This window comes from Acinetobacter sp. Tol 5 (genome assembly GCF_019702905.1).
Taxonomy (GTDB): Bacteria; Pseudomonadota; Gammaproteobacteria; order Pseudomonadales; family Moraxellaceae; genus Acinetobacter; species Acinetobacter bereziniae.
Genome location: NZ_AP024708.1, coordinates 230,687 through 461,372 on the forward strand (window position 1 = coordinate 230,687; position 230,686 = coordinate 461,372).

At 38.2% G+C, this 230,686-nt stretch carries 211 protein-coding genes, 11 tRNA genes, 2 pseudogenes and 1 other annotated feature (2 of these 225 cut by a window edge); of the genes and pseudogenes, 140 read left to right on the plus strand and 84 right to left on the minus strand.

The annotated features are described in order from the left end of the window. Window positions 1-31, plus strand: partial view of a single-stranded DNA-binding protein gene (ssb, locus tag TOL5_RS01050; protein ID WP_004826134.1) — the 3' portion only. Its footprint begins 554 nt before the window's first position; 31 of the gene's 585 nt are visible here — the last part of the coding sequence; the start codon falls outside the window, past its left edge; its stop codon occupies window positions 29-31. Window positions 32-178: 147 nt separating this feature from the next. Here the strand turns inward: ssb and TOL5_RS01055 are convergent, their stop codons facing one another. Then, complete coding sequence (locus tag TOL5_RS01055; RefSeq protein WP_121774548.1) at window positions 179-1,084, minus strand: DMT family transporter; 906 nt, start codon at window positions 1,082-1,084, stop codon at window positions 179-181. A gap of 182 nt (window positions 1,085-1,266) precedes the next feature. Between TOL5_RS01055 and TOL5_RS01060 the strand changes: the two genes are divergently transcribed. After that, the gene (locus tag TOL5_RS01060) at window positions 1,267-2,142 is read left to right on the plus strand and encodes an AraC family transcriptional regulator (RefSeq protein WP_121774547.1); all 876 of its coding nucleotides are present in this window, start codon (window positions 1,267-1,269) and stop codon (window positions 2,140-2,142) included. Window positions 2,143-2,311: 169 nt separating this feature from the next. On the opposite strand, the gene TOL5_RS01065 is transcribed toward TOL5_RS01060, so the two are convergent. After that, window positions 2,312-2,647, minus strand: a complete 336-nt coding sequence (locus TOL5_RS01065; RefSeq protein ID WP_004826157.1) for a hypothetical protein — start codon at window positions 2,645-2,647, stop codon at window positions 2,312-2,314. Window positions 2,648-2,847: 200 nt separating this feature from the next. Between TOL5_RS01065 and ahpC the strand changes: the two genes are divergently transcribed. Then, window positions 2,848-3,411: an alkyl hydroperoxide reductase subunit C gene (ahpC, locus tag TOL5_RS01070; protein WP_005035218.1), complete on the plus strand. Its 564-nt coding sequence runs from the start codon at window positions 2,848-2,850 to the stop codon at window positions 3,409-3,411. A gap of 216 nt (window positions 3,412-3,627) precedes the next feature. On the opposite strand, the gene TOL5_RS01075 is transcribed toward ahpC, so the two are convergent. The 3 genes from TOL5_RS01075 to TOL5_RS01085 form a co-directional block, all read right to left on the minus strand. Continuing rightward, entirely contained in the window at window positions 3,628-4,992 is a 1,365-nt protein-coding gene (locus tag TOL5_RS01075; protein ID WP_121774546.1) for an OprD family outer membrane porin, read from the minus strand. A 64-nt stretch (window positions 4,993-5,056) separates the two neighbouring features. Further along, complete coding sequence (locus tag TOL5_RS01080; protein WP_121774545.1) at window positions 5,057-6,457, minus strand: MFS transporter; 1,401 nt, start codon at window positions 6,455-6,457, stop codon at window positions 5,057-5,059. A gap of 199 nt (window positions 6,458-6,656) precedes the next feature. After that, entirely contained in the window at window positions 6,657-7,580 is a 924-nt protein-coding gene (locus tag TOL5_RS01085) for a dihydrodipicolinate synthase family protein (protein ID WP_121774544.1), read from the minus strand. A gap of 153 nt (window positions 7,581-7,733) precedes the next feature. Here TOL5_RS01085 and TOL5_RS01090 point away from each other — a divergent pair, with 153 nt between their 5' ends. After that, window positions 7,734-8,645, plus strand: a complete 912-nt coding sequence (locus tag TOL5_RS01090) for a LysR family transcriptional regulator (protein ID WP_121774543.1) — start codon at window positions 7,734-7,736, stop codon at window positions 8,643-8,645. 96 nt (window positions 8,646-8,741) lie between these two features. Here TOL5_RS01090 and TOL5_RS01095 read toward each other — a convergent pair whose 3' ends face one another. Next, window positions 8,742-9,665 carry a LysR substrate-binding domain-containing protein gene (locus TOL5_RS01095; protein ID WP_121774542.1) on the minus strand — a complete coding sequence of 308 codons (924 nt, stop codon included), beginning with the start codon at window positions 9,663-9,665 and terminating at the stop codon, window positions 8,742-8,744. 117 nt (window positions 9,666-9,782) lie between these two features. Beyond that, window positions 9,783-10,409 carry an isochorismate family cysteine hydrolase YcaC gene (ycaC, locus tag TOL5_RS01100; protein ID WP_004826162.1) on the minus strand — a complete coding sequence of 209 codons (627 nt, stop codon included), beginning with the start codon at window positions 10,407-10,409 and terminating at the stop codon, window positions 9,783-9,785. Between the two features lie 276 nt (window positions 10,410-10,685). Here ycaC and TOL5_RS01105 point away from each other — a divergent pair, with 276 nt between their 5' ends. The 3 genes from TOL5_RS01105 (at window position 10,686) to TOL5_RS01115 (ending at window position 14,450) form a co-directional block, all read left to right on the plus strand. Next, on the plus strand, window positions 10,686-11,561 hold the full coding sequence (locus TOL5_RS01105) for a pirin family protein (RefSeq protein ID WP_121774540.1): 876 nt from the start codon (window positions 10,686-10,688) through the stop codon (window positions 11,559-11,561). Between the two features lie 719 nt (window positions 11,562-12,280). Continuing rightward, window positions 12,281-13,579: an FAD-dependent oxidoreductase gene (locus tag TOL5_RS01110; RefSeq protein ID WP_042087870.1), complete on the plus strand. Its 1,299-nt coding sequence runs from the start codon at window positions 12,281-12,283 to the stop codon at window positions 13,577-13,579. A gap of 55 nt (window positions 13,580-13,634) precedes the next feature. Next, on the plus strand, window positions 13,635-14,450 hold the full coding sequence (locus TOL5_RS01115) for an SAM-dependent methyltransferase (RefSeq protein ID WP_121774539.1): 816 nt from the start codon (window positions 13,635-13,637) through the stop codon (window positions 14,448-14,450). A gap of 112 nt (window positions 14,451-14,562) precedes the next feature. Here TOL5_RS01115 and TOL5_RS01120 read toward each other — a convergent pair. Then, window positions 14,563-14,638, minus strand: a tRNA-Thr gene (locus tag TOL5_RS01120). Window positions 14,639-15,303: 665 nt separating this feature from the next. Continuing rightward, on the minus strand, window positions 15,304-15,531 hold the full coding sequence (locus TOL5_RS01125; protein ID WP_004826172.1) for a hypothetical protein: 228 nt from the start codon (window positions 15,529-15,531) through the stop codon (window positions 15,304-15,306). Window positions 15,532-15,786: 255 nt separating this feature from the next. Here TOL5_RS01125 and TOL5_RS01130 point away from each other — a divergent pair, with 255 nt between their 5' ends. After that, complete coding sequence (locus TOL5_RS01130) at window positions 15,787-16,134, plus strand: hypothetical protein (RefSeq protein WP_171428648.1); 348 nt, start codon at window positions 15,787-15,789, stop codon at window positions 16,132-16,134. Window positions 16,135-16,295: 161 nt separating this feature from the next. On the opposite strand, the gene TOL5_RS01135 is transcribed toward TOL5_RS01130, so the two are convergent. Genes TOL5_RS01135 through TOL5_RS22330 form a run of 4 tightly spaced genes read right to left on the minus strand, consistent with a single transcriptional unit; the run spans window position 16,296 to window position 17,540 of the window. After that, entirely contained in the window at window positions 16,296-16,880 is a 585-nt protein-coding gene (locus TOL5_RS01135) for a hypothetical protein (protein WP_121774537.1), read from the minus strand. Between the two features lie 48 nt (window positions 16,881-16,928). Further along, entirely contained in the window at window positions 16,929-17,153 is a 225-nt protein-coding gene (locus tag TOL5_RS01140) for a hypothetical protein (RefSeq protein ID WP_005035236.1), read from the minus strand. Next, on the minus strand, window positions 17,154-17,282 hold the full coding sequence (locus tag TOL5_RS22595) for a hypothetical protein (RefSeq protein ID WP_009585514.1): 129 nt from the start codon (window positions 17,280-17,282) through the stop codon (window positions 17,154-17,156). A 3-nt stretch (window positions 17,283-17,285) separates the two neighbouring features. Next, entirely contained in the window at window positions 17,286-17,540 is a 255-nt protein-coding gene (locus TOL5_RS22330; RefSeq protein WP_080740844.1) for a hypothetical protein, read from the minus strand. A gap of 512 nt (window positions 17,541-18,052) precedes the next feature. On the opposite strand from TOL5_RS22330, the pseudogene TOL5_RS22335 reads away from it, so the two are divergent. From TOL5_RS22335 to TOL5_RS01155, 4 genes and pseudogenes are all read left to right on the plus strand, one after another. Further along, window positions 18,053-18,193 (plus strand): annotated as a pseudogene (locus tag TOL5_RS22335) (hydrolase or metal-binding protein); the annotation flags it as partial. Window positions 18,194-18,274: 81 nt separating this feature from the next. Then, a complete protein-coding gene (locus tag TOL5_RS01145) occupies window positions 18,275-18,502 on the plus strand; it encodes an AlpA family phage regulatory protein (protein WP_121774536.1) in 228 nt (75 codons plus the stop codon). A gap of 171 nt (window positions 18,503-18,673) precedes the next feature. Then, the gene (locus TOL5_RS01150) at window positions 18,674-21,433 is read left to right on the plus strand and encodes an SNF2-related protein (protein ID WP_228740305.1); all 2,760 of its coding nucleotides are present in this window, start codon (window positions 18,674-18,676) and stop codon (window positions 21,431-21,433) included. A gap of 42 nt (window positions 21,434-21,475) precedes the next feature. Beyond that, entirely contained in the window at window positions 21,476-21,748 is a 273-nt protein-coding gene (locus TOL5_RS01155; protein ID WP_106439006.1) for a hypothetical protein, read from the plus strand. Window positions 21,749-21,806: 58 nt separating this feature from the next. Here the strand turns inward: TOL5_RS01155 and TOL5_RS01160 are convergent, their stop codons facing one another. Further along, on the minus strand, window positions 21,807-23,936 hold the full coding sequence (locus TOL5_RS01160; protein WP_121774578.1) for a nuclease-related domain-containing DEAD/DEAH box helicase: 2,130 nt from the start codon (window positions 23,934-23,936) through the stop codon (window positions 21,807-21,809). 191 nt (window positions 23,937-24,127) lie between these two features. Here TOL5_RS01160 and TOL5_RS01165 point away from each other — a divergent pair, with 191 nt between their 5' ends. From TOL5_RS01165 to TOL5_RS01175, 3 genes are all read left to right on the plus strand, one after another. Beyond that, window positions 24,128-27,256 (plus strand): site-specific DNA-methyltransferase, encoded by a 3,129-nt coding sequence (locus TOL5_RS01165; protein ID WP_199934879.1) that lies wholly within the window; start codon window positions 24,128-24,130, stop codon window positions 27,254-27,256. Between the two features lie 6 nt (window positions 27,257-27,262). After that, complete coding sequence (locus tag TOL5_RS01170) at window positions 27,263-30,685, plus strand: DEAD/DEAH box helicase family protein (protein ID WP_121775128.1); 3,423 nt, start codon at window positions 27,263-27,265, stop codon at window positions 30,683-30,685. A 68-nt stretch (window positions 30,686-30,753) separates the two neighbouring features. Continuing rightward, window positions 30,754-32,175 (plus strand): DUF262 domain-containing protein, encoded by a 1,422-nt coding sequence (locus TOL5_RS01175; RefSeq protein ID WP_228740306.1) that lies wholly within the window; start codon window positions 30,754-30,756, stop codon window positions 32,173-32,175. A 36-nt stretch (window positions 32,176-32,211) separates the two neighbouring features. On the opposite strand, the gene TOL5_RS01180 is transcribed toward TOL5_RS01175, so the two are convergent. After that, window positions 32,212-33,431, minus strand: a protein-coding gene (locus TOL5_RS01180) for an IS3 family transposase (protein ID WP_221260599.1) whose coding sequence is annotated in 2 segments (ribosomal slippage) — window positions 32,212-33,155 and window positions 33,155-33,431 — 1,221 coding nt in all. Because the reading frame shifts where the segments join, the coding sequence is not laid out codon by codon here. Next, window positions 33,037-33,156, minus strand: a sequence feature (AL1L pseudoknot). (Overlaps the previous gene by 120 nt.) Here TOL5_RS01180 and TOL5_RS01185 point away from each other — a divergent pair. Further along, window positions 33,431-33,955 (plus strand): DUF1524 domain-containing protein, encoded by a 525-nt coding sequence (locus TOL5_RS01185; RefSeq protein WP_228740307.1) that lies wholly within the window; start codon window positions 33,431-33,433, stop codon window positions 33,953-33,955. The two genes, TOL5_RS01180 and TOL5_RS01185, sit on opposite strands and share 1 nt — an antisense overlap. Window positions 33,956-34,019: 64 nt before the next feature. Here the strand turns inward: TOL5_RS01185 and TOL5_RS01190 are convergent, their stop codons facing one another. From TOL5_RS01190 to TOL5_RS01205, 4 genes and pseudogenes are all read right to left on the minus strand, one after another. Further along, window positions 34,020-34,610 (minus strand): hypothetical protein, encoded by a 591-nt coding sequence (locus tag TOL5_RS01190; protein WP_227544064.1) that lies wholly within the window; start codon window positions 34,608-34,610, stop codon window positions 34,020-34,022. A 137-nt stretch (window positions 34,611-34,747) separates the two neighbouring features. Beyond that, window positions 34,748-35,065: pseudogene (locus TOL5_RS01195) on the minus strand (tyrosine-type recombinase/integrase); the annotation flags it as partial. 368 nt (window positions 35,066-35,433) lie between these two features. After that, window positions 35,434-36,030, minus strand: coding sequence for a hypothetical protein (locus TOL5_RS01200; RefSeq protein ID WP_121775828.1), 597 nt, complete (start codon window positions 36,028-36,030; stop codon window positions 35,434-35,436). Between the two features lie 230 nt (window positions 36,031-36,260). Continuing rightward, a tRNA-Ser gene (locus tag TOL5_RS01205) sits at window positions 36,261-36,351 on the minus strand. A 120-nt stretch (window positions 36,352-36,471) separates the two neighbouring features. On the opposite strand from TOL5_RS01205, the gene TOL5_RS01210 reads away from it, so the two are divergent. After that, window positions 36,472-38,352, plus strand: coding sequence for a potassium transporter Kup (locus tag TOL5_RS01210; RefSeq protein WP_004826198.1), 1,881 nt, complete (start codon window positions 36,472-36,474; stop codon window positions 38,350-38,352). A 48-nt stretch (window positions 38,353-38,400) separates the two neighbouring features. Here the strand turns inward: TOL5_RS01210 and TOL5_RS01215 are convergent, their stop codons facing one another. After that, window positions 38,401-38,748 carry a hypothetical protein gene (locus tag TOL5_RS01215; protein WP_228740308.1) on the minus strand — a complete coding sequence of 116 codons (348 nt, stop codon included), beginning with the start codon at window positions 38,746-38,748 and terminating at the stop codon, window positions 38,401-38,403. A gap of 336 nt (window positions 38,749-39,084) precedes the next feature. Here TOL5_RS01215 and TOL5_RS01220 point away from each other — a divergent pair, with 336 nt between their 5' ends. Beyond that, window positions 39,085-40,131, plus strand: a complete 1,047-nt coding sequence (locus TOL5_RS01220) for a DNA/RNA non-specific endonuclease (RefSeq protein ID WP_121775125.1) — start codon at window positions 39,085-39,087, stop codon at window positions 40,129-40,131. Window positions 40,132-40,321: 190 nt separating this feature from the next. Further along, complete coding sequence (locus TOL5_RS01225) at window positions 40,322-40,567, plus strand: hypothetical protein (protein ID WP_004826204.1); 246 nt, start codon at window positions 40,322-40,324, stop codon at window positions 40,565-40,567. A gap of 116 nt (window positions 40,568-40,683) precedes the next feature. On the opposite strand, the gene aqpZ is transcribed toward TOL5_RS01225, so the two are convergent. Together aqpZ and TOL5_RS01235 are read right to left on the minus strand one after the other, a co-directional pair. After that, the gene (gene aqpZ / locus TOL5_RS01230; protein WP_121775124.1) at window positions 40,684-41,376 is read right to left on the minus strand and encodes an aquaporin Z; all 693 of its coding nucleotides are present in this window, start codon (window positions 41,374-41,376) and stop codon (window positions 40,684-40,686) included. Between the two features lie 283 nt (window positions 41,377-41,659). Beyond that, window positions 41,660-42,664 carry a helix-turn-helix domain-containing protein gene (locus TOL5_RS01235; RefSeq protein ID WP_121775123.1) on the minus strand — a complete coding sequence of 335 codons (1,005 nt, stop codon included), beginning with the start codon at window positions 42,662-42,664 and terminating at the stop codon, window positions 41,660-41,662. Window positions 42,665-42,879: 215 nt separating this feature from the next. On the opposite strand from TOL5_RS01235, the gene TOL5_RS01240 reads away from it, so the two are divergent. Beyond that, window positions 42,880-43,518, plus strand: a complete 639-nt coding sequence (locus tag TOL5_RS01240) for a sterol desaturase family protein (RefSeq protein ID WP_004826210.1) — start codon at window positions 42,880-42,882, stop codon at window positions 43,516-43,518. A gap of 653 nt (window positions 43,519-44,171) precedes the next feature. Here TOL5_RS01240 and TOL5_RS01245 read toward each other — a convergent pair. After that, window positions 44,172-44,441 (minus strand): oxidative damage protection protein, encoded by a 270-nt coding sequence (locus tag TOL5_RS01245; RefSeq protein WP_004826212.1) that lies wholly within the window; start codon window positions 44,439-44,441, stop codon window positions 44,172-44,174. 11 nt (window positions 44,442-44,452) lie between these two features. Continuing rightward, the gene (gene argH / locus TOL5_RS01250; protein ID WP_004826213.1) at window positions 44,453-45,883 is read right to left on the minus strand and encodes an argininosuccinate lyase; all 1,431 of its coding nucleotides are present in this window, start codon (window positions 45,881-45,883) and stop codon (window positions 44,453-44,455) included. Here argH and TOL5_RS01255 point away from each other — a divergent pair. The 29 genes from TOL5_RS01255 to TOL5_RS01395 all read left to right on the plus strand — a co-directional run bounded on the left by TOL5_RS01255 (window position 45,874) and on the right by TOL5_RS01395 (window position 75,005). Then, window positions 45,874-47,034 carry a sensor histidine kinase gene (locus tag TOL5_RS01255; protein WP_162987713.1) on the plus strand — a complete coding sequence of 387 codons (1,161 nt, stop codon included), beginning with the start codon at window positions 45,874-45,876 and terminating at the stop codon, window positions 47,032-47,034. The genes argH and TOL5_RS01255 overlap by 10 nt on opposite strands. 52 nt (window positions 47,035-47,086) lie before the next feature. After that, on the plus strand, window positions 47,087-47,824 hold the full coding sequence (locus TOL5_RS01260) for a LytR/AlgR family response regulator transcription factor (protein WP_004826215.1): 738 nt from the start codon (window positions 47,087-47,089) through the stop codon (window positions 47,822-47,824). Window positions 47,825-47,920: 96 nt separating this feature from the next. Further along, window positions 47,921-48,847 (plus strand): hydroxymethylbilane synthase, encoded by a 927-nt coding sequence (hemC, locus tag TOL5_RS01265; RefSeq protein WP_171428661.1) that lies wholly within the window; start codon window positions 47,921-47,923, stop codon window positions 48,845-48,847. Window positions 48,848-48,857: 10 nt separating this feature from the next. Beyond that, entirely contained in the window at window positions 48,858-49,640 is a 783-nt protein-coding gene (locus TOL5_RS01270) for a uroporphyrinogen-III synthase (RefSeq protein WP_005035260.1), read from the plus strand. Continuing rightward, window positions 49,637-50,467, plus strand: a complete 831-nt coding sequence (locus TOL5_RS01275; RefSeq protein ID WP_042087899.1) for a hypothetical protein — start codon at window positions 49,637-49,639, stop codon at window positions 50,465-50,467. Before TOL5_RS01270 ends, TOL5_RS01275 begins: the two co-directional genes overlap by 4 nt. Before the next feature lie 4 nt (window positions 50,468-50,471). Beyond that, entirely contained in the window at window positions 50,472-51,665 is a 1,194-nt protein-coding gene (locus TOL5_RS01280) for a heme biosynthesis protein HemY (RefSeq protein WP_121775121.1), read from the plus strand. 9 nt (window positions 51,666-51,674) lie between these two features. Then, a complete protein-coding gene (locus TOL5_RS01285; protein ID WP_004826221.1) occupies window positions 51,675-52,112 on the plus strand; it encodes an acyl-CoA thioesterase in 438 nt (145 codons plus the stop codon). Between the two features lie 226 nt (window positions 52,113-52,338). Further along, a complete protein-coding gene (locus TOL5_RS01290) occupies window positions 52,339-52,665 on the plus strand; it encodes an H-NS family nucleoid-associated regulatory protein (RefSeq protein ID WP_004826222.1) in 327 nt (108 codons plus the stop codon). A 163-nt stretch (window positions 52,666-52,828) separates the two neighbouring features. After that, the gene (gspN, locus tag TOL5_RS01295; RefSeq protein ID WP_121775120.1) at window positions 52,829-53,572 is read left to right on the plus strand and encodes a type II secretion system protein N; all 744 of its coding nucleotides are present in this window, start codon (window positions 52,829-52,831) and stop codon (window positions 53,570-53,572) included. Next, window positions 53,572-54,423 carry a type II secretion system protein N gene (locus TOL5_RS01300; protein WP_004826224.1) on the plus strand — a complete coding sequence of 284 codons (852 nt, stop codon included), beginning with the start codon at window positions 53,572-53,574 and terminating at the stop codon, window positions 54,421-54,423. Before gspN ends, TOL5_RS01300 begins: the two co-directional genes overlap by 1 nt. 41 nt (window positions 54,424-54,464) lie before the next feature. After that, complete coding sequence (gene gspD / locus TOL5_RS01305) at window positions 54,465-56,714, plus strand: type II secretion system secretin GspD (RefSeq protein ID WP_121775119.1); 2,250 nt, start codon at window positions 54,465-54,467, stop codon at window positions 56,712-56,714. 174 nt (window positions 56,715-56,888) lie between these two features. Next, the gene (locus tag TOL5_RS01310; RefSeq protein ID WP_046760658.1) at window positions 56,889-57,647 is read left to right on the plus strand and encodes an FHA domain-containing protein; all 759 of its coding nucleotides are present in this window, start codon (window positions 56,889-56,891) and stop codon (window positions 57,645-57,647) included. 128 nt (window positions 57,648-57,775) lie between these two features. Beyond that, entirely contained in the window at window positions 57,776-58,444 is a 669-nt protein-coding gene (locus TOL5_RS01315) for an HAD-IA family hydrolase (protein WP_058971938.1), read from the plus strand. A 129-nt stretch (window positions 58,445-58,573) separates the two neighbouring features. Beyond that, window positions 58,574-60,067 (plus strand): anthranilate synthase component I, encoded by a 1,494-nt coding sequence (gene trpE, locus TOL5_RS01320; protein WP_121775118.1) that lies wholly within the window; start codon window positions 58,574-58,576, stop codon window positions 60,065-60,067. A gap of 97 nt (window positions 60,068-60,164) precedes the next feature. Next, window positions 60,165-60,240: transfer RNA gene (locus TOL5_RS01325), tRNA-Thr, on the plus strand. 54 nt (window positions 60,241-60,294) lie between these two features. Then, window positions 60,295-60,378, plus strand: a tRNA-Tyr gene (locus TOL5_RS01330). 34 nt (window positions 60,379-60,412) lie between these two features. Further along, window positions 60,413-60,488, plus strand: a tRNA-Gly gene (locus TOL5_RS01335). Between the two features lie 12 nt (window positions 60,489-60,500). Continuing rightward, window positions 60,501-60,575: transfer RNA gene (locus tag TOL5_RS01340), tRNA-Thr, on the plus strand. 144 nt (window positions 60,576-60,719) lie between these two features. Then, on the plus strand, window positions 60,720-61,910 hold the full coding sequence (tuf, locus tag TOL5_RS01345) for an elongation factor Tu (RefSeq protein WP_004718491.1): 1,191 nt from the start codon (window positions 60,720-60,722) through the stop codon (window positions 61,908-61,910). 51 nt (window positions 61,911-61,961) lie between these two features. Continuing rightward, window positions 61,962-62,037, plus strand: a tRNA-Trp gene (locus TOL5_RS01350). A gap of 74 nt (window positions 62,038-62,111) precedes the next feature. After that, entirely contained in the window at window positions 62,112-62,552 is a 441-nt protein-coding gene (gene secE / locus TOL5_RS01355; RefSeq protein WP_004826233.1) for a preprotein translocase subunit SecE, read from the plus strand. A 7-nt stretch (window positions 62,553-62,559) separates the two neighbouring features. Next, window positions 62,560-63,093, plus strand: coding sequence for a transcription termination/antitermination protein NusG (nusG, locus tag TOL5_RS01360; protein WP_004718486.1), 534 nt, complete (start codon window positions 62,560-62,562; stop codon window positions 63,091-63,093). 117 nt (window positions 63,094-63,210) lie between these two features. Beyond that, entirely contained in the window at window positions 63,211-63,639 is a 429-nt protein-coding gene (gene rplK / locus TOL5_RS01365) for a 50S ribosomal protein L11 (protein ID WP_001074682.1), read from the plus strand. 3 nt (window positions 63,640-63,642) lie between these two features. Further along, window positions 63,643-64,338: a 50S ribosomal protein L1 gene (rplA, locus tag TOL5_RS01370; protein ID WP_004826236.1), complete on the plus strand. Its 696-nt coding sequence runs from the start codon at window positions 63,643-63,645 to the stop codon at window positions 64,336-64,338. A gap of 363 nt (window positions 64,339-64,701) precedes the next feature. After that, entirely contained in the window at window positions 64,702-65,208 is a 507-nt protein-coding gene (rplJ, locus tag TOL5_RS01375; protein WP_004826238.1) for a 50S ribosomal protein L10, read from the plus strand. A 48-nt stretch (window positions 65,209-65,256) separates the two neighbouring features. Next, window positions 65,257-65,628: a 50S ribosomal protein L7/L12 gene (gene rplL / locus TOL5_RS01380; protein WP_004826239.1), complete on the plus strand. Its 372-nt coding sequence runs from the start codon at window positions 65,257-65,259 to the stop codon at window positions 65,626-65,628. Between the two features lie 307 nt (window positions 65,629-65,935). Next, the gene (rpoB, locus tag TOL5_RS01385) at window positions 65,936-70,024 is read left to right on the plus strand and encodes a DNA-directed RNA polymerase subunit beta (RefSeq protein ID WP_004826241.1); all 4,089 of its coding nucleotides are present in this window, start codon (window positions 65,936-65,938) and stop codon (window positions 70,022-70,024) included. A gap of 145 nt (window positions 70,025-70,169) precedes the next feature. After that, complete coding sequence (rpoC, locus tag TOL5_RS01390) at window positions 70,170-74,363, plus strand: DNA-directed RNA polymerase subunit beta' (RefSeq protein ID WP_004826243.1); 4,194 nt, start codon at window positions 70,170-70,172, stop codon at window positions 74,361-74,363. Window positions 74,364-74,447: 84 nt separating this feature from the next. Then, entirely contained in the window at window positions 74,448-75,005 is a 558-nt protein-coding gene (locus tag TOL5_RS01395; protein ID WP_121774645.1) for a hypothetical protein, read from the plus strand. Window positions 75,006-75,092: 87 nt separating this feature from the next. Here the strand turns inward: TOL5_RS01395 and TOL5_RS01400 are convergent, their stop codons facing one another. After that, the gene (locus TOL5_RS01400; RefSeq protein ID WP_221260635.1) at window positions 75,093-76,457 is read right to left on the minus strand and encodes an amino acid permease; all 1,365 of its coding nucleotides are present in this window, start codon (window positions 76,455-76,457) and stop codon (window positions 75,093-75,095) included. A 266-nt stretch (window positions 76,458-76,723) separates the two neighbouring features. Here TOL5_RS01400 and TOL5_RS01405 point away from each other — a divergent pair, with 266 nt between their 5' ends. Then, window positions 76,724-77,080, plus strand: a complete 357-nt coding sequence (locus TOL5_RS01405; RefSeq protein ID WP_004826248.1) for a hypothetical protein — start codon at window positions 76,724-76,726, stop codon at window positions 77,078-77,080. A 136-nt stretch (window positions 77,081-77,216) separates the two neighbouring features. Here TOL5_RS01405 and TOL5_RS01410 read toward each other — a convergent pair whose 3' ends face one another. Further along, a complete protein-coding gene (locus TOL5_RS01410) occupies window positions 77,217-77,705 on the minus strand; it encodes a PaaI family thioesterase (RefSeq protein WP_005035285.1) in 489 nt (162 codons plus the stop codon). Window positions 77,706-77,825: 120 nt separating this feature from the next. Here TOL5_RS01410 and TOL5_RS01415 point away from each other — a divergent pair, with 120 nt between their 5' ends. From TOL5_RS01415 to TOL5_RS01440, 6 genes are all read left to right on the plus strand, one after another. Further along, the gene (locus TOL5_RS01415; RefSeq protein WP_121774644.1) at window positions 77,826-78,695 is read left to right on the plus strand and encodes an alpha/beta fold hydrolase; all 870 of its coding nucleotides are present in this window, start codon (window positions 77,826-77,828) and stop codon (window positions 78,693-78,695) included. A 130-nt stretch (window positions 78,696-78,825) separates the two neighbouring features. Then, window positions 78,826-80,241: a Na+/H+ antiporter family protein gene (locus tag TOL5_RS01420; protein ID WP_005035290.1), complete on the plus strand. Its 1,416-nt coding sequence runs from the start codon at window positions 78,826-78,828 to the stop codon at window positions 80,239-80,241. Window positions 80,242-80,625: 384 nt separating this feature from the next. Next, window positions 80,626-81,237: an OmpW/AlkL family protein gene (locus TOL5_RS01425; protein ID WP_009584462.1), complete on the plus strand. Its 612-nt coding sequence runs from the start codon at window positions 80,626-80,628 to the stop codon at window positions 81,235-81,237. A 161-nt stretch (window positions 81,238-81,398) separates the two neighbouring features. Continuing rightward, a complete protein-coding gene (locus TOL5_RS01430; RefSeq protein WP_009584443.1) occupies window positions 81,399-81,740 on the plus strand; it encodes a lysozyme inhibitor LprI family protein in 342 nt (113 codons plus the stop codon). Between the two features lie 93 nt (window positions 81,741-81,833). After that, window positions 81,834-83,765, plus strand: coding sequence for a molecular chaperone HtpG (gene htpG / locus TOL5_RS01435; RefSeq protein WP_042089619.1), 1,932 nt, complete (start codon window positions 81,834-81,836; stop codon window positions 83,763-83,765). A 60-nt stretch (window positions 83,766-83,825) separates the two neighbouring features. Beyond that, entirely contained in the window at window positions 83,826-84,230 is a 405-nt protein-coding gene (locus TOL5_RS01440) for a hypothetical protein (protein WP_009584432.1), read from the plus strand. Between the two features lie 80 nt (window positions 84,231-84,310). Here the strand turns inward: TOL5_RS01440 and TOL5_RS01445 are convergent, their stop codons facing one another. Both TOL5_RS01445 and TOL5_RS01450 read right to left on the minus strand, forming a co-directional pair. Then, window positions 84,311-85,450, minus strand: coding sequence for a hypothetical protein (locus TOL5_RS01445; RefSeq protein ID WP_042089620.1), 1,140 nt, complete (start codon window positions 85,448-85,450; stop codon window positions 84,311-84,313). 642 nt (window positions 85,451-86,092) lie between these two features. Further along, a complete protein-coding gene (locus tag TOL5_RS01450) occupies window positions 86,093-86,794 on the minus strand; it encodes a DsbA family oxidoreductase (RefSeq protein WP_004826262.1) in 702 nt (233 codons plus the stop codon). Between the two features lie 177 nt (window positions 86,795-86,971). On the opposite strand from TOL5_RS01450, the gene TOL5_RS01455 reads away from it, so the two are divergent. Continuing rightward, window positions 86,972-87,721, plus strand: coding sequence for a hypothetical protein (locus tag TOL5_RS01455; protein WP_005035299.1), 750 nt, complete (start codon window positions 86,972-86,974; stop codon window positions 87,719-87,721). 44 nt (window positions 87,722-87,765) lie between these two features. Further along, window positions 87,766-88,596: a DKNYY domain-containing protein gene (locus TOL5_RS01460; RefSeq protein WP_121774275.1), complete on the plus strand. Its 831-nt coding sequence runs from the start codon at window positions 87,766-87,768 to the stop codon at window positions 88,594-88,596. 118 nt (window positions 88,597-88,714) lie between these two features. On the opposite strand, the gene TOL5_RS01465 is transcribed toward TOL5_RS01460, so the two are convergent. Next, window positions 88,715-89,068, minus strand: coding sequence for a MerR family transcriptional regulator (locus TOL5_RS01465; RefSeq protein ID WP_009584431.1), 354 nt, complete (start codon window positions 89,066-89,068; stop codon window positions 88,715-88,717). Between the two features lie 658 nt (window positions 89,069-89,726). Here TOL5_RS01465 and TOL5_RS01470 point away from each other — a divergent pair. Next, window positions 89,727-90,236, plus strand: coding sequence for a hypothetical protein (locus TOL5_RS01470; RefSeq protein WP_004826268.1), 510 nt, complete (start codon window positions 89,727-89,729; stop codon window positions 90,234-90,236). Window positions 90,237-90,321: 85 nt separating this feature from the next. Here TOL5_RS01470 and TOL5_RS01475 read toward each other — a convergent pair whose 3' ends face one another. The 6 genes from TOL5_RS01475 to fadB form a co-directional block, all read right to left on the minus strand. Further along, entirely contained in the window at window positions 90,322-90,819 is a 498-nt protein-coding gene (locus TOL5_RS01475) for a DUF4189 domain-containing protein (RefSeq protein WP_121774274.1), read from the minus strand. A gap of 84 nt (window positions 90,820-90,903) precedes the next feature. Beyond that, window positions 90,904-91,395 (minus strand): DUF4189 domain-containing protein, encoded by a 492-nt coding sequence (locus tag TOL5_RS01480; protein ID WP_121774273.1) that lies wholly within the window; start codon window positions 91,393-91,395, stop codon window positions 90,904-90,906. Window positions 91,396-91,479: 84 nt separating this feature from the next. Continuing rightward, the gene (locus TOL5_RS01485) at window positions 91,480-91,971 is read right to left on the minus strand and encodes a DUF4189 domain-containing protein (protein ID WP_171428642.1); all 492 of its coding nucleotides are present in this window, start codon (window positions 91,969-91,971) and stop codon (window positions 91,480-91,482) included. A 481-nt stretch (window positions 91,972-92,452) separates the two neighbouring features. After that, the gene (locus tag TOL5_RS01490; RefSeq protein ID WP_121774271.1) at window positions 92,453-93,304 is read right to left on the minus strand and encodes a hypothetical protein; all 852 of its coding nucleotides are present in this window, start codon (window positions 93,302-93,304) and stop codon (window positions 92,453-92,455) included. 157 nt (window positions 93,305-93,461) lie between these two features. After that, window positions 93,462-94,634 carry an acetyl-CoA C-acyltransferase FadA gene (gene fadA, locus TOL5_RS01495; protein WP_009584468.1) on the minus strand — a complete coding sequence of 391 codons (1,173 nt, stop codon included), beginning with the start codon at window positions 94,632-94,634 and terminating at the stop codon, window positions 93,462-93,464. Window positions 94,635-94,646: 12 nt separating this feature from the next. Further along, window positions 94,647-96,800, minus strand: coding sequence for a fatty acid oxidation complex subunit alpha FadB (gene fadB / locus TOL5_RS01500; RefSeq protein WP_121774270.1), 2,154 nt, complete (start codon window positions 96,798-96,800; stop codon window positions 94,647-94,649). A gap of 591 nt (window positions 96,801-97,391) precedes the next feature. On the opposite strand from fadB, the gene lpxO reads away from it, so the two are divergent. From lpxO to TOL5_RS01535, 7 genes are all read left to right on the plus strand, one after another. After that, complete coding sequence (gene lpxO, locus TOL5_RS01505; protein WP_005035309.1) at window positions 97,392-98,336, plus strand: lipid A hydroxylase LpxO; 945 nt, start codon at window positions 97,392-97,394, stop codon at window positions 98,334-98,336. A gap of 104 nt (window positions 98,337-98,440) precedes the next feature. After that, on the plus strand, window positions 98,441-98,860 hold the full coding sequence (locus TOL5_RS01510; RefSeq protein ID WP_121774269.1) for a PH domain-containing protein: 420 nt from the start codon (window positions 98,441-98,443) through the stop codon (window positions 98,858-98,860). A gap of 331 nt (window positions 98,861-99,191) precedes the next feature. After that, window positions 99,192-99,746 carry a hypothetical protein gene (locus tag TOL5_RS01515; RefSeq protein WP_227543973.1) on the plus strand — a complete coding sequence of 185 codons (555 nt, stop codon included), beginning with the start codon at window positions 99,192-99,194 and terminating at the stop codon, window positions 99,744-99,746. Window positions 99,747-99,876: 130 nt separating this feature from the next. Beyond that, window positions 99,877-101,676, plus strand: a complete 1,800-nt coding sequence (gene uvrC, locus TOL5_RS01520) for an excinuclease ABC subunit UvrC (RefSeq protein WP_009584445.1) — start codon at window positions 99,877-99,879, stop codon at window positions 101,674-101,676. Between the two features lie 142 nt (window positions 101,677-101,818). Beyond that, the gene (locus tag TOL5_RS01525) at window positions 101,819-102,613 is read left to right on the plus strand and encodes a thioesterase family protein (RefSeq protein WP_035300236.1); all 795 of its coding nucleotides are present in this window, start codon (window positions 101,819-101,821) and stop codon (window positions 102,611-102,613) included. A 106-nt stretch (window positions 102,614-102,719) separates the two neighbouring features. Further along, the gene (gene pgsA, locus TOL5_RS01530; RefSeq protein ID WP_004826293.1) at window positions 102,720-103,307 is read left to right on the plus strand and encodes a CDP-diacylglycerol--glycerol-3-phosphate 3-phosphatidyltransferase; all 588 of its coding nucleotides are present in this window, start codon (window positions 102,720-102,722) and stop codon (window positions 103,305-103,307) included. A 336-nt stretch (window positions 103,308-103,643) separates the two neighbouring features. Then, window positions 103,644-104,807 (plus strand): hypothetical protein, encoded by a 1,164-nt coding sequence (locus tag TOL5_RS01535; RefSeq protein WP_046759903.1) that lies wholly within the window; start codon window positions 103,644-103,646, stop codon window positions 104,805-104,807. Window positions 104,808-105,154: 347 nt separating this feature from the next. Here the strand turns inward: TOL5_RS01535 and TOL5_RS01540 are convergent, their stop codons facing one another. The 4 genes from TOL5_RS01540 to TOL5_RS01555 all read right to left on the minus strand — a co-directional run bounded on the left by TOL5_RS01540 (window position 105,155) and on the right by TOL5_RS01555 (window position 108,068). Beyond that, window positions 105,155-105,373 (minus strand): hypothetical protein, encoded by a 219-nt coding sequence (locus tag TOL5_RS01540; protein WP_009584473.1) that lies wholly within the window; start codon window positions 105,371-105,373, stop codon window positions 105,155-105,157. A 192-nt stretch (window positions 105,374-105,565) separates the two neighbouring features. Then, entirely contained in the window at window positions 105,566-106,189 is a 624-nt protein-coding gene (locus tag TOL5_RS01545; protein WP_005035326.1) for a hypothetical protein, read from the minus strand. 30 nt (window positions 106,190-106,219) lie between these two features. Then, complete coding sequence (locus tag TOL5_RS01550; protein WP_005035328.1) at window positions 106,220-106,627, minus strand: DNA polymerase III subunit chi; 408 nt, start codon at window positions 106,625-106,627, stop codon at window positions 106,220-106,222. Further along, window positions 106,620-108,068: a leucyl aminopeptidase gene (locus TOL5_RS01555; RefSeq protein WP_046759905.1), complete on the minus strand. Its 1,449-nt coding sequence runs from the start codon at window positions 108,066-108,068 to the stop codon at window positions 106,620-106,622. Before TOL5_RS01555 ends, TOL5_RS01550 begins: the two co-directional genes overlap by 8 nt. A gap of 144 nt (window positions 108,069-108,212) precedes the next feature. On the opposite strand from TOL5_RS01555, the gene lptF reads away from it, so the two are divergent. From lptF to TOL5_RS01575, 4 genes are all read left to right on the plus strand, one after another. Beyond that, window positions 108,213-109,313 (plus strand): LPS export ABC transporter permease LptF, encoded by a 1,101-nt coding sequence (gene lptF, locus TOL5_RS01560; protein ID WP_010591214.1) that lies wholly within the window; start codon window positions 108,213-108,215, stop codon window positions 109,311-109,313. Next, the gene (lptG, locus tag TOL5_RS01565; RefSeq protein ID WP_004826310.1) at window positions 109,313-110,383 is read left to right on the plus strand and encodes an LPS export ABC transporter permease LptG; all 1,071 of its coding nucleotides are present in this window, start codon (window positions 109,313-109,315) and stop codon (window positions 110,381-110,383) included. The genes lptF and lptG overlap by 1 nt, the downstream gene beginning before the upstream one ends. Window positions 110,384-110,549: 166 nt before the next feature. Further along, window positions 110,550-112,097 (plus strand): 2,3-bisphosphoglycerate-independent phosphoglycerate mutase, encoded by a 1,548-nt coding sequence (gene gpmI / locus TOL5_RS01570; RefSeq protein ID WP_121774267.1) that lies wholly within the window; start codon window positions 110,550-110,552, stop codon window positions 112,095-112,097. A gap of 28 nt (window positions 112,098-112,125) precedes the next feature. After that, complete coding sequence (locus TOL5_RS01575; RefSeq protein ID WP_042088582.1) at window positions 112,126-113,298, plus strand: S41 family peptidase; 1,173 nt, start codon at window positions 112,126-112,128, stop codon at window positions 113,296-113,298. A 98-nt stretch (window positions 113,299-113,396) separates the two neighbouring features. Here the strand turns inward: TOL5_RS01575 and TOL5_RS01580 are convergent, their stop codons facing one another. From TOL5_RS01580 to TOL5_RS01590, 3 genes are read right to left on the minus strand one after another with little or no spacing between them, the layout of a single operon-like run. Further along, window positions 113,397-114,812, minus strand: a complete 1,416-nt coding sequence (locus TOL5_RS01580; RefSeq protein ID WP_005035339.1) for a sigma-54-dependent transcriptional regulator — start codon at window positions 114,810-114,812, stop codon at window positions 113,397-113,399. A gap of 17 nt (window positions 114,813-114,829) precedes the next feature. Beyond that, window positions 114,830-116,398: a sensor histidine kinase gene (locus tag TOL5_RS01585; protein WP_221260636.1), complete on the minus strand. Its 1,569-nt coding sequence runs from the start codon at window positions 116,396-116,398 to the stop codon at window positions 114,830-114,832. Between the two features lie 36 nt (window positions 116,399-116,434). Continuing rightward, entirely contained in the window at window positions 116,435-117,070 is a 636-nt protein-coding gene (locus TOL5_RS01590) for a response regulator (RefSeq protein WP_221260637.1), read from the minus strand. 232 nt (window positions 117,071-117,302) lie between these two features. On the opposite strand from TOL5_RS01590, the gene pbpG reads away from it, so the two are divergent. From pbpG to TOL5_RS01605, 3 genes are all read left to right on the plus strand, one after another. Next, window positions 117,303-118,355: a D-alanyl-D-alanine endopeptidase PBP7/8 gene (gene pbpG, locus TOL5_RS01595; protein ID WP_004826319.1), complete on the plus strand. Its 1,053-nt coding sequence runs from the start codon at window positions 117,303-117,305 to the stop codon at window positions 118,353-118,355. A gap of 169 nt (window positions 118,356-118,524) precedes the next feature. After that, the gene (locus tag TOL5_RS01600) at window positions 118,525-119,139 is read left to right on the plus strand and encodes a DUF6915 family protein (protein WP_004826322.1); all 615 of its coding nucleotides are present in this window, start codon (window positions 118,525-118,527) and stop codon (window positions 119,137-119,139) included. A 19-nt stretch (window positions 119,140-119,158) separates the two neighbouring features. Then, complete coding sequence (locus tag TOL5_RS01605) at window positions 119,159-119,932, plus strand: hypothetical protein (RefSeq protein WP_199995483.1); 774 nt, start codon at window positions 119,159-119,161, stop codon at window positions 119,930-119,932. Window positions 119,933-119,996: 64 nt separating this feature from the next. On the opposite strand, the gene thrC is transcribed toward TOL5_RS01605, so the two are convergent. The 4 genes from thrC to xerD all read right to left on the minus strand — a co-directional run bounded on the left by thrC (window position 119,997) and on the right by xerD (window position 124,575). Then, the gene (gene thrC / locus TOL5_RS01610) at window positions 119,997-121,136 is read right to left on the minus strand and encodes a threonine synthase (protein ID WP_009584439.1); all 1,140 of its coding nucleotides are present in this window, start codon (window positions 121,134-121,136) and stop codon (window positions 119,997-119,999) included. Between the two features lie 153 nt (window positions 121,137-121,289). Further along, window positions 121,290-122,594: a homoserine dehydrogenase gene (locus TOL5_RS01615; RefSeq protein ID WP_009584444.1), complete on the minus strand. Its 1,305-nt coding sequence runs from the start codon at window positions 122,592-122,594 to the stop codon at window positions 121,290-121,292. Window positions 122,595-122,719: 125 nt separating this feature from the next. Beyond that, window positions 122,720-123,532 carry a DsbC family protein gene (locus TOL5_RS01620; RefSeq protein ID WP_004826328.1) on the minus strand — a complete coding sequence of 271 codons (813 nt, stop codon included), beginning with the start codon at window positions 123,530-123,532 and terminating at the stop codon, window positions 122,720-122,722. Window positions 123,533-123,657: 125 nt separating this feature from the next. Then, window positions 123,658-124,575: a site-specific tyrosine recombinase XerD gene (xerD, locus tag TOL5_RS01625; protein ID WP_005035345.1), complete on the minus strand. Its 918-nt coding sequence runs from the start codon at window positions 124,573-124,575 to the stop codon at window positions 123,658-123,660. A 166-nt stretch (window positions 124,576-124,741) separates the two neighbouring features. Between xerD and TOL5_RS01630 the strand changes: the two genes are divergently transcribed. The 4 genes from TOL5_RS01630 (at window position 124,742) to TOL5_RS01645 (ending at window position 127,671) form a co-directional block, all read left to right on the plus strand. Further along, window positions 124,742-125,011, plus strand: coding sequence for a FeoA family protein (locus tag TOL5_RS01630; protein ID WP_010591216.1), 270 nt, complete (start codon window positions 124,742-124,744; stop codon window positions 125,009-125,011). After that, window positions 125,008-126,870, plus strand: a complete 1,863-nt coding sequence (feoB, locus tag TOL5_RS01635) for a ferrous iron transport protein B (protein WP_199934980.1) — start codon at window positions 125,008-125,010, stop codon at window positions 126,868-126,870. The genes TOL5_RS01630 and feoB overlap by 4 nt, the downstream gene beginning before the upstream one ends. A 44-nt stretch (window positions 126,871-126,914) precedes the next feature. Then, entirely contained in the window at window positions 126,915-127,166 is a 252-nt protein-coding gene (locus tag TOL5_RS01640) for a DUF6587 family protein (RefSeq protein WP_199934979.1), read from the plus strand. Window positions 127,167-127,458: 292 nt separating this feature from the next. Beyond that, window positions 127,459-127,671, plus strand: a complete 213-nt coding sequence (locus TOL5_RS01645) for a hypothetical protein (protein WP_199934978.1) — start codon at window positions 127,459-127,461, stop codon at window positions 127,669-127,671. Between the two features lie 68 nt (window positions 127,672-127,739). Here TOL5_RS01645 and TOL5_RS01650 read toward each other — a convergent pair whose 3' ends face one another. Continuing rightward, complete coding sequence (locus tag TOL5_RS01650; RefSeq protein ID WP_221260638.1) at window positions 127,740-129,542, minus strand: ABC transporter ATP-binding protein; 1,803 nt, start codon at window positions 129,540-129,542, stop codon at window positions 127,740-127,742. A 127-nt stretch (window positions 129,543-129,669) separates the two neighbouring features. On the opposite strand from TOL5_RS01650, the gene TOL5_RS01655 reads away from it, so the two are divergent. After that, window positions 129,670-130,299, plus strand: coding sequence for an alpha-ketoglutarate-dependent dioxygenase AlkB family protein (locus TOL5_RS01655; protein WP_009584385.1), 630 nt, complete (start codon window positions 129,670-129,672; stop codon window positions 130,297-130,299). A gap of 44 nt (window positions 130,300-130,343) precedes the next feature. Here TOL5_RS01655 and TOL5_RS01660 read toward each other — a convergent pair whose 3' ends face one another. Both TOL5_RS01660 and TOL5_RS01665 read right to left on the minus strand, forming a co-directional pair. Next, entirely contained in the window at window positions 130,344-131,042 is a 699-nt protein-coding gene (locus tag TOL5_RS01660) for an NAD(P)H-dependent oxidoreductase (RefSeq protein WP_009584418.1), read from the minus strand. Between the two features lie 319 nt (window positions 131,043-131,361). Further along, the gene (locus TOL5_RS01665; RefSeq protein ID WP_009584423.1) at window positions 131,362-132,165 is read right to left on the minus strand and encodes an IclR family transcriptional regulator; all 804 of its coding nucleotides are present in this window, start codon (window positions 132,163-132,165) and stop codon (window positions 131,362-131,364) included. A 495-nt stretch (window positions 132,166-132,660) separates the two neighbouring features. Between TOL5_RS01665 and TOL5_RS01670 the strand changes: the two genes are divergently transcribed. The 3 genes from TOL5_RS01670 (at window position 132,661) to TOL5_RS01680 (ending at window position 136,033) form a co-directional block, all read left to right on the plus strand. Further along, window positions 132,661-134,745: an FUSC family protein gene (locus TOL5_RS01670; protein WP_009584405.1), complete on the plus strand. Its 2,085-nt coding sequence runs from the start codon at window positions 132,661-132,663 to the stop codon at window positions 134,743-134,745. Between the two features lie 2 nt (window positions 134,746-134,747). After that, window positions 134,748-134,954 carry a DUF1656 domain-containing protein gene (locus TOL5_RS01675; RefSeq protein WP_004826348.1) on the plus strand — a complete coding sequence of 69 codons (207 nt, stop codon included), beginning with the start codon at window positions 134,748-134,750 and terminating at the stop codon, window positions 134,952-134,954. A 68-nt stretch (window positions 134,955-135,022) separates the two neighbouring features. After that, window positions 135,023-136,033, plus strand: coding sequence for an HlyD family secretion protein (locus TOL5_RS01680; protein WP_151798010.1), 1,011 nt, complete (start codon window positions 135,023-135,025; stop codon window positions 136,031-136,033). 52 nt (window positions 136,034-136,085) lie between these two features. Here the strand turns inward: TOL5_RS01680 and TOL5_RS01685 are convergent, their stop codons facing one another. The 4 genes from TOL5_RS01685 to recN all read right to left on the minus strand — a co-directional run bounded on the left by TOL5_RS01685 (window position 136,086) and on the right by recN (window position 139,723). Further along, the gene (locus tag TOL5_RS01685) at window positions 136,086-136,799 is read right to left on the minus strand and encodes an SDR family NAD(P)-dependent oxidoreductase (RefSeq protein ID WP_199934977.1); all 714 of its coding nucleotides are present in this window, start codon (window positions 136,797-136,799) and stop codon (window positions 136,086-136,088) included. A gap of 14 nt (window positions 136,800-136,813) precedes the next feature. Further along, window positions 136,814-137,257 (minus strand): Holliday junction resolvase RuvX, encoded by a 444-nt coding sequence (ruvX, locus tag TOL5_RS01690; protein WP_004826353.1) that lies wholly within the window; start codon window positions 137,255-137,257, stop codon window positions 136,814-136,816. Then, window positions 137,250-137,804, minus strand: a complete 555-nt coding sequence (locus TOL5_RS01695; protein ID WP_004826354.1) for a YqgE/AlgH family protein — start codon at window positions 137,802-137,804, stop codon at window positions 137,250-137,252. Before TOL5_RS01695 ends, ruvX begins: the two co-directional genes overlap by 8 nt. Window positions 137,805-138,061: 257 nt before the next feature. Continuing rightward, window positions 138,062-139,723, minus strand: coding sequence for a DNA repair protein RecN (recN, locus tag TOL5_RS01700; protein WP_151959884.1), 1,662 nt, complete (start codon window positions 139,721-139,723; stop codon window positions 138,062-138,064). A 527-nt stretch (window positions 139,724-140,250) separates the two neighbouring features. On the opposite strand from recN, the gene TOL5_RS01705 reads away from it, so the two are divergent. From TOL5_RS01705 to TOL5_RS01715, 3 genes are all read left to right on the plus strand, one after another. Further along, window positions 140,251-140,574 (plus strand): pyrimidine/purine nucleoside phosphorylase, encoded by a 324-nt coding sequence (locus tag TOL5_RS01705; RefSeq protein ID WP_004718357.1) that lies wholly within the window; start codon window positions 140,251-140,253, stop codon window positions 140,572-140,574. A 143-nt stretch (window positions 140,575-140,717) separates the two neighbouring features. After that, window positions 140,718-141,470 (plus strand): 23S rRNA (guanosine(2251)-2'-O)-methyltransferase RlmB, encoded by a 753-nt coding sequence (rlmB, locus tag TOL5_RS01710; RefSeq protein ID WP_004826358.1) that lies wholly within the window; start codon window positions 140,718-140,720, stop codon window positions 141,468-141,470. Window positions 141,471-141,510: 40 nt separating this feature from the next. Next, window positions 141,511-142,431 (plus strand): DMT family transporter, encoded by a 921-nt coding sequence (locus tag TOL5_RS01715; protein ID WP_199934976.1) that lies wholly within the window; start codon window positions 141,511-141,513, stop codon window positions 142,429-142,431. A gap of 47 nt (window positions 142,432-142,478) precedes the next feature. Here the strand turns inward: TOL5_RS01715 and coaE are convergent, their stop codons facing one another. Genes coaE through pilB form a run of 4 tightly spaced genes read right to left on the minus strand, consistent with a single transcriptional unit; the run spans window position 142,479 to window position 146,960 of the window. After that, entirely contained in the window at window positions 142,479-143,078 is a 600-nt protein-coding gene (gene coaE / locus TOL5_RS01720) for a dephospho-CoA kinase (RefSeq protein ID WP_199934975.1), read from the minus strand. A gap of 25 nt (window positions 143,079-143,103) precedes the next feature. After that, window positions 143,104-143,985: a prepilin peptidase gene (locus TOL5_RS22600; RefSeq protein WP_035300187.1), complete on the minus strand. Its 882-nt coding sequence runs from the start codon at window positions 143,983-143,985 to the stop codon at window positions 143,104-143,106. Between the two features lie 2 nt (window positions 143,986-143,987). After that, complete coding sequence (locus TOL5_RS01730) at window positions 143,988-145,220, minus strand: type II secretion system F family protein (protein ID WP_042088565.1); 1,233 nt, start codon at window positions 145,218-145,220, stop codon at window positions 143,988-143,990. Window positions 145,221-145,247: 27 nt separating this feature from the next. Continuing rightward, window positions 145,248-146,960, minus strand: a complete 1,713-nt coding sequence (gene pilB, locus TOL5_RS01735; RefSeq protein ID WP_035300190.1) for a type IV-A pilus assembly ATPase PilB — start codon at window positions 146,958-146,960, stop codon at window positions 145,248-145,250. A 278-nt stretch (window positions 146,961-147,238) separates the two neighbouring features. On the opposite strand from pilB, the gene tpiA reads away from it, so the two are divergent. The 18 genes from tpiA (at window position 147,239) to TOL5_RS01825 (ending at window position 162,728) form a co-directional block, all read left to right on the plus strand. Further along, window positions 147,239-148,033, plus strand: a complete 795-nt coding sequence (gene tpiA, locus TOL5_RS01740; RefSeq protein WP_009584365.1) for a triose-phosphate isomerase — start codon at window positions 147,239-147,241, stop codon at window positions 148,031-148,033. A gap of 9 nt (window positions 148,034-148,042) precedes the next feature. Beyond that, window positions 148,043-148,384, plus strand: coding sequence for a preprotein translocase subunit SecG (secG, locus tag TOL5_RS01745; RefSeq protein WP_004826367.1), 342 nt, complete (start codon window positions 148,043-148,045; stop codon window positions 148,382-148,384). Window positions 148,385-148,437: 53 nt separating this feature from the next. Next, a tRNA-Leu gene (locus tag TOL5_RS01750) sits at window positions 148,438-148,522 on the plus strand. A gap of 46 nt (window positions 148,523-148,568) precedes the next feature. Then, window positions 148,569-148,645, plus strand: a tRNA-Met gene (locus TOL5_RS01755). Window positions 148,646-148,720: 75 nt separating this feature from the next. After that, window positions 148,721-148,797 (plus strand) — tRNA-Met (locus TOL5_RS01760). Between the two features lie 103 nt (window positions 148,798-148,900). Next, window positions 148,901-148,977: transfer RNA gene (locus tag TOL5_RS01765), tRNA-Met, on the plus strand. A 201-nt stretch (window positions 148,978-149,178) separates the two neighbouring features. Continuing rightward, complete coding sequence (gene rimP, locus TOL5_RS01770) at window positions 149,179-149,703, plus strand: ribosome maturation factor RimP (RefSeq protein WP_004826368.1); 525 nt, start codon at window positions 149,179-149,181, stop codon at window positions 149,701-149,703. A 34-nt stretch (window positions 149,704-149,737) separates the two neighbouring features. After that, window positions 149,738-151,222, plus strand: a complete 1,485-nt coding sequence (nusA, locus tag TOL5_RS01775; RefSeq protein ID WP_004826370.1) for a transcription termination factor NusA — start codon at window positions 149,738-149,740, stop codon at window positions 151,220-151,222. Between the two features lie 10 nt (window positions 151,223-151,232). Beyond that, entirely contained in the window at window positions 151,233-153,941 is a 2,709-nt protein-coding gene (infB, locus tag TOL5_RS01780) for a translation initiation factor IF-2 (protein ID WP_221260639.1), read from the plus strand. After that, window positions 153,941-154,336: a ribosome-binding factor A gene (locus tag TOL5_RS01785; RefSeq protein WP_004826375.1), complete on the plus strand. Its 396-nt coding sequence runs from the start codon at window positions 153,941-153,943 to the stop codon at window positions 154,334-154,336. Before infB ends, TOL5_RS01785 begins: the two co-directional genes overlap by 1 nt. Window positions 154,337-154,586: 250 nt before the next feature. Further along, a complete protein-coding gene (locus TOL5_RS01790) occupies window positions 154,587-155,177 on the plus strand; it encodes a LemA family protein (protein ID WP_009584403.1) in 591 nt (196 codons plus the stop codon). Window positions 155,178-155,255: 78 nt separating this feature from the next. Beyond that, entirely contained in the window at window positions 155,256-156,377 is a 1,122-nt protein-coding gene (locus tag TOL5_RS01795) for a TPM domain-containing protein (RefSeq protein ID WP_221260640.1), read from the plus strand. Then, window positions 156,371-156,931, plus strand: a complete 561-nt coding sequence (locus tag TOL5_RS01800) for a TPM domain-containing protein (protein ID WP_221260641.1) — start codon at window positions 156,371-156,373, stop codon at window positions 156,929-156,931. Before TOL5_RS01795 ends, TOL5_RS01800 begins: the two co-directional genes overlap by 7 nt. Before the next feature lie 185 nt (window positions 156,932-157,116). Further along, window positions 157,117-158,261, plus strand: a protein-coding gene (locus TOL5_RS01805; protein ID WP_085944219.1) for an IS3 family transposase whose coding sequence is annotated in 2 segments (ribosomal slippage) — window positions 157,117-157,381 and window positions 157,381-158,261 — 1,146 coding nt in all. Because the reading frame shifts where the segments join, the coding sequence is not laid out codon by codon here. A 178-nt stretch (window positions 158,262-158,439) separates the two neighbouring features. Beyond that, window positions 158,440-158,790, plus strand: coding sequence for a prepilin-type N-terminal cleavage/methylation domain-containing protein (locus tag TOL5_RS22655; protein ID WP_221260642.1), 351 nt, complete (start codon window positions 158,440-158,442; stop codon window positions 158,788-158,790). A 74-nt stretch (window positions 158,791-158,864) separates the two neighbouring features. Beyond that, the gene (locus TOL5_RS01815; protein WP_221260643.1) at window positions 158,865-160,553 is read left to right on the plus strand and encodes a PglL family O-oligosaccharyltransferase; all 1,689 of its coding nucleotides are present in this window, start codon (window positions 158,865-158,867) and stop codon (window positions 160,551-160,553) included. 113 nt (window positions 160,554-160,666) lie between these two features. Then, window positions 160,667-161,023: a pilin gene (locus TOL5_RS22660; RefSeq protein WP_174761409.1), complete on the plus strand. Its 357-nt coding sequence runs from the start codon at window positions 160,667-160,669 to the stop codon at window positions 161,021-161,023. A gap of 55 nt (window positions 161,024-161,078) precedes the next feature. Further along, entirely contained in the window at window positions 161,079-162,728 is a 1,650-nt protein-coding gene (locus TOL5_RS01825) for a PglL family O-oligosaccharyltransferase (RefSeq protein WP_221260644.1), read from the plus strand. A 799-nt stretch (window positions 162,729-163,527) separates the two neighbouring features. Here the strand turns inward: TOL5_RS01825 and bfr are convergent. From bfr to gmk, 6 genes are all read right to left on the minus strand, one after another. Beyond that, window positions 163,528-163,992, minus strand: a complete 465-nt coding sequence (gene bfr, locus TOL5_RS01830) for a heteropolymeric bacterioferritin subunit Bfr (RefSeq protein WP_004826395.1) — start codon at window positions 163,990-163,992, stop codon at window positions 163,528-163,530. A gap of 312 nt (window positions 163,993-164,304) precedes the next feature. After that, window positions 164,305-164,499, minus strand: coding sequence for a bacterioferritin-associated ferredoxin (locus TOL5_RS01835; protein ID WP_004718308.1), 195 nt, complete (start codon window positions 164,497-164,499; stop codon window positions 164,305-164,307). A 188-nt stretch (window positions 164,500-164,687) separates the two neighbouring features. Continuing rightward, window positions 164,688-165,071 (minus strand): RidA family protein, encoded by a 384-nt coding sequence (locus TOL5_RS01840; RefSeq protein WP_004826398.1) that lies wholly within the window; start codon window positions 165,069-165,071, stop codon window positions 164,688-164,690. A 91-nt stretch (window positions 165,072-165,162) separates the two neighbouring features. Next, window positions 165,163-167,274: a RelA/SpoT family protein gene (locus tag TOL5_RS01845; protein ID WP_004826400.1), complete on the minus strand. Its 2,112-nt coding sequence runs from the start codon at window positions 167,272-167,274 to the stop codon at window positions 165,163-165,165. Window positions 167,275-167,484: 210 nt separating this feature from the next. Then, window positions 167,485-167,766: a DNA-directed RNA polymerase subunit omega gene (gene rpoZ, locus TOL5_RS01850; RefSeq protein WP_004718302.1), complete on the minus strand. Its 282-nt coding sequence runs from the start codon at window positions 167,764-167,766 to the stop codon at window positions 167,485-167,487. Window positions 167,767-167,878: 112 nt separating this feature from the next. Beyond that, on the minus strand, window positions 167,879-168,499 hold the full coding sequence (gene gmk / locus TOL5_RS01855; RefSeq protein WP_042088553.1) for a guanylate kinase: 621 nt from the start codon (window positions 168,497-168,499) through the stop codon (window positions 167,879-167,881). A gap of 134 nt (window positions 168,500-168,633) precedes the next feature. Between gmk and ispH the strand changes: the two genes are divergently transcribed. From ispH to rplS, 19 genes are all read left to right on the plus strand, one after another. Continuing rightward, the gene (ispH, locus tag TOL5_RS01860) at window positions 168,634-169,584 is read left to right on the plus strand and encodes a 4-hydroxy-3-methylbut-2-enyl diphosphate reductase (protein WP_005035414.1); all 951 of its coding nucleotides are present in this window, start codon (window positions 168,634-168,636) and stop codon (window positions 169,582-169,584) included. Window positions 169,585-170,466: 882 nt separating this feature from the next. Further along, complete coding sequence (locus TOL5_RS01865) at window positions 170,467-170,901, plus strand: pilus assembly FimT family protein (protein WP_009584409.1); 435 nt, start codon at window positions 170,467-170,469, stop codon at window positions 170,899-170,901. A 13-nt stretch (window positions 170,902-170,914) separates the two neighbouring features. Beyond that, window positions 170,915-171,400, plus strand: a complete 486-nt coding sequence (pilV, locus tag TOL5_RS01870) for a type IV pilus modification protein PilV (protein ID WP_221260718.1) — start codon at window positions 170,915-170,917, stop codon at window positions 171,398-171,400. Further along, window positions 171,393-172,370: a PilW family protein gene (locus TOL5_RS01875; protein ID WP_174761480.1), complete on the plus strand. Its 978-nt coding sequence runs from the start codon at window positions 171,393-171,395 to the stop codon at window positions 172,368-172,370. The genes pilV (TOL5_RS01870) and TOL5_RS01875 overlap by 8 nt, the downstream gene beginning before the upstream one ends. Further along, a complete protein-coding gene (locus tag TOL5_RS01880) occupies window positions 172,370-173,077 on the plus strand; it encodes a hypothetical protein (RefSeq protein WP_035300205.1) in 708 nt (235 codons plus the stop codon). Before TOL5_RS01875 ends, TOL5_RS01880 begins: the two co-directional genes overlap by 1 nt. A 156-nt stretch (window positions 173,078-173,233) precedes the next feature. Then, window positions 173,234-176,896: a PilC/PilY family type IV pilus protein gene (locus TOL5_RS01885; protein WP_221260645.1), complete on the plus strand. Its 3,663-nt coding sequence runs from the start codon at window positions 173,234-173,236 to the stop codon at window positions 176,894-176,896. 8 nt (window positions 176,897-176,904) lie between these two features. Beyond that, window positions 176,905-177,495, plus strand: a complete 591-nt coding sequence (locus tag TOL5_RS01890) for a prepilin-type N-terminal cleavage/methylation domain-containing protein (protein ID WP_042088547.1) — start codon at window positions 176,905-176,907, stop codon at window positions 177,493-177,495. Beyond that, the gene (locus tag TOL5_RS01895) at window positions 177,489-177,923 is read left to right on the plus strand and encodes a type IV pilin protein (RefSeq protein ID WP_042088546.1); all 435 of its coding nucleotides are present in this window, start codon (window positions 177,489-177,491) and stop codon (window positions 177,921-177,923) included. Before TOL5_RS01890 ends, TOL5_RS01895 begins: the two co-directional genes overlap by 7 nt. A 794-nt stretch (window positions 177,924-178,717) precedes the next feature. After that, window positions 178,718-179,224, plus strand: coding sequence for a pilus assembly FimT family protein (locus tag TOL5_RS01900; RefSeq protein ID WP_042088545.1), 507 nt, complete (start codon window positions 178,718-178,720; stop codon window positions 179,222-179,224). Next, entirely contained in the window at window positions 179,221-179,778 is a 558-nt protein-coding gene (gene pilV / locus TOL5_RS01905; protein WP_221260646.1) for a type IV pilus modification protein PilV, read from the plus strand. Before TOL5_RS01900 ends, pilV (TOL5_RS01905) begins: the two co-directional genes overlap by 4 nt. Further along, complete coding sequence (locus tag TOL5_RS01910; RefSeq protein WP_100886072.1) at window positions 179,778-180,749, plus strand: PilW family protein; 972 nt, start codon at window positions 179,778-179,780, stop codon at window positions 180,747-180,749. Before pilV (TOL5_RS01905) ends, TOL5_RS01910 begins: the two co-directional genes overlap by 1 nt. After that, entirely contained in the window at window positions 180,750-181,520 is a 771-nt protein-coding gene (locus tag TOL5_RS01915) for a pilus assembly PilX family protein (RefSeq protein WP_009586178.1), read from the plus strand. 17 nt (window positions 181,521-181,537) lie between these two features. Next, a complete protein-coding gene (locus TOL5_RS01920) occupies window positions 181,538-185,347 on the plus strand; it encodes a PilC/PilY family type IV pilus protein (RefSeq protein WP_221260647.1) in 3,810 nt (1,269 codons plus the stop codon). 10 nt (window positions 185,348-185,357) lie between these two features. Continuing rightward, entirely contained in the window at window positions 185,358-185,831 is a 474-nt protein-coding gene (locus TOL5_RS01925) for a prepilin-type N-terminal cleavage/methylation domain-containing protein (protein ID WP_198261252.1), read from the plus strand. After that, complete coding sequence (locus TOL5_RS01930; RefSeq protein WP_058967801.1) at window positions 185,825-186,271, plus strand: type IV pilin protein; 447 nt, start codon at window positions 185,825-185,827, stop codon at window positions 186,269-186,271. The genes TOL5_RS01925 and TOL5_RS01930 overlap by 7 nt, the downstream gene beginning before the upstream one ends. Window positions 186,272-186,416: 145 nt before the next feature. Beyond that, complete coding sequence (rpsP, locus tag TOL5_RS01935) at window positions 186,417-186,674, plus strand: 30S ribosomal protein S16 (RefSeq protein ID WP_004826436.1); 258 nt, start codon at window positions 186,417-186,419, stop codon at window positions 186,672-186,674. A gap of 22 nt (window positions 186,675-186,696) precedes the next feature. Further along, entirely contained in the window at window positions 186,697-187,245 is a 549-nt protein-coding gene (rimM, locus tag TOL5_RS01940; protein WP_005035430.1) for a ribosome maturation factor RimM, read from the plus strand. 40 nt (window positions 187,246-187,285) lie between these two features. Further along, window positions 187,286-188,035, plus strand: a complete 750-nt coding sequence (gene trmD, locus TOL5_RS01945) for a tRNA (guanosine(37)-N1)-methyltransferase TrmD (protein WP_221260648.1) — start codon at window positions 187,286-187,288, stop codon at window positions 188,033-188,035. Between the two features lie 204 nt (window positions 188,036-188,239). Next, on the plus strand, window positions 188,240-188,611 hold the full coding sequence (rplS, locus tag TOL5_RS01950; RefSeq protein ID WP_004826442.1) for a 50S ribosomal protein L19: 372 nt from the start codon (window positions 188,240-188,242) through the stop codon (window positions 188,609-188,611). A 427-nt stretch (window positions 188,612-189,038) separates the two neighbouring features. Here rplS and TOL5_RS01955 read toward each other — a convergent pair whose 3' ends face one another. From TOL5_RS01955 to TOL5_RS01975, 5 genes are all read right to left on the minus strand, one after another. After that, window positions 189,039-190,001 (minus strand): lipase family alpha/beta hydrolase, encoded by a 963-nt coding sequence (locus tag TOL5_RS01955; protein WP_221260649.1) that lies wholly within the window; start codon window positions 189,999-190,001, stop codon window positions 189,039-189,041. Between the two features lie 430 nt (window positions 190,002-190,431). Continuing rightward, entirely contained in the window at window positions 190,432-191,397 is a 966-nt protein-coding gene (locus TOL5_RS01960; protein WP_046759784.1) for a lipase family alpha/beta hydrolase, read from the minus strand. A gap of 265 nt (window positions 191,398-191,662) precedes the next feature. Beyond that, the gene (locus TOL5_RS01965; RefSeq protein WP_174761559.1) at window positions 191,663-192,634 is read right to left on the minus strand and encodes an esterase/lipase family protein; all 972 of its coding nucleotides are present in this window, start codon (window positions 192,632-192,634) and stop codon (window positions 191,663-191,665) included. Window positions 192,635-192,702: 68 nt separating this feature from the next. Continuing rightward, window positions 192,703-193,686 carry an esterase/lipase family protein gene (locus tag TOL5_RS01970; RefSeq protein WP_221260650.1) on the minus strand — a complete coding sequence of 328 codons (984 nt, stop codon included), beginning with the start codon at window positions 193,684-193,686 and terminating at the stop codon, window positions 192,703-192,705. Between the two features lie 32 nt (window positions 193,687-193,718). Next, window positions 193,719-194,753, minus strand: coding sequence for a lipase secretion chaperone (locus tag TOL5_RS01975; RefSeq protein WP_221260651.1), 1,035 nt, complete (start codon window positions 194,751-194,753; stop codon window positions 193,719-193,721). Window positions 194,754-194,888: 135 nt separating this feature from the next. On the opposite strand from TOL5_RS01975, the gene truB reads away from it, so the two are divergent. The 3 genes from truB to TOL5_RS01990 all read left to right on the plus strand — a co-directional run bounded on the left by truB (window position 194,889) and on the right by TOL5_RS01990 (window position 197,282). Further along, window positions 194,889-195,794, plus strand: coding sequence for a tRNA pseudouridine(55) synthase TruB (truB, locus tag TOL5_RS01980; protein WP_221260652.1), 906 nt, complete (start codon window positions 194,889-194,891; stop codon window positions 195,792-195,794). An 82-nt stretch (window positions 195,795-195,876) separates the two neighbouring features. Beyond that, a complete protein-coding gene (locus TOL5_RS01985; protein WP_005035448.1) occupies window positions 195,877-196,644 on the plus strand; it encodes a sulfite exporter TauE/SafE family protein in 768 nt (255 codons plus the stop codon). A 176-nt stretch (window positions 196,645-196,820) separates the two neighbouring features. Further along, the gene (locus TOL5_RS01990) at window positions 196,821-197,282 is read left to right on the plus strand and encodes a hemerythrin domain-containing protein (protein ID WP_004826456.1); all 462 of its coding nucleotides are present in this window, start codon (window positions 196,821-196,823) and stop codon (window positions 197,280-197,282) included. A gap of 118 nt (window positions 197,283-197,400) precedes the next feature. On the opposite strand, the gene TOL5_RS01995 is transcribed toward TOL5_RS01990, so the two are convergent. Beyond that, window positions 197,401-198,279: an EamA family transporter gene (locus TOL5_RS01995; RefSeq protein ID WP_199934959.1), complete on the minus strand. Its 879-nt coding sequence runs from the start codon at window positions 198,277-198,279 to the stop codon at window positions 197,401-197,403. A 169-nt stretch (window positions 198,280-198,448) separates the two neighbouring features. Between TOL5_RS01995 and TOL5_RS02000 the strand changes: the two genes are divergently transcribed. From TOL5_RS02000 to TOL5_RS02010, 3 genes are all read left to right on the plus strand, one after another. Beyond that, on the plus strand, window positions 198,449-199,885 hold the full coding sequence (locus tag TOL5_RS02000; protein WP_199934958.1) for a tetratricopeptide repeat protein: 1,437 nt from the start codon (window positions 198,449-198,451) through the stop codon (window positions 199,883-199,885). 15 nt (window positions 199,886-199,900) lie between these two features. Further along, window positions 199,901-200,620 carry a metallophosphoesterase gene (locus TOL5_RS02005; protein ID WP_199934957.1) on the plus strand — a complete coding sequence of 240 codons (720 nt, stop codon included), beginning with the start codon at window positions 199,901-199,903 and terminating at the stop codon, window positions 200,618-200,620. A gap of 245 nt (window positions 200,621-200,865) precedes the next feature. Next, window positions 200,866-202,869: a PKD domain-containing protein gene (locus tag TOL5_RS02010; RefSeq protein ID WP_199934956.1), complete on the plus strand. Its 2,004-nt coding sequence runs from the start codon at window positions 200,866-200,868 to the stop codon at window positions 202,867-202,869. Between the two features lie 44 nt (window positions 202,870-202,913). Here the strand turns inward: TOL5_RS02010 and TOL5_RS02015 are convergent, their stop codons facing one another. Both TOL5_RS02015 and serA read right to left on the minus strand, forming a co-directional pair. Then, entirely contained in the window at window positions 202,914-203,783 is an 870-nt protein-coding gene (locus tag TOL5_RS02015; RefSeq protein WP_199934955.1) for an EamA family transporter, read from the minus strand. A gap of 151 nt (window positions 203,784-203,934) precedes the next feature. Then, a complete protein-coding gene (gene serA, locus TOL5_RS02020; protein ID WP_005035460.1) occupies window positions 203,935-205,167 on the minus strand; it encodes a phosphoglycerate dehydrogenase in 1,233 nt (410 codons plus the stop codon). A gap of 371 nt (window positions 205,168-205,538) precedes the next feature. On the opposite strand from serA, the gene TOL5_RS02025 reads away from it, so the two are divergent. The 6 genes from TOL5_RS02025 to TOL5_RS02050 all read left to right on the plus strand — a co-directional run bounded on the left by TOL5_RS02025 (window position 205,539) and on the right by TOL5_RS02050 (window position 211,453). After that, the gene (locus TOL5_RS02025) at window positions 205,539-206,948 is read left to right on the plus strand and encodes an FAD-binding oxidoreductase (RefSeq protein ID WP_005035462.1); all 1,410 of its coding nucleotides are present in this window, start codon (window positions 205,539-205,541) and stop codon (window positions 206,946-206,948) included. A gap of 138 nt (window positions 206,949-207,086) precedes the next feature. Then, window positions 207,087-207,905: a DMP19 family protein gene (locus TOL5_RS02030; protein ID WP_199934954.1), complete on the plus strand. Its 819-nt coding sequence runs from the start codon at window positions 207,087-207,089 to the stop codon at window positions 207,903-207,905. Window positions 207,906-207,983: 78 nt separating this feature from the next. Next, window positions 207,984-208,355, plus strand: a complete 372-nt coding sequence (locus TOL5_RS02035; protein WP_004826467.1) for a hypothetical protein — start codon at window positions 207,984-207,986, stop codon at window positions 208,353-208,355. Between the two features lie 55 nt (window positions 208,356-208,410). Beyond that, a complete protein-coding gene (ddlA, locus tag TOL5_RS02040) occupies window positions 208,411-209,508 on the plus strand; it encodes a D-alanine--D-alanine ligase (protein WP_199934953.1) in 1,098 nt (365 codons plus the stop codon). Window positions 209,509-209,776: 268 nt separating this feature from the next. Continuing rightward, the gene (locus TOL5_RS02045) at window positions 209,777-210,541 is read left to right on the plus strand and encodes a DNA polymerase beta superfamily protein (RefSeq protein ID WP_009586084.1); all 765 of its coding nucleotides are present in this window, start codon (window positions 209,777-209,779) and stop codon (window positions 210,539-210,541) included. Window positions 210,542-210,571: 30 nt separating this feature from the next. Next, a complete protein-coding gene (locus tag TOL5_RS02050; RefSeq protein ID WP_121775168.1) occupies window positions 210,572-211,453 on the plus strand; it encodes a pirin family protein in 882 nt (293 codons plus the stop codon). A 33-nt stretch (window positions 211,454-211,486) separates the two neighbouring features. Here TOL5_RS02050 and TOL5_RS02055 read toward each other — a convergent pair whose 3' ends face one another. Further along, window positions 211,487-211,879 carry a hypothetical protein gene (locus TOL5_RS02055; protein ID WP_005035473.1) on the minus strand — a complete coding sequence of 131 codons (393 nt, stop codon included), beginning with the start codon at window positions 211,877-211,879 and terminating at the stop codon, window positions 211,487-211,489. Between the two features lie 344 nt (window positions 211,880-212,223). Between TOL5_RS02055 and TOL5_RS02060 the strand changes: the two genes are divergently transcribed. Continuing rightward, window positions 212,224-213,465 (plus strand): MFS transporter, encoded by a 1,242-nt coding sequence (locus tag TOL5_RS02060; protein WP_121775167.1) that lies wholly within the window; start codon window positions 212,224-212,226, stop codon window positions 213,463-213,465. A gap of 61 nt (window positions 213,466-213,526) precedes the next feature. Here TOL5_RS02060 and TOL5_RS02065 read toward each other — a convergent pair whose 3' ends face one another. The 3 genes from TOL5_RS02065 to yccS form a co-directional block, all read right to left on the minus strand. Next, window positions 213,527-213,814, minus strand: a complete 288-nt coding sequence (locus TOL5_RS02065) for a DUF3817 domain-containing protein (protein WP_121775166.1) — start codon at window positions 213,812-213,814, stop codon at window positions 213,527-213,529. Between the two features lie 248 nt (window positions 213,815-214,062). Continuing rightward, window positions 214,063-214,617, minus strand: a complete 555-nt coding sequence (locus TOL5_RS02070; protein WP_046759796.1) for a hypothetical protein — start codon at window positions 214,615-214,617, stop codon at window positions 214,063-214,065. Between the two features lie 29 nt (window positions 214,618-214,646). Next, the gene (gene yccS / locus TOL5_RS02075; RefSeq protein ID WP_121775165.1) at window positions 214,647-216,797 is read right to left on the minus strand and encodes a YccS family putative transporter; all 2,151 of its coding nucleotides are present in this window, start codon (window positions 216,795-216,797) and stop codon (window positions 214,647-214,649) included. A gap of 182 nt (window positions 216,798-216,979) precedes the next feature. Between yccS and TOL5_RS02080 the strand changes: the two genes are divergently transcribed. Next, a complete protein-coding gene (locus tag TOL5_RS02080; protein WP_121775164.1) occupies window positions 216,980-218,203 on the plus strand; it encodes a DUF2252 family protein in 1,224 nt (407 codons plus the stop codon). 148 nt (window positions 218,204-218,351) lie between these two features. Here the strand turns inward: TOL5_RS02080 and TOL5_RS02085 are convergent, their stop codons facing one another. The 4 genes from TOL5_RS02085 to TOL5_RS02100 form a co-directional block, all read right to left on the minus strand. Continuing rightward, entirely contained in the window at window positions 218,352-219,320 is a 969-nt protein-coding gene (locus TOL5_RS02085; protein WP_042088524.1) for an omptin family outer membrane protease, read from the minus strand. A gap of 1,012 nt (window positions 219,321-220,332) precedes the next feature. Further along, entirely contained in the window at window positions 220,333-220,887 is a 555-nt protein-coding gene (gene sodC / locus TOL5_RS02090) for a superoxide dismutase family protein (protein ID WP_100886052.1), read from the minus strand. Window positions 220,888-221,088: 201 nt separating this feature from the next. Continuing rightward, window positions 221,089-222,210, minus strand: coding sequence for an AI-2E family transporter (locus tag TOL5_RS02095; protein WP_121775470.1), 1,122 nt, complete (start codon window positions 222,208-222,210; stop codon window positions 221,089-221,091). A 101-nt stretch (window positions 222,211-222,311) separates the two neighbouring features. Next, complete coding sequence (locus TOL5_RS02100) at window positions 222,312-222,956, minus strand: ParA family protein (protein ID WP_004826486.1); 645 nt, start codon at window positions 222,954-222,956, stop codon at window positions 222,312-222,314. A gap of 128 nt (window positions 222,957-223,084) precedes the next feature. Between TOL5_RS02100 and TOL5_RS02105 the strand changes: the two genes are divergently transcribed. Continuing rightward, a complete protein-coding gene (locus TOL5_RS02105) occupies window positions 223,085-223,552 on the plus strand; it encodes a Holliday junction resolvase-like protein (protein ID WP_005035489.1) in 468 nt (155 codons plus the stop codon). On the opposite strand, the gene TOL5_RS02110 is transcribed toward TOL5_RS02105, so the two are convergent. Continuing rightward, the gene (locus TOL5_RS02110; RefSeq protein WP_005035492.1) at window positions 223,549-224,172 is read right to left on the minus strand and encodes a class I SAM-dependent methyltransferase; all 624 of its coding nucleotides are present in this window, start codon (window positions 224,170-224,172) and stop codon (window positions 223,549-223,551) included. The two genes, TOL5_RS02105 and TOL5_RS02110, sit on opposite strands and share 4 nt — an antisense overlap. 178 nt (window positions 224,173-224,350) lie before the next feature. On the opposite strand from TOL5_RS02110, the gene TOL5_RS02115 reads away from it, so the two are divergent. After that, window positions 224,351-224,941, plus strand: coding sequence for a hypothetical protein (locus tag TOL5_RS02115; RefSeq protein ID WP_121775469.1), 591 nt, complete (start codon window positions 224,351-224,353; stop codon window positions 224,939-224,941). Window positions 224,942-225,021: 80 nt separating this feature from the next. After that, a complete protein-coding gene (locus tag TOL5_RS02120; protein WP_121775468.1) occupies window positions 225,022-225,426 on the plus strand; it encodes a protease inhibitor I42 family protein in 405 nt (134 codons plus the stop codon). A gap of 574 nt (window positions 225,427-226,000) precedes the next feature. On the opposite strand, the gene TOL5_RS02125 is transcribed toward TOL5_RS02120, so the two are convergent. Then, the gene (locus TOL5_RS02125) at window positions 226,001-226,555 is read right to left on the minus strand and encodes a hypothetical protein (protein ID WP_004826494.1); all 555 of its coding nucleotides are present in this window, start codon (window positions 226,553-226,555) and stop codon (window positions 226,001-226,003) included. A 29-nt stretch (window positions 226,556-226,584) separates the two neighbouring features. Further along, window positions 226,585-227,361 (minus strand): class I SAM-dependent methyltransferase, encoded by a 777-nt coding sequence (locus TOL5_RS02130; RefSeq protein WP_009586166.1) that lies wholly within the window; start codon window positions 227,359-227,361, stop codon window positions 226,585-226,587. Between the two features lie 116 nt (window positions 227,362-227,477). Between TOL5_RS02130 and TOL5_RS02135 the strand changes: the two genes are divergently transcribed. After that, window positions 227,478-228,740, plus strand: coding sequence for a hypothetical protein (locus tag TOL5_RS02135; RefSeq protein ID WP_034715533.1), 1,263 nt, complete (start codon window positions 227,478-227,480; stop codon window positions 228,738-228,740). Window positions 228,741-228,921: 181 nt separating this feature from the next. Here TOL5_RS02135 and TOL5_RS02140 read toward each other — a convergent pair whose 3' ends face one another. Further along, window positions 228,922-229,353 (minus strand): hypothetical protein, encoded by a 432-nt coding sequence (locus TOL5_RS02140; RefSeq protein ID WP_121775467.1) that lies wholly within the window; start codon window positions 229,351-229,353, stop codon window positions 228,922-228,924. Window positions 229,354-229,478: 125 nt separating this feature from the next. Further along, window positions 229,479-230,582, minus strand: a complete 1,104-nt coding sequence (locus TOL5_RS02145; protein ID WP_121775466.1) for a fatty acid desaturase — start codon at window positions 230,580-230,582, stop codon at window positions 229,479-229,481. Between the two features lie 83 nt (window positions 230,583-230,665). On the opposite strand from TOL5_RS02145, the gene TOL5_RS02150 reads away from it, so the two are divergent. Then, window positions 230,666-230,686, plus strand: the 5' portion of a protein-coding gene (locus TOL5_RS02150; protein ID WP_004826499.1) for a TetR/AcrR family transcriptional regulator. Its footprint extends 681 nt past the window's final position; 21 of the gene's 702 nt are visible here — the first part of the coding sequence; the start codon lies at window positions 230,666-230,668; the stop codon falls past the right edge of the window.

The window sequence follows — 230,686 nt, forward strand, 5'->3', positions numbered from 1 at the left end:
AGCAGATTTAGATGATGATCTGCCGTTCTAGATCAAATATCTCAATTATTTATTTGAAGTTGATTTAATTTAAATTTATTTAAACTCAAATACTTAATGCAACAAATAGCCTCTGTTATTTTGTAAATAAGAGAGGCTATTTTTATTTCATGCAGAGCGTAAGCTATCGTTTTTTCACTTAGCTTCGGTTGAGCATGCGAGGGAGTCTAAAATTTGGCAATTTAATAAAGAAAATTGCATTACCAGATAAAATTAAAATTACTCCGATCACAGCATTGATATGCCATTGATACCCTTCCCAAAAGGTTGAAATCAGCAAAGCGACCAATGGAAATAACAAGGTACTATACGCCGCTTTAGCTGCACCAATCCGCCCAACTAAATAGAAATAAGCAGTAAAGCCAATCACTGAGCCAAAAATAGCCAAATATAATAAAGCACTCACTGCACTGAATTGCATATTTGGGAAAAACTCATCCTGCTTGATCAACGCGATCAGTGCCATTAAGATTGAACCGTACAACATGCCATAAGCATTGGTGGTAAAAATATCCAACCCCTTTTTTTGATGGCGTGCACTGATCATATTCCCCAGAGAAAAGCCGTAGGTTCCCAATATACACAGACCTATTCCTATCAGCGTATATTGATTTAAACTATTTCCCACGACATCATGCCAAAACAAGGCAATAATACCTAAACCACCGAGTAAAGCCGCAGGATAAAAATATTTAGAAACCTGTTGTTTAAAGAAAATCTTGGCATTCAGAGTGTTAAAAATCACTGCCATCGAAAAAATGACAGCTTCCAAACCACTACTGATATATTGAACTGCATAATAAAAGCAAACAAAGTTAAAACCAAAAATACAGCAAGCTTGCAGCATACAAAATAAATGGTCGTTTAAAGCTAACTTTTGCTTTTTTCGGCACAACATAATCAATGCAAATAAGAACATTGCTGAAATAAAGAAGCGCCAAAACACCGCCACATTGACCGATATACCACTTTGTTGTTGCAGAGTAATTGCAATCCAAGTCGTTCCCCAAATCACCACGACCAATACATATAAGAGTGCATTCATATTCTTTCAACCAAACTAAACGATCAGCACTATTGTGCTTGATTTAAGCGACCTATTTCTTGCACCTGCTTGTGGTGGCTATCATAAGCTTGTGGTTTTTTTCTACTCACATTTTTATATCAATGATAAAATAAACTTAAAGTCTTACACTCAATATTCAAATTTGGTACTGCGTATAGAAGATGAAATATCAGATTTTCGATCAATTGCAACAGCACAAAGCTCAACTGCTGGATTCGGTCGAGTTGGGTTCTGGTATGCAATTAGCCATGTGGCAAAATAACCAAGATCGTGTAAGTGTATGCAGTAACCACCATACCCTGAGTATGTATGTTCAAGGTGGGTATCACAGTTATCAAAAGACGGCACAAGGTTGGCACAATGGTGGTGGACCTGACCATATGTGCTTAATGCCTCAAGATTTTGAGTCAACTTGGGATCTACGAGATCCGCTCACTTTTGCGCATCTTTACTATACCAAGCAACACTTACAACGTGTAGCAGAACAAGTGTGGGATCGTGAGCCGAGTCAAATTATATTAGATCCGCAAATTTTTGTTGCTGATCCACAGATTGCCATGATCTATCGTCATTTTTTATTAAATACGACTTGGCAGCACAGTGAAAATCACTTGCAAATGAGTACAGCCACGACACTACTGCTCAATCATCTGATAAAAAATTATAGTGCAGCTCAGTGGCAGGCGCCGGAGATTAAAGGGGGCTTGTCGCCTTATACACTCAAACACGTATTGGAATGGATTGATCAGCATATTCAGCAAAGCTTAACCTTATCTGATTTGGCTCAACAAGCTCAACTGAGCGAATATCATTTTGCACATATGTTTAAGCAATCCATGCAGATCCCACCACATCAATATGTGATGCAACGTCGTCTGGAATTGGCTCATCAAGCTTTACAACAAACCAAAGCGAGTATGATGGACATTTCAGAACAATACGGATTCAGCTCAAGTAGTCATTTTAGCAATCGTTTTAAAAAGCAATTTGGGTATTCTCCATCTCAAATGAGAAAAGCTGAAAAAAGTCGTTATTAATATGATCGAGGCTTTGAAATAGAAGCTTTGGGTAATTTACTTATTTTGTAGTTTTCAATCATCACGGGTTTTCTATTCTGAGGCGTTACGGATATTACAACAAGGTCGAATGATCAACCTTGTTGTATGGGATGACACTAAAACTAAAAGGCAGTATTTTGAAAGCGGCTTAGAAAATACGTGAGCTGTGCATATAGTGATTGCTCACTTGATTATAGCTTTGCATGATCTGTTGGCTATTATTACTGCTCAGTGCTGAATTAAATTGATGCATATAATCGAGTAATTGTGATTTTGCTTTGGTTGCAAACTCAGCAGTGATGGCTTGATCTTCATAGAGTAAAACATAGTTTTTGGCAAAGCCATAAATGATAAACAATGCTGTTTTCTCAAAGTCTGATTCGCAATCAAGAATTTGATCTTCACAGTTTATTTTCAGTTGTTTAAAGGCATCTGTACCAAAAGGAAGGTTTTGGAATTGCTCCAAAATAGCTGAGAACGTCATTTTTTAAAGTCCACGCAAAAAGAAAATCTACAGATTAATTCTTGCGAGGTCAAGCCACTTTGCAAGAATAACATGAAAAGCCTTTTTAATTCATAAAACCGATTTATTTTATTAAAAACTACAGTTTTACCGATTTAAATATTTTTCGTATAGTGGCTTCACAGATAAGCAATCCCTGAAACGAATTGAAGGAAGACCACATGAGTTTAATCAATACTGAAGTTAAAGCATTCAACGCAACAGCATATAAAAACGGTGAATTTATTGAAGTGTCTGAAAAAGATTTCTTTGGTAAATGGTCAGTTGTATTTTTCTATCCTGCAGATTTTACCTTTGTTTGTCCGACAGAGTTAGGTGATCTCGCCGATAATTATGCAGAATTCCAGAAAATGGGTGTCGAAATTTATTCAGTCTCTACAGATACTCACTTTACCCATAAAGCTTGGCATGACAATTCAGACGAAATCAAAAAGATTCAATATCCAATGATTGGTGATCCAACTTGGGCATTGGCAAAAAACTTTGAAGTGCTGATTGAAGCTGAAGGTCTTGCAGACCGTGGGACATTTGTCATTGATCCTGAAGGTAAGATTCAAATCGTAGAAATCAATGCCGGCGGTATTGGTCGTGATGCACAAGAGCTATTGCGTAAGGTCAAAGCTGCACAATATGTCCATACTCACCCAGGTGAAGTTTGCCCAGCAAAATGGAAAGAAGGTGATGCGACACTTGCGCCATCAATTGACCTGATTGGTAAAATCTAATTGTTCAATGATTTTGAGTCTCAAAAAACCAGAAGTGCTACTTCTGGTTTTTTATTTTTAATGAGTTTTATAGCACGTAGCTTTTTAGTTTATAAGCTAAGTTATTTATAAAATATCAACAAGTGCTTATTAATTGGATAGAAAAATTGATTTATATAGCTAAAAATCGATTAAATTACTTCAATAATTGTCATGATAATTTACATTTTAATCAACCTAAAATAAATAACTATATGTCAAGGCCACTCTGTGTTGATGCCAGTCATCTCTTAGTAATCCGTTGATCTTTTGATCAGTATTTTCACGATCAAAGCTAGAATGGTAAGTAAGATAAGCGTACTTTAAATCCATATTTTTTAACCAAGGGGTACTATAGCTAAGGGATATCTCGGAAAATCTCTCTTTACCAGCAACGTTTTGATTCATATTACTTTGATGAGCACCATCACCAGAAATATATTTAAATTCTGTTTTTAAACCTGATATTAAATTTTTCCAGTCATATTTTATCCGCATCATCCACGCTAACTCATCATTGTTTGTAAAGTCTGGGCCAATTGGAGTAGAGGTCGGGAAAGGGGAGGTACCATTGTCTTGAATAAGTGTTTTTTTATTCAGCGCCTGCGTTGAATAATTATCCTCAATCCACATTCCATCAAACTTAGAAATAGCAGCACCAAGTTCAATATCTTTGTATTTCCATGTGCTTTGAAAAAAATATCCTCTTCCATTGTTATCAGTTTCTATACCTTTTACACAATCAACATCATATTCTGCTCCACATTTAAAGAGATTCCCTGCATCTTTTGAAAAGTAAGCACCTGAGTGTAAATTAATTTCCCCAAGTTCAGTCTTTATGGGATAGTGAACCTGAACACCATATTTCTTTAAATAATTTTTGCTGTTAAGTAGTTCCGTATTCATTGTTATTCCGTGCCAATTATAGTCTGCACCGATGAGTGCGATATAATCTATTTTTTCATTCGCATCGGTCACAAAATCTGTGAATTTTGCTGATGTCCTTGGTCGCCATTGATTATAGTAGCCTAAATATGTTCTAAGCTCGGGTAATGGTTTCCATATGGTTGATATACCAGAGAAAGTATCAGGGATAGCGCGATTATTTGTAGTCTTAACCAAGGTGGTATTCACTGCTTGGCGCCCTATCTTAATTTCAGCATCAGCACTGGGCTTAAGTTTAAGGGTGAGAATTCCGAGCGTTGCAAAATTTTGATCAAGTTTTCCATCAGAGTTTAGGTCCAACAGCTGTACTGTAGTATTGTTACCAGAATCCATTAAACGAGTTACGCCATATAAGGATGCATCAAACCCAATGACATTACGCCAATAGGATGAAATATAATTTAACTCTATACCTAAGGCACCTTGTTCATAGTATTTTTGCTGTGGATCTGGATTCATTGTAGATGCATGTATCCGTCCCTCATCATTAAAATAACGAGTATTTATTTTCAATTCTAAGTCTTTATTTGTTAGTTCATCACGAGCATAGACAGGAAGGGAAAATATAAAGCTAAGAATAGCGGTTAAAAGTATTCTATTTTTCATAGCTAATTCCATTTAAATACCTAGATCAGCCAATACGAAATTCTTCTGTATTGATCATTTTTGTTCACTTTGATCATTAAGGTGATAATTTTTCTAAAACTTGTCCTTTAGTTTCAATGGCAAATAAAATTGTTATAATTCCACCAATTAGCACAAGACATGCCATAACGGAAAAAACATATTTGATGCCAAAACCAGAAATAGTAAAAGCAACGATCATTGGACCTATTGATGAACCCATTCTCAGTAAGGCACTTGAGAAACCAAGTCCTACAGCTCGGATACGAGTTGGATAAAGTTCTGCTGTGTAGAGATAGAGTGAAAAAGAAATAGTTTGTAAGATGGCATAACTTAGAGTGGCAAAGATGAGGACCTCTTTCGCAGAAGTTGCACCAAGTGTTGTCAGACAGATGAATGGTACTGTCGCAAGAAGATAAGCAAAGGCATACCATTTTTTACGTCCAACACGGTCAATCATTAAGGCACAAATAATAGAGGCAATGACCCCGATGGCTGAAGTAAACCACCCATAACCCAATGCAGTTTGTAATTCCAAACCAAAATGTTGTTTATATAAAGTAGGTAGCCAAGTGACGAGTCCATTATTGACGGTATAAACAGATAGCCAAAGTCCCCATAGCGTCAAAGTACGTTTGAGATAAATACCTTGAAATAATTCTGTCCAGTTGGTTTTTTTTTGCTCCGTTTTTTTAATTGAATCTTCATCTATTATAGGTGTTGGCAAAGACTTACCTGCTTTAAGCGCCGCTTTTTCAAAAGAAGTTACAATATTATCGGCTTCTTTGAAGCGTCCCTTTGAAGCAAGCCATCGTGGAGATTCTGGCATGAAAAAACGCAAAGGAATGACTAACAGAGAAGGCACTAGCCCAACAATAAATAATGCTTTCCAGCCATATAATGGCATCAAAAAATATCCTGCCATTCCAGCAAACATAAGACCTACAGGGAAAATAACCTCATAGAGTAAAAAAAACTTCCCCCGTTTTTCAGCGCCAATCATTTCGTTAATATAAGCACTGGCAATCGGTACTTCCCCTCCTGTACCAATACCTTGTAGAAAACGAAATAACATCATGGAGGTTCCGCTCCATGCAAAAATACAAGCGATATCCATTGAAACAAACAATAAGATCGTAAAAAACATCATTTTCATTCGACCAAAGCGTTCGGCTAAGGACCCGAAAATAATCGCACCAAAGAATTGCCCAATATATCCTGCGGCAATAATCATTCCGATTTGTGATGGTGTGAGATTCCACTCTTGCACTAGTTGTGGCATGGCAAATGCGATGACCAACACTGTATAGGCATCGAAAAAAGTGGCTATACCAATCACAATTCGAATAAATTGCAACTTTGCTGTAACAGGCATACGTTCAAGACGTGCAATAATGTTGGCTTGATTTTCTATAAATTTTTGGGGCGATATATTCTGATTTTGTGTGGAACTTGACATAACAATCTCCATTTGAAAATAATTAGAACTGCCTATCCGATGGCAGCAGTTTTTAATTTAAATGACTAATTACAATAGTTTTTTACTTAAATTATATTCTAATAATTCGAGTGTCAGGCTTTTTAGTTTCTCAGAGCTAAAGAAGATTAGATTTTGACTAATCCTCTTTGCTATATGCAGACTATGAATTCGATCTAGTCTAACGAGAAACAATACCAGCAAGACGCATTGCTTCATGAATCTCTTGTTCAGCACCATCTTGTAGTGGTAGTAATGGTGACCGAACCGTTGCATGCTCTAGAATTCCACGGGCAACTAGAGCATGTTTTAATGCAACAGTGCCTTCCATATGTGAACCACGATGATATACATTGCGTGTTACTGGCAATAACTTGTCATGTATTTCACGTGCTTTGACATAATCTTTTGCCTTACCTGCCTTGATTAATTCAATGAGTAACTCTGGCGCTATATTCCCATAACCTACTAGCGCACCATCTACATCAAACATCGTGTGAAGCAAGTATTCATCGTGGCAGGTTAGAACCTGAAGATCTGGGCGTTCTTTGCGAATAATAGGAATTTCAACATCCCAGCGACGCATATTACGTACACCATTTTTCATGGCAAATACGCCAGATTGTGCTGAAATTTCTAATAGAGTATCTAAATCATAAGTCGCTTTTGTCACATCAGGATATTGGAATAAAATCGATGGGAGACCAGATTCTTCATAGATTGCTTTGTAACGATCTTGAGGAGCACCTTTTTGATAGCCAAAGCGTAACCAGCCATGAGATGGATAGACAAGCCCAGCTTGAGCACCTGCTTCTTTTGCACGTTTTGCCTCTTGAGTGGCAACATTTGTTCCTTCTAAAGTGATACCCGCAATGACTGGAATTTTATTATCTACAGATTTAACAAAACTCTCGATAACTTGTTGTTGTTCCTTTTGTGAAAGGAATGTTCCTTCACCCGCATGTCCTAAAACGACTAAACCTTTTACACCATCAATACTCCCTAACCAAGAACCAAGACGTTGGATTGCATCATGATCAACTGCGCCTTCACGAGTAAATGGTGTAACGGGCGCAGGAGTAAGTCCTCGTAAATCTAAACTCATCTTCTTTTCCTTAAATATTTTAAATTAATAAAAATCAATAGTTTAAATAAATTAATTGATCTTTTAAAAAGTATAGGAGGATAATATTTGCGGCGGAAGACTTAAAAAAAGCATTTCAGATATACTAAAAATGCATACTATAAGGACGAGATGATGAACTATAGGTTATGGAAAATATTTTTAGAAGCACACGAGTTAGGGAGTCTGAGTAAAGTGGCAATCTTGCATAATTCAAGTCAGCCACAAGTGAGTAGACAAATAACTGAATTAGAGAGTTTTTGCGGTCAAATATTATTTCACCGTACAGGGCGGGGTGTTGTTTTGACTGATTTTGGGCAGTTTTTATTGCCACAAATCAGAAGTTGGATAGATTATACGGAAAAACTGGAGCTTGAAATCCAAAACTCCTCAAACATTATTAGGGGAAAAGTATGTATTGGAAGTATACCTTCGACTGCACATCCTCTGTTAACTACCGTGAGTGATATTTTACATCGGGAATTTCCTAATATTCAGCTATCTGTACGTGAGGGACAAGGCGTTCAACTTGAAAAGTGGTTAGATGATGGCAGTGTAGATTTAGCCTTACTATATAGATTTGATCATGAAGCATCTAATGGTGATCAATATTTAACAGAAGTGGATAGTTATTTTGTTGCTCGAGGTGATGATCCTCTAGTACAGATGGATGAAATTGAATTTAGTAAGATTGATCAAAACCCTATAGTGACTTTTTGTCGACCAAACAGTTGGGTTTCTCATTTGGAAGCGATTGCAAAAGCACAGAATATTCATCTTAACATTGTATTTCAAGCTGACTCTATATCGATGCAAACACATTTAATTGAAAATTTTGGTTACTATGCCATTCTTGGACCACAAGCCATTCAAAATGCTTCTAAAAATTGTTATATAAAAGCATCTAAGATTATATCTCCATCTATTAAACGCTTTATTGCTTTATCTATGTCGCCTAATACCTATTTGACACCTGCTACAAAAAAAGTGATTGAAATTATTAAATATGTTATTTCCTTAGAACTAGTGAATCTCGGTAAGTTTTGATGAGTTGGAAATCATGATGGGAGATAAGTTTACGATCTAGGTCGGTTGGCGAGCGGTTATGGTGTCTATTGTTCTGTTCCAGAAAGCATCTAGATTTTAAAGTAGATAACCCTCTTGTTGAGGGGCATAAGCACGGATGCCTTCAACAAGATCCTCAATGAGTTTTTCCATCACTAAGCGTTGTCCTTTTCTGGATGCATAAACCAGTTGTACAGTCCCGATATTGGAACACCATTCAGGTAAAATATGAATCAAACGACCCGAAACAATATCTTGTTCTACGGTTAAATAAGGCAGATCGGCAATGCCTAAACCATCCAAAACTGCATAATAGGCACCCATCAAGTCATTGCTCTTGATACGCGGTTGCAGAGGAATATCGATTTCCTCTTGTTGCTTGTTATGATGTAAATGCCAATGATAATGCTGTTTGTCTGTACCTAAAACAATGCTTGGAAATTCACATAACTCGATGACATGCTGAATTTCACGGTCGCCTAAAAGTTCAGGACTAATGACTAAGCAATGCGTGGTTTTAATAATGTCACGAACAATGATACTAGAGTCTTCATTCATGGTGAAATTGGTACGAATCGCCAAATCAATATCATCATGCAAAACATCGATACGTCGACTGGTCAATGCTAATTCAACATTGACCTTGGGATATTTTTTTAAAAACTGATTTAAAATAGGACGAATTTGGTGTTCTAACATCACGGGAGGGCAACTAATTTTAATCAGTCCCTGCAATTCAACTTTTTGCTTTAACAGTACATTCTGTGCAGTATCAGCTTGATCAATAATCTTGGAGCATTCTTCAAAAAATTCTTGCCCTAAAGGTGTGACTTTAAAATGCCGTGTCGAACGTTGAATTAAAGTGACATTGAATTTTGCTTCCAACTCCAAAATACGTCGGCTAAGTTTTGACTTGGTAATGTTACTGGCTTCACTTGCAGCACTAAATCCGCCATGCTTTACAACCAAATAAAAATAATAGTAGTCGTCAAAAGAATGCACAGCTATATCTCTGAATTGGGTTGTTTAGATCATATCACTGATAGGAAAATACACTCAATCATATCAACTCAAAATAGAAATGTAAGCGCTTACATTTCTATTTGAGAGCAGATTGTCTTATTTTTGAGAAGTATTCTGATTGTAACTGTTGATCAGGTTACGGTAGTCAGGTATATGGTTGCCAAATAATGTACCTAAACCTTCGATGTCATTGCGCCAGTCACGATGTAATTCACAGGCAGCACCAAACCAAGTCATTAACTGTGCGCCTGCACTGCTCATACGATCCCAAGCTGAATCACGAGTGAGTGGATTGAAAGTGCCAGAAGCATCGGTAATCACAAACACATCAAAGTCTTCTTCAAGGGCTGAAAGGGCAGGAAAAGCCACACAAACTTCAGTCACAACCCCTGCAATAATCAATTGCTTTTTGCCGGTTGCTTTTACAGCTTTCACAAAGTCTTCATTGTCCCAAGCATTGATTTGACCAGGGCGAGCGATATAAGGCGCATCTGGAAAGAGTTGTTTTAACTCAGGTACAAGCGGACCATTTGGACCATCTTCAAAACTGGTGGTTAAAATGGTTGGAAGATTAAAATATTTGGCTGCTGCTGCGAGTGCCAATACATTGTTCTTAAATTTATCTGGATCAATATCACGTACTAAAGACAACAATCCTGTTTGATGATCGACTAATAATACGGCTGCATCTTCTTTATTTAAACGAACGTAAGGTTTGCCCATTTTTTATATCCTGAATTTAAAAAAGTTTAAATTGTGCTTAAAAACAAAACAAATTGCTTTGTATGGACTTTATCTTAGGGTGTTTATATTGAACAAATAAGTCTAAAAAATGAGATAAATAATCCCATATATAAGATTATTATCGGGCATGTAAGGGGGAGTATTGGGCTTTAATGTCCTATATTTGAGATACAGTGTATTGATGGGTTGCTGTATTCAGCACTTTAAAAAACATAAAATACAATCATATTAAAGCCTAGAGATAGGAGTATTGAGATGAAAAGAATTATCGGTGTATACCGCAATCAAAATATGCATTGGGTGGGTGATGGCTTTCCAGTAAAAAGCTTGTTTTCTTATGATCGTCTAGGTCAGGCAATCAGCCCGTTTTTACTTTTAGACTATGCCGCACCTTACACATTTGCACCAAGTCATGAACAGCATGGTGTGGGTTCGCATCCTCATCGTGGTTTTGAAACAGTAACTATTGCATATCAAGGTGAAGTGACGCATAAGGATTCACATGGCGGTGGTGGAACGATTAAAACTGGCGATGTGCAATGGATGACTGCGGGCGCTGGTTTAGTTCATGAAGAGTTCCATTCACATGAGTTTACCGAAAAAGGTGGTCTGTTTGAAATGGTTCAGCTTTGGGTAAACTTACCTGCGGCAGATAAAATGACTCAACCGAAGTACCAAGCCATTTCTGCACAAGATATTCCTGTGATTCATTTTGATGATGATGCAGGGCATTTGCGTGTGATTGCTGGAAAATATGCTGAACAACAAGGCGCTGCTTCAACATTTAGCCCTGTGAATGTATGGGATGGTCAATTAAAAGCAGACCATACGCAAATTGTTCATGTTCCTGTTGACCATAATGTGTTGGTGGTTGTCCTTGAAGGTGAAATGCTACTCAACGGTACGCAAAAAGTACTCGACAGTTCGATCGTCATGTTTGATCAAGATGGCGATGTAGCAATTCAACTTGAAGCGGTGCAAGATGCTAAGTTTTTGGTGTTGACTGGTAAACCGTTGAATGAACCTATTCAGGGTTATGGTCCATTTGTGATGAATACCAAGGAAGAGATCGTGCAAGCTTTTAACGATTTCAATCAAGGTAAATTCGGCGAAATTGCAGCAGAAGCTTAAACAAAGGCGGATTGTAAAATCCGCTTTTTTATACTCGAAATTGTATGAAGTTCGGGTCTGAAAAAGAAAAAAGAGCTTTGATCTCATCAATCAAAAGCTCTTTACGCTGTAGTTTTCTTGTATTCGAAATCGCTATTCTTATACGATGGTTTTAATGTATTGCATGCATCATAATAAATGAAAAATGTGAAGTAAAGCACATATTGGGTTGTTTGTCTAAATTCTGAGCATAATGATAAAAATTGATCAAGGCTTATTATGCGAACAACAGCAAAAATTTTCATCCTATAGGTAAATTTCAAAGTGAAAAAAAAGGATCTCTATTCCACACTATAGAGATCCTTTTTGTGCTGTAGTTTCTTTTATTGTCGATATAGTCATAATTATTTGTTTTTATTATAAATGTGATTTGCTTATCATTTTTATGCTGTAAATTTTAAATAAGAAAATACGGTTTGTAAACGATTTTTTAATAAATAGTTAAATTATCTTTATGTTTTTAACAGAATTTTTTAATATATGAAAATAAAAATGAAATATAAATCATGTAGATCGCATACATTCGCAATATTTAGGATTCCGATGAATGGTAAGCTTAAAATGGGCATTTTTTTCTAAAAAAATTCCAACAAAAAAAGTTAAATGTGGAACTTTTTAATACCGTGATTTAATCCGCTATAGCTCATAATAAAAAAAATGGTTACGCACGGATAATAACTTTGGATATTGCAGTGATTGGTAGTGGTATGGCTGGCCTAGCTACCGCAAGAATTCTTAAAGATGCAGGTCATCACATTACCATCTTTGAAGCATTACCTGGTCGTGGGATGGATAGTCACAGTATTGAGTTTGAAGGTGGCTTAATTGATGCGCCATTACGTGTGATGAATCCACATTTATGGAAAAACACGCTTAGCCTAGCGACACATTTGGGTATAAAAACATTTCCTGTACGTACTTTTATGGCGTGCAGTTGGTTATTTGAAGATAAAACAGAAACATGGTTGACCACCTCTCGTACTCGGATTGGTAATTTTCCGATTATCAATAACCGCAAAGGCATTAAGCAGTACGGATGGCGTTTGGTGAAAGGGATGTTGCAACTTAAAACAGCAATTTCTCAGTTTTTTAAATCTAAAAATCAAGAGATTACCCTCGCAGATTTTATAAATCAGAATGAAATCGAAGAAGTATTTTGGCATGGTGCGGTAATGCCAGTGCTCTATACAATTTGTACCTGTGACCCTAAAACGATTGGTGAATGGCCAGCAAAGCCGTTGTTAATCTTTTTAAAGCAATTAACTGATGGCGATGCATTGCTTCGTTTACATGGCGGTACACCTGCTTTTGTCGATAAATTAATCGAAGGCATTGATATACATAGCAGTTCTGAAATTACGCTGGTTGAAGAACAGGGCGAAGCTGTTTTGGTTAAAAATGCCCAAGGCGAGCAATTCCAGTTTGATCGTGTTGTGGTTGCCACCCCGACCAACAAATTGGACAGTTTTTTAAATGTTGAACAGTTTGCTGATGATATTGAACTTTTGAAAAAGTTTAAATTTGAGCAGGGTGAATTGGTCATGCACACCGATCCAACGGTGATGCCTCCAAACCGTAAAGACTGGTCCGTGTTGAGCTATATGATGGATCGTAAATTTACCAAGCAACAGTTCACGGTTTGGCTCAACTCGATTGAACCGAGTCTGGTGGGCAAGTCTCCAGTCTTCCAAACTTGGCGTCCAGTTACGACAATTGATCCTAAGAAAATTATTTCAACAGTGACCTTAACACGAGCTGTTGTAGACTCTGAAACTGTTGCATTGAATAAAGAGTTGCAAGCGCGCCATAAAGTGGCAAATCGCAAAGTCTTTTATTGTGGTTCATGGTCATGTGATGGCTTACCTATCCTTGAGTCAGCGGTCACTTCGGCAATGCATATTGCAGAGATATTTAATGCACCATTGCCATTTAAAGGTTTAAAGCCTAATGTTGAGGTCGCACCACAACTCGGTTATTAATGGCTAAATCAGATGAGTGGTGTGTCAGCATCACTTTCAGATTGAGCATTTAAACATGAAATGGATTCAAGCAATTCAGCAGCAATTTCCCAAACATAAATATGCAATCAATGCAAAGATGTTGGGCGATACCGCTGAATGTGCTTGGACCAATCTCGGCTTGTGGACAGAGACAACGTCTTCCTACCCCCAAGCCTGCCAACAGCTTGCACAAGGACTTGCAGACGCCGTGCAACTTCAATCGCATGATCGTGTGCTAGATTTGGGTTGTGGGCAAGGTGCGAGTTTAAAATATTGGTTAACGCATTATCAGATTCAGCATCTTGAAGCAGTAGAACTACAACCACACTGCGTCAAGCAAATTCAAAAGCAGCTTCCCCATGTTAAAGCAGTTCATTGCCAATCATTTTTGAATCTAAATAAAAACCTTTTCTCTCAAGCTTTTGATGTAGTGATGTGTATTGATGCAGCCTATCATAGTGATTTAAATTCATTTCTGACTTCAGTTGTACCACTTTTAAATTCAAAAGGACGTTTAGCCTTTCATTATCTGATGCTGTCAGATGTCCATTTAAATTCAAAACAAAAACTCAAATATCAATGCTTACTCAAAGCAGCAGATGTTCGTTTCAAAACTTTAAAGACAGAACAGCAAATTCATCAAGTAGTAGCACAACATCATTTTAACCAGATTGAGATTCAAGATATTTCTACAGCGGTATTTGCTGGGTTTAGTCAATATATTGCTGCTAGAAAAGACATGGGGCGAGGGCTGGATCAATTCAAAATACAGATGACCGCCAAGCTCTGCGAAACACTGTTTAACGAGGGCATCGTGCGTTATATACAGATCAGTGCGATAAAAGCATAAAGATAAGATTTTTCAATTGAAGAAATCGGAAAAAGAAGACCGAATATGACGATGCAAAAAGCATGATTCAGAAACAACAAAGCCTCACTAAAAAGCGAGGCTAAGTAAAAAATGGTGCCGGCACACGGATTCGAACTGTGGACCTACTGATTACAAGTCAGTTGCTCTACCAACTGAGCTATGCCGGCAACGTGGCGAGAATTTTACAGAAAAATGATAAGAATGCAAGCCAAAAAATAAGCACTTGAGTGAGTTAAAGTTTTTTTATTTAAAATCAAGGATTTTAAGGTATTTAGGAAAGCTGTATATTGGAAGAGAGGTTAAAAGAATTAAACTAGTAAATGACGGTTTGTACAATATAGATTGGTTTTTTAAGCGATCTGTCATGTAATTTTAGAATTGTGCTGATTTTAGAAACTTAACCAAAAATAGTCATTGAAAAAACCACACTATTGGCAAGCAATAAAATTGCAAATAAAACGATTTGGAAGTTTTTCATAGTATTTATTTTTTAGTGTGAAATAATATGCATTATTTTTATCAAAGTTGAATTGATAAGTAAATAGTGAAGCATTTATTATTTCAAAAAAACATATTATTTTTTAAGTGTTTTTAAATCCAAACCATATTTTTCTGATCTTGAATGATTTGATTTTCCTTAGAATTGTTGGTTGTTTATCAAATATCTTCTAGGATGGTCTCGTGGCATCAATCACTTAGCAAAAATGAGTTAAAGTGGATGGATGCGATAGAGATGAAATGGTTGTGTACTGGCAAAAAGGCTTACTGAAATGTAAGCCTTATGGTTTTTAGTGAATTTGAATAAATCTTTATCCGATTTAAAAATATAGACTTATTTTCTCCTCAAAATATGATCTAAATCTTGTGCGCATTCTTCTAGAGTGATTGCCATATCAAATTGCATTTGGGGTTTCAATTCGTTTGCGAGTTTTCTCCATTGCTCAATCAACTGGATAGCTTTCTGAATTTTATGTTTATTTACATCCTTGGCAATAGTTGGGGTGTATCCACCACGTTTAGCATTTTTGACTTGTCTTACATAATTGGCGCTGTTATTCATTGTTGCTCCCGAATAGCAGTTTTATGTCATAAACTTGTTTGAATCGCTAATAGGTACTGCATCATCATTATCTAAAGAGAATATTACATCTATATGATTTTTATTTTGTATTTCACCTCCTTTGCATATATCGAGAAGTTCTTTTCACTTGATACTAATTCAAGAAAGTATGAATTGAAATAGGGAATTGTCTGATTCATTCAGTGGATATGTATCTATTTGCTTCAAAAAACAGTTTAAATATCGTATAACTCAATGAAGTCAAAAACAGAACAATTGAGAATGAAAAGATTCAGTATTTTATTATTTTTGGTTTCGGTTGCACATGCTGAAGTTCCGAACGAATGTCAGTTGGTTGAAGAAACCTCCGCAATGTTAATGCAGTTACGTCAAAGTGGTTTGTCGCTGGATGATGTGGACTTTAATCCTGAAGCCTTGTCTGCAAAAGAACAGGTATTGTTAAAAGGTATGATTGACGATGCAAAGGATGTTCCGATTTATCAAATTCCTTTAACCCGTCAAAAAGCCATTGATGATTTCAAAGTCAAGTGGCAAGAGGTGTGTCAGTCAGCAGATGTAGTGACGCCGACTGAAACGAGATAAGCTCTTATTTTTCGATCAGGCTAGCAAGTCTGTTGAAGTGAGTAGATTTTAGTTCGTCCTATTCGATCAGATTGAAATAAAACCGATGTGTCTAAAACAGATCGGTTTCAGTAAAAATTACAGGTTACTTGTGCTTGACGTTTTAAGCAGATCAATCACAGTTAAGTGAACCGATAAACCTGACCTTCTATTTTAAGGTCTACAGATTTGATTTGTTTCATCGGGCAGTGATCTAAAATAATACTTAAGCCTTCATCAGTTAAGTTTTCACCATTCGCTCCCCACGTAACCACTTGACATGATTTGTTATCTTGAGTCGAAATTTTTAATTCGTCGATCCACAGGTCTTTGAATTGATTGGCTTTCATAAATTCAATACTGATTATCTGATCAACATTGGGTCTAGGGTCAGCACTATACATAAACCAAATCAGTGGATACGCAGTGTTAGAACAATCAACACTGTATTCATTTGCTCCACAATGCTGCATTTTAATCACTGAATTTGATGACTTTTTAACGCTTTGTATTGGTTGAGTTGATGAAGTAAGACTAGCGGAAGGCTGTGCAGATACCTTATCTACTGCGACGTCTGACGCCGACTTTTGTGTTGGTTCAGACTGGATGATTGTCTCATGATCATTTTTTTGTAGGTTTGACTTGGATTGATTGAATAAAATATAAATAATCGCGATTAGTGCGACGATCATGATTAGATTGATGATGATTTGTGGCTGAAGTTTCATGTCATTCTCCTTTTTAGTTTTTTATCAATAGCTGATCAACGCTAAAGTTTATTTAGGCTTGAGCAGTAATCCGCCCACAATCAAAAGAATCAGTACACCACCAATAAATTTACCCACAGAAGGAAACATCACCGCAGGCCAAATCACGCCTTGCCCTAAATGGTAGGCAAATGATTTATAGCTTTGTGATCCCCAATAGTTTTGGTAGAGGGCAAATAGTAAGCCAATGATGAAGTAGCCACGAATGAGCCAAGATGTAATGGATGTATTCATTTATTTTCCCCCAAGTGCAAATTTAAGAAGTAGGTAAAACAGTCCAAACATGATCATCAAGCCGATAAAGGGAAGCCCTAGAAAACAGATGATCACGATCACACAAACGATTGCTGCTATCGTTCTCATGACTTACTCCCTCAAGCATTGCAGACCGCTTTGCATCAAGTCGTATTGAAATGATTCGCTCTGAGTCAGTGTGTAGAGGTTGTTCTTTAAACTGTCTTCTCCGTATTTGCTTTCGAGTTTTTTATAGGCGCATTTGCATGCACTGCGGTCCATACCTGTAGACTGACAGCCACTGATAAACTCGCGTTCTGATTTACTGGCGCAACCGAGTGTCAGGAGTGAACAGGTGATGATTAAAATTGAAGTGTGAATGTTCATCATTCTCTCTCTTTTATTGTTGTGGTTATTTTTTAAATTTAGATTCAGCGATTTGATCAAATTCAAGGCGTAGCTTGCCTGTCCAAAGAGCAGTTATGCCTTTAGATCAATCTAAGCTGAAATAAAATCTATAAATTTTGCCAAAGGCAGGGGATATGCCTAAAACGTTTTTGAGAAAGGAATAAAAATAAGAAATGCTTTGTCATGGTTGACTCCTTAGGTTAAAGAAGTCCTGCCGAATCACTGTCAATTGATTATGGTGGCAGAACGAAAAGGGGTTGACAGACTGAACCTAAGAATCAGCACACCCGAAGGTGTCCCCCTCCCGTTCTACCGCAGAGGGAGCACGAGAACTCACACCAAAAGATGAACTCTTTTAGTGCTCTTAGGAAACGGTCTGTCAAAACCGACTGACAATGTAGGTCAGCAGTTGAATGATAAGTTTTGGGGTGGGTTTAGTCAATTGGGGTTTTTTGGGGGGCTTAAGGATTATGTGATTGATGTTAATTTAAGTAAATGAGTTTTATACGGATGAGCTTGTTGAATCTGAACAAACTCAGCCTGAGCTAAAATCTAAAGTTAAAATTAAGCTCGATCATGGGGATGGTTTTGTACGAAATATTCAGCAGGGAAGTGTGAGGGCGGTGAACTGAATGAGCTCAAAGGTTAAAAAATTATAGACTTTGGGGTTATTTGAGCAGTAGCGCTCGCATTACAGATTAGGAGTAAACATCATGAATGCGTTTGTTGGTCAGACTTTTCAGATGAATCAGATTATCAATATTAAAGAAGTGATTCAATTCACAAGTATCAGTCGGGCAAAAATCTATGAAATGATCAATGTGGATTCAAAGTACTACAATGCAAGTTTCCCAAAACCAGTGCGCTTAAGTGAATCACGCATTGGTTGGGTGGCTTTAGAAGCCCATCAATGGATTGAAGGTAAGATACAAAGCCGATAAGTGTGGGGGCGAAAGCTCCCTTATTTTTTTATTCTTTTAATAACAAGAATAGGTTGGTATATTCAATCTACATACAAATTTAATTTTATAACAATGCTATATACTAACCACCAAATAAAATATTTTGCATGGGAAATTACAAAAAAGCGCTCGGCATCTGACGTTGATCGTTTGTCTCAGTCATTGTTTGATGCTCAGGTCGATGTAAATCCCCATCAAATTGAAGCTGCACTTTTTGCTTTGAATAACCCACTGAGCAAAGGTGTTGTTCTTGCAGATGAAGTTGGCTTAGGTAAAACTATTGAAGCAGCACTTGTACTTTGCCAATATTGGGCAGAGCGACGTCGAAATTTATTGATTATTTGCCCTGCATCTTTACGTAAACAATGGGCACAAGAATTACAAGATAAGTTCAATTTGCCTACGCAAGTTTTGGATTTGAAAACTTGGAATATAGCACGCAAAGAAGGTGTTTATGATCCATTTAAAAATGGGAAGATTTCCATAATTTCCTATCCTTTTGCAAATCGAATGGAACATGCTTTGGTACAAATTCCTTGGGATTTGATAGTGATAGACGAAGCACATAAATTACGTAATGCTCATCGTTCAAGTAATAAAATTGGGAATAGTCTTAAGCGCTCTTTGGTAGGTAAGAAAAAGTTATTGTTAACAGCAACTCCATTGCAGAACACCTTAATGGAGCTTTATGGGTTAAGTACTATTATTGATGAGCACTTATTTGGTGATGAGAAGGCATTCCGTTCAAGATATGTGGTTGATGGAGATATTCAGGCACTTAAAAAAAGAATTCAGCAATTTATGCAAAGGACCTTGCGTAAAGATGTTTTGGAATATGTTCCATATACTAATCGTCATGCTTTAACCGTCCCATTTACACCTACGGATGATGAACAAAGTTTATATAATTCAATAAGTGCGTATTTACAACGGGAAGTTAGTTATGCATTTCCACAACAACAAAAACATTTAATATCCATCGTGTTGAGGAAGCTTTTAGCATCTTCTACACCTGCTGTGATTGCAACTTTAGAAGCCATTCAGATGCGTCTAAAAAAACTACTTGAGCAACAAACTTTAGATGAAGATTGGTTAAGTAATTTTATTCTTGATGAAGATATGGATGAAGAGTTACTGGATGACATGGATGATGAAGAAAGTCATGAGCAAATTGATACGAGTTTGATTAAATCTGAAATTGCAGAAATTGAACGTTATATACAACAAGCTTATAAAATTAAAGATGATAGTAAAACATTTGCATTGCTTTCAGCCATAGAGCAAGGGTTTGCCAGAATGTTTGAAATGGGTGCCAAGCGCAAGGCTGTAATTTTCACAGAATCAAAGCGTACACAGGAATACTTAATTTCATTCTTAGAAGCGCGTGGGTATAACGGAAAAGTAATTGGATTTAATGGGAGTAATACATCACCAGTAAATACAGGTATTTACCAAAAGTGGTTGGGTAAATATATGGGCAGCCATCATGTTACTGGTTCTCCTGCAATTGATCGACGTACGGCTTTGATTGATTTCTTCAAAAATGATGGAGAAATATTGATTGCGACTGAAGCAGCTGCGGAAGGGGTAAATTTACAATTTTGTTCATTGGTCATTAACTATGACTTACCTTGGAATCCGCAACGTGTAGAGCAAAGGATTGGGCGATGTCATCGTTATGGACAGGAGTTTGATGTTGTCGTTGTGAATTTTTTAAATGAAAGAAATGAAGCGGATCAAAGAGTTTTAGAATTACTTAAAGATAAGTTCCAATTGTTTGATGGTGTGTTTGGTGCTTCGAATGATATTTTAGGAACAGTTGAAAGTGGTATTAATTTTGAAAAACGGATTTCTGAGATTTATGATCAGTGCCGTAGCTCGGAAGAAATCGGGCGAAGTTTTAAACAGTTACGAGATGAGCTTGAAGAGCAAATCAATGAAAAAATGAAGCATACTCAAGAATTATTACTTAAGCATTTCGATGCAAATATTCATGATTTGTTAAAGATTCAAAAAGAAAGGGCTGAGCTTCAGTTGGATAAAATTAGTCGGTTGTTTTGGCAGTCGACAAAATATATTCTTGAAAAATTTGCTAAATTTCAAGATCATAATCTAAGTTTTGATTTAACTAAATCTCCAGTTTTGAATGCACCTTCAGGAAAGTATCAACTTATACGCAAAGGTGAGAGAATCCCTGAAAATACATTCATTTATCGTTTGACTCATTCTCTTGGTGAATTTGTTTTAGATAATGCCAAAGGATTACAAACACTGAAACAATTTATTCAGTTTGACTATAGCCAATATGGTCAAAAGGTAACGCTACTAGAGAATTTAAAAGGACAACAAGGTTGGTTATCTATTACGGTATTGAGTCTGGATTCTTTTCAAGAAGAAGAGCATATTGTCATCACAGCAATGACTGATGATGGTAAGGTTTTAGATGTAGATTTGTGTGAGCGTTTGCTTCAAGTCAATGCAACAGTATTGGCTGATGTGGTAGAGCAGATTCCTGAGTTATTTCAGGCAAATATTGATAAACAGTATCAAGTTGCATTGAGCCATGCTTTGGAGTTGAATGATGAGTTTTTCAAAAAGGAACGGGACAAACTAGAACAGTGGGCAGAGGATAGTTTGCTTGCTGTGGAGAAAATGCTTGAGGATGTGAAGTTAAAAATATCCAGTCTTAAACGAGAATCTCGCAAAGCACCTGATATTGAGACAGAAAAGAAATTGCAAGAAGAAATACAAAAAACTGAAAAAGAAAAACGACGCATGCGACAGCAGGTTTTTGATGTTGAAGATGAAATCGCAGATAAGCGTGATGCAATGATTGATGCATTGGAGCAAAGACTACATCGCTCAAGTAAAGCTGAAAACTTATTTGTAGTTAAGTGGAAAGTTATTTAAAGTATAGTTAAATTATTGATAATTTTAAGGTAGATAGTGGAAATGGGTATTTGGGATAAGTTGCATAACTTTGCAACTACATGTAATGAATTATCTTCTAAACTTGAAGAAAAAACAGCAAAGCTGGCTGAAAATGCTAAAAACTATGCTGAAGAAGAACGAGTTAAGGATTTTTATAAAATTAAAGATCAACTGATTGAAATCAATAAAAAACAGAAAGAAGTAGGTATTGAAGAAACAACAATTTTTGACTTCTTTAAAGATCGTCCCGAATATGCAGATTTATTAGAGTTAGAGCGAAATAAACAGAATTAAAATTTAATTTAACTAAAAGCGAATAGAATTCCAAAAAATTCTATTCGCTCTATACGTTTTAAGAAAGTTGTTTCTCAAAGAAGTTTTTATATACGTTGCTAGTATCTAAATCAATGATATATAAGTTATTTGCTGCTCTTGTCAGTCCAGCATAAACAATTTCTGGACTATCATTAGGTTGAATGATAAGAAAAGTAGTATCAGCTTCAAAACCTTTAAAGCTATGAGTGGTTGCAATCTTCATTAAACCGGAATTGGCATTAAAATGTCTTTTTTTGAGTTTACGAAACTCATCTAGGGCTTTTAATTTCTGTCTTGCTGTATTTTTCATATAACTCGTTAATTTTTGGATATCAGAGCGAATATGGTTAATATCAGATGGATGACAAGAATGTAGTTTTTCTTCTAATTGAGCTTTCTTTTTTAGAAAAGTTTCAACTTTTCCATCAAAATTTTTTTGAATGATTTCATATTCACTAGGTGTCTCAAAAGTGCTATCCGTTCTCTGAAACTTAAAATTATTTTGTAGGTTTCTTAAAAAATCAATTTTTGAAGAAAGGATAGCAATATCGTTTGGACTTATACTTAACGTTTGAAATGTCTGAACAATAAAGTCATAGGTTGCTTGAACGCTATCTGCCAGAGGAATTTGTAAATACTTTTTATCTGAAAATGAAAAAGCTAAGTTTTCAATAATGTCATGCTCTAATTGGTCTGGATATTCCTTTAGAAAAGTATCTTTATATGCATTACAGAGATCAGCAAAAGCTTTATCATCTTGTCTATGTGAGATTTTTAAATTTTTCCAATGACCAAATCCACGTGTAACAGGATAATCCTGCTTATTAATTAGCCTATTATAAATATTTTGATTTTGATCACCAAATAATACCATCTCCCCATCTTCTGCTAAGAAGTTGGAAAGTATGATTTCTAACCACTCTACTTCAAAATCTTGAACTTCATCAATAAAAATAGTTTGGTACTTTATTGGCTTTTCATTCGCTTCTTTAAACAGATCTGTTTTAAATACTTTTTCAAAAAAATCATCTAAAACTTGTTTTTCATCTCGGGCATTTTTTTCAATTTCAAATAAATCTTTGCTTGATAAACCAATAATTTCAGCATTTGATTTTTCTTGAAAGTCTAAGTCAAAAATTTCATTATTTTCAAAGTCTTCAAGATCTTCATCTTGATCACCTGATGTTGGAAAAGGAATGCCTAAATTGTTAAGTTGGGATTTAAAAAAATAATGATAGTTGCTGATTTCAATTGATTTATTGTCAAATTCTAAATCATTAAAGCGAAATGCTTTTTTAATTTTATCACGTATTAGGTTTCGAAGAGCTAAGTTATATGTCAACACTAGCACAGTACTATTGTGTCGCTTAAATGCACGAGCAGCTTTTTCGGCTAGTAATGTTGTTTTTCCGCTACCAGCAACACCTCGAATTTTCATTTTTGTATTTGGAATACTATCAAGTAATTTATTTTGATATTTATCAAATGTGTAGTAATGACCTTGTTCTTCTAAGTGCTTTGGGGGAATTAAAATTTTCGTAAAATCATCATAAATATGATCTTGAAATATTGGATTTTTTTTAAGATTATTTATTTTTGTTATTAAACTAGAGATATTGTCTTGAGCAAACGTATTAAATTTGTCCCGTTCTAGTTGGTATTTTTTTGAACTGTATCTTTGCCCATTTGCTGAATTTATAAGTTGTTTTACTTCATTTATAGGACGGTCATAGAGTGCAGATAATCTATCTTTTGTCGTAGTATGTAAATATACAAAGCATTGAATTGTTTTATAAAAGTTAGAATTTAATATATTTGAAAAACCTAATGAGGGTATATGGAGTTCAAATAAATGCGACTTATATTTGAATGCTTGTTGCATTGGTGCGCTAGTTCTTATTTTTGGATTGTGATTTGTGCGCCAATGATTATTTTTATCAATAAAATAATTTGACATGTCCCAGTCTTTGACTTCGATAATAATTGCACCATGCCCTTTTTTTAAAATCAAGAAGTCGGGACGATCTCCATCAAGATAAGGATTGAAATAAACATCAAATGTGTCATCTAATTCTTGTGCAAGCCTATTTAAAAGAAATGATTCACCTTCAGTTGGCTTGACTGTGAGTTGATCAATAATTTCTAAGCTTGGGAAAAAATTAGCCATATGAGTGTTAATTTGGTGTAAATTGTTAATATATAACATTTATTTTTATTTTTATCAATGATTTGGCAACTTTAAAACTGTGGTTGAACATCTAAAAATACTATAAAATACTCGCCGATTTTGCTTTTGCAAATTTAACTCGCTTCACCAGAATCTATTGATCATAAGGTTTTGAAAAATAGGAAATATTTATGAGTACTCAGTTTTCTGCACTTGTTTCTAAACTGAAAGAGATTTTTCAAATCAATCGTCCTGATTTAGATTTTGGGGTTTATCGCATTTTAAATGCACGTAGTGCCGAAATTGCTGAGTTTTTGGATAAGCGTTTAAAAACCAAAGTAGAGCAATATCTTGGCGAAGCAAAGTCGAGTCTTGATGAAAATGTTTTAAAAGAATTAGAAGCTGAGCTGAAAGCAGAATTTGGTAAACGTGCTTTTAATGAGCAAGGACAACTCATTGATGCTGAAGCAATTGAAAGTGCATTAGGTCAAAAATATATTGCTCTAACCCAAGCTGATGCACATGAAATGACAGATCAGTCACAAGTGTATAGTCATTTACTCACATTCTTTAGTCGTTATTATGATGATGGTGACTTTATTAGCCAACGTCGTTATAAGGGTGATACCTACGCTATTCCTTACTCTGGTGAGGAAGTCATGTTGCATTGGGCAAACAAAGACCAGTACTACACCAAGTCTGGTGAGATGTTTAGCAACTATCGTTTTAAGTTGAACGATGAGCGTTCAGTTTTATTCCGTTTGGTGAGTGCAGATACAGCGCGTGAAAACCGTAAAGATAATGATAAAGACCGTCGCTTTATTATTGTGACAGAACCAAAGACCTTTATTCGTATCGATGAAGAAGGTGAAGAGTTTGAGGAAACAATCGTTCCGTTCTCTATTCAAAATAATGAACTGACTATTCTTTTTGAATATGCAACCTTACCTAAAGGCTCTAAGCAAGAAACACTAAATACGGAATCGTATAACAAAATTGTGAGTGCAGATGTTTTAACTGCTGACTGGCTAAATGATTTAGTACAACTTGCACCGACAGAAAAAGAACCAAAGCGTACAGTGTTGCAAAAGCACTTGAGTACTTATACACAAAAGAACACAGCAGATTATTTTATTCATAAAGACCTAGGTAAATTTTTGCGTCATGAGCTTGATTTTTATATTAAAAATGAAGTGATGCACTTAGATGATGTGGTGAGTACCGATCAATTTATTCAAATTGAACGCCAACTCAGTATTATTAAATGTTTACGCCAAATTGGTTTAGAGATTATTAGTTTCTTAGCTTCACTAGAAGATTTTCAGAAAAAGTTATGGCTAAAGAAAAAGTTTGTCGTAAGTGCAGAGTATTGCATTACTTTAGACCGAGTGGACGAGTCTTTATATCCTGAAATTGCTGAAAACACTGCGCAATGGCAACAATGGGAAGATTTAGGCTTTAAAGGTACAGATACAGGTTGGGGAACGGTTGATTATTTAAAACAGCATCAAGCCTTAATGGTGGATACGTCACTATTTAGCTTAGAGTTTAAAGCAAAGCTTTTACAAAAAATTGATGACTTAGATGCTCAAACTGACGGTTTGATTATTCATGGCGATAATTTTCAAGCTATGAATTTAATTAAAGAAAAATATAATTCTAAAGTTTCAGTAGTCCATATTGACCCTCCTTACAATACCGAAACAAGTGGTTTTTTGTACAAGAATTCATTTAAATCTTCAAGTTGGTTAGCGATGATGGAAAATAGAATTTCTATTTCTTCAAAGTTAACGGTAGAGGATGTGGTTTATTTGGTCCACATAGATGAAAATCAATATGAAAACCTTTCAAAATTATTGAGCTCAACTTTTGCAGAAGATCTTGGAACTCTTATTTGGGATAAAGGATCACCAGTGACGGGTGCGAATGGTTTAGCATATCAGCATGAATACATTTGTTGTTATGCAAATATTCAAAAACCTTTAAAAATTAAAAAAGAAAATTTAAAGGAGATGATAGAAAAATCAATAAAAATATTTTCTATGTCAAAAGATTTAGAAGAAATTAATAAAAAATGGCGTGAATGGTTGCGAGGTAATAAAAAGCTATCACCTGCTGAAAATATTTATAATTCAATTGATAATAAATGTAGAATTTTTCGTTCTGCTGATATGACAGCAACTGATTTTAGAACTAATGAGAAGTTTCATATTCCTTTAATTCATCCAATTACAAATAAAGCATGCCCAGTACCTAAAAATGGTTGGAGGTATACTCCAGAATCTTTAAAAAAATTGTTAGATGATGATGTCATTTTATTTGGTGAAGATGAAAGTAAAATTCCTAGGAAGAAAGTATTCTTAACTGATAATCCAGATAATCAAATGTCATCAATACTGCGGAGTGGATATAGAGGTAAACCTGAATTAGATAGATTAGGGGTAATTTTCCCATTTGCTCATTCAACAGCATTTTATAAAATACTTATTGATTTAAATGACAAACAGGATCTGATATTAGATTATTTTGGTGGCTCTGGTACATCTGCACATGCAGTAATTGAATTAAATAGAGAAGATGACGGGTTGCGAAAATATATTCTGGTAGAGCAGGGAGAATATTTTAATACGGTATTAAAACCACGTATCCAAAAAGTCATTTATTCAGCAGATTGGAAAGATGGTAAACCAACCAATCCTGAGTCTGGTATTAGTCACTGCTTAAAAGTTGTGAAACTGGAAAGTTATGAGGACACTTTAAATAACTTGGAGTTGGTACGTAAAGGCGCACAGCAAACTCTTTTAGCAGATCAACAAGCTTCAACGAAACCAGAAGATCAACAAGCCTATAACGATTATTTAATGCACTACATGCTTGAACTAGAAAGCAAAGATTCATTGCTTAATGTGAAAGACTTCCTTAAGCCATTTAGTTATCAAATGAATATTACAACCGATAGCGCAGGTGCGTTTGAACGTAAAAATATTGACTTGGTTGAAACCTTTAACTATCTCATTGGACTAAATGTTCAAGAAGCAGATTATCAGTTAGACAAAGGCTATGTGCAAATCACAGGTAAACTACGTACAGGTGAATACACGACAGTTTTGTGGCGTGACTGTGAAAAGATTGGCTATGCAGAGCTCGATCAATTACTTGCAAAACTTAAAATTAATCCAAACGATGGCGAGTACCAGTTGATTTATATCAACGGTGATCACAACGTAGCAAGCAAATACACCACCAAAGAGGGTGAAGAAAAGCAACTCAAGGTCCGTTCAATTGAACAAATCTTCTTAAAAAATATGTTTGAGGAGTAATGCACTGTGGCAAAGGCTCCTAAAGCAAAAACGAAAGCGATTAAAGTCAATTTCCACGAGCAATTGATTTTAAATAAATGGTTGTGGTCGAAGTTTAATCCGAATCGTTTGGAAGGCATGAAACAACAGCTTGATTATCCTCAGTTTGAGGGAATTGAGCATGAAGGTGATAATGCAGGGCAAACGAAATTCTTTAGTGTGATCAGCAATACTTTGTTTAACAAACAGGTTGTAGATATCGATGTTCTACGTCGCTATGACTTAAACATTGTGAAGCACTGGCAAAAGATCACTGAAAAACGTAATGAAATAGAAGGGCATGTTTTAAATCTAAAATATTTCCAATACCTTTCATTGCTGTTTACAGAACTGTATTTAGATCAATATTTTAATCATCAAGCGGACATGCTCAATGAGCTGAATGTTGAACTTGAACAATATAATGATGACCAGAAAATTGATGCAGATCAATTTCAGCAGTATTTGCCTGAAGACCTAAATAAAATTGGTTATTGGAATGCAACAGGTAGCGGTAAAACACTGCTCATGCATGTCAATATTTTGCAGTATTTAGACTATTTCCAACATCAAAATGGCGACAGCACTTATCCAGACCAAATCATTTTACTTACACCGAATGAAGGTTTGAGTGAACAACATTTGCAAGAACTTACTGACTCAGGTTTTCAAGCGACCTTGTTTGATAAACAGAAGAGTCGAAATAGCTTGTATCGTGATGAAATTCAAATCATCGATATGAATAAGCTGAGTGATAGCGATGGTGATAAAACCGTTGCGACGATGAGCTTGGAAGGCAAGAATCTGGTTCTGATCGACGAAGGGCACCGTGGTACGAGTAGTAGCGCAGGTGCTTGGATGGAGCGACGAGATATTCTTACTAAAGATGGTTTTAGTTTTGAGTACTCGGCTACCTTTGGTCAAGCTGTAAGTAAGGCAGACAACGTTTATAAACGCTTTGAAGATGCAAAAAAACAGAAAGCCAAAATGCTGTATGGTGTAGCGATTAATAAGCTGACTGAAGAACAGAAAAAAAATATTCAGCTTGATGAATTAGAACAGCAAAAATATCGTCGGGAAGCACTACGAGAAGTCTATGCTAAAAGTATTTTGTTTGATTATTCATACAAATATTTCTATGCAGATGGCTATGGTAAAGAAGTCAATATTCTGAACATGAAAGAATATCATGAAGATGATGAGCGCAATCTATATCTTACAGCTTGCCTACTTTCATTTTACCAACAACAGTATTTGTTTAAAAAGAATCAGGCAAAACTTGCCAAGTTTAATATTGAAAAACCACTGTGGGTATTTGTCGGAAATAAAGTCAATGATGATGACTCTGATATTTTAGCCATTGTGAAATTCTTGGCTGACTTTTTAGATGCCTCTCGTAAGAGCAAGGTGATTGGTTGGCTGCATGACTTAATTACTAATACATCTCGTTTGGTTGATCCTAAAGGAAACAATATTTTTGCCAATCGATTTGCACCTTTACATGGTCAAAATGCAACTGATCTTTACCAAGATATTTTAAAAAGCTTTTTTAATGCTACAACCAATCAACGTTTGAATGTAGTGCGTATCACGGCGAATAAAGGTGAGTTGCGTTTACAGGTGGGGGAATGTACTCCTTTTGCTGTTATTAATGTCGGTGATGAAAAAGGCTTATACGATAACTGTGATGAATCGAGCAAAACACATTATTTAAATGCGCGTACTGATGATTTTGCGGAGTCATTATTTCCGACATTAAATAATGATGATAGTGAAACACATCTTCTGATTGGTTCACGTAAATTTACTGAGGGGTGGAGTAGCTGGCGTGTCTCGACCATGGGCTTATTGAACATGGGGACTGGTGAAGGCGCACAGATTATTCAGCTCTTTGGTCGTGGTGTGCGTTTAAAAGGTGAGAACTTCTCTTTAAAACGAACACCAAGAGAAATTTATAGTAAGGCTGAATATAAAGGTCTGCATTTAGATTTGATGCAAACTATTAATATTTTTGGTTTACGTGCTGACTACATGGAAAAATTCCGCGATTATCTAAATGATGAAGGCATTATCCTGAATCAAGATTTAGTCACATTGGATTTTCCAACCAATAAAATTCAAGCGCCTCGCTTAAAAACACTGACCTTGAAAGATGGCTATAAAGATAATCAAGCCAATGGTTTTAAGGCTCAGTTAAAACTATCGATGTTTGAGATTCCAAAACAGTACGAAGGTAAAATTAAAAAACCTTTTGTCGTTTTGGATTTGTATCCTCGCTTGCAAGCCTTTCATACCGATAAGTCAAAGCGTCAAACAGATGTTAGAGACAAACGCCAAGAGCATGAGATTTCACCAAAAATCATGTGTATGTTTGATTTTGATGAAATTTACTTGCAACTTCAGCAATATAAGTTCCAGCGTGGATATAGCAACCTACAGTTGAACGTTGATGATTTACAGGAGTTTTGTCTAAGAAATATCAAATCGTCTAAGGAAGACTGGTATAAGCTTTTGGTCGATGGATCAGAATTATCTAATGATGTAGGTGGAATTAAAAAACAGCAAGCGATTCTAACGGAGCTTTTACAATCCTATATGGATAAGTTCTATCATGCTATTAAGAATGCCTATGAAGGGCAGTTTTATGAAGTGACTGAATTTAGCTTAGATGATAAAGATTTACCTGTGCAAATTTGTGAGCAATATACGCTCACAGCGAAAGAAGGTAAAAATAATGAAGCTCAAGAAGTATTTGACCGATTAGAAAAGTTGAAAGACTTGGTTGCCAAAGGTGATGTTGAAAAACTGGTACCTTGGAAAGAAGACGGAAGCTTCAGAGCAATTACATTTGATCGTCATTTGTTTTATCCATTATTGGATAAAAAGGATGAAAATCTTCCGTTTACATGGTCGCCAATGCTATTTGACTATACGAGTCACACGCAAAGTAGTGAAGTAAAGTTTGTTGTAGATTTACAGGCTTATATCAATACACCAGATGCCAAGGAAATCTTGAAAGATCATGAACTCTATTTGTTGCGTAATGCTGATAATAAGTATCGTGGACTGGGTTTTGCCTTAGCTGGTAATTTTTACCCTGACTTTTTATTGTGGCTAGTGAATAAACAAACAGGACAGCAATATTTAACTTTAGTAGATCCTAAAGGCATTCGAAATATGAATCATGACGATGCTAAAATTGAGCTCTATAAAGAGATTAAAAATATTGAGTCTAAACTTGAGCATTCTGACTTTACATTAAATAGTTTTATTTTGTCTATTACACCAATGAAAGACATTTTAAATAACTCACTTTCTGAAGATGAATTTTCTGAGAAGAATGTTTTATTTATGGTTGGTAATGGAACAGCATATCTTGAGAAAATGTTAAAAAAAATACTTCAATTATAGATTGAAGTATTCTGAATTCTTAAAAATTATACAAAATTAATTTAATATATTGCTTCAAAGGGGGAGTTATGTCTGGACAATATGAAAAACCGTTGACGATAAAAGAAGCTGTAAATGCTATTCAATCAAATGACTTTTTATTACCTGCAATTCAGAGAAAATTTGTTTGGACAAGTAATCAAATTTGTCAGCTATTTGATTCAATCCTAAGAGGATATCCTATAAATTCATTCATGATGTGGGAAATTACCGACTCTGAAATTAAAAAAAATTATAAATTTTATGAGTTCTTAACAAAATATTGTCAGCGATTTAATGAGGAAAACCCTCATATTGAAATTAATGCGAGTAGTAAAAACTTTAAGGCAATTATTGATGGTCAACAAAGATTAACATCATTATATATTGGTTTATGTAGTACTTATGCTTATAAACAGCCAAGAGTATGGTGGCCAACAGCTTATGATGAAAGTGTTTTACCACCACGTAAATTGTATTTAGATTTATCTCAACCTTTAGATGATGATGAGTCAATGATGCACTATAACTTTAAATTTTTAACTGATATTCAGTTTGAACAATTGAATAACTTAGGTATTAAAAATTGGTTATGTCTGCATGATGTACTAAATATGCCTAATGTAGATTTAGCTGATGCGATATTAAAAGTAGTTTTTCCAGAGTTGGCACGTAGAAATTTATCTACAAACAGTTTTGCTTCTGAAACTCTTTTGAAGTTGTATATGGCTGTTCATAAAGAACAATTGATTCATTATTTTAATGAAAAAAGTCAAGAAGTTGATCATGTATTAGACGTGTTTATTCGGACAAATAGTGGTGGGACAAAGTTAGCTTTCTCGGATTTGCTAATGTCTATTGCTGTCGCGAACTGGGATGGTGACTTCAGAAAAGAAATTGAGAATTTAACAAATTGGATTTATCAGTCACAAGATTTGGGTTTTTATATTGAGAGAGATTGGATATTAAAAACTGCACTAATGCTGATAGATGAAGATGTCCGTTTTAAAGTAAAAAATTTTACAACTGAAAGAGTACAACAAATTCAAATCCAATGGGAGCCAATAAAAGATTGCATAAAAGAAACTTTTAAACTGATTAGAAAGTTTGGGGTGAATGCTCAATCTTTAACATCTAAAAATGCTGTAATACCAATTTGCTATTATTTATATCAAAAACGTGATGAATTTGGTAAACCATTATATTTAACAATTAATGATTTATCTAAACAAACTGAGCAAAGAGACAAAATTAGCCAATGGTTCTATATGGTGCTTTTAAAAGGAGTGTTTGGTGGTCAAGCTGATTCTATTATTTCAAGTATGAGACGAGTGATTAGAACTAACTTGTTAGAGCCATACTTTCCTTTGGAAAAAATTATTAAGGCTTACGAAGCTACAAATAAAGATTTACGCTTCGATGATGCATATATTGAGAATATGCTGAATATTCAATACGGAGAAACGCGTTGAACCGTACCGGGTTTGTCGGAGAGTTTTTTATTTAAGTTAGGCCACCTGACCTAACGGGTTAATCTTATCATAGTACATTGCTTCAAAATCAAAAGGTGATACATAACCTAGTGCACTATGTACACGCTCTTTATTGAACCAATCTACCCAATTTAGTGTCGCAAGTTGTACATCTGCTAAACCTTGCCAATCTGCTTTTAGATATTCAATCACCTCTGTTTTGTATAAGCCATTCACCGTTTCAGCCAAAGCATTATCGTATGAATCACCAGTCGTACCGACTGATGCTCGTAAATTTGCTGCTTCTAAACGATTGGTATAGCGAATGGAAAGATATTGCACACCTCTGTCGGAATGATGAATCACATTCTTTGGCATGCCTCGATCATGCAATGCTTGCTCTAATGCATCGAGCACCATATCTGTATTCATTCGTGTAGATACTTTCCATCCAACAATTGCTCGTGAGAACACATCAATAATAAATGCAGTATAAACCCAGCCTGAATTTGTTTGAATATACGTAAAGTCACTCACCCACAGTTGGTCAGGATGATCAGCAGTAAAATTACGTTTCACTAAATCATCTGCTCGTTTTTGGTCATCTCGGCTACGGGTGGTTTGTTTGTTCTTACCACGCCAAACACCTTGTATACCTAGCTTTTGCATCAATCGAGCAACTGTACAACGTGCAATAACATAACCCTCACGTTTCAATTTTTGCCAAACTTTACGTACACCATATCGACCTGAACTTTCTTTCCAAATACGTTTGATTTGCTCTGCATGATGCAAATCATGCAGAGCACGTTTCGCTCGATGTTCTGGGTTATCAACGAGATCTAAAGCCCGATAATAGGTCGAAGCTGCAATCGGTAAAATTCTACAAATCGCCTCGACTCCGTACAGCTCTTTATTATTATGGATAAAATCCACCATTATTTGTGTGGGCGGTCGAGCTCCGCCTGGGCGAAAAAAGCGGCTGCTTTGCGTAGAATCTCATTGGCGCGTTGCAGTTCTTTATTTTCGCGTTCGAGTTGTTTGATACGTTCTTGGTCTGAAAGCTGCTGTACTTTGATTGGATTCTGTTGATTCAAATACTTCTGATGCCAGGAACGTAGTGTTTCAGGAGTACAGCCAATCTTAGGTGCAATTGCTGTGATTGCAGCCCAATTCGATGGATAATCTTTTTCAGATTCAATCAATAATTGAATCGCTCTTTCTCTGATTTCAGGGGTATATTTTGGTTTTGTCATTGGGACATTCTCTCAAGAAAGTTGGTCTCCGACAAACCCGGTACGGTTCACGTTGTAGGGCAGTTTTACATCTGTTATTTCCAGAGTTGAAAGCAACCGAAATTTTCCATATAGATCATTTACATCCTCAAAAGCTTTTCACTAAGAAAAATATAACAAAGGTGGAAGACTTTACTGATGAACAAAAAATATTTTACATGAATGCTAATCATTGGAATTCTATTTCTAATTTACACTTATTAAATGATTCATTGAATCTTTCAAAAAGTGATCAGTCCTTAGAGGATTGGATTAAAAATAATAATAGCGGTTTTACAAATAAAGACTTACTTATTGATGATTCTATTTCACTGAGTTTTACATGTTTTGAAGACTTTTATAAAGCTAGAAGACAGGCATTAAAGCAACGGTTTGTTGAAAGAGTCTACATTCAGGATAATCAGCAAGAAACTAAGCCCGTTGATTTAGAACGGGATAATTATGATGATCTGGAAGTTGATGATGATGACTTATTAATTGCCTAGTTATTAAATTTACAATTAAGCTTTATGTAAATAAGGCTTAATTGTCTAAATTATGACGATTAAATTAATAAAGCTTTGCTAGTAATTCATATTCTTTTGAATCTTCTGTTAATGTGACCATTTCAAGATTTTTGTATCTAAATAAAGTCGGCATCTCATGAAACATGTCATAGAAGAAAGATACTGATTCTTTGTACATTTCTTGCTTTAATTTGGAGAAATTTGGTCTGTAGAACTCACCTGAGCCGAGTATTGGGGTGTAGAAAATCTTGATATGATTGATATGAAGACCTGGCAAATGCTGACTAATAAAATAATTAATCATGTCCTCAAAATTGATTTCATAAAAATCAATTTCTCTATCTCCATCATAGTCATATCTAACATTAGTGATAATGAGCCATGTTTCTAAACTATATGGATGATATATATAGATATCTGCTGAAATGTATTCACCATCTTCATTTTCATAACCACCAGGCAAAGGTCTATAAAAACCATCAAAAGCATTGGTTACGAGTTGAGCTTGAGACTTTTCTGAGTCATCTGCAAAACTTCGAATAGCATCAACAGTGCTTTGATGTAATTTAAATGCTTTATTAATTATTCCACGGCGTTCATTACTTTCTTGATTGATTTCAGCTCTAGTTTTCACTATAAGGAAGTCCTTGTAAGTTTTATATTAAGTTTGATAGGGTATCCTACTTTGCTTTTTAATATAGGGTATCCTACATTTTTATGCAAGTAGAAGAGCTATTTAATTCGATAATTTTGATTTAGGTATATTGATAATCAGCTTATAGTTTTATTTCTTAGCCCATCAATAAAATCTGACCACTCCTGCATCATCTTTGTTCGGTACTCTAAATGCTGTGCATGGTTGTATGCCTGAGATGCAGCATTAACAACCTTATGCGCTAACTGAATTTCAATCGCATCATGCATATAGCCTTGTTCATGTAGTGTCATTGATGTAAGTCCACGAAAATCATGTCCAGTCATTTTGCCGTTATAACCCATTGTTCGAATTACACAAAGTAAAGCATTGCTACTCATAGGTTTGGCGGTGCTGTACTTATAAAAAACGTGATATTTATTGTCAGCGAGAGGTCATAATCTTGTTTAAAATTGACATTAAACTATTCTGTTGTTTAAATAAAAGTTAACAGTATCAGTTGATTTGTAGACTTGATGATTTGATAGAGTCATACAACAAAAAAAGCCTAAATCACGACAGTTTAGGCTTTTTAGCTTCCAATGGATGAGGTTGGAATAAATTTGGTAGGGATTAAAGTATTGATAAAATTTCTTATTCACCCAATTAAAAAATTGGATACAAATAATTTAGCTCTTTCATTTATCAACTACTATCAAAATCTATACAAGTTCCTTTTTAGATAAACTAACTACTTGAATGCAATCAAAGTAGTAGATGATGAAGTAATCTACTACTATCTGATCATTATCAAAGTTTATTTTTATGGGAACATTTTTTTAATTAGGTTGTTTAGATCACTCCAACAAGTCCAATCATATAAAATTTTTACAATAGTCAAAGCACAAATAAAACAAATCACCCAATACGTTAGTGTAAAAAAGTCGGTTGGTATACCTGTTATGGAATGATAGCCTTGTTTTAATTCATTACCTTTCAAGTATAATGCTAATGGTACAAATCCCATAACAAAGATCATAATGCTATTAATTACATACATTTTATATCTTTCAGATTTTATTGATTTTATTGAAACAATTTCAGAGTTTTGATTATGGGTTACTTCATATGTCAATCTGTTTCGTGCAAAAGCCCAATAATCACCCTCAAAATAATTAGGATTAAATTTTTCTAAGAAAAAGTTTAATTCTTCAATTTTTGCACTTTTCGCTCCTGTTAAGGCTGAAGCTGCTGCATTTAAAAGAATAGTCTTTGTTGCTTCATTTTCATTAGATTCAAGAATTCTTTTACGTTCATCAAAGAAAGATTTAAGTCTATCGAATCTATTTTTACAAATATTTCTTATAAATGTTGGTGTAATTATCTCAATCATTTTTAAAAAAATGTCCCAAAATTTCATTTATTTAACTCAGTTATTAGATTGTAATCATTATCTCTGAAAGGAAGAAATGATCAATAAGTGGGCGTCTCAAAATGTCGTCATTTATTTATGGTTTTGATTTATATGTATTTAATTTTTTAATATTTTAAAATATGAAACTTCTAATCATATAATATTAACAACAAAAAAAGCCTAAACCACGACGGTTTAGGCTTTTCAGCTTCCAATGGATGAGGTTGGAATAAATTTGGCGGTGAAAGAGGGATTCGAACCCTCGATACGCTATAAACGTATACACACTTTCCAGGCGTGCTCCTTCAGCCACTCGGACACTTCACCAAGGCGAGGGATGATAACCAAAAAAAAGAATTCTGCCAAGCAACAATTGAGTTAGAGCAAAAAAAATTTCACAGTGATATGATTGCGCAAAAATAGTGTCTAATTTTTGAAGACGAATCTATGCAAAGTACTGCAAAAAAAGCCGCGTTACCTGCGATCACACTCGCAGCACTAGGGGTGGTATTTGGAGACATCGGAACCAGTCCCTTGTACGCCCTACGCCAATGTTTTCTCACCGCACACATCGCCATTACTGAAGCAACAGTGCTGGGGATCTTATCGCTGATCTTCTGGTGCATGATGCTCACCATCAGCTTTAAATACGTCACCGTCATCATGCGGGCAGACAACAATGGTGAAGGCGGGATCATGTCTTTGCTGGCGCTCAACTTGCGTTCCAACCGAATCCCAGATAACCGAAAAATCTTTCTGATTGCTTTAGGCTTTATCGGGGCATCGTTATTTTTTGGCGACGGTATCATTACCCCAGCCATTTCAGTGCTTTCTGCGATTGAAGGGCTAAGTATTGCTACACCGATGTTTAACAAATGGTTAATGCCATTGGCGATTGGAATCCTTACCGCACTGTTCCTTGTGCAACGACATGGTACAGGGACCATGGGTAAATTCTTTGGTCCAATCACCCTGACGTGGTTTGCATCCATCGGTTTAATTGGTATTCACAGTATTAGCCAAACACCTTATGTACTCACCATGCTGAGTCCACATTGGGCTTTAAACTTTATTTTTCATCAGCCTTTTGTTGCCTTCTTAACGATGGGAGCGGTGATTTTAACCGTAACAGGGGGTGAAGCACTTTATGCCGATATGGGACATTTTGGGCGACTGCCGATTCGTTTAGGTTGGTTTATTATCGTATTGCCTTGCCTCTTACTCAACTATGCAGGGCAAGGGGCGCTGTTGCTACGTGATCCAAGTGCGATTGAAAACCCATTCTACCTACTCGTGCCTGAGTGGGGTTTATATCCGATGATTGCCTTGGCAACAGCAGCGGCAGTGATTGCCTCACAAGCGGTGATTACAGGCGTATTTTCAATGGCAAACCAAGCCATTCAACTGCGCTACTTACCACGGTTAACCGTACATCACACCTCTGATGTTGAGCAGGGACAAATTTACTTACCATTTATTAATTGGATTTTATTTGTTTCAATCCTGTTGCTCATCGTGATTTTCCAAAACAGTGCCAACCTTGCCAATGCTTATGGTGTGGCGGTCACAATGACTATGCTGTGTGACACGATTCTAATCGCATTTTTAGCTTATGGTTTCTGGCGTTGGCCAAAGTGGAAAGTGGCATTATTTGCGGTGCCATTTTTAGTGATAGACAGTGTTTTTATTGGCTCAACCTCATTAAAAATCATCTCTGGGGGCTGGGTGCCGATCTTAATCGGTGCAATCGTGTTTACCATTCTGATGACATGGAAAACTGGGCGAGAAATTGTCTTTAACCGTTTGGAAAAAGATGCGCTGCCACTGGACTTGTTTATTAAAAGCGTCAGCTTGAGTGATGAAACTCAGTTTGTACCCGGACAAGCAGTATTCTTAACAGGTAACCCAAATATTGTACCGCATGCGATGTTGCATAATATTAAACATAATAAAGTGCTACATGAACGCAATATCATGGTGACGGTGATTACCCGTGATGTGCCTTATGTACCTGAGCAAGAGCGGATTCGTGTTGAAGTCTTAGATGATCGCTTCCAACGTGTCTTTGTTTATTATGGTTTTAAAGATCAACCAGATATTCCGAATGCACTTGAATTGGCATATAAGCAACTTGAAGTTGAGTTTGATATGATGCATATCAGCTTCTTTATTTCACGTGATCGTTTGATTCATACTGTGGGTGAGGGTATGGCACCATGGCGTGAAAAGCTGTTTATTTCGATGCAACGTAATACCAGCCCTGTGAGTGACTTCTATCAAATTCCACCGAACCGTGTAGTTGAAATGGGTAGCCAAATCGAGATTTAAACAAATTCAAAATATGAAAAGCCAGAAATCATTCTGGCTTTTTTTATTTCAATCATTGGCTTGCGTTGATGTTGGTGCGGACGATGAGCGTTGCGAAAGGTCTTGATGTTGAGGAGGTGGGGCAATATCGATAATTCGGCGTGGTTCAGTTGAGTTCGGATCTTTCGGGATGGCTTCCAATATGCGTGGAGTAGGTTTAATTGGGGGTACTGTGGTTTTTAAGCGCTGATGGTGTTGGCTTTTATTCTGTAAATGAGGTTTTATTGTCAGCTTGGACTGCTTTTCAATACTTTGCTTAGCGGTTGGTGAAGCAGCAAAAGCAGCGCAATTTAGCAAAGCACAGAGCAGTATCATTCCATATTTTGCTTGAAGTTTGAATCGTCGGAATATTTGCACTGTCTGTTATTCCATAAACATGATGGATGAATATAAACCCTGCGACAAATTGTGTCGTAAAGCTGTCGAAGATCTGACTTTAACATGCCATAATTTCGATGACAGCAGCAAGTCATACGATGGAAGTAATTTAATTTCTTAATTTTTTTGCAAGCAATCAATACTTGAGAAATTTAAAAAATTGTTTGAATAGGTAAAAATTGTAGAAGCTTTATTCAGTTGAATATTCACATAATATCTTTCGTTGTCTGAGCTTGTTAAGCTGTTTTATTGAATTCAAAACCAAGTATGGATTGGTTCTGAATATCTTGTCTGTTATGTGGCTTAGGATGATTTTTGTTGAAAAATTCAGTAGTTAAATTGGTGTTGGGTCTTGTGGCTACTGGAAGCTTTGCAATTGCATTTGGTCAAGAGAAAATTTTGCAGTTATTGCCTTTTACTCAAGGCAGTTCTCTTAATTCTGAATGCTTAAATCAGTTCTATCGAGATCAACCGCCGATCTTGATGAAAGACAGTTTAAAAAAGAACAGTTATCCTTTGTGTTTCAATGGCTTTAATGTGATGTATTCGGGCGTTTCCAAAACACCACTATGGACAGCGGAGTATTTATCGCCACAACGGTTAAGCCAAAAGATTAAACGTGAAGACAGCTTCCATGAAGAGGAGCGAATCAGCAGTCAGCATCGAGCACTACTGTCTGATTATCGTGGTTCTGGTTATGACCGTGGACATATGTCACCCAATGCCGATATGTCGACCAAAGCCTCTCAGTTTGATAGCTTTTCTTTGGCAAATATGGTGCCCCAAGCGCCAAAAAATAATCAGCAAGTCTGGCGAGAGTTAGAAGAAGCAACACGTGCGATTGTAACCAAACAAAAGAAAGATGTTTATGTGGTTACGGGACCATTATTTAGCGGCAAAAAACTTAAAACCATTGGCCGTGGTGTGATTGTTCCAACCGCTGTCTTTAAAGCGATCTATTTGCCTAAACATGGCATTATCGGTGCTTATTACGCGCCTAATAATAATTCATTGCAGGTTAAAGTGGTCAGCGTGTGTTATTTGGAAGAGCAGCTAGGAATGAACTTATTTCCACAGCTCACCGAAGAACAAAAGCGCAATACCTATAAATTGCCTTTAAATGCCAATCAAGTAAAAGCCAATAAAGAAATCGAATATTCTCATTGGGATGCAGAAAGTCAGTGTGCTGAAGCTGTGCCACAGGATCAGATTACTACGGTACAAAAGCAATTCCAGCCTGACAGTCGTTCTACATCGACCAGCAATATTGAGTTGTCTAAAGTAGATGAAGAAACCAAAGATGCTTTGGTAAAACAATTGGCTGAAGCTTTGTTGCATTATATTTTACAAATTTTGAAATAATTAAAGCCTTATTAGAGGAGAATCTATCTATACTAGAGCTGTTTTATCCAGCAAAAAATGATGATCAAAGCTCAATCATATGGATATTGAAAGTGGCTACTCGCTTTGCGAGAGGCTGGGTATGATGGTGCTTAAAAGAGTATATACAAGCAGGTTTTTGTTTATAACTTTAACAATAGAGAAAATTAAAATGTTTAAAGCTTTTGAAAATGATACGGAATCGCATGCAATTCATGATTTGACCTTAGAAAATCAACTGGATTGTGTCAATGTCTATGGCAACTTGCAGATTACTAAGGATCAAGCAGGCTTAAAAGCTGCTAAGGTTTTACAAAGTTATTTGAATGACATTGTGGCAACTTTGGAGAAGCAAAGTGATCTGCCCGCGCAGATTGTTCGTCAAAATGAAGGTGAAATAGAAAATCCGTTTCTTTAAGCGCTATTGATTTAATTTCTATTTAAAGATTGAGATAAAAAAACCTGCTGAAGCAGGTTTTTTAAAATTTAACGGATTGAATTAAATTTCAATGTGCTTGATTTAAACCACAGCATTTAATTGCGTGGCTCATTTCCAACGACTTTATAAATAATTGCACCAATTACAGCGCCCACGATCGGCGCAACCCAGAATAACCACAGTTGGCTCAATGCAGCGGTTTCTGCAAATAAAGCGACCGCGGTACTGCGTGCTGGATTGACGGAAGTGTTGGTTACAGGAATACTGATTAAATGGATTAGGGTTAGCGCCAAACCAATCGCAATCGGTGCAAAGCCTGCTGGTGCGCGTTTATCCGTTGCACCTAAAATTACGATTAAGAATACTGCGGTTAAAACAATTTCAATGATCAATGCTGAAACCAAAGAATATTTTCCTGGAGACAAATCTCCATAACCGTTGGTTGCAAAGCCACCTGTTCCAGCGAACCCAGCCTGTCCTTGAACAATTAAATATAAGATAAAAGCCGCGAGAATACCGCCGACGACTTGAGCAATGATATATGGAACGAGGTCTTTGGCATCAAAACGACCACCCACCCATAAACCAACACTGACTGCTGGATTGAAGTGTCCACCTGAAATATGACCGAGTGCATAAGCACCAGTAAGTACTGTAAGACCGAATGCGAGTGCTACACCAGCAAAACCAATACCTAATTCTGGGAAAGCAGCAGCAAGTACTGCGCTACCACATCCTCCAAAGACCAGCCAAAAGGTTCCGATAAATTCTGCAAGATATTTATTCATATTGATTCCTATTTATTTTTTTTAACGGAATGGGTTATGTCGCTATTTTTTAAATAGTTGATAACCTTTCGATGAGGTACAACTTTATATTTTCAGCATCATTATCATAGTTTAAAAATATGAAAATTGAATCATAAATAAAAAAAATTGCTAATACTATCACTTAATGTTCTGATTTAATTGTGGAAAAAACTGCACAGATTTGCCAAAAATATGATCTAAATAAAGTATTAATAGAGGAAATTTAATAAATATTTATCATTTAAATCAGGCATGATGATGTTTAAGTATTTCGATTTTGAAGTCGCCATTGTTGCGGTGTGAGCCCGGTCCATTGTTTAAAAGCACGTTGAAAGGCACTTTGTTCGGAGTAGCTCAAAAGCAAAGCAATTTCATGTAGTCCTAAATAGCGATCCTGCAAATATTGAAAGGCGAGTAGTTGCCGAACATCTTGGACACGTTGTTGGTAGGTGGTATTTTGACTTTGTAAATGACGTTGTAATTGGCGTGTAGACATATTGAGCTGCTTGGCAACTTCCTCAATTTGATAATTATTTTTTTGTAGTCCCAATAAAATACTTTGTTGTAAGCGCTCATCTAATTGGGTGGTATTCGGCAAGCTGTCCAGTAGAGCTTGTGCTTGTTGCATCAGCAACTTTTGTAAGGTTTGGTCACTTTGTTTAACCCGAATGGTTAAAGCAGAAATAGGGAAGATCATCTCAACTTTTGGTTGTTGAAACTTTACTGGACAATTGAAAAAGCTTTCATATGCCATGCTATTTTTGGGTACTTGGTGAATAAAATTGACTTGATAAAGTTGAATATTGTCAGAAACAAATAAACGTAAAAATTGAATCATCACAGCAATCGCGATTTCATCCGTGATTTGAGTGGTGAAGTGAGCCGGTAGATTTGCCCAACCTACCGAAATATGTTGTTCATCATAATATTCGACTTTAAGTGGGCTACCATCATAAATTAAACGATGAAAATCATGATAACGGCTGAGGGCTTCTCCTAAACTGTCACAGGACTGTGCAATATAGGCAATAATGCCTATATGCTTCGGTTGTACATAAGGTGCGATTTCTAGCCCTAAAGCAGGGCTTTGTACTTGTGACTGTATCTCATCCAAAATTTCACGCCAAACGGTATAGTCAAAGCGTTCAAGATTTTGAACCTGTTGTAACTTGGGTGAAATGTTTAAGCCTCTAGCTTCGCTAAAGGTATAGAGTAATTGCCCAAGCCCTCCATAAACGGAGCCTGCATAATCCTTTAATAGCATCATTGACACATCTTGTTGTTGTGCGATTTACATCATGTAAGATCAAACTTGGCGCTATTTTAAGCGAGTTTAAATCCAGCAAACAAGTCGCATTTTATGGGGTTGGTGATAGATTTTCTATAGTGTTCATGTCGTGATTTGTCAATGAAAATACTTTTCCATGTCAATATCTTTTTTCAGCATAGTTTTATATTAAAAATAAGCAGAGGAGAAAAAACATGTTAAAAGGCTTTTTAGTTGGATTGGTCTTTGCGAACGGCTTTGAGTGGATTGCACATAATTATATTTTGCATGGTCAGCACCGTCCTGGAAAGCCACGTTTTAGCCCTGTTCCAAGAAGTATGAAATCGCATTGGGAACATCATCGCGAAGTCCGTAAGCAGGATTTTCATGATGATGGTTATGTGCAAGGTATATCGAATTGGCGCACCAAAAATGAAATTGTTTCATTGGCAGTGGTTGCAGGTGCTGCGAGTTTAATTTTTTATCCGATTTCAAAAGGCATGGTGGCTGCATCTTTATATAGTGCATGTAATTATTATTATATTCACCGCCGTGCACATTTAGAGCCAGCATGGGCGATGAAGAAAATTCCTTGGCACTATGACCATCATATGAATGCAAATCAAGATGCAAACTGGTGTGTGACCAAGCCGTGGTTTGACTATCTGATGGGAACGCGGGTGATCTCATCCGCAGATTTACAAGAGCAAAATCCGTTGGGAATCACGCTACCTCAGCCGATTGCACACTGGGTTTCAACAACCGTTGAAAAGTATTTTCCTGCAAAATGGGTTGAGAAAAAACCACAAGTGATTGAAGAACATTCGGCGAACCGTGTAGATTCAGTCGCCTGATCTTGTGTTTTGTTAAAGTTTAGCTTTGACTCATCTGATTGGTTTGGAGCGCTATTCTTGTCTCCATTGATCTGAAAGCGCGAATTATCAGTTCGATTGTCGTGATTTGTCACAAAATATGTATGTTTGGTCAATGTATAACATTTTTTCATGATTATACTGGCTAGCATCAAGATATGTTTCAGAATGCAAATAGCTGTCGTTTCTGAAGTTTATAGGAGTCTCCAAGACTCCTTTTTTTATGTCTGTAAAACAAAAATCGCACTTCTCACATGGCACGATCAGCGTAGCTAATGGGGTTTGATGAGTATCAAATCAGAGCTAAGCTAGTACAGCTTAATCTATGGTATCCATGTCGCCAAACGCGATAGCGATGCTGGTCAAATTGGTAGATGTCGGTCAAATTGGTAGAAGGGAAAACAAAATCTTTCTACAACCTAAGCGCTATATAAAATATTTGAAAGAATAGCGTTAAGTTGAACGCATATTAATTTAATCTCATTTAGAGAAATGCGATTAGATTCTGGCAATGTTTTAAGTGCTTTGTTCTTTTGAGCATCAATAGACCATAAAAAAATCCCCATCAGGGGATTTTTTTATGAAGCACAATACATAGGTTGCTTTCAAATGACCATTGTATAGATATTTGAATACTACTCTGGTTTAAGCCCTTCAGCTTTTTCCAACGATTCATCATTATTGAAGAATTTTTCACGTTGTTCTTCTAAAAACTTCTTAGCATCCGCTTCAAATACATTTAAACGTTTTTCATTAATCAATGTGGTTTGATGCTTTAACCATTCTTGCCAAGCTTGTTTAGACACAGTGTCAAATAATTCCTGTCCTTTTGCGCCTGGGAAAGGTGCAAAGTCTAAACCTTCTAACTCTTTTTGATATTTACGGCAAAATACTTGTCGAGTCATATCAAAACTCCTTATGCATAAAGTTTTTCTAAACGTGTATGAGCGCGTTCAATCGCCGCTGCCACTTGAGCAGGTGCAGTCCCACCAATATGGTTACGGGCATTCACTGAAGCTTCTAATGTCAATGCTTTTTCAAATACATCTGCCTGAATTAAATCAGAGAACTGCTGTAATTGTTCAAGCGTTAATTCGGAAAGGTCTTTAGATTCCTGAACACCCAATGCAACTGCCTTACCTACGATTTCATGGGCATCACGGAAAGCGACTCCATTTTTAACCAGATAATCTGCCAAATCTGTTGCAGTAGAGAAGCCACGAAGTGCTGCTTCACGCATTACATCAACATTCGGTACCAGTGCAGGAATCATGTCTGCGAAAGCCATCAATGAACCACGGATGGTATCAATGGCATCAAATAATGGTTCTTTGTCTTCTTGATTGTCTTTGTTATATGCCAAAGGTTGACCTTTCATCAAGGTTAACAGGCTCATAAGATCGCCATAGACACGACCAGTTTTACCACGAACCAATTCTGGAACATCTGGGTTTTTCTTTTGTGGCATGATCGAAGAACCAGTACAGAAACGGTCTGGAATATTCACAAATTTAAATTGTGCAGACGTCCAAAGAATCAATTCTTCTGACATACGTGATAAATGCATCATGATCAGTGAAGCAGCTGCGTTGAATTCAATGGCAAAGTCACGGTCTGATACCGCATCTAGCGAGTTTTCAGCAACTGCTTCAAAACCTAATAATTCCGCAGTGAACGCACGATCGATCGGATAGGTCGTACCTGCCAATGCCGCTGAACCCAAAGGCATACGGTTAACACGTTTACGACAGTCAATCAGACGCTCAGAGTCACGTACCAACATTTCAAACCAAGCCATTAAATGATGACCAAAAGTCACAGGCTGTGCAGTTTGTAAATGCGTGAACCCAGGCATGATGGTTTGGGTATTGTTGCTGGCTAAGCGAAGAATACCTTTTTGTAGTTTTTCCAGTAATTTTAAAATTGCATCAATTTCATCGCGAACATAGAGACGAATATCTGTCGCAACTTGGTCGTTACGGCTACGCCCGGTGTGTAGCTTTTTGCCTGTGATACCAATACGCTGAGTCAAGCGAGATTCGATATTCATATGCACATCTTCAAGATCGATGCGCCATTCGAATTGACCTGCTTCAATTTCAGTTTTAATTGTATTCAAACCATTGATAATGTCATCACGTTCTTGTTCTGTAAGCACCCCAACTTTTGCTAACATAGTTGCATGTGCAATAGAGCCAGCAATATCTTGTTTATAAAAGCGTTGGTCAAACTGGACAGAAGCAGTAAATTCAGCAACAAAGGCATCAGTAGCTTCAGAGAAACGACCGCCCCACATGCCTGAAGTTTGGGCTTGTGACGGATTAGAGGAATTAGAAGATGTGGTCATATCGGCTCAGTAAGAAAAAAAGCAGTAGAACTAAACGCAGTATAACAAATTCAGCCTCACTTGCCGAAGTAAAGCACAATCATTCATCAAGAAAATCTACTTCGCATTTTCAGCCTTCGTATTTTTTTAGCAAAATGGGGCATCGTCAGTATTTATTGGAATTATTTATTTCCAGTAATGTATTGGCTTTTTTATTGGCACTGGCAGAAGCACAGTCGTGGAGTAATTTAAATGTTTGGCATGTTTTAGAATATATTTTATATATTAACTGGATATTATTGGCATTTGCTGCCTTTCAAGATCTATTTGCCAAAAGGTTAGCGCAATATACTTATTTGTCGGTGATGATTTTCAGTTTTATACTTTTACAGGTCATCGTCATGTGCACAACTTTGGTGCTGAATATTGTGCATTATTGGGCTGTTCATTTTTCTTTACAAAATATTTCGACAAGCGATATCAGTCATAATCTTATTTTGCATTTAAGTTATGGGATATTACTCGGTGCATTTTGTTTGCGTTATATGTATATTCGCGAGCAAGCCGTTTTACAACAACACAGTGAATTAAATGCACGGGTTCAAGCCATGCAGGCGCGAATTCATCCTCATTTTCTATTTAATAGTTTAAACAGTGTGGTGAGTTTAATTGCAATTGATCCAGATAAAGCAGAACAAATGCTGATTGACTTGTCAAAATTGTTTAGAGCAAGCTTTCAAGAATTAAAATTGGTGACCTTAAAAGAAGAAATACAATTATCGAAACAATATATTGCCATTGAACAAATCCGTTTGGGCGAGCGTTTAAATGTTGAGTGGAATATTCCACAGCCGGGATTATTGGAATATGTGCAAATTCCATTATTAACCCTGCAACCCTTAATTGAAAACAGTATTTTTTATGGGGTCGAAAACCAAATGAAAGATGCCAAGATTGGGATACTGGTTGAAATATTGCAAAATCAAGTCAATATAGTCATTACCAACCCATTTTTACAAGATAGAATAAAAGTGAGACAAGGGCATGGAATTGCTTTAGAAAATGTAAAACAGCGTTTAAAAGCACATTTTGGCGATTCTGTTTATTTTCGGAATTATGCAGGGAATGGATTATTTACGATGGTCATTCAATATCAGTATAAAAATAGATGATTGAGACATGTATTAAAAATAAATAATGTAGGTATTTGGGTAAGGAGGAGCAATGGACATCCTGATTTGTGATGATGAACCGCTTGCAGTGGAACGCTTATCACGGTTGGTGTCGCAACTTGGGCATCAGGTTATTGCCACAGCACAACATGGAAAGCAAGCATTGGAGATGGTTCAACAGTTTGAGCCTGACGTCGTGTTGCTGGATATTCAGATGCCAGAAATGGATGGCTTAAGTTGTGCGCAACATTTGGCGCATTTTAACCCGATGCCTGCAATCGTATTTTGTACAGCGTTTGATGAGCACGCTTTACAGGCGATTCAATCTCAAGCAAAAGGATATTTGTTAAAGCCAATTGCCAAGGATGAATTGGAAACAGTTTTAGGGAATGTGACTAAACTGACGCAAGCTCAATTAACTCAGATAGAAAAAAAAGAACTCATGGAAGAAAAAGTGCAAAGGCAGCAAATTGCTGCAAAAACCTATCGAGGTTTGGAACTGATCCCTGTTGAAAATATTTATTATTTTTTAGCAGATCAAAAATATGTCACCGTTCGCCATAAAAATGGGAGCGTTTTGATTGATGAAACCTTAAAGGATTTGGAAACTGAATTTTCAGATCGTTTTATACGAATACACCGTAATGCACTCATTTCTTTAGATTATTTGGATGGTCTGGAAATGGTTGCTTCAGGACAGTATCAAGCGCGATGCCGTGAGCTTGAGGAGCGTCTGGCGGTGAGTCGTCGACATTTACCTTTGCTTAGGGAACGCATGCAGAATTTATAGTTTTGTGTGAAAGATAAATCATTTTGATAATTTACTTGCATTTTTAAGATTGCAGGGTAAGTTTAGAGTGTTTAAAAGTTTGGCAAAACTGAAATGATGAAAACCTTGAAAATCGCAACTCGACAAAGCCCGCTTGCATTGTGGCAGGCAGAACATATTCGTGATCGTTTAGAACAATTGCATCCGCATATCAAAGTAGAGTTGGTGACTTTTGTCACTCAAGGCGACAAAATTTTAGACACGCCCTTGGCTAAGATTGGTGGAAAGGGTTTATTTGTCAAAGAGCTTGAAGCAGCATTGATGGATGGACGTGCAGATTTAGCTGTACATTCTATGAAAGATGTCCCTATGCAATTGCCTGAAGGTTTAGAGCTGGCGGTGATCTGTGAGCGTGAAGATCCATTTGACGCCTTTGTTTCAAATCATTATGCAAAGTTTGAAGATTTACCTCAAGGTGCCAAACTTGGTACTTCCAGTCTACGCCGTAAATGTCAAATTCTTAAACAGCGTCCTGATTTGGATGTGATTGATTTACGAGGCAATGTGGGTACACGCTTGTCTAAGCTTGATGCAGGTCAGTATGATGCGATTATTCTCGCCAGTGCTGGGTTAAAGCGTTTAGGGCTTGCACAACGTATCCGTCATAGTCTCGCACCAGAACTCAGCTTGCCTGCTGTGGGACAAGGTGCATTAGGTTTAGAGTGTCGTTGTAATGACCCTGAAACTTTGAATTTGATTCTGCCTTTGATGCACAATGAAACCAATGCGTGTGTACGTGCTGAACGCGCCTTCAATGCTTATCTTGAGGGTGGCTGTCAGGTACCAATAGCAGGCTTTGCAACACTGGACAATCAAGTATTGTCTTTAGAAGGTCGTGTTGGAAGTACGGACGGTCAGACATTGCTGTGTAGCAAGGTCAGTGGTACTGCCGAACAAGCAGAGCAGTTGGGTGTAAAACTCGCACAAGATTTATTGCAACTTGGTGCTGGGGATTTACTTAAAGCACTGTATCAAACACAGTAATTGGATTCCGATGCTGTTTATCAATACACGTCCGATTGACCGAGCTGAGCCTTTAACAGCATGCTTGCGTCAATCAGGTTTTACTGTGGTTGATTTGCCTTTATTAGCGTTAAAGCCCCGTCCATATGACAGTACTTTAGCTACACTGTATTCAAAACTTTTAACAACACAGTGTATCGTCGTAGTCAGCCCGATGGCTGTGCAGATTGGGATGCAATATCTACAACAGTCAGGACTCTCACTTGCACAAATTCAACATATTCAATGGATTGCTGTTGGAAAAAAAACGGCTCAATGCTTGGCTGAGTTTGGGATAGCAAGTCATGTACCCGAAGTGGAAAGCTCCGAAGGTATGCTGAGTTTACCGATATTTAATAGCATAGAGAATATTCAGAAAATTGCATTTTGGCGCGGTAAAGGTGGTCGCCAATTTATGATGCAACAGTGCCAAGAACGTCATATTGATGTTTTAAACTTTGTTTTATACGAGCGTTTATGCCCACCAGAAACCCAAATACAGTTTTCTGCTTTGCTTAATCAAATAAATCAATTTGAGCCGCCTTACTGGACGTGTATCAGTAGTGAAGCAAGCTGGCGAAATTGGTTGGCGTTGACAGAAAAGCATCCTCATTTGGTTGATGCCTGTCATTATTTAGTTTTGGGTGAGCGTTTGTATCAATTATTAATGCATGATAAAAATACGACTCAAAAATGTTTTAATATCACTCAAATTTTAACGCTAGAACCAAAAGCAATTCTACACAGCATTGTGCAGTTGCAAAGGAAATTATGAAGAAGTTTATTTATATCTTATTGTTGATCGCTCTAGGATGGCTCATTAAGTTGAGTTATGACTTCTATCATGTTTCACAACAGTTGGATGAGATTCAACAAACACTGCATAAAAGTGAACAAAAAAATGCCAGTTTGAACGATCAATTGGTGGCAGTAAAAAGACAAGCGGATGAACCGAGTCAAGAAACAAGCAAGCAACCTCCTGTACTCAAAGAACCCAGTACGGGAATTAACCCAAGTGTGTTGATTAAACAGCAACTTGAGTTGGTCCAGTTTGCGATACAACAACAGCAATTTGTTTATGCGCTGGAGCATTTAACCCAAATTAACCAATCTTTAGATCAATACGCATTGGCAGAGGCAGTTAAGCAAAGTCTGCATCAAAGCATTGCTCAAGATATGCAGAATATCCAACAGTTTGTGATTGAAAGAAATGCACAGCAAGATCAGTTGGATAGCTTAATCAAACAAGTTGATCAAAGTTTGACTGCAGAACTGAAAAATAATCAACTTAAATTAAATACCAGTCAGAGCGCCCACTTTTGGGAGAAATGGTTCAAGGTCGATGTACTTAGTACGGATACACCAGAATTGAGCAATCGTCGCTTTATTTTAAAAGAAACTCAATTGAGACTTTTGCTTGCTCAACAACTTCTGATTAAAGGTCAAAATGTTGAATATAAAGCCATGCTGAATCAGGCGATTCAACAACTTGATCTGTTGCCTGATGCTGCAAGTCAGAACATCAAACAACAATTATTAAAAATTAAACAGAGCTCACAATCTCCTGTTCCTAAGCTGAATAGCTTGGCAGTGTTGGGGTAGTGGGATGAAACATATTTTCTTGATCTATGCCTTTATTAGCCTGATTATTTTTGCGATTTTGAGTGTCTTGAGTTATGCCGCAGGAGCAGGTTATGTTTATGTGCTTTGGCATAATATTCAAATCCAGACGAACTTATGGGTATTGTTATTTCTAGGCGTTATCATCAGCTTTCTTATGCATGTGATGTGGTATGTCTTAAATCGCTATCTGCGTAGAGAAAAAAGAAAATTAGAACAAGTTTTAAACTTTAGTGATTTGCATCCCTTTGAGCAGTTGGGCGTGTTATGGTTATTAGATGGTGAAGATGAGCAAGAACAGGTTATTCAAAATATTTTTGATCAATCGGGTTTATTAAAAGCGATTATTCAATCCCGAATATTGTTCAAGCAAGGTGATTATGCAGCAGCTTTGCAAGCTTTGGAAAATAGCCCACCCTCAGCATTTGAATTGGCCGAAATTCTCCGAATCGAAATTTATTTGGCGCAGCATGACAGTCAGCAAGCTTTGACACATCTTGAGTTTTTAAATGGTCATGAGTTGTCGCCATGGCTCAGTCAACTTTCAGAAAGTTATAAATTATCAGTACAAAAATTATGGGGACAGTTTGCAATCCAGTCACCTTGGCACTATTTACATTCAAGCCAATTTGGACAGTTGGAAGTCGCGACCAAACAACAATGGTTGATTCAGCTTTTAGGTTGCTATGACCAAGCGCAATTTGAGGACTTGGAGTTATTACAGCATAAGTTTTTTGAAATCGCACCTTTACTTGATCAAATGCCCTATGACACCAAAGTATTATGGTTGAAGTTAATTACTCGTCTACCTGAGCTGGCACAGCAACAGCAACAACTTGCCATTCAATTGCTGGATGAGAAATTCGATCAGGATGTTTTCTACTTATGGTTTCAACAACAGTTGCTTCGGCAAAATCCAGATTATGAATATCTGGAACAACAGATTATTCATCTGGAAAGTAAGTATATAAATATTCCTGTATTTAGTTTTGCAAAGTGGCATATATATACGGCGACACAACGTGAAACAGAAGCGGATCAGCTCTTAGCATTATATCCAAATGATATTTTGATGAATTATTTACGGATTAAAGCCACTCTAAATGGCAATGATGAATTAATTCAGCAATTGAATTCAATTTTTGAAAAAGACAGCAACTACATTCAGTTTAAAATTTGAGAATACATTATGAATCTATTGGCACAATTCCCTATCGTTTATGAACAAAAGGTCGCTTGGGGAGATATGGATGCTTTTGGTCATGTGAATAATGTGCAGTATTATCGTTATATAGAAAGTGCACGTATTGCATATTTTGATCGTTTAAATGTATTTGAACAAGATGTTTTAACTGTGGTTGCTTCAAGTCAGTGTAAATATTTAAAACCAGTATTTTATCCAGATGTGCTACATATTGGTGCAGGTATAGCGGAAATGCGCAATAGTGCAATACGCATGCATTATGTATTATTCAGTGAACAGCAACAGGAGATTGTTGCTGATGGTGAAGCGGTCATCGTATTTGTAGATAAAGATTCTATGAAAAAAGCATTAATACCTGAAAATTTAAGAAAAGTTATAATTGATCTCGAAGCAACAGTTCAAAACAATTTGCTGAATTTATAAAAACGCTACAGTTATCATCATTATATTTAAAACGTGTATCAAAAATTACTTTTTGTTGTATGTTTATTTTGACTGGGATAAATAAAAATTTTTGGCGTGTTATAATCATTTTTTGTTGTTTTATGTATTTATTGGGGAATATATGTATTGCCAATTGGTATAAATAAAAATACTATTGCTGTGAATTTATTTTAAATATATTTGCGAAGTTTAATGTGGAGTGTTAATGATGCCTGATATTAGTAATTTATCTGTTGAAGAGTTAAGAAAGTTAACAGCTGAAGCTGAAGCTTTAATTGAAAGTAAAAAAGATCAAGCGATCGAAGATGCTTATAATAAGATTGTTGAAATTGCAGAATCTGCGGGTTTAAGCTTAGAGCAGTTTATTGAGTATGGTGCTCAAAAACGTAAAAAGACAACACGTAAAGCTGTTGAGCCACGCTACCGCAATAAGAAAAATACGGCTGAAACTTGGACGGGTCGTGGTAAGCAACCTCGCTGGTTGGTTGCTGAAATTGAAAAAGGCGCTAAATTAGAAGATTTCTTGATCTAATCTTCATCTAAGTGTCATTCAATGACGATAAAATAAAAGAACCAAGCAAAACTGCTTGGTTTTTTTATACGAGTGAATTGGCGATATGAAAAAATTATGCATAATGTATAAACAAGAGGGCATCATCTTGCATGGAAGAATAAATCAATGATGGTAAAGCTGGATGAATAAAAAATCAAAACAGATGACCTGGTGGATTACTGGAGTTGTCGCTTTTTTAATTTTTGTACTTTTACAAGTTCCTGCAACATGGTTAATTGCTAAATTTTATAAAAATAATCAAACCTTACACAATGTTAGTGGCAATATTTGGCAAGGGCAAGCGGATTGGCATAAAGGTAATTTACGTGGGTCAGTTTCATGGCGTACGCGTCCTTGGGATTTAATCTTATTGCGTGTTGGGGCAAATGTTAAAGTTCATAGTGGACAAACGCAACTCAATGGGGTTGTGGGCTATGGCTTTGGTAAAAAAATCATTGTTAATCAAATGCAAGGTCAGATTGCTCCTGAAACATTGAAAAATATCGCCAACTGGCAATGGCCTGCAAACGCCATACAGATTTCGGACATGAGCCTTCGTTTTAAAAAAGATACTGGATTTAGTGATGTTGATGGTCAGCTGCATTGGGCGGGCGGCGAATTGCGTTATACGTTTGGTCAACGACAAGATCAAATGAATATCCCTTCTTTAAATGCACAGCTAAAAGATGAAGCAGGTAAACTGATTTTTGATATTCAAGATCAACGCAGCCAAAAAATGGCGAATATCAGTTTAGATCCAAGTATGATGTTGGATGTACAATTGACCCAAAGAATGTTACTTAATGTTCCATCTTATGATGGGAAAGCTGGACTGGATACATTTGTGATCAGTTCAAGACAACCACTGATTCAAGGTGGTTTCTAATGAATATAAAAGAACAGTTTGAAAACATTTCTTGGAAAAAAGCAGAACATCTCGCACCTGTTGCCTTATTTATATTGATTTTGGCATTGTGTTGGAAATTAGCCTCTATTTTTTGGTGGGTGGTCGCACCGCCTCAAGTGATGCAACCTGAACAAGTGAGTCTAGGCTCGCAACAAGCACAAGTTCCTAATATTTCAAGTTTTTCCTTGTTTAATGAAGTGGGTTCAAGCGCAACAGCAGATGACAGCATTCCAATGGTATTGCAGGGTGTTGTGGTGAGTTATCCTGCACGCTTTTCATCGGCTGTGATTAAAGTAAAGGAAACGGCAGATCGTTATGTGGTTGGTGAAACCATAGAAGGCACCAGTTATCAGTTGTCAGAAGTATATTGGGATCATATTGTTTTAAGCCAAGGTGGCAATAATAGTAAAGAGTTACGTTTTACAGGTTTGGATAATTTATATCAGCCTTTACCTGGGCAGCCTGCAGATTCGAATATGGCAACACCAACCAGTAATCCAGATCAAGCTGTACCGCCACCACAAAATACCAGTCAGAATGCGTTGGGGCAGGCAATTGATCGAATGAATGAAAATCGAGAACAATATCTAAAGAACATGGGGGTGAACACCAATAGCGGACAAGGCTATGAGGTGACAGAACAAACCCCCGCAGCACTTCGAAATAAATTAGGACTTCGGTCTGGGGATCGCATTCTTTCACTCAATGGGCAGTCAGTCGGTCAAGGACAGAGTGATGTTCAACTGCTAGAACAAGCAAAGCGTGAAGGAAAAGTAAAAATTGAAATTAAGCGTGGTGATCAGGTGATGACCATTCAGCAAAGTTTGTAAGTGGCTAGGACTACAAATAAAATTAGGATAGATAATAAGTTATGGCTTTTTTGACTCACAATCGACCACTCTGGGCTATCGTTGCAGCAGCACCCATGATGGTTGCAGTTAGTACAGCAACATATGCTCAGACGTGGAAGATTAACTTACGCGATGCTGATCTTACGGCTTTTATCAATGAAGTTGCAGATATTACGGGTAAAAACTTTGCTGTTGATCCGCGCGTACGTGGCAATGTAACTGTTATTTCAAACAAAGCACTCAATAAAAACGAAGTTTATGACCTATTTTTAGGTGTGCTCAATGTCAATGGTGTAGTGGCGATTCCATCAGGCAATACCATACGTTTAGTGCCTGACAGTAATGTTAAAAACTCTGGTGTTCCTTATGATCCACGCAACAATGCACGCGGTGATCAGGTGGTCACACGGGTAATTTGGTTAGAAAATACCAATCCAAATGATTTAATTCCTGCACTTAGACCGTTAATGCCTCAATTTGCTCATTTGGCAGCCATACAAGGCACCAATGCGTTAATTGTTTCAGATCGAGCGGCAAATATTTATCAACTTGAAACCATCATTCGTAATTTGGATGGTACAGGACAAAATGATATTGAAGCTGTACCTTTGCAGCAAAGTCAGGCTGAAGAAATCATTAAACAATTGGATGCAATGAGTGCGACTGGCGCATCAAAAGATTTCGCAGGGGCACGGGTACGTATTATTGCAGATGTACGCACCAACCGTATTTTAATTAAAGGCGATACAGGTACACGCAAACGTATTCGTAATATGATTGAAATGCTTGATGTGCCATCAGCAGATCGTTTAGGTGGACTAAAAGTATTTAAACTCAAATACGCCAGTGCAAAAAATCTCTCTGAAATTTTACAAGGCTTAGTCACTGGGCAAGCAGTCAATTCAAACTCAAATAATTCTTCGACCAATAATAATTCTAGTAATAGCAGTAATTTAAATAATAACAGTAATAACTCTTCTTCAAATTCCAGCTCAGGCAGTAGCAGTATTTCAACGCCGGGGATTAATTTAAATAGCAATTCCAATAACAATAATCAAAACAATGTCACCAGCTTTAATGCCAATGGTGTCAGCATTATTGCTGATGGTGCACAAAATGCCTTAGTGGTCAAAGCCGAACCACAATTGATGCGAGAAATAGAAGCCGCAATCCAGCAATTGGATGTACGTCGTCAACAAGTGTTGATTGAAGCAACCATTATAGAAATTCAGGGCAATGATGCAGATCAATTGGGTGTGCAATGGGCAATGGGTGATATCAGCAGTGGTGTGGGGCTGATTAATTTTGATAATATCGGCAGTAGTTTAGCGGCACTAGCTGCGGGTTATTTATCTGGTGGTGCGGCTGGTTTGGGTAATGCAGTTAAACCCGGAACTTCACTTATTTTAGGCGATTATAAAGAAGGCGCTGATGGTTCACGCAAGCTCTATGGTGCAGTGATTCAGGCATTAAAAGAACGAACTAAATCAAATCTGCTCTCTACGCCGTCTATTCTGACCATGGACAATGAAGAAGCGTATATTGTTGTGGGGGAAAATGTACCTTTTGTAACAGGGTCTGTATCTACAGGTACCGGCGGAACGGTCAATCCTTATACTTCGATCGAACGTAAAGATGTCGGGGTCACCTTAAAAGTTGTTCCACATATTGGTGAAGGTGGTTCAATTCGTTTGGAAGTCGAGCAAGAAGTCTCAGGGGTCAAATCTAGTAAAGGGCAAGCTCAGGACTTAGTCACCAGTAAACGCTCTATCAAAACAACAGTAACAGCTGATCATGGACAAACAGTCGTATTGGGTGGGCTGATTTCTGATGATACGGTTCTTGGTCGTCAATCTGTGCCATTCTTAGGAGATATTCCTGGTTTGGGACGTTTATTTAGATCAGATGCAAAGTCAAATGTTAAACGTAATCTTTTAGTGTTTATTCATCCAACAATTGTGGGTGGCGATACAGAAATACGTCGTTTATCTCAGCAACGTTATGACCAGCTATACAGCTTGCAATTGGCGATGGATAAAGATGGGAATTTTGCCAAACTGCCTGCCAATGTTGATGATGTATTCCAACAGCGTTTGCCTATTACCTCGTCACCAAATACTCAGCCTAAACTGATTCAACCACAGCCGACGGCACAGCCATCCAGTCAATATCAGAAAGTACCCGCAGGTGGCGTAGCAACAAATCCAAACAAAAGCAATGCGGTTACAACCCCTGTTGCAGAGGAACCAAATGATATCCGTAAGCAGTAGCGGATATTTTTGAGTGTTAAAATTAGATCAGCTGTTTGATTGAATGTTTAAGATTTACAGTTAATTTGTTGCAATGGCTTGTTTGATTCATGAGCTAAAGTATGGTTTTAAGTTGATTTAGAACTCTAGATATGTCGTGTTAAAATAAATGTAAATTGGAATGAGAGAATGACGATGACTTGGAAATTACAAGCAATTTCGGGTGAGTTAGAAGGACAGGAAGTGACGATTGACCGTGACATGTTGGTGGGTCGCCATCAAGATGCGGATCTTTTATTGCAGTCTGCGGAAATCTCACGTCGCCATGCCGCATTTTTATTGAAAGACGATGCATTATGGGTACAGGACTTAAAGTCATCAAACGGAACTTTTGTGAACGATATACGTATCGATCAGGATAAAATGTTGATGGATGGTGATATTGTTCAATTTGCCAGTATTAAATTCAATGTACTTGCACCTGTAAAAGCAGTTGAAGTGGCTGAGCAATCTATCGTAGAGCCTACATCTATCATTGCAGATGCTGAACCAGCGATTGCACAAGTTGAGCCATCAGTTTCACAACTCGCCGAACAACAAGTACAACAACCTGCTGAGGCTATTGCAACCGCAGAACTTGATACACCTGTATCAATTGAACCGAGTGCGGCAGAAAAAATGAGTGAACAGGGCATGCCAGAGCTTTCGGCACGAGATAGCAATGTACAAATCACTCGTGAAGGAATGCCATCAGGCGTAGCTGTACCTAAGCCAGCTCCAATTCCTGATGGTGTTGACATTCATACGCCAATAAAACCTGACATTGAACAAGTTAAAGCGCCAGAAGCACGCGTTGAAAAAGAAATAGAAACTCAGAAAAATGCCAAAGTTGGCTTGATGACGGTGGTTGTCTTAATCATTTTGGCAATTATTGCATGGCTGTTGTTTAAATAATCTGTGAATGCGATACACTCAAGGCATGCAATCGCATGCCTTTGTTTTATGTAAAGTCTATACAAAGACTAAAGTTGGATTTTATTTTTAGTGCGATAAGTTTTAAAAAATTATTTTAGGTGTACAGCATGAATGTGGCAAAGCTAGACCAACGTGAACTTATTTTATTTGATTTGGATGGAACATTGGTTGATTCAGCATTTGATTTATATCGTGCTATGAATCTGAGTTTGGCACGTTTAAATCTTCCTTTAGTCACTGAGCAACAAGTCCGCGTTTGGATTGGCAAAGGCACATCATTATTTTGTGAAAGTACTTTAAAATATTTAAAAGGCGAGGTTGATCCCGTATTGCATCAGCAGTTGCTTGATACATTTTTGGAAATTTACAATGCCGAACCATGTGTAGATACTCAGCCATTCTCTGGGATTTTAGCGTTTTTAGATTGGGGAATACAAAATAACAAGAAGCTGATTTGTGTGACCAATAAACCTGAACAGCCTGCCAGAAAAATCTTAGAAGAATTAAAAATGGATCACTATTTTGTTGATGTGATTGGTGGAGATCGTTTTGAAGTACGAAAACCACACCCAAAACCATTGTTGTATTGTGTGGAAACATACCAATCTTCAGTCGATAAAACATTGATGATTGGTGACTCAAGTAATGATGTAGAAGCTGCCCGCCGTGCAGAGGTTGATTGTATTGTGGTCAGCTATGGCTATAATCACGGTGAAGATATTCATCTTTGTCAACCGCAACAGGTGGTCGATAATTTAACAGAGCTTTTGGCTTAACCCCTATATTTGAAATTGTTGTGAGAAAAGGAAAGAGGAATGAATGGAAAAGGTACTTTTCGATGGCGTCACTAAGTGAGCTGTATGCAAACCAATACTTAGTAATATCGAAAATAGAGAGAATTCCTCATGACAACTTTAGCGCAATTTGAACAATTAACATCGGCGGGATATAACCTGATTCCTGTTTATCGCCAACGTTTAGCAGATACGGATACGCCATTGTCTGTATTTGCACGGTTACAACAGCACCAACAGGCATATTTATTTGAATCTGTCGAGGGGGGCGAAAACTGGGCACGTTACTCGATTATTGGTCTGGGTGAGTCAACTGTATTTTCCTGCAATGCTGGACAACTTACAGTTAAATTTCCAGATGGGCGAGTTGAGACACAGACATGTACTGATCCATTTCAATATATTCGTGACTTTCAGGCACAGTTTAAAGTGCCTACGCAACAAGATTTACCTGCGTTGCCAAATTTTACAGGCGGCTTGGTTGGGTATTTTGGTTATGACGCAGTACGTTATATTGAACCACGCTTAAGTAATGTGCCTGAAGCTGACCCTGTTGGGTTACCTGATTTATGGATGATGCTGTCAAAGACAGTGGTGGTGTTTGATAACTTAAAAGACACTTTGTTTTTGATCGTACATGCAGATGTTAATGATCCACAAGCTTATAGCAAGGCACAACAACAACTCGACATATTGGAAGCTATATTGGCAACGCCGATTAGTTTGGTTGCAAAAAAACATACAGCACCACATTTTGAATCTTTAACTGGGCATGACCGTTTTCTAGAGTCGATTGAAAAAGTCAAAGCGTATATTCGTGCTGGAGATGTGATGCAGGTTGTACCTGGGCATCGAATGGTCTCGGATTTCGATGGTGATCCATTACAGGTTTATCGTGCCTTACGTCATTTGAATCCTTCTCCTTATTTATTCCTGGTACAAGGACAGACCATTGCTGACCAAAAACCATTTCATATTGTAGGTTCGTCACCAGAGATTCTTTCCCGCCTTGAAAATGGTATTGCGACTGTACGACCACTTGCGGGAACACGCCCTCGTGGAAAAACCAAAGAAGAAGATTTGGCACTGGAAAAAGATTTGCTTTCTGATGAAAAAGAAATTGCAGAACATCTAATGCTGATTGATTTGGGGCGTAACGATATTGGACGCGTTTCAAAAATCGGTAAAGTGCAAGTGACTGATCAAATGGTGATCGAGCGTTACTCACATGTCATGCATATTGTTTCCAATGTGCAGGGTGAAGTGTTGGATGATGTTGACGCTTTGGATGTTTTTAAAGCAACTTTCCCAGCCGGGACGCTTTCTGGCGCGCCAAAAATTCGCGCAATGGAAATTATTGACGAAGTTGAACCGGTAAAGCGTGGTATTTTTGGTGGCGCTGTTGGTTATTTAGGCTGGCATGGTGAAATGGACATGTCGATTGCGATTAGAACCTGTGTAATTCGTGAAAATAAAGTCTATGTACAGGCTGGAGCTGGGCTTGTTGTGGACTCAAATCCTGAATCAGAGTGGAATGAAACCCAAATAAAAGCTCGCGCAGTGATCAAAGCGGTTGAATTATCATCAAACGGATTGATTTTATGAGTTTTTGGGGTTTTTTTAAAAAAAACACTTGCAAGGATTCTGAGTTTTGCTAAACTGCACACCGTTCCGATACGAAACGTACGAAACACTAAGAAACGCCGGCATAGCTCAGTTGGTAGAGCAACTGACTTGTAATCAGTAGGTCCACAGTTCGAATCCGTGTGCCGGCACCATCTTAAAGTTTTGTGTTATAATGTAGAGGAACGGCACTGAAAGTAAGTGTAAATGGTGAGATTCCCGAGCGGTCAAAGGGAGCAGACTGTAACTCTGCCACGAAAGTTTCGAAGGTTCGAATCCTTCTCTCACCACCATTAACTTCGATAAGTGGTTAATTACCAACATTAAGCGGGAGTAGCTCAGTTGGTAGAGCGGTAGCCTTCCAAGCTACATGTCGCGAGTTCGACCCTCGTCTCCCGCTCCATCGAAGATGATTGCTCTTATAGCTCAGTGGTAGAGCACTCCCTTGGTAAGGGAGAGGTCTCGAGTTCAAATCTCGATAAGAGCTCCAGATACAATTTAGTAGATTATTCTACACCAGTTTTTAAAAAGCAGGCTTATTAGTCTGCTTTTCAAGTATTAGGTGTCTAGTTTTTTAGACGATTGTCGATGCTGAGTTGTTTAACTCGTGTTCGACATAAACGAGGAAGAACAAATGGCTAAGGCTAAGTTTGAACGTAATAAGCCACACGTAAACGTGGGTACAATTGGTCACGTTGACCATGGTAAAACAACTTTAACTGCTGCAATTGCAACTATCTGTGCAAAAACTTACGGCGGTGAAGCTAAAGACTACGCAGCAATCGACTCTGCACCAGAAGAAAAAGCACGTGGTATTACAATTAATACTTCACACGTAGAATACGATTCTCCAATCCGTCACTACGCTCACGTAGACTGCCCAGGACACGCCGATTATGTTAAAAACATGATCACTGGTGCAGCTCAGATGGACGGTGCGATCCTTGTATGTGCTGCGACTGATGGTCCAATGCCACAAACTCGTGAACACATCCTTCTTTCTCGCCAAGTAGGTGTACCTTATATTCTTGTATTCCTTAACAAGTGTGACCTTGTTGATGATGAAGAATTGCTTGAATTAGTAGAAATGGAAGTTCGTGAACTTCTTTCTACTTATGACTTCCCAGGTGATGACACTCCAATCATCCGTGGTTCAGCACTTGCTGCACTTAATGGTGATGCTGGTCAGTATGGCGAATCTGCAGTTCTTGCACTTGTTGAAGCGCTTGACTCTTATATCCCAGAACCAGAGCGTGCAATCGACAAAGCATTCTTGATGCCAATCGAAGACGTATTCTCAATCTCTGGTCGTGGTACAGTGGTAACAGGTCGTGTAGAATCTGGTATCGTTAAAGTAGGCGAAGAAGTTGAAATCGTTGGTATTAAAGATACAGTTAAAACAACTGTAACTGGCGTAGAAATGTTCCGTAAACTTCTAGACGAAGGTCGTGCTGGCGAGAACTGTGGTGTACTTTTACGTGGTACTAAGCGTGAAGACGTACAACGTGGTCAAGTACTAGCTAAACCAGGTACAATCAAGCCGCACACTAAATTCGACGCAGAAGTATATGTACTTTCTAAAGAAGAAGGTGGTCGTCATACTCCGTTCCTTAACGGTTACCGTCCACAATTCTACTTCCGTACAACTGACGTAACTGGTGCAATCCAATTACAAGACGGCGTTGAAATGGTAATGCCAGGCGACAACGTTGAAATGTCAGTAGAATTGATCCACCCAATCGCAATGGACCCAGGTCTACGTTTTGCGATCCGTGAAGGTGGTCGTACAGTTGGTGCTGGTGTAGTTGCTAAAGTAACTGCATAATCGCTAAAATGTTTATTCTTACCGAGAGTTTCGGCTCTCGGTTTGCTTATTAGGTCAGTAGTTCAATTGGTAGAGCGTCGGTCTCCAAAACCGAATGTTGGGGGTTCGAGTCCCTCCTGACCTGCCAGTTTTTAAATAAAAAACTTGATGTCGGCTAAACTGGTCATATAATAAGTCGCGAAACCTACGACGAGTACAAAAATGTCGAACGATAAATCACGTGACGCAACAGGCGGCGCGGCAATTCCTCAAAGCAACAATTCAGCTGAAATGGTGAAGACAAGTTCTCCATTTGATTTTATTTTGTGGATCATTGCATTGGCTTTATTTGGCTGTGCTTTGATGACAAATCAATATCTTCCAGCGTATTGGGCACCAGCAAATAGTATCTGGGTGCGTATTGGGGTAATTATAGCTTGTATCATCGTAGCTTTAGGTTTATTATACGCCACCCATCAAGGCAAAGGCTTTGTTCGTTTGCTTAAAGATTCGCGTATCGAATTGCGTCGAGTCACTTGGCCTACGAAACATGAAACAGTAACCACTTCATGGCAGGTTCTCCTCGTTGTTGTAGTTGCCGCAATTATTTTGTGGTGTTTTGACTATATCATCGGTTGGTTTATGAAGTTTATTATCGGGTAAGAGAGCTATGAAACGTTGGTACATTATTCATGCCTATTCAGGCTATGAAAAACAAGTGATGCGTTCACTTAATGATCGAATCCAGCGTAGCGCTGTTGCTGATAGTTTTGGTGAAGTCCTTGTTCCTACCGAAGAAGTGGTAGAAATGAAGGATGGTAAGAAACGTAAATCAGAGCGTAAATTCTTTCCAGGCTATGTATTAGTTGAAATGGAAATGAATGATGAAACTTGGCACATTGTTAAAGAATGTCCAAAAGTATTGGGTTTCATTGGTGGTACAGCTGAAAAACCAGCACCAATTACGCAAAAAGAAGCTGATGCCATTCTTGCACGTGTGCACAACAAAGGTGAAGCACCTCGTCCTAAGACGATGTTCGAGCCGGGTGAAGAATTACTTGTTACTGACGGTCCATTCACAGACTTTAAAGGTGTGGTGGAAGAAGTTCAGTACGAAAAATCACGTTTAACGTTGACGATTAACGTATTTAATCGACCAACTCAAGTTGAATTGGAATTTCGCCAAGTCGAAAAAACAATTTAATTTGAATTGTTCAAAAGCGCCCGATTTGTTATGGATCGGGCATTGTTGTTGTAACGGTATCGTTACTTGAAAACTTGGGGAGCTCTAAAAGGCGTTTGTACCCAGAGGTAATTTGAAATGGCTAAGAAGATTGACGGCTATATCAAGCTGCAAGTTCCAGCTGGTAAAGCGAATCCATCTCCACCAATCGGTCCTGCACTAGGTCAACGTGGTGTGAACATCATGGCATTCTGTAAAGAATTCAATGCTGCTACACAAAAAGTTGAACCAGGTCTTCCAATTCCTGTAGTGATCACTGTGTACAACGATAAGTCGTTCACATTCATCATGAAAACTCCACCTGCATCTATTCTTCTTAAGAAAGCTGCTGGTATTCAAAAGGGTTCATCTGTACCAAACAAAACTAAAGTTGGTAAGTTGACTCGTGCTCAATTAGAAGAAATTGCGACTACTAAAGAACCAGATTTAACTGGTGCTGATCTAGACGCACGTGTACGTACCATTGCTGGTTCTGCGCGTTCTATGGGCTTGGAAGTGGAGCTATAAGACATGGCAAAGTTAACTAAACGTCAAAAAGCCATTGCTGCTGCTGTAGAAGCAAACAAAGTTTATACTTTGGAAGAAGCGGTACAAGTTCTTAGCAGCCTTCCTGCTGCAAAATTCAAAGAATCTTTGGATGTTGCGGTAAACCTAGGTGTTGATCCTCGTAAATCTGACCAAGTTGTTCGTGGCGCGACTACACTTCCTGCAGGTACTGGTAAAACTGTACGTGTAGCTGTGTTTGCTCAAGGCGCTGCTGCTGAAGCTGCTAAAGCTGAAGGCGCGGACGTTGTTGGTTTTGATGATCTTGCTGAAAGCATTCAAGCAGGTAACTTAGACTTTGATGTTGTGATTGCTGCTCCAGATGCAATGCGCGTTGTAGGTAAGTTAGGTACGATCCTTGGTCCACGTGGCTTAATGCCAAACCCTAAAGTGGGTACAGTAACTCCTGACGTTGCAACTGCAGTTAAAAATGCAAAAGCAGGTCAAGCACGTTACCGTGTTGACAAAGCGGGTATCATCCACGCTGCGATCGGTCAAGTAGGTTTTACTGCTGAAGCTGTTCGTTCAAACGTTGAAGCACTTATTGCTGACCTTAAGAAAGCAAAACCTGCGACTTCTAAAGGTATCTACATCCAAAAGATCACTTTGAGCTCAACTATGGGTCCTGGTCTTGTTGTAGACGTACAGAACGTTACTAAATAATTATTTTATAGATAATTATTTGCAATAAAAGAATTTTAAAGTCCTGAGTGAAGTTTAAAACATGGTTTTTAAACTTTGCGCAAAATGAGGAAAGCTTCATTCGAGGTTTTTCTCATCTTGTGAGTTGGCAAGGTTTACTTGCTGATGGGTTCTCAGGCGGACTTTGAATTGATAGATGTAAGTTTATCAGCGTCAAAGACCTCAGGCGAGGCAGGTCTCAGGATTTGCTTCTTAAAATACCAGTCTGAGTAGACGCGGTGGTGTGATTGATTCCTCCTCCGCGTGTAAGTTGAGAAATTGACTTGCGAATTGGGAGTGCAGTCCATTTGTGGATTGCATAAATCACCGTTAGGAGGTTTTACAATGGCTCTTCTTATCGAAGACAAAAAACAGATCGTTGCTGAAGTAAATGAAGTTGCTTCTGTAGCGTTTGCTGCTGTTGTTGCTGACTACCAAGGTTTAACAGTAGAACAATTGACTACACTTCGCGTAGAAGCTCGTAAGTTAGGTGTTAAAACACGTATCGTGCGTAACACTTTGGCTAAGCGTGCACTTGAAGGTACTCAATTCTCTATTTTAGATGAGAACCTTGTTGGTCCAACTATTCTAGCTTTTTCAACTTCTGAAGACGACATGGGCGCAGCTGCTCGCTTGTTTGAAGATTTTGCTAAAACTAACAAAGCATTTGAACTTAAAGCTGCTGCATTTGATGGCAAAGTTTATCAAGGTGCAGATGTTAGCGTTATCGCAAATCTTCCAAACCAAGAAAAAGCACTTACTATGCTTGCCAATGTTCTTCAAGCTCCTATTTCGAAATTGGGTCGCCTTATTACAGCACTCAAAGAGAAAAACGAGTCAGAAGCAGCTTAAGCTTAAAAATTTTCACACACCATTCAATATCCATTTGGAGTTATTCTCATGGCTTTAACTAACGAAGAAATCTTAAACGCAGTTGCTGAAAAAACTGTTCTTGAACTTGTTGAACTTATTTCTGCTTTCGAAGAAAAATTCAACGTATCTGCAGCTGCTGTAGCTGTAGCTGCTGCTCCAGGTGCTGGCGCTGCTGCTGCTGAAGAGCAATCTGAATTCAACGTTGAGTTGACTTCTTTCGGTGCTAACAAAGTTGCTGTAATTAAAGCAGTTCGTGAAGCTACTGGTCTTGGTCTTAAAGAAGCTAAAGATCTTGTTGAAGGCGCTCCTTCAGTTGTTAAAGAAGCGGTTTCTAAAGAAGAAGGCGAAGAACTTAAGAAGAAACTTGAAGAAGCTGGTGCTACAGTTACACTTAAGTAATCTTAAGGGGAGTCGATTTTTTTATAATCGGCTCCACAAATTGGCTGATGGCTCTTGGGTCATCAGCCTTTTTGCGTTACAATAATCGGCTCGATTTTAGATTGATTGATATAAAAATCATCAATTTTTAAAATAAATAAACATAATCAAACGCTTACCAATATTTTTCAGTTTTAAAAATATTGTTAAGCGTTTTGTACCACTGAAATTTGCAGCATTTGTATAAAAGTGGTGGTCATATCGACCTGCGTAATTCCTTCTAAGTTCGTTCTGCAGGCGGGCTTAGTTTACTTTCCGAGGACTCCAGATGGCATACTCATATACCGAAAAGAAACGGATCCGTAAGAATTTTGGTAAATTGCCCCAAGTCATGCATGCTCCGTACTTGCTCGCGATTCAAGTCGACTCGTACAGAACATTCTTGCAAGATGGCAAAACTCCAAAAAATCGCGAAGATATCGGTCTCCAAGCTGCATTTCGTTCAGTTTTTCCTATTGAAAGTTATTCGGGCAATGCTGCTTTAGAATTCGTTGAGTATAGTCTTGGTAAACCAGAGTTTGATGTTCGCGAGTGTATTCTTCGCGGTTCAACCTTTGCGGCACCAATGCGCGTTAAAATTCGTTTGATCATCAAAGATCGTGAAACGAAATCTATCAAAGACGTACGTGAACAAGAAGTGTACATGGGTGAAATGCCACTCATGACTGAGAATGGTACTTTTGTAATCAATGGTACTGAGCGTGTAATCGTATCTCAATTACACCGTTCTCCAGGCGTCTTCTTTGATCACGATAAGGGTAAAACTCATTCAAGTGGTAAAGTGCTTTATTCAGCACGTATCATTCCTTACCGTGGGTCATGGTTGGATTTTGAATTTGATGCTAAAGACTTAGTATTTGTTCGTATTGACCGTCGTCGTAAATTGTTGGCGACTGTTATTCTACGTGCATTGAACTATAGCAATGAACAAATTCTCAATATGTTCTATGAGAAAGTACCTGTATATCTTGATATGGGTAGCTATCAGATTGACCTTGTTCCAGAACGCCTTCGCGGTGAAATGGCGCAGTTCGATATTGCAGACAATGACGGTAAAGTGATTGTTGAACAAGGTAAACGTATCAATGCACGTCATGTGCGTCAAATGGAAGCTGCGGGTTTAACTAAACTTTCTGTTCCTGATGAATACTTGTATGAGCGTATTACAGCTGAAGATATTACTTTACGTGATGGTGAAGTGATTGCTGCCAATACCATTTTAAGCCATGAAGTATTGGTTAAAATCGCTGAAGGTGGTGTTAAACAATTTAACATCTTGTTCACCAATGATATCGATCGTGGTTCGTTTGTTGCAGATACACTACGTGCAGATACGACAACAGGTCGTGAAGAAGCACTTGTAGAAATCTACAAAGTCATGCGTCCAGGTGAGCCACCAACAAAAGAAGCGGCTGAAAACTTATTCAATAACTTATTCTTCTCTACAGAGCGTTATGACTTGTCTCCTGTAGGTCGTATGAAGTTTAACCGTCGTTTGGGTCGTCCTTATGAAGTCGGTACAGATCAGAAGTCTCGTGAAGTAGAAGGTATTCTTTCTAACGATGACATCATTGATGTATTGAAAACATTGGTAGAAATCCGTAACGGTAAAGGTGAAGTCGACGATATCGATCACTTAGGTAACCGTCGTGTACGTTCTGTTGGTGAAATGACAGAAAACCAATTCCGTGTTGGTCTAGTTCGTGTTGAACGTGCTGTAAAAGAGCGTTTAAACCAAGCTGAAACAGATAACTTGTCTCCACAAGATTTGATCAATGCGAAACCAGTTGCAGCTGCAATCAAAGAATTCTTTGGTTCAAGCCAATTGTCTCAGTTTATGGATCAAAACAATCCATTGTCTGAAATTACGCACAAACGTCGTGTTTCAGCGCTTGGTCCTGGTGGTTTGACACGTGAACGCGCAGGCTTTGAGGTACGTGACGTACATCAAACTCACTATGGTCGTGTATGTCCAATTGAGACACCTGAAGGTCCAAACATTGGTTTGATCAACTCACTTTCTGTATATGCAAAAGCCAACAACTTCGGTTTCTTGGAAACTCCATACCGTAAAGTGGTTGATGGTCGTGTAACGGATGATGTTGAGTATTTATCTGCGATTGAAGAAGTAGGCACTGTAATTGCACAAGCCGATTCTGGTGTAGATAAAGACGGTCACTTGACTGAAGAATTCGTTTCTGTACGTCATCAAGGTGAATTCGTTCGTATGCCTCCTGAAAAAGTGACGCATATGGATGTATCTGCTCAGCAGGTTGTTTCTGTTGCTGCATCACTTATTCCATTCCTTGAACACGATGATGCGAACCGTGCATTAATGGGTTCAAACATGCAACGTCAGGCTGTTCCTACACTGCTTGCTGACAAGCCACTTGTTGGTACAGGTATGGAAGCAAACGTAGCGCATGACTCTGGTGTGTGTGTAATCGCAAAACGTGGCGGACGTATTGAGTTCGTTGATGCTTCTCGTGTTGTTATTCGTGTAAACGAAGATGAAATGATCGCGGGTGAAGCAGGTGTAGATATCTACAACTTGATCAAATACACACGTTCAAACCAAAACACTTGTATCAACCAAAAAGTTCTTGTGAGCTTGGGCGATAAAGTAGGTCGTGGTGACGTTCTTGCTGATGGTCCATCGACTGACGGTGGTGAGTTAGCGCTTGGTCAAAACATGCGTGTCGCGTTCATGACGTGGAACGGTTATAACTACGAAGACTCGATCTTATTATCTGAGCGTGTACTTCAAGAAGACCGTTTGACTTCGATTCACATCCAAGAGTTGTCATGTGTAGCGCGTGATACCAAGTTAGGTGCAGAAGAAATTACTGCAGATATTCCTAACGTGGGTGAAGCAGCTTTATCTAAACTTGATGAATCAGGTATTGTTTATATCGGTGCTGAAGTTTCAGCAGGTGACATCCTTGTTGGTAAGGTAACGCCTAAAGGTGAAACACAATTAACACCTGAAGAAAAATTACTTCGTGCAATTTTCGGTGAAAAAGCTGCGGATGTAAAAGACTCTTCTTTACGTGTTTCTTCAAGCGTAAAAGGTACAGTGATTGACGTTCAAGTGTTTACACGTGACGGTATCGAGAAAGATGAGCGTGCTCAAGCAATTGAAAAAGCGCAACTTGATGCTTACCGTAAAGACTTGAAAGAAGAATTCAAAATCTTCGAAGAAGCTGCTCGTGAACGTATTGTGCGTTTATTGAAAGGTCAAGAGTCAAATGGTGGTGGTACAACGAAACGTGGTGACAAGCTAACTGAAGACGTATTGTCTAACTTAGAGCTTGTTGATCTGTTAGAAGTTCAACCAGCAGACGAAGGTATTGCTGAGCGTTTAACGCAGATTCAAGTGTTCTTGAAAGAGAAGAGCCACGAGATCGATGAGAAGTTTGCTGAGAAAAAACGTAAACTTTCAACGGGTGATGAACTGACAACTGGTGTGTTGAAAGTTGTTAAAGTTTATCTTGCTGTTAAACGTCGTATCCAGCCTGGTGATAAGATGGCGGGTCGTCACGGTAACAAGGGTGTTGTATCAAACATCTTACCAGTTGAAGACATGCCGCATGACATCCATGGTGTTCCAGTGGATGTGGTACTTAACCCACTCGGTGTACCATCACGTATGAACGTGGGTCAGATTCTTGAAACTCACTTGGGTATGGCAGCGAAAGGTCTTGGCGATAAGATCGACAAGATGATGAAAGAGCAACGTACTGTTCTTGAACTTCGTGAATTCTTAGACAAGATTTATAACAAAGTTGGTGGCGAGCAAGAAGATCTTGATAGCTTGACTGATGAAGAAATCTTGGTGTTATCAGGTAACTTGCGTAAAGGTGTTCCTTTAGCTACACCAGTATTTGATGGTGCAGAAGAAGGACAAATCAAAGAGTTACTTGAACTTGGTGGTATCTCACGTACAGGTCAAACAGTATTGTATGATGGACGTACAGGTGAGCGTTTTGACCGCCCAGTAACAGTAGGTTATATGTACATGCTCAAGTTGAACCACTTGGTTGACGACAAAATGCATGCACGTTCTACTGGTTCTTACTCACTCGTGACTCAACAACCGCTTGGTGGTAAAGCACAATTCGGTGGTCAGCGTTTCGGTGAGATGGAAGTTTGGGCACTTGAGGCTTATGGTGCTGCTTATACACTTCAAGAAATGTTAACTGTGAAATCGGATGACGTTGAAGGTCGTACTCGCATCTATAAGAACATTGTAGATGGTAACCATTATATGGATCCGGGTATGCCTGAATCGTTCAACGTATTGACCAAAGAGATCCGTTCTTTAGGTATCAACATTGAACTGAAAAATGGTGACTAAATCCCCCTTGATCCCCCTTTGTTAAAGGGGGGGATTTCCCTCTCTTTCTTAAAGAGGGGTAGGGGAGATTCCAAATCTCAGTGAAAAAACAATATTTGTGACCCAGCCGTAGAGAAAATGCCTCTTCGGCACACGGAGAAAAAAATTGAAAGACTTGCTCGATATCATGCGCAAAAAGACGGACTCAGACGGTCATGCTCCAGTAGAGTTTGATCGCATCCGTATTGGTCTTGCGTCACCAGAAATGATTAAGTCATGGTCTCACGGTGAAGTTAAAAAACCAGAAACCATTAACTATCGTACGTTTAAGCCAGAACGTGATGGTTTATTCTGTGCCAAAATCTTTGGTCCAGTAAAAGATTACGAATGCTTGTGCGGTAAATACAAGCGTATGAAATACAAAGGCGTCATTTGTGAAAAATGTGGCGTTGAAGTAACAACTGCGAAAGTTCGTCGTGAGCGTATGGGTCACATCGAATTGGCTTCTCCTGTTGCTCATATTTGGTTCTTGAAATCATTACCAAGCCGTATCGGTTTACTTCTTGATATGACTTTGCGTGATATCGAACGTGTATTGTATTTCGAATCTTATGTGGTGACTGATCCAGGCATGACGCCAATGGAGAAGTACCAACTTCTTAATGATGAAGAATACTTTACTGCGTTAGAAGAACACGGTGATGAATTCAGCGCTAAAATGGGTGCTGAAGCAGTTCAAGACTTGTTGAAAGATATTGATCTTGAAGCTGAAATTTCTCGTTTACGTGAAGAAATTCCAAACACAACTTCAGAAACTAAGCTTAAAAAAGCGTCTAAACGTTTGAAGTTGATGGAAGCGTTCAAAGAGTCAAACAACAAGCCAGAATGGATGGTGATGAATGTACTTCCTGTACTTCCACCTGATCTTCGTCCGTTAGTACCGCTTGAAGGTGGTCGTTTTGCGACTTCTGACTTGAACGATCTTTACCGTCGTGTGATTAACCGTAACAACCGTTTAAAACGTCTTCTTGACCTTGCTGCGCCAGACATTATCGTACGTAACGAAAAACGTATGTTACAAGAGTCTGTCGATGCATTGTTAGACAACGGTCGTCGTGGTCGTGCGATTACAGGTTCGAACAAACGTCCGCTTAAATCTTTGGCTGATATGATCAAAGGTAAACAAGGTCGTTTCCGTCAAAACTTACTTGGTAAGCGTGTTGACTATTCAGGTCGTTCGGTGATTACCGTAGGTCCATCATTACGTTTGCACCAATGTGGTCTTCCAAAGAAAATGGCACTTGAATTATTCAAGCCATTCATTTTTGCGAAATTACAAGCTTCAGGTCAAGCAACAACCATTAAAGCTGCGAAGAAAATGGTTGAGCGTGAAACACCAGAAGTATGGGACGTTCTTGCATCTGTAATTCGTCAGCATCCTGTAATGTTGAACCGTGCGCCAACACTTCACCGTTTAGGTCTTCAAGCGTTTGAACCTATCTTGATTGAAGGTAAAGCGATTCGTTTACACCCACTCGTATGTGCTGCGTTTAACGCCGACTTCGATGGTGACCAAATGGCGGTTCACGTACCATTAACACTTGAAGCTCAGTTAGAAGCTCGTGCGTTAATGATGTCGACAAACAACATCTTGTCACCTGCAAATGGTGAGCCAATCATCGTACCTTCTCAGGACGTTGTATTGGGTCTTTACTACATCACACGTGATGCAGTGAACGCCAAAGGTGAAGGCATGGTGTTTGCGGACACACATGAAGTAAACCGTGCACTTGCGACAGGTCAAGTTGATTTACATGCTCGTGTTAAAGCGCGTGTACACCAAACAGTGATTGATGACAACGGTAACCGTGAACATCAAACTATTGTTGTAGATACAACACCGGGTCGTTGCTTACTTTGGGAAGTTGTTCCTGAAGGTATGGATTTCCAACAAATCAACGTAGAGATGACCAAGAAAAACATCTCTAAATTGATTAACTCTTGCTACCGTAAATTAGGTTTGAAAGATACTGTTATCTTTGCTGACCAATTGATGTACTTGGGCTTCCGTCAAGCAACACGTTCAGGTGTTTCTGTGGGTATGGAAGACATGTTGATTCCACCACAAAAGCAAGCAATTATTGAAAAAGCTGAAGTTGAAGTTCGTGAAATTGAACAACAATTCGAGCAAGGTTTCGTAACTGCTGGTGAGCGTTATAACAAAGTTGTCGACATTTGGGCGCGTACCAACGACCAAGTTGCAAAAGCGATGATGGATAACTTGTCATTCACAACTGTTAAAAATAAACAGGGTGAAGATGAGAAGCAAAAATCATTCAACAGTATCTACATGATGTCTGACTCTGGTGCCCGTGGTTCGGCAGCTCAGATTCGTCAGCTTGCAGGTATGCGTGGTTTGATGGCTAAACCAGATGGTTCGATCATTGAAACACCGATTAAAGCAAACTTCCGTGAAGGTTTGACAGTACTTCAGTACTTCATTTCAACACACGGTGCGCGTAAAGGTTTGGCAGATACAGCACTTAAAACTGCGAACTCAGGTTACTTAACACGTCGTCTTGTCGACGTAGCACAAGATTTGGTCATTACTGAGCCAGATTGTGGTACTTATGACGGTCTTGTAATGACTCCATTCATTCAAGGCGGTGATGTCATCGAGAACTTAGGTGCTCGAGTATTGGGTCGTGTACTTGCTGAAGATGTCAAGAAACCAGGTACAGATGATGTCCTTCTTCCACGTAACACATTGATCGACGAGAAACTTGCAACGTTCCTTGAAGATAACGGTGTTGACGAAGTTAAAGTACGTTCAGTTGTTAACTGTGCTTCAACATTCGGTGTATGTGCGAAATGTTATGGTCGTGACTTGGCTCGCGGTCACTTGGTGAATCCAGGTGAATCTGTTGGGGTTATGGCTGCACAATCAATTGGTGAACCTGGTACACAGTTAACCATGCGTACATTCCACGTGGGTGGTGCTGCAAGCCGAACTTCTGCTGCAAACAGTGTACAAGTACGTAACAAAGGTACAGTTCGTTTCCATAACGTTAAAACTGTTCAACATGCCAAAGGTCATTTGGTATCTGTTTCACGTTCAGGTGAAATCGGTATTGCGGATGACTTAGGTCGTGAGCGTGAGCGTTATAAACTTCCATACGGTGCGTCGATCTTGATCAAAGATGGTCAACCTGTAGAAGGCGGCGGTATTGTTGCAACTTGGGATCCGCATACACATCCATTGGTAACAGAAGTTGCTGGTAAAGCACGTTTCAGCCAAATTGCTGATGGTGTAACTGCAACATCGAAAACTGATGATGCAACAGGTATGACGACTGTTGAAATCTTACCTGTAACAGCTCGTCCTGCTTCTGGTAAAGATTTACGTCCTGCAATCGTGTTGGATACAACCGATGGCGGCGAACAGTTCTACTTCTTGCCACAAAATACAATCGTGACTGTTCGTGATGGCGAAACGATTGGTGTGGGTGATGTCATTGGTCGTGTACCACAAGAAACTTCACGTACTCGTGATATTACCGGTGGTCTGCCACGTGTAGCTGACTTGTTCGAAGCACGTAAGCCGAAAGAGCATGCGATCCTTGCTGAAATTTCAGGTGTTGTAAGCTTTGGTAAAGAAACCAAAGGTAAGAACCGCTTAGTGATTACACCAGATGATGGCTCTGAAATTTATGAAGAGTTGATTCCTAAATGGCGTACCATTAACGTGTTTGAAGGTGAGCATGTGAACCGTGGTGAAACCATTTCTGATGGTCCACAGAACCCACATGACATCTTACGTTTGAAAGGTGAAGTTGCATTAACCAACTACATCGTGAACGAAGTTCAAGACGTTTACCGCTTACAAGGTGTAAAAATCAACGATAAGCATATCGAAGTGATCGTGCGTCAAATGTTGCGTAAAGTTGACATTACTGATGGCGGCGATACAAGCTTCATCAAAGGCGAACAAGTGGATTACATCCGCGTTGTGGGCGAAAACCAAGCGGTATTGGCTCAGAACAAGTTCCCTGCGAAGTATGAACGTCAATTGATGGGTATTACCAAAGCATCGCTTTCTACTGACTCGTTCATCTCTGCTGCATCGTTCCAGGAAACCACACGTGTGTTAACTGAAGCGGCTGTAACAGGTAAAGAAGATGATTTACGTGGCTTGAAAGAAAACGTTGTTGTAGGTCGCTTGATTCCAGCAGGTACTGGTCTTGCATACCACTTAGAACGTCGTCGTCAAGAAGCAGAAGCTGCTGAGCATGAGCTTGTAAATGACTTCTCCGAAGTTGATCAAGCATTCTCTCAGGCTTTAAACGAAGATTCTTTCTAAGTTAAACAGCTTTTGAAATGAAGAAGACGCCTTAGGGCGTCTTTTTTTATATAATCAAAAAATGGAAATTAAAATCAATCTAGAATGAAAATAAATACTGTAGTGAAGACCTTAACTTTGATGACGATTTGTCCATTATTGTTCATGATGTTGCTGCCTGCACCTGCACTGGAACATGGTTGGCAAATTGATATGATGCAATGGATCAATCAATTTTTAAAAATTCAAAGTACCACCACAGGTGAGCTGGAACAATTTAGCCTGTTTGTTAAGACCTACCTGAGCTTGCTGTGTCCACTGTGGGCGTTACTGATTATTTATGCGATAGATAAAGATGATAAAGTTGAGCAACCTAAACTCAATCAGTTTAAACCTTTAGATGCGGTGATCATTTTTGCTTGTTTCTCATTTTGCATTGGCTTTGCAACGATACTGAGTCTATGGCATTTAAATCCTTCATTGGTGTCTATCCGTGTTAAAAACAGTTATTTATTTCGAGTTTTGTATGAGTACAAATTGGGAATTATTTTGGCTGAACTGTTTTACTTTGGCATTCTCCTTTTAGCACTAACAGGGATTTTAGGTGTTCTATTTGCCATCATCATCAATATCAAACAACGATTAATGTACAAGTCGGAATGATAAATTTTAATAAATCGCAGAACTAAGGGAACAAAAAAAACCGCTGGAATTCAGCGGTTTTAAGTTCAGTGAAACCCAAATTTTTATTTATGAAGATCGTGGTTTCATCCAAAGTTGATAAGCAACAGCCAATAAGGCAAGCCAAATCGCGCCAACATAAAGTGCAGGACGTGAGGCTGGGAAATAACCAATCATGGCAATGACAAAGACCATAAATGCTGTGGCTAAAATCGGTGCAACAGGCCATCCAACTACAGGGAAATCGAGCTTTTTAATTTCTTCAGCACTGAGTTTTTTCCGCATACCAAACTGGGCTAATAAAATCATTAACCACACATAAACAGTTGCAAATGTTGCAATTGAGGCAATGATTTCAAACACATTTTCAGGAATCAGGTAATTTAAGAGTACCCCAACCAAAAGCACGCTTGCCATGACGATTACGGTCATAAACGGTACGCCATTTCTTGATGTTTTGGCAAAACTTGCTGGCGCTTTGCCTTTGATTGCCATGCCATACATCATTCGCCCGGCGCCAAAAACATCACTGTTAATTGCAGAAACAGCAGCAGTAATCACCACAATGTTTAGAACGGCAGCCGCTGATTTGATCCCTAGGCTTTCAAATATTTGCACAAATGGACTGCCATGAGAACCGATTTGATTCCAAGGAAAAATCGACATCAGTACAAAAATAGTCAATACATAGAATAGGATGATGCGAAAAGGAACAGCATTGATGGCTTGAGGTATTGCCACTTTAGGATCTTTGGTTTCTCCAGCAGTCACACCAATGATTTCTATACCACCAAATGCAAAAACAACCACAGAAAAGCAGGCAATAAAACCAGCAATACCATTGGGAAAGAAACCGCCATGTGTCCAAAGGTTCGATATACCTGAACTAAATTCAGTATGTGGAATATGTAAACCGTAGAGCATGATGCCAAAACCACCCAAAATCATGGCAATAATGGCAGTGACCTTAACGATGGATAACCAAAATTCCAATTCACCATAGACTTTGACATGGATCAGGTTAATCGCACCCAAAAAGAAAATTAGAGACAGAATCCAAACCCAACGTGCAACATCGGGAAACCAAAACCCCATGTAAATTCCAAAGGCAGTGACATCGGCGATCGCAACAATGACCATCTCAAAGACATAGGTCCAACCTGTGGTAAAACCTGCAAATGGACTGATATATTCAGAAGCGTAATGACTAAAAGAATCTGAAACAGGATTATGGACAGCCATTTCACCTAGTGCACGCATCACAATATAAATTGCAATGCCTGCAATCATATAAGCCAGTAGTACAGATGGACCTGCTTGCTGTATAGCCGAGGCTGAACCGTAGAATAAACCTGTGCCAATAGCAGAACCTAAAGCAAGGAAACGGATGTGGCGGGTATTGAGTCCCCGTTTTAAAGTGGAAGTTTGTGACATGATAAGCTCCAGTCTTAGCTATAGTTTATAGGAGCTTGATAATGAGTTCATGCTTTTATCCGTAAAATAAGCAATTTACCTTCCATGAATACACCATGTGTAGCGATTGGATCAAAGCTTAAGTCATTGCCGAGTGTTAAACAAAGTTACAAATGGATGCAATAAAGCAATCATTTCCTCACGAATTTATCTTTACTTTCCATGAGATAATTTCAAGTGTAAGAGCTGTTTGATTGACTTTTTGTAATAACAGAAGGAATAAGAGCATGAAAAAGCAAATAATGACCATGATGTGTGTAGCTTTACCTATCGTGATGCTGACAGGTTGTGAAAACATGTCTGCAAATGATAAGCGTATCGGTTCCGCAGCGCTTGGTGGTGCTGTTGGTGGTGGCTTAGGTAATCATGCAGGTAATGGTATTGGTGCGGCTGTCGGTGCTGGTGGTGGCGCGGCTGTAGGAAGCAAGGCAAGTAATGGTTCAAATCGCAACGCAACTTATAGTGGTGTTGGTGCAGGTATTGGTTCAGTGATTGGTAAAGGTATTCTAGGCGGTGACGCTGGTGCTGCAATTGGTGGTGCAATTGGTGGTGGCGCAGGTGCAGCCATTGAGCAAAACAAATAAGTCACTCAATGAACGATAAAAACGCTATGGTGTATTGATTCAGCATAGCGTTTTTTTATTTCTATCGTTTATATTTAACTTATTTAGTAGACCATTAAACAGGTTTAAATGATATGAAGATCATGCACTAAAGTCATTAACGTTTTAACGGATGTGGATTCTTACGACGGATATAAACGGTTTTTTGTACTTCAGCAATTCGTAACCCTGAATCATCAAAAATATTTAAAGTGTAGTTACGATACACAGGCTTATAGTTCTGTGCCAGATCTTTAACATGTTCGATTTCAGCAGCATCCAATCGAATATCGGCATAAACCGTACTGCGTCCGGGTGATAGAAAATTAATGCTCGCAGCTTTGTCCCACACCATGTATTTAGGACCAAGGTGATGCATCAAAAGAAGCATATAAAATGGGTCAACCATCGAATATAAACTGCCACCAAAGTGAACCCCAACAATGTTTTGATTGTTGCGTGTCAGTGGCATTTTGACCCGAATATGATAGTTTTTCAGATCAATTTTTTCGATTTCAATTCCTGCACCTTTGTATGGAGAAAAATGATTCAACATAAATCTAGATACAAATGGAATTGTCTGTAGTTTCTTGATTAGCGCATTCATGGTCAATTCTAGTTATCTATTTTTCAACCATAATAAAGAACTCAAGGCAAAGTGGCATTGATCGAAATGCCCTCTAGAGCGAAATCATAGCCAATGGTGAAAACAATAAAAGGTGACTCAATGCAAGCGCAAACTTATTGGATCTCGACACAGGATAAGCAAAAACTTTATGCAAAAACATGGGGGAATGCTGAAAACCCCGCGTTGGTCTTGGTGCATGGTTATCCTGATAATCAGGAAGTTTGGGAACCGATTATAGAGCAATTGATTTCACAATTTTATATTGTGACCTATGATGTTCGTGGTGCAGGGCAATCCTCTATTCCAAAACGTATCCGTGATTATGCTTTACCGCGGTTATCGCTAGATTTGGAATGTGTGGTCAATGAAGTACTGCCCGAACGTCAGTTTCATTTAGCTGCCCATGATTGGGGGTCAATTCAATCTTGGGAATCGGTTACTGAAACAAAATTTAAAAATCGTATTTTGTCTTATACCACCATGTCAGGACCATGTTTAGATCATGCCGCATTTTGGATGCGTGAGCAGTTTTTACATGAAAAACCTAAATTTTTTAAACAATTATTGAAATCTTGGTACATTGTTGCTTTTCAACTTCCGATTCTTGCACCTACCGTCTGGCATTTTTTCAGTCCACAGCGTTGGGGTGCAATTTTAGCGCAATTGGAGAAGACGAAAGATCTACCTTTAAACTCAAATATTGCGAAAGATGGTGAACATGGTATTGGGTTATATCGCGCTAATTTTTTACCACGTTTAGCACGTCCACGTCAGCGTTTTGCGATCTGCCCTGTGCAAGCAGTGGTTCTTTTAAAAGATAAATTTGTCAGTCCTGCGTTGATTGATGAAGTGCCAAAGTGGGCAACTGAATTTGAACGTGTTGAGGTTAATGCAAATCACTGGGCGGTACTGAGTCGACCTCAAGAAATTGCACAATATATTCAAGAATTTGCACTGAAAAATAATTAAAAGCTGATACCCTGAATCGAGGTGATCAATACTGGTTACCTCGTTATTTCACCATCAATTGGATGAATTTACAGCTTCACTGATATGAATCTGATAAAATATCGCCTTTCAAATTTTCGTAAATTTTTCTATGAATGCTGTCGTTATTGCGATTGCCGTGATGTTTATTTTATCACTGGCACGAGTTTCTGTTGTTTTAACATTGGTCATTTCAGCAATTATAGGTGGTTTGGTCGCTGGTTTAAGCTTAGCTGACACTGTTCAAGCATTTAATGCGGGCTTGGGTGATGGTGCTGAAGTGGCATTGGCATACGCTGTATTAGGTGCTTTTGCTTTGGCATTGTCCAAGTCAGGATTACCTGATTTATTGGCATACAAGTTAATTGGTCTGTTGGGGATGGAAGCGACTCAAAAACAAGCAACAAAAGTAAAATTTTTACTGTTGGGAATTTTGTTGATTGCCGCTATTTGTTCGCAAAACTTGATTCCTGTCCATATTGCTTTTATTCCAGTACTGGTTCCACCATTATTAAAAGTAATGAACCATTTAAAACTTGATCGCCGTGCGGCAGCATGTGTCCTGACATTAGGGTTAGTTGGAACTTACATTTTCCTTCCTGTTGGTTTTGGTGCCATTTTCTTAGAGCAAATTTTGATGGGTAACATCAATAAAATCGGAGCAGCATATCAACTTCATGTAGAACGAAGCATGATGCCTATCGGGATGGCAATTCCTGTGCTTGGTATGGTGATCGGCACTTTGGTTGCAGTATTTATCAGTTACCGTAAACCTCGTCTATATGTTGATCGTGATGTTGCACCCATCACCACCATTGATTTAGACAAACCGCTTCGTGCAGTCAATGTGGAAGAACTCAAAGCAGATGGTATTGCTTTAGGACAGCAAGCCAAACAAGCTCCTGTAATTGCAACGAAAACCATTTTAATGGCTTTGTTGGCAATCGTTTTAACGCTAATCTCGCAACTGTATTCTGGTTCAATGATTCTTGGGGGATTGGTTGGTTTTGCTGTATTGTCTGCGGCAGGAATTTTTAAATGGCAAGAAGCGGATGATGTTTTTGTGCAAGGCATGCGCATGATGGCATTGGTCGGTTTTATCATGATTTCTGCTGCTGGATTTGCCTCAGTTATGACGCATACAGGAGATATCAATCATTTGGTCAATGGTGTGGTACATCTGATCGGTGATAATAAAGCTTTGGCGGCATTTTTGATGCTGTTCATTGGTTTATTTGTGACAATTGGAATCGGTTCATCTTTCTCAAGCGTTCCTGTGCTTGCAGTGATTTATGTGCCATTGTGTGTGCAATTTGGTTTTTCGCCACTGGCAACGGTCGCACTCATTGGTACTGCGGCAGCGCTTGGTGATGCGGGTTCTCCTGCCTCAGACTCTACACTCGGACCTACAGCAGGTTTAGGAGTGGATGGGCAGCATGATCATATTTGGGATACTGTTGTACCTACATTTATCCATTTTAATATTCCTTTATTGGTCTTTGGCTGGATTGCAGCTATGGTTTTATAGAGTGTTATAGCGAATATTTGAGGCTGTTTATGATGCAATCTAAACAGCTTTTTTTGCTTATAAGTATTTTATGATTCAAAGTTTGATTTTTAACCAATGCAAAAAAGTAGAATGGTTCTTATCTTTCAATAAATTTTAAATATAATATGTATTTTGTATGCATTATTAATTTATAATAATAAGCTGATTATTTTATGAAAAATTGCTCAATAATCTTGATTAATTTGGTCGGTTTTTAAAACCAACTATTTTAATATGATTAAAATAAATTTATATATATAACAATTACTTAAAAATAAAGATTATTTTTGTGTTTAAATAGATGTTGCAAAATAATTAATACCTATGTTTAATGTTAATTAATAACAACGCGGGGTATTTATAATGTTAAAGCAACTTGCTCTTATTACATTAATGGGAATTTCTTCTGCTTCATTTGCAGACTGGCAAGTCAAAGTTGGTGGTTCGGTGATTTCACCTACTCAAGACACCAATGTTGCAGGTGTTGGTACTGTGAAAGCCGATCATGAATATGCTTTTACACCATCTGTAGAATATTTCTTTGGTGAAACACCATTTTCAGCTGAGCTTTTGTTAGCTGCACCGATCAGCCATGATGTAAATTTGGATGGTGAAAAAGCAGTTAAACTTAAACATTTACCACCAACTGTTACTTTTAAATATAACTTTAAAAACTCAACACGTTTTACACCATACATTGGTGTAGGTGGTACAGCATTTGTTGCGTGGGATGAAGAATCAACTGGCGCATTAACTGGCACGAAAGTAAAAGTGAAAGATGACTTTGGTTTTGCTGGTCAAATTGGTTTTAATTTCCAACCAGCCGATGCGAAAAACTGGGGTGTTTTCTTTGATGCACGTTATGCGCAACTTAGCCCAGAAGTGAAAGTGACTGCCGGTGGCGCAACTGCTGCAAAATTTGACTTAGATATTGATCCAGTAATCTACACTTTAGGTTATAGCTATAGATTCTAAGTAGATACATTAAAAAGCTCGGTACATACCGAGCTTTTTATTTTTAAACCGATCATTTTTTGTTTGAAACAAGAAACCATAAAAAATAGTCATTTTTGACTATATAACAATGTACAAAATCAATTTAATCTAAAACTCATCACTTTATTTTTTGAATGAATATGAAATTACGAATTCCAATAATATTTTTACTTAGCAGCGGCATTTCAATTACTCATGCAGCCAGTTTTAACTGTGATCATGCCCAAACCAAAACAGAGCACCGTATCTGCGAACAACGCAGTCTAAATGATGCAGATGTTAAAATGGCGACAACCTACAACATTATTCGAAAATTAGTTCCTATGGGAACACGTGGAGTCATTCAAGACCAACAAGTGAAATGGTTACAACTGCGCAATCAATGTCAGGATAATGTGCGTTGTTTGACTGATGCATATCAAATGCGACAACAAAAACTTGAGACTTATATGAATCGAGTCTATGAACAGGGTCCATTTTAAAAAAAATTTGGTTTTACTATTGAAATATGCTTAAACCACTCCATTTCATACAGCATTCGATAAAAAAGCGTTATGAATTTACGGAGTGATTTTATGAGCGAACAGAACGCACAACAAAATTCAAAAAAGCACAGCTTCCAAGCAGAAGTGGCTCAGCTTTTACATTTAGTGACGCATTCACTGTATTCAAATCCTGAAATTTTCCTGCGTGAATTGATTTCTAATGCCTCAGATGCATGTGATAAATTGCGTTTTGAAGGAATTAATCATCCAGAATTTTATGAAAATGATCCGAACTTACACGTACGTGTCAGTCTAGACAAAGATGCGAAAACCATTACGATTTCAGACAATGGGATTGGTTTAAGCCAACAAGAAGCGATTGATAACTTGGGTACGATTGCCAAGTCTGGAACCAAAGACTTTATGTCTAAGCTGTCTGGTGATCAAAAAGCCGATGCACAGTTGATTGGTCAATTCGGTGTTGGTTTTTATTCAGGCTTTATTGTTGCAGACAAAATCACAGTTGAATCTCGCCGTGCGGGTCTGGATGCATCTGAAGGTGTCCGTTGGATCAGTGGTGGAACGGGTGATTTTGAAGTCGCTCAAATTGATAAGGCTTCACGTGGAACAGATATCATCTTGCATTTACGTGATGATGCTCTGGACTATTTAGAAACCTATAAAGTAAAACAAATTATCAATAAATATTCTGATCATATCAGTTTGCCAATCGAAATGCAGAAAGAGGTATGGCAGGAAGAAGAAGCGGTTGAAGGCGAAGAGAAAAAGCCTGGTCAATACGTTAAAACGGATGAATGGGAAGCCATTAACTCTGCAAGCGCATTGTGGACACGCAGTAAAGGCGACATCACAGAAGAGCAGTATGTTGAGTTTTATAAGAACCTGACACATGATTTCGAAGCACCACTTGCATGGGCACACAATCGTGTTGAAGGAAGTACGGAGTATACCCAACTACTTTATATTCCAAGCAAAGCACCAAGTAATATTTTCACACGTGAAGCGAAAGCGGGCATTAAATTGTATGTAAAACGCGTGTTTATTATGGATGATGCAGATAATTTGATTCCAAACTATCTCCGTTTTGTACAAGGTATTGTAGATAGTGCAGATCTTCCATTAAATGTCAGTCGTGAACTTCTACAAGAAAGTCGTGATGTGAAAACCATTCGTGAAGGCAACACACGCCGTGTTTTAACCACATTAGATGCTTTGGCGAAATCTGAAGATGAAGCAGATCAAGAAAAGTTCAAAACTTTCTATGCTGAATTTGGCTCAGTGATCAAAGAAGGTCTGGGTGAAGACTTTGGTAATCGCGAAAGAATTCTTAAACTTTTACGCTTCTCTACATCGACCAATGATGATGTTTCAACTTCATTGGAAGCGTATAAAGCACGTATGAAAGAAGGGCAAAAGGCGATTTATTATGTGACTGCGGATAGCCTTGCTGCTGCTAAAAACTCACCACAATTAGAATTGTTCCGTAAAAAAGACATTGAAGTGCTATTGATGGCAGATCGTGTTGATGAATGGGCAATGGAATTTGTACATGAGTTTGATGGCACACCGATGCAGAATGTCGCAAAAGGTGCTGTTGATCTCGGTGACTTACAAGATGCTGAAGAGAAAAAGGCACTTGAAGCCGCGGCTGAGCAATTCAAGCCAGTGGTTGAAAAACTATCAGATTCATTAAAAGCCAAAACTAAAGAAGTGCGTGTGACGACTCGTTTAGTCGATTCACCTGCATGTTTAGTCACTAGCGAAGGTGAGCTTTCTCCACAATTGATTCGTATGTTGAAGCAAGCAGGGCAAGCTGTCCCAGAATCTAAACCAATTTTGGAAATTAACCCAGAACATCCTTTGGTGAAAAAATTGGATGGTTCTGCACAGTTTGATGATCTAGCCAATGTGATTTTCGATCAAGCGGTAATCGCAGAAGGCGGTTTACCAGATGATCCTGCTGAGTATGTAAAACGTATCAATAATTTATTATTGAAATAAATCGTTGTTGTTTTTCAGAAAGCCTATCTTTAAGATAGGCTTTTTGTTGAAAAATATAAAATGATCAAACTTAAAAGAATTCAATTGATCAGCGGTTTAGTCTTGAGCTCTACCCTGATAACCCCAGTATCCGCATATGAACTTCCTGCTGTTGAAAAACGCCGTGCCAATACTACAGATTTATCTGTACACAATGCGATGTTTCTAAGACAAGGCACTGAAACTTCTGTATTGGGAATATTAAAAAAAAGTGGGAAAAACTATGAATTGGCGAGCTCGGATGGTCAGCGTGGTGGTTCATTTCCAATAGCTGTGCATCCAAGTCTTAAAATAGATGATGATTTAGTGGGAAAAGAAGTCCGAGCGATTGGACGCATGACTTATGAAACGATGTCGATGCCGAATTCAATTGGAACTTTATATAGTTTTAAATTAGAACTTTATACTATAGAAGCCATACGCTAGTGCGGATCAACAGACTTGTCTCAAGCGAAGTGGATAAGTAAGAACTTATCCACAGTTGCGTTTAAATATTCATCTAATGCTTAAAATAACGCTTCTAAACGAACCAAGGCACTTGGAAAGTGACTACGGTCTTCGCGACGGTCATTAAAATAATTTAAATCACCTTGGACATAGAACCATTCACGCCAAACAGGTTGTCGCCAAGAGATAAATGGTCCCCAACTGTTCAGTTTAAGGTCATTATTATTATAATAACCTCCAGTATAAATACCGTAGTTAAAACGATTGTTTTTAAAGAATTGATGTTGACGATAGGTGCGGTTATCCCAAGTTAGATCATCGTCTTGTTCATCGGCATAGGTCAGATAAAATTGGTTGGAAATAAACGGCTGATTTGGTCGTGCGTGAGTCAATTCTAAGTTGGTTCTTAGGTAGTTCTCACTGTCGATCCCATAACGATAAATCTGTTCAGCGTGGAAGGTAAAATCATTTCCCAAAGACCAGTCTCTTTGTGCTTTTAAGCGCGCATAAACATCATCCCCTGAACGGATACCTAAGTCTGCATCTAAATCAAAGGGCAAACGTTTTGACAGTTGTGACCAACGGAGTGCAATCGAACTATTATCATCTCTGATTTGTTTACCATCGATTCTTTTGTTTGGATCACCATCCGAATGATTATTTGAAATCGCAATATTGTTGGCAATTTCATCATCTAATGAATCATCACCAAAAACCACACTTAAACGATTTTCTAAGGTAGGGAGTTTAATCTTACCTCGGATACGTGGATTTACATCATAACCATCATGCTTATTCCACTGATTATCAACCAGAATACGTAATGTTGCAGTTGCAGGGCGAGTTGGGTCAGTTTCTCCAAACCATCCATCCATTTTATTGGCTGTACGATCTACCCAATCGCTGAGTTTTTTCTGCTTTTTATCCGCCCATGTCTGGTCTTCTGTGGCTTGTGTTGGAGGCACAATTACTTGATCAGATTGTTCAGGAAAAATCGTTGGTGTTGAGTCAACGATTTTTGGAATATAGTTGAGTAAGCCTTTTTCCTCTGCCTCAATCGAAGATAATGATTTGCTTGAGTCAGCTTTCTTTGCATCGAGACTATGATTTAGCTCTGCAAAAGCAGAATTCCCCAAAAGACCACCTAATAATAAGGCATAAGGTAATTTTGAGAAAATTAACGATGGAATTTTCTTCATATGCATACTTTCTTAAACGTTGAGTCATTCAGTTTTTAATTTTCAACATCACTATGCCTGAAAAAAACAGTAAATTTCAATTCAATACTGAGAATAGGTACAAAAAACATAAAGTATTGATAAATGAAGTGTATAAATCAAAGGGCAGAACCATGCAAAAAGTACATTTCATCAGTAAAACTGATTATTAATTAAAAATGAAGGATTTATTTTGAATATATTTTAAAGTAGGAAAAATCACTTCAATGTCTAAAAATCATTCAGGATTGTGGATAACTTTGTTTTTATCCTCAAGTGATATTTTATCTGGTGATATACAAAAAAGCCTCCCAAAGGGAGGCTCTTCTGTCTTATAAAATAAGAAAAAATAAGAAACTACAGCGCAAGAATTTCGTGGAAACGAAAAATATGTGCTGATCATAATCTAAGAAAAAAAGTCTGAATAGTTGCTTTTTTGCAACGCTGTATTGCAAAAATGACACGTAAATATATCTAAAAAGTCAATTCAAAATAAGTAATCGAAATGTTTGATAATATTGTGCTCTTAGATGCTAATTTATTTTACTTTTCAAATAATGAATATTCAACTTTGATCTAAATATATTGAAGAACTCCATTTGAAGAGTTCTTCAATATTGCTATTTATTTATTCGGTACATCACAAGCGTCATCATTGCAGACAGGAGCATCTTGTTGTTCAACATCTTCATCACTTGCAGTTTCCAGTGCTTTTTGTAAGACCTGAACAAATACTTCACGAGGTTGAGCACCTGCAAGAGCAACACGTTGATCAAATACAAAGAATGGTACACCTGTGACTTTCAATTGCTCATGGGCAACTTGCTCGTCAAATTTTACAAAGTCGGCATATTCTTCAGAATCCAATACATCATCGACTTCTACAGGGTTCAAACCTATACGTGATGCTACATCTTCAATGGTTTCACGTTCACCGATCGGTAAGCCTTGTGTCATATAACTATAGAAAAATGCTTCTTCCGCTTCTGAACCAAGTCCTTTGCTTTGTGCAAGATGGATGATGCGATGGGCGTTAAATGTATTGCCTGAGTTGGCATTTTCCCAATTAAATTGAATGCCTTCCTCAAGTGCCATGGTTGCAATATTACGTTGCATGTCTTCAACTTCTGCAATAGTACGACCATATTTTTGCGCAAGACGTTCTGAGTTTGAAACTTCTTGGCGTGGTGGCGCATCTGGATCAAGTTCAAAACTATGCCAATGGACTTCAAGTTCGATACCTGCTTGTTCTGCCGCTGCTTCTAAACGTTTTTTACCGATATAACAGAATGGGCAAACTACATCTGACCAAATATCTACGCGCATAGGAAATCTCTACAATCTAATTACTGCTTATGATGGGGTCCAGTAAGGAAAATTTAAAGTCAAATTTTGATCATCAAAAGTAGACTACGTTATTTATCATAATTTTGTAGAAATAATATACAGAAATGAGTTGCTTAGGATATTCTAAGATATCTATAACATGGTTTGGAGACTGGTATGCGTCGAATTTTGATCGTGTTCGGTATCATTTTTCTGGCAATTATTGGATTTTTCTACTACGACCATACTTCAATCAAAAATGAAGAAGCAAATCGACAAGCATTTGATATGGTCATGACCGACAAGATGCGCCAACTTTCAGAGCAAGCACAAGATCGCGCTAAGCCTGTCAATATTGATATTCACGATGCTCGATTAAAAGGTGACTATAAAATTTTGTCAGAGTTCTTGCTTAAATATTGGATCAAGAATATTGATACACGAAATGCTTATTTAAATCAGCTTGCAGCGGCTAAGTGGGACCATTTTTTAGATGTAAATCGTTTGGATGCAGACCGTAAGCAAAATTATGTTGAAACCACTCAGATGCTAGGAACTGTGCGTCAAGCCATGCAACAATATCAACAGAACAATATGAAAAATAAAAACGAGGCGCTTGCTGAATTAAAAAAATCTACTTTACGTAAAGATTTGAAAAAACCTTTACAAGATAAACTTGAACAAAGTGCACAACTTGATCCTGAAAATGCGTTGATTTTAAATGAATTACAAATTTTAGGAAAAGCTGAGACCATGTTTGACATGCTGAAAAAATATCAATGGCAGAAACAAGGCAATCAAATTTTGTTTAAAGAAGATGCCCAGGTCAAACAGTTTAACCAGTTGTATCAAGACGTCCTTAAACTAAATAGTCAGATCAATCAGAAAAAGGAACAGAATGCTGAGGTGTTACAAGAAGCTTTGTGAACTCAATACATAGAATTGGATCAATAAGAAATATAAAACGATGGATGCCTATTGCAATATTTATACTGCTATTGGTTGGTGGCATAAGTTATGTCTATCAGACGCCATTTTTGGTTAAACAAGACTGCAAAAGTGTTGCATTATATCGTTATCATTTTGGTATCTATCAAATTGATCGTGATCCAATTCTTGGGTTTGATCGTTATAAAAAGGTCTATGGCTGGAAACAGTTTTTAGGTATAGCAGCCATTCTCTGTGCTGAACAAATTGAGTACGACAAATGTGCTAGCGAAGAGAAGCAAGCAGCCTTGAATGCCGAGCAGGAAAATAAACAATGGGTCCATGTACGGGATAATTTATATATCAATGCTCATCATCAATTGGCATTAAAGTTTCCCTACGCAAATCGTTGCAACCATTTATTCTCTGAACATGTTCAGCCCAGCAAGAGTCTGTCTATGTTTAGCGATCGTTTTTATACACATTTCGGTTTCGGTGAGGATAACGAGCTTTCATTGACAGGAACAATTGATAGCTCGACATTTAAGAGATTAAACCCTTCCAACTTTTATCAAGATAAACGTCATGTTTATCGTTATTTCAACATGCTTGATGGTGGTAATTTTTCTATTTTGGAAGATGCAGATCCAAAAACCTTTAAGTTATTAGGCGATTGCTATGCTAAAGATCGCCATCATATTTACGAAGAACGTTTTGGTCTGCTTAGGGATGCTGATTATGCCACTTTTAAAAGTGGCGCTGATGTTGGATGTATCGCAAAGGATAAAAAAGGTTATTGGTTTTGGGATGAGCGAAAATCTTGGGATGATTTGGATTCTGAAGAAAGAGAACGGGTCAGCGTGCTTGAACATTGAAAGTGTAAGCAATCCGATCAATACAGTCATTGATGTATTGATCAGTTTATTTCAATCAAATAACGTATGATCTGAGCGCAATAAAATGAGTGAAAGTGAGTTTTATAAAATTATATTCTTACTCAACCTTTCCCTTGATTAGAAAAGATTTTAATAAGTCTTCTGATTGTTTTAGCTTGGAAATTTTCTCTGAAATATTCTTTAACTCCATGTTTAATGCGTGTTTGGCAATTGGGCATAAAGTAAATTTTTCCTCACCCAAGTCAAAACAGGGCAGTAAAAGTTTAATGTCTTTTAGATGCATTCCAGCATCGTTGAGCACTTTAATTTTATGAATATCTTCAATATCTTTTTGACTATAAAAGCGATAATGATTTGCTGTTCGTAGAGGATGAATTAATCCTAATTCTTCATAATAACGGAGCATACGAGGACTGATTTGAGTCAGTGCAGCAACTTTAGCAAGGTTCATCATATACCTCTTGACTGTAACAGTACTGTTTGAGTTTATAGTCAATACACTGACCAAACAAGCTGAAGCAATGATGGACTTTGAACAGAAGCAACAACTGATCTGAAAATCTTTTCAATATATTGAATATCGGTGATCTAGATTAAAGAGTACTTGAGCCATATACAGAAGATATTGAATTATTTTTCCTAAATTTGGACGACATCATGGAAAAGAATCAATTCAAATATTTGCTGAATGATTATCCATATCGCCTCAGATAGGCAGACCATCTATATTCCAATAATATTTATCGGCTTAGAATGCTGTTTTTTGACTAAGCCAAGACGTTTATAAAAGTCGATGAATGAAAATTATAAGCCTAAGGTTATTGAATATTTTAGTTGATTGATCACTTGAAAATGAAAATTTATAAATCTTAAAGATGCCAAAAAATACAACATCTCTCAGTAAAATATAAATGATGGCTTTTTTATTTAGAATGTTCAGTAAGAAAATATATATGTTTTTTAATAAGAAAATTAAACGTCGTTACCGTTTATCTGAGCTTTAGTGAATCCAACTTTAAATTGTTATAGCCTATTTAATAGACAATATTCAACATTTAAAAATCATTTTATTGCATTGATAATCTGATTTATTTTTTTAGGTGAAATGTATGAACTTTATCAAAGTTTCTATACTTGCAACGGCATTGTCTGTTTGGTTACCCACTGTACAGGCGGAAGAAGTTGCGTCATTGCCGACAATTAAAGTGATGGCAGATTCTGAGCTTCGTCAGGAAGCGGTAGGTGTTACGCCTTATCAAGAAAACAAAGCTGTGCGTAGAGCATTGCAACATCAAGTTATTAAAAAAGAGAACGAAATTCAAAACTATAGTATTGGCGATAATATCGGTGTATTGGATATTCAGCCTAAAGCGCCTGAACCTAATTTTAATCAAATTCCTTCAGCATTACTGAGAGAATATGTGTTAGCTGTTGCAAATGGTTTACAGTCTTCTGACCCTACTACAGGTTTATTTACCATGATTGAACCACTTTCAATGGGTATGAATCGAGATAAAGCTTTGGAAGCTGTTCGTAATGGAACGTTTCAGTTGAATTTTGATAAAGCACGTTTAGACTTGATGTTAGGTGATAAGTGGCAAAGTGGTCTGCCTAAATAATCAATATAACAGTGTTCTAAATATATGTTGAAGCCAATCTGTTGATTGGCTTTTACTATTTTAGGCGTTTAATTTATTAATTGAATTAGCGTATTAAAACGGGGGCTGTGCAGTTTGAATAAAAGACTTCACAGGTTTTACCATTATTGTTCTCAGAGCAATCAGAAATAGCCAATTGAGTAGCTTTTTCTATAGTTGATGAGCTTTGATAAGTAATATTTACTGGTCCACTTGCGTTCATTGGCTGAGCAACTGTCGCACATTGATTGTGATAAGCGAAAACTATTTTGCAAGCAGAGCCACCATTATTTTTACATTTGGTCATTGCCTCTTTTGCTGCGGCCCGTCGAGTAAAATGACCTGTCGATGTACTGATGATATCTGTATCAAAAGAGTTCGCTATAGCCCCCCAAGTTTTTTTCCAGTATGCCGTATTGACTGGTGGAGCAGTGGAATAACCAAGTTGATCAGGTGGAACACAACTCGGTGTACCTTGAGGAATGCCTTGTGGACAGCTTTGGGCAAAGGTAGATAACGATGTAAATAATGTCAGTGTTGCTAAAACAAATCTCTTTTTATTCATGATTATTGTCCTTTTAAATCTGATTGACTCGTTGATAAGTGAGTCCTTGTTTTAAACGCTCTAAATCATTGAGCATTAATTGAATTAGCGTATTAAAACTGGTTCTGTACAGTTTGAATAAAAGACTTCACAGGTTTTACCATTATTGTTCTCAGCGCAATAGGGTAGAACAAGCCGCGAGGCTTCTTTTAAAGTAGCTGCACTTTGATATGTAACTCTTACTAAGCCATCTTCATTGATAGGTTTTGCCATTACGGCACATTGATTTTTATATGTAAAAGTAATTTTACATTCATTCCCGCCTCTGCTTTTGCATTTATCCATAGCTTCCTTGGATGCAGAGCGACGACTAAAATGACCAGTTGATGTACCGATAGCAAATGGAGATTCCGCCATCGCTCCCCAAGTTTTTTTCCAGTAAGCCGTATTGACTGGTGGTGCAGTGGAGTAACCAAGTTGATCAGGAGGAACACAACTCGGCGTACCTTGAGGAATGCCTTGTGGGCAGTTTTGGGCAAAGGTAAATAAAGATACAAATGCTGTTAAAAAGGCTAAAACAAATCTCTTTTTATTCATGATTATTGTCCTTTTAAATCTGATTGACTCGTTGAGAAGTGAATCCTTGTTTTAAACGCTCTAAATCATTGGGCATTAATTGAATTAGCGTATTAAAACGGGTGCTGTACAGTTTGAATAAACAACTTCACAAGTTTTTCCATTATTGATGTTGGAACAATAGGGGAGTGCAAGTTTAGATGCATTTTCAATCGTTGCATTACTATGGTAAGAGTATTTAATTAGACCATCCTTATTTGATGGTCTGGCAATTACTGCGCACTGATTTCTGTATGTAAGTACGATTTTGCATTCAATACCTCCGTCCGCCTTACACTTACTCATTGCTTCTTTTGAAGCCGAACGGCGACTAAAATGACCAGTTGATGTACCAATAGCAAGTGAAGAATCGGCTATAGCCCCCCAAGTTTTTTTCCAGTATGCAGTATTCACGGGTGTAGCAGTGGAGTAACCAAGTTGATCAGGTGGAATACAACTCGGTGTACCTTGAGGAATGCCTTGTGGACAGTTTTGGGGAAAGACCGACATACTGATTGCGAATAAGGATAGAAATAGCAATGTCTTCATGAAAACCATAATGTTCACCTTGTATGGACTTATCTTTTGAATGGATTAAGCGTTATTTGCCCAATAAAAAATGATGAATACCCACTTTATCCATTTTTATAATCAAGACGTTTTTTCTTAGATATTTTAGAAAGTTAGCCAAAAAAATATTTTGCTAATTAACATTATTTATATTAATTTAAGATTTTATTAATTCAAAGTTTAAATTTGATTAATAACTGAATTGTAATAAAACAATCTGCTTTCAAAGTCAGTTTTTTGTAGATCGTGGAGTTTATCTTAGCGTTATGGAATTAAATCGATTGGCTCTGCGGGGCTTGGGATTGAAAGAATTAGAGTTTAGATTATATGCAAAGGTACACAATATCTTGAAAATAGCAGCCTAAATAGGCTGCTTCTGTAATCTACTTAAATTTAAAATAAAAGATAATTTCGACTATTTAATTGAAAATATTAAATTATTGCTTTTAAACATTTCTCAAATTGCTATTTACTCTTGTTTATTTTCAAACAAAGGGTCTAATACTGTATGTGCTTCCATTGTATGGTTTTTAGTGGAGAAAATATTTCCATCGAGTGTCGAATATTTATTCCATACAAATTCCTGTTTGCCAAGATCAAAGAGCCTAACTGAATAAAATTGTCCTTGTTTTGGTATATAGGTTGTTACTAGCCCTGCCTCTGCCCCCATTGTTGCAAGCGTTACTCCAACACTTAATGCACCCATTGCTAATTTAGAACCTGCTGAAGCTTTTAAGCCATCCAGTGATACCACAAAAATATAATTTGATTTTGACCAATCTTTTAAAGTATTAATCGTCTCAGGTTCCAGAATGGGAAGTGGTAAAGCCAATTTTTTATTTCTTGAATTTGCCAAGATTACTTCATTTGATTTTGCAATGTACTGATTAAAAGCCAAGACAGCCTTTTGTTGATCAACATTCATATTTGAGTTAGTGGTATTTAAGAATGGATAATTTGTGATTTCCGCACGTTTTGAATCTTTATTTATAAGAATATCATATTTTTTTAGCTGTTCTTCTGGCATCGATCCACAAATGAAAGGAGAGGCAATTTCACTAATTTGTACACCATTCTGGTTCAGTTGTTTTGAGAAGGTTTGAATAAATTTTTCACTGGTTAATTGTGTAGGTTGATTTAGAATCAGATCTTTACCTAGCTCATTAGTAAGTAAACAACTATTGACTAAAATAGCCACGGGCTGGACCTGAAGCTTCATTTGTGTTTGGTTAAGTTGATTACGCATTTCAGGTGATATTTTTGTTGTGGTACAACCTGCAAAAATTACACTTATAACAAGGGGATAAATCAATTTTTTCATAGCTATTTTAATTCATGATTTAGCAAAGTTTAATTTCAGTTCAAAACATACAAAGATTAAGTTAAATTTTAATTAAAAGAAAGTTTAATTATAGTTATATGAATAAAAAAATCCCCGCAATAAGCGAGGATTTTTTTCGAGGTGTCTTAATTAAAATTTAAACACGTTCGATAATTGTCGCGATACCTTGACCAAGACCGATACACATGGTTGCAAGACCGATTTGTGTATCTTGTTGCTCCATCACGTTCAACAATGTTGTGGTGATACGTGCACCAGAACAGCCCAATGGGTGACCCAATGCAATCGCACCGCCGTTCAAGTTGATCTTGTCTTGCTTGTCATAGATGTTCAAGCCTTTCATTACAGAAAGACCTTGAGCGGCAAACGCTTCGTTTAACTCGATGGTTTGGATATCGTCCATCGTTAAGCCAGCACGTTTAAGCGCTTTTTGTGTTGCAGGAACAGGACCATAACCCATGATTGCAGCATCACAACCAGCAATTGCCATAGAGCGAATCACCGCACGTGGCTTAAGACCTAAAGCTTGAGCACGTTCAGCAGACATCAATAACATTGCAGACGCGCCGTCAGACAATGCAGAAGAAGTCGCAGCAGTTACAGTACCGCCTTTAGGGTCAAATACAGGACGCAATGCTTTAAATGCTTCAATGTTTGCATCTGGACGAATCACTTCATCGATGTCACATAGAACTTTAAAGCCATTGGCATCATGACCTTCAACACCAATGATTTCGTTTTTAAAACGACCTTCTTGTGTTGCAGCCCAAGCACGACGGTGAGATTCAACACCAAATGCATCTTGTTCATCACGGCTAATACCGTTCATACGACCTAACATTTCAGCAGTTAAACCCATCATGTTAGATGCTTTTGCATAGTGTTTTGATGCTTCAGGGTTAAGGTCAATGCCATGCATCATACCTACGTGCCCCATATGCTCTACACCACCCACGATGAAGATATCACCTTGGTTTGTTGCAATTTGAGCAGCAGCAGTATGGATGGATTGCATAGAAGAACCGCAAAGACGGTTAACCGTTTGACCACCAACAGTTTTTGGTAAATCAGCCAACAATACGATGTTACGACCAATGTTCATACCTTGTTCTAAAGTTTGGTTCACACATCCCCAAATTAGATCTTCAACTTCATTGACATCAAACTGGTTACGAGCAACTAAAGCACGTACTAATTCAGCAGATAAGCTGTCCGCACGTACATTACGGAACATACCATTTTTGGTTTTACCCATTGCAGAACGTACGCCATCAACGATGACAACGTCACGTGGATTTAAAGTAGCCATTCACGTTGCTCCTTAACCGTAGAATTTTTTGTTGTTAGCAGCCATGTCACGCAACATTTGTGGCGCTTCATAAGCTTTACCTAAGTGTGCGTATTTGTCGCAAAGTGCTACATATTCAGCTACACCAGTTTGGTCGATGTAACGCGCAGGACCACCACGGAATGGAGGGAAACCAACACCCATGATCATTGCCATATCTGCTTCAGACGCAGTTGCAACAATGTTGTCTTCTAAGCAACGAACAGTTTCGTTACAGAACGCAAGCATCATACGGTCAATAATTTCTTGTGGATCAAACTCATGTTTTTCAGTTGTTGCCATAGTTGCAACAAGATCATATGCAGTTGGATCAACAGTTTTGGCTTTTTTGCCTTTACGATCAAGTTCATATTTATAGAAACCAACGTCGTTCTTTTGACCAAGACGTTTGTTTTCATACATGATTTCGATTGCACCTTTGTAGTCAGGCTTCATACGGTCTGGGAAACCTTCAGCCATAACTTCTGCACCATGAACACCTGTGTCGATCCCTACAACGTCGATAAGGTATGCAGGACCCATAGGCCAGCCGAATTTTTCCATGACTTTATCCACTTGCTGGAAGTCAGCACCATCTTTAAGAAGAAGGTCAAACGCACCAAAGTAAGGGAACAATACACGGTTAACAAGGAAGCCTGGGCAGTCATTTACAACGATTGGTGTTTTACCCATTTTCTGAGCAAGTACTACAGTTGTGGCAATTGCTTCTTCAGAAGTTTTTTCACCACGGATCACTTCAACCAACGGCATCATGTGGACTGGGTTAAAGAAGTGCATACCGACAAAGTTTTCAGGACGAGCCAAGGCTTGGGCAAGACGTGTAATTGAAATTGTTGAAGTGTTCGATGCAATGATTGTATTTTCACGCACTTTAGCTTCAGTATCTTTCAATACAGCTTCTTTGATTTTTGGATTTTCAGTCACCGCTTCAATCACGATATCGACTTCTTTAAACTCGTCATAGCTTAAAGTTGGGCGGATACGTGCAAGCGTTTCACCCATTTTTGAAGGTGTCATCTTTTTACGTTCAACTTGTTTAGTCAACAATTTGTTCGCTTCAGACATACCCAATGCAAGTTGTGGGTTACCAATATCTTTCATGATGATTGGTGTGCCTTTGCTCGCCGCTTGGTAAGCAATACCACCACCCATAATACCCGCACCTAAAACAGCTGCTTGGTTAACAGGATGAGCACCTTTTTCATGCTTTTTAGATGCTTTTTTCACAACTTGGTCGTTGATGAATAAGCCAATCAAAGCACCTGCTTGTGGTGTAATCGCCGCTTTAGCAAATGCTTCAGCTTCAATTTTTAACGCAGCGTCACGTTTTTGGCTAACGCCTGCTTGAAGTGAATCAAGAAGAAGTTTTGGTGCAGGGTATTGGGCTGGATTTGCTTTAGCCAGTACCACACCTTTAGATGAGTTAAACGCCATCATTTGTTCAAGCATGTCTAATTTAACAGGCTCTAATTTTTCTTGACGTTTTGCTTTCCAGTCCAAACGACCAGAGATCGCTTGCTTGACAAGATCAATCGCAGCTTCTTGTAATTTGTCAGCAGCGACAACAGCATCTACAGCACCGTCTTTAAGTGCAGCTTCAGGGCGTTTGTTTGCTGACGTTGCAATCCACTCTACAGCGTTATCAATACCGATCAAACGGCTTAAACGAACTGTACCACCGAAACCAGGGATGATTCCCAATTTAACTTCAGGTAAGCCTACAGTTGCAGTCGTTGACATGACACGGTAGTCACACACCAGACACATTTCAAAACCGCCACCCAAAGCAATGCCATTGATCGCAGCAACTTTAGGAATTTCTAAGTCTTCAAACGCATTGAAGATTTCGTGAACAGGCATTGCCCATTCTACAATCGCACTTTCGCCTTGCTTAAAGTTATCACCGAACTCAGTGATGTCGGCACCAACGATGAATGTAGATTTACCAGAAGTAACGATTAAACCTTTCACTTCACTGTTATTTTTTACAGCTTCAATAGCAGCTTTAAAGTCTTCAATCGTTGCACGGTTGAATTTGTTAACCGACTCACCTTGTAAGTCAAAGCGGAATTCTGCAATTCCGTCCGAAAGCAATTGGACGGTAATGGCATTGCCAGCGTGGATCATGCCCTGATCTCCTTTTTTGGAGGACTTCTAAGTTGATGTTCTGAAGTGTGTATGCTTTTCCCGCACACATTTCGACTTCACTAATCTTACGATAACTATATCTAAAAATAACCTAACAAGTTGTATCAAGCCGTGACGCAAGGGTCATCAATTTTTTTTGGATATCATATTGATTTAACCTGTTGAATTTTAAGAAATGTAAGTGATTTTTGTGTAAGTATTTATATTTTATCAATTTAATTTATATTTTATTGAGCATTCTTTCACAAAAGGATTGAGCTGAAATATTAAATTAGGTTTGTTATTTCTGTCATTTAGGTCAATAAATATGATTTTAATCGATGTTTTTAGCTATCTATCAGCGAAACGCTCATTCATATCTTGAGAGAAATGAACTAAACAAACAGGTTATAATATTTTAAATATATCAATCAATATACAAAAATATCAGTAATAAAATATTTAAAAAACATATGGTTGGTTGGTTTTAGTTTTTTTGATTTGTAGATTTGATATAATAAAAGTTACGCTATCTAATTCTAATGTTCACAATGCTGTAGAACATCCCGATTTTTTAAAAAAGAGTGCTATATGATTAAATGGATCATATTGGCGATTTTTGTGATTTCTGCTTTGTATATCCAAAATCGCGGTAAAGTACGACATTCGTTTTATCGTCAATTTTTTGATCATTCAACGATACTCGCACCGATTAACTTTCTCATGTATATGTTTTCAAAAGTGCCGAATCAGCCGTATATCGACACGCAATATTTTAAAGATTTAAAAGTATTGGATGAAAACTGGGAAATGATTCGCGATGAAGCGCAAGCTTTATATGCTAAAGGTGGAATTAAAGCTTCAAGTACATATGATGACTTGGGTTTTAACTCGTTCTTTAAAACAGGTTGGAAGCGTTTTTATCTGAAATGGTATGATTCTGCCCATCCATCTGCTGCGGAACTTTGCCCAAAAACAACGGCTTTATTGAAAACTTTGCCGACCATCAAGGCAGCAATGTTTACTGAACTTGCACCTGATAGTCGTCTTGTTCGTCATCGTGATCCTTATGCAGGTTCTTTGCGTTATCATTTGGGATTGATTACGCCGAATGATGACCGCTGCTTTATTGACGTAGATGGTCAACGTTATTCTTGGCGTGATGGTGAAAGTGTGGTTTTTGATGAAACTTATATTCACTATGCCGAAAATACCACGGATCAAAATCGTATTATTTTCTTTGCTGATGTTGAACGTCCTTTAAAAACCAAGTTAATGGAGCGCTTTAACCATTGGTTTGGTAAAAAAGTTATGACGGCTGCCAGCTCTCCAAACGAAGCAGGCGACCAAACTGGCGGTTTAAATAAAGTTTTTGGTTATGTTTATCAAATTCGTATCAAGGCGAAAGCGCTGAAAAAATCCAATCGCTCATTGTACTATTTTTTAAAATGGTTCTTGATGTTGGGTATTTTCTTCCTGATTTTTATTCGTCCTTATATGCCGCAGATTATTGCTTTTATTCAAAAGCTAATCTGATTTAAAGCGCCCATTTTGGGCGTTTTTTTATTGTATAAATAAATGATTCAATGATCATATTTCAGCTAGAATATTATTTTGTAAAACAAATGATAAAGAACGTGATGCAAAAATTTCATACTAAAATTGATTGGTGGGTCTTAGGTTTCTTAATTGCAATGACAGGTTTACTGGTTCAATTGCTGTTTACGATGTATGCCAAAGGAACAATGGTTGAATATCCTGAGCATACAATAGTTTATATTCTCACGATTGCTGTGATTTGGTGGCCTGCATTCAATACTCGCTATAGGATTCAAGACGGAACATTGAGTATTTCTTGCTTATTTTTAAAATGGCATATTCCATTGGCAAGCATTCAAAGGATCACACCTACTCATCATTCGATTGCATCACCTGCTTTATCTTTAGATCGGTTAAAAATTGAATATAGTAAAGATGGTGAAATTAAGCAGGTTCTGATTTCTCCAAGAAATCACCAAGCTTTTATTGAGGCTGTAGAGAAACAACAACTTATCAAATAGTGATTGAATCAACGCTTGTGTAGTCATCAGAAAACTTGGCTCAAGTGTTATACATGAACCATCGAGAACAATAATGATCCCCATTGGTACTTTTAGCTTTCTACAATTCTTTTTATTATTTATCTGCCCAATATTAGGGGGGATTTCATGCATCATCTTGATTGTCTTGGGACTGAATTATTGCATTCAAAAATTTATCAATAAGGTTCCGAATCAGCATTTTTTGTCACTGAAAGTAAAATGTTTTTTAGTATTCTTTGCGGTTTTCAATATCTGGAATATCTATCTGTTTTTTCTGTCAGAACGAGTAAGTGATGAGGTCAATGTATCGATGGAAAATAAAGAAAAACGTAAACGTTTTATATTGCCAGTGGATTATGTTTATGATGGTTTTGTATTTCCTCAAGGAACATTAATCAATGCATATAATGCGCATGACGAAGGTGGTCGTTATCGTTATTTAACGCTTTCAGGGCTTGAACAAGCACGTTTTCAACAGCCGGTTTATATTGCTGATGTTTGGGCTAAGGCGATTAAGGTTGACTCAGATTATGAGTTTTTAATTGAACTTTCAAAAGATCAAGATATTTCACCTGTTTACATTCCGGATGGTCAAGGTGAATTTAAAATAGATTCTGTCCATACTTCAAGACATTGTAAAAAAGATCAAATCGCGCAATATACAGTGAATTCTGGTTACTATCCTGATAAAGATTATACCAGTGAAGACTGGTATACACTTGAAAAGGAACGTTTTGATCCAAAACAATGGCTGTTTAGAGGCTGTTTTTCCGCTCCGCCAATCTATGTCGATCGCCCTTATCCACAAACAAAACTATATGATGAAGAACGAATGAGCGAGGTAACGAATGCTGCAATAATTTAAAATTGGCTGTTTTAAGGCATTAAAGACTTATTTTTAAAAAACAGTTTCAGAATTAAATACAATTAAAATGCTTGAAAATAGGCTTAAAAGCATCACATTATGAGGTGTAGAGCGGAACAACAGGTTTAATGTGAACGAAAACGCACGTGCAAATATTGAAAAGATTTTAGCCCATATGACCACCTTACCTGGTGTCTATAAAATGCTGGGAAAAGATGGCGAATTGTTATATGTGGGAAAAGCCAAAAATCTAAAAAATCGTGTATCAAGTTATTTTGTCAAAACCATCGAACATCCCAAAACTCAAGCATTGGTTGCACGAATCTATAATATTGAAACCTTGGTGGTTCGTTCTGAAACAGAAGCATTGTTGCTTGAGCAGAATCTAATCAAGCTGCATCGTCCACCATATAACATTATGCTGCGTGATGATAAGTCATATGTTTATATCTTTGTATCCGCAGATAAGCCTTACCCGCGTATTGCCTCAGGACGAGGTAAAGGGAAACACCAAGTGGGTAAGTTTTTTGGACCTTATCCCAGCGCATATAATGCGCGAGATACCCTGCTTGTTTTACAGAAATTATTTAATGTACGTCAGTGTGAAAATAGCTATTTTTCACAGCGCAAACGCCCGTGTCTACAATATCAAATCAAACGTTGTACTGCACCTTGTGTTGGACTGATTAGCCCAGAAGCCTACCATGAAGACGTTCAGAACTCGATTCGCTTTCTCAATGGTGATACCAAAGAGTTGAATCAGGAGTTGATTCAAAAAATGGAACAGGCTGCCGAGAATCTGGAATTTGAAAAAGCAGTATTTTATCGTGATCGTATGGCTTTACTTAGAGATGTTCAGGCACAACAAGCCATTTATAAAGTGAAAGGCGAGGCTGATATCTTGGCAATTGCCTATCAGGCAGGAGTGACCTGTGTACAGATCATGCATGTGCGTAATGGCAAAATGCTGGGTGGAAAAAGTTATTTTCCAGATATGCTTGGTGATGATCTGGGGCAAATGTTGGCAGATTTTATTGCCAATTTCTATTTTCAAGTGGCAGATGAAGTCCCTGCTGAATTGATTGTGAATGTTGAGGTTTCTGATCGGAAAGAATTAGAAGCAGCATTGCATCAACAATTCGAAAAGAAAATTCAGATTAAACACAATGTTCGAGAAACTCGTGCTGAATGGCTGGAGTTGGCTGAAATGAATGTACAGCATGCCATCAAAGGTAAACTTGCCAACCATTTAGAGCTAAATGAGCGTTTTTATCAGCTTGAGCAAGTGTGCGGTCGCCCAATTGACAGTATTGAATGTTTTGATATTTCCCACACGATGGGTGAGGCAACGATTGCTTCATGTGTGGTGTTCGATGCAGGTGGGGCACGTAAGCGCGATTATCGACAATTCTCCATCGAAGACATTACAGGTGGTGATGATTATGCTGCGATGCGTCAAGCACTGACTCGACGTTATAAAAAAGCCATGTTGCCCGATTTATTGCTGATCGATGGGGGCAAAGGTCAGTTACATATGGCGATGGAAGTAATGCAAGAGTTGGGCTTAGAAGCGTTTATGGTTGGAGTCTCTAAAGGTGAGGGGCGTAAACCGGGTTTAGAAACCTTACATTTTACCGATGGTACAAAAATACAACTCCCAGAAGACCATAAAGCCCTGCATTTGATTCAACAAGTCCGCGATGAAGCGCATCGTTTTGCCATTACCAAACATCGCGCTAAGCGTGATAAACGTCGAGGTGGTTCAGTGCTTGAAGCAATTCCTGGTTTAGGACCAAAACGCCGCCGTGATTTACTTACCCATTTTGGTGGTATTCAAGGTGTACTCAAAGCTTCAGAACATGATTTAAAAAATGTTCCGGGTCTTGGTGATGTCATGGCACGTATGATTTATAAAGTTTTGCATGAGTAAACGGCCCCTGTTATCCGTAATACATTGTTATCAGGGATAAGGTGCATTTGCCAAAACGACCATTGACGCATGAGTCATTGATCATTTTCATCTTGCTTTAAATATGGAACAGTACAGCAAAGGTCATAAAATTGGACAGATCATGTCATTAGAATCGCTGTTTCAGCAGATTGAGCAAAAGCAATGGATTGATATTCCTCAAGGATGGTTACAAGGACGTACAATTTTTGGCGGTCTTGTCGCTGGTATGTTGATTCATAAAGCCATCACCACCATTGCTGATACTGGGAAAAAGCTACTTAGCTGTAGCATTACATTTGTGGGTCCAGTTGAAGAAGCACAGGTTAAATTAACTGCTGAAATTCTTCGTCAAGGCAAGTCTGTGACAACAATTGAGGTTCGACTTTGGCAAAATGAAGCTGTGCAAAGTATTCTTATTGCCAGTTTTGGAAGTCAGCGCGATTCAAAAATTCAGGTCGCAAGAGAGCCACAAGTGCCTGATTTTCCATCACTTGATCAAATGAATATTGTGCCGAAGTATTTACCTTTTCCTGAATGTGTAAAGAATTTTCAATTGGGATGGACCGAGGGTAATTATCCCATGACGGGCAGTAAGCAACCTGATTTTGCTGGGCGTTGTCGTTTTGACCCTGATCTACACAGTAATCGTGAAATGCATGTTGCAGATCTGTTGACGCTGATGGATGTTTGGCCACCGGGAGTCTTGCCGATGTTTAAAATGCCCGCGCCTGCCAGTTCACTCACTTGGCATGTCACCTTGGTTCATCCACTTAACAATCAGTTGAATGATTGGTTTAAATATCAAGTAATCACAGACTTTGCTGAACATGGCTATGCAACAGAGCATGCTTACTTATGGGACGAGCAAAATCGCCTCATTGCGATTGCAAGACAGACAGTTACTGTATTTGCCTAGTCGACAGTTTTACGTGAATCGTATAAAGTATGAATGAAATAGAGCTTTACTCTACATGATTATTTACCATTAAATTGGGTAAATAGGGGACTCACTGGCGGTGTCTATGACTACAGGTCGTATCCTGAATATTCCAAATATCTTGACGCTTGCTCGGATTGCGTTAATTCCAGTTTTTTTAATCATCGCCTATTGGCCACCTGCAATTGGAGTAGGTGGGCATACTGGTGGCATGACACGACATATTATTTTAACTGCAATTTTTGTGATTGCTGCTGTGACGGACTGGTTTGATGGCTATTTGGCTCGAACTTTGAATCAAACCTCAGCATTTGGGCGTTTTTTAGATCCCGTTGCAGATAAATTGATGGTTGCAGCAGCTTTAATTGTATTGGTGCAATGGCAACCTACGATCGCAATGGCGTTTGCCGCAATTGTAATTATTTCCCGAGAAATTACTGTTTCAGCATTACGTGAGTGGATGGCTGAATTAGGTGCACGTACCAATGTTGCGGTATCGACTGTAGGTAAATATAAAACAGCATTTCAAATGATTGCGATCACGGTATTTCTGTTAAATTGGCAACCTCTTGAAATGTTAGCTTACGCATTACTGTATACAGCAGTCATTTTGACGTTATGGTCGATGTTTATTTATCTCAAAGCAGCGTGGCCTTATTTGAAGCAACCTTAAGAAACAAAAGTTGTTGTTTAACTTATGGTCGTAATGGGAAATTAATGTATTTCACCATTACGACATCATTCAAAGATAAAATAATTTACTTTCCCTTTGCATTTGTCGTTACTCGTGATCAGAACTTATACCATTCAAGAAAACTTGCAACATATAGCTAGTCTGTTAAAAAAACATTTTTTAAGTATTTGATTTTAAATTATTTGCTGTGTACCAAGACTAAAATATAAGATTGACTGTGATCTTATGCTATATTGCTGAAGAACAAGATTAGAAAAAATACTGTTGTGACGTTCTCGTTAACTACATCGTCATCAGTAGAACAAAGGAATATTTATGTCATCATTGTTTTATTTATCAAATCAAAATTTATATTTATTGGATGGAAATAAAAGTATAACCGTACCTTGCCAAGCGATTGACCAATATAAGAAAAATCTAGTTGAGATTCAGCAGCGTAAAGAGTGGAAAACCAAAGGGACTGGTGCTCAGTTTACGGGAAATTTTTCACAAGATGATCAAGTTGATTTAAATCATATTTTTCCAACCGATGTGGTCTTAACATCGGATCATAAAATGATTTATACCGCATGCTTACAAGAAGGAACATCAATTAATATTAAATCTCTCAATGACTTGCAAGAAACAGAGGGTTTAATACTCAGAAAAAATGATTTTGTGGTTCAGGACATGGCATATGATGAAGCGAAAAAACGATTAGCACTCTCTGTCAATTCAAATGGTTATGAGCGCCATATTTGTATTTTACCTTTAGACGCTAATCGGACACAGTATTTAACAGAAGGCGACTGTCAGGACTCAAATCCATGTTTTGATCCACAAGATACTATGCAACTTTATTATGACTCTTGTGGTCTAGCTTATGGCGAGCATCGAATTGCTTATAGCCCAAAGGAAATCTATCATTTAGATATGGGGACAGGTGAGTTACAAACAGTTGCTTCGGACCCGAAATTTGATTTCTTTAAACCTAAAATGGATAGTTTAGGAAATTTATATTTTATTAAAAGACCTTATTCACGTGATGGTAGTCATCATTCGCCAGTGACCACAATAAAAGATATTATTTTTGCACCATTTAAAATTATTCGGGCAATTGTGGGCTGGTTAGATTTTTTTACACAGCGTTATACAGGGGAATCTTTAAAAACAACATCAGGGAATAATCCTGCCAAGTCTCAACAAAAGTCAGAAGAAGAATTATTTGTTGAAGGTAATCTGATCAAAGCTCAACAAAATTTAGAGCGTAATCAGAAGTCTGGAGAAAAATACCCTGGCATGATTCCAAAGTCTTGGGAGTTGGTTAAAATGTCACCCACGGGTGAAATGACGACATTAAAGCGAGGGGTGATGAGCTTCGCTTTAAAAGATGACACTATTTTTTATTCCAATGGAAAATATTTAATTGAACTTGATGCAGATCAAAATGAGCATCTTAGAATTGAAGCTAAGCTAATTTCAAAGATTATTTGTGGATGATATTGTCATTTTTGAAGTAAAGAAAACGTCATTGAGTGTTTTCTTTATGGAGCATTTTTTCGAATTAAGCTTAGCAATGTTTTTAAATATTATTCAGCTTGACCAACTTGAAAGTGCTCTCATTACATATGGTCAATCTGCTTAAAAACACCTGCAATAAAATATAATGTCTCTTGATCAATACAATCAATCTATTGTTGAATCATATCAAACTTTTATTGCCAAACTTTGCCGCTAAAGCTTAAATAACTTAGGGCTTCATCTAGGTGATGCTTCATTAAAAAGTCCTAAGGATGAGCAGTTGATTTTGACTCAGGCTTAACATTTTTTTATTAATACCGCACACATTAATTTTTGATAATGGTGAGTGATGTATGACCAAATCGTGATTTGGTTTGATCAGTATTTTTGAGTGAAAAACTGCCTTTCTCTGATTCTCGAAAAAGAAATACCGACAATGATTGAAAATCTGCACGACTAATGAATAAATCTTGTATAGACAGGGTCCATTTTTCTCCTGAACGTAGTTGAGCAATTCGGGTCGAAATTTGCTTGAGCAGATCCATTTTATTCATCCTGATTAAGGTAATAAATACTTTGCTATAGTATGTAAAAATAGTATTTATCACATCATTTATTTTGCCCTAATTGTTGCAAGATCATTTATCAAGGCTATCTAGCATGACTATTTTGTGACAAAGATATTGCATTTTCGTGACAAGTCAAAAAGGCTTTAGATATAAAATAGATAAGCTTTTCTATTTTTCTGCTGAAAAATTGGAATTTGCTAAAATATATTCAATTTCATCTTTTGCTGCTGTTTGAAGTTTACTGCGAAAGGCATCTACCGCTTGTTCAATCAATGTTTCAGCTTCTAATTCAAGACGAAGACGGACACTTTCTAGCTCCGAGGTGATCTGTGCATCTGCAACAGCAAATTGACCATTGGCATAGTCGATCGCTGGTGTATCAGGATTCTTGGTATATTTTTCACTATAAATTGAAATTTCAAGATCAATTTGCTGACGTAAATTTTGTAAGTTTAGTGTCTGTTGTTCATATTGCTGAGTTTCATCTTTTTGTAGTTCTAAATTATAAGCATCTTGTTGTGCACGTTTTTCAGCTAAAGCTTTCTCTAGCGCTAATTGTTTACGAACACGGGCTTCTTCGATCAATTGAGCTTTTAAGTCAGCATAAGCTTGTTCTACTTTGAGTTGAGCAACTTGCATTTCACGTTGGTCGTTGCTTAACCACTGTTGTACATCCGTTTTTGGGCTGAGAAGATCACAGATGCGATTGAGGTCATCTACAAAAGTTTGGCGTACAGCCTCAGGCGTGTCTAACCAACGCTTTTTAAAATCTTGACCGACATTTAATGTCACCGCATATCTCCTTGGGAAAATGTTTAAAATTTATAACTTATAGGTTTGAGGCTGAGTACCCATGTGTCGATAGGCTTTGTATTTCTCTCGACCAACTTGCTTAGCAGACTCATCATTTTCGATGATTTCTATAATGTGACTAAATTGTGTCACTTGTTCAAGTGCTTGACTGTTAAAATTAAACACAATCCATTCAGATGATTCGGGAAGTTTGGGGGAAATACAGATCGGTGCATCGACTTGATCAATACCATGCGCCAAAAAACTAGTGGGATCAAAAGACCACAAATATTCATCCAGTTGTTGTTGCATATTCACATCAGGGCAATGCAGCCAAATTTTAGCTGCATTTCGTAGAATTTTACGACATAAACGACAAGCACTTTCAACTTGTCGTTCAGGGCTTTTTTCAAACAAGTAAAAGCTAATTTTAGCCATTTGTTTTTACACGATTGGCAATGAATTGCATGAGTAATGGTACTGGACGACCAGTAGCGCCTTTATTTGCGCCAGAGTTCCATGCTGTACCTGCAATATCCAAGTGCGCCCAACGGTAGTCACGAGTAAAGCGTTCCAAGAAACACGCTGCGGTGACTGCGCCTGCTTTAGGACCACCGATATTGGCAATATCCGCAAATGGGGAGTCAAGTTGCTCTTGATAGTCCTCATAAACTGGCATGCGCCATACACGGTCAAATGATGCGTGTCCTGCTGCCGTAATTTCTTCTGCGAGTTCATCATCAGGTGTAAATAAGCCCGATACAACAGAACCTAGTGCAACCACACAAGCACCTGTTAATGTTGCAATATCAATAACCAGCGCAGGATTGAAACGCTTGATATAGGTTAACGTATCGCAAAGCACCAAACGACCTTCTGCATCAGTATTTAAAATTTCAACAGTTTGTCCACTCATGGTGGTGACAATATCGCCAGGGCGGGTTGCATGACCTGATGGCATGTTTTCAGCGGCAGCAATTGCACCGACCACATGAATCGGTAGTTTTGCTTCACATAGGGCACGGATAGTACCCAATACCGATGCTGAACCACACATATCAAATTTCATCTCATCCATGCCTAAGCCTGGTTTCAGTGAAATACCGCCTGTATCAAAAGTAACACCTTTACCAACCAATACAATTGGTGCTTGGTCTATATCTGCCTTATATTCGAGTGTAATCACACGTCCAGGTCGGTCAGAACCTTTGCTGACAGCGAGAAAAGCGTTCATGCCTAAATCAGCCAATTGCTGTTCTTCGAGTACAGTTACTTTTAGCAAATCAGGAAATTCAGCGGCTAAAGCACGGGCTTGTTCTGCTAAATATTCTGGAAAGCAAATATTTGGTGGGCAATTGCCCAAGTCACGGGTAAAGTTTTGACCCTTTTGCACAGCAGAGATCAAATGCAGTTTTTCGCTATTTAAATCTGATTGTGTCGCAATAAATTCAATACTTTCTAAGCTGAATTCATTCTTTTTAGATTTATACTCATCGTAACCATAAGCGGCTTGAGTGAGGCTTAATGCAAATAAATAGTGCAACTCTGAAGGGAGCGCAGAAATATCAATACTGACTTGTTGGAATTTTTTTTGTGACGCTTTGATAATGGTTTGTGCGATTTTTGCTAATTTTGCAACTTTGACATCAGATGCTTTATCTAAACCAATTAAGGTACATTGCGCAACTTGAGTTAGCTTTCCGATCAGTGGTAAAGTTTCATTTAAGCTTGCTTTATATTGAATGCTATCAATCAATGCGTTTAAGTCATTGATTTTATATGTTTCTTGGACCTGTTGTAAGTTTTCAGAATCCACCAGAATAAATAACGCCTGGCGAGATGTAGACGCTGAAAATGACGTGTTAATCGTAAGTTTCATATGTTGTCTTTGTGCCTGTTGTACATTTCAAATCATTAAACCATTGAACCACTTCAAATGGTAGAATTTCAATCTAGTTTTATAATTTTAACTTCGGGTAAACTAGCGCTACGTCATGATACTACCCTTATTTGGAAGATTAATTTGATTATTCGACGCTACCTTGTCAAACAAGTCGTTTCGACCTCCTTAGTGGTGGTTGCATTATTGACACTCATCATGATGGGTGGGCAATTGATTAAGCAATTTGGTCGTGCTGCAATGGGGCGTGTAGACCCAAGTATTCTATTGAGTATTATTGGATTTCGTTTACCTGAGTTCTTGACCTTAATCCTTCCTTTGGGTTTCTTTATTGGGCTGATGTTGGTTTTTGGTCGTTTATATGTTGACCATGAAATGGCCGTGCTCAATGGGAGTGGAATCAGTCGTATTCAGGTTGCTCGATTATTAATTCCATTAACCATTGTTTATTTGCTTGTACAAAGTGCGTTAATGATCTGGATTTCACCTTGGGGACTTCGTCAGTATGGGCAATTGGTTTCTACCCAAGCTGTACGAACTGGTTTTGATTTAGTTCGACCCAGAGAATTTATTTCATCGGGTGCATATACCATCTATGCTGGTTCTCTGTCTGAAGATCGAAAAAATCTTAAAGATATTTTCTTTTATCAGCGTGCAGAGAAAGAAGGTAAGCCTGATGTCATGATTTTGGCGAAAGAAGCGACCCGTGTGGAAATGGCGAATGAAACTGCAAGTGTTGTGGACTTGGTTCTGGGGCGACGCTATGAAATTTATCCAGGTACACCGAAATATAGTCAAACTGAATTTCAAACCTACCGTTTACGTTTAGAGAATAATAAAGAAGCAAAGTTTGAAAGTGATGAGGTTGAAGCACTCGGTTTTGGCAAATTACTTGAGAATAAAGATGACCCAGTCATACAAAGTGAATTGGGATGGCGGTTATTTGTGCCATTCTCAATGATTGTAGCTTTAATGTTAGCAACGGCTTTGTGTGAAGTCAGTCCACGTCAAGGTCGCTATCTTAAACTCTTCCCAGCCTTATTGATTTTCGCCAGTTTGATTGTGGCGTTGATGGCGATTAGAACAAGGATCAGTAAAGATGAAGTTGGGATTTGGGCATATCCTGCAATACTCTTGTTCTATGCGATTGCCGCTGCTTTATTTTCAAGAAAGCAGAAGTTGGCACCGAAGATTAAGAAGCAAATACAGCGAGTGAAATCATAATGTTAGCACGTAGAATTGTCGCAAAACATGTGACCAAGACCACAGTACTCGCTATGGTAGGCGCAACAGCTGTGCTTTCCATTTTGCAAATTTTATTTACCTATTTAGGTGAGCTCAGTAGCTTAAAAGACAATTATACAGCGTGGAATGCATTGCAGTATGTTTTGTGGGGGGCACCTCGTTATCTCTATGAAATCCTTCCTATTGCAGCTTTGATTGGTGCCGTTTTGGGTTTAGGCTCTATGGCATCAAATAGTGAGTTAATTGTCATGCGTGCTGCAGGCATTAGCTTATGGCGCATTGTTGGATGGGTAATGCGTTCTGCAATGCTTTTGGTGATTCTTTCTTTTGCTTTGAGTGAATTTGTTATTCCTTATACCAATGAGCAAGCCAAAAGCATTAAAAGTCACCGTAGCGTTGCAGCATTGGGTGAAGTAAAAGGCTATTGGACACGCGAAGGACAACGGTTTATTTATATTGATTATGCCAATTCACAAGGCACGTTGAAACAAGTTCAGGTGGTGGATTTCGATGAAAATTATCGAATGAAATCTTTGCTCAATTCTGAAGAAGGTCAATTTTTAAAAGAAGGGCAATGGAATTTAAAACAGACTGCTCAAGTCAATTTACTTGCCAATGGTCAAGCACAAGTGGTTGATCAAAATCAGCAAAATCTAGCTCTTGCACTACAACCTAAGTATGTTCATATGGTGACGATTGATCCAGAAGATTTAGCACCAAGTCAGTTGTTAAGTTTTATGGATTATATGCATGAATATAGTCAAGTACCGAAAACCTATTTATTGGCATTCTGGAAAAATGTAGGTTCACCTTTTGCCTTGTTGGCACTGGTTTTGATTGCTTGTTCATTTATTTTTGGACCATTGCGTCAGCAATCTATGGGATTCCGTTTGGTGATTGCCTTATTTGTGGGCTTGGCATTCTATTATGTGCAGGACTTTTTAGGTTATGCCAGTCTGATTTATGCTCCATCACCCGCATGGTTTGTTTTTTTACCGATCGTATTTATGTTTGGTATAGGGAGCTACTTATTGTATCGGGCTCGATAAGAAATCGTTATATAAGAAATCGGTATATAGCAATCAACTACAGCGAATGAGATAAGAATTTTAGATTGTGGCAAACAGTTATTGCCATTGTCTAAGGATAGAGTCTGCCGTAAAAAAACGGTAAGATATGATGATTAATTTGTAAACAGTAAAAAGAGTGTAAATCATGACGGATGCAACTGCTGGCAAAATCCCTCACGTTCTGGTGATTATGGATGGTGTGGGTCATCGTGAAGCGGTCGAAGATAATGCGTTTTTAGCAGCCAAGACGCCAAATCTAACCATGATGCAAGAAAAGCATCCGCATAGTTTAATTTCAGGTTCAGGTGAAGACGTTGGTTTACCTGATGGGCAAATGGGCAACTCAGAAGTGGGGCATATGAACTTGGGTGCAGGTCGTGTGTTATATCAAGACTTCACTCGTATTACCAAAGACATTCGTACTGGTGCTTTTTTTGAACATGAAGTATTGATTGATGCTGTAGAAAAAGCCAAAGCGGCAAATGGCGCTGTCCATATTATGGGCTTGTTGTCAGAAGGTGGTGTACATTCACATCAAGATCATATTATTGCAATGTGTGAGCTGGCTTTAAAACGTGGTGCAAAAGTTTATTTACATGCCTTCCTAGATGGTCGTGATACTCCTCCACGCAGTGCAAAACCTTCTTTGGAAAAATTGGATGCAGTCTTCGCACAGTACCCTCAACAAGGTCGTATTGCGACAATGATTGGTCGTTACTTTGCAATGGATCGTGATAATCGCTGGGACCGTGTAGAGCAAGCCTATCGCTTAATGACTGAAGGTGAAGCTTTGCGTGTTGTTGATTCAGCAACTGAAGGTTTAGAACAGGCCTATGCAGCAAATGAAAATGATGAGTTTGTAAAAGCAACCCGTATTGGTGACATCGCCAAAGTTCAAGATGGTGATAGCATTGTCTTTATGAACTTCCGTGCGGATCGTGCCCGTGAAATCACCAAAGCTTTTGTAGAAAAAGATTTTGCTGGCTTTGAGCGTAAAGTGGTTCCTCAACTGTCAAAGTTTGTCATGTTGACTCGCTATCAAGCAACTATTGATGCGCCTGTGGCTTATATGCCAGAAGAATTAAAAAATTCAATTGGTGAGTACCTTTCATCTTTAGGTAAAACGCAATTGCGTATTGCGGAAACAGAAAAATATGCCCATGTGACATTCTTCTTTAGTGGTGGACGTGAAGATGAATACCCTGGGGAAAAGCGCATTTTAATCCCGTCACCTAAAGTCGCGACTTATGATTTACAACCTGAGATGAGCGCACCTGAAGTCACTGACAAACTTGTCGAGGCGATTAACTCAGGTGAGTTTGATCTTCTGGTCGTGAACTATGCAAATGGTGATATGGTCGGGCATACAGGTGTATTTGATGCGGCAGTCAAAGCAGTTGAAGCAGTTGATGTAAGTTTGGGGCGTTTATATGACGCTGTTATGGCAAAACATGGACATATGTTGATTACTGCCGATCATGGTAATGTTGAGCAAATGCAAGACTATGTAAGTGGTCAGGTGCATACTCAACATACCACAGAACTTGTACCGTTTATTTATGTTGGTCCGACTTCAGCAACAATTGCAGAAGATGGCGTGCTTGCAGATGTCGCTCCAACAATCTTAACTTTAATGCAGCTTCCTGTACCGAAAGAAATGCAAGGTCGCAATTTAATTACGTTAAAAGTCTAAATATCATTATTCAAATTTAGGTGCGGGAATGGTTCAAGCTTGGAAGTATGTTGCTGTATTAACAGGGTTATTAACTTGTGGAAGCCATTCCGTTTGGGCAGCCGAAAATGCTGCCACACTTGATTTTGATGGTGATGTTGAAGAAAGCATTGCAGAAGTTCCAATTGAATCAATTGAACAATTTGTTCAGATTTATGGGATTGTCAAAGACAACTATGTTCAAGAAAAGCCGGATGATGTACTGTTCCTGCAAGCTATTAAAGGCTTGGTCGGTGGCTTAGACCGTTATTCGCGTTATTTAAGCCCTGAAGAATATAAACAACTGATGCAATATACCGAGAGTGATCTTGCAACAGCAGACTTTGAATTGGGCTTTGATAGCCATATTCATCAGTGGAAAATTCAGAATCTACGAGACAATGCTGATTCATTTAAATTAGGTTTAAAAAATGGATTCACCATTTTTAAAATTGAAAATCAAGAGTTGAAAAATTTAAATGCTGAACAAGTCGAAGATTTGTTGCATGGTTCGATCGGCTCTACCTTTCAATTACAACTGAATGAGAAAAGCCCTGCAATCACAGTAGTCAGAAATCGTAAGCTTGATGTTGCTGATATTGAACCTGTGATGTTGCATAATCAGGTTTTGGTGCTTAAAGTTAAAGTTTTTCAACAAGATACTGCGAACGAAATTAAACGATTAATTGAAGAATATAGCACTCAAAAAACCAAGGCAGTTTTATTCGACCTGCGTAATAATCCGGGTGGCTTACTTTCTGCGGCCGTTGAAACAGCCGATTTATTTTTAAATCAGGGAATTATTGTTTCAACCAAAAGTCGTTCCGAAGGAAATCAACAGTTTCAGGCTCTACCCGGTGATGAATTTTCAAATATTAAATTGGGTATTTTGATCAATGGTCGTTCTGCTTCAGCAGCTGAAGTATTTACTGCTGCCATGAAAGAACATCAACGTGCATGGGTGGCAGGTGAGAAAAGCTATGGCAAAGGTGTGGTACAGAAGTTATTTCCGTTGCCAAATGGCGCAGCTTTACAGATGACTGTTTCGCATTATTATACCCCGAATGGCAATATGATTGATGGGCAGGGGATTCGTCCGAATTGGGAATATCCTTGGGCATTGGATCAAAAAGAAGAAACTTATTTAAATAATGTTGCAGACCAATTATTAAAACATCGCTGATCGAATGTGAATGACATAAAAAAGCTGAGTATTTGATTCTCAGCTTTTTTTGATTATGAACAAAATTTATTATTGTTCGAGATCAATATCAGCAGATTCTATTCATCATCAGTATCTAGCCCAAACTTTTTCAAACGATAACGTAAAGATCGAAAGGTCATGCCGAGTTTTTTTGCAGCTAAGGTCCGATTCCAATGGGTTTGATTTAATGCAGATAACAAGACTTCTTTTTCAACATTTTCCAAATATTGCTCCAAGCCTTCTTTCGGAATATTCGGTGCTTTGTTTGGAAGTTCAATCGCCGTATGGTTGGTCGGAACAGACTCAAAGGATTCAATTTTGTTAATACTGCTCCGTTGTGGCGCAGGTTGGAGTTGTTGAATATCGATAGAATCCTCATCACACATCGTGATGGCTTTTTCAATAATATTGCGCAGTTCACGAACATTACCAGAATAATGTTGCTGTAAAAGAAATGCTTTAGCTGCATCTGTGAATGATTTGCTCGGAATTCGCCATTCAGTACAAATTTGTTGAATAAAATGATTGGCTAAAATCAAGATGTCACGTTCGCGATCACGTAATGGCGGGAGTGTAATATCCATAACATGAATTCTAAAAAACAAGTCATGGCGGAACTTCCCTTGTTCAACCAGAGCTTCGATATTTTGATGCGTTGCACTGATGATTCGAAAGTCAACTTCTATTTCAGTATCGCTACCCAAAGGACGGATTTTCTTTTCCTGAACAGCACGTAAAAGTTTAGCTTGCATGGCTAAAGACAATTCTGCGACTTCATCCAAGAACAATGTGCCACCATTGGCAGCCTGAACCAAGCCTTGTTTATCTTGCGTTGCGCCAGAGAAACAGCCTTTCTTATGTCCGAAAAGCTCACTTTCCATCAGTTCTTCAGAGATAGCCCCGCAGTTGATTGCAATAAATGGACTATCACTGCGGTTACTGAGTAAATGAATAAGATTCGCAACCACTTCTTTCCCTGTACCAGACTCCCCTGTAATAAAAACAGGTGCTTGTGAACGGGCAATTTTTTTAATCGATTCTCTTAATTTACGAATGATTTGCGAGTCGCCAATGAGCATGGACTCTTCAAGTGGGGCTTTAGTTACAGTTTCACTCAACTGAGGAACATGTAAAGCTTTTTGTAAAAGTTGCTGTAAATGTAGTTGATTGATTGGTTTGCTAACGAAATCAAAAGCCCCAGCTTTAAGTGATGCAATTGCGATTTCCATATTGCCATATGCTGTGAGTACAGCGATTGGCGTTTTTGGATAATGTTGCGATACATGTTTGACTAAATCTAAACCACTCCCATCAGGCAAGTTTAAATCTGTAATACAGGCATCATATTTATATTCACTAAAAAAATATTTGGCTTGCTGTAAATGATGTGCCATATGTGTTTTGATGCCCATTCGCGATAGGCTCATTTGCATCAACATACATAAATCTTGTTCATCATCTACAAGTAACACCAATGGTTGTCGTGTAGTCATATCCCCAAAAACCTAATCTAATCCATGCGTGGGCATTCGATACGAAAGCATGCCCCTTGTTGTTTTTGCTCAACGTAAATTAATTTCGCTTGATTTGCTTCGCATATAGTTTGCGATAGGTACAATCCTAAACCAGTTCCATTGATTTCGGTACTAAAAAATGGCTGAAATAATTGTGAAAGATCTTGTTTTGTGACGCCTTTCCCATAATCAATCACATCTATACAAATATGTGCGTCATTTTTAAACGCCTTGACCAAAACGTATTCCGCATTTTGATCATTATGGCGTAATGCATTACGCAATAGATTGACAAGTACTTGCCTTAATTGCGAATCATCAAAATAAATCACAAGATCTGCTTCAATTTCAGTTTGGATTTTAGTTTGAGCATCACTTAAATCGTGTAACAATAAATCTTCTAAAAATAGTGGTAAGTCGATTTGACTGGCATGGGTTTTTTTGTTTTTTGCCATATCTAAAGTATCTTTGATAATACTGTTAATACGGACAGTCTGCTTGGTAATCATTTGATGGAGTAAGGCTTGCTGCTGTTCATCACTCATCAGAAAAAGATCATTTGCCTGCGCAATGGCAGCGAGTGGATTACGTATCTCATGAGCAATACTTGCTGATAATTGTCCTAATGCTGCAAGTTTAAGCTGTTGTACCTTTTGATTTATTTTTTGTGCATCTTCAAGTACAAGAAGTGTGAGCGCCTGATGTGGAACAATCAGTTTTTGTACCCGAATATCAACGGTAAATGAAGATTGCTGTGATTCAAATTGAAAACGCTCACCATCTCGAAACATGGCATCTTTTAAAATTTCATAGAGATCAGGCTGGAAATTGGATAAATGATATTGTTCATGTGCATACAGGGGAGATATCCCTAATAGTGAACATGCGGCAGGATTACTGACAATAATTTTACATTTTTCATCGAGTACCAAATAACCGACTTCGATTTGTTCTAAAATATAGCGGTTGATGTTTTGTAGCTTAAAAAGCTCTAAAGATTGGTACGTATTTAAGGACTCAAGAACCTGAAAACGGTTGATTGCAATTTGCCCGATTCCGTACACCATAAAAAACAAGAAAGCCAATAAGGCACTATTACTAATATTATTTAAATTAGAAAAATCAAAATAACTGCCCAGAAATTGCTGATAGATAATGGCAATGACAGACACTAAGGTAATAAATAATGCTTTGTTTTTACTCAGTAAAAAATTTGCAGTAAAGACTGCAATCACAAATAAAATACTGATGGCTAAATTTGGACCATTCAGCGCAAATACCAAGATACTGAGGAATGGAATATCAACAATAAAAAAGCCAATAAACTGCTGTGCAACGCCATGAGGGTAAAATTTCAACAGCATCATTTGCAATGCTGCAATGATGGTAAAGGTCGCAATCGAATAAAAATATAAACTTGGGTATTCGTAGTGAACAGGCTGATTTTCTAAGGTAATCAGAAAAATAATGATTAAACAAAAGGCAATAATCAGTCGATAACCTGAGTAAAGTGTGCCTAGACGGTAAATTGTTTGATAAATAGGCACAGATACCGTAGACGACATACTCACACTCAAAGGTAGATCATTGTTTTATAAGATTTATGGCTTAATTAGACCATAACGTATGGCTAGATGAGTAAGTTTGACATCACTATCGAGACCCAGTTTTTCAAAGATACGGTAACGATAAGTATTGACCGTTTTTACACTCACAAAGAGTTTGTCTGAAATTTCTTGAGCGCTGACACAATTCACCACCATCATCGCAACTTGCATTTCTCGTTCTGAAAGTGCGTCGAAAGGTGAAGTTTGGGTATCTGATAAATATGAGCTGGCAAGTTGCTCTGCAATATCTGCGCTAAAGTATTTTCCACCTTGCATGACTTTCTTGATTGCACGGACCATTTCTGTAATGGGTGCACCTTTGGTGATATAACCCCGTGCGCCTGCTTTGAGTAACAGAGACGGGTAGGGTTCCTCAGCTAAACCACTTACCGCTAAAACTTTGGTATCTGGAGCAGTTTGTAATAAACGACGGGTCGTTTCTACCCCGCCAATACCAGGCATATTGACATCTAAAAGAACGACATTAGGGTGTTGCTGCCTTATAATGGTAATGGCTTCTTCACCAGATTCTGCTTGTCCGATGACTTGAATATCAGTCTGATCTTCTAACATTCTGCAGATGCCTGTTCTTACTAATTCATGGTCATCTACCACTAAAACAGTAATCACTTACACCTCCTTAAATTTTCCAATATCAACATTTTTGTTACATAAAGCAAAAAAGACTTGCAATGACATAACAAAATTGGCAATCCTATTCCTAATATCTATTCAATATTTGCGCACAATACATTGTGATTGAAATATTCGTTTTAATATAGTCACGTTTGAGTGTAAATGTAAGTCATATTTGAGGTAATTAGCAAGTTTGTGAATACCTCCCTGAGGTGAGTAAGTTATCGTGAAAAAACCAAAAAAAACGTTAATGCATGTGCTGAGTTTGTCAGTACTACTCAGTTTGAGTTCAACAAGTTTTGCTGAAATCATCATGAATTCAGGGGGAAGCGGACAAGCGAGTGTAAGTTGGTCATCTTCCGACGCAAGCCAATTATTAAATGGCGACTCTGTTGATGATGATGGTGAAGATATTTCACCTAAAGGCTCAACTACTTTAACCACAACAATTCGTCCATCAAATGCTGCACCAACAACACTGACTAACAAGTCTGTGCAGATTTATGATACCAATAGTTATAACAGTCAACCTTCAGTTAATGCTCGTGCTGCACTCGTGATGGATGCAACAACGGGTGAAGTGCTTTACAGTAAAAATACCAATACTTCGATGCCAATCGCTTCTATTACCAAGTTAATGACTGCGGTGATTACAGCAGACGCACGTTTGAATATGTCAGAAGAGATTACACTTCAACAAATTGATTTTGCTGGAGCAGGTGGTAAGAACTCCAGCTCAACTTTAAAAGTTGGCGATAGCATGAATCGTGCTGAAATGTTGCTTGTGGCGTTGATGAAATCTGAAAATCCAGCTGCAGCAGCTTTAGCACGTACCTATCCGGGTGGGCGACAAGCATTTATTGCAGCCATGAACGCGAAAGCGCGTCAATTAGGTATGACGTCTACACGTTATGTCGAGTCTACAGGTTTAGATCCTCATAATGTGTCTTCTGCGCGTGATTTAGGCATTTTGGTGAGTGCGGCATCTCAGTATGGCTTAATTCGTCAATTCTCGACCACAGCGCATTATGACTTCAATTTAGGCTATCGTATCCTCAAGTCAAATAATACCAATGCACTGGTTCGTAATGGTGGATGGAATATCAATATTTCCAAAACAGGATATATCAATGAAGCGGGACGTTGTGTAGTGATGCACACTACAGTGAATAGTCGTCCAGCTGTTGTAGTGTTATTGGGTGCAAGTTCTTCTCAGGCACGTACCAATGATGCAACCAATTTATTGAATTGGGTGAGTAATTTACCAAAACGTATTTAAGCTTTTGTGATTTAAAAAAAACTCTTCAATATGAAGAGTTTTTTTGTGGTTGAATTAAAATAAAAGTATCGGAACACTTGAACTGATAACAATTATCAATAAATTATATTCGTTTATTTTTTAAAATGAGTTAATGTTGAACGACAATAAGAAATGATGACTTAACATAATGAATGCATTACAACATGCACGTATTTCTGCCAAACGCTGGGGTGGAGAGGTAGAAGACTATTACGAAATACATGCATTTATTGATAGTACTAAAAGCTTATGTAGTGATGCTCGACATCGAATTTTGCATACATTATGGGGTGTAAATTCAGTGGTCATTCCAGTGTTTGGACATAGCCTTCAAAATAGTGCTGGTAAAACAATTGATATAAAAGATTTGTGTGAACGTGATCATCTATTGGTGGATTACCAACAGCGTTTTATTCCAACCTTAAATGATTTTGTAAGTGCGATAGATGTTAAGCATTTACCGAAAAACTTTGAACAACAACTAGAGCAGTTACATCACTATTACTTGCAGGATAAAGCGCTTTCAAAGCTGATGTTATCTCCTTTGGCTTTAACAGGAAAATTACATTCTTTATTAATTACTCACAACAGTTGGTTTATATACGATATTTTGCCGCGCATTGGCGCATTGCCTCGATTAGAAAGTATTGTTTATAGTCCAGCGGATTTTTTTAATGCCATGCATTTCGAATTGTGGATGGATAATGGAATGGCAATACCTCCAAGTGCTCAAGGTTTACATCAACGAAAACAAACCATGTAATAAAAAATAGGAAATGAGTATGGCGACTTATGTGATACGTGCAAAATATTTTGGCTATAACGATGAAGTTTTTTACATTGCGGGGAATCGTATAGCCAATATTTTTGACAATAAACAACAAGCAGAAGCAACCTATAAACAACTTGAAATTGATGGCGCACGTGATTTTGCTTTATATGAAGTCGATTCACTTTTTGAAGCAGATGAGGAGAAACTCAGATCACTGGATGAATTTGTATTTTCCCGCTGTGGGGAACATATTTTAGATGATGATGAATTATCTATGGATATATTACCTGTAAGTTTAAATGATGAAGATACATTTGAATTTGTTCAGCTTGCCGAAATGCAAAAATTTCAGTTGGTACAGTTTGATCAAGATGCAAAATTTTATGGTTTATGGTCGATGAAAAAGCAACAATGGCTTGAAGAACATGATGAAGGTTTTGCAGGCTTGGTGTATTCAGAAAATCCTGAATTACTTAGAAAAAGTGTGGGAAAAGTTTTTGCTGAATATGATGATTGTTCTATTCGCCTTGCTGGATCCTTATCGGAACTCTCAGCACAACCAGTATTGTTGAAAGCATTGATTGGGGCAGAATCGGGCTTAAGCTATGATGAGAATAAGCAAGAATTGATTATAGACTTTTGGCAACAAGAGGCGTTATATGCGGTAAACCCTTTACTCAAACAACCTTTATTTGCAATCAGGGAAATTAGTTTGGAAGATATTCAACGTATCGAAAAAGATTTGGCAAGACAGTACGGTTATGAAGAATATGACGAAGAATAGTGGTTTCGTTTTGGCAATAAAAAACCAGTTGCGAGCAACTGGTTTTTTTGCTGCAAAGACGTTATTACATATTTGAAAGAATCGAATCACGAACTTGGTTTAAGGTCGCATCAATCGACAGCATAACCGCATCTTCACATTGTTTAATGGCTGTATCAGGGTCTTTTAAGCCATTACCAGTCACAGTACATACAATCACAGAACCTTCCGCAATTTTACCTGCTTTAATATCACGGATAGCACCACCGATTGATGCAGCCGATGCTGGTTCAACGAATACACCTTCATACATAGAAAGTAAACGTTGCGCTTCTAAGATTTCAGCATCAGTTAACTCATCAAACCAACCCTTTGAATCACGTACAACGGCTTTTGCATGATTAAAGCTTTGTGGATTACCGATACGGATTGCTGTGGCAACTGTCTCTGGATTTTCAACCGGACCACCACGTAGGAATGGCGCAGCACCTGATGCTTGGTAACCTACCATCACAGGGCGACCTTCAGGATTTGGACCTGTAAACTTGTCTGTTTCAGCGTCATAAACCACTTGTTCAAACGCTTCAACGGGTTGGTTCGCCACTGCTTCAGTATAGCCCATCCAATGTGCAGTGATATTCCCTGCATTTCCTACAGGTAAGCAATGGTAATCAGGTGCGCGACCAAGTGCTTCTACAATTTCATAAGCAATGGTTTTTTGACCTTGCAAACGATATGGATTGATTGAGTTCACAATAGTCACAGGCGCTTTATCTGCAACTTCTTTCACTAGACGCATACCATCATCAAAGTTACCACGGATTTGCATGGTAATCGCACCGTACATCATCGCTTGAGCCATTTTACCCATGGCAATTTTGCCTTCTGGGATTAAGACAAATGCTTTGATTCCAGCACGTGCAGCATAAGCAGCCGCCGCCGCTGAGGTATTTCCTGTAGATGCACAGATAATCGCTTTAGAACCTTCTTCAACTGCTTTGGTCACAGCCATGGTCATACCACGGTCTTTAAATGAACCTGTTGGATTTAAACCTTCGTATTTCACATAAATTTCAACATTTTTGCCAATAAGACGTGGAATGTTGTCTAATTTAATGAGAGGCGTGTTCCCTTCATTTAAAGAGATAGCACGTGTAGTTTTCGATACGGGTAAGCGGTCACGATAGCGATCAACAAGTCCTGTATAGCGATTGGCATTAGACATGATGGTGTTCCAGTTGTATGTAGAGCAAATAAAGGTATTCTTTCGCCTCTAGCCTCTTATCAAAGAAGCTAAATTCACCATTTGATCTGTTTGAAATGGCGGATTTATCTGCATCTTTGTTATCGATGCAGATGAGGGGAGGATTAAATCCGATTAGTTATCGAGCAATTCTAAACGAATTCGTACGATTTCGCCATGAATAGCAGGTAAGGCTTGAATTTGTGCAATCGCTTCATTCATTTTTGATTCAACGATTGGATCAGTCAAAATCACAATCGGGATTAAATCTTTTAAACGAGGTTGCTGCATAATTGCATCAATACTGATACCTGTACGGCTTAAGATGGTGGTGACATCTGCAAGTACGCCCGTTTGGTCTTCAGCATTTAAACGCAAATAGTAACCTGTAGTCATTTCATCACTAGATAAAATAGGCAAGTCTGAAAGGGCTTCAAAAGCCAATTGTGGAATTGTACCTGAACCATCTTCTGTATATATGATGTCACGAACAATATCGACCACATCAGCAACAACAGCAGAGGCAGTTGGACCTGCACCCGCACCTGCACCATAGTAAAGTGTCGGACCTACGGCATTGGCTTGTACCAATACTGCATTTTTTACACCATTTACATTGGCAATCAATTCTTCTTCAGGGATCAGCGTTGGATGAACACGCAATTCAATGCCTTTGGCTGAGCGACGTGCTATACCCAAATGTTTGATTTTATACCCAAGCTCTTCAGCATATTTAACGTCTTGTGCCGTTACTTTGGTAATTCCTTCAGTATAGACTTTGTCAAACTGTAAAGGGATACCAAATGCACATGATGCAAGAATCGTGAGTTTATGTGCTGCATCAATTCCTTCCACATCAAAAGTTGGGTCAGCTTCTGCATAGCCTAGCTCTTGTGCTTCTTTGAGAACATCAGCAAAGGCACGGCCTTTTTCACTCATTTCTGTGAGGATAAAGTTGCCTGTTCCATTGATAATGCCTGCCAACCATTCAATTTTATTGGCTGCCAAGCCTTCACGAATGACTTTAATAATTGGGATGCCGCCTGCAACAGCTGCCTCATAGGCAATCTGTACATGATGATCATCTGCTGCTTTAAATAACTCATTACCATGTTCAGCAAGTAAGGCTTTATTTGCAGTCACCACTTGTTTACCATGTTTGATGGCTTCCATAATGACTTCATAAGCAGGATGAATTCCGCCCATAACTTCAACCACAACATCTACATCGGGTTGGCGAACGATCTCTAACAGATCTGCGCTTTGCTTCACACTTGCTGGTAAATTTAGATCTGGACGTGGACGACGAGTGCCTACGTGGGTAATTTCAATTTCTCGACCGGTGCGACGTCTAATTTCAGCAGCGTTTTCTTGTAGTAGTTTAAGGGCTCCACCGCCTACGGTTCCTAGACCGAGTATTGCCAGACGAACTGGTTTCACGTCACACTCCAATTATGCATATAAATTATATTAAGCTTAGATCATAGCTAAAAAATGCGCCAGACTCTAGAGTCTGGCGCATCTTTATATTGAGCTATAAATAATAGTAAATTTACTGATAAAAATTATTTATTTAAACGGCTTTCAATTTCATCAGCAGTCATATACCCACCCAGATATTCACCATCTGCATTGTAGATTGCAGGGGTACCATTTACGCCCATTCTTAAACCTAGAGCATAAAGGTCACGGACTGGGTTTTTACATGTTGCAGGTGGAAGGGCAGTACCTGCAATGGCTTGATTGAATGCGCTATGGCGATCAGCACTACACCAAATGCTTTCCATGGTTGGAATAAACTGTTCGCCACGAGGCCAAGGGATATAGCGTATTTCAATACCTTTTGCGGTGATTTCACCAATATGTTCATGCAGTTTATGGCAATACGGGCAGCTTGCATCGGTAAACACATAAATCACATGTTTAACTTTACCTTGTGCTGGATAAACCAAGAGGTCTTTAACATTTAAATCAGCAAAGTGCTTTTTATTTTCAGCAGCCTGAAGTTTGTCACCGATACTACTGAGTTTTTCACCGCCTAAACGAATGACATCGCCTTGGATTAAAAATTTACCGTCAGCAGTGGCATAGACAGAACTCATTCCTTCCATGCTAATCCAATATAGATTTGGCATTTCAGTCGGTTTAGCATCCAAGATTTTAGCATTCACACCTGCTTTCTTGAAATTGGCTTGTAGTGTTTGGATGAGGCGTTGTTTAGCGTCACGTTCAGTTAAATTTGATGCCTCACCAGTTGCGGGTGCTGTTGCAGTCAAAGTGTCATCTTTTTTTGAGTCTGGCGTTTTTGAACAAGCACTCACTGCCATCGTGCTTGCAATCAGACAAGCCAACATCAATTTTGAACGATTCAATTGCATAAATAACTCTTTTATGTTTCTTCAGCATTATTGTGTGGGGAATTAGCATAGCAAAAAAATCAAAGCCATACTTTAAAACTTGATTAAGGGATGTAAATTATCAGTATTACTTCCATTTGAAAATCTTATGCGCGTGGGTGATATTTTTCATGTAATTGCTGCATACGCACCTGTGCCACATGAGTATAAATTTGAGTGGTGGATAGATCACTATGCCCTAAAAGCATTTGCACCACACGTAAATCAGCACCATGGTTGAGTAGATGTGTTGCAAAGGCGTGGCGGAGTGTATGTGGTGATAACTCTGCTTGAATGTTTGCCTGTAAAGCATAGCGTTTGATGGCATACCAAAAGTTTTGCCGACTCATGATGCCACCATGCTGGGTTAAAAATAAGTAATCGGTTGCTGACTTATACAGCTGCGGTCTAGAGGTATTTAGGTATTGTTCAACCCATTCACAAGCAACCTCACCTAATGGGACCAATCTTTCTTTATTTCCTTTACCTGTAATTCTTAAATAACCCTGTTTTAAATTGATCAAATCGAGTCTTAAATTTAAAAGTTCTGATACACGCAATCCACAAGCATAGAGAACTTCAAACATGGCTCTGTCACGTAAGCCCAATGCTGTACTTATATCAGGTGCTTGGATCAGCGCCTCTACATCTTGCTCAGATAGATCTTTAGGCAATGCTCGTCCAAGTTTGGGAGTTTTATGCATGGCAACTGGATTATCTAAACGAATCTTTTGCTCACGTAAAAATTTAAAAAATGAACGGAGTGCTGAAAGTGAGCGTGCAATCGAGCGTGGACTTTTACCTTGCTTGGTCAATTCTATGAGGACATCGGAAATATCGTCATGTGTCCAATCGGGTAAATAAGTATTTACACATTCACTACATTGGATTAAGTCGGATAAATAGGCATTTCTTGTATGCGGACTGACCGTTTGAGCAATTAAATAATCACGAAAACCTTGTAAAAAGCTTAAATTTTCAGGAATGGCAACTGCAGTTGGAATACGTGGTTTCTTATTTAACATGGTCTTAGCAAAGTTTAAAGCGTCTCTGTGAGAAGAATGTAGACTAAAAAAATAAAGAAGTCGAATGCCTAAAGTGAATGAGAATTGTAATGAACCTTACTTGGTAATTATTCTCATTTGTATGTATAATAAACTACATATCGTATTCATTTTAGGGTTAATTGCAGTGCGTTTGTCAGACTTGAAAGTAAAGCAAACTGCCATTATCTCAAAGGTCAGTCGCACCTCAGAAGATAATGTCAATCAGCCAGATTTAGTGGCAAGCCGTTTGGAAACACTAGGTTTTGTGCCTGGCACACGTGTACAAGTGATCACAAAAGGGATTTTTGGTGGTGATCCTATTTTAATTCAAATTGGTTTTACTCGATTTGCTTTACGTAAAGTGGAAGCGCAAAAAATTGAAATTCATCAAGCATTAGAAGGAGCTTCCGCATGAGCGAAACTTTACGTATTGCTTTAGTGGGAAATCCTAACTGCGGTAAAACTTCTCTTTTCAATCACCTTACTGGAACACGCCAAAAAGTTGCCAACTATGCAGGGGTGACTGTTGAACGTAAAGTTGGGGCATTTAATTTACCTTCAGGTCGCGCGGTTCGTGTTTTAGATTTACCGGGAACGTATAGCTTAAATGCAACAAGTCCAGATGAAGCCATTACCCGTGATGTGGTCTTGGGTAAAATTGCAGATGAACAAGATCAACAAGCGTTTTTATGTGTGGTCGATGCGACCAACTTAAAATTGCATTTAGGTCTGGTTCTTGAAGTGATTGAACAAGGCAAACCGATTCTACTTGTATTAAACATGATGGATGAGGCTCGTCGCCGTGGTATGCAAATCAACACTCAGAAACTATCACAACGTTTAGGTATTCCTGTCGTTGAAACAGTTGCTGTGCGAAATGCAGGAATTGAAAATCTGATGGCGGCTTTAGAAGATGAGAAATTCCGTACCCCAAGCGCAGAATTGAGTGATGTGAAGCTTTCAGGTTCTAATCATGAAAAAATCGATCAAATCTTAAAGGATGTGGTGGTTTTTGTAGATCATGAAGATAAACGTACTGATTTTCTCGATAAAATTTTCCTGCATCCTGTTTTAGGGCTTCTAAGCCTTGCACTCATGATGTTTGTCGTGTTCCAAGCCGTTTTTGCTTGGGCTGCACCATTTATGGATGGAATTGAAGAATTCTTTGCTTGGTTTGGTGAGTGGATTGGACAATTTATTTCACAGCCATTGCTTAATAGTTTGGTGGTTGATGGTGTGATCGCGGGGGCAGGTAGTGTGGTGGTTTTCTTGCCACAGATTCTGATTTTATTCTTCTTTATTTTGGTCTTAGAAGAATCTGGGTATTTGCCACGTGCTGCGTTTCTGCTGGATAAATTGATGTTTAAAGCTGGCTTAAGTGGTCGAGCTTTTATCCCATTATTATCAAGTTTTGCTTGTGCTGTACCAGGTATTATGGCGACACGAAGTATCAGTGATCCGCGAGATCGTTTGGTTACGATATTGGTTGCACCACTGATGACATGCTCGGCACGTTTACCTGTATATGCTTTGTTAATTGCAGCATTTATTCCGGAAAAAATGGTTTGGGGCTTTCTGAACCTACAAGGCTTGGTGCTGTTTGGTCTGTATATGGCAGGCATTGTCAGTGCACTGATTGTTGCAACTGTACTGAAATTTTTCCAAAAGGATAAATCTCAACATGCGTTATTGATGGAATTACCAAGTTATCGTATTCCTGATGTAAAAAGCGTTTGGATTGGGTTATTGGACCGTGCCAAGATTTTCTTAAAGCGTGTGGGTGGAATTATCTTCGCTTTGTCGATCTTGTTATGGTTCTTGTGTACTTTCCCTCAACCGCCTGAAGGCGCAACTTTACCTGCGATTGACTATTCTTTTGCAGGGATGTTAGGGCATGTCATGCAACCGATCTTTGCACCATTAGGTTTTAACTGGCAGATTTGTATTGCCTTAATTCCAGCGATGGCTGCACGTGAAGTTGTTGTTGCTGCATTGGGTACGGTTTACGCATTGTCAGCAGCAGATGATGATGCTGTTGCTCAAGGTCTATCTCATTTGATCAGCCAAGGTGACTTGAGCTGGACAGTGGCAACAGGTTTATCATTACTGGTGTGGTTTATCTATGCACCTCATTGTTTGGCGACATTGGCAACAGTAAGACGTGAAACAGGTTCGTGGAAAACTGTGGCAGGTATGACCATATATTTATTTGGTCTGGCATATCTTATGGCATTCCTGACTTATCAAATTGCATCACGCTATTTTGGTCTATAAGGTGAATTAAAAAACCTTAAACCTTTGAGCTAAAGGAGTTCGAGATGATTGAATCATTGATTGTTGCGGTATTGGTGATATGGAGTGCGATCTTTGTGTTTAAGAAGGTTTTTCCTAAGTCGGCATATTCGGTATTTTCTAAATTGGCTCAATTCTTTCAAGCGAGAGGTTGGACGCGTTTAGCACAATGGACTCAGCCTGCAATGGTGAGTGGTTGTGGTGGTGGGTGCGGTTGTAGTACCAATGAACCTGATACTTCTAAAAAATCAGAAGTTCAAGCTGTAAAGTGGAAATAATCAGGTTCTATCTCACTTGAGTAAACATCGAAACCATCCTAGGCTATAGGGTGGTTTTTTGTTTTAAAGGATTTTTTTTAAGATATAACCATGAAAAAGAAGAATCGTAAAATTATAATCAATGACAAAGTTTATCTCTACAATGTGTAATCACGATATTGTGGAAATGATTTGGACATTGTCACATTAAAAATTTTTTCTGGATGGATATACACAAACACCTTATATTTTCCATTTTAAAAATATTGTGGATTTCATAGGTGGAACACCACTTTATGCAGGTGTTTTCTTGTTGAATAAGCAAACAGCTTTGCAAGAATTTGTTAGTTTACATCGCCCATATTTTGCACGACTTTTTATTTTATACGCATTGTCTGAAGGGTGGGATGCGACAAAAAAATATGAAAACCAAAAGGCGATGGATGTATTAACTCACTTTAATTTAGATGTTTCAAAGATTGAGTATAAAAGCATTGATGAAAGCGGAAATGATTCAAATCCTTAGATGAATCATTTCCAGTTAATCTTAAGTTCTTATAAAACAATATGTATTACTTTGAACATAAGCCGTGATTAGCTATGTGTTTCTTCTTCAGTATCATCTTCAAAAGTTTGAGCAATTTTTTCAATATTCAAACTTTTTGCCATGGCATCAAAAATTTCTTTATAAGTGCCATCTTGATGGTAAAGCTCATGATGTTCGCCATGCTCGACAATTTGTCCATCCTTCATGACATAAGTGTAGTCAGCATCAATAATTTGCGAAAGACTATGTGAAATCATGATCACCGTTCGACCTTGCTTGATTTCGTCCAGACTTTGTTTAATTTGTTCAGCCGCGATTGCATCTAAACTTGCTGTAGGTTCATCTAAAAAGATAATGGGTGGATTTTTAAGAAACATACGTGCAAGCGCAATACGTTGTTGTTGTCCACCTGATAATAATAGGGCATCGGCTTCATAAGCATGTGGTAGTTTTAAAATTTGTTCATGAATTGAGGCTTTTTTTGCAGCTTGTATCACTTCCTCATTACTGGACTGAGGTTTACCATAACGAATATTTTCTAAAATAGAACCCTGAAAAATATGGTTTTTTTGTAGCACTAAACCAATATGTTCACGGAGGTAGTGGGTGTCAATTTCTTCTAAATCAATCCCATTTAGTTTGATACAGCCTGCATTCGGAAGATAAAATTTATCTAATAAACTGATCAGGGTCGATTTTCCTGCGCCTGATAAGCCCACCAATGCAGTGATTTTATTAGGTTGTATGGTCATGTTGATATGATGCAAAGCCTGATAACCATTGGGATAGGTAAAATCGACATGTTCAAGTTCAAATTTGCCTAGAATTTTAGGTTGTCTTGAGCCACTGGCTTCGATCTCATTGTCCGCTTCTAAAATATTAAAGAAGCTTTCGGAGTAAATCATTGCCGAGTTAATTTCATCATAAATACGATGTAAAGAACGAATAGGTGCAGAGACATTATTAAACAACAACACGTGATACATGATCATACCGATACTCATTTGACCATCTAACACAAAATAGGCTGTTAAAATGATGATGAAAACCACACCAACTTGTTCAATAAAAGTTTTCAAACCATCAAAAAGATAGCTGGTTTGGCGGGTTTGCATTTGATTTTCGGTGAGTGATTTTTGTAGATTCAACTGTTTGGTTGACTCAACACTTTCTTTATTAAAGGATTTAATGACTGTAATCGAATTGATAATACTGAGAATGCCTTGATTCTTTTTTTCAAAATTATCGCGCAATGCACGCCGTTTACCAGACAGTTTTTGCGACTGTTTAAAGGTCAACCAGAAGTAAATAGGAACAATAATGGTAGCAACTAAACCGACCCAAAAATTGGCATAATACATTAAAGCTAAAGCGATAATTGCGCTGCTAAATAGCGGTAAAATATCAATAAAAAAGATTTGTACAAGACGAGTCAGTGAGCTGACTCCACGATCAATACGTGTTTGTAATTTCCCTGCTTGATTATTCTGTTGATCGAAAAAAGCCAGTCTATAGGTAATGAATTTCTCAATGATTCCTTGCGATAGGTCTTGCGAAATTAAAATCCTCAGCTTTTCACCAAATGACTTTTGCCCAAATTGCACAATGGCATTGATGATCTCCTTTCCCAATAAAACAAGGCTAATGGTGATAATGATATGCCAGCCATCCGCCAACCCTTGCCCTGCTTGAATCAGCTGATTGATACTGTCTACGGCATATTTAAGGGTCAGTGCATTGACCTGTGCAGTCAGTGAGCCGATCAGTGTTAACAGTAAGGTCACGATGACGAGCCAGCGATAGGGACGTACAAAGGGGCGTAGTTTTAGAAATAATTGCCATAAATTCATAAGTTTTTGCTTTTTAGGTTTCCTTTTAGTCTAGAACTGAATAAATTTTGTCACAAGTACTTCATGTGTTTTGAATTGTGAAGCGCTAAAGTAAACTTTAAGTAGACATGTGTATGATTGTTTAGCGATGAATCTAGAACTGTTTGAACCTGAAGCGAAAGATAATTTACTGCCTTGTGATGGGGAAGTGAAGGATTTTGGCTTGATCTTAGACCATGAACAGAGTCAAAAATATTTAGTTTATTTCTTAAAACATTTGGCTTGGCAGCACGATGAAGTGTATTTGCATGGGCAATATTATCAAACTGAGCGTAAAGTCGTGTGGTATGGTGATGATCATTATCAATATCATTATTCAGGCATGGCAAAACAGGCACATGTTTGGAATCCCGCATTATTCCGACTAAAGCAACATATCGAGCAATTGACTGGGTATACTTATAATTCATGTCTTGCCAATTTATATGAAAATGGCACACAAGGCGTAGGTTGGCACAGTGATGATGAACCTTCTTTGGAGTCGCCAGAAAGAAATGTTGTGATTGCCTCACTGAGTTTTGGTGCAACACGAAAGTTTAGTTTCAAACACAAATGGAAAGCTGAAAAGGTAGATTTAAGCTTACAAAGTGGACAGTTGATTGTGATGCAAGGAAGGACACAACGTTATTGGAAACATATGCTCGCCAAATCTACACGTGTGGTGGAGCCACGGGTAAATTTGACTTTTCGCTATTTTTATCCAACTGAATCGCAGTAAAGATATTTACGAAATAATGGTTTTTTTATCTCAACGAATACTTGTTAAAGTGGATAAAGTTTGTCATCAAACTGTTCTAGTTTTGGAAATTCTAAAGCTTGTAACTGTTCTAAATTCTGCAAATGTTGCTGATATTGTTGTAATAATTGCTGGCGAGCTTCATTGGTAATATAGGGCACATGATAGGCAATAAATGGAGGTAGCACCTCAAATCCAACATAAGCCAATGTGCCACGCTGAATAGGAAGCAATAAATCGTCTATAGCGCCATGAATTGCGTTTTGCCCAAACATATGGTCACGACCACCGAGGGTAAAACTGAGCATTGCTTTTTTGCCTAACATACCACCACGATTATAAAAACGTTTACCACCGTAAAAAATACCTGAAACAAAGACTCGATCAATCCATCCTTTTAAAATGGCAGGTACAGAAGTCCAATACATGGGGAAACTGAAAATTAATAAATCTGCTTTTTGCACTTTTTCAATTTCAATTTGAATGTCTTGTGCAAGATCATGGGTTTTCGATGCGTGACGTTGTTCTAAAGCATAATTCAAATATTCTTGGTTGCTTCGACTATCAAAGTCTGCTTGAGATGCAACGGGATTAAAGTTCATTGCGTATAAGTCTGAAACTTCTACATGATGTCCTAAATTATGTAGTGTATCAACAGCATGATCTTTTAGTGCTGTGGTAAACGAAAGTGGTTCAGGGTGAGCGTGAACGATAAGAATATTCATAGCAGTCCTTGAAAAATAATGATGATTTTATTGTTTGATATTTGGATTATTTCTAAAAAAGCATGATTCGCCAATCACCTGAATTATTTTTTTTAGGTCATCAGGGTAAATCAAATTTTTAATACAAGTGGTCTAATCATAAATAAACCAGTACGCATAAAAAAAGCCTATGTTTAAGGGCATAGGCTTTCTTACTCTGAGGAGGCATTGTCTTCTAAAAAACAATGCCAAAATATCATGGATTACTGAAGAACATAATCATATTATGAGAATGTAAAAACATTATCAAGAGAGAAAAACATTACAAAATGTTAAATTATCAATTTATCCCTTCTTGTGGATGAAAGGCAGAAAGCTGATCATTGGCAGAAAGAGCCTGGTAACGTTTTTCGATTTGAGTGGCTGAATCTTGTAAGGTTTCAATCAGTTTTTGAGTATTGACGTATTCAAAACGATTTTTAGAGGCAAGTACAGTAAGCGCTAAAGGTGCTTCTTTGCTTGAGAATTTAACGGGAATAGACAGACCTGAAACATTAGGATCTAATTCACCTTGCGAAAAATAGAAGCCTTGTTTTTTGATTTTTTTCATTTTATTGATAAAGGTTTCAGCATTTTCAGCAAAATTGACCTCTGCCAGTTGGGTCGCAAAACGATTGTAATAGTCATGAATTTTTTGCTTAGGTAAATGGGCAATGATCACTTTGGGTGATGAACCCATAAATACTGGACGAGGACAACCACGCCCATAAGATAATAACGTTTCATCACGATAAACCTCATGATGAACATCGATACAGTAGTCATCATTTAAATGTGTCAACAGGCAACACAGTTCTGTACGTTCTGAGATTTCCTGCATAAATGGCTTACTGATACGCACCAATGGATCTGTCGTTCTAGAAATATAATCCATGACTGCAATTTTAGGACCCAGTGTATAGTCACCTGAGGTTCCATTTAAACGTTGCAAAATATCAGCCGACACTAATTCTTTCAAATAACGATAGCTGGTCGGTTTCGATAGACCAAGCTCTTCACAAATCACATCGACATTAATTACTGGGCGAGACACCGAAAATAAATCTAAGACGGTGAGAATTTTGCCAAAACTTGAAAGTGCCATTGATGACCTACTCAATAAGTGAGAATCAAAAAATAAAAAATTAATGTTACTTTATAACAAATTGTTCAAGAAAAAACAGCCGAATTTGCAATGTAATTGCAAATGATTCTAGATTTATTACTTTAGTGCTAATTTTGAGAAAATGCACTACATTTAAGCAATGATTTAAACTATATTGTAGTTTATTATCAAAATAAGATATTTTTATTGACTTATTTGATGTTTTTTGAAAAAATTGTCTACATGAATATCCAATGACGAAATTTATCTATTGAAAAATAGTTTAAATTTTGAGCATAAATTTTCATTGTCAATTGAGTCTTTCTCTACTCAATGGTTGTACTGAGCAAAATCCTAAATTTGTTCCTCTATTCAGTTTTTATTCATCACACTGTTTATTTCTTTAAGCAGTGCGTTTTTTTGGTCGTGAATAAAACAAAAGATAAATCGTACAGCTCAAAAACCAACATTATTCAATCATCGTGAGCCGCAAACATGTTATTAATCAAACCACTATTGGCTTTTAGACCCAATAAACTGGATTGGATTTTTGCGACTAAAACATTTATTGCTGGCATGTTGGCGTTATATATTGCGTTTGAACTCAACCTCAGTTATCCCATTTGGGCGATTGGTACAGTTTTTGTGATTGCCAATCCGTATTCGGGAATGCTGGCATCTAAAAGTATTTATCGGATTTTAGGGACCTTGTTTGGGGCGATTTTTGCAATTGCCGTGATGCCTCATTTGGTCAATACGCCGTGGTTATTTACTTTTGTCTTGGCAGCTTGGGTAGGGTTGTGTCTTTATTTGTCTTTAATTGATCGCTCACCACGCAGCTATGTGGTGATGTTAGCAGGATATACCGCAGTTATTATTTGTTTTAACTCAATTTTTTACATCGATACCGTTTCAATTTTTGATATGGCAGTGGGGCGATTTTTAGAAATCTCCTTGGGTGTTGTGTGTAGTGCAGTTGTCTCAGCAACGATATTTCCCATGCATATTGGACCTGTTATTCAAATGCGTGTATCTAAAACCATGCAAGACACCAAACAGGCATTTGACTCTATTTTGTCAGATGCTCAACATTCTGAAAATTATACTCAGCTCTTGGCAAATATCACACGTGACACCACTGATATTCATACCATGGCGGTGCATTTAAGTTATGAAACATCTAAATTTAAAGGGATGACCAAGCCATTACAGGAACTATTGCATCAAGTGACAATGTTGGTGGCAAATTTGGTCGCGATGTCTGAAAGAATGAAACAGTTGGATCAAATTGATCTGAACTATCGTCCGTATTTGCAAAAGTTTCATCGAAATGTAGATGACTTTTTAGACAATGAACGTGTCATTCTTGAACATCAGCTAAAACATTTACCTGAGCATTTTGAATCCGATTTTCAAGCCATTGTTGATCATGCATCTCCTGAGCAACACATTATTCTGGGCAGCTTGAAAATGGATATTCGTCATTTTATTCAAAATGTGCGTGCGGTGAAATTGATTTGGCAATGTATGCAACGGGGAGACAACACCTTACCAGAATCCATTACACCATTAACCACCACCTATCCAAGTTTACATCGTGATTACGGTGTTGCTGTTCGAGGTGGAATTTCCGCATTTCTCACCACCTTACTTGCTTGTACATTCTGGATTTTAAGCGGTTGGAAAATGGGCTTTATGTTGGCTGAGATGGCGGCAATTACTGCCTGTATTCTGACATTCATGGATGATCCTGTACCTGCATTAAAAATTTTTATTCGTGCCAGTGTTTATGCTGCATTTCTGGTTTTTATTTATGCTTATGGCATTTTTCCTCATGTGACCGCTTTTTGGGAATTAGCTATTGTATTGGCACCTTTCATTATGTTTTGTGTGATGTTGTATTTGCATCCACCTTTACATGCACTGGGTTTGCCGCTGATCATGAGTACTGTCATGGGATTGAATTTACAAAACCGCTATATGATGGATCAAGTCACCTTTTTCGATGCTTCAATTGCAACGGTGATTGGACCGATTATTTCAGTCTGTGTCATGCAAATGGTCCGTTCGATGTCACCTGAAATGACCGTAAAACGCATGTTGACCTTACACTATAAAGCGATGCGTGAAAGTATCACGATGCCTTATGGTACAGGCTTTAGAATTCATTTAAGAAGTATTCTCGATCGTATTGGTGTTTTAAATACCAAGCAGATTCAGTCAGAACAACTCAAAGTAGAAATTAATAACGCATTAATTGAATCAAGTGCTGCAATTGATTTAACTCGTTTACAAGAGCTGGTGCAAAAGCTTTCTCCAGAATCAGCAAGCACAAGATCGATTGTCAAATTACAAGATTTGCTTGAACGGTGGTGGACGGAGAAAAAGCATAGCCAATCTACCGATCATATAAAACAGCAATTGATCCAACAATTTGATCAAGTGATCGATGATGTGCAAGCCGTTGGTGATGAAGACATTCGACATCGTATTGAAATTTCAGTGAATAATATTCGAAGCAGTATGTGTCATATTCAACAGGCTGAGCGACAGTCTTCTATACCTTTACTTGGAGCATAAATATGGGTGAGCTAAATATTTATGGTGTTTATGTCCCAATATTTTTAATCCAAGCTGTGGTGGCTTTTTTGATTTGGAAAATTGTTTGTATTGGTACAGATCGCTTGGTTGAAAAAGAATGGATTGCATTGCCAGGCATCTTCAATATCTGTACCTATTTGATTTTATTGTGGTCAATACATTGGGTTTTTATTCAGATCACGACTTAGCGTCTATAGATTGTTGGTTTTAAAGTTTCAGGTTTTAAAAATTTAAGTTTAATGATTGGATTTGTGAAATGAAAACGTTTGATATACGTAAGGCTATACGCCCAATATCCTTAGCTATTGTAATCATTATTGCGATACTTTGCGCACGACATATTTGGAATTATTACAATGCTAAGCCATGGACACGAGATGGTCGTATTCGTGGAGATGTCATTCAAGTATCGTCCGATATTGCTGGATTAGTCACAGAGGTGATGGTTCAAGATAACCAAACGGTGAAAAAGGGACAGGTGTTATTTAAAATTGATGTGGCTCGTCAGGCTTTGGATGTTGAGCAGGCCAAATCCGATCTCGCCAAAGCACAATCTGGACTTGCTGAAGCGGAAGCTGCACTTGCTGAGGCAAAAGCCAATATTGTGAAGTCGAAAGCCAACATTAATCTTGCTGATAAAAATGCACGTCGATATTCGGATTTAATGGATGGTGCAATTTCTAAACAAGAGCAAGATCAAATGTTTGCAACACGAGATCAAACTCATGCTGAGCATCAACAACTTGAAGCTGCTGTCCAACAGGCTGAAGCCAGTATCAAGCAACAAAAAGCCTTGATTGAAGCGGCCAATAGTAGCGTGCACCTTGCTCAACTGAATTTACAACGTTCAGAGGTATTGGCGCCTGCGGATGGAACATTATCAAATTTTGATTTACGCATCGGAAACTATGTCAAAGTTGGTCAAGCTGTTGCGGCCTTGTTAGATCGAAAACAGTTGTATGTGGTTGGTTATTTTGAAGAAACCAAGCTTAATAAAATTCATTTAAATGATCCAGTGACTGTACAGTTAATGGGTGATTCCATCAAATATAAAGGGCATGTTCAAGGTATTGCATCTGGGATTGAAGACCGTGAGCGAACCACTTCTTCAGGATTGTTGGCGAATGTGAATCCAACGTTCAGTTGGGTACGTTTAGCACAGCGTGTTCCTGTTAAAATTGTTTTAGATGATGTTCCGCATGATTCATTGGCATTTGTTGCAGGGCGTACAGTGACAGTACATATTTTGGAAAAAGCTAAGAAATGATCAACTTCAGTCATTAAACTTTAAATTTTAAACCCATCGATGATGGGTTTTTTTATAGATTTAAGTCTGCCATTGCAGGCATATCGATTTCTTTTACACAACTTGCTTTGCTGGTTGATAATATAAATTGAATGGCAAGCACTACGTCTTGCAAAGGGATTAGTTGAGCATCACTCTGTAAAATCACTTCGTCTACAGGGGTGTTAATATCAAATTCTGTGGCCAAATAACCTAAGTTTAAGATGCTAATTCCAATTTGATCTTTGCGTAATGTTTCACGTAAAGCATGTACAATCCCTCGTAAAGCAAATTTAGTGGCAGAGAATACCACTTCTTTTCCAGAATGGTTATCAAGTCCCCATGTGGAACCAATTAAGATGATTTTGGCATTTGCAGAAAGGCGTAAATTTTCTAGTAAGGACTGAATTGCCAAAATGCAGGATTGAATATTGGTCTGAACTAAATTGGAAATTTCTAAATCTGAACATTGTTCAAATGCATAATCAGTATCAAATGCTTTTTCTTCCCAAATACCGACATTGTAAATCAGATAATCGACCGTTTGATGTTGGATTTGATTTTTTACGGTATCTCTTGCTTGTGCAGGTTGAGCAAGATCAGCACAAATCCAATGAAAATTTGGCAGATCTGATTCAGGTTTTGAACGAGAAACGCCAAAAACCTGATCTTGTCTTTGCGGAATTGTTTGTAAAAGGGCTTGCCCTAAGCCCTTACTGACACCATAAATTACAAAGGTCTTTGACATTTAAATGACTCAAATTATGGCGTAATCCCTTCAGGATTTCGATACCAGCTTTCGATAAATAATGCAGCTGCGATACTGTCAGCGGCTAATTTTTTTGCACGCCCCTGAGCTTGATAATGTTCAAGTTCATCTCGTGCTTCACGGGTGGTCAAACGTTCATCAACCATAACTGTTTCAATGTTGGTTTGATGGCGTAAGCGCCGTGCGAATTTACGTGCTCGGGTTGATAATTCAGATTCAGAATCATCCATATTGAGCGGCAAGCCGACCAAAAATAAATTTGGTTGGTGTTGTTTAACGATTTTTAACAGCTCATCCCAATTGGGGATGCCATCTTTCATCGGGAAAAGTGCAAGCGGTGTTGCACTTTCTATGAGAGATGAACCCACCGCCATGCCCATTTTTTGTGTACCAAAATCAAATGCAATAATGAGTTGCGGTGAATTTAAATCAGGCATGTCCAATCTCAGAAGCTAACCAAGTACGATCAATGCCTATTTTACGATAAGCTGCATCCCAACGGTCGGTATAAGGTAAATTAAATACCAGATCCATATCTGAGTCACAAATCAACCAATCTCCACGAGCAATTTCTTCTTCCAATTGATTTTTAGTCCAACTGGCATAACCCAAAGCAATTTGATAACGCCCGACACCTTCATTATGGGCAATTGCATCTAAAATATCTTTACTGGTGGTGATACAAAGATTTTCACCCACTGCAATTGAAGAATGCCAAGTCGGTTGTCCAGTATGCAGAACAAAGCCTGCTTCTGGGCGTAAAGGACCCCCTTGTAAAACTTCATGTGGATGGACATTATCTGCTGCGATGTCTAAGTCATTGAGCAATTCTTTGACTTGAATGCCAGAAGGGCGATTGATAATAATCCCTTGCGCTCCATCTCCATCATGGCGGGCAATATAAATTACGGTATTCGCAAAGAAATCATCCGCAAGATCAGGAGGGGCGATTAGGCAACGATGAGAAAGATATTGTTTGGTCACCGATATGCAGCTCCTTGTCGAACTCAGGTTAAATATTTTAATTTTTGAGAAAATCTATAACTATATAAATAGCACAATTAATATCAATAGGTTGTGAATATTTCAAAAGCCTACAAAAACAGTGAGGTTTTGCAATGGGTTTGATGAAAAATTAATCAAAAAACATACTTTAAGTTAAATGCTTCTCGATTGAGGAGCATTTATATGGTCGCTTCAAATCATGATTGAAGTAGCAATAGACACTATAAATGCATTTGTTACGAATGCTGGAATTTTAATTGTCGGAGTTGTTTGGCGTGTTGTAATGTGGTTTCACCAATTTCAATACCACCAGTCATGCGTGCCAACTCTAAAATTCGTTCCTCTTCTTCAAGTTCCACAATGGTACTGCTTGCAGGGTCAGTTTGGAGCTTTTTCACCAATAGATGTTGGTCTGATTGTGCTGCCACTTGAGCCTGATGGGTAATACAAAGAATCTGTACATGTTGACCTAAACCAGCCAATAGACGCCCAACAATTTCAGCAGTACCACCGCTTATACCGACATCAATTTCATCAAAAACCAAAACCTCAGCTTCGGTTTTTTCAGCATTCATCACTTGCATGACAAGTGCGATACGTGATAATTCACCTCCTGAAGCAACACGCGCGAGCGGTTGAGGAGGAATGCCTTTATTGGCTGTAAACAGCAGTTGGATAAAGCTTAATCCTTCCGCAGTAACAGGTTCTAAAGGTTCAAATTTAAACTCGAAATGCGCCTCAGGTAGTGCCAGCTGTTTAACTTGTTCAGTCAGTTGTTTGGCTAAAGGTTCAGCAGCTTGGCGACGGATTTGATCTAAATACTGCGCTTTTTCTATAAAAGCTTGATGGGCGTGTTCAACTTGCTCTGCCAATGTCTCAGGGTCTTCAAGTTGATGTAATTGTTCTAATTCATTTTGCCAAGTTTCATATTGCTGTTTAAGCTCATCAGGCTGAATACGATACTTGCGTGCCAGACGATGGAAGACTTCGAGTTGCTTATTGAGTTCATCCATACGCTCAGGATCAAAGCTTTGACGATCTATAAACTGACGTAAATTGGCTGTTGCATCATCGATTTCACTTTGTGCATTAATCAAAGAGTTGTAGATTTCTGACAATTGCTCACTACGACCCGCATGCGATTCCAGACGACGAATAATCGATGAAATTTCTTGGGTGATATTCTGTTCTGACTCATCCAACACATTTAAGCTGTATCCACAATCTTGCATGATGTGTTCGTGGTGACTTAAACGGTCAAATTCTTGTTCTATTTCTTTGTAGTCAACCCGAATCACATCTTCAAGCTCTTCGAGTTGCAGTTTTAAAGTATCAATACGTTGCAGGCGATTGGCTTGTGCATCTATAGCTGCTTGATGAATGCGAATGTTTTTTTGCCATGTGCTATAGGCATCACGAACATCTTGAGCGGCTTGGTAAAAATTACTATAACGATCTAACCAGTGTTTGGGATAAGGTGGTTCCAAAAGTTGTTGTTGGCTATGCTGGCTATATAATTGTACCAACAAACGTCCTAGTTCTTTCAGTTCAGCAAGGCTACTTGGACGCCCGTTAATCCATGCTTTACTGCGACCTGTGGCAAAAATCACACGTCTTAAATGAATTTCACCAGATTCATCATCTAACTCATGGGTGGTTAACCATGCTGCTTCAGGACTTTCAGGTTGATAACTAAAAACTGCAGTAATATCTGCTTTTTCTGAACCATAACGCACATAATTGGTGTCCGTACGCTCTCCTAGGCAGGCTGATAGTGCATCTAACAATAATGACTTACCTGCACCTGTTTCGCCTGTGAGGACATTGAAGCCTTTTTCAATATCAATGGCAAGATTATCCGCTAAAGCAAAATTGATCAGATTTAAGTGTGTCAGCATAAACGCATCCAAGCTGCGAACGGTGAAGTTCTAAGATAGTGAAGTTTTGTTTTAGTCACAAGTCAGAAAATATTCTAATAGGCATATTTTTAAGTATTTTAAATAGATTTAAGCTGAAAATAAAATGTCTTGAGTTTAAACAATCAATAGACTGTGTATAAAGCGAGTATTGAGGTGATATTTCTAAATAAACCTAAGCTTTATCCATCTATCCAATGATGATATTCATAATGCCTTAGAAGTGAGAGTGCCTCGAACAGTTAAGGATAAGTAGTAAATATCACAATTCTTCAATCACTTTATATCGAACGCAAATTGAGACTAAAAATAGGCATATCCTTTGCTTGTATTAGAGTTGCGTTTTCAGGTTTTGCTTTAGTGTAGATATGAACTGATGACGATTACCCATGTCAATTTGTAAAGGCGCGAAACCACCACAATAAAATCTTCGATTGATTAGTTTGTGGCACGACATTAAACTACATCGAACATAATTTTTATAAATGCGCATTATCTGGAGAATACGCATGTCAGCTCAGTACGATCACGTATCCGTAGTTAAAAAATCCAATGTATATTTTGGTGGTCTATGTATTAGTCACACTGTGCAATTTGAAGACGGAACAAAAAAGACTTTAGGCGTTATTCTTCCTACTGAGGAAGCTTTAACATTTGAAACACATGTCCCAGAGCGTATGGAAATTATTTCTGGTGAATGTCGTGTCAAGATTGCCGACAGCGAAGAAAGTGAGCTGTTCCGTGCCGGACAATCTTTTTATGTCCCTGGAAATAGCCGTTTTAAAATTGAAACAGACGATGTACTCGATTACGTTTGTCATTTGGAAGGCTAAACACTGTAACAATGCGAGTGTTTTGAAATTAAGCAAAGAATTTCTCAGCTAAATCGGTTAAACTGAATCATCAAATAAAATCCTGTAAAGTTGGCTTTGCAGGATTTTTCATTTCTATCATCCTGTTGTTAATGAGGTTGTTCATGGCGAAGTCCGAATATTATTATGGCGTTCATTCAGTGGAGTCATTATTAGAGTTGGAACCTGAACGTGTTTTAACCTTATTTACGTTAAAAGGGCGTGATGATCAGCGTTTGCAACGTATCTTGCAGCTTGCTGAACCGTTTGGGATCAGTGTGCAAAAAGCCAGTCGTGATAGTTTGGAAAAACTTGCAGGACAACCTTTTCATCAAGGGGTGGTCGCGGCAGTACGCCCACATCCTGTGTTGAACGAAAAAGATCTTGATCAACTTTTAGAAAGCACTGATTCACCATTGTTGTTGGCACTTGATCACATCACAGACCCTCATAACCTTGGTGCATGTATTCGTACAGCAGCAGCGATGGGGGTTGAAGCCGTGATTGTACCACGTGATCGTTCAGCGACATTGACGCCGACTGCGCGTAAAGTCGCTGCGGGTGGTGCTGAAAAAGTGAAATTTATTCAAGTGACCAATTTGGCGCGAACACTTGGTCATATTAAAGAGCATTATCATGTTCGTGTGGTGGGCACCATGTTAGACGAAAAGGCATTGCCTATTCACAAGTTCGATTTTACAGGAACGCCTGTATGTGTGGTGATGGGTGCCGAAGATACGGGTTTGCGTCCAATTACCCAATCACAATGTGATCAAACTGTATTTATTCCCATGTCTGGAAATTTGCAAAGTTTGAATGTCAGTGTGGCGACAGGTATGGCATTGTACGAAGCATGTCGCCAACGTCAAGCAAGTTAATACGATCATTACGATGATTGATCGTATTTGAGAAAACATCATGATGACTGTTCGTACCCAAGGCTACATTTATGTGGCAATCACCATGTGTATTTGGGGCGGATTTACCATTACCTCAAGGCTGAATGCGCTTTGGCATATCAGCCCTTGGGATATTACCGCATTACGTTTTTCTTTGGCATTTTGTATTTTGATGCCTATTTTAATTTATAAAAAAGACACCGCTTTTCTATTTAAAAAACAACCTTTTATTTTGGCTATGGTCGGTGGTGTTGTTTATTGCTTAACTTCTTATAGTGCATTCCATTTTGTACCAGCAGCCCATGCCGCAATTTTTCTAAATGGTTGTATTCCTTTATGTACTGCCTTAGCGGGTTATTTGCTCTATCGCCAACCTTTTGACAAACATACATGGATCAGTTTGATTATTATGTTATTGGCGATCTCCGTGATGAGTTTCTTGATGTATCAACAAACAGGTGTGGCATTTGGTTTTGGTGATTTGCTATTTTTTCTCAGTGCAATCTGGTGGGGAATTTTTACAGTATTACTGCGTCAGTGGAAGCTTTCTGCATGGCATTCTATGGCTGGTGTGGCGATCTGGTCCGCTATCGTTTATGTACCGATGTATCTATTATTTTTACCAAAGCATTTGGATCAAGCGTCAACACCGCATTTATTGATGCAGACACTTTTTCATGGTGTGTTTGTCGTGATCGTGGCAACCTTAGCCTATGTAGAAGCGATTAAGCGTCTTGGTGCATTTAAAACAGGCAGTATCGTAACACTTGCACCTTTTATCGCGGCAATAATTGCTGTGCCTTTGTTAAATGAGCCATTAAGTTTGGCAATGATCTGCGGTTTGATTGGTATGGGAATTGGGGCACTACAGCCTTGGCGTTGGTTTAGCCATAAAGACAGTTTGCAACAACGTTTAGATGTTAATAAACATAATCAATGAGTATTTTTTAATTGCATGTTATTGATTTGGTGAGTGATAGTGCATAATTAAGCTGTTGCAAGCTCTAGATAGTATTGATGTAAGGGTGTTAATTTTGCATATAGATGATCAATATGACCATCGTTTAAAATAATATCATCTGCATGGTTTTGCTTTTCATGTCGTGGCATTTGCGCTGCAATGATTTTTTCAATTTGTTCAATAGATTGCCCATCACGTTGCGATGCACGTAAGATTTGTAAGTCTTCACTGGCATCTATCAATAAAGTACGTTGAGTCAGTTCGTGCTGATTGGTTTCAAACAACAGTGGAGAAACCAAAATCGCATAGGGGCTGCTAGCTGCTTGTAATTGTTGAATGATTGAAGCTCGAATCGCAGGGTGGGTAATCGACTCGAGCTGTTGGCGTGCCTTAGCATCTTTAAAAATATGTTCTCTTAATGCGCGACGATCCAATTCACCATTTGCCGTTAAAGTCCAATCGCCAAATACCTCTTGGATTTTTTTAAGCGCAGGTTGACCTTTTTCAACAATTTCTCGTGCCACTATATCTGCATCTACAACAACAATTCCTTGGGACTCAAACCATTGACTTGCTGCGGATTTACCACTTCCAATGCCACCTGTTAAGCCCAAGATAAAAGTCATGTTGTCATCCTCATTGATGTTTAAATTATTGACCTAAGTAAATCTTCATGATTTGTTCGCCCCATAAGAATGCAATCCAGCCTGCAATGGCGATATAAGGTCCAAAAGCAAAAGGAATATTTTCCTTACGAATTTTTAACAGGATGATGCCAATGATTGCCCCGACAACCGAAGAAAGTAGGATAATTAAAGGCAACATCAACGGTCCCATCCAAGCACCCAGTGCAGCAAGAAGCTTAAAGTCACCATAACCCATGCCTTCCTTACCTGTCACGATTTTAAACAGGTAATAGACAATCCATAGGCAAAGAAAACCAATAATATAACCCCAAATTGCAGCGTTTGCCGTGGTATATATTTCAAATGAGTTAATTCCTAAACCCACAGCCGCGAGTGTTAAGGTAAAACGATCAGGTAGTAATTGTGTATCAAAATCAATAAAGGTCAGAGTAATCAGCACCCAAGTCAGCAATACACCAAACACCATTTGCAGTGTTGGTCCATATACTGCAACAACGGTTAAGGAGCAGATTGCTGTCAGTAGTTCAACCAAAGGATAGCGGATACTGATGGGGTTTTGACATGAAGCACATTTACCACGTAACGCCAACCAACTGATCACGGGGATATTTTGATACCAGCGAATCGGTGTTTTACATTGTGGGCAGGTGGATGCTGGTTGACTCAGACTCAGTTTTTCTTCGTCAATGACGATCTGTTGAGAACCAGCAAGCAATTGACATTCTGCTTGCCACTCTTGGCGCCATTCCTTTTCCATCATCTTTGGTGTGCGATAAATCACCACATTGAGGAAACTACCGACACATAGACTGACTAGACCGACAACAATATAAAGTGCAGTCGATGATTGATTCAGAAGGTTTAAAAAATCGTTGAATATGTTCATCATTATCCGCCAACAACTGAACCCATTTGGAAAATTGGAAGATACATTGCAATCACCAAACCGCCAACGATTACACCTAAGATTGCCATAATTAAGGGCTCCATCATTGAGGTGAGACCATCTACCGCATTATCCACTTCGCTTTCAAAATGTGAAGCCACTTTATCCAACATCGCATCCAATGCACCAGATTCTTCTCCAATCGCCACCATTTGCACTGCCATAGCAGGAAATTTATTACTGACACGCATGGCAAAATTCAGTTGTTGACCTGTGGCAACATCTTCACGAATTTTCATCACAGCTTGTTCGTAAACCACATTGTTGGTTGCACCCGCAGTAGATTCTAGTGCTTCAATGAGGGGAACCCCTGCCGCAAAGGTGGTGGCTAAGGTACGGCTATAACGCGCAATAATCGCTTTATAGACCAGATCTCCAAAAATAGGCAGTTTGAGTGCGGTTCTATCTAAAAAATCGCGAAATTTTTGACTTCGCTTTTTGGCTTCTAAAAAAGCAGTGATAATGATGCCAATCATAATTAAAAAGATAAACCAATACTTCTGCATCCAGTTGGACATATTCACCACCAGTTGAGTAAAAGCTGGTAAATCTGCACCAAAAGAGCTGAACAGCTCTTGAAACACCGGGACAACTTTAACCATGAGAATAATGGTGACAATAATTGCAACCACAATCACTGAGATTGGATATTTCATGGCTTTTTTAATTTTTTGCTTTAATAATTCGCTTTTTTCTTTATAGATCGCAACACGATCTAGCATAGTCTCTAAAGCACCTGATTGCTCACCCGACTCGACTAGGGAGCAAAACAAGTTATCAAAGTAGCGGGGATATTTTCTCAGTGCGCCAGCAAAGGTATTTCCGCCTTCAACTTCACTTTTAATGCCTAATACCACTTCTCGCATAGAAGGATTTTCTAAACCTTCAGCAACAATTTCAAAACTCTGCACCAAGGGCACACCTGCTTTCATCATGGTGGCAAGTTGACGGGTAAAAATGGTAATATCTAAAGTTGATATTCCTTTCTTCATTAAGCCTTCGAAAATATTCTTTTTCTTTTCTCGAATGGTTTTAATGGTAATGCCTTGCTTTCTCAACATGACTTTGGCAAGTGCCATATTCCGTGCAGGCAATTCTCCTTTGACCTTGATTCCTTTACGATCAACCCCGTCATAAGCAAAGGTAGGCATCATTTGCGCTTTTTTAGCTGCCATAACAATTTCCTTAAATATTGATTATATTTATTCGCTGGTTACGCGGTTGATTTCTTGTAAAGACGTTAAACCATTCATAACCTTTTTTAAACCCGAACGTCGCAAATTATCAAACCCCAATTTTTCAGATGCTGCTGCAATTTGTAGTGCGTTGCCATCTTCCATGATAATTTTTGAAATTTCAGGTGTTACTTTCATCACCTCATAAATACCGACTCGTCCTTTATAACCTTCTCTACATTCAGAACAGCCCACAGGCTGAAAAATCTGTAAATCAGGATGGTTTAAGTCTTGTTCAGTAAAGCCCAGTTCTAACAAACTTTGTTTCGGAATTTCAATAGGTGCTTTACAGTGGTTGCATAAGCGCCGAGCAAGACGTTGTGCAATCACAAGATTGACCGATGTTGCAATATTGAAGGATGGCACACCCATATTGCGCAAACGGGTTAAGGTTTCAGGTGCGCTGTTGGTATGCAGTGTGGACATCACCATATGACCTGTTTGGGCTGCTTTGATTGCAATTTCAGCCGTTTCAAGGTCTCGAATTTCCCCGACCATGATAATATCTGGATCTTGACGAAGAAATGATTTTAGCGCGACCGAAAAGGTCAATCCTGCTTTTAGATTGACGTTTACTTGGTTAATCCCCTCCAAGTTAATCTCGACAGGGTCTTCTGCGGTTGAAATATTGGAACTTTCGGTATTGAGGATATTTAAGCCTGTATACAACGATACGGTTTTACCAGAACCTGTTGGACCAGTAATCAATAACATGCCTTGCGGTTTTTCTAAGGCTTCCATAAATAAAGCTTTTTGGTCTTCTTCATAGCCCAAAGCATCAATCCCTAACATGGCACTGGAAGGATCAAGAATACGTAAAACTAATTTTTCACCAAACAATGTTGGCAGGGAGTTGACACGGAAATCAATAGCTTTGGTTTTAGACAGTTTTAGTTTGATCCGCCCATCTTGAGGAATACGTTTCTCTGAAATATCCATTTGAGACATGACTTTCAAACGGGATGCTAAACGATTCGCCAATTGCAGAGGGGGATTGGTGATAGTTCTGAGTACACCATCTACACGATAACGAACACGATAACTTTTTTCATAAGGTTCAAAATGTAAGTCCGAGGCGCCCATTCGAATGGCATCAATCAATAGTTTATTGACATATTTAACAATCGGCGCTTCTTCTTCAGCAGTTTCTTCATCAAGCTCGGCGGGTTCATTTTCATCTGTTGCAATAATATCAACATCAAAATCTTCATCGCCAAAATTAAAGCTTTCTTCTACAGTAAAATGTTTGGCTAAAGCTTTGTCTAATTTATGTTGTTCAACGATAATTGGCTCAATGTTTAGACCACAACTAAAACGAATCGCATCAAGTGCCTCGATATTGGTGGGATCGCTGGTGGCAACATATAAGATATTGCCGCGTTGCACCAATGGAATCACCCCATGTTTGCTGATTAAACCGGCGTCCACAATGTCCTTGGGCAACATTTCAGGATTAAAACTGTCTAGATCAAAAATAGGCTCACCGAACTCGGAGGAGATCATTTCAGCGATCAGCAATGGTGAGATCGCTAATTTCTCAATCAGGTAAGGCACCAAATGGGTTTTACTTTTTTGAGCACTTGTTAAGGCATCTTTCATTTGCTGAGCAGATAAAAAGCCTTCATCGACTAAGCGACGGATATAACCCGAAAACTTAGGTGAACCATTTTGCATAGACATCCCCAAAACACTTTAAATTTAATTTTATAATTGGAATAATAAAATTATACGATGATCCTTAAAAATATCTAGAATTAAACGTATTCTTCTAAAAACATATTTTAACCATAATTTGCGCCAATTTGACTTTTGTTGACGATCTTTGAAACGTTTTATATTTCTAGCGCATATATTCACTGACAGACTTTAGAACAGAAGTGCGAATTGATAAAGAAAAAATACTTTAAAAATCTAAATTCCGTGTAGAATGTGCACATTTTCGATAAAAGGTTAGATGTATGTCGAGTTCGACTATTATTCCTTGGGTTGTCGGCAATTGGAAAATGAACCCAATGCAAGCGAATTCGCAACAGCTCATACAAGACTTAAAACAGTATTTACAACAAAACCCAATTACACAACAACAATGTCATTTGGGGGTTGCGCCGATTTCTATTGCTTTATTGTCGGTACAAAAACAACTTCAAGATGCTCATTCACCCGTTAAGGTTGTTGCTCAAGACTTGTCTCAGATGTCAGGTACTGGCGCATATACTGGTGAAGTGAGTGCGGAATTGCTTAAAGATAGTCAGATTGATTATGTATTGATTGGGCATTCTGAGCGCCGTGAAATTTTTGGTGATGATGTTGTGAAAGTAAAAGCGAAACTGACCAATGCGCTGAATGCTGGGCTAACTGTCATTTATTGCGTTGGGGAAAGCCTCGAACAACGTGAGACGGGTCAAGCTGAACAGGTGGTTTTACAACAAATTTGTGATCTTGCTGCGGTTGTAAAAGCAGGGCAGTGGCACAATATTGTTATTGCTTATGAGCCAATTTGGGCGATTGGAACAGGCAAGACCGCATCGCCACAAGATGCTCAAGCGATGCATGCAAAAATTCGTGAAGGTTTAACTCAAATTGCAGTTGAAGCACAACAAACGGCTATTTTATATGGCGGTAGTGTGAAAGCTGAAAATGCAGTAGAGTTGGCTGCGTGTCCAGATATCAACGGTGCACTGGTTGGTGGTGCATCACTTAATGCAGAGTCTTTTTATAAAATTGCTCAAGCATTTGCTAATACAAAAGAATAGGAGTTCAGCATGCATACATTTGTGCTGGTTGTACATATCATCTTGGCTGTTTTAATGATCGGGCTTATTCTCGTTCAGCACGGTAAAGGTGCAGATGCAGGCGCTTCATTTGGTGGTGGTGGCGCAGCTACGGTATTTGGTGCTTCAGGTTCAGCAAGCTTTTTAACCCGGTTAACTGCAATTTTGACGGCTTTATTTTTTATTACCAGCTTAAGCCTAGCAGTCTTTGCGAAAAAACAAACGACAGATGCTTATGGCTTGAAAACAGTACAAACGACAACCCAAACAACTGCACCTGTACCAACAAATACGGGTGAAACTTCGCCAACTGCACCAAAAACTGGCGAATAATGTCAATTAGTCCTTTCTTTTTCTAAGGGATGCGACTAGAATGCGTCACAGCTGCGGTGGTGGTGGAATTGGTAGACACGCTACCTTGAGGTGGTAGTGCTTTCGGGCGTGGGGGTTCAAGTCCCCCCTTCCGCACCAACAATAAACCAGTATTGTTGGTGCTAGCGGCTAAAAAAAACATTGTTGCGGGATGGAGCAGTCTGGTAGCTCGTCGGGCTCATAACCCGAAGGTCGTTGGTTCAAATCCAGCTCCCGCTACCAATTTAATTAAGATGCAACTTAATTAAAGGTAATGTAGATCAAAAGTCTATTTTATTTGTGAATTTGCAGTATTGTTGCGGGATGGAGCAGTCTGGTAGCTCGTCGGGCTCATAACCCGAAGGTCGTTGGTTCAAATCCAGCTCCCGCTACCATTTTGATTAAGGTGCAACTTGATCAAGCAAGAAAATAGAATGATCAATGTTTTAATATTGATTGAAAAATTCAAAGTTCTTGTATATAATTTTGCAACGTTGATGCGGGATGGAGCAGTCTGGTAGCTCGTCGGGCTCATAACCCGAAGGTCGTTGGTTCAAATCCAGCTCCCGCTACCAAGTTTCTAAAAAGGGCTCACAGATAGGTGGGTCTTTTTGCATAGTGAATTACGATTTACTGTGCGATAATAGGGGCGATTACGCCCTTTTTTATTGGCTATCGTGTGGTGTGGACATCAATTGGTCAAAAAGACATGCTTCACTATAGTAAGTTGAATAAGTCCAGTGAGCGATTGAATCGCACAAATATGACGAGAGTAAATGAAGCTATCAAATAAAACTCAAGCACTTCAAGATTTAATAACTCCTGCAGTGCAAGCTTGTGATGTAGAACTTTGGGGGATTGAATTCATTCCTCAAGGTAAGCGTTCTTTATTGCGTATTTATATTGATAAAGACGTTGCTGAAAATGCTGAGCCAACCATAAATGAAGATGGTGAGGTTGAGTTGGGTCGTGGTATTGGCGTACAGGACTGTGTGCGTGTGACTCAACAGGTGGGTGCAATCTTAGATGTGCATGATCCAATTTCAGGTGAATATGCTTTGGAAGTGTCTTCTCCAGGTTGGGATCGTCCATTCTTTCAGTTGGCGCAGTTAGAAAAATATATCGGACAACAAGTTGCATTGCGTTTGATTGCAGCCGTTGAAAATCGTCGTAAATTCCAAGCCAAGTTGGTTGCTGTAGATTTAGAAAATGAAATGATTCAAGTCGAAGTTGAAAAACAGCAGGTACTTGAGATAGACAGTAACAACATAGACAAAGCGAATTTGATCTTTCAGGATTAATCCAGAAATAGAAATCTGAATAAATAGGTGACTTATGGCACGTGAAATTCTCACCGTCGTTGAAACGGTTAGTAATGAGAAAGGTGTGAGTCGTGAAGCAATTTTTGAAGCACTTGAACAGGCTTTAGTTGCAGCGACTAAAAAGAAATTCTACGAAGGAACGAATTCGGAAGAAGCGCAGTTGCGTGTAGAAATTGACCGCAAAACCGGTGATTATAGTACTTTTCGTCAGTGGGAAGTGGTTGCAGATGAAGATCACGAAATGCCAGCATGTCAGGATGCGATTTCTGATGTAGATCCTGCAAAATGGTCGATCGGCGATATTCGTGAACTTGAAGTGCCATCAATTGATTTCGGTCGTATTGCTGCGCAAATTGCTAAACAAGTGATTGTACAAAAAATTCGTGAAGCAGAGCGTGCATTGGTTGCTGATGCTTATGAGTCTAAAGTGGGCGAGTTAATCTACGGTGAAGTGAAAAAACAAACCAAAGATGGTTTTATCATTGACTTAGGTGATAACGCAGAAGCATATTTGGCACGTGAAGAAATGATTCCAAAAGAAATTCTTCGTCCAAAACAACGTATGAATGCGATTCTTTATAATGTGAATCGTGAAGGTCGTGGCGCACAGTTACTATTGTCTCGTGCTAAACCTGAAATGCTGATTGCTTTAATGAAAAAAGAAATTCCAGAAATTTCTGAGGAAATCATTGAAATTAAAGCAGCAGCACGTCAACCGGGTGTACGCGCAAAAATCGCGGTCAAAACCAATGACCATCGTATTGACCCTGTAGGTGCATGTATTGGTATGCGTGGTACACGTATCCAAGCGGTACAATCAGAGTTAAATGGTGAACGTATTGATGTTGTGGTGTGGTCTGATGATCCAGCTCAATATATCGCAAGTGCTTTAGAGCCAGCAGATGTATCGGGTATCGTGATTGATGAAGATGCCCACACAGCGGATATTATTTTTGCAACCAGTGATCAACTTGCTCGTGCAATTGGCTCACAAGGACAAAACGTTCGTTTAGCATCAGAGCTGACAGGTTATAAGTTAGATATGATGCTTGAAGATGAGTATCGTGCTCGTCAACAAAATGAAGCTCAACAGTATTTAGATATGTTTGTTACACGTCTAGATATTGAAGAAGATCTCGCAATGGCTTTGGTAGAAATGGGCTTTACCTCACTTGAGGAAATTGCTTATGTACCTGCGGAAACTTTCGATGAAATCGAATTGGATGCAGATACAGTTGAATTACTACAAAGTCGCGCAAAAGAAGCCGCTTTGGCTGATGCATTAAAACAGCAAGAAGATATTCAGGACCCAAGTCCAGAACTTGTTGCGATGGAAGGTATGACTTCTGAAATTGCACAGGCTTTAGCAGCACGCGGTGTAATCACAGTCGATGACTTGGCAGATCAAGCAACGGATGATATTTCTGATATCGAAGGCTTGGGCGCTGAGAAAGCAGGTCAATTGATTATGAAAGCACGTGAATCATGGTTTAACTAGGAGGTAATACATGACGGATAAGTCAATTCAAGAGTTAGCAGTCAGTGTAGGACTCCCAGTTACAAAGCTCCTAGATCAGGTGCGTGAAGCTGGATTACCTCAAAAGCAGGCTGAAGATAAAATTTCTACTGAACAGCAAAGTGTGCTCGTGAACCATTTGAAAAAAGCACATGGTCAAGACGCGGGACAAGCAGGACAAATCACGTTGAAACGTAAAACGACAAGTACCGCGAAAGTGGCGAGTACTTCAGGTAAAGCTAAAACCATCAACGTAGAAGTTCGTAAAAAACATACGTTTACTAAGCCAGATCCTGAACAAATTAAAGCAGAAGCATTGGCAAAAGCTCAAGCCACTGCGCAAGCGAATTCAGCACCAAAAGTACAGGAAGCTCCTGTGGTAAATGAAGCTGAAAAAACAGAAAGCTCTGCAAAAGCCAATTTAGAGAAAATGCGTGCTGCGGCAAAACAGCAAACTGCAGCAAAAGAAACACCAAAAGCAGCAGTGGTTGTTAAACGTAAATCGACCAACAAGCCGATTACCAAAGCAACGGTAAAAACAATTGAAACACCTGAACAAAAGCGAGCGCGTGAAGCTCAGGTAGCCCAATTAAAAGCTGCTGAGGAAGCGGCTCGTCGTAAGTCAGCAGAAGAAGCACAACAACGTACACTTGAGCAAATGCGTCAAATGGCGTCTAAGTATTCTTCTGATGAAACAACAACCACAATTCGTGTAGTTGATGATTCACCTTTGGCGGCAGGTTTGGTTGGTCAGGCATATGAAGACTCATTTGCAAAAGAAGACCGCGAAATCAAACGTGGCGGTAATACTAAGGACACACGCGGTCAGAAAAAAGGTGGACGTCGTGGTCAGGAAGAGCAATCTTTCAGCCATAATCCACATAAACGTGGTTTGAAATCAAGCCAAGCAAACAAACATGGTTTTGAAAAACCAGTTAAAAAACAAATCTATGATGTTGAGATTGGTTCAACAATCGTGGTTGCTGATTTAGCTGCAAAAATGGCGGTTAAAGTCCGTGAAGTGATCAAGTCGCTCATGAAAATGGGTGAGTTGGTTACACAAAACCAAGCCATTGATCAAGAAATTGCAGCATTGATCGTTGAAGAAATGGGGCACAATCCAGTGCTTGTTTCTGATACACAGGCAGAAGATAACCTTCTTGAAGCGGCTGAAGAAGCACGTGGTGTACAAACCACACGTCCTCCAGTGGTGACGATCATGGGGCACGTTGACCATGGTAAAACATCGCTGCTTGACCGTATCCGTCGTGCTAAAGTGGCGCAAGGCGAAGCGGGGGGGATTACCCAGCATATCGGTGCTTACCACGTAACGACCGATAAAGGCATTATCACTTTCTTGGATACTCCGGGACACGCAGCATTTACAGCAATGCGTTCACGTGGTGCAAAAGCTACCGATATCGTGGTATTGGTTGTTGCAGCAGATGATGGTGTAATGCCACAAACCGCAGAAGCAATTGACCATGCTCGTGCTGCAGGTACGCCAATTATTGTTGCAATCAACAAAATGGATAAAGAATCTGCAGATCCAGATCGCGTATTGAATGAATTGACCACTAAGGAAATCGTACCTGAACAATGGGGTGGTGATGTTCCAGTGGCAATGGTTTCTGCACATTCAGGTCAAGGTATTGATGAGCTTTTAGACTTGATCTCAATCCAGGCAGAAATGCTAGAATTGAAAGCATCTGAAGAGGGTGCTGCACAAGGTGTTGTGATTGAAGCTCGTGTTGATAAAGGTCGTGGTGCTGTAACCTCTATTCTTGTACAAAATGGTACTTTGAATGTTGGTGACTTGGTGCTTGCAGGTGCATCATATGGTCGCGTACGTGCGATGACAGATGAAAACGGTAATCGTATTAAGTCAGCAGGTCCTTCTATTCCTGTAGAGATTTTGGGTCTTCCAGAAGCACCAATGGCTGGTGATGAAGTTCTTGTTGTTGATGATGAGAAGAAAGCGCGTGAAGTTGCAGATGCTCGTTTAGACCGTGAACGTCAAAAACGTCTTGAGCGTCAAAGTGCGATGCGTCTTGAAAACATTATGGCATCTATGGGCAAAAAAGATGTGCCTTATGTCAATGTGGTACTTAAGACAGATGTACGTGGTACTTTAGAAGCATTGATTGTTGCACTTTCTGAGTTGTCGACTGACGAAGTTAAAGTTCGTGTGATTAGCTCGGGTGTAGGTGCAATCACTGAGTCTGATGTTGGTCTTGCGGAGTCTTCTGAAGCTGTTCTACTTGGCTTTAACGTTCGTGCAGACAGCACAGCACGTCAAAAGGCAGATGAAGATGGTTTGGATATCCGTTATTACAGCGTGATCTATCAATTAATTGATGATGTTAAAGCTGCAATGAGCGGTAAACTTGCACCTGAACATCGTGAAACAATTCTGGGTGTTGCCCAAGTACGTGAAGTATTCCATTCAAGTAAGTTTGGTGCGGCTGCAGGCTGTATGGTACTTGAAGGTGTTTTACATCGTAATAAACCAATTCGTGTACTTCGTGATGATGTGGTGGTGTTCCAAGGTGAGCTTGAATCATTACGTCGTTATAAAGATGTTGTTGAAGAAGTTCGTGCTGGTATGGAATGTGGTCTTGCAGTTAAAGGCTATAATGACATCAAGGCGCTCGACAAAATCGAAGTATATGATGTTCAGTTGATTAAACGGAGTCTTTAATGGCGGGTAGTCAACGTCTTAAGCGCATGGCGGATACAGTACAACGTGAGTTGTCAGAACTGATTCGTCAAGAGCTTAAAGATCCACGCTTAGGTGGTCTTGTGACCATCTCTGCGGTGAAAGTCAGTGCTGACTTAGGTTATGCAGAAGTTTACGTGACTGTTATGGGGCGTGAACTTGGTGATGAGCAAAGTGAAGCAGCAAATAAAGAAACCTTGGATGTATTAAATAAAGCCTCTGGCTTCTTGCGTCACGAGTTAGGTCGTCGGATCAAAACACGTATAACGCCTCGTTTGCGTTTTCACTACGATAAAACCAATGCTTATGGTAACTATATGTTTGGTTTAATTGCAGAAGCAGTAAAAGATTTACCTGAGCAAAAAGACGAAGAATAAGTATTTGTAGAAAGCCACCTCAGGGTGGCTTTCTTATATCTGAGGAAATATGGTTATCAAGCCCCATCTTTAAACTATATTCTAAAATAATGAGTAGTTTCGCCTTAACGCACTTTTCTTAAAAAATGTATGTCATTCCCGAAAAGCTTAATTGCGAATAGATAGCAGAAAGTAAACAAAACTTTGCCTGAAACTGTATAGAATGCAGATATATCAACAAATACAAATAAATATCTCTGAGGAATGAGCAATGAATGCAATGAAAAATGGTTTGGTGGCACTGACTTTAGCGAGTACCTTGGCTTTTTCAGGTTGTGGTTATAATACTTTGCAAGCCAAAGATGAGTCCGTCAATGCGGCTTGGTCTGAAGTGGAAAACCAATATCAACGTCGTGCAGATTTAGTGCCTAACCTTGTGAATGTCGTCAAAGGTTATGCAACCCATGAAGAAAAAGTTTTAACTGAAGTGACTGAGGCGCGTGCCAATGTTGCAGGTTTAAAAGTAGATAAAGAAGTATTGAACGATCCAGAATTATTTAAAAAGTATCAAGAAGCACAGTCACAAATGACGGGTGCATTATCTCGACTTTTAGCCGTCACTGAAAACTATCCTGACTTAAAAGCCAATGAGCAATTTCGTGATTTACAAGTGCAATTAGAGGGGACTGAAAACCGAATTAGTACAGCAAGAACACGTTATGTTCAGACGGTACAAGACTACAATACTTATGTACGTCAGTTCCCACAAGCAATGACTGCAAAAGTGATTGGCATGAAAGCCAAACCAAACTTTAGTGCTGAAGCAGGCGCATCGAAAGCACCAACAGTGAATTTTAATTAATTATCGGCTTTCTATCTTATTTTTATCACGGTTTGAAATAAGATGAGGCGATAACAATGATCTAAACAAAGGTGAGTTATGCTTGAACGGCAAGGAAAATCAGCAATTCAAATAATCAGTACATTATTCTATGTGCTTTTGGCGCTGATCCTTTCTGTTCAATCTCAGGTTTGGGCTGAAACAGCAACTGTGACAGATGAACAACAAGCACAAGAAGCCATTGTTCTAGGAAAAGTTGCTCCAAATACCAACTTGCCAAATGTGCTTGGTTCATCACCAGTAGATGGTCAAAAGCAAAATCAACCGACAGCCACATCTCAACAAACGTCACAGAGTTCTGCATCAAATCAAGTAAAAGTCGCCAATGATATTGCAGAGGGTGAGACAGAAAGAAATATCCCTACATTGAATCAACCCGTGGTTGATCAAGCCAATGTTTTGTCTGTGGCTGAAAAGCAAAATTTAGAGCAACAAATCCGTAACATTTATCGTCAAGGCAAAGCACAGATTGGGATTATTATTGTTCCAACCACGGGGCAAGAAGGTATTTTTGATTTTGCAATGCGTGTTGCAGAGCAATGGAAACTTGGTTCAGCAAAACAAGACAATGGTCTATTGATCGCTGTTGCTGTGAATGACCATAAAATCCATATCGCCACAGGTTATGGTTTAGAAGGTGTATTGCCCGATATTGTGGTTAGTCGGATTATACGCAATCAAATTTCTCCAGCATTTAAACAAGGGCAATATGCACAAGGTTTACAGGCTGCTGTGGGAGAAATTGAACGTATTTTAAATTTAGACCCTGAAATTGCGCGACAAGCTGCTGATGAACTTAAAGAACGACAAAACCAAGCAATACAAGCGCAAGAAGCAAAGGATCGCACCTTAACTACTGCAATGATTATTTTGGTGGTGGGTATATTTGCTTCATTTATCGTTGGTAATCGCTTAAGTGCGGCAGTAGCTGGGGTGACAGCAACAGCAGCTGGGCTGATATATGGTTCTGGCATTGTGATGAGCCTGATTTTAGGGTTTGGTGTGTTTTTCTTATTGATCACTTCTCTAGCTCAACTAATCCTACAAATGTTTCTCTCTGGCGGTGGACGTGGTGGAAGCGGCGGTGGCGGTTTTGGTGGTGGTGGCTATAGCGGTGGTGGTGGCGGTTTTGGTGGGGGAGGTGCATCAGGCTCATGGTAACAAAAACTGATACAACAGAAATTTTGACTGAACCGAAATTACAGGAAAAAGTAAAGCCGAGTTTTAAACGCTGGCTCAAGCATTGTCTTTATATGCCAGCATCAAAGCGCTACTTTTCCAAGCAGGATCAGCATGCAATTGCTCAAGCAGTTCAACAAGCCGAAGAAGGTCATGTGGGTGAAATACAGGTGGTGATCGAGGGGCATATCCCCAGCCATCAAGCCTATCATCAAAATACACGTCTACGAGCGCAACAACTCTTTGCCGAGTTGGGTGTATGGGATACCGAATATAACAGCGGTGTTTTACTTTATTTGAATTTGTGTGAAAAAGCGGTAGAAATTGTCGTAGATCGTGGTATCCATCAGGCGACTACACAACAAACGTGGCAACAGATTTGTGATGAGATGATTGTGCAATTAAAAAATAAACATTACCGTTTGGCAGTTGAGAGTGGTGTGAGTGAAATAGGCAAAGTATTGAATTTGTTTTACAAACAACAAAAACCTGATAATATGAATGAATTGGCAAATCAGCCGATTATTCTGAATTAATGTCAAAGAAGAATGAAATTTTTTTAAACAAGAGTGACAGGAAATGTCACTTTTTTACGTTTAATTACTTAAAAAAAAGAGATGTTAAAAAAAGCTTGTAAACTGTTACAGAGGTGGATCAGGAAATTTGAACAACACTTATAAGTGATATTTTGCTCCCCAAATGATGTTATAAACATCAATATATGGAGTATTTTATGGCACGTAGACCAAGAAGAAATCATTCAAATGATTTTAAAGCTAAGGTAGCACTTGCTGCGATTAAAGCAGAAAAAACACTTGCTGAATTGAGTGCTGAATTTGATGTTCATCAAAACCAAATTATCGACTGGAAAAATCAACTGATTTCAGCTTCCTCGCAAGCTTTCGATCAATCAAAAGCTCCAACAGAACCACCCATCGATCTAAAAAAACTACATGCAAAAATCGGTGAGCAGGCATTAGAAATTGATTTTTTAGAAGGTGTGTTGAAGAAACTGGGCCGCTTCAACCACAAAAGTTAATCGATGACTCACTTCAGATTTCAGTATCTAAGCAAGCTCAGCTGCTGAAAGTCTCCCGTGGTTGTTATTACTATCGCCCAAAACCTGTGAGTGCATCAGATCTGAAGCTGATGCGGTGTATGGATGAGTTACATATGCAATACCCTTTTGCAGGTAGCCGTATGATGCGTGATTTGTTGAATCGTCAAGGACATCATATAGGACGACGTCATACACGTACTTTAATGAAGAAAATGGGCATTAATGCGTTATATTGCAAACCAAATTTAAGCCAGGCTAATCAAGCTCACCGCAAATATCCATATCTGCTCAAAGGATTGGCTATTCAGCGCAGTAATCAAGTGTGGTCTACGGATATAACGTATATCCCTATGGCAAAAGGCTTTGTTTATTTATGTGCTGTGATTGATTGGCATAGCCGCAAGGTACTTGCGCATAGAGTATCGATTAGTATGGAGGTTACATTTTGCATAGAAACATTAAATGAAGCTATTGAAAAATATGGTCGACCTGAAATATTTAATACAGACCAAGGCAGTCAGTTTACCAGTGATGCATTTATTGATGTATTGAAATCAAATGACATCCAAATCAGCATGGATGGTAAAGGTCGATGGGTTGATAATGTGATGGTTGAACGATTATGGCGGAGCGTTAAATATGAAGAGGTGTATCTCAAAGCCTACAGCAATGTTTTGGATGCGAAGAAGCAATTAAACGCATATTTTGAATTTTATAATTTGAAACGACCTCATTCGAGTCTGGACAAAATGACTCCAGATGAGTTTTACTATGACCAGCTACCACAACAAAATAAGGTAGCTTAACTAGAGCAGAGTATCACTTATAAATAAGCTTTTAGTTGTTCAAACATGTGGGACCACCTCTTTACATACTCTCTAAAATCGAAGTGTGTAAGTTGGTTGTTGATTTTTTCCACAAAAACAGCCACATAAATTGCTCGAAAAAAGGCTAATAAATTTTTAAAAACATTGGAGAAATGTTATGAATGCTCAAAAAGGTTTTACCTTGATTGAATTAATGATCGTTGTTGCAATTATCGGTATTCTTGCTGCGATTGCGATTCCTGCGTATCAAAACTATACACAAAAATCTTCTACAAACGCATGTTTGGCTGAAGCAAAAGCATATTCTAATGTAGCTTTAGCAGCATTATCTGATCCAAATGGTTCTGCATCTGTACCAAGTTATGCACCTGGAGCATGTTCGGGTTATGATACTAAACCGACTGCTGTAACATCAGAAGTGAAATTTACTATTAAGAATGGTGGAGATAATAAATTTGTCACTTGTAAATTAGCTGAAGGTGCAAAATGTACTGCTGGTCCTACCTAATTAAATAGAAATAAAAAGGGAGTCTTTTTAGACTCCTTTTTCTTATATTAAATAAAACTTAGTTACTTAAATTTATGAAAAAATTAGTGCTTTTAACTATAATTATAATTAGTTTTAATCTTTCTTGGCTGCTTGGAGATCACTTTGCTCCTTGGCTTACATTTGGTAGTGAAATTGCTGCTTTTTTTTCAATCTTTTTTTTACTGTGCTTGCAGTTTAATCGAAATCTGAAAGTTCCTTTTCAATTGATTCCATTGTTTATTATTAGTCTTATTCCATTGCTTCAGTTTATTTTTGGACAAATCTTCTTTTTTAGTACAGCACTATTAAGTTTTCTCTACTTAATTTCATTTGTTTTTACGGTAATTTATGCTTTTAATTTGTGTATAACTGAATTCAACAGACAAAAAGTCATGCTGTTTACATCAAGTACATTTGTTGTGGCTGCATTTATGACGGCTTGTATGGCGGTTATTCAGTGGCTGGATTTTGAATCATTTTTTCCTTTTGTTTTAGAGTTAACAGCTGGGCGTCCTTTTGCTAATTTTGCACAACCCAATAATATGGCAACTGCTTTATTTTTAGGATTATTGGGATGTCTATATTTATTTGAAAAACAAAAAATACCCTCATTGATTGTTTTGATGATTGCGTTGATTATTCTTTTTGCAATGGTATTGAGTCAATCTCGGACAGTCTGGTTAGGAGTTATCTTTTGTGTAATTTACTGGTTGATTCGAAATCATAAAATAGGATTTAGATTTAATCGTTTTTATTCGATAGGTTTTACGGTTATATTTGTTGTATTTGTATTAAGTTTACCATTACTCAGCCAAGTTGTTGGGACATCAGCATCAACAGTAATGGAAAGAGCAACAACAGGGTATTTAAGACTACCTATGTGGACACACACTCTTATTTCCATTCAAGACCACCCTTGGTTGGGCTATGGATGGAATCAAAGTAGTTTTTCATATTTAGATGCCTTGCCGAAACACGATACTCCTGAAAGATATTTAAGTTCACACAATATTATACTGGATATGCTGGTTTGGAATGGCATTATTTTGGGAAGCTTAATTGTTGGATATGCTATTTATTGGTATGCTCGTTTTTATCAGTTAGCAAATTCAATAGAATCAATAATTGCGTTAATGATGATAACTGTTGTATTGATTCATGCGATGTTAGAATTTCCTCTTTATTATGCTTTTTTCTTGTTACCAGTAGCAATTTTATGTGGCATCATTCAGTCTGAAGAGGGATATGGTCAATATTTTAAATTATCCAAAGCGATTAATAATTCAATTGCATTGATTTGGCTGTCTTTCGTTCTGCTTGTTTGGAGAGACTATAATGCAAGCATTACTGAAAGTTTTGAAGCAAAGCTTTACGAAATGATGAGATTGTTTAAGGAGAAACCACAGTTTGATAAAGTGACACCTTACTATGCTCAAAACAAAATTTTTCTGTTAGACCAATTAAAATATGATGCAGAATGGATAGCGCTAAATCCTTTTTCTAAACTTGAAGAAGATCAAATCGAGATATATAGGAATCTTACTCTTCTGACACCATCAAAGTATTATTTATATAAATATGCACAATTGGCCGCATATAATGGTAAGCAAGAGGATGCTGAATATTGTCTTTTCTTAATTAAAAGAATATATAAAAGTGATATTAATCCTGATGATTTGCTCAAGTATAATTTTTATAAGGATCATCATGTTTCTACTGATCTAAAAGAGCATGACTTGTAATAATGTGACAATTATTGATGTTTTTTAATCATTGCTGTGCTTCTAGAAATTAGCATTTGAAATAATGAAAATAATCTATAAATTGTATTCAAACAGCTATTGAATAATTCAAAATGGAACAGCAACGAGGCTTTACTTTGATAGAGCTAATGATTGTGATCGCGATTGTTGCAATCCTTGTCTCAATTGCATTACCCGCATATCAAAGCTACTCTAAAAGTGCGGGAGTAAAAGCATGCTTATCTGAAACAAAAAATTATGCCAACTATATTTTTTACGCATTGAATGATCAAAATGATGTAACCAATCCTACAGTTCCAGTTATCTCATCCTGTAGTTTCATCACTGATGCCTCTTCATGGAATGAGTCAACAACAAACTTGGTGATTGAGGCAAAAAGTAAACATTCATCTACAGTAGATATTCGTTGTGACTTAAGTAAGGGTGCTGGTTGTACTATCATTCATTAAGCAGAACGGTATTATAGGCGTTATAATACCCCCAGTTTTTCTGTTCACTTTTCATATGAAAGCCATTCCTTATATCCTTTCAGCCTTACTGCTTTTACTTGCTTGGCTTTTACCGATTCATAAAATGCCATGGACGACATTTGGTAGTGAAGTACTGACTTTTCTATCAGCATTGGCGTTGTTAAGTGCCTTTTATCATCAAGATTTAAAAATACCCAAACCCCAATTACTTGTATTGCCTGTACTCGCAATTCCTCTGATTCAATGGGGCTTTGGCGAGATTCTATACCTGAGTAATGCGTTACTCTGTACAGCCTATATTGCCATGTTTTGGTTGATGGTGGTGGTGGGTTATAACTTAGCAATTGGCGAAAAAGGTCAAAGAGAACAGGTTTTTAAAATTTTCTGTTTGGTGGTGTTTACGGGTGGAATACTTTCAAGCTTTATTGCAATCACGCAATGGTTGGATATAAATGAGTATTTTAGACCATTGGTCAATCTTCTCAATGGTAATCGTCCCTATGCAAACTTTGCCCAACCTAACAATTTAGCGACCTTTATTTGTATGGGGGTATTTGCATGCTTGTACTTTTATGAAAAGAAAATTTTGCCAAATTATATACTCGTACTTTCTACATTTATACTTCTATTGACTATCGCATTAACCCAGTCACGCACAGCTTGGGTAGTCTGCTTATTCACACTGATTTATTTAACGACAAAGCAATTTGGTCAAACCAAACGCTTTGGTTTTGCAAAACTGCTGCTATGGAGCGGTGTATTCGTTGTTCTTATCACTAGTTTACCACTGATTAATCAATGGCTTGCTGCGGTATCAACACAAGACATTGCACAAGCGTCTTCAGTAGTAGAGCGGGCAAGTTCGGGCTATCTGCGATTGGATATGTGGAACCAAGCTTTGATTGCGATTTCAGAAAAGCCTTGGCTGGGGTATGGCTGGAATCAAACAGGAATGGCGCAAATTGCTGCTTTTGATATATACCCATCGCATGAGTGGTATAAAACAGCTCATAACGTAGTTTTGGATTTATTGCTCTGGAATGGTATTCCGTTGGGTGGGTTGATCATTCTCTATGTTGTTTTTTGGTTATATTGGTTGAATAAAGGGATAAAAGAACCTGTTTCAATTGCAGCCAGTTTAATGGTATGTGCCATTCTGATTCATGCATTATTAGAATATCCGATTCATTATGCTTACTTTTTACTGCCTTTGGGTTTTTTATTGGGGCTGATTCAAGCACAATATCCTCGACTACCGACTGTGAAGCTGAAATCGTCGATCATTGTGAGTATTATTGTGATCGGTCTTGTATTGGTTGGTGTGATTTATCGAGACTATATTTTATATCGTCAACAAAGTGTTTTTGTGACCAAAAAGACACCTTTAAGTGCTTCACAACAATCAGTGATGAATCAAGATATTTGGTTGCTGACGCAGTTTAAAGAGCGTGTATGGTGGATTGGTTTAAATCCTTATACAACAATGACAGATCAACAATTACAGTCTATGGGGCGTATGGTGGCGAATTTAGCGTCTGCATATGATATTCATAAATATGCACAGGTCTTGGCTTTTAATGGTAAAAAGTCTGAAGCTGAGCATCAATTATGGATTTTAAAGACCTTGCATGGACAAGATAAAAGTTATCAGGAATTATTGCCTGCTTCCATTTCAACACAGTAGAATTCTTTTTTATAAAAATGAATTCTTAATTTTAAAACTTGAGTTGAATGGTATAGGCAATTTGTTGAAAAACTCATGCAGTAAATATAGCCTGAGTTCGACAAAAGCTCTTGATGAAAGATGATGCTTACTGGTAGTTGACGAGTTTTGCTGTGAGTAGCAATGTTGCTGTACAAGATGATTGCCTTGAGGAGCTTCGCTCCTCATGCAAAAACAAAAGATAGAAGTATGGTTAGCCGCATGCTGATCCAAAACTTGGATGAAAATTCAGAAAGAATCCGCTAAGAACATTGTTTTTTCAATAAGTTAAAAGTGTAGCTGTATCGAACTCATGTTAAATATAATTTCTTGATCAATAAAATGAATGCAATAAATATATTGTTTGATGATCTAGAGTTTGCAATGCCACGCTTTACCTCTAAAGTTTAAATTGTTTTGCGCAGGCATTGACTCACTTTTCAGAGATGAAAAGTGACAAAAATCTTCCGTTGAGCGAGGGTCTTGCGCTGCAAACAAAGCAATGCTTTGTTTTTTGCTCATATACCCCCGCTCAACATAACGACATCCATGTCGCTTCACGATAGCAAGACCATCGATGATTCAAAAGTACAAAATAAATGAATCATCAAAATATTCTAATGAGCATAAAGCTCTTTGGATATCGATGAGTGATATCAGAATCACTTGTATGAATAATCCGGCGGTTTGACTATATTTCATACTTTAAACAAAGCTGTAAATTGTCCCAAATCATAGTGCTAAAAAATCCCCAGTTGGGGATTTTTTTAAAGACTCAAACTTACATTTGGCTTTGAATATAATTCTCGATGCCTACACTTTCAGTAAGATCTAATTGAGTAGTGGTCCAATCCCAATACTCTTCTTCTTTTTCTAGAATTTCTTGAACCAAATCACGTGTCACATAGTCTAAATGTGTTTCTGCCAATGCAACGGCAGTTTTTAATGCTTCAATATTTTCTTTTACTTTGCGAACGTCACAATTCAAAACTTCAACAGTATGTTGACCGATATACAGTTTTCCTAAATGTTGAAGGTTTGGTAAGCCTTCTAAAAAAAGAATACGCTCAATAATTTTATCGGCATGCTTCATCTGACGGATAGACTCTTTATATTCAGCTGAGCCCAGTTGTTCAATTCCCCAATCATTAAACATACGAGAGTGTAAAAAATATTGGTTAATTGCAGTCAGGTGATGAAAAAGCACTTGGTTGAGTTGGTTGATAACGTCACGATTGCCTTTCATGGTCAAAGCTCCATTCTAAATTTCTGCCTTAAATCCTATCCAAAATGTTTCACTCAAAAGGATGTCATTGAAATATAGTAATTAAGGCAATCTGATATCAGTCTATATTAATCAACTTTTGAGATGCTGACGAGTTATTTATAGAACGGCAAATGAAAATCGCAATCAAAAACAATAGGGATGTCGTTTTATGATGAGCAACGATCTTAAAAAATGAACCCGCTTTGAGTCGAAGCGGGGGAGGAGAATGATCCGGAGATCATTAGAAAACTTATTTATTATCGTTATAGGGAAATTCTTGGTATTGCTTTGCTAAGCTGCTACAGAAATACGTGCAGCAATTAGTGAAAGTTCTTCATTGATAATGCTTTTTGCTTCAGGTGCGCAACGACCACAGCAGGTACCCAAATCTAATAATTCACGCACTTCACGATAGCTTTCCGCACCATTAGCCATAGCGTCTTTAATATCTTGATCTGTAATACCACGACATAAGCATACGTACATGAAAACTCAACCTAGCGGTTAAATGCGATAACTAATATTATTGATAATTATTATCACTTGTCAATAGTGTTTATTTAAAATACGACAGATCATGATTGGCTTTTTGAATAAAAAAATACTACCTGATCGGTAGTATATTTTTAATACATTTTAAATCAATTGCTTAGCTAAAAACGCTTTTTTCGCAATTATTGCGGGATAATCACCACACCATCCATTTCAACCAATGCACCTTTCGGCAATGCAGCAACACCTAGCGCAGCGCGTGCTGGATAAGGTTGAGCAAAATACTCTCCCATGATTTGGTTGACCAACTGGAAATTTGATAAATCTGTCAGGAAAATATTGAGTTTTGCGATATCAGCCAAGGAGCCACCTGCCGCTTCGCAAACCGCTTTTAAATTGTCAAAAACACGTCGAATTTGGGCTTCAATGCCATCAACCAATTCCATGCTGTATGGATCTAAGCCAATTTGCCCTGAAAGATACAAAGTATTGTCTACGAGGATCGCTTGTGAATAAGTTCCAATCGCAGCAGGGGCATTTTCAGTATGAATCACTTGGCGGGACATTGATTTCTCCTTGATTTTTAATCATTTCATCATGACGCATAAACGAGACACCATTCATCAATGAATAACGATAAATAGCGTACAGCTTAATTTAGCATGCTTTTGCTTTCAGTGTTTCATTCATTGCAATGGGCATTGCCAATCGACTGATACGAGGGAAACCAAACTGCATACGGAGCTCACGAATGATTTGTGCAATTTGTTTGCGATTATTCACCACGATATTCACATAAGTTTTATCTTCGTGTGTACGCACTGATTCGACGCCCGTTTTTGCTTTACGGCAGAGATAAATTAATTCCGAAATTTGCTCATCAGTGAGTACCAAGTCAATACTTAAGTAAGCATTGAAGTTTACATCGTCTTCTTGTTCAGAAGTCCAATGGAGCAACATGATATTTTCAGGATGTAAATGTTGTTCATGCAACAGGTTATGACAGCGCTCACGATGAACAATTAAACCACGACGTGATAAATGACCTTGAATTGGATCACCTAATACAGGGTTACAACAATGCGCATATTTAACATCTACGCCATCTGTCCCTTGAATTAAACGATTTGAAGCATGTTCTTCGGTATTTTGCGATTGAGCATATAAATGATTGGCAACCAATTGAGGAAGCAAATCACCTACAGCAATTTGTTCAAATAAGGTGTCTTTATCTTGAATATGGCGCCATTCCAACAGATCAGCCCAATCTGCTTCTGATAAATCTTTGATTGAACGATTGAACAATTTTAAAGCACGGTTTAAGGCTTGTTGCCCTACCAATCGTTGTTCATCAGGATCTTGATCTCGCAAAATATTTTGGATCGCACGTCGTGCTTTTTGGGTGTTAATAAAGCTTAACCAATCTGGGTTTGGTGTTGCCAATACATCTGTGATGATTTCAATCACTTGACCACTGACCAGTGGTGTTGAAAGTGGCTTAATTTCCCCATTGATTTTGGCACCCACAGCATGGTTACCCAAAAATAAACTTGCTGAATAGGCAAAATCAACAGCTGTCGCGCCTTGCGGTAATTCGTGCAATTGACCATGTGGGGTATAAACCCAAATTTTTTCTTGATGTAAATAATCCAATAAGTCGCTAAATGTAGTTTTAGCACATTCATTACCCACCAAGAGATCTAGATTCTTCATGGATGCTTGAATTGCTGAACGGCAAGCTTGCGGTGCATTTTCACCTAGAACCACACCAAATCGTGCTGCTTTACGCATCAATTCAGTTTGAATGGTCAGTGACAGTGTAGTGCGTTCACCTTTGAGCTTGATCATTAAAGATTGATTACCACCAGGGAGTGGGCGACGAATATGATCTTCATAGTCTAAAACTTGGAAGTTTTCCCGTAATGCATCGACCAGACGGTCACAGTCGGCAATGCTTTGTAAAATAATTTCAAAAGCATGGCTATGGGTGAGTTCTTGTAAATCAATTTCATTTTTAACAAAATGGCGCAATAATTCGATATTGTTATTCTTCTTTTTAATACGCCCTTGAATATTATAATTATTCAGCAATTCAGCTAAATTTTGTTCCCAAACAGATTGATATTTACATCGTTCTGGTTTGGTTTTGAGTAGATTCTCTTGGACGTCATTGTACATATCAAGATCAAGATTTTGATAGCACAGATGCTCTAAGTTATCTGCCATTTCATTCATACCCACAAGACGTGCCATAGGTACAAAAATATCAAAGGTTTCTTGAGCAATGCGTGCACGTTTATCTGGGCGTAAAGCGCCGAGCGTGGTCATGTTGTGATAGCGATCTGCAAGCTTGATGATAATCACGCGAGGGTCTTGCAAAGTAGCTTGGAGAATTTTGCGGAAAGATGCGGCTTTATTATATTCTTTGTCACTGGAGTGGCTGAGTTTGGTGACACCATCAACCAATTCTGCAACAGTCTTGCCAAATTTTTCGGTAATGTCTTCTTTGGTAAAATCAGTATCTTCAATGACATCATGCAGCAAAGCTGCCATTAATGTTTCAGCATCCATACGCATATGCGCCAAAATACAGCTCACAGCAATCGGATGTAGGATATAGGGTTCACCACTTTTACGTGTAATACCATCATGCGCAATATCAGCATAATCACAAGCCGTAAGAACCCGCTCGACATCGCTTGGTTTTAAGTAAGCGTCGATAATTACGTTAAGCTGTTGCTTGGCTTGGCTGACCTCTTGGCCTGGCATAAAAACACCTATCCTAAATTACAAATTTGAAATCTTTTCCTAATGCTTAATGAAAAGCATATTGAGCGACTTGTCAATTTCTAGATCGAAAAAATATTTATTTTTTTAACAAATATTTTGAAATTTGTCGATCAATAGGCGATTTTTGTTGAGAAGCGACTGCAATAAAAAAGCCTAGTTGAAAAACTAGGCTTTTAGAAAAAGCTGATCTTATTGGAAAGAAAAGCCTTCAAGATTAAGATTATTTGCAGATAAAGCAAGATCAAGACTTGATGTTTGATAATCTTGATCACGTTGTTTCAAAATATCTTTGGTCACATGACCAATCGCAATCTCACGTAATGCAACAACAGTCGGCTTATCATTGTCCCACTCAACAGTAGGCTCAATACCTTGACGTGCCAATTGACGCGCGCGTTTGCTTGCCACAAGTACAAGCTCAAAGCGGTTGTCTACATGGTCTAAACAATCTTCAACGGTTACGCGTGCCATAGGAATTCTCGTTTGGATACAAAATTTTTAAATAGACTACGCAGTATAAAATGCTTTCATCACATACTCAAGTTTTAATCGAAGCTTATTGAATAAACTTCAACTCAAAAAATTAACTTTGCGGGGTAATGAGCTTCGTAATCAAAGCTTGATGACGATTCGCTTGTTGCTCTATTTTTAAGCGATTGGCGTTGATCACAGACTCTAAGTCATGCAAAGCTTTATTGAAATCATCATTGATAATAATGTATTCAAAATTAACATATTGTTGCATGTCTTCAACAGCACAGCTGAGACGGTGCTCAATTACTTCTACAGAGTCAGTTCCTCGATTTGAAAGACGTTGACGTAAATCAAATTGAGTTGGTGGGAGGATAAAGATTTGTTTAGATTCAGGAAAAAGTTTACGAACTTGTTCAGCACCTTGCCAGTCAATCTCTAAAAGCACATCATGACCTTTAGCCAATTGTTCTTTTACTGTTGCTTGTGCAGTACCATAGTAATTGCCAAACACTTCTGCATATTCGATAAAACCACCTTGATTGACTTGGTCAAGAAAGTTTTCTTTAGACGTAAAATGATAATGAACACCGTCGAGTTCGCCAGGTCGTTGACCACGAGTCGTATGAGAAACAGAAACATGTAAATTGCTTACACGTTCAAGTAGCGCCTTCACGAGAGATGTTTTGCCTGTTCCTGAAGCAGCAGAAACGACAAACAATAAACCCGACATGATATTTTTCCTGATATGATAAAATATCTTCTCTATTTTAGAGTAGAGCGCAGACAAACAAAACAGTTTTTACACATTGTTTGTGTTTAATCGCTAAAATATATCCAACCATTGAAGTGAGCAACGAGGATTTTATGGAAATTGTATTGGCTAATCCACGTGGATTTTGTGCAGGTGTAGATCGTGCAATTGCCATTGTCAATCGTGCACTTGAATGTTTTAACCCGCCGATCTATGTTCGCCATGAAGTGGTGCATAACAAATTTGTGGTGGATGATCTTCGTCAACGTGGTGCAATTTTTGTTGATGAGTTGGATGAAGTTCCAGATGATAATATTGTTATTTTTAGTGCACATGGTGTATCCAAAGCCGTACAACAAGAAGCTGAACGTCGTGGATTAAAAGTGTTTGATGCAACTTGCCCGTTGGTCACTAAAGTCCACATCGAAGTCACCAAATATGCTCGTGAGGGCACAGAAGCAATTCTCATTGGTCATGAAGGTCACCCTGAAGTTGAAGGGACGATGGGACAGTATGACAAAAAAAATGGTGGTGAAATTTATCTGGTTGAAGATGAAGAAGACGTTGCATCATTAAGCGTTAAACATCCTGAAAAAGTCGCATTTGTTACTCAAACCACGTTATCTATTGATGATACAGCCAAAGTCATTGATGCCTTACGTCATAAATTTCCGCATATCCAAGGTCCTCGAAAAGATGATATTTGTTATGCCACTCAAAACCGTCAAGATGCTGTACGAGATTTAGCAACCCAGTGTGATGTAGTGTTGGTGGTAGGCTCTCCAAACTCCTCTAATTCAAATCGTTTACGTGAGTTGGCAGAGCGAATGGGGAAACATGCTTATTTGGTGGATAATGCGGACGAGTTGCAACAAGCATGGTTTAGTCCTGAGCATAAAATTGGGGTGACTGCAGGAGCTTCTGCACCAGAGATTTTGATTAAGCAGGTCATCCAGCGTTTGCAGGACTGGGGTGCAACAGCACCACAAGAACTCAACGGTCGTGAGGAAAATATCACATTTAGCTTGCCAAAAGAGTTACGGATTCATGTAACTCAAGCGTAAATGCTACCGCTTTGAGTTATTCTGTCCAGCTAAAGGTATAGAACTCTAAGTCATTCTATAGATTGGAGTTAAATTGAAAGTATACTTTTCAATTTAACATATCATATGCTGATAACCGATCGGCTAAATGTTGTAGGCGTCTGGTAATATTTAATATGAGTTCGCCTATTTCATTTGCTCCAACATTTAAAGATATAGTCAATCTGTTGAAAAACGCATACATGAAAATATAATTTCAATTAATCAATGTGATGAATATATTGTTGCATGAACTAAAGTTTTCATTGCCACACTTTACATCTAAAGTTTAAATAGACTTGCATAGGCGATGTCTCACTTTGCTCATCCATTTTTTATTTAACATTATTCTTGCGCTGAAAATAACACAATACTTTGTTTTTACTGATATATTTTTGCTCAATATGATGATATCCATGTCACCCCATAATACAAAGACTATCTGTGAGTGAGAAGTAAAAATAAATGAATCAGCAAATCTTCTATCAATTTGTATAAACGCATTCAGTTCATTAGATGGGCATTTTATACTTCATTAGATCACTGAGTTTTACAGGTTAATTATCAGTTAAACAAGCAAGCATTTTAAATTAAAAAAAATGGAAAATAAGTCTATATAGTCGCGAGTTTGAAAAATATTTTGACAATTTTATAGCTTTTTAATACTGCTGATTGTATACACACAAAATACCTAAGAATATGCCAAAATTTTCAATAAAATTGAAAAATAAGTGTTAATTTTCAAATAGATATGTTAATTTGGTTATCTGCTTTTTAATACCTTTTATCCAACTTATATTGGTTTTGTAAGTGTTTTGGCTATGATTTTTAATCAAGTAAGGTTTTGCTTATGTTGGTGAGCTAATGCGAAAGAACAGGGGATTTACCTTGATTGAGCTGATCGTGACGATTGCTGTTTTAGCGATTATTGCGACCATTACTGCACCTTCCTTTATGCAGATGATTCGAAGCAATCAGCTCACCAAGGATACCCGTAATTTTATAGATTTATTGGCTGAAACAAGATCGGAAGCCATCTTTAAACAAGCGGAGAAGGTCTTAACATTAGATGCCAATGCCGCAGTCTTTTATAAAAAATGGTCACCGACCTATGTTGAAAAGTCTAGTGGAGATTCTAGTGTTACTTTTAATCGTTTAGGTCAATCGACGATTACAACAAACGGTCAGTGTTTTATCTTTCAACATAGAAATAACACCTCACTAAAATCCTACGTATATGTAGAAAGAGCTGGCGCTGTATTTTATAAAAAAACAGCAACAAGTTGTCCAACTTCTTAATAGGGAGGAAAGCATAATGAAAATTCAAAAAGGAGCTGGACTCGTTGAAGTTGTGGTGGCTTTGATACTACTGAGTATTGCAGTTTTGGGGTTTGTGGCATTACAGGTGAGAGCTGTCGCAGCCAGTAATGAGGCTTCTAATCATGTTCAGGCAACCAATATCGCACATGATTTGGCAGAACGAATGCGTATGAATCGGGAAGGTTTGTCTGAATATAAAGATGTTACTTCTCCACCAGCTCAATGTGCAACTACATTTTGTAGTGTGGATGCAATGGCACAATATGATTATGCGCAGGTAAAAGCTCGTGCCAATAGCATGGGGATGAGTATCAATGTATTAGATTGTCAAGGTACTACACTCGTGCGTAAATGTATTTACGTTGCATGGGAGCGTACAACTGCAACTGATGGCACAAACCCAACAGATTGCACCAATGGTACAGCCTATATACCCAATGCCAAATGTATCATCATGGAGGTATATAATTATGGCTGATTGCCGTTATACCTCAGGTTTTACCCTCCTTGAACTCATGATAGCTCTAAGTTTGGGATTGCTTATTGTTGCTGCTGGATTTGCTGTATTTTTAAGCAGTCAACGTTCATTGGGTCTACAATTTGGCATGGGGGAGTTACAGCAAAATGCTAATTTTGGTCTGTCTTTGGTGACCTATGATTTACGGCAGACCAATCTAAATACAGATTCTTCGCAGAAAGTGAATAATTTGGTCAAAGGCTCTGGCATTATTTTTAAAAAAGAAAATCTACCCGCATCTTCACAATCAGTCAGTGCTCTAGAAACAGATTTGGTCACATTGGAATCAAAGGATAATGACAATACCACAGGCAAAAGTGATCGCTTAACGATCCAGTATACCCCTGAAGAAAGCCGTATTATCAATTGTGAAGGCGCAGAAGTAACTAATGCCTCGGATAAGGTGGTTGTACAACGATATTATTTAGCGCAAAGTCCGCAACAAACTACAGGTGAACCCATAGCATATTCCCTCTATTGCGATGCTGGAGAGTATCCAAAAAGTGGTGCAACTGTAGTTAAAGGTCTAAATACTCAGGCACAACAGATCATGCAACGGGTAGATGCTTTTAAAGTTCGTCTAGGGGTTAAAAAGTTGGATGATCCAACAAATTCTAATCCTAAACTCCGTTATAAATTTCGTTATATGACAATCAATGAATATCTTGCTGCAATGGATGTTATTCGTTCAGCTTGTACGGCACCGAATGGCTGTTCCGAAATGTATTTACAAGTCATTTCGATTGATGTGGGAATCTTGTCACGTTCTACAACGAGTATTGGGGCTGAAGCGAGCCTAAATACTCAAACAACCTTCAAACTTGCAGGTACGGATGTCACTTTGTCTGGAGATGCAACATTAAATAAAAAATATTTAAGACAGGCTGTAAATCAGGTCGTCGCCATTCGCAATACATTGGGAGCATCATGATGAAAAGTCAACGAGGTGCGACACTGATTACGGTTTTAATTATTTTGGTGATTATCACGATACTGGGAACGATTGCCATAAAGTCAGGTATTTTAGGTTTGAAAATTGCAACCAATAGCCAAGTAAATTCATTATTACTTAAGAACTCTGATGCAGCGTTATTCAATATTGAAAACCCAAAAGACGTTGCAAGGCAATTGGCACTGGATGGTATGTTTGCGTATTTCAATGCCGTGGAAAATGCCGATGATGAACTTACCTTTTGCTATCGTGCATCGGAAAACGTTTTTTTTGCACTGCCTAAAGCCAGTGCTATTACGGATGGTGGTACCAAAACTACCAAAATTGGTGTTGATGGTTTTTGTAAGGCAAATCAGTTTGCAACAGGTCGTTCCGCTGTGCTGTCACAGGTGTACTTAACCAAGAGTAAGGTTCCGTCGGTACCTTTTGGCTCTGTACCAAAAGGCACCAGTCTAGGACAAAGCAATATTCCAATGACTACAAATAATATTGGAGCAACAGTGATCTCTGTTTTACCGAGTTTTTCTGGTGCTTCAAGTTCAGCGATTGAAAGTTGCTTTAAACGGCCATCGATTAAACCTGCGACAGGCACTACCGTACACGAATGTTTTGAAGCTTTAGATGTGCCCTATAACATGCAACATGCAGATTATGTAGTTGGCGGGCAACCGAAACTAGTGCCTTAAGAATAGATAAATAGAAAAAGTAAATCAGAGGTATATCGTTTTAATAATGATTCTCTGCTGAATATGCAGGATTTGGAAACGCAATACGTATCGCAACGAATTCAAACTTAACAATATTTGAGCTTTTTAATGCCTACAAAAAAGGGGAGGCAGTAAATGAAAAATTTTAACCGAAAAAAATTATTTTCAACAACAGTGTCCATGATGATGACATGGGGGATTTGTCAAAGTGTATCGGTACATGCCAGTGATATTGATATTTACAGTAATGCTACTGGGGGTAAGACCACCATTACCATGATGTTGGATACTTCAGGAAGTATGAGTGTTGAACAGGTCAGGCAGAGTGCTTGTGATTTACCAGATGGGGCCGTTTATAATTCTTGGTTCAGTGAAATGTCAAATACAACACCTTCATACCCAAGAAGATACTGCACGATCCAAGGGAACCCGACTGCACGATATTATGACCGTATTACACGCCTAAAAGATGCAATTTTTAGCCTGATGGACAGTAACCAAATTGACTCAAACACCGTGGCAATAGGAATAGGTCAGTACTCATCACAAAGCCAGAGTAACAATGTCTATACAGCTGCCGACGGGTTTAGTGGAAAAATTGTAGTTCCCGCAGCACCATTAACGCCTGCACAACGTTTAGCGATTAAAACGGCGGTTGCAAATTTTCAAGGCTGGAATGGCACACCTACCGCCAGTGCCTATGCCGAAGTGGCGGCGTATATGTTAGGAGAAACTACAGCAACGGGTAGTCTAAACTATCCAGGATATTTTATAACAAATAGTACTGATGGTCGGTATTTAATATGTGGGGCATGGACGGGAACCAACTGCGCCAATTGGTATGGATGGTATTTCAGCCCAGGATGGGTTCCAAATGGATATACACCTGGCGCTACAGTTAATTTATTTGGGTATAGTGGGCGCTTATTTCTGGCGGAGAAAGGGGATCGAGGATTTCATAAATCGGTAACATCCTCTAAAAGTGGTGGCAGGTATATCAGCCCTTTGTCAACAAACAATACACAATGCGATGGTCGCGGAATTTACTTTTTTACCGACGGTGAACCGAATAGTTCGTATGATCCTGTATCAGTGATGCAACGTGCTTTAGGTTCAGCAGGTGCCGCTTTTAGTGTTCCAGCAACAGGAACCTTACCAGACGGCACTCAAGCAGGTCATGCGATGCCTGCGGTGGGGGAGTTTGCCAAAGCCTTACGTAATCAAAAAGCATCACCAAGTGCACCAGATCGTAACCCTTTAGGGCTTGAAATTAAAACCGCCGTGGTTGGATTTGGTTCAGTATTCGATGTGAATCGAACTGTAGATGCAGCTAAACCAGAAAATCAGCGAATTATACGCTCCCTAGATTATATTAATAGTAAGGGAGAGCGAACCAATCAGAAACGAGATTATTACAATTGTGCCTTAATTCAAAATGTTGATGCGCGTAATGCATGTAATTGGGGTGAAAAATCACATCCTGATTTACCTGGTGTTGGTGGTTATGGGGAAGGTGGGTTTTATTCTGCTCAATCGACTGCAGATGTCATCGAAAGTGTGATGAAGTTTTTGGATGAAGTAAAACCCGATTTTGATCCAGTTGCGACAGGTTCACCATCTTTGCCAAAAGATGCTTTAAATCCTTTACGTATCCAACCATTTGGTTATTATGCTGCATTTATCCCCAAACCACAGGAATCCACTCAATTGTGGTTGGGAAATATCAATAAATATCATATTTATAATGGTGAGTTATATAATTTTGATAAAACCAAAAAGTTAATTTTGGCGAATGGTTCGTTAAATAAAGATGCAGATGGTCTATGGTCGAATGGTATGAAAGGGCAACTGCCATTAGGTTTAGGGGCTACAGCCACGAATCAACCCATTATGAATCGTACAATCTTTACCAATCGTAAAATCAGTACGGCTACACCTTATACCGCAAGTGACTCTAATACCTTAAAAAAAGTGAATGTGGAAACCTTATTTGGTACAGGTGCAACAGGATTATTTGCCAATGATCCTGACAAAAATTATTGGTTGAATGTGCTGGGCTACAATATTAGTGCATCTGCAACAGGTGTTACCTTAGCGAATCTGCCCACCCAACCTGAATTACGTCAAGTGGGGGCGATAATGCATTCAAAACCTGTTTTACTCACCCAAAAAGGGAAAGTGACATACACTTCTGGCAGTATCGACACATCAAATCGTGATGACTATCTACTGTTTGGTAGTTCACAAGGGTTGTTACATGTTGTGGATGCGCAAACGGGGATTGAGAAATTTGCTTTCGCGCCGAATGAAATGATGCAAAATCAAAAGGCTGCTTTTTTATCTGAAACAAGCAGTACGGGTGGAAAAAATAATTTGTTTTATGGTGTCGATGCACCGTGGACAGTACATACTCAATACGTTGCTAAAGCTGATGGAACATTAACGGTCAATAAATCGGACCGTACCAGTGATGGAAGTTCTGACCAAAACCTTGCACTTAAAGGTTTGCAGTGGGTGTACGGCGGTCTACGGATGGGGGGTAAAAGCTATTATGCTTTAGATTTGTCCGATTTAGAGCAGCCTAGTCTTAAATTTCATATCGATCCAGAGAATGCAAAAATTTATAAATCTGGTTCCTCCACGCCAGTCAGTGTTCCTGCATTAAGCTATATGGGGCAAAGTTGGTCTAAGCCAACACTGGCTTATGTGAAGTTTGGTGGAGTTAAAAAATTAGTCATGTTTGTCGGAGGTGGCTACGATACTGGTTATGAAAGTGAAAATTATGTGCAAAACAATACTGTAGGTGGTGGTGCTGGTGTATATATGTTTGACGCCAATACCGGGGATTTACTGTGGTGGACGAGTGCCAATGCAACTGAGGCAAGGGGTGCTGAAGCTTATACAAATACCAGCACCAACTCGATCAATATGAAATACAGTGTGGTCAGCCAAATCAATGCGATTGACCGTGATAGCGATGGTTTGGTGGATCATCTTTATTTTGGTGATTTGCGGGGACAGACCTTTCGTGTTGATCTGAATAATCTCGCAACCACCAAAGTTGATTTTGCAACCCGTGTTGTCCGCTTGTTTTATCATTCAGACCTAGTCAATCCAGTACCGCGTTTCTATGAGATGCCAAGTTTTTCAGTGCATGATGATGGAAATAATCGTCTGATTGGAGCTGTGGCTTTTAGTTCTGGAAATCGTAGTTCACCTTTATCAGGTAATAAGGTAGCAATATTTGATGGTATATATGTGGTTTATGATAAAGATGTCACCAACAGTAACTTATATCAGTCAAATTATTCATTAACGACAGAACATGTCGGCTTAGCAAGTCTAAATGGCAATATGGCGACAGGTATTGCGATAGCGAATAACAGTGGCTGGAAATATACCTTTTCTAATATTTCTGGCGCCTATAAGGGAATGAACGAACTCTATGCTATAGACGATATGCTCTATGTTAATGTATTCCACCGTGATGGTGCTGGTATTGGTGGTTCATGTGGTGCGGGGGTAAAAGGTGATTCATATATCTACCAATTCTGTTTACCTACAGGAAAATGTCCATTTCCTACAACAAATGTGAATACGCCAAATAGAATCAAAATTGGCGCCGGAATATTAGGCGGTGGAATTGGGCAGGCTGTTGATAATAATGCAACCAATATTGGTTTGGTTGTTCCTCGAGCACCTACCCATGGTTGTGCAGCAACCTCGAATGCCCCTGAATGTCAGAAGTTTAATGTTGTTCCAAAAAGCCAGCAATTGCGCTGGTATGAAATGAGATAGGTGAAATCATGAAGAATCGATATGGTTTTACACTGATTGAACTTGTCATCGTGGTGGTGGTTGTGGCGATTATCGCTGCAATTGCGATTCCGAATTATGCGCAATTTATAGAACGTAAGGATGAGGCTATTGCAAAACAGGAGGCACAAAAGGTTGCAGCAGAATTAGAACGTTTTAAATCAAAAAATTTTAGCTATAAGGGCTTCGATGCAAGTTATCTTTATCGTTTTACTGATACCGATGCGCATGGTAATTCAGTCATAAGTAGTCATTATAATCCTTCAACAGGGCAGCTTTTATTACCAATAGGTGTTGATACCAATAATGCTAAATATAAATTGACTCTGGTTGATGGCACTACACATCAACCTTTGACAATTAAGAAAGGTGCAAATGGTACTGAAACTCCTGACTCTACAAGCGTAAAAGGATTGAGTTGGGCAATTGCCGTTGAACGTGTCAAAGGAAACAGTGGAGAACCGAAACAACCACGTAACAACGATTTATTGTCTTTAAGTACAGGGCTTCGATGTATGACGAAGGTCAAAGATGTAGTGAGCCTATTTTCAGATTGTGGTAGTGCAGGTGAATCATGGTGAAAAATATCAGTAAAAATAGGGGTTTTACTTTGATGGAGTTGATGATTGTTGTTGCAATCATCGCCATTCTTGCGGCAATTGCTTATCCGTCATACTCGAATTATAAAATTCGTACAAATCGAGTGGATACACAAAGTGAAATGATGCAAATTTCTCAGCGTTTACAAAGTTATTATGCCATTCATCATAATTATACCAATGCAAAGCTGGATACCAATACCATGACTAAAGATTATCCCGCCTTTGCTGAGCTTTATACAATTAGATTAACAACCAGTGATCAAACATGGACATTGACAGCAGAACCAAAATCAAATTCTGTTCAGTCATCAGACGGGAATCTTGTACTAAATAGCCAGGGTCAAAAATGTTGGATGAAAGGCGCTACATGTATTCCTTCCGCTACCACAAACTGGGAAGGTCAATAAAATTTTGATTTCCGTATCAAAGCGTGTGTTTGTTGAAGTGAACAATAAAATTTATGCAATGACTCTAAATTGCTGAAAGATATAAAGCTTTGATTGACACACTTTACCTTTTAAAGTCTAAATAACCTGAGTTCGATAAAAATCCTTGATGAAATATGATACTCGGAAACGTCATCCGCAACTGTTCGAGGCAGGACTCCTTTCATAAGATATTGTTTCTGCGACTTATTGAAAATGTTGATGGTGGTTGACGAGTTTTGCGGCGAGCCGCAGGCTGATCCTGAAATTGGATGAAAACTCAGCAAGACTCCGCCGAGATTTATTATTTTTCAATAAGTTAAAAGTGTGATTGCATCGAACTCACGTTAAATAGATTTGCGTAGGCGGTGTCTCGTTTTGCTCAACTCATTTTTTGCTTAGTCACATTTTTTCGCTACAAACAAAGCCGTGCTTGGTTTTGCCCATTTGCCTCTCCTCAACATGACGATATCCATGTCGTCACACGATCAAAGATCCAGCGAAGATTCAAATGCACAAGATAAATGAATCACCAAAAGCTTTTTAACAATTTGTATAAAAACCATAAATTTGATTGGATATGAATCATCAGGTGTTTTGATGATATTAAAGTTAAAATTATAATATATTTAAGATAAATTTACATGAAATTTCAGCAGACAATCAAATGTGACAATTGTCCGTTTTTTTATGCCTTTCATCTAACTTGTATTGGTTTTGTAAGTGTTTTGGTTATGATTTTAAGTTAGGTAAAGTTTTGTTCTAGAGGGATTGTGATGCAAAATAATCGGGGATTCACTTTAATTGAATTAATAGTCACATTAATCATTATCTCGATTGTTGCCATAATTGCCGCGCCAAAAATTCAAGATTTAACGTTAAAAAGAAAGCTTGAGAGAACTTCAGTTGATTTAGAAAAAATATTGACCCAAGCAAGGTCAGATGCCGTTGTATTTCGGAAAAAAGTCACTGTTAATCTTAATACAGCTGGAAAAGATTCTGCTCAAAGTAAATATTGGAATATACCTTCAGGACAAACTTTAATTTTTAAAACAGGTGAATGTATTACTGATGATAAGGGAAAAAAGTCATGGGGCTATAGTTCTACGATTCCCACACTCGCTAAAATTGTATTTTTACCACAAGGAAATGTAGAAAATTTCCCTCAAAATTTAGAAATACAAATTTCAAGTGATTCATATACTAAATATGTATATTTAACAAATTTTGGCAAAGTTACAACAACGAATAAATCTAATTTTGACGGGGATTGTACCTCATGATGAAAGCATTATCTTCCCAAAAGGGAATAGGTATGATGGAAGTCCTTGTTGCACTCATATTATTATCAATTGGGGTGTTAGGTTTTGCGATGCTACAAATGAGAGCCATGGAAGCTTCTCTTGATGCGTCTAAACGTATTCAAGCAATGAGTTTGGCTCGTGATATGTCTGAGCGAATGCGGGCAAATAATCAAGGTTTAGCTAAAAATATAACAATTAAAGTAAATGATGTTGATCAAGTTATTGATGCATATGCAAATGCTTTTGCTGGACGCACATATGCGACGTCTTATTCAGCAAAGTGCAACAACACAACAAAATGTTCTAGCCAGAAATTTGCAGAAGAAGATGTAAATCAAATTTTATATAAAGCTTTCCTGAATGGAATGAAAACAGCAATAAGTGATTGCCCTGGAAATATGACCAGAAGCCGTTATTGTGTCTATGTCGCTTGGGATGAAACTGAGCCAACTAATAGTGATTCTACAAATAGCTGCACTAAAGGCGGTTCTTATAATAAAGACTCTAAGTGTATTATTTTGGAGACTTACTAATGAATTATTCAAAAGGTATGACGCTTGTAGAGTTGATGTTAGCACTGGTTATTGGTTTATTAATCATGGCAGCAGCTATGCAGTTATTTTTGACAGGTAGTATCAATTATGGGCTTCAGAAGAACTTAGCAGAATTACAAGATAACGGAAATTTTGGTTTAAATTTTATTTTAAAAGACATAAAACTCGCAAATTTAGATGCAGATTTAGCGGTTGTGAATGATCGTAATCAATACAGTGGCGTCGTATTTACAACGATAAAAAGTTACGCTGGTTTAACTGAAGATGAGAAAAAAGTTGCAACAGCAAATATTCCTTATTTTATTTCTGGTGATTCAGCAAATTTAGCGAATTTCACTCAAGCTAAAGTCGGATTGTCAAATGTAAATGTAAAAAGTGATCAATTGGTCATTCAATATAAAGCTTTTGATCCAAATGGTTTTGATTGCGAAGGCAATCCAATTTCGCAAGATGATATAGATAAGGGCACATTCATTGTGCAGCGATATTTTTTACGTCAGGATGGTTCAGCAGGGAATCTAGCTTTGGTTTGTGATGCTGGACGTTATAAAACATTGGTAGAAACGGCTGCTTTACCTACAAATATTTCTGGTTTAGGTGAAGGTAGTCAAATCATTATGCGTCGTGTGGACTATTTTCATGTTTTGCTTGGCGTTAAGCAAAATAATACAGATGAATTTAGCTATATGACGATTGACCAATATATGGGAGCAACCAACTCACTGACTAAAGCAGGAACTCCTAGACCTCGAATAATGTCGATTCAGTTAGGTGCTTTAGTACGTGGTTATGATTCTATTTCAGAAAAAGATAAATTACCAAGTGGTTTTACTGTTTTAGATCAAGCGGTGACTTTAAGTACATCAGATTCAGATCCTAAATATATTCGCGATGTAATCAGTCAGACAGTTGCATTACGAAATGGCTATGGCCTCATGGAGGATTTATAAATGCGAGTCCATCAACGAGGTATCACAATTATCGCGGTGCTCTTTGTTCTTATTTTAATGGTTTTAATTGGTACTCTGGCAGTGAAACAGAGTCTAACAGGGTTAAGTATTGCGACGAATAGTCAGATTCAAAGTTTGAACCAGCAAACAGCGGATGCCGTATTCTTTGCACTTGAAAAAGATAACAAGGATTCTGCAACTTTACAGAAAAATTTAAGCTCCTTAGGCCTATTTGGGATTGTAAAGTCAGATAGTTTTTTAAACAAAGAGCTGGTTTTCTGTTATCGACCGAAAACCCAAGCCAAATTATTTTCTATTCAACAAGCAAGTGTTATTTATCCTACAAGTGATGCAGATGTAAATAATAGTGAGCTAGGTGTTGCTGGTTACTGTCAATATACAAAAAATGATTATAGCAGTGGACGGGATATTATGATTTCGCAAATTGCTGTGAAAAAAAGTAGTAGTAATACTGACGTACCCTTCAAATATTTTCCCACTGGTACAGATACATCCACTGTTCAACTTGATCAGGTGCAACCTGTGCAAATTATTGTGACCACGATTATCCCAGGTGCAGCGAATGGTAGTGGCTCTGGATGGTCAAGTTTTTCAAGCCAAATTAATGATTGTTTTAAAAACCATTTGAATGATAAGTCTGCAAAGTATGCAGCACAAAAGACAGTTGCAGAATGTTTTGCTGATTTGGGTGTGCCATATAGTCAACAAGTCATGGATTATGCTGTGATTAGTTATGCGACTAAGAGCTAAGGTAAAGGGGATATCTTATGAAAACTAAATATAAAAAAATAGTTGTTGCGATACAAACAGCTTTTATCACCTCATTAGTTTGTTCTGCTTTACCGAGTTATGCAAGTGATACGGAACTCTATAAAGCACCTCAAACTTCAGTTACGACTATTATGTTTATGCTTGATGTTTCAGGGAGTATGAACCCAAGCCTCAATGATTATGGTGAAAATCGAATTCAAAGCCTAAAAAATGGGATGCTAAAACTTCTTCAGGGTGATGCTTCTCAAGGAATAGAACGATTACCAGATAAACTAGTAGTTGGTTTGTCTGAGTTTAGTGGAACTACTGGGCGTATTGACTTAGAGGCTCGAGCTTTAGGACAAGAAACAGATATTGGGACTAAAGAAATCTATCGAGTTTCTACTTCGGCAACATTCAACTTGTCTAGAGACTTAACGAGAGTGAACAGTCGAGATAGATATAGTACACAGACCAGAACAAGAAGATATTCTTGGAGTGATTGGGGTACTTGGAGTGGTTGGAGTGGTTGGAGTGGTTGGAGTGGTTGGAGTGGTTCTAATCCGAGTGCAAGTGGTGAATCCGTAGATAGTAAAGTACTAGGCAATACCATAACTGTTCAAGAATGTATTGATTGGAATAATATAAATAATAGCAATGATCCAAGTTGTAAAACATGGGCAGATTCAACAAAAACCTTAGCGGATTTAAATGGTTTAAATTCAACTAGTCAAAATCAATATGGGTATCCTAATTGGACTGATCAAGGAGGGTGGGTTAATATTGGTTCAAGTAATCAAACATATAACGATGTTGTAACATGTACAAGCTCTAGTTGGGGGACTTGTTACGAACAAACCAATACAAGAACGAATACTGAAAGTCAGAATCAAAAGAAAAGTCAAACAGCTACTATTGCTGGACAAGTAGTTACTACTTATACGGGTAATGCTAAAGATACTCACCGTAATAAAATGATACGTGCTGTGAATGCATTATCAGCAGGCGGAGGTACTCCTACAGCATTTGCTTATGCTGAGGTTGCTGCGTATTTGATGGGACAATCTACGCGAAATTCTAGTGGCAGCGGATTTATCTCGAATGTCACCAATATTAGTGGTTCTACTAGGTATTTAAATCCCGAAACTATTACCTCAACTAAGCAATGCAATACACAAGGTATTTATTTTCTAACAGATGGTGTTCCTGAGTATGGGCGAAATAATTCATCTCTGAATATTATGCGTGAAAGTTTAAATGACTCTGGTTTTAGGTGTGCAAGTGATTCTTTAGGTGGCAGTACGCCGTACTATAATAGTAGTAATAATACAAATAACTGGACTTGTATTGGTGAATATACTAAACGGTTATTAAAAGGTGGTTCAAATAATCCAGCTGGTGTATCAATCAAGACAGCAGTTGTTGGATTTGGATCTGATATGACAGGTACGCCAACATCTAATAAAGCCAATGATATTAGTGATGCTAAAAAATGGGGAATATTGGGTGGGGGAGGATATTACCCTGGCAATAATGATGCCGATGTTGTTGCTAGTGTTAATGCTTTCCTTAAAAAGCTTCAAAAATATATTCCGCCAGTTACTACAGGCTCAATTACCATACCTGTAGATAATTTAGATACTCAAAATATTCAGCCTTGGGGGTACTTCCCACAATTTGATCCAGCTCCAGATGCTCAAGTCACAACATGGATTGGTAATCTTAAAAAATACCAAGTGGTTGATAATATAATTAAAGATCGTGATAACAAGATTGTATTTGATGCTACAAAGGGAATTAGTGTTGATGATCCAAATGATTATTGGGCAGATACTGCTATTAAAAAGACAATTACCAAAATCGTTCAAGAAAATAACGTAGATGTTGAAAAAGAATTTGAAGTAAGAGTTGGTGGAGCCTTAAGTCAATTTAAGTTAGGGAATGTCAATAATATTGAAAGAACTATTTATACAGACAGAAAAGTTGGTAATGATGGTACTGCATCGAGTATTGGGAATGATAAGGCTTTATTACAAGTAAGTAGTGCTGATTTAAAAGCCAATAACCCTACGAATAATTTTAGTATAGATACCAAACGTGGTTATCTTGCAGCGTTGTTTGGTTACAATGTAACTTCTGCCATGGCATCAAACCTAACGACGAGCAATAGTGATGCTGCCAATACGTCCTTTGTAAATTTTCTCACACAATCCAATGCAACACTTCGCCAAATGGGCGCAGTAATGCATTCTAGACCCATATTGATTACACAAAAAGGGACAACCCAATTTGATGCTAAAACAGGTGATTTAAGTTACAAGGATCGTGATGACTTAATTGTATTTGGAACAACTCAAGGGTTATTACATGTCATCCGAGCAGGTGACAGTGCAACAGACAGTAATGCGGGTAAAGAAGTATTTACATTTGTTCCTAATGAAATGATTGAAAAGCAAAGCAAAGGTTTTTTAAATCAAGAAAATCAGGGAAGAAACCTAGAGTATGGCGTTGACGGTCCTTGGACAGCCTATACTGAATATGTCACTAAGTCTGGTACAAATGCAACAGAGCCTGTTGTAACGGTGAGCGGTGGTAAACAATGGTTATATGGTGGTTTACGCATGGGAGGGCGCAGTTATTATGCTCTAGATCTATCTGATGTTACCTCTACCAGCGGAAAACCAAAAATAAAATTTAGAATTAGCCCTGACGATGCAGCAGCATATTCACCAATTAGCTATATGGGGCAAAGTTGGTCTAAACCTACTTTAGCTTGGATAAACTGGCAAGGTTCACGCAAGCTGGTAATGATTGTTGGTGGTGGCTATGACCCAATTTATGAAAATATAGGTACGCCAACATCCAGTAGTATTGATAAAGGTGCGGGCGTATATATTTTTGATGCTGAAACTGGCTCAGTTTTATGGTGGGCAAGTGCAAATGCGGCAGCTGATAAAGTCACCGAGACGAATGTCAGTAATATGAAGCGTAGTGTGGTGAGTCAGATAAAAGCAATTGACCGTAATAGTGATGGACTCGTAGATCACCTATACTTTGGTGATTTAGGCGGTCAATTGTGGCGTGTAGACTTAGACAGTTCAAATCAAGCGGGTAAGACGGCTAATTTAGCGAAACGCGTCACTCGTATTCTAAATCAGTCTAATGCATCAGATGTGCCTAGATTCTATTCTACACCTACATTTACCATTCATAACAATGGCGGAAGTTTGTTTGCAGTACTGACAATTGGTTCAGGTAACTTGAGTTCACCTATGTCAGAAACCAATAAAAATGATGCTTTATATGCTGTTTACGATAAAGATGTTACACGTCGAAATTTATCAGTATTAAAGGACAGTGAATTAAATTCGGTTGATATCAATTCAATGACCACAGGCAGTAAACAGCTGGTTAAAAATACTGATGGTAATACTGCGACAAGTTTCAGTTTTGGTGGGTGGTATTATCCGTTAGGTTCTAAAAAACGTGTTCTCAATGATAATATCGCGATTGACAGTGATTTATATGTCAGCATATTTAATGCAAACATAGATATTGATGACGTTGATTGTTACGGTGGTGTGCGAGGTGAAAGTAAGGCTAATCAATTCTGTCTACCTTATGGTCAATGCACTGTATTGAGTGGGAATACTATAGTTGTTAAGAATCGTCCAAATGAAATTTCATTAGGAAAAGGGAATATCGGTATCAGTTTCGGTGGTAAGGATAAAAATCGTGGTTTAGTTCTAAACTTTCCTACAACTGAATCTTTAACAAACTATACCAGTAAAACTAAGTTTATTTCCCAGCGTTGGTATGAACGTTAAGGACGAATCCATGAAAAAAATACAAGGATTTACCCTTATTGAGTTAGTTATTGTTGTCATTATTATTGCAATAATGGCAGCTATAGCCATACCTACCTATAAGGATATAATTCAGTCAAATAGAGAGAAAAAAGTTCAACAAGAAATCTTAAAGCTTGCTGAGCAATTGGAAAGATATAAAACTAGAAATTTTAATTATAGAAATTTTTCTGAAACGGCTACAGAGTTACCTGAAGGCTATATATTGAAAATTTTAGATTTGGAAGACAGTTCAAAAAATCTGACAGATGATGTACAGGGGATAGGCTGGTATATTTCAGTCTCCCCACCTACTGATGCAAACAATCGTAACTATAATCCTAAAAATAATTATTTTTTGATGAGTAGTCATGGATTGCAATGTAAATCACGTTTAGCAAGTGATGTAAATTTTAAATGTGAACCTTGGAACGATGGAACAAAAACAGGAAGCCAACCATGGTAAAAGAACAGGGTTTTAGCTTAATTGAACTACTTATTGTTGTTGCAATTTTAGGGATATTGGCAAGAATTGCTTATCCAATGTATACAGACTATTTAATCAAAGCAAACCGTGTTGATATGCAGTCTGAAATGGTTAGGATTGGCGGCTTATTACAAAAATATAGGACATTGAACTCTACATTTCTAAAAAAACAGGATGCGACTCCAATTGATCTAACTACAGTAGGTGTTGCAGACCAATATCCTTCTGGCGGTAAACCATTATATAAGCTTACTTTATCTAATGTCTCCGCAGGAACATGGATATTAACAGCAACGCCAAATGAAAATACAAATCAAGCTGGAAATGGTTCTATAGTGCTGAACAATCAAGGTCAAAAATGTTGGACCAAAGGCAGCACATGCACCCCGTCCGCAACTACAAACTGGGACGGTAGATAAAATTTAAATTCAAAATTGTGGATAAACAAAAATTGATCTTTCTTTCACACTCAAGATAACGTAAAATACCGCCCTCTATGAAAGGGGTTTGAAATGTATCGATGGTCGGTGCGAGGATAATCCGTAAAAACTATAAGGTTCTATCATGGTTGTAATTCGTCTAGCACGCGGTGGTGCTAAAAAACGTCCGTTCTATCAAATCATTGTGACTGATAGCCGTAATGCACGTGACGGTCGTTTCATCGAACGTATTGGTTTCTTTAACCCTACAGCTCAAGGTAAAGCAGAAAAACTTCGTTTAGATGCTGACCGTTTTGCTCACTGGGTTTCACAAGGTGCTCAACCTTCTGAACGTGTTGCTTCTTTAGCTGCTCAAGCGAAGAAAGCTGCAGCTGCTGCATAATTTATTCAGCAGTAGGTAGCCCATGACACCAACACAGAATGTGCCCGAAGATCGTATTCAGATTGGACAGCTACGTTCAGCATATGGATTAAATGGGTGGCTCTGGGTCTATTCCAATACTGAACCCATGAGCAACATTTTTGACTACCTGCCTTGGTACATAGAAACCAAAGCAGGTTGGCAAATTATCGATGTAAAACGTTGGAAACCACATGGCAAAGGTCTTGTTGTTGCGCTAAAAGGTGTGATTGATCGCACCGCAGCAGACAATTTGGTTGGCGCTAATATCTGGATTTCAAAGTCGCAACTGCCTCAACCGGGTGTGGATGAGTACTATTGGTCTGATTTAAAAGGTCTAACAGTGTTAGGTTTGAATGATGAAGAGCAAGAAGTAAATCTCGGTAAAATCCATGAACTGTTTGAAACAGGCGCCAATGATGTAATGGTTGTTCGTGCAACAGCAGATAGCATCGATGGTGAAGAGCGAATGATTCCATGGCATAAAGATGTGGTACAACGCGTTGATCTCGAAGCTGGTCGTATCTACGTGAATTGGGGCGTGGATTATTAATCCTTAGGATTGGCACAGCAGGAAAATAGAGGAGTCTGCGGTGTTTTTTGCAGTCATTACGCTTTTTCCTGAAATGTTTGAAGCGATTACAGCGTGCGGCATTAGCGGACGCGCGGTGAAACGGGACATTGTACAAGTTCATTGTATCAATCCACGAGAATTTGCCGAGGGCAACTACAAAAGAGTGGATGAACGTCCATTTGGTGGTGGTCCAGGTATGGTGATGATGGCTGAGCCTTTGGCAAAAGCAATACACCATGCCAAACAGCTTGCAAAGCAAGCAGGAGCAGTTCATGTCCCTGTGGTGTATATGTCTCCACAAGGTAAAACCCTAAATGAACCTGCGGTACAGCAATTTATTGATTATGACGGATTGATTGTACTGTGTGGACGTTATGAGGGGGTCGATGAACGTTTGATCCAAAAATATGTAGATCAGGAATGGTCGATTGGAGATTACGTATTGTCGGGTGGTGAACTACCTGCGATGGTTCTATTAGACAGTGTGATTCGACGTTTGCCGAATACCATGTCAGATGAACAGTCAGCAGTGCAAGATTCATTTGTGGACGGTCTACTCGATTGCCCACAATATACCAAGCCAGACCATTTTGAAGGTTTGGATGTTCCTGATATTTTAAAGTCAGGTCATCACGCAAATATTGAAAAATGGCGGTTTTTGCAACGCTATCAACGCACTTTGGAACGCCGACCTGAGTTGGTGGAAAAAGTTGAGTTGACCAAGCAGCAAAAGAAATGGCTAAAAGATCAGCAAGACTCAGCAAAATGATGCTTGGTTCGAGCACAAGATTGAGAAGCAATGCTTCAACAAATTGATATTTAGCCTTGGTTAAATGTCTTTTATAGGCTCCTTAAACTCTCTCATATTTGAGTGAGGCTAAGGGGAAAGATAAACGGGTTGATATGCGATTTAGCCTCTGTCCCCAGCGGTTGTACAGACCTCTTCTGTTCCGCAAAATCGGAGATTCCCACAATGAGTGGTAAACATCCTTTAGTTCAAGCAATTGAAAACCAACAGTTAAAAACTGACATCCCTGCTTTTGCTCCTGGTGACACAGTTGTTGTCCAAGTAAAAGTAAAAGAAGGTGACCGTGAGCGTCTTCAGGCGTTTGAAGGTGTGGTGATTGCGAAGAAAAACCGTGGTTTGAACTCAGCGTTCACAGTACGTAAAATTTCTAGCGGTGTTGGTGTTGAGCGTGTATTCCAAACTCACTCTCCAATCGTTGCTAAAATCGAAGTGAAACGTCGTGGTGACGTTCGTCGTGCTAAGCTTTATTACCTACGCGAATTGTCTGGTAAAGCTGCACGTATTCGTGAGAAATTACCAGCGCGTAAACAAGGTTAATTTTAACTTTGCTTTACAGCTAAAAATGCGCCCAATAAGGCGCATTTTTTATGACTCATTGATGAATGAAAATAGTATATAGTTAACCTGTTGAAAAATGCATACAGTAAAATATCATTTTTCTTGATCAATAAAATCAAAGTGATCAATAGATTGCTTGAAGATCTAAAGCTTGCACTGTCACGTTTTAGCTCTAAAGTTTTAATTGATTTGCGTTGGCGATTTCTTACTTTTTAGAGACGAAAAGTAAAAAAATCCTTTGTTTAACACGGATCTTACGCTGCAAACAAAGCAGTGCTTTGTTTTTGCTCATATCGTCTTTGACCGATGGCGGTATCCATGCCGCCAACCGCGATGTCAGGTAAAGTCTGCTGATGAAAAAGCAAAGACCATTTCAATTATATTAAGTCAATAAGATTGATTGCTATTATAATCCTTGTAATTTTAAACGGTTGGCTTGTTCACGATAGACTTGTACTGGATCAGGTGCAAAGATTGCACGCAAGCCTAAAACCTGATTGACTTCATCTAAATGATTCCAACGATAATCATCACGAATCGTTTTACCAAATTTGGCACTACAGCGAGAGACAAGTCCATCATTGGTTTCAGGAATATTGCGACTGGTGCTGAGTAAGAATGCATCCGTTAAATCTGCAAGATTTGTTAAAACAGCACTTCCTGTGAAAGAATAAAAATAAATACCTTTTTCCTGATATGCACCTTCTCCACATGTTGTTGTCGGAACGCCCATTGGAAATTGATGATTGAAAAGTGCAGAGCCTTCGGTGCTTAAACTTTTTGAACCTGCCAATGCATCATGCGGAAACTCTTTGGGATCAAAGCCCTTAGACCAAACAATCATATTGGAAATAAAATTAACCATGTTGACCAATGGACCTTCAGCTGGAGTGCCTTCTGCTCGTAAAATCACATCCGAAAGTGGACTCCCTTTGTTTGGGGAGCCAACAGCTGTTACCGAAGCAACGTTGTTTGGCATTACTCCGGCAACATAACGTGCAGTGGGACCACCATGTGAGTGACCAATGAGGTTGATTTTTGTTTGTCCTGTAATGGCAAGGATATCTTCAACTTGTTGTACCAATTGTTCACCTCTAACTTCTGTTGAGTTAAATGGTGAAACACTTGTGACCCATGTATTTGCACCATTACGTGCTAAGTCAGGTGCAATTTGGTACCAGTAGTCTTGTCCTGAAGCATTGTCTGAACGAATAAATCCAGCCATGCCATGTACCAATACAATAGGATATTTAGTTTTAGCATAAGTTGATGTTGTTTGACTTGTGGTGATTTGCTGGGCATTAGACGCATACGCACTGGGTACTAAACAAGCCAAGATTAGACTTGCCATCAATGATCCATATTTCATGGGGAAGCTCCATTTAAAATTGTTATTTATTATTGATTCACTTCTAAGTGAAATTTAAAAATATCAAAATTGTCATGAATTACGAGCGGAAAAGTATGAAAAACAACCTTAAATGTAATATTTTATTTCGGAAAAATGTTTATTCAGTGTTAAATTCATAAAAGCCATTGAAATTTATGGAAAGCTTAAAACTAGGTCAAAGAATATTCATACAAGTGATTTGATCTCAATCATTCATATCCAATGCGCTTTATGTTTTATAAAAATTGTTAGAGCCTTTGGTGATTGGTTTATTTTGCACTTTTGACTCATAGATGGTCATTTTATTGTGAGGCGACATGGATGTTTTTATATTGAGCGAAGGGATATGAGCAAAACCAAAAGCCATATTGTAAAAAGAGATACAATATGGCTAATTTAAGTTGAGAACTTATAAACCTTGTACTTTCAAACGGTTGGCATGTTCACGATAGACTTGTACTGGGTCTGGCGCAAAGAGTGCGCGTAAACCTAAAAATTGATTGATTTCGTCCAAATGATTCCAGCGGTAATTATCTCGAATGGTTCTGCCGAATTTCGCACTACAACGTGACACTAAACCATCATTATCATGACCGAGGTTGATCAATAAGCTTGTACCAAGCAGTGCTGAATCCAAGTCTAGAAGATTGGTGACGGCTGTATTGCCTGTAAATGAAAAAAACTGAATGCCTTTTTCTTGATAAGCACCTTCGCTACATGCTGTAGCACCGACGCCCATTGGAAATTTACGATTAAATAAAACTGAGCCTTCGGTCGTAACACTTTTTCCGCCAGCAAGTGCATCATGAGGAAAACTTTTTGGATCTAAGCCTTGCGCCCAAACAATGGCTTTTGAGAATAAATTGACAAGACTGACGACGGGTCCTTCAAGAACTGTACCTTCTGTACTCAAAATGATATCTGCAACTGGGCTGCCTCTTTGTGGTGAACCAATCGCAGTCACGGATGCAACGCGAGTAGGCATGACACCCGCGACATAGCGACTGGTTGGACCACCATGAGAATGACCGACTAAATTGACTTTTTGGCTACCTGTGATGGCTAAAATTTCTTCTACTTGTTGAGCCAGTTGTTCGCCGCGCACTTCGGTTGAATTAAACGGTGATACACGTGTCGCCCATGTGCTTGCGCCGTTTCGTGCCAAATTAGGTAAAATTTGATACCAGTAATCGAGTCCTAAAACATCACCAACCCGAATAAATCCTGCCATACCATGAGCAAATACAATTGGGTATTTGGTTTTTGCATAATCAGAACTTACTTTTGTTGCAGTGACTTGTTGTGCATTGGATGCATGTGTCGTGGATAAAGTACATGCGAGAAATAGACCTGTGATCAGATGTCCATATTTCATCATAAATCTCCGTTGGTTTTATTATTGAGGGGTTTTTGGTATGTATCGATTTTTAACCTAGCAAAGCTGAAGCGAGGTTATCGATGAGATTTGGATGAAAAACAACCTAAACTGTAACTTAATATTTTATTTCTTGGTAAAAAATGAATTGATGTGTTGCCATAACGGTCGTATGGCAACAGGATTTGAGCGCTTTATTTTTAAATCAAACATAAATAAAATCTACTGTTGTTGACCTCACAGTAAATATTTTAGATTAGAAATATTATAAGCCTTCTAATTTCAAGCGATTGGCTTGTTGGCGAAATTGATCAACTGGATTCGGTGAAAATAATCCGCGTAACCCTAAAATTTGATTGACCTCATCCAAGTGGGTTTGATCATAATTATCTCGAATCACTTGTCCTAAATGGGTATTGCAACGAGTGACTAAGCCATCATTATCTAGATTTTTATATGACAAAGGTGCAAGGGTAGAAATTGCAGCATCAGTCAGATCAAGAACATTGGTCAATTGTGCTTTACCCGTCCATGAATAATGGTAGACACCATTTGAAGTCACTTTTTGCCCCTGACCACAATCTTTGGGAATCGCTGCACTTGGATATTTTGCATTAAATTCAGCTGAACCTTTTTCACTAATACTTTGTAAAGAACGATTTAAGCTGTTGGGTAATGATGGATTATTTTCCAATAACGTAATCACCGGCGCTAAAATATATTGACTTACAACGGTTAACAGCGCACTCGCGCCTTGATTACTCAATATATCATCTGCAACTTTAGAGCCTTTTATCGTTCCTGCAACAGCTGTTAAAGATGCTACTTTGGCAGGTGCAACGATTTCAATATAACGAATAGTTGGACCACCATGACTATGTCCAATGAGATTCACTTTGGCTGATCCTGTTAATGCCAAAACCTCATCAACTTGTTGTAAAAGTTGCTCACCACGGACCTCAGTACTTTCTAAAGGAGAAACCTGTGTTGCATAGACCTTTGCACCATTTCGAGCAAGATCGGGGAGCACCTGATAAAAATAATCTAAGCCAAATGATGATGTACCAAGCCGAGTGAAACCAAACATGCCATGGTTAAATACGATTGGATATTTGGTTTTTGCATAGTCAGAACTGACATAGGTTGGAGTGACAGTTTGTAGCCCTGATGCTGAGACTGTCATTCCACTGAGTCCGAGGATGAGACCCAGCCCGAGTGAACCGATCTTTAATTTCATTTTAAATACTCTTTTTGTTTTAACTGGATAAATAACCCACAATTTCTAGAATTGTAAGTTGGTGTAGATTACAGTCCTTGTAACTTCAAACGATTGGCATGCTGTCGGTATAAGGCAACGGGATCTTGTGAGAACCAACCTCGTAAACCAAACATCATATTGGCTAAATCGGTATGATTTAAATCGTAATTATCTCTAATCACTTGTCCAATATGCGTACTACAACGCGGTACCATGCCATCATTATCAGTGTTGCCGTACACTAAGGGGGCGAGTTGCATTAATAGGGTATCGATATCTAATAAATTTGTGGTTTGCGCAGTTCCTCCCCAAGAGTAATAATGAATTCCATTTTCTATTTTCGCACCCGTTTTATTACAATCTGTGGCGAGTGCAGCTGTTGGAAATTTGCTGTTAAATGTAGAAGAGCCTGTTTCTGAGAGCGATTTCATCGAGGCATCAAAGTTAATCGCTAAATCTGGATTTTCCTGTGCCCATGCGATCAGTGGACCAACAATATATTGTCCCAAAATATTCATCAAAATTTTACTTGCTTGATTATTTTGAATGCTGTCGGCAACACGAGAACCTCGAAAAGTTCCACCTACACCCGTGATAGATGCGACATATTGAGGTTTAACCGCTGCAACATAGCGGATAGTTGGACCGCCATGACTGTGTCCAATCAAGTTGACTTTGTCCTTTCCTGTGAGTGCTAAAACCTCTTCTACTTGAGTGATCAGTTGTTCTCCACGCACTTCAGTGGTATTGGCAGGAGACAATTGTGCTGCAAATACGGTTGCACCATTACGCGCCATGTCGGGTAAGATCTGATACCAATAGTCAATATTAAAACGCTCATTTCCGATTCGAGACCATCCGAGCCAACCATGTGTCATGACTATAGGATATGCAGTTTTTGCATAATCTGATTTGATTGTATCTTTGATTTGCAAAATGCCGGGAGATGCCTGTGTCAAGCTGGCTAAACCAAGTCCCAACACACAGCATATACTGAGCCACAAACGATTTTTTATTGTCCTGTTTTTCATTTTTTTTTCCTGTTATATCACAATTTTATTGGCTAATTTGCAAACGGTAATTGACCTCCTTGGTCATGTACCGTTTCAAATGTTTGTAATCTAAGTTGTTCTTGTTGATTGGAAAATTGTTGTGATTTGAGTTGTTGTATTGCACTTTGTTTAGCGGAATCACTCATATTGCTGTTGAGAATGGTGTCTCGCTCAGATAAATACTGGTTCACTTTATTTTTCCAGTCACCTCTTTGGACATCTAATGTTTCTAAACGTTGAGTTGCTTCTGGACCAACAAGATTAGTACGCATTTGATGTAGTTCTTGTGCTGAGCCACCGCGTGCTTTAATGTCTGCTGTGAGTTTTCTGAGGTCTTCAAGTTGATTTAGTTGTTGCAGATTTTCTTTCCAATCTTCAGGAAGTTGATCAAACAATGCTTTGAGTTTTTTGGCTTTTTCGCTTGCAGATAAGGATGCGTCATCCATCACAGCCATTCGATCGACGGTATATTGGTCATAGGTATCTTGCGTACCAAATAGACCTTGGATTTCATAATCTGAGAAGAATTTCTTTCTTAAATTTTTGGTATTGTCCACAATCTGTTGATAGTATTTAGCACTTTCCTTGTCCGCATTGGGCGCTTGTAAATCTGCTAATTTACCTCGGTAATCTATGTAGCGTGTCCATAAATCACTCAACTGAGATAGAACAGGCTCTTTATAGCTTGTTTGAAGATAACGTTGGAAATCTGTTTTGATTTGTTCAATTGTTTTTTCACCATACTGGGTAATGAAATATTCAAAACAGTCTTTGGTTTGTTCATTGACAATTAAGCGATTGGAAGCATCTACTCGAATTTGACAATTAATTTGCGTGTCTTGTTGGCTCTTGCTGGCAAAACTTAGCGCTTCTGATGTTGAAAGCTGAGAAGCGGCAATTTGTCCTTCAGACTGAGTTGTATCGTCCGAAGTCTGATGTGCTTCAGCTGTTTGATGACTGGGTTTAAGCCAGAAAATGACTGCCAAAATCACCACTAAAATAATAAACAACACTATCCCAAGCGTTTTTTTTCTAGATGAATCCATCTAATGTCCTATATTTTTTGTATTTTTATTCAAAAATAATTTGCCATAAAACCGCAAGTTTCAAATATAAAATTTGTAAAAATAGATGAGTGGTTTTTGTTAAAATAACTCATCAACTTATGTATAAAGATCAAGATGTCCTCAAAAGCCCAGAAGATTCCACGTCGTCATATCAGTGGTGTATTTTTATTGAATAAACCATTGGGCATTAGTTCAAATGCAGCATTGCAAAAAGTTCGTTGGTTGTATCGAGCACAAAAAGCCGGGCATACAGGTGCACTTGATCCTTTGGCTTCGGGTTTACTACCGATTTGTTTAGGCGAAGCGACCAAGTTTTCGCATTATTTATTAGATTCGAACAAACGTTATCGTACAACCATTCAGTTGGGGCACAGTACAACTACAGGTGATGTGGAAGGCGAGGTCTTGTTAGAGAAAGATGTACCTGAATTAAGCCAAGCGAATATTGAGCAGGTTTTGAAACAATTCACTGGTGACATACAGCAAATTCCTCCAATGTATTCAGCTTTAAAGAAACAAGGACGTCCATTGTATGAGTTGGCTCGTCAAGGCATTGAAATTGAGCGTGAGGCTCGACCTATCCATATTTTTGCTGTTGAACTTATTGAGTTTACATCACAGAGCCTGACTTTAGATATCACTTGTTCGAAAGGGACTTATATTCGAGTGCTAGGTGAAGATATTGCCAAAGCATTAGGTACGTATGGACATTTGACTTATTTACATCGGATTCAGACAGGTCACTTTGATTTAATCCCCGAATATACCATTGAATATTTGGAAAGCTTAACTGAACAAGAGCGAGAAAAGTTGTTGCTTCCTGTATATGCACCAATTGATCATTTTTTAAAGGTTCAGGTACCTCAAGGTCGTGCAGAATATTTCTGCCGCGGTATGGAAAGTAATATAGATCATGCTGCAGTCGCAGAAGTGCTTGTATTCGATGGTGAAAAATGTTTAGGGCTGGCTGAAATTACGGATAAGAAGCGCTTGGTACCGAAACGTGTTTTAAATCTTTGATTAGAAATATTGCCTCAAAATTCAGTGGATTGAAGAACGAGCACTGTTCAAATATAGCACCATTAAAAGATAAGTGAATGTTATGGAATTTGATATTATTCTCAGTTTAGTGTTTTTTGCCTTTTGTGCAGGCGCGATTGATGCTGCTGTCGGAGGTGGGGGACTGATTCAAATTCCTGCTTTGATGGGGGCGTTGCCTCATTATCCGACGGCTACGGTTTTTGGTACTAACAAGCTTGCATCCATTTGTGGAACTGCATCCGCAGCATTTTCTTATTTAAAACAAGTCAAAATTGAATGGAAATTGCTTGCGGTTATCGGGATCACAGCTTTCATCAGTTCATTTGGTGGTGCTGCTTGTGTCTCTTTAATTCCACAGGAAATTTTACGTCCCTTTGTCTTGTTTATGTTGATTGTCATCGCAATCTATACGTTTTTTAAAAAACAGTTTGGGCAAGTACATTTTCAACAGGAAGTCACCCATAAAATGCTGTTGATCGCAGGTATCGGTGGTTTATTGATTGGTTTTTATGATGGAATTTTTGGACCAGGCACAGGCAGTTTCTTTATTTTTTATTTTATTCGTTATTTGAAAGTTGACTTTCTCCATGCTTCGGCACTTTCGAAAATCGGCAATTTCATGACCAATTTTGCAGCATTGAGTTTCTTTATTCCCACAGGGCATGTGCTATTTCAATTGGGCTTAATGATGGCAGTCGCCAATATTTGTGGCTCACTGGTGGGCGTGAAAATGGCGTTGAAATATGGAAGTGGTTTTATTCGAATTTTATTTTTAATTTTAGTCAGTATCTTGATTTGTCGTTTGGGATATCAAATGTTCATGGCTTAAGTTTTATATTCAAAACACCCCACAAAATTTAAGTTTTTTTGATACAAAAAACTCTTAAATTTTGTGGGGCTTTTTTTTGATGGTTTATTTATGATTGATGACTTATTCAGCGAAATTTATCGACTCAATAAAAAAGAAATCAGTGCTCACGTAGAATCAAAAAAAGAGGGATTTTGATGAACATATTCGAGGCTTTACGAGAAAGCCACAGGATTCAGAAGGATTTGTCTGAACAGCTCATTCATACATCAGGTGATACGCCTGAACGACGGAAAATTTTTAATTTACTCAAAAATGAACTATTTGCACATGCAGTTGCCGAGGATCGTTATTTTTATAGTCCGTTAATGATGACGGATTCGGGTTTAAATATTACTCGTTTGGCGCTTGCTGAATATCAAGAAATGGAGGCGATCTTAGATTCTTTAGAACAAACTGATTTTAGTCATTCACGTTGGTTGGTGTTGGCAAAAAGGTTATCAGATACTGTTGCAGGGCACATCTACCAGAAAGAGCAAAATTTTTTTATGAAAGCAGGGAAAATTTTAGATGAAAATCAGAAAATAACCTTAGCGAAAAAATATTTGTCAGAATATAAAAAATATAAAGCAAAAGAAATAATGCGTTTGATTGGGTAATCCTACTCAATTCACCTGATCGTAACCACTAAGATTTGATTAAAATCAATTCGACTTAGCTTGACGCTAGATCTTCATACATTGGATAGGGCACGCTTAAAACAATGACTGAAAAAGATCAATCATTGTTGAGTGCTGCTGGATTTCGTGCAGAACGGAAGGTTACCCCTACAGACGCGGTCATGATACAAATTAAAGCAATAATTTGCCATGTTGTAATATGTTCATTGATTAAAACCATTCCAGCAATTGCTGCCAGAGCAGGGGATAAGCTGGACAAGGTACCATAGCTCATTTTACTGAGTTGTTTGAGTGCCAGTAGATCTAAAGCATAAGGGATTGCTGTTGCCAAAAGCGCAATCAGTAAGGCTTTACCCCAATATTGAGTTTGTAATAAAGCCTGTGAATCATGTACTGCGCTGATTGGTAACATCACCAGTGCCGAGAGAACAATCGCAATACTGAGCGCATGCATACCTATATTTTGGCGAACCACTTTCTGTCCAAAGTAAATATAACTTGCCCAGCAAATACCCGCACCAAGCGCAAATGCTGCACCAAGATAAGAAAAGTTATGCGCATTGGCATCATGCCAAGGCACCATTAAGGCGATACCTATGATGGCGAGGAATACCCAAATATAATCACTTTTTTGTTTAATCGAGAGTAGTGCTAATGTCAGTGGACCTAAAAACTCGAGTCCAACAGCAATCCCTTGCGGTAATTTGCCTAAAGATGCATAGAACAATACATTCATCAGACATACGGAACCACTATAATATAAAAGTTCTTTCCATCTTAGATAAGGTAAACGTTTGATAATTTTCCATGAACGGAACATCAAAATAATTAAAATGGAAGCAAAACATAACCTTAAAGTCACGACCGTAATGGGATCTAAAACTTCAAACAACTGTTTGGCAAATGAAGCACTGATCTGATAAGCCACCATAGATAAAACCATGAAAAGCACAGCAGTGAGTTGAGAGTTTGGCATGTTTATGGTGTAAAAAAGAATTGGATAGATTTTAACACTTTCTTAAATTTATTTTGGTATTTCGTAAATATATGAATATTCATTTAATATTTTGCTTTGAGATTATGGGTACTCCTCTGTAAGATGTGAAAGATTATACTTGCAATGGCACATGTGTTAGGAATAAAAGATGTCAGGACATACGAACAATACTGAAAATATAGCCTTAAATGGGGCGCAACATTCACAAGCAGAAGCTTGGTATATCGAAGTCCTCAAATTAGAACAACAAGGCTTTGCCCAAACTGAACAAGATGCTCAGGCACGTGTGGATTTGTTGGTCAATGCATCGAATCAAGATTTTGCGCCCGCAAGTACCTTGTTAGGTCAGTGGCATGTCTTGGGACGTTATTTAAACCAAAGTATTCCTTCCGCCATTCTTTTTTTTCAACATGCCGCAAAGCTTAATCATGGTTTGGCACATTTAGAGCTCGCTTATCTTGGATTGAACCATGCAAGCGATCAGTTGACTCAGGCACAAGCATTGATGCACTTGCAACAAGCTGTCCAATTGAACCATCCAGAGGCAATTTTTGTCTATGCACAACAACAACTTGCACAAGATCCGCAAACTGCTTACCAATTACTTTTAGACAATTATTTAAAAAACCAGCATCAAAATAGTTTGAAGTTTTGTGTCGAGTTTTCTGGATTTGACCCGATCAAAGTACAAAATGAATTACTCAAAATTGCTGAAAAAGATCATTTTGCCTGTGCCTTATTGGCATTTAGTTATTTCACGCAGCACAATCTAGATGCTGCTTTCAAATATGCTGAAATTGCTCAACAACACAATGACCCTTTTGGTTGTTATGTTCGTGCTTTAGTTGAGCAACAACGTGATCAAGGTGATGCCACACTTGCTCAAGAGTTTTTACTCAAAGCTGCGAAAAATGGACATATTGAGTCGGCTTACTTAGCCGCAGTAAACTTGCTCAAAAACGCTGAAAATGCTAAGACTGAACAAAAACACCAAGAATATGCCACACTGGCTGTTGAATTATTATCACATGCAGCAGTTGCTGGGCATGTACCCGCACAATATTCGCTAGCTCAATGTTTACGTTATGGTTTAGGCACTGAAAAAAATCTGGATCAAGGTGTTTCTTGGCTAGAAAGAGCAGCAATGCAAAATCATCCAGATGCACAATTTGAACTGTCTATGCTATTGCCTTTGGAACATGAACATCACTTACCCTTATTAAATGCTGCGGCTGAGAAAGGGCATACTCAGGCGATGCTGTGTATGTCGATTTTTGAACAGCGCCAAAACAATGCTCAAGGAGCACTAGATTGGTTAAATAAGGCGAAAGAGCTCCAAGTGCCGCGTGCATTTTTTCTACTCGGACAAATGTATCGAGAGGGTAAATGTGTTGATGTTGATTTGAGTCTAAGTGCAGATTTATTTAAACAGGCAGCGGATCATGGTGATATAGATTCTTATTTCGAACTGTTTAAAATTTATAAAGATGGAATCGGTGTACGAAAAAATAAGAAAACAGCCAGTAAATATCTAGATTTAGCAAAAGAAAATCAGCATATTGAAGCGGCATCGATTGAGTTCTAAATCAAAGTTCAGCAGATGAATAATTTATCACAACGCACTTTTGCACATGTAGAGACATATATTCACCACACAGGTCGCTTATTTGTGGTGGGGGATATTCATGGTCACTATGATGCATTGATGCAAAAATTGGCAGATGTACGCTTTGATTTTCAAACTGATGTGCTAATTGCTGTAGGGGATCTTGTTGATCGAGGTCCTGAGAGTCTGAAATGTTTGAATTTAATTGATGAGCCGTGGTTTAAAAGCATCCTCGGCAATCATGAGGAAATGTGCATTTTATCCCATGTCGATCCCCTGATGAAAAATCTGCACGCCCAACATGGGGGTGAATGGTTTTATGCTTTAAGTTTGCAACAACAAAAACAAGTGATTGAGAAGCTGGAAACATTACCTGTACTTTTAGAAGTTATACACCAAAACAAAAAATATGGTTTTGTGCATGCAGATATTAATCTTAATGATTGGGAAGCCTTTAAATTATCAACAAAAGCGAAAAGTAGAGAGTTGGCACTTTGGGGGAGGGGACGAATTAAAAATAAACGCTTTATGCGTTATTCGAATGTTAAAGGGGTTGAGCAGGTTTTTCTGGGGCATACTGTGGTTGATTATGTGACAAAGAAGCACAACTGCTATTTTCTCGATACGGGTGCTTGTTTTGGGCGTGAATTAACACTTGTTGAAATAGATTGCCAGCTTCCTATAGAAAAACAGCAACGTGTAATCAAATCTTAATCCAATAAAATTTTATGTTGCTTTAAATCAACTTCATTTTAGAATCACTCCTAATAGTAATCATCTCATTACACTTTATGACTCTATTGATTGAAATTTATTGTTATTTTGCTGAATAAGCTAGGTACATCATAAGAAAAATAGCATCAAATTTTTGAAATAAAATGCCTATATCGAAAAATAAATACATACTAAACTTAATTTTGTTAAGCGTGTCACAAAATTAGTAAAAAAAGGCGATTAAAATGAAAAACTATATAAAATGGGTACTTTTGGCATTCATTGGTCTATTTTTGGTTGCATGTAAGCCGACCGCTAAATTTGAATATAGTCCTGTTGCACCAAGTACAGGCGAAATTGTCAAATTTGATGCGACGAAAAGTACGGTATATAAAGCAAAAGAAGGCAATGCAATCCGCACGTATGCTTGGAATTTTGGTGATGGTACTCAGGGAACGGGTGCCACAGTTGAACATACTTATACGCAAGTGGGGCAATATACAGTGACATTGAATGTCACCGATCTTGCGGGACAAACCAGCTCCACCACACAAAAAATAAAAGTAAAACAGGGTGCAATCACAACCAATAAACAAGTTGCAATTCTGGTTCAAACTGTTAATGGTGCATCCATTCCTGATGCAGATGTTACCATACTAGGGCAGCGTATAAAAACGGATCAAAATGGTCGTGCAAGTTTGAACCTTATACTGCCTCAAGCGACAAAAACAGTGGTCGCTCAGTTTGAAAAAGCCGGTTTTATTGGTCAGTCCATCGTGTATGAGGTGGCAAATTTAAAAGCACTATCTGTAAATTTATTGGCGATCAAACAGGTTGTCCCTGTATCTGAAATTTCTATGGCTCAAGTGATACAATCTCAAAATTTGGGTGCAACCATTACGATTCCTGCAAACGCTTTTGTAAAAAATAATGGTGAGTTGGCAACTGGTGCAGTAAATGTCGAATTTACGCCTTGGGATATCACCAATGCTGATCTAAATGCGATGTCTGCCAATGGCGTGGCAAAAGATGCACAAGGTAACATTGTTGATCTGATTAGCGCAGGGATGATTACCGCAACATTTAAAGATGCCAATGGTCAGGAACTACAACTTGCCAATGGGAAAACAGCAGATATTCAAATGAATTTACCTGTAAAAAGTCTCAATAACCAAGAAATGAAAGCTGGAACTGAAATTCCTATGTGGTATTTCGACGAAAGCAGTGGATTGTGGATTGAGGAAGGTAAAGGTCAAGTCATTACATCAAATCAATCTGCTACAGGTCTTGCTGTACATGCGACAGTGCGTCATTTTTCGACATGGAACTGGGATTTAAAATTTGAAAATGCGGGTTCAGTCTTTGTCCAGTGTCAATCTAGTGGAGAGGCGATTCCATGTTATGTCACGGCAAAAATCACCCTAAATGATGGTTCTGCTTTAACCAAATCAAATAGTGTTGCTAAAGAAGGCTTAACAGTAGTGAATATGCCTTCAAGCGGTACAATTTATTGGTCAGCCAAAGACCTCACAGGTACGCTGTTGGGAGAAAAAACTTCAACAACTGCAGGTAATGTGATCATTGATCTCGGAAAACCGACGACGGATCATTTTATAAAATGTGAACTTCCTAATGGCACAGCAGTGTCCTGCTCTGGAAAAATAAATGAGAAGTTTGACTTTTCTGTAGCGCAAGATGGCGGACGCTTGATCACAGGTATAAAGGATTCAGATGGACAGTTGGACTGGTCAGCACAAAGCGCTTTAATTTTTGAAACCAATCAATGGGTACGTTACAAAGGTAAACAAGTTTCAGGTTTGAATGGTAATGTGAATATTGTTTTGACTGATCGTGAAGTTGTTTACAGCAGTAGTAAAGGTTTAACTTTCCCTGCCGTTTGTACCAGTTTGATTGATTCTTCAAATGGACCCATTGAACCTAATGGCAATTGGGAAGTTATGCCTGAATTAATTGGAAAGTATTGCAATATAGAAATTACGGTATATGGCTTAGATGGTGTAGAGGAGGAAACCTTAACGTTTAATGCTATTTATGGAAAACCAGTACAAATTCAACTACCAAATCAATATTCAGGTTTTCTTGCAAGTGGAAAAGGTCCTATTGGTTATTTAAGTATTTATGCATTGATACAAGACAATGGGCAAGAATGGGTTGAGCGAATTGGTTTTGAATCTGAGCCTGATCAGAATGCCATGATCAAACTATTGATGGGTGCACCTGACTGGTAGTTTTTACATGAAACTCATTAAAACCACCTTTCGAGGTGGTTTTTTTAGATTTGCTTTCTTTTTTGGGCAGTCACTGTACAGCCAATTGAAGCACTGATAATGGTGGCTAAAGCTAACCATTGTGTCCATAACAATTGTTCACCTAAGAAAATAAACCCAGAGAATGCTGCAATTGCAGGCTCAAGACTCATCAGTGTCCCAAAACTTAAAGCGGATAAATTTCTTAAAGCAATCATTTCCAAAGAGAACGGCAAAGCACTTGCCAAAATAGCCAATGCAATAAAATAGACTAAATTTGATGGCTGAAAAATTTCAATCGGCATCCCTGAGAACAAGGCAATCGGTAGTAAACACAGTGTTCCCACAAACATGCCCAAACATACGGTGTGATTTCCCGAAACACCAGAGGGACGTTGCCCTGCAACAATATAAACAGCCCAACATGCACCAGCAGCTAAGGCAAAAGCAATTCCAACTGGGTCAAGGTGATGTTGTGCTTGGTCAAAAGGAAACAATAAAACTAAGCCGAGAATTGCAAGCCCGACCCAAATAAAATCAAATTTTCGACGCGCATAGAAAAGTGCAACACTCAGTGGACCGATAAATTCAAAAGCGACAGCAATGCCCAACGGAATACGGTGAATAGACAGATAAAATAAAGCATTCATTCCAGCAAGTGCCAAACCATAACTGATAATAGATGACCATTTGACTTGCTTTAAATTGACCTGCCAGATTTTAAAAATGACAGCTAGAATCAGACCGCCTAAAAGCAGACGCATTGCAGAAATCGCCAATACTGGGAATTGTTCAAACAGCGTTTTGGCAAGAGCACCGCTGCTTTGCACACTGATCATGGCAAAAAACAGTAAAGCGATCGCTTGTAGATGTGGTGCATTTTTTAAATTGAGCATGCTATGAAATACTTAGAATAAGGATGATATGTATTAAGAATTTGAATTTTTAACGAAGTGCAGTCTTAGAGATGATTGTACATTTGATCTGAAGTAATGACCAATAAAAAAACCACAGGAATGTTCCTGTGGTTTTTCAAGCTTAATAGCCTTAGAACAATACGCGAACTCGGATTGTACCTTCAACTTCATGAAGAGTATCAAGCGCTTCTTGAGATGCAGTTGCGTCTACATCCATTACCAAGTAACCAACGTCACCTTTAGTCATTAAAGACTGACCAGAAATGTTGATTCCATGTTCAGCGAACAGGTTGTTGATCTTAGAAAGAACACCCGGTACGTTTTTATGAATATGCAGTAAACGGTGTTTCCCTTCAGTCAATGGAAGAGCAATTTCAGGGAAGTTTACAGCAGATAAAGTCATACCTTTATCTGAGTAAGCAACAAATTTCTCTGCAACTTCTAAACCGATATTGGCTTGAGCTTCCATCGTTGATCCACCAACGTGTGGTGTAAGGATCACATTGTCTAAGCCACGAAGAGGAGAAACAAATTCTTCACCATTGGCTTTCGGCTCTTTCGGGAATACATCTACTGCTGCACCAGCAATATGACCAGATTTGATCGCATCCGCTAAATCTTCAATAACAACACATGTACCACGTGCTGCATTGAGGAAGATTGAACCTTCTTTCATTTTTGCAAATTGATCTTTTGCAAAGAAATTACGTGTTGAAGGAACATCTGGAACATGTAAAGTAACCACATCAGCATTGGCAAGTAATTCATCTAAAGAACCAACTTGGCGTGCATTACCCATAGGAAGCTTGGTCACAGCATCATAATAAATCACATGCATACCCATGCTTTCAGCCAAAACTGAAAGTTGTGAACCAATTGAGCCGTAACCCACGATACCTAAAGTTTTTCCACGTGTTTCAAACGAGCCGACAGCTGACTTGTTCCAACCACCACGGTGTGTAGATGCAGATTTAGCAGGTACACCGCGAAGTAAAAGAATCGATTCTGCAAGAACAAGTTCTGCAACTGAACGAGTATTTGAATATGGTGCGTTAAATACAGGAATACCACGAATCATGGCTGCATTTAAATTCACTTGGTTTGTTCCGATACAGAAACAACCCACTGCGATCAATTTATTCGCAGCTTCAAAGATTTCTTCAGTTAATTGTGTACGGGAACGAATACCAATGAAGTGAGCATCTTTCACCGCTTCTTTCAACGCTTCACCCTCAAGCGCAGTTTTACGGTAATCGATATTGGTATATCCAGCAGCATTTAATGTGTCGATCGCGTTTTGGTGAACGCCTTCTAACAACAAGAAACGAATTTTATCTTTAGGTAGTGAAAGATGTTGGCTCATTACGGCTCCGCTACAAAGGCCAAATTTAGTCGCAATATGATACCATAGACCTTGTTCTATAGATATTTTGATTGTGACACTACAGTGGATATTTTATCTACGATTTCTGATAAGCATTATTCAAAAATCAAATGAAATGCTAATGCATTGATTTTTATCATGCTTGCTGATGGCTTTATATACAAAGTGTGGATAATGTGAATCAAATCTGTACTTTATCCTGAGCAGTCATCTGGGTAAAATAGTGCTGAAATCGGTGAGATTGAAGATTTAGGCTAAAAAATATGCTGAAAAATTTTCACTGACTGATTTAAAATCTCAAATGTTGTATACGACGCCTTTTATTTACTTCTTGCTAGGTCCGCAAAACGATGAATGCTCCAGTAACGATAGCACCAGAATTATTGACCCAATTGACGCAAATTGTCGGTGAAAACCGAATTAAAACCGATGCGGACAGTTTAGAAAATTGGGGTAAAGATCATACTAAGCATTTCGATCCAAAACCTTCGATTATCGTTTTTCCTTCTAGTACGGAGCAGGTGCAAGCCATTGTTCAATTGGCTAATCAATTTAATGTTGCGATAACACCATCTGGTGGACGTACTGGATTATCGGCTGGTGCTGTTGCAGCGAATGGTGAAATTGTCGTGAGCTTCGACAAAATGAACCAGATTTTAGAGTTTTATCCTGCTGATCGTATGGTGCGTATCCAAGCTGGTGTCGTGACTGAGCAACTGCAGAATTATGCTGAAGAACAGGGAATGTATTATCCCGTTGATTTTGCTTCTGCTGGTTCGTCTCAACTGGGTGGAAACATTGGAACCAATGCAGGTGGGATTAAAGTCATCAAGTACGGTATGACACGTAACTGGGTGCTTGGTCTGACAGTCGTGACAGGAAAAGGCGATGTATTGCGTTTAAACAAAGGCATGATCAAAAATGCTACAGGTTATGCAATGCAGCACTTATTCATTGGTGGTGAAGGTACTTTAGGTCTAGTGACTGAAGCTGAAATTAAACTTGAACGTCAACCACATGACTTACAAGTGATGGTACTGGGTGTACCTGATTTTGATGCGATCATGCCAGTATTACATGCTTTTCAAAATAAAATTGACCTCACAGCATTTGAGTTCTTTGGTGAACTTGCGATGCAAAAGGTATTAGACCGTGGTCATGTTCAACGTCCATTTGAAACTGAATGTCCATTCTATGTTTTGCTTGAGTTTGAAGCGCCGTATGAACCGATTATGGATGCGGCGATGGAAATTTTTGAGCATTGTATGGAACAAGGTTGGGTACTTGATGGCGTGATGAGCCAAAGTCTCGAACAAGTACAAAGCTTATGGCGCTTACGTGAAGACATTTCAGAAACGATTGCACCATTTACCCCTTATAAAAATGATATTTCTGTACTGATTACGCATGTTCCTGCGTTTATTAAGGAAATAGATACGATTGTTGCGGAGAACTATCCCGACTTTGAAATTTGCTGGTTCGGGCATATTGGTGACGGCAACCTGCATTTAAATATTTTAAAACCTGCAAATTTATCGAAAGATGAATTCTTTGCAAAGTGTCAGGTTGTCAATAAATATGTGTTTGAAACAGTGAAGAAATATGATGGTTCGATTTCTGCTGAGCATGGTGTGGGCATGACCAAAAAGCCTTATCTTGATTACACCCGTACTGCTGAAGAAATTGAATACATGAAGGCTTTAAAGAAAGTATTTGATCCAAATGGGATTATGAACCCGGGTAAACTCTTTGATCTTTAAAAGTTTGAACCAAAAACGCTCCTCAGGGAGCGTTTTTTATGGACACACAAAAATAAAAATAAATTTACAGTGTTGTGGTTATTTGTCGTTAAAAATTTGTTATGTTTGTAGCGCTTAAACATTGATAAGAAACTGAAAATGATGCTGATTGATAATATTTTAATTTCTAAACAAAGTTTAGAAAGTGATGATCATTATGATGTGATTATGTCCAATATCGATACATTAAATGAATTATTTGAACACTATATCGAATACGATGAAGTGTCAGCTGAAGCGCTATATAGCTATTTTGTGGATTATTATCTCGCCCAAGTCAATAACGGTGGATTCTCTCAATTTGTGTATAACACGGGGTGGGATGCATTTATGGTGAAGCATGTTCGTGATGGTTTAAAAGCCATGAATGCCACTCAACATTTAGCTTTATTTGAACAAAGCGCTAATTTGATTGAACAATTTTCTGATGAGCAATTTGAACAGTTTTTAGAGGGTGAATATTTTGGTGAGAACCAGCAACGTGATGTACTCAATAGCTTTGATGATAAATTCTTTGCATTGAATGAAAGTGAAGATCTGATTGAAATCAATAGCCAATGGTTAAGACAGCATCCAAAGTTACAAGCAGTGGATGAAGATGAAATATTGACGGTTATTGAACAAGTTTCAGCAAAGATTCCAAATCTAGAACAGCGGAAACAACAGGCAGCTGAAAATCAACCCCGTTATTTTAAAATTATTGAAGAATTATGCCAGCAGGTTGGTCAAGAGCTGGATCGTATTACTATCGGTGATCCATCGCATCAATATAATGGACAAGAGATTGTCGCTTGGCATTTTCTAACGGAACAAGGGCATTTCTATATGCTGGATTTAGGTGATCAAGCATTGATGTTTGATGATCAAGATCAACAAGTCATTGCTCTCGATATTGCTCATATTGCAGATGAGTCATAAAGTCACAGTTTTTAAATAGTGTAAGTTGAATGTGCATAGCATCATAAAGCGATGCTTTGAGTTTTAAGGATAACCAGAATGAACCGTTTGAGTTTAATTTCAGTATTTTGTTTAGTGACTCTGTCGGGTTGTGCAACAACACAAAATTTAATCAATAAAGTGGGTGGTTCTGAAACGCCATTGAGCCAAGTTTTAAATGAGCGTCCTGATCTGCGCAAAGATTTAGCGACTGTTGAATTACGTCAATATTTTAACCGTGTTGAATCGCCAACAGTCGCTGAGGTGAAATTGACTGAAACGGGTTTGATGGATGATTCAGTTCGTTCAATTCGTACGGTATATAGCTTTAAAAATGTAGATGGTCAGTGGAAACGCATAGACGTACAAAAGGAATATCAGTGTTTACGTGGTAAAAATACCAAGACATTCCAAAAGGCAAAATGTCCTTAATCAATGATTTACCGGGAATTATAGATTTGAAAAATTAAGAATAGAGAACAACAAAATGGCAAAAACGAGAGTTGGAATAATTTTTGGTGGAAAATCATCAGAACATCGCGTGTCACTACAGTCAGCACAAAACATCGTGGATGCAATAGACCGGCAAAAGTTTGATCTTAGTTTGATTGGGATAGATCAAGATGGTACTTGGCGTATTTTAGATGCTACACATTATTTAGAATATGGTCACGATCCTAAATTAATTTCTCTTGCCGCACGTGAACAGCAAGATCATTTACAGTCTAAGCCACCTCAAATTTTTGAAATTGAAAATGCACAAGGATTAGCGCCCCTTGATGTTATTTTTCCAATTATTCATGGGACCTTAGGTGAAGATGGTGCATTACAAGGCATGCTTAAAATTTTAGATCTACCATTTGTGGGCTCAGATGTTTTAAGTTCTGCAATTTGTATGGATAAAGATGTTACCAAGCGTTTATTACAAGGTTCTGGTATTGCTGTTGCACCATTTCTAACGATTCATGCTTATGACCTAAATGAGGTAAGTTTCGATGAGGTTCAAACTACTTTAGGTCTTCCTGTATTCGTAAAACCTGCAAATCAAGGTTCTTCCGTCGGGGTGAGTAAAGTTGAAAATGAACAGGAATTTATTGCTGCTTTAGAAAATGCATTTCAATATGACAGCAAAGTATTGATCGAAAAATTTATCAAAGGTCGTGAAATTGAGTGCGGGGTTTTGGGAAATTATTATCCAAGAGCCAGTGTTTGCGGTGAGGTAGTTGTAAAGTCTAGTTTTTATTCTTATGAAGCAAAATATATAGATAATCAATCTTCTGCAGTCGTAATTCCTGCTCCAATTTCAAATGAGCAAAGTAATAAGATCCGTGAGATTTCGATTAAAGCTTTTAAAGTTCTGGGTTGTTTTGGACTTGCACGTGTCGATTTTTTCTTGACTGAAAATGGTGATATTTTTCTGAATGAAGTAAATACTTTGCCAGGGTTTACCAATAACAGTATGTATCCAAAGCTTTGGGAAGCAAGTGGGATCACTTATTCTGAATTAATTACTCAACTCATAGAATTGGCTTTAGAGCGTCATAAAAATTTATTAAGAAATCCAAAATTGGTGTCCAAAGGATAGCTGTTTTTCGCTATTCATATGTTTTATTGAAGAATGGATAAGACATTTGCTTGAGAACGCACCAGATATGATGCGTTTTTAGAATATCAATAGAATCAATTAACGAGAGTGAATTTTTGCTCGCTTGTCTGAGTGATAGTTTGAGTTTAATCAGGCTTCAGCATGCTTAATCAATTCGATAAAAATAGGTATTCAAAAACTAAAGAAAATTCAAAATTCATTGAAATTAATGATATAAAACTTATAGATTACCAAAAATGTGAACACAATGAACATCCAACAAGAAATTCAAAATTTATTCCAAAATCGAGATGAACATCCACTGTTTTATATCGAAAGTGGTAGTCGATTATGGGGCATGGCAAGTCCAGACAGCGATTACGATGTGCGTGGTTTCCATTTACCTTCTAAAGCCCAATATTATGATTATCGTCAACATCGTGACTTAATCGAAATCATGGATGGTGATTTTGACTTTGTTTCATTTGATTTAAATAAGATGTTTGGACTTTTGGCAAAGAGTAATCCTACAGTACTTGAATGGGTACGAGCGCATATTGTCTATTTTAATCAATTTCCTGAGTGGGAAAGCTTTAGAGCAGGTTTGCTGGAACGAATAGACTATAAAGCGCTGTATTATCATTACTTATCGCTAGCTAAAGGCGGTATGCAAGTCATGCAAACGGCAGATAATTTTACTTATAAAAAAGTGTTTTATTCGATTCGTGGTTTGATGTCCGCAGAACTTGCAACACAACAGATTATGCCTGAACTCCAGATCACACAGTTGTTCGATCAAATTGATGCCAATGACCCACTCCGTCATTGGGCAGAGGATTATTTAGAAATCAAAAAACAGCAAAAAGAAAAAGCGCAATTACCGGTGATTGAACAAGCGCAGATCTTAAAATTATTGGAAGATAAGATTGAAGCTTTAAATTTAAGGGCAATTGAACCGACCAATGATATTGAAAAATTAAAGCAATATCTCACAGCATATAGCTTTAATTTAAAACAGCATTTTTACGGTTAATGCGTTTAACTATTAGAGAAGATCGACAGTATGAAAACCCTCGCCTTTATCCATCGTAATGATACGCGTTTTGCGATAGGGGATTTTTATCCCGTACTGTCTGTATTTTCACACTATGAATTAGGCAATACCGTCTCTCCCTTTCTGTTACTTGATCACTTGGGACCTGGAGTTTTAAAACCGACCAATTTACGCAAAGGCGTGAGTGAACATCCACATCGAGGTTTTGAAACCGTCACGCTGATTTTTGCTGGAGAACTCGAACATCGAGATTCATCGGGTGGCGGAGGGATCGTTTCTGCAGGCGATGTGCAATGGATGACGGCTGCTTCAGGAGTCCAACATAAAGAAGTGTTTAGTGAGGCATTCTCAAAAACAGGGGGGTATTTTGAAATGGTACAGTTGTGGGTGAATTTGCCTGCCAAAGATAAAATGAATCCACCCCGTTATCAAAGTCTGCGCAAAGCGGATATTCCAGTGATTGAACTTAGCCATTCCGCAGGAACAGTCAGGGTTATTGCTGGGCATTATGGAAATGCCCAAGGACCAGCCAAAATGCATTCGCCACTCCAAGTTTTAGACATCGAAGTCCAGCCAGGGCATCGTGTGGTTCTACCTGCGAATATTGGCGACACCACTATGATTTATTTAAGAACTGGTAAAGTTCAATTTCAGCCTGAAGATGAAATGCTCGAAGAACAAGGCTTGGCTGTGATGTCGAGTTTAGGGCAGGATATTGAGATCACCGCTTTACAGCATTGCAAGTTATTGTTGCTGACAGGCAAACCACTTCAAGAGCCGATCAATGGTCATGGTCCATTTGTAATGAACAGCTATGATCAAATTCTTGAAGCATATGATGATATTAAAAATGGTACATTCATCAAGTTTAAGGTGTTAGATGATCAATGACAGCAAGCTCAACGTATAATTTACTGTAAAGTGTTAAATGCCAGTTTGTGGTTTATTTTTTAAACCAATCAGACCTTTGATGAGCAATGCAATTCCAATTCCCACACATAGACCCATCAGGAATTTACCGAATATACCTAAACCAAGTTCTTTTTGATTGGCTGAGCTAATTGCTTTCGCTGTATCTTCTGCTGAGCCTGTCGCATTGGCTTGAGCGTCCATCATGGCAACAAAACCTGTATCCGTTTTACAGCTTGAGATAATTGAGCCAGAGTTTTCACCATATTTTTTTTGCACTAATTCTTCACATCTGGCTTGATCAGAGGCACTGATATGGGATCCTGAACTCATAAAATAAAGCCCACCACCGACCAGAAGTAAAATAATGCCGATGATGATCAATGAAACTGGATTTTTATTTTTCATTTAATTTATTCATATAGATTTATGTGACATTTAGAGTAGCCTAAGAATATTAAATGTTCAACTTCCTCTCGAAAAATGTCTGTGTTACACTACAAAAACTCAACCCTGTGTGTACTTTCTATAAACTTTTTTATAGTAGGGTTCAGTTATAAATCTCACAAATTTGCTGCAAGCATTACTTTTTTACCTATTGAATTAGACACCTTGTGAATGCGGTGTTGACCCCTTATTCAACGTAAATTCCACAACTTAATATTTAAATTTCAGTGCTTGTCATTGGGATGACGCTTATCTTTAGAAAAATAGTGTCACTCCAGCAAGCCTATAATGATATGTAGAAAACAATGCAAAATTCAGTGCAACAAGAACACACTGCAAGTTTGAGTCGCGCTACGCTCATGTTTCCATTGGCGTTGGTGCTTTTTGAGTTTTCAGTGTATATCGGAAATGATTTGGTTCAGCCTGCTATGCTCGCGATTACCAAGGAATTTGGCGTAAGTAGTGCATGGGCACCGTCGTCGATGTCCTTTTATCTGCTTGGTGGTGCATGTGTCGCAGGCTTATTGGGTCCATTATCTGACCGATTAGGACGAAAAAAAGTCTTATTGGCTGGTGTGGCATTCTTTGTTATCACCTGCTTATTGATCTTACTGACACATCATATTGAAAGTTTTCTCGCTTTGAGATTTTTACAAGGCTTTGGTTTATCCGTGATTGCAGCGGTCGGTTATGCTGCAATTCAGGAAACTTTTGAAGAACGTGATGCAATTAAAGTCATGGCACTCATGGCTAACATTTCTCTACTGGCGCCGTTAATTGGACCTGTCGTAGGTGCTTTCCTGATTGATCATGTATCGTGGCATTGGGGCTTTATTGGCATTGCATTTTTAGCCTTTCTGAGTTGGTTTGGCTTAAAGGCTAAAATGCCAGCGCGTTGCATCAGTATTCCAAAACAACCCTTGAGTTATATTTGGGATGACTATAAGAAAGTCTTTAAGAATAAGACCTTTATGGGAATGACTTTAGGTCTGCCTATGGTGGCGATGCCTTTAATGCTGTGGATTGCTCTGTCCCCAGTGATGTTGGTTGAAGAACTAGGGCTGACGAGTCTGCAATATGGATTAGCGCAGTTTCCTGTATTGGGCGGGCTGATCTTAGGTAATATTGTGCTGATTCGAGTGATTGATCGTTTGGCGCTTGGAAAAACAGTGTTAATTGGCTTGCCATTGATGCTTTTGGGCACTGTGATTGTGTTCGCAGGTGTGATCTGGCGCGAATATTTTTTATATTGCGTCATTTTAGGCATGACCTTGGTGAGTTTTGGTGAAGGGATCAGTTTCTCCGTGCTGTATCGTTTTGCCTTGATGTCTTCAGAGGTTTCTAAAGGTACAGTTGCCGCTGCTGTTTCAGTCTTGATGATGTTTACCTTTTTCTTTGTCATTGAACTGATACGAATTTTATATGAGCACTTCCATCTCTGGGCGTATGCTTTGTCATGTTTAGCATTGATTGCTTTATGGTTCACAATTCCACGTGGGTTATTAAAAGCAATTATGAAACAACGTCAGGTAGACGGTATTTTTTAAAATTCAAAAAGCTCCCTTTCCTAAAGGAAAGGGAGCTTTAAAACTGTGTACCTAATGGAGATTAAGAAGATTGCGCTTGCTTTAGTTTATGATCAAAGACAAAGGGTCCAAAAGGTAAAATTGAAGCGATTAAGCCTAAAATAAACATTTTGAGTGACCATTTTTGCTTTTGATAAACAATAAATAGAACGGCAAGAAAGGCAATAAAGAGTAAGCCGTGTCCCATACCAACGTATTTCACATAGATTGGGTTATCCCAAATATATTTGAGCGGCATTGCAATAAACAGCAGGAGAAGAAAGGAAATCCCTTCAAGAAAACCAACAAGACGTAAAGTTTTGATATTCATGGTCACTTAGTCAAATGAGAATGAATCTTGAGTCTAACCGAATTGTGTTCAAAAGTTGAATATATTTATCACTCTCATCAGTTCCATTAAGTGATGTTATTCAGTGTAAAAAATGACCTCGATCATGTTGTTAAAATATCACAATCGAAAGTCATTATTACACATCAGTTTTTTATGATTTATTGAAAAGTATGCAGAATTGGCATTGCATTAAATCTTTCATCATTCTCGATTTCGATGTTTGTTGATTACTGTGCGGCTTCAAGTGCAGCTTCTTGTTGCTGTTGTTCAAACTCGGAGATATAAACGCAACCCAGATAAGTTTTATTTTCTCCTTCATTGATAACAGGATTGGATTCAGCAAGGGTCAGTTTTCGAACAGACTTTTCAGCGTCTTTGGTCGCAGGATCAGTTTTTACAATTTTTTCGCCTGAAAAATACGGCATATCTTTAAAGAATCGATTTTGAGAAATTTTAAATTTTTCAGCAAGTTCTTTGGTATTGGCATTTTTAAATACAGCCAACATGCCACCAGCAACCAAACTAATTTCATGGCTTGTTTGACCAAAGACTTTGATGGGTTCTTTACTCACATATGAATAATCTTCCCCTTGTTTGATCCAACCATTCTTTTTTAGATTGTCTTCAAACTCAAAACCTAGACCATAATAATCACTGAGCGTTTTCTTACATTCTAAAAATTGCTCTAAGTTTTGATTAAATTGAGTATCTGCATAACTAGATGTCATGGCACCTAGCGTGAATAAAGCGGCGAATAATTTTAAATGCTGTTTAAGTTTCATTTGAACCCTCTCAAATCATGTCGTCATTTCTATTTAATTTCTAATCCAAGTAAAGTTGTTTTAAGTCTTAACAACTCAGGTAAGGTTTCCAATAATAAACTGATTTGTTTTAAGGCTAATAGTAAACCATCTGATAAATTGTCTTGATCACTTAAACTTTGTATTTCTGCCAATTTCTGGTCAATCGCAGCCTCATTTAAAGGGGCTTGATTGAGTAAAGCCTCATTCAAGGTGTGTTTACACCAAAGCATTAAATCTAAAATTTGTTGATCATGTACCTGTTCACGATGGCTGCCGAGAGCAGATACATAACTGAGTTGACTATGACTATAGACCAAGTACCTAAATGCATGATGAATTAAATCTTGATTGGGATTGGGTTCGGCACTAAGGCTGGAAATCATGGTGGATAATTCAATTTGCGCATTGTGGGCTGCACGACGGGCTTTACGATAATCAATACTGTTTGTGCGTCCTTGTTGATATTGTTCTACCACAGCATCGAAATAATCTAGGGTTGCTTTACTGCTCTTTAGAATATTGTTGGAAATATTTCGGAAATTCCAATCCGGCCAAATAAAGCTGACAGCAAACCATGCGATTAAACAGCCTAAAAGTGTATCTATGATGCGCGGTAAAATGATGGCATAGCCTGCACCTTTAAGATTAAAAATCAACAAGACCATCAGGGTTGCCATTAATGTCGCCATGGCATATTTTTTGGAACGCAAATAGAAAAAATACACCCCAAAAATAATGGTAAGTACCAACTGACCTTCAATACTGGGTACAAAATATAAGATTGGAATTCCTAAAATGACACCTAAAACAGTGCCCAAGGTTCGCATTTTTAAACGGCTTTTCGTGGCAAAATAGCTGATTTGGCAGACAAATAAGCTGGTCAATAAAATCCAGTAACCATTTTTGGCAAAAGGCAATAAAGACATGGCATAGCCCAAAGCGAACACAAAACCAATCCGGACAGCATGACGAAACAGGGCTGACTTTGGGGTTAAATGTTGTTTGATCTTGAGCCAAAGATCTTGTATGCCGTGGATATCGTCATCTAATAAATTTAAATTATCCCGGTGTTGACTGTAGCTTTGTTGATAATTGACCTGTTCAATACTGAGGTTGGTGAACTGGTCTTGAACATTTTTTAAATTTCTTAAAACCAAAACTAAGTTTTTTACTTCTAAATTATGTGGATTTTGTTGAATCCAATCATGCATGGAACTTTCTAAATGTGCTAAGACCGTACTATGGTCTGCATGAACTGTAAAAGTATGACGTTTTAAAATAGACTCAGCGAGCTTTTGACAATGCTGTGCTTGTAAACGTACATTTTTTTGAATTCGATAAATTAAATCGGTACGGCTAAAGTTCTGTTGGATCCTTTCATAATGTAGATAATTGGATGTGGCTTGTTCATGGATATCTTGGGCGAGAAAATATAAATTCAGCCAATAAATGGTATTTTTATTGGCGCGTGAGGCTTTCAAACGAGTCAGTAATGATGCTTTGGTGGTATTTAAGCTGTGTACCACAACACTATTTCTTAATGAAAGATCATATAAAAGTTGTTCAACATTGTCTTTATTATCAGGGTCGAACAGTTTGGCTTTTGCCATGAGTAAATCGCAAAGATTATTGAAACTGTTTGATAAATTGTCCTGTACAGCTTGCGTTGGTTTAAGTAGATAAAAAATAATCGAAGTCAGACCATACCAGAGCGCCCCCATGACAAAGTAACTCGGCTGTTGATACCACTCAGAATATTCACCTAAGCCAAACATGGTATAAATTGAAAGTAACACAGTACCAAAAGAAATGGTGGCATAGCGTTGCCCCAATGCACCCATTAATATAAAAGCGGCACTGGAAAGGGATAAATAAATTAAGAATAAAAGTTTATAGGGATGTAAAAAATCTAAGATACTGCTGACGCTAAAAAATAGAACACACACCAGTCCAAGATTTCTTAAGCGAATACTGAGACGATCATCAAAGTCAGTCAATGCTGTTGCAATTGCTCCAAGTGTCAAAGGAACAATCAATTGTTGATAGCCAAGAAAATAAAGCCCCAGTGTTGTTCCTGTGAAAACAATCAAAATCTGTAAGCAATAAATGAATGTTGAGTTTGACTTTATATTTTGAAAGATTTGATGAACGCTATTCACAATATCGTTTCGCAGATAGGGAGTCTTTATATTTTACTCATTTAAGATACTTTCAGATGCTTTATTCGCTGTGGAAATGTAAAAATTAATAGGAAAATTCAACATTTTATATACAGATTGCCTATTACGCAGCAGATTAAAAACATCCAGAATAAATCATTGAATGCTTAAAAATATCGACAATGTCAAAAAAACAAAACACCGCAATTACACAACCGCGTTATCGTAATGCTGAGTTAACCGAACGCCGTAATTTAAAAATGGCACGTTCAATCCATGCTTATGTACGGGGCAATACTGCTAAATATTATGATTGGCTCAAACAAGCTGAAATTAGCTCCATTCCTCAAGGTCCTGCAATTTGGATTTGTGGCGATTGCCATACTGGGAACTTAGGTCCTGTTGCCAATGCTGAAGGAAAGATTGACATTGAAATTAGGGACTTGGATCAGACTGTGATTGGTAATCCAGCCAATGATTTGATTCGTTTAGGTTTATCTTTAGCAACAGCAGTACGCAGTTCAGATTTGCCGGGTGTGGTGACTGCACAAATGATTGAAGCGCTGTATGCTGGCTATATTTATGCGCTGGAACGTAGTGGTCGAACAAGTGATCAGTTACAGCGTCCTGCTTTAGTACACAGTGTGATGGAAAAAGCAGTGAAACGATCATGGAAAAGCTTAGCAAAAGAACGTCTGGAAGATGTAAAACCACAAATTACCTTGGGTAAACGATTTTGGCCGTTATTAAAAAAAGAGCAGTTGGAAATACACAATGTTTTTGCTCAACCAGATATAGAAGATTTGGTCAAAATGATTGGTCAGCGTGATGCATCAGCACAGCTCAAAGTGATTGATTCGGCATACTGGGTGAAAGGCTGCAGTTCTTTAGGCTTATTGCGCTATATCGTTTTAATGGATTCATCCAATCATATTGTCAGAGATGGTAAAGGCTTGTGTTTAATGGATTTAAAAGAAGCCACCACAGCTTTAGCGCCTCGCTATTCAAATGCGCCGATGCCGAAAGACAATGCAATGCGAATTGTGGAAGGTGCACGACATTTATCCCCTTATCTGGGTGAGCGAATGCGAGCAACCAAATTTTTAGAGCGATCGATCTTTATTCGTGAGTTATTACCGCAGGATTTAAAATTAGAAATCGAGGGCATGAATCAAACTGGGGCGAGAGATTTGGCGTTTTATTTGGCTTTTGTGGTAGGACGAGCACATGTTCGGCAAATGGATGATTCAACTCGAAATAGTTGGCTCAAAGAGCTGCAACGAAATCAGTCTAAAACCATAGATGCTCCATTTTGGTTGTGGCGCAGTATTGTGGAATTAATCAGTGTACATGAAGCGGGTTATTTGGATCACTGCCGCCGTTATGCACTTGCTCATCAAAAATAAAGCAATATGTGGATAAATGCATGGTTATCCACATATTGTAAAGCTGAATTTTCATCTTCACAGGTCTTGGATCGTAAGACTTTTAAAGCACAACATCAAATTGGCTTTAACCGAGTAGATAAAGACAGTCATTCACATTAAAAAAGCATTAGAACGTATAAGCGATACCCAAGCTCACGCTTTGAGATTTATTTGAAATACCACCACCGTTTTTAGAGCGTGTGATTTCATTGGTTTGATTTTCAATCATGATTGAGTCAGTTTTCACATGTTTATATTCATTCCATGCATACTCAGTAAATAATTTTGTATCTGGTCGAATATTATAGCCTGCATTTACAATAGCTCCATAATATGTTCCATTATTGGCTTTAGTATCAAATGTAGTATCAAGTGTGTAATGATTATCACGATCTGATGCATTGACCCAATTACTATATTTCAATGTGGTATTAAGTTCAAAGTTATTGTATTCAAACTTATTGTAGATACCGATATAAGGCATTTTAAATTTTTGTTTATAACCAATGACTTTCTCATTAGGATCAAATTCTCCGACATTACTAAGTGCTGATCCTTCAACATAATCCCCATCATCATCTTGTTCTGAATGATAATATGAACCACCCATCGCTGACCATGAGTATCTATTTTGCTGATAACCCAATAAAGTACCTAACTTATAATGTGGTGTGTCCAGTAGATTGATATTGACATTGAAATCAAACTCATTCGCAAAGTTGAGTGGTGTACGATCATGATGAGACCAATCCGTCAATAAATCTCTATCTGTTTCCGACATCCAGTCATAGTTATTCATCACCGATGAGTTTTTAGATAATGTACTCCATCCTCTCGCATTAAAAGAAAACTTAGGATGGATTTGCCAATTTATTTCAGCATTGATGATATTCGCGCTGTTGGTGTCCCAAGTGAGTTCGGATGCTTTGCTTTGATCATCCATATAAACCAGTTCTTTGGCTTTGGAGTTCAGTAAAAGCCCAGAAGATAAAGATATAGAAAGATCGCTTGGTGTAAATCGACTCGACCCATTATTTTCACTTGCAAACGTGGAGTTTATACACAGCATAAGTATTGGTATTACGATCTTTTTCATTAAAATAAAAGCCTTTTTAAATGAGTTAATTATTTAATTTGCTAAAGTGCGGATTTAATCTATTTGATTTTTACTAGATTGTAAAATTAAAAATATTATTTTAATTGCAGATAGTGTCTTTTTAATTTAATTGTTAAATATATTTATTTTTTAAATATCAGTGATTTGCTTGATTGATTTTTAAGTTGTATTTATTTTAAAAAATTCATTTTAAATTTAAATTAGGTTAAAAATTTTTTGTTTGAAGTGTTTAGGATTTTATTTTATCGCATTGGTTTTTCTAAGTGTATGGTTGGGTAATACTTTATTAATAAAGTAAAAATGTGTTTTATTTATTATTATTAAACTGTGATAATATTAACATTTTTATTTATTATCATTTAAATTATCTCATATTAACAAAAACCTTTTAGATTAAATTTTTATATACTTTTTTGGGAAGATCTTGAGTAGAATCTGCTATAGTCAAGCTGTTGAAAAACGCATAGAGTAAAATATAGTTTCTCTTAAATAAGAGAATCAATCCGAACGTCACTCTAATCAAAATTTTTTGTTTAACTGCATTTTTGCACTGCCAATAAAGTATTGCTTTTTTGCCTATATCCCTTCGCTCCGCATGGCGACATTCCTATCACCTTATGCTAGACATATTCACGATGATTCAACAGTACAGAATAAAGAAGTCGCCAAGTCTTTCAATAATTTGTATAAAACGATAAAGCGCATTGCATATGGATGATTGAAATCAAATGAGGTGTTTAAACAATCAAGCGCCTTGATTCTATTTCTCCTTTTGATGATGAAGAGAAGAAAATTTTAATTTCAATATGATTGATGATGCATCATTTTTTATGATGTAGATACGAATTAAATGTTTTAAAAGTACAAATTACTGATCAACAGAATGATTTGGATGAGTGTCTTTGTGATACACGCTGATAGAAAAACAAGGAAAGATGTGGATAAGTATATGTTTATCCACATCTCTGGTTTTTATAGAATAACGATTAGATTACTGGATTACACCACAAGCAATACGATCTCCACCGCCACCTAAAGGTTTTGGATGATCAGAATAGTTATCACCACCCGCATGGATCATAATGGCTAAACCTTGTATATCAGCAAGTTTCAATCGAGGGGCAATCAATGTGGTTTTAGCATTCCCATTTGAATCAACATTCAATACAGGTAAATCACCCATATGCCCATCATTTGGTGTGCCATGTCCAGTTTGGTGAGGATTGTAATGCCCGCCAGCAGCGAGGGCAGCCCCCATTTTTCCATCCTTTTCAGCAGGCGCGCAAGAGCCTTTTTCATGAATATGAAAACCGTGAAAACCAGAAGGAAGTTGGCTGAGTTGAGTCGAAATATTTAAACCGTTTGGAGAGTCTTGAAAACTAATTGTACCAATCTTGGCACCAATACCTTGTGCTGAAACAGCATGAACATCAATCGTTTTTTGAGGTGTTTTAAGTTTAGTTGTGTGCGGTGTTGTGCTACATGCAGCTGTAAAAAGCGCTACACACATACAAAGTATTGATGTTTTAAAAAAAGTAGATGTCATTATTCGCATCCAATAGCTTTAATCATGATTTAAATACTATTCAAACAAAGCATGTATGGATAAACAATGTGAATTAAATATCTGATTGTATAAGTTTATTTAATAACTGGTAAATTGGCATTGATTATGCTGTGTCTTCTAGAGAGGTGAAAACAATCCGCCAAATAAAATATTTGGCGAATCCTGTATCAGGAGAGGGAGTTAATCAGGCTTTTTCAGGTCGTTTTCTTCAATTTCATATGCCATTGTCGCATCAGGCATTAAAATACCAGACTCCGTGGTTTCATGTAGCCATTCACGCCAAATTGCCAATAATATTGCCAAAATAACAGGACCAATAAAGAGTCCAACCAGCCCAAAACTCGCCAATCCGCCCAGCACACCAAACATAATCAATAAGAATGGAATTTTTGTTGCACCTGAAATGACCAATGGACGAATCACATTATCTGCGGTACTGACAATACAGACACCCCAAGCCATCACGCCGATTGCTTCAACTGTTTGACCTTGGGAAAATAGCCATAACGATACTGCACCATAAGCGACAGGTGGTCCAAATGGGATGAGTGCCATCAGGAAAGTGGCAATCGTTAGTACCATCGGATTTGGTACGCCTGCAACAAAGTAGCTGATGCCTGCAAGAATAGATTGTGCAACCGCAGTTAAACCGACGCCATAGACCACAGCACGTGTGGTTTCAGAGATCGTATCCAAATAATGATGGATACGAGGTCCAATTAACATTTGTAATGCCTTGCTGACTTGCTCCAAAATGGTTTGACCATCTCGATAGAAAAAGAACAAAGACATGACGGCAAAGCCCAGTTTGACTAAATTTTTGGTGATCTCATTCAGTACGAATTTGCCATAGTTCAAATGTCCTTGAATCCAAAGACCAATGGTTTGAGAAAGTGATGTCGGATCTGCATTTATTTCACGAACAGTTCGGCTGACTTCCTTTCCGATAATAGGCAGTTCACGAATAAAATCAGGAACGGTTAAATGACCCGATGATAATTGGCGTTGTAGGTCAAAATACAAATTTCGACCTTCATGCTGCAAAATAAAAATCGCAAAGGTGAGTGGAATGCCAACCACTAAAACAACCAGCGTAATCATTACTGAGGCACTTAATGTAGGTCGGTTCGGACCAAACATTCTTAATATGCGCTTATACATTGGCCATGTCATATAGGCGATGATACATGCCCATAATACAGGGACAATAAAATATTTGAGAATATCGTAGCCCAAGAAAATCAGGATAAACAATAACCCAAACAATAAGATGCGTTGTAAGTTTGAAGTGAAGTCTTGCACTAACTACTCTAAAAATTGCTGAGTGATTCACTCAATATTAACTGAAAAATCAAATGTGGCAAATTTTAAGCTTGCTTTATCCGACCTGCTTTAGATTGGTTTTAGAACCAATCACTTGGATCATCTATTAAAGCATCAAGCAGTGGTTGCCATTGTTCTTGAATGGTTAAAAAATTCTTTTGGGTCTTATCAAAAATATTTAAGCCCTGCATTGCCAATTGACCATATGCTGTACGTTCTGAAATCCAAGCAACGGGTTGCTGATCAATCTTTTCAAAAAATTGTTGAATATCTTTTGAACTCGCACTGTTTGCTTTCATCCGATTGGCAATTAAGTGTACCGCAACTTTCCCCTTACGAATTTTTTTAATGTCTTGGATGTGTTTGAGAAAGCGTCGAGTACTGTCGATGTCAAAAAATGAGGGTTGTAGTGGTGTGACCACAGCATGACTTTCACTGATTAACTGTTCAGCGTGTTCACCAGTTAAAGCGCCAGGTGCATCAATGACTAAATAATCGAGATTTTTAGGTGCATCTCCTATTGATTTTTCATGACGCCAATCGAGACTTTGAATTTTCGCTGCTTGTTCAGGGCGCTGTTTTAACCATTGTAGTGCTGACTTTTGTCCATCAGCATCGGCTAATGCAACTTTATAACCTTTTTGTGCCAATGCTGTGGCTAAGGTAATTGCTGTAATTGTTTTTCCACAACCGCCTTTTAAATTTGCAACAAGTATTGTTTTCATCGTATATCAATAATATCTGTCCGCTAGCCCTTGGCTACTTTAGCATTAATTTTAAGCATATAGGTTACACATGACAAAACTTTAGTAGTTGTTTACATTGTGCCAAGGATTTACAGAAAGGAAAGCGCATGTCCATCTGGATGGCGATGTTGATAGGAGCATGTATTGGCATCGTTTTAACGACAATCGTGTTATCGAGTACGCGAAATGGCAAGATTAAAGCAGAGTATGAACAATATATCACTGAGCTTGAACTGGAACATCAACAGGCACTTGCACATGCGCAAAAGCGCAGTGTGAATACCAGTCGTGCTGTTCTAAAAGGAAAGATGGCGGAACAACTCGCGCCAATCATGCCTGAGTTCCAATATTTGCCGAGTGATGCCAAGTTTTTAGGTGATCCTATCGACTATGTGATTTTTGATGGCTATACCGACTTTCGAGATGGTGAAGGCTTGGCTGAAGAGATTGAAGTGGTATTGATTGATATCAAGAGTGGTGGCGCACGTTTAACCAAAGGGCAACAAGCAATTGCCCAAGCCATCCGTGAAGGGCGGGTACGTTTTGAAACTATCCATATTGATTTTGCCGATTAAATTTTTTGTGCTCTTGCCATAAACATACGTCTTCCCACTTTAGGTAGATCTTCCGCATCGAAATAATATTTTTCAGAAAACTTGAAGCCAGCATTTAATAACTCAAGTTCAATATTGCGATTTAGATGACATCCATCAGCGAGGACTTTTTGAATTGGGGTCAAAAGGTCTTGTAACTTTTTCAAGGTCGAATTGTCATGATACTGAACATGTTCAATCAGGTGTAAGTTGCCTTCAGGTTTTAATACACGATGAATTTCTTGGAGTGCTTGCGTTAAGTCGGCAATACTACACATGGTCCATGTACTGACAATATTTTCAACTGAATGATCTGCAAAAGGTAATTTTTCGGCACTGGCTTGGATATGCTGGATATGAAAGGGAGTATCAAAGATTCGCTTTTGTGCAAGGCGGTATACATCAGGATTTGGCTCAAGTGCATAGAGTTGATCAACTGCTTGATAAAAAGGTAAATTCAAGCCTGTCCCAAAACCAATTTCTAATACTTCGCCACGAATTTTTTTAATCAGTTCTGCACGTCCTTCCATCATGCTGGGTGTTTGCATGACTTGATTAAGCAGGTGAGGAAAAATGCGTTGTTGATAATATTTATAAATCATAATTTGATCATTTTAAGAGTATGATCATGATTCTAACCAATGTGAATTTTGAATATAAGACAAAAATAGGACGAAATTTCTGTATTTTGTTACCGAAACTCGATTTTATTTTAAGTTTATCGGTTAATACTAAGTCTAGATATTTTGCTGGTTGAGTACTGAGTTTGAGGAGCATGTTATGAATAAAAAGTTAGTCTGTGCAGCATTGATGGCACTGAGTGCTTTTCAGGTCAATGCTTTTCAATCTACCGCTGTGCCAAAGACACAATTATCCAATCCGGCCTTTAATATCGCCAATGGTTTAGCGCCGATTGATCAAAATCAGAAAGTCTCTGTTCTGGAGCCATTCCGTGGTGAGTTTCGTATTTTAGGGTCAAAAGAATATCATGACGATGCACAGGCAAAATTCTCACCGATTGACTATGCTGTGACACGGGGATTATTTACTGAACCTGAAATTGCCCGTCAAATTTCAATCAATCAATATGACCGATTCCTCAATTGGAAAATGGCTCGCCCGCCTATTCCTGCACAACTGGCAACTCAATTGGTCAGTAATATGCACATCATTCCTGCCAATCCTGAAATTGCCAAAAAAATCAAACAAGTCAAACGTGGAGACTTGGTTCGTTTAACGGGCGATTTGGTTCAGGTGAATGATAAAGATTTGGTTTGGAAGTCGGCTTTAGATTGGAATGGGGTGGGAGATGGTGCTTGTAAACTGATTCGAGTCAATTCGATTCAATGGTTAGAAAAGCAAAATATCTAAATTCAATTGAGCCAAATCCGAGAAGATGCTAAGGTGAGATGTATAATTTTAGGTCAATTGAACAATAAAGAGTGTGGTAAATGAAAGGTTTAGCGTGTTTTACTTTGTTGGTTTGCAGTTTGGGGCTGGTTGCTTGTCAAAGTCCAAATCCTAGCGTAGGTAAAACACATGAATACAACCTCAAACAAAAGTGCCCAACGCTCATGGATATGAAAGTGGGAGAGGTGTTGTTGTTCAATGCTCCTGAAAATCCAAGCACGGGTTATCAATGGCAATTATTACAGCCACTTAAAATATTTAAAACTGAAGAAACCTATTTACAAAATGACAGTGAAGAAGGTGCTGTAGGTGTGGGTGGAACCAAAACTTTCCGTTTTACAGCAGAGAAACCGGGACAAGATTATATTGAATTGGTTCATATCAGAGCTTGGGAGTCTTCTAAACAACCAGATCAACAATGGCGGTGCCGCATTCGGGTTTCTTAAGCTCAAATCATTCTAATTGTTATTTTAGCTTCTTCTAGACCTTTAAGACTTTTTATTGCAGAGAAGCCTTCCATACAGGCTTACAATGGAGTAGCGACATCCATGTCGCTTTACGGTAGAAAGCCTATGGGTGTTTTATCAATCTTTGAGACTGCTCAACTTTAAGAGCATCCAACTTAAGAGCATCCAAAAATTGAATGCTCATTTTGATGAACATAATAGGGGCTGTGGACATTTCATAAATGGCTTGCGTTGTAGGTTAAAATTGAGCAGGTATGAGGAGTATACTCCGCAAGGAAATGAAGAGAATAGCGAGACTATTTTTAAATTTCATAACGTAGCCTGAGATAATTTTAACTACAACCCTGAGCAAGAACAAAGCACTGCTTTGTTTGCAGCGCAAGGCGTAGCGGGGACTAGCGTGTTTTTTGTCGCTTCGTCGTTCCCTTGCGAAACAGTGTTTCTCATCATTTAGAATGACTAAATTTCGTATTTCGCGCCTAGAATCGCCTAAAAAACACACCTAGTCGCAAACATAGACGAATTGTCCACAGACCCTAGTCTGATTAAAGCATTATTTACTTTCAGTGGTTTGCTTCCAGTGATCAAGCTGTTCATCGGCAGTGAACATTTCTCCCATGCCTTTGACTGCATCACTTGGATTTTTAAGCTCACCATCAGCAGATTGCTTTTTCTCATCATAGACTTTGGCTTGGTTTTCCCAATATTGATAACGTAAACCTTGAATATAGCGCCCTTGTTCTGTTTTAAGATCCAAGTCTTTCAACATATTGAGTGCCGATTCAATATTATCTCGCTTGAGTTGGCGATCAATGTCTTCGGTTAGACTGCCATCAGCAGCACGTTTTTTAAGATCAGCTTCTAAAGCATTATTATTTTCAGTAAATTTCTGATCATATTCGTCGAGCAAGGCAATATCGTGTGCATCATTCGGCGTACTCGGAAAGGCTTTAATCGGTTTGGTTTTCAGTTGGTCCATAACTTCTTGAGATGCATCTTTCGGCTCAGATGAATTGTTTTGTTGACCATCTTTAGGGGAACATGCAGCCATGAAAACGATAGATGTGAGTAAACTTGAAAGAAGCAAAGGGCGAAGTATTAAATTCATGATAAACATTCCTCATTAAAGCGTATCAATTAGCGCAGTTTCCTAAAGTTATAAACATAGGTGACATAAGGGAAGTCTATTTCATCTTGAGCTTGTTTGCCCGTATATTCCGATACAATCTGTTCGAATTTGTGTTTCAATTTGAGTTGTTCTTGTTCTGGCATCGCTGCAATAAAGCTGGTTGAGAGCAATCGTTTACTCACCACATTTTCTACCGTACCTGTGTGTAGCTGTGAAAATACTTTAGCGGTTTCAAGTTGGAACAAAAATTGATTTTCAAATACCTGCTTCCATTGCCCGCTGTGATAGCGAGGGGTATCTCCTTCAAGGGTTGCGAGCAAATCTGCCAATGCTTTCACCCAGTCTATATTCTCGTCTCGTTGATTCCAAACCAAACCTAAATGACCTTCGGGCTTTAAAACATGGTGGATTTCGTTCAATGTTTCGATATTGGCAAACCAATGAAAGGACTGAGCGCACAAAACAGCATCAATACTTTCAGATTCTAACGGAATTTGATCACTCTTCGCTTGAAGCGTTTGTACATCAGGATGTACTATTTTCAACTGCTCCAGCATTTCAGAAACAGGTTCAATTGCAATGATATTGGGCGTCGCTTGTTTCAGATAAGGTAGAAATTTTCCAGTACCTGCACCCAAGTCAACCACCTTTGAATCTGGGCTGAGTGCTAAATCTTCGATGAGCCATTGAACCACAGCCTGTGGATAATTGGGTCTGGCTTGTTGATAGAGTTCAGCAGCCGTACTGAAACCTTTTTGAGCAGCAGGATGTAAGGAATGTGTCATATTTTGCGCTTTTTTATCTGACTAGACTCTATAAAATATGACACTTGAAGCAATCAATAGGCAAGAGCCGATTGATTTAATTTCAGCCAATGAAAGAGCGGATGCTCGGTGTGCGAATGGATAAACAAATAATTTTTGAAGATGATCATATCAGAGCAATCTATTTAACAGGTGAATCTGACACTTTAGTCCTGTCATTTGGGGACTTGATCACTCGCGCCAAAGGGCTTTCAATTAATGCTGAAAAGTCTTTGATGAAATATAACTATGCTGTTGTCGGTATTATGCCTAAGCAAAAGTCTTGGTTTCCTGCATCAAGTATGGCTGCACTTTTACAGCATCTGCAACCCATCTTAAGTCAATTTAAGAATATTGTCGGTTATGGTGGATCGATGGGGGGCTATGCAGCGATCAAATATGCCAAAGATTTAAACATGAATCGTGTAGTTGCTATGGTTCCGCAATATTCAATAGATCCTTCAGAAATTGAAGATAAACGTTATACGGATTTCTATGATGCTGATTTAAACGCAAATATGCGTATTCAGGCACAGGATATTGTTGAAGAATGTGAATACATCATTGTTTATGATCCGTATTTTGAAAATGATAAAGAACATTATTTAAAAATTAAGCCGTTAATTCCTCATCTACATACTCTTCATTTACCCTATACAGGGCATGATGCGATTGCTGTTTTGGCGAACTCTGCCTTATTACATGATTTTATTGAACGCCCCTATGATCAAACTTATTTCTATAAGCAGATTCGTGAGGTCAAGAAGAACAGTAAGTTTTACTATCGCAGTGTGATTGCACGTTTGTTGGGAACACACAATGAAGCATTGGGTAAAATTCTCAAAGGAACTGATATTCAACTGGACAGTACTTTCTTTGATGCCAGTTTAAAGCAGACCATTACCCGTATTTTATTAACCAATAAACGTGTGGATGAGCAAGATCTGCAAAAGCTGGGGATTCAGGTCAATTTTGCATTTGAGGACAAAACTCAGCTACAAGACAACTTTGGTAATATCTTGGTATTTAATGTCATTACCCAGAAACTGGAAAGTTATGATCAACAGGTGATTGATGTTAATGGTAAATATATTATTCCATTAAATGTTGAAAGCAATGGTCTAGCGCAAGTCGAGATTAAGAAACAGACCTATTTGATTTGCATGAATGATCGTCGTGTGACTAAACTCTTTAAACATGATGAAGCGTTGTCATTGGATATGAATCCAATTGTGATCAAGAAAACCCCTGACTTTTATGTGTTGAGTTATAAAAACTTCTATATGAGCTGTGATATTCAAGGTCAAGTCAGTTTTGACGATGAAAGTTTAAATGAGTTTTGTCATTTTAAGATCGCTTAAGCTCAGGCAATTCATCGTATGACTAAATCGGCTTTTGCCAAAGCCTTTTTTAACAGCATCATTCAATAATATAGCCTTTTTTCTCGCCTTCTCTCAAAAAGAGAAGGCGTGATCAAGAGCAATCTGATTGATTACTTATCATGCTTTCGAATGTATAGAAGTGCTTTAAAAGCACCTTCATTTAAATACATTGCTTTAAATAGCGTGTTGGGAACAATGCTTGATATTTCTTAAATTCACTTTGAACTTTTAAGTCATCGAGTTTATAAGTTTCGCTAGAATGTTGATAAACACCTGTTACCGCCATGAGTGAGCCTTCTTGACCTTCTTTGTAATGATAACGAAAGGTTTTTCGTGAGGCATGTATAAGTTTTTGATCAATAAATTTATAACTAAATAATAGATTTTCCATTTCTAAATAATACCGAGCCTCTATACGACAACCTCGATTCAATTGAATTAATCTAAAATAATTTCCTTCTGAACTTCTAAATTCTGCCTCATCTAAATTTTGAATCGATTGTAAAACGAGATCTTTTGCATGTGCTGAATATGCAGATAAGCTAAAACAGCTCATCAATAATACCAGTGAGCTTGATTTTGATTGTTTCATTCTAATATCTTTTTAAATTTCATTTGATTGACTATATCGTCTAAGTGCATGTTTGAATATAAAAAAAAGAGGACCCCATGCCGGAGATCCCCATAAACTGAAATTCAACTTGAAAAACATAAAGTTTAGAATCTACGATTTGCGCGTTTAAAGGTTCCAAAGTCATTAAATCGCACACCATTTTCTTTCATGATTGGATAGCAGTCTTCAGCAATCGCTTGGCGGATATAAAATGGATCACGAACAACAAAGTGATGTATTGCATGAGTACCTGCAAAGTTAAAACAAAATGCCTGCAAAGGTTTCATGCGCCAATCCGTCCAAATCTGGCATTGCTGTACAACATTTCCATCCTCAACATCGCCGTAATAATGCATATTTGAACTGGTGAAGTGTAAACTCAAGGTACGGAGAAAGTTAGGCGCAGCAATACTTACCGCATAAAATTTTGTGCTGCGGTCAACAAACTTCCATAAGCTATTTTTAGGTTGTGCGATGCCAAAAGCTTTCATTGCTAATTTGGCAGCACTGATCAATAGAAAGCTATGCCAAAGTGCATAATGAATATGCCCAAATGGTGCATAACTTGCAGAAAGCTTTGCCTTTAATTTGAGCTTTTCAGTTTTCGATAAATTCTTCTGCGCATGAATATAGCGGTTGGTGGTTTTCATCATGGTGATGGGGCGTAAATAGACAGCCAACATATTGTCACCTGTCATGATCAAGCGTTTTAAACCCCATTTGTCACCATTGTTAATACCTCGTTCTTCTAAATCTGTTTTTGTACCTGAGGATTTATGGTGATGTAGGTGGATTTCACGACGTATCCACGGATTGACTGTACTTGGACGAAAGGCATACACGGCTGCAAGCATGGCATCATTTATTTTTTTATTCTTACGATAATACATTTGATGAATCAAATCGTGTTCCAGTTCATGCAAAATTGACATCCAAAATGCAGAAAGTGGAATTGCCACATACCAAGCCATTTTCCCGCGAGCGTATTGTGTTATATTGAAAATAATCCCTGTAATAGCAGTGCCCAGAATACTTAAACCGATTTGATCTTGATATTGAACCAGCCAAGGATGGCGTTCTCGTAACTGATTCCCAGCTTCCAAAATCGCTTTACGAATTCGATGACTGCGTTGCTCATCTTCAGGGTCAGCAAAGTTTTTGGCTTTGTTTAGCTTGGATATATGTACATCGGAAAGGGGTAAATTCATTTCCGTTTTCCTCTATATTTTTGTTTGAGAACAAGGAAGTTTTAAAAACCAACATTTGTTGGATTTTTTTGAGAGATTATCTGATGATCAAAATAACGTCAACG

Bases quoted from the DNA above. Each gene is read 5' to 3' on its own strand.
- TOL5_RS02045 (WP_009586084.1), top strand. From the start codon at position 209,777: ATGAACATCCAACAAGAAATTCAAAATTTATTCCAAAATCGAGATGAA.
- TOL5_RS22660 (WP_174761409.1), top strand. From the start codon at position 160,667: ATGGAACAGCAACGAGGCTTTACTTTGATAGAGCTAATGATTGTGATC.
- TOL5_RS01995 (WP_199934959.1), bottom strand. From the start codon at position 198,279: ATGCCAAACTCTCAACTCACTGCTGTGCTTTTCATGGTTTTATCTATG.
- TOL5_RS01410 (WP_005035285.1), bottom strand. From the start codon at position 77,705: ATGAATGCGCTAATCAAGAAACTACAGACAATTCCATTTGTATCTAGA.
- TOL5_RS01920 (WP_221260647.1), top strand. From the start codon at position 181,538: ATGAAAACTAAATATAAAAAAATAGTTGTTGCGATACAAACAGCTTTT.
- TOL5_RS01425 (WP_009584462.1), top strand. From the start codon at position 80,626: ATGTTAAAGCAACTTGCTCTTATTACATTAATGGGAATTTCTTCTGCT.
- TOL5_RS02125 (WP_004826494.1), bottom strand. From the start codon at position 226,555: ATGAATTTAATACTTCGCCCTTTGCTTCTTTCAAGTTTACTCACATCT.
- TOL5_RS01315 (WP_058971938.1), top strand. From the start codon at position 57,776: ATGAATGTGGCAAAGCTAGACCAACGTGAACTTATTTTATTTGATTTG.
- TOL5_RS01785 (WP_004826375.1), top strand. From the start codon at position 153,941: ATGGCGGGTAGTCAACGTCTTAAGCGCATGGCGGATACAGTACAACGT.
- TOL5_RS02055 (WP_005035473.1), bottom strand. From the start codon at position 211,879: ATGAAAAATAAAAATCCAGTTTCATTGATCATCATCGGCATTATTTTA.
- TOL5_RS02025 (WP_005035462.1), top strand. From the start codon at position 205,539: ATGAATGCTCCAGTAACGATAGCACCAGAATTATTGACCCAATTGACG.
- TOL5_RS01510 (WP_121774269.1), top strand. From the start codon at position 98,441: ATGCAAAAATTTCATACTAAAATTGATTGGTGGGTCTTAGGTTTCTTA.
- TOL5_RS01055 (WP_121774548.1), bottom strand. From the start codon at position 1,084: ATGAATGCACTCTTATATGTATTGGTCGTGGTGATTTGGGGAACGACT.
- rpsP (WP_004826436.1), top strand. From the start codon at position 186,417: ATGGTTGTAATTCGTCTAGCACGCGGTGGTGCTAAAAAACGTCCGTTC.
- TOL5_RS02120 (WP_121775468.1), top strand. From the start codon at position 225,022: ATGAAAGGTTTAGCGTGTTTTACTTTGTTGGTTTGCAGTTTGGGGCTG.
- TOL5_RS01300 (WP_004826224.1), top strand. From the start codon at position 53,572: ATGAATATAAAAGAACAGTTTGAAAACATTTCTTGGAAAAAAGCAGAA.
- TOL5_RS01430 (WP_009584443.1), top strand. From the start codon at position 81,399: ATGAAATTACGAATTCCAATAATATTTTTACTTAGCAGCGGCATTTCA.
- TOL5_RS01395 (WP_121774645.1), top strand. From the start codon at position 74,448: ATGAAAATAAATACTGTAGTGAAGACCTTAACTTTGATGACGATTTGT.
- TOL5_RS02130 (WP_009586166.1), bottom strand. From the start codon at position 227,361: ATGACACATTCCTTACATCCTGCTGCTCAAAAAGGTTTCAGTACGGCT.
- pgsA (WP_004826293.1), top strand. From the start codon at position 102,720: ATGACTACAGGTCGTATCCTGAATATTCCAAATATCTTGACGCTTGCT.
- TOL5_RS01795 (WP_221260640.1), top strand. From the start codon at position 155,256: ATGCTTGAACGGCAAGGAAAATCAGCAATTCAAATAATCAGTACATTA.
- coaE (WP_199934975.1), bottom strand. From the start codon at position 143,078: ATGACTTTTATCTTGGGCTTAACAGGTGGCATTGGAAGTGGTAAATCC.
- TOL5_RS01800 (WP_221260641.1), top strand. From the start codon at position 156,371: ATGGTAACAAAAACTGATACAACAGAAATTTTGACTGAACCGAAATTA.
- TOL5_RS01815 (WP_221260643.1), top strand. From the start codon at position 158,865: ATGAAAAAATTAGTGCTTTTAACTATAATTATAATTAGTTTTAATCTT.
- TOL5_RS01235 (WP_121775123.1), bottom strand. From the start codon at position 42,664: ATGATGCTATTAAAGGATTATGCAGGCTCCGTTTATGGAGGGCTTGGG.
- tpiA (WP_009584365.1), top strand. From the start codon at position 147,239: ATGTCGAGTTCGACTATTATTCCTTGGGTTGTCGGCAATTGGAAAATG.
- TOL5_RS01280 (WP_121775121.1), top strand. From the start codon at position 50,472: ATGAAACATATTTTCTTGATCTATGCCTTTATTAGCCTGATTATTTTT.
- TOL5_RS01555 (WP_046759905.1), bottom strand. From the start codon at position 108,068: ATGAAACTTACGATTAACACGTCATTTTCAGCGTCTACATCTCGCCAG.
- TOL5_RS02030 (WP_199934954.1), top strand. From the start codon at position 207,087: ATGATGCTGATTGATAATATTTTAATTTCTAAACAAAGTTTAGAAAGT.
- gmk (WP_042088553.1), bottom strand. From the start codon at position 168,499: ATGTCGGGTTTATTGTTTGTCGTTTCTGCTGCTTCAGGAACAGGCAAA.
- TOL5_RS01960 (WP_046759784.1), bottom strand. From the start codon at position 191,397: ATGAAATATGGACATCTGATCACAGGTCTATTTCTCGCATGTACTTTA.
- TOL5_RS02110 (WP_005035492.1), bottom strand. From the start codon at position 224,172: ATGATTTATAAATATTATCAACAACGCATTTTTCCTCACCTGCTTAAT.
- infB (WP_221260639.1), top strand. From the start codon at position 151,233: ATGACGGATAAGTCAATTCAAGAGTTAGCAGTCAGTGTAGGACTCCCA.
- TOL5_RS01895 (WP_042088546.1), top strand. From the start codon at position 177,489: ATGGTGAAAAATATCAGTAAAAATAGGGGTTTTACTTTGATGGAGTTG.
- rplL (WP_004826239.1), top strand. From the start codon at position 65,257: ATGGCTTTAACTAACGAAGAAATCTTAAACGCAGTTGCTGAAAAAACT.
- TOL5_RS22595 (WP_009585514.1), bottom strand. From the start codon at position 17,282: ATGAGAACGATAGCAGCAATCGTTTGTGTGATCGTGATCATCTGTTTT.
- trpE (WP_121775118.1), top strand. From the start codon at position 58,574: ATGACAACTTTAGCGCAATTTGAACAATTAACATCGGCGGGATATAAC.
- TOL5_RS01880 (WP_035300205.1), top strand. From the start codon at position 172,370: ATGAAAAGTCAACGAGGTGCGACACTGATTACGGTTTTAATTATTTTG.
- TOL5_RS02100 (WP_004826486.1), bottom strand. From the start codon at position 222,956: ATGAAAACAATACTTGTTGCAAATTTAAAAGGCGGTTGTGGAAAAACA.
- TOL5_RS01580 (WP_005035339.1), bottom strand. From the start codon at position 114,812: ATGACTACACGACAACCATTGGTGTTACTTGTAGATGATGAACAAGAT.
- TOL5_RS01825 (WP_221260644.1), top strand. From the start codon at position 161,079: ATGAAAGCCATTCCTTATATCCTTTCAGCCTTACTGCTTTTACTTGCT.
- htpG (WP_042089619.1), top strand. From the start codon at position 81,834: ATGAGCGAACAGAACGCACAACAAAATTCAAAAAAGCACAGCTTCCAA.
- TOL5_RS01470 (WP_004826268.1), top strand. From the start codon at position 89,727: ATGAACTTTATCAAAGTTTCTATACTTGCAACGGCATTGTCTGTTTGG.
- TOL5_RS01160 (WP_121774578.1), bottom strand. From the start codon at position 23,936: ATGGCTAATTTTTTCCCAAGCTTAGAAATTATTGATCAACTCACAGTC.
- tuf (WP_004718491.1), top strand. From the start codon at position 60,720: ATGGCTAAGGCTAAGTTTGAACGTAATAAGCCACACGTAAACGTGGGT.
- TOL5_RS01245 (WP_004826212.1), bottom strand. From the start codon at position 44,441: ATGACTCGACAAGTATTTTGCCGTAAATATCAAAAAGAGTTAGAAGGT.
- lpxO (WP_005035309.1), top strand. From the start codon at position 97,392: ATGATTAAATGGATCATATTGGCGATTTTTGTGATTTCTGCTTTGTAT.
- TOL5_RS01985 (WP_005035448.1), top strand. From the start codon at position 195,877: ATGGAATTTGATATTATTCTCAGTTTAGTGTTTTTTGCCTTTTGTGCA.
- TOL5_RS01405 (WP_004826248.1), top strand. From the start codon at position 76,724: ATGAAAAAGCAAATAATGACCATGATGTGTGTAGCTTTACCTATCGTG.
- fadB (WP_121774270.1), bottom strand. From the start codon at position 96,800: ATGATCCACGCTGGCAATGCCATTACCGTCCAATTGCTTTCGGACGGA.
- ycaC (WP_004826162.1), bottom strand. From the start codon at position 10,409: ATGGGCAAACCTTACGTTCGTTTAAATAAAGAAGATGCAGCCGTATTA.
- TOL5_RS02000 (WP_199934958.1), top strand. From the start codon at position 198,449: ATGTCAGGACATACGAACAATACTGAAAATATAGCCTTAAATGGGGCG.
- rpoB (WP_004826241.1), top strand. From the start codon at position 65,936: ATGGCATACTCATATACCGAAAAGAAACGGATCCGTAAGAATTTTGGT.
- TOL5_RS01790 (WP_009584403.1), top strand. From the start codon at position 154,587: ATGAATGCAATGAAAAATGGTTTGGTGGCACTGACTTTAGCGAGTACC.
- TOL5_RS01415 (WP_121774644.1), top strand. From the start codon at position 77,826: ATGCAAGCGCAAACTTATTGGATCTCGACACAGGATAAGCAAAAACTT.
- TOL5_RS01255 (WP_162987713.1), top strand. From the start codon at position 45,874: ATGTGGTCATATCGGCTCAGTAAGAAAAAAAGCAGTAGAACTAAACGC.
- thrC (WP_009584439.1), bottom strand. From the start codon at position 121,136: ATGTCTAATGCCAATCGCTATACAGGACTTGTTGATCGCTATCGTGAC.
- fadA (WP_009584468.1), bottom strand. From the start codon at position 94,634: ATGGCTACTTTAAATCCACGTGACGTTGTCATCGTTGATGGCGTACGT.
- TOL5_RS01145 (WP_121774536.1), top strand. From the start codon at position 18,275: ATGAATGCGTTTGTTGGTCAGACTTTTCAGATGAATCAGATTATCAAT.
- TOL5_RS01165 (WP_199934879.1), top strand. From the start codon at position 24,128: ATGAGTACTCAGTTTTCTGCACTTGTTTCTAAACTGAAAGAGATTTTT.
- rimM (WP_005035430.1), top strand. From the start codon at position 186,697: ATGACACCAACACAGAATGTGCCCGAAGATCGTATTCAGATTGGACAG.
- TOL5_RS01240 (WP_004826210.1), top strand. From the start codon at position 42,880: ATGTTAAAAGGCTTTTTAGTTGGATTGGTCTTTGCGAACGGCTTTGAG.
- rimP (WP_004826368.1), top strand. From the start codon at position 149,179: ATGAAGCTATCAAATAAAACTCAAGCACTTCAAGATTTAATAACTCCT.
- rplS (WP_004826442.1), top strand. From the start codon at position 188,240: ATGAGTGGTAAACATCCTTTAGTTCAAGCAATTGAAAACCAACAGTTA.
- TOL5_RS01675 (WP_004826348.1), top strand. From the start codon at position 134,748: ATGGGTGAGCTAAATATTTATGGTGTTTATGTCCCAATATTTTTAATC.
- TOL5_RS02035 (WP_004826467.1), top strand. From the start codon at position 207,984: ATGAACCGTTTGAGTTTAATTTCAGTATTTTGTTTAGTGACTCTGTCG.
- TOL5_RS01900 (WP_042088545.1), top strand. From the start codon at position 178,718: ATGCAAAATAATCGGGGATTCACTTTAATTGAATTAATAGTCACATTA.
- TOL5_RS01450 (WP_004826262.1), bottom strand. From the start codon at position 86,794: ATGCGCGTAGATATTTGGTCAGATGTAGTTTGCCCATTCTGTTATATC.
- TOL5_RS01655 (WP_009584385.1), top strand. From the start codon at position 129,670: ATGAATCTAGAACTGTTTGAACCTGAAGCGAAAGATAATTTACTGCCT.
- TOL5_RS01475 (WP_121774274.1), bottom strand. From the start codon at position 90,819: ATGAATAAAAAGAGATTTGTTTTAGCAACACTGACATTATTTACATCG.
- TOL5_RS01620 (WP_004826328.1), bottom strand. From the start codon at position 123,532: ATGCAATTGAATCGTTCAAAATTGATGTTGGCTTGTCTGATTGCAAGC.
- recN (WP_151959884.1), bottom strand. From the start codon at position 139,723: ATGCTGACACACTTAAATCTGATCAATTTTGCTTTAGCGGATAATCTT.
- TOL5_RS01420 (WP_005035290.1), top strand. From the start codon at position 78,826: ATGAATGCTGTCGTTATTGCGATTGCCGTGATGTTTATTTTATCACTG.
- TOL5_RS01480 (WP_121774273.1), bottom strand. From the start codon at position 91,395: ATGAATAAAAAGAGATTTGTTTTAGCCTTTTTAACAGCATTTGTATCT.
- TOL5_RS02070 (WP_046759796.1), bottom strand. From the start codon at position 214,617: ATGAAACTTAAACAGCATTTAAAATTATTCGCCGCTTTATTCACGCTA.
- lptG (WP_004826310.1), top strand. From the start codon at position 109,313: ATGTTAGCACGTAGAATTGTCGCAAAACATGTGACCAAGACCACAGTA.
- TOL5_RS01115 (WP_121774539.1), top strand. From the start codon at position 13,635: ATGAAATGGATTCAAGCAATTCAGCAGCAATTTCCCAAACATAAATAT.
- TOL5_RS01600 (WP_004826322.1), top strand. From the start codon at position 118,525: ATGAATGCATTACAACATGCACGTATTTCTGCCAAACGCTGGGGTGGA.
- TOL5_RS01680 (WP_151798010.1), top strand. From the start codon at position 135,023: ATGAAAACGTTTGATATACGTAAGGCTATACGCCCAATATCCTTAGCT.
- TOL5_RS01490 (WP_121774271.1), bottom strand. From the start codon at position 93,304: ATGAAAAAATTGATTTATCCCCTTGTTATAAGTGTAATTTTTGCAGGT.
- TOL5_RS01140 (WP_005035236.1), bottom strand. From the start codon at position 17,153: ATGAATACATCCATTACATCTTGGCTCATTCGTGGCTACTTCATCATT.
- TOL5_RS01210 (WP_004826198.1), top strand. From the start codon at position 36,472: ATGCAAAGTACTGCAAAAAAAGCCGCGTTACCTGCGATCACACTCGCA.
- TOL5_RS01910 (WP_100886072.1), top strand. From the start codon at position 179,778: ATGAATTATTCAAAAGGTATGACGCTTGTAGAGTTGATGTTAGCACTG.
- TOL5_RS01260 (WP_004826215.1), top strand. From the start codon at position 47,087: ATGGACATCCTGATTTGTGATGATGAACCGCTTGCAGTGGAACGCTTA.
- xerD (WP_005035345.1), bottom strand. From the start codon at position 124,575: ATGTTAAATAAGAAACCACGTATTCCAACTGCAGTTGCCATTCCTGAA.
- TOL5_RS01730 (WP_042088565.1), bottom strand. From the start codon at position 145,220: ATGGCAGCTAAAAAAGCGCAAATGATGCCTACCTTTGCTTATGACGGG.
- TOL5_RS01090 (WP_121774543.1), top strand. From the start codon at position 7,734: ATGAACTATAGGTTATGGAAAATATTTTTAGAAGCACACGAGTTAGGG.
- TOL5_RS01930 (WP_058967801.1), top strand. From the start codon at position 185,825: ATGGTAAAAGAACAGGGTTTTAGCTTAATTGAACTACTTATTGTTGTT.
- TOL5_RS01670 (WP_009584405.1), top strand. From the start codon at position 132,661: ATGTTATTAATCAAACCACTATTGGCTTTTAGACCCAATAAACTGGAT.
- TOL5_RS01550 (WP_005035328.1), bottom strand. From the start codon at position 106,627: ATGGCTAAAATTAGCTTTTACTTGTTTGAAAAAAGCCCTGAACGACAA.
- TOL5_RS02010 (WP_199934956.1), top strand. From the start codon at position 200,866: ATGAAAAACTATATAAAATGGGTACTTTTGGCATTCATTGGTCTATTT.
- TOL5_RS01990 (WP_004826456.1), top strand. From the start codon at position 196,821: ATGAACATATTCGAGGCTTTACGAGAAAGCCACAGGATTCAGAAGGAT.
- TOL5_RS01075 (WP_121774546.1), bottom strand. From the start codon at position 4,992: ATGGAATTAGCTATGAAAAATAGAATACTTTTAACCGCTATTCTTAGC.
- TOL5_RS01130 (WP_171428648.1), top strand. From the start codon at position 15,787: ATGAAGTCAAAAACAGAACAATTGAGAATGAAAAGATTCAGTATTTTA.
- TOL5_RS01585 (WP_221260636.1), bottom strand. From the start codon at position 116,398: ATGTCGTCTACGGTATCTGTGCCTATTTATCAAACAATTTACCGTCTA.
- TOL5_RS22330 (WP_080740844.1), bottom strand. From the start codon at position 17,540: ATGAACATTCACACTTCAATTTTAATCATCACCTGTTCACTCCTGACA.
- TOL5_RS01835 (WP_004718308.1), bottom strand. From the start codon at position 164,499: ATGTACGTATGCTTATGTCGTGGTATTACAGATCAAGATATTAAAGAC.
- pilB (WP_035300190.1), bottom strand. From the start codon at position 146,960: ATGTCTATGCAAAATGGTTCACCTAAGTTTTCGGGTTATATCCGTCGC.
- TOL5_RS02080 (WP_121775164.1), top strand. From the start codon at position 216,980: ATGTCAAAAAAACAAAACACCGCAATTACACAACCGCGTTATCGTAAT.
- serA (WP_005035460.1), bottom strand. From the start codon at position 205,167: ATGAGCCAACATCTTTCACTACCTAAAGATAAAATTCGTTTCTTGTTG.
- TOL5_RS01705 (WP_004718357.1), top strand. From the start codon at position 140,251: ATGTCAGCTCAGTACGATCACGTATCCGTAGTTAAAAAATCCAATGTA.
- TOL5_RS01525 (WP_035300236.1), top strand. From the start codon at position 101,819: ATGTCATTAGAATCGCTGTTTCAGCAGATTGAGCAAAAGCAATGGATT.
- TOL5_RS01290 (WP_004826222.1), top strand. From the start codon at position 52,339: ATGATGCCTGATATTAGTAATTTATCTGTTGAAGAGTTAAGAAAGTTA.
- TOL5_RS01660 (WP_009584418.1), bottom strand. From the start codon at position 131,042: ATGAATATTCTTATCGTTCACGCTCACCCTGAACCACTTTCGTTTACC.
- TOL5_RS01685 (WP_199934977.1), bottom strand. From the start codon at position 136,799: ATGTCAAAGACCTTTGTAATTTATGGTGTCAGTAAGGGCTTAGGGCAA.
- secG (WP_004826367.1), top strand. From the start codon at position 148,043: ATGCATACATTTGTGCTGGTTGTACATATCATCTTGGCTGTTTTAATG.
- TOL5_RS02065 (WP_121775166.1), bottom strand. From the start codon at position 213,814: ATGAATATCAAAACTTTACGTCTTGTTGGTTTTCTTGAAGGGATTTCC.
- TOL5_RS01400 (WP_221260635.1), bottom strand. From the start codon at position 76,457: ATGTCACAAACTTCCACTTTAAAACGGGGACTCAATACCCGCCACATC.
- hemC (WP_171428661.1), top strand. From the start codon at position 47,921: ATGAAAACCTTGAAAATCGCAACTCGACAAAGCCCGCTTGCATTGTGG.
- nusG (WP_004718486.1), top strand. From the start codon at position 62,560: ATGAAACGTTGGTACATTATTCATGCCTATTCAGGCTATGAAAAACAA.
- TOL5_RS01085 (WP_121774544.1), bottom strand. From the start codon at position 7,580: ATGAGTTTAGATTTACGAGGACTTACTCCTGCGCCCGTTACACCATTT.
- ruvX (WP_004826353.1), bottom strand. From the start codon at position 137,257: ATGCCTGATTTAAATTCACCGCAACTCATTATTGCATTTGATTTTGGT.
- TOL5_RS01925 (WP_198261252.1), top strand. From the start codon at position 185,358: ATGAAAAAAATACAAGGATTTACCCTTATTGAGTTAGTTATTGTTGTC.
- TOL5_RS01080 (WP_121774545.1), bottom strand. From the start codon at position 6,457: ATGTCAAGTTCCACACAAAATCAGAATATATCGCCCCAAAAATTTATA.
- TOL5_RS02005 (WP_199934957.1), top strand. From the start codon at position 199,901: ATGAATAATTTATCACAACGCACTTTTGCACATGTAGAGACATATATT.
- TOL5_RS01845 (WP_004826400.1), bottom strand. From the start codon at position 167,274: ATGCCAGGCCAAGAGGTCAGCCAAGCCAAGCAACAGCTTAACGTAATT.
- TOL5_RS01715 (WP_199934976.1), top strand. From the start codon at position 141,511: ATGATGACTGTTCGTACCCAAGGCTACATTTATGTGGCAATCACCATG.
- TOL5_RS02140 (WP_121775467.1), bottom strand. From the start codon at position 229,353: ATGAAACAATCAAAATCAAGCTCACTGGTATTATTGATGAGCTGTTTT.
- TOL5_RS01970 (WP_221260650.1), bottom strand. From the start codon at position 193,686: ATGAAAAACAGGACAATAAAAAATCGTTTGTGGCTCAGTATATGCTGT.
- TOL5_RS01915 (WP_009586178.1), top strand. From the start codon at position 180,750: ATGCGAGTCCATCAACGAGGTATCACAATTATCGCGGTGCTCTTTGTT.
- TOL5_RS02060 (WP_121775167.1), top strand. From the start codon at position 212,224: ATGCAAAATTCAGTGCAACAAGAACACACTGCAAGTTTGAGTCGCGCT.
- TOL5_RS01155 (WP_106439006.1), top strand. From the start codon at position 21,476: ATGGGTATTTGGGATAAGTTGCATAACTTTGCAACTACATGTAATGAA.
- TOL5_RS01465 (WP_009584431.1), bottom strand. From the start codon at position 89,068: ATGAACCTTGCTAAAGTTGCTGCACTGACTCAAATCAGTCCTCGTATG.
- TOL5_RS01965 (WP_174761559.1), bottom strand. From the start codon at position 192,634: ATGAAATTAAAGATCGGTTCACTCGGGCTGGGTCTCATCCTCGGACTC.
- rpoZ (WP_004718302.1), bottom strand. From the start codon at position 167,766: ATGGCACGCGTAACCGTTGAAGATTGTTTAGACCATGTAGACAACCGC.
- TOL5_RS01575 (WP_042088582.1), top strand. From the start codon at position 112,126: ATGGTTCAAGCTTGGAAGTATGTTGCTGTATTAACAGGGTTATTAACT.
- TOL5_RS01135 (WP_121774537.1), bottom strand. From the start codon at position 16,880: ATGAAACTTCAGCCACAAATCATCATCAATCTAATCATGATCGTCGCA.
- aqpZ (WP_121775124.1), bottom strand. From the start codon at position 41,376: ATGAATAAATATCTTGCAGAATTTATCGGAACCTTTTGGCTGGTCTTT.
- TOL5_RS01515 (WP_227543973.1), top strand. From the start codon at position 99,192: ATGGAAAATAAAGAAAAACGTAAACGTTTTATATTGCCAGTGGATTAT.
- TOL5_RS02015 (WP_199934955.1), bottom strand. From the start codon at position 203,783: ATGCTCAATTTAAAAAATGCACCACATCTACAAGCGATCGCTTTACTG.
- truB (WP_221260652.1), top strand. From the start codon at position 194,889: ATGTCCTCAAAAGCCCAGAAGATTCCACGTCGTCATATCAGTGGTGTA.
- TOL5_RS22600 (WP_035300187.1), bottom strand. From the start codon at position 143,985: ATGAACATATTCAACGATTTTTTAAACCTTCTGAATCAATCATCGACT.
- rplA (WP_004826236.1), top strand. From the start codon at position 63,643: ATGGCAAAGTTAACTAAACGTCAAAAAGCCATTGCTGCTGCTGTAGAA.
- ispH (WP_005035414.1), top strand. From the start codon at position 168,634: ATGGAAATTGTATTGGCTAATCCACGTGGATTTTGTGCAGGTGTAGAT.
- TOL5_RS02115 (WP_121775469.1), top strand. From the start codon at position 224,351: ATGAATAAAAAGTTAGTCTGTGCAGCATTGATGGCACTGAGTGCTTTT.
- rlmB (WP_004826358.1), top strand. From the start codon at position 140,718: ATGGCGAAGTCCGAATATTATTATGGCGTTCATTCAGTGGAGTCATTA.
- TOL5_RS02050 (WP_121775168.1), top strand. From the start codon at position 210,572: ATGAAAACCCTCGCCTTTATCCATCGTAATGATACGCGTTTTGCGATA.
- TOL5_RS01175 (WP_228740306.1), top strand. From the start codon at position 30,754: ATGTCTGGACAATATGAAAAACCGTTGACGATAAAAGAAGCTGTAAAT.
- TOL5_RS01225 (WP_004826204.1), top strand. From the start codon at position 40,322: ATGTTTAAAGCTTTTGAAAATGATACGGAATCGCATGCAATTCATGAT.
- TOL5_RS01105 (WP_121774540.1), top strand. From the start codon at position 10,686: ATGAAAAGAATTATCGGTGTATACCGCAATCAAAATATGCATTGGGTG.
- TOL5_RS02135 (WP_034715533.1), top strand. From the start codon at position 227,478: ATGGATAAACAAATAATTTTTGAAGATGATCATATCAGAGCAATCTAT.
- TOL5_RS02085 (WP_042088524.1), bottom strand. From the start codon at position 219,320: ATGAAAAAGATCGTAATACCAATACTTATGCTGTGTATAAACTCCACG.
- TOL5_RS01270 (WP_005035260.1), top strand. From the start codon at position 48,858: ATGCTGTTTATCAATACACGTCCGATTGACCGAGCTGAGCCTTTAACA.
- TOL5_RS01200 (WP_121775828.1), bottom strand. From the start codon at position 36,030: ATGAAATTTTGGGACATTTTTTTAAAAATGATTGAGATAATTACACCA.
- TOL5_RS01605 (WP_199995483.1), top strand. From the start codon at position 119,159: ATGGCGACTTATGTGATACGTGCAAAATATTTTGGCTATAACGATGAA.
- TOL5_RS01640 (WP_199934979.1), top strand. From the start codon at position 126,915: ATGATTGAATCATTGATTGTTGCGGTATTGGTGATATGGAGTGCGATC.
- TOL5_RS01460 (WP_121774275.1), top strand. From the start codon at position 87,766: ATGCCTATTGCAATATTTATACTGCTATTGGTTGGTGGCATAAGTTAT.
- TOL5_RS01535 (WP_046759903.1), top strand. From the start codon at position 103,644: ATGTCATCATTGTTTTATTTATCAAATCAAAATTTATATTTATTGGAT.
- rplJ (WP_004826238.1), top strand. From the start codon at position 64,702: ATGGCTCTTCTTATCGAAGACAAAAAACAGATCGTTGCTGAAGTAAAT.
- TOL5_RS01890 (WP_042088547.1), top strand. From the start codon at position 176,905: ATGAAGAATCGATATGGTTTTACACTGATTGAACTTGTCATCGTGGTG.
- bfr (WP_004826395.1), bottom strand. From the start codon at position 163,992: ATGAAAGGCAATCGTGACGTTATCAACCAACTCAACCAAGTGCTTTTT.
- TOL5_RS01310 (WP_046760658.1), top strand. From the start codon at position 56,889: ATGACTTGGAAATTACAAGCAATTTCGGGTGAGTTAGAAGGACAGGAA.
- TOL5_RS01955 (WP_221260649.1), bottom strand. From the start codon at position 190,001: ATGAAATATGGATCATTGATGGCAAGTCTAATCTTGGCTTGTTTAGTA.
- nusA (WP_004826370.1), top strand. From the start codon at position 149,738: ATGGCACGTGAAATTCTCACCGTCGTTGAAACGGTTAGTAATGAGAAA.
- ddlA (WP_199934953.1), top strand. From the start codon at position 208,411: ATGGCAAAAACGAGAGTTGGAATAATTTTTGGTGGAAAATCATCAGAA.
- TOL5_RS01060 (WP_121774547.1), top strand. From the start codon at position 1,267: ATGAAATATCAGATTTTCGATCAATTGCAACAGCACAAAGCTCAACTG.
- argH (WP_004826213.1), bottom strand. From the start codon at position 45,883: ATGACCACATCTTCTAATTCCTCTAATCCGTCACAAGCCCAAACTTCA.
- gspD (WP_121775119.1), top strand. From the start codon at position 54,465: ATGGCTTTTTTGACTCACAATCGACCACTCTGGGCTATCGTTGCAGCA.
- pilV (WP_221260646.1), top strand. From the start codon at position 179,221: ATGATGAAAGCATTATCTTCCCAAAAGGGAATAGGTATGATGGAAGTC.
- TOL5_RS01275 (WP_042087899.1), top strand. From the start codon at position 49,637: ATGAAGAAGTTTATTTATATCTTATTGTTGATCGCTCTAGGATGGCTC.
- TOL5_RS01440 (WP_009584432.1), top strand. From the start codon at position 83,826: ATGATCAAACTTAAAAGAATTCAATTGATCAGCGGTTTAGTCTTGAGC.
- TOL5_RS02105 (WP_005035489.1), top strand. From the start codon at position 223,085: ATGTCCATCTGGATGGCGATGTTGATAGGAGCATGTATTGGCATCGTT.
- TOL5_RS01125 (WP_004826172.1), bottom strand. From the start codon at position 15,531: ATGAATAACAGCGCCAATTATGTAAGACAAGTCAAAAATGCTAAACGT.
- TOL5_RS01485 (WP_171428642.1), bottom strand. From the start codon at position 91,971: ATGGTTTTCATGAAGACATTGCTATTTCTATCCTTATTCGCAATCAGT.
- TOL5_RS02145 (WP_121775466.1), bottom strand. From the start codon at position 230,582: ATGAATTTACCCCTTTCCGATGTACATATATCCAAGCTAAACAAAGCC.
- feoB (WP_199934980.1), top strand. From the start codon at position 125,008: ATGAGCGAAACTTTACGTATTGCTTTAGTGGGAAATCCTAACTGCGGT.
- sodC (WP_100886052.1), bottom strand. From the start codon at position 220,887: ATGACATCTACTTTTTTTAAAACATCAATACTTTGTATGTGTGTAGCG.
- gspN (WP_121775120.1), top strand. From the start codon at position 52,829: ATGAATAAAAAATCAAAACAGATGACCTGGTGGATTACTGGAGTTGTC.
- TOL5_RS01665 (WP_009584423.1), bottom strand. From the start codon at position 132,165: ATGGCACTTTCAAGTTTTGGCAAAATTCTCACCGTCTTAGATTTATTT.
- TOL5_RS01840 (WP_004826398.1), bottom strand. From the start codon at position 165,071: ATGTCCCGCCAAGTGATTCATACTGAAAATGCCCCTGCTGCGATTGGA.
- TOL5_RS01875 (WP_174761480.1), top strand. From the start codon at position 171,393: ATGGCTGATTGCCGTTATACCTCAGGTTTTACCCTCCTTGAACTCATG.
- TOL5_RS01285 (WP_004826221.1), top strand. From the start codon at position 51,675: ATGAATCTATTGGCACAATTCCCTATCGTTTATGAACAAAAGGTCGCT.
- secE (WP_004826233.1), top strand. From the start codon at position 62,112: ATGTCGAACGATAAATCACGTGACGCAACAGGCGGCGCGGCAATTCCT.
- TOL5_RS01865 (WP_009584409.1), top strand. From the start codon at position 170,467: ATGCGAAAGAACAGGGGATTTACCTTGATTGAGCTGATCGTGACGATT.
- ahpC (WP_005035218.1), top strand. From the start codon at position 2,848: ATGAGTTTAATCAATACTGAAGTTAAAGCATTCAACGCAACAGCATAT.
- TOL5_RS01065 (WP_004826157.1), bottom strand. From the start codon at position 2,647: ATGACGTTCTCAGCTATTTTGGAGCAATTCCAAAACCTTCCTTTTGGT.
- TOL5_RS01650 (WP_221260638.1), bottom strand. From the start codon at position 129,542: ATGAATTTATGGCAATTATTTCTAAAACTACGCCCCTTTGTACGTCCC.
- TOL5_RS01455 (WP_005035299.1), top strand. From the start codon at position 86,972: ATGCGTCGAATTTTGATCGTGTTCGGTATCATTTTTCTGGCAATTATT.
- TOL5_RS01975 (WP_221260651.1), bottom strand. From the start codon at position 194,753: ATGGATTCATCTAGAAAAAAAACGCTTGGGATAGTGTTGTTTATTATT.
- TOL5_RS01445 (WP_042089620.1), bottom strand. From the start codon at position 85,450: ATGAAGAAAATTCCATCGTTAATTTTCTCAAAATTACCTTATGCCTTA.
- TOL5_RS22655 (WP_221260642.1), top strand. From the start codon at position 158,440: ATGAATGCTCAAAAAGGTTTTACCTTGATTGAATTAATGATCGTTGTT.
- TOL5_RS01540 (WP_009584473.1), bottom strand. From the start codon at position 105,373: ATGGATCTGCTCAAGCAAATTTCGACCCGAATTGCTCAACTACGTTCA.
- rplK (WP_001074682.1), top strand. From the start codon at position 63,211: ATGGCTAAGAAGATTGACGGCTATATCAAGCTGCAAGTTCCAGCTGGT.
- gpmI (WP_121774267.1), top strand. From the start codon at position 110,550: ATGACGGATGCAACTGCTGGCAAAATCCCTCACGTTCTGGTGATTATG.
- TOL5_RS01885 (WP_221260645.1), top strand. From the start codon at position 173,234: ATGAAAAATTTTAACCGAAAAAAATTATTTTCAACAACAGTGTCCATG.